Annotated in this window: 174 protein-coding genes, 4 tRNA genes, 2 pseudogenes and 1 riboswitch; of the genes and pseudogenes, 51 read left to right on the top strand and 129 right to left on the bottom strand. The window is 47.0% G+C overall.

Annotation, left to right across the window (positions count from 1 at the left end):
• Positions 1–36: 36 nt before the first annotated feature.
• Both H065_RS0109910 and H065_RS0109905 read right to left on the bottom strand, forming a co-directional pair.
• A tRNA-Lys gene (locus tag H065_RS0109910) sits at positions 37–112 on the bottom strand.
• A gap of 16 nt (positions 113–128) precedes the next feature.
• Positions 129–200, bottom strand: a tRNA-Glu gene (locus tag H065_RS0109905).
• A gap of 241 nt (positions 201–441) precedes the next feature.
• On the opposite strand from H065_RS0109905, the gene H065_RS0109900 reads away from it, so the two are divergent.
• Both H065_RS0109900 and H065_RS0109895 read left to right on the top strand, forming a co-directional pair.
• The gene (locus H065_RS0109900; protein ID WP_017812894.1) at positions 442–1,227 is read left to right on the top strand and encodes a DeoR/GlpR family DNA-binding transcription regulator; all 786 of its coding nucleotides are present in this window, start codon (positions 442–444) and stop codon (positions 1,225–1,227) included.
• The gene (locus H065_RS0109895; RefSeq protein WP_017812893.1) at positions 1,224–2,096 is read left to right on the top strand and encodes a Cof-type HAD-IIB family hydrolase; all 873 of its coding nucleotides are present in this window, start codon (positions 1,224–1,226) and stop codon (positions 2,094–2,096) included. Before H065_RS0109900 ends, H065_RS0109895 begins: the two co-directional genes overlap by 4 nt.
• Before the next feature lie 287 nt (positions 2,097–2,383).
• Here H065_RS0109895 and H065_RS0109890 read toward each other — a convergent pair.
• The 3 genes from H065_RS0109890 to H065_RS0109880 form a co-directional block, all read right to left on the bottom strand.
• Positions 2,384–2,475: transfer RNA gene (locus H065_RS0109890), tRNA-Ser, on the bottom strand.
• A 6-nt stretch (positions 2,476–2,481) separates the two neighbouring features.
• A tRNA-Asn gene (locus H065_RS0109885) sits at positions 2,482–2,557 on the bottom strand.
• A gap of 24 nt (positions 2,558–2,581) precedes the next feature.
• On the bottom strand, positions 2,582–3,067 hold the full coding sequence (locus H065_RS0109880; protein ID WP_017812892.1) for a SprT family protein: 486 nt from the start codon (positions 3,065–3,067) through the stop codon (positions 2,582–2,584).
• 216 nt (positions 3,068–3,283) lie between these two features.
• Between H065_RS0109880 and H065_RS0109875 the strand changes: the two genes are divergently transcribed.
• Entirely contained in the window at positions 3,284–3,649 is a 366-nt protein-coding gene (locus H065_RS0109875) for a hypothetical protein (protein ID WP_017812891.1), read from the top strand.
• A 235-nt stretch (positions 3,650–3,884) separates the two neighbouring features.
• On the opposite strand, the gene H065_RS0109870 is transcribed toward H065_RS0109875, so the two are convergent.
• The 6 genes from H065_RS0109870 to fur form a co-directional block, all read right to left on the bottom strand.
• Positions 3,885–6,110 carry a Tex family protein gene (locus H065_RS0109870; protein ID WP_017812890.1) on the bottom strand — a complete coding sequence of 742 codons (2,226 nt, stop codon included), beginning with the start codon at positions 6,108–6,110 and terminating at the stop codon, positions 3,885–3,887.
• 160 nt (positions 6,111–6,270) lie between these two features.
• Complete coding sequence (locus H065_RS0109865; RefSeq protein ID WP_017812889.1) at positions 6,271–6,621, bottom strand: type II toxin-antitoxin system PemK/MazF family toxin; 351 nt, start codon at positions 6,619–6,621, stop codon at positions 6,271–6,273.
• A gap of 3 nt (positions 6,622–6,624) precedes the next feature.
• Positions 6,625–6,906 carry a CopG family ribbon-helix-helix protein gene (locus tag H065_RS0109860; RefSeq protein ID WP_026136141.1) on the bottom strand — a complete coding sequence of 94 codons (282 nt, stop codon included), beginning with the start codon at positions 6,904–6,906 and terminating at the stop codon, positions 6,625–6,627.
• A 226-nt stretch (positions 6,907–7,132) separates the two neighbouring features.
• Positions 7,133–8,317 carry an alanine racemase gene (gene alr / locus H065_RS0109855; protein ID WP_017812887.1) on the bottom strand — a complete coding sequence of 395 codons (1,185 nt, stop codon included), beginning with the start codon at positions 8,315–8,317 and terminating at the stop codon, positions 7,133–7,135.
• Positions 8,318–8,393: 76 nt separating this feature from the next.
• A complete protein-coding gene (locus H065_RS28190; RefSeq protein ID WP_017812886.1) occupies positions 8,394–8,618 on the bottom strand; it encodes a hypothetical protein in 225 nt (74 codons plus the stop codon).
• 256 nt (positions 8,619–8,874) lie between these two features.
• Entirely contained in the window at positions 8,875–9,366 is a 492-nt protein-coding gene (fur, locus tag H065_RS0109845) for a ferric iron uptake transcriptional regulator (RefSeq protein ID WP_017812885.1), read from the bottom strand.
• A 1,016-nt stretch (positions 9,367–10,382) separates the two neighbouring features.
• Here fur and arfA point away from each other — a divergent pair.
• The 5 genes from arfA to H065_RS0109820 all read left to right on the top strand — a co-directional run bounded on the left by arfA (position 10,383) and on the right by H065_RS0109820 (position 16,644).
• Positions 10,383–11,870 carry an arabinosylfuranosidase ArfA gene (arfA, locus tag H065_RS0109840; RefSeq protein WP_036629740.1) on the top strand — a complete coding sequence of 496 codons (1,488 nt, stop codon included), beginning with the start codon at positions 10,383–10,385 and terminating at the stop codon, positions 11,868–11,870.
• A gap of 104 nt (positions 11,871–11,974) precedes the next feature.
• Entirely contained in the window at positions 11,975–13,330 is a 1,356-nt protein-coding gene (locus H065_RS0109835; protein WP_017812883.1) for an ABC transporter substrate-binding protein, read from the top strand.
• Positions 13,331–13,491: 161 nt separating this feature from the next.
• Positions 13,492–14,427, top strand: coding sequence for a carbohydrate ABC transporter permease (locus H065_RS0109830; protein ID WP_017812882.1), 936 nt, complete (start codon positions 13,492–13,494; stop codon positions 14,425–14,427).
• 28 nt (positions 14,428–14,455) lie between these two features.
• On the top strand, positions 14,456–15,298 hold the full coding sequence (locus tag H065_RS0109825; protein WP_017812881.1) for a carbohydrate ABC transporter permease: 843 nt from the start codon (positions 14,456–14,458) through the stop codon (positions 15,296–15,298).
• Positions 15,295–16,644: an arabinan endo-1,5-alpha-L-arabinosidase gene (locus H065_RS0109820; RefSeq protein ID WP_017812880.1), complete on the top strand. Its 1,350-nt coding sequence runs from the start codon at positions 15,295–15,297 to the stop codon at positions 16,642–16,644. The genes H065_RS0109825 and H065_RS0109820 overlap by 4 nt, the downstream gene beginning before the upstream one ends.
• Positions 16,645–16,723: 79 nt before the next feature.
• Here the strand turns inward: H065_RS0109820 and H065_RS0109815 are convergent, their stop codons facing one another.
• Positions 16,724–17,674, bottom strand: coding sequence for an ArsR/SmtB family transcription factor (locus tag H065_RS0109815; RefSeq protein WP_017812879.1), 951 nt, complete (start codon positions 17,672–17,674; stop codon positions 16,724–16,726).
• Positions 17,675–17,845: 171 nt separating this feature from the next.
• On the opposite strand from H065_RS0109815, the gene H065_RS0109810 reads away from it, so the two are divergent.
• From H065_RS0109810 to H065_RS0109800, 3 genes are all read left to right on the top strand, one after another.
• Positions 17,846–19,333, top strand: coding sequence for an alpha-N-arabinofuranosidase (locus H065_RS0109810; RefSeq protein ID WP_017812878.1), 1,488 nt, complete (start codon positions 17,846–17,848; stop codon positions 19,331–19,333).
• Positions 19,334–19,343: 10 nt separating this feature from the next.
• A complete protein-coding gene (locus H065_RS27690; protein ID WP_026136138.1) occupies positions 19,344–19,631 on the top strand; it encodes a hypothetical protein in 288 nt (95 codons plus the stop codon).
• A 260-nt stretch (positions 19,632–19,891) separates the two neighbouring features.
• On the top strand, positions 19,892–20,416 hold the full coding sequence (locus tag H065_RS0109800; RefSeq protein ID WP_017812876.1) for a hypothetical protein: 525 nt from the start codon (positions 19,892–19,894) through the stop codon (positions 20,414–20,416).
• A gap of 282 nt (positions 20,417–20,698) precedes the next feature.
• Here the strand turns inward: H065_RS0109800 and H065_RS0109795 are convergent, their stop codons facing one another.
• From H065_RS0109795 to H065_RS0109785, 3 genes are all read right to left on the bottom strand, one after another.
• Positions 20,699–23,965 carry a S8 family serine peptidase gene (locus tag H065_RS0109795; protein WP_017812875.1) on the bottom strand — a complete coding sequence of 1,089 codons (3,267 nt, stop codon included), beginning with the start codon at positions 23,963–23,965 and terminating at the stop codon, positions 20,699–20,701.
• A gap of 258 nt (positions 23,966–24,223) precedes the next feature.
• On the bottom strand, positions 24,224–27,448 hold the full coding sequence (locus H065_RS0109790; protein ID WP_017812874.1) for a S8 family serine peptidase: 3,225 nt from the start codon (positions 27,446–27,448) through the stop codon (positions 24,224–24,226).
• A gap of 352 nt (positions 27,449–27,800) precedes the next feature.
• Complete coding sequence (locus tag H065_RS0109785; RefSeq protein ID WP_017812873.1) at positions 27,801–28,352, bottom strand: GbsR/MarR family transcriptional regulator; 552 nt, start codon at positions 28,350–28,352, stop codon at positions 27,801–27,803.
• A 507-nt stretch (positions 28,353–28,859) separates the two neighbouring features.
• On the opposite strand from H065_RS0109785, the gene H065_RS0109780 reads away from it, so the two are divergent.
• Positions 28,860–30,062, top strand: coding sequence for a quaternary amine ABC transporter ATP-binding protein (locus tag H065_RS0109780; RefSeq protein ID WP_017812872.1), 1,203 nt, complete (start codon positions 28,860–28,862; stop codon positions 30,060–30,062).
• Positions 30,055–31,896: pseudogene (locus H065_RS28570) on the top strand (glycine betaine ABC transporter substrate-binding protein). The gene H065_RS0109780 and the pseudogene H065_RS28570 overlap by 8 nt, the downstream one beginning before the upstream one ends.
• Positions 31,897–32,073: 177 nt before the next feature.
• On the opposite strand, the gene H065_RS27860 reads toward H065_RS28570, so the two are convergent.
• Both H065_RS27860 and H065_RS0109760 read right to left on the bottom strand, forming a co-directional pair.
• Positions 32,074–32,238, bottom strand: a complete 165-nt coding sequence (locus H065_RS27860; protein ID WP_017812869.1) for a hypothetical protein — start codon at positions 32,236–32,238, stop codon at positions 32,074–32,076.
• A 51-nt stretch (positions 32,239–32,289) separates the two neighbouring features.
• On the bottom strand, positions 32,290–32,754 hold the full coding sequence (locus tag H065_RS0109760) for a NucA/NucB deoxyribonuclease domain-containing protein (RefSeq protein ID WP_017812868.1): 465 nt from the start codon (positions 32,752–32,754) through the stop codon (positions 32,290–32,292).
• A 251-nt stretch (positions 32,755–33,005) separates the two neighbouring features.
• Here H065_RS0109760 and H065_RS0109755 point away from each other — a divergent pair, with 251 nt between their 5' ends.
• Both H065_RS0109755 and H065_RS0109750 read left to right on the top strand, forming a co-directional pair.
• Complete coding sequence (locus H065_RS0109755; protein WP_017812867.1) at positions 33,006–33,782, top strand: sporulation protein; 777 nt, start codon at positions 33,006–33,008, stop codon at positions 33,780–33,782.
• A gap of 113 nt (positions 33,783–33,895) precedes the next feature.
• The gene (locus tag H065_RS0109750) at positions 33,896–34,264 is read left to right on the top strand and encodes a cyclic-phosphate processing receiver domain-containing protein (RefSeq protein WP_026136137.1); all 369 of its coding nucleotides are present in this window, start codon (positions 33,896–33,898) and stop codon (positions 34,262–34,264) included.
• A gap of 205 nt (positions 34,265–34,469) precedes the next feature.
• Here H065_RS0109750 and groL read toward each other — a convergent pair whose 3' ends face one another.
• From groL to H065_RS25685, 9 genes are all read right to left on the bottom strand, one after another.
• A complete protein-coding gene (gene groL / locus H065_RS0109745; RefSeq protein WP_017812865.1) occupies positions 34,470–36,098 on the bottom strand; it encodes a chaperonin GroEL in 1,629 nt (542 codons plus the stop codon).
• 160 nt (positions 36,099–36,258) lie between these two features.
• Complete coding sequence (gene groES, locus H065_RS0109740) at positions 36,259–36,540, bottom strand: co-chaperone GroES (protein ID WP_017812864.1); 282 nt, start codon at positions 36,538–36,540, stop codon at positions 36,259–36,261.
• 265 nt (positions 36,541–36,805) lie between these two features.
• On the bottom strand, positions 36,806–42,181 hold the full coding sequence (locus H065_RS0109735; RefSeq protein WP_017812863.1) for a diguanylate cyclase: 5,376 nt from the start codon (positions 42,179–42,181) through the stop codon (positions 36,806–36,808).
• On the bottom strand, positions 42,181–43,353 hold the full coding sequence (locus tag H065_RS0109730; RefSeq protein WP_017812862.1) for a hypothetical protein: 1,173 nt from the start codon (positions 43,351–43,353) through the stop codon (positions 42,181–42,183). Before H065_RS0109730 ends, H065_RS0109735 begins: the two co-directional genes overlap by 1 nt.
• 218 nt (positions 43,354–43,571) lie before the next feature.
• A complete protein-coding gene (gene tatC, locus H065_RS0109725) occupies positions 43,572–44,327 on the bottom strand; it encodes a twin-arginine translocase subunit TatC (RefSeq protein ID WP_017812861.1) in 756 nt (251 codons plus the stop codon).
• Positions 44,328–44,527: 200 nt separating this feature from the next.
• Positions 44,528–44,761 carry a twin-arginine translocase TatA/TatE family subunit gene (locus H065_RS0109720; protein ID WP_017812860.1) on the bottom strand — a complete coding sequence of 78 codons (234 nt, stop codon included), beginning with the start codon at positions 44,759–44,761 and terminating at the stop codon, positions 44,528–44,530.
• 202 nt (positions 44,762–44,963) lie between these two features.
• Positions 44,964–45,461, bottom strand: coding sequence for a MogA/MoaB family molybdenum cofactor biosynthesis protein (locus H065_RS0109715; protein ID WP_017812859.1), 498 nt, complete (start codon positions 45,459–45,461; stop codon positions 44,964–44,966).
• Between the two features lie 64 nt (positions 45,462–45,525).
• A complete protein-coding gene (gene moaC / locus H065_RS0109710) occupies positions 45,526–46,047 on the bottom strand; it encodes a cyclic pyranopterin monophosphate synthase MoaC (RefSeq protein ID WP_017812858.1) in 522 nt (173 codons plus the stop codon).
• A gap of 16 nt (positions 46,048–46,063) precedes the next feature.
• The gene (locus tag H065_RS25685) at positions 46,064–46,693 is read right to left on the bottom strand and encodes a 5-formyltetrahydrofolate cyclo-ligase (protein WP_017812857.1); all 630 of its coding nucleotides are present in this window, start codon (positions 46,691–46,693) and stop codon (positions 46,064–46,066) included.
• A gap of 404 nt (positions 46,694–47,097) precedes the next feature.
• Between H065_RS25685 and H065_RS0109700 the strand changes: the two genes are divergently transcribed.
• The gene (locus H065_RS0109700) at positions 47,098–49,041 is read left to right on the top strand and encodes an ABC-F family ATP-binding cassette domain-containing protein (RefSeq protein ID WP_017812856.1); all 1,944 of its coding nucleotides are present in this window, start codon (positions 47,098–47,100) and stop codon (positions 49,039–49,041) included.
• A gap of 592 nt (positions 49,042–49,633) precedes the next feature.
• On the opposite strand, the gene tsaD is transcribed toward H065_RS0109700, so the two are convergent.
• The 11 genes from tsaD to thpR all read right to left on the bottom strand — a co-directional run bounded on the left by tsaD (position 49,634) and on the right by thpR (position 64,390).
• Positions 49,634–50,695 (bottom strand): tRNA (adenosine(37)-N6)-threonylcarbamoyltransferase complex transferase subunit TsaD, encoded by a 1,062-nt coding sequence (gene tsaD / locus H065_RS0109695; protein WP_017812855.1) that lies wholly within the window; start codon positions 50,693–50,695, stop codon positions 49,634–49,636.
• Positions 50,692–51,162 (bottom strand): ribosomal protein S18-alanine N-acetyltransferase, encoded by a 471-nt coding sequence (gene rimI / locus H065_RS0109690; protein ID WP_051058711.1) that lies wholly within the window; start codon positions 51,160–51,162, stop codon positions 50,692–50,694. Before rimI ends, tsaD begins: the two co-directional genes overlap by 4 nt.
• A 65-nt stretch (positions 51,163–51,227) precedes the next feature.
• The gene (gene tsaB / locus H065_RS0109685) at positions 51,228–52,058 is read right to left on the bottom strand and encodes a tRNA (adenosine(37)-N6)-threonylcarbamoyltransferase complex dimerization subunit type 1 TsaB (protein ID WP_238557925.1); all 831 of its coding nucleotides are present in this window, start codon (positions 52,056–52,058) and stop codon (positions 51,228–51,230) included.
• 8 nt (positions 52,059–52,066) lie between these two features.
• Positions 52,067–52,561 carry a tRNA (adenosine(37)-N6)-threonylcarbamoyltransferase complex ATPase subunit type 1 TsaE gene (tsaE, locus tag H065_RS0109680; protein ID WP_017812852.1) on the bottom strand — a complete coding sequence of 165 codons (495 nt, stop codon included), beginning with the start codon at positions 52,559–52,561 and terminating at the stop codon, positions 52,067–52,069.
• 211 nt (positions 52,562–52,772) lie between these two features.
• On the bottom strand, positions 52,773–54,203 hold the full coding sequence (gene cls / locus H065_RS0109675; protein WP_017812851.1) for a cardiolipin synthase: 1,431 nt from the start codon (positions 54,201–54,203) through the stop codon (positions 52,773–52,775).
• Between the two features lie 294 nt (positions 54,204–54,497).
• Positions 54,498–55,274: an ABC transporter permease gene (locus H065_RS0109670; RefSeq protein WP_017812850.1), complete on the bottom strand. Its 777-nt coding sequence runs from the start codon at positions 55,272–55,274 to the stop codon at positions 54,498–54,500.
• Positions 55,267–56,202 carry an ABC transporter ATP-binding protein gene (locus H065_RS0109665; protein ID WP_036629730.1) on the bottom strand — a complete coding sequence of 312 codons (936 nt, stop codon included), beginning with the start codon at positions 56,200–56,202 and terminating at the stop codon, positions 55,267–55,269. The genes H065_RS0109670 and H065_RS0109665 overlap by 8 nt, the downstream gene beginning before the upstream one ends.
• Positions 56,203–56,695: 493 nt before the next feature.
• A complete protein-coding gene (gene gltB, locus H065_RS0109660) occupies positions 56,696–61,297 on the bottom strand; it encodes a glutamate synthase large subunit (protein ID WP_017812848.1) in 4,602 nt (1,533 codons plus the stop codon).
• Between the two features lie 607 nt (positions 61,298–61,904).
• Positions 61,905–62,591 carry a metal-dependent hydrolase gene (locus tag H065_RS0109655; RefSeq protein ID WP_017812847.1) on the bottom strand — a complete coding sequence of 229 codons (687 nt, stop codon included), beginning with the start codon at positions 62,589–62,591 and terminating at the stop codon, positions 61,905–61,907.
• A 111-nt stretch (positions 62,592–62,702) separates the two neighbouring features.
• Positions 62,703–63,518 carry a cell wall hydrolase gene (locus H065_RS0109650; RefSeq protein ID WP_017812846.1) on the bottom strand — a complete coding sequence of 272 codons (816 nt, stop codon included), beginning with the start codon at positions 63,516–63,518 and terminating at the stop codon, positions 62,703–62,705.
• Positions 63,519–63,817: 299 nt separating this feature from the next.
• On the bottom strand, positions 63,818–64,390 hold the full coding sequence (thpR, locus tag H065_RS0109645; RefSeq protein WP_017812845.1) for an RNA 2',3'-cyclic phosphodiesterase: 573 nt from the start codon (positions 64,388–64,390) through the stop codon (positions 63,818–63,820).
• A gap of 296 nt (positions 64,391–64,686) precedes the next feature.
• Here thpR and H065_RS0109640 point away from each other — a divergent pair, with 296 nt between their 5' ends.
• A complete protein-coding gene (locus H065_RS0109640; RefSeq protein ID WP_017812844.1) occupies positions 64,687–65,640 on the top strand; it encodes a D-2-hydroxyacid dehydrogenase in 954 nt (317 codons plus the stop codon).
• Between the two features lie 179 nt (positions 65,641–65,819).
• Here H065_RS0109640 and H065_RS0109635 read toward each other — a convergent pair whose 3' ends face one another.
• From H065_RS0109635 to H065_RS0109615, 5 genes are all read right to left on the bottom strand, one after another.
• Positions 65,820–66,758 carry an MsnO8 family LLM class oxidoreductase gene (locus H065_RS0109635; protein WP_017812843.1) on the bottom strand — a complete coding sequence of 313 codons (939 nt, stop codon included), beginning with the start codon at positions 66,756–66,758 and terminating at the stop codon, positions 65,820–65,822.
• A 209-nt stretch (positions 66,759–66,967) separates the two neighbouring features.
• Positions 66,968–68,386 carry a deoxyguanosinetriphosphate triphosphohydrolase family protein gene (locus tag H065_RS0109630; RefSeq protein ID WP_017812842.1) on the bottom strand — a complete coding sequence of 473 codons (1,419 nt, stop codon included), beginning with the start codon at positions 68,384–68,386 and terminating at the stop codon, positions 66,968–66,970.
• 348 nt (positions 68,387–68,734) lie between these two features.
• A complete protein-coding gene (gene nikC, locus H065_RS0109625; RefSeq protein WP_017812841.1) occupies positions 68,735–69,631 on the bottom strand; it encodes a nickel transporter permease in 897 nt (298 codons plus the stop codon).
• Between the two features lie 11 nt (positions 69,632–69,642).
• Complete coding sequence (locus H065_RS0109620; RefSeq protein ID WP_017812840.1) at positions 69,643–70,647, bottom strand: ABC transporter permease; 1,005 nt, start codon at positions 70,645–70,647, stop codon at positions 69,643–69,645.
• A 146-nt stretch (positions 70,648–70,793) separates the two neighbouring features.
• Positions 70,794–72,434: an ABC transporter substrate-binding protein gene (locus H065_RS0109615; protein WP_017812839.1), complete on the bottom strand. Its 1,641-nt coding sequence runs from the start codon at positions 72,432–72,434 to the stop codon at positions 70,794–70,796.
• Positions 72,435–72,893: 459 nt separating this feature from the next.
• Here H065_RS0109615 and H065_RS0109610 point away from each other — a divergent pair, with 459 nt between their 5' ends.
• Positions 72,894–74,789 (top strand): 5'-nucleotidase C-terminal domain-containing protein, encoded by a 1,896-nt coding sequence (locus H065_RS0109610; protein ID WP_017812838.1) that lies wholly within the window; start codon positions 72,894–72,896, stop codon positions 74,787–74,789.
• A 256-nt stretch (positions 74,790–75,045) separates the two neighbouring features.
• Here H065_RS0109610 and H065_RS0109605 read toward each other — a convergent pair whose 3' ends face one another.
• From H065_RS0109605 to H065_RS0109515, 19 genes and pseudogenes are all read right to left on the bottom strand, one after another.
• Positions 75,046–75,324 (bottom strand): holin, encoded by a 279-nt coding sequence (locus H065_RS0109605; RefSeq protein WP_017812837.1) that lies wholly within the window; start codon positions 75,322–75,324, stop codon positions 75,046–75,048.
• Between the two features lie 23 nt (positions 75,325–75,347).
• Positions 75,348–76,307: a glycoside hydrolase family 25 protein gene (locus H065_RS0109600; RefSeq protein ID WP_017812836.1), complete on the bottom strand. Its 960-nt coding sequence runs from the start codon at positions 76,305–76,307 to the stop codon at positions 75,348–75,350.
• Between the two features lie 127 nt (positions 76,308–76,434).
• Positions 76,435–76,833 (bottom strand): annotated as a pseudogene (locus H065_RS0109595) (phage holin family protein); the annotation flags it as partial.
• 589 nt (positions 76,834–77,422) lie between these two features.
• On the bottom strand, positions 77,423–79,615 hold the full coding sequence (locus H065_RS0109590; protein ID WP_017812834.1) for a hypothetical protein: 2,193 nt from the start codon (positions 79,613–79,615) through the stop codon (positions 77,423–77,425).
• Positions 79,616–79,617: 2 nt separating this feature from the next.
• Positions 79,618–79,899 carry a hypothetical protein gene (locus H065_RS0109585; RefSeq protein WP_017812833.1) on the bottom strand — a complete coding sequence of 94 codons (282 nt, stop codon included), beginning with the start codon at positions 79,897–79,899 and terminating at the stop codon, positions 79,618–79,620.
• Entirely contained in the window at positions 79,896–80,483 is a 588-nt protein-coding gene (locus H065_RS0109580; RefSeq protein WP_017812832.1) for a putative phage tail protein, read from the bottom strand. The genes H065_RS0109585 and H065_RS0109580 overlap by 4 nt, the downstream gene beginning before the upstream one ends.
• Positions 80,476–81,555 carry a baseplate J/gp47 family protein gene (locus H065_RS0109575; RefSeq protein ID WP_017812831.1) on the bottom strand — a complete coding sequence of 360 codons (1,080 nt, stop codon included), beginning with the start codon at positions 81,553–81,555 and terminating at the stop codon, positions 80,476–80,478. Before H065_RS0109575 ends, H065_RS0109580 begins: the two co-directional genes overlap by 8 nt.
• A 4-nt stretch (positions 81,556–81,559) precedes the next feature.
• The gene (locus H065_RS0109570) at positions 81,560–81,910 is read right to left on the bottom strand and encodes a DUF2634 domain-containing protein (RefSeq protein ID WP_152425858.1); all 351 of its coding nucleotides are present in this window, start codon (positions 81,908–81,910) and stop codon (positions 81,560–81,562) included.
• Positions 81,911–81,966: 56 nt separating this feature from the next.
• The gene (locus H065_RS0109565; RefSeq protein ID WP_017812829.1) at positions 81,967–82,254 is read right to left on the bottom strand and encodes a DUF2577 domain-containing protein; all 288 of its coding nucleotides are present in this window, start codon (positions 82,252–82,254) and stop codon (positions 81,967–81,969) included.
• Positions 82,255–82,256: 2 nt separating this feature from the next.
• Positions 82,257–83,222, bottom strand: coding sequence for an XkdQ/YqbQ family protein (locus H065_RS0109560; protein WP_017812828.1), 966 nt, complete (start codon positions 83,220–83,222; stop codon positions 82,257–82,259).
• Positions 83,219–83,974, bottom strand: coding sequence for a LysM peptidoglycan-binding domain-containing protein (locus H065_RS0109555; protein ID WP_017812827.1), 756 nt, complete (start codon positions 83,972–83,974; stop codon positions 83,219–83,221). The genes H065_RS0109560 and H065_RS0109555 overlap by 4 nt, the downstream gene beginning before the upstream one ends.
• A 1-nt stretch (position 83,975) precedes the next feature.
• Positions 83,976–85,907: a hypothetical protein gene (locus tag H065_RS0109550; RefSeq protein ID WP_017812826.1), complete on the bottom strand. Its 1,932-nt coding sequence runs from the start codon at positions 85,905–85,907 to the stop codon at positions 83,976–83,978.
• Positions 85,908–86,089: 182 nt separating this feature from the next.
• Positions 86,090–86,512 (bottom strand): phage tail assembly chaperone, encoded by a 423-nt coding sequence (locus tag H065_RS0109545; protein WP_017812825.1) that lies wholly within the window; start codon positions 86,510–86,512, stop codon positions 86,090–86,092.
• Between the two features lie 183 nt (positions 86,513–86,695).
• On the bottom strand, positions 86,696–87,157 hold the full coding sequence (locus tag H065_RS0109540; protein WP_017812824.1) for a phage tail tube protein: 462 nt from the start codon (positions 87,155–87,157) through the stop codon (positions 86,696–86,698).
• Position 87,158: 1 nt separating this feature from the next.
• On the bottom strand, positions 87,159–88,475 hold the full coding sequence (locus H065_RS0109535; protein ID WP_017812823.1) for a phage tail sheath family protein: 1,317 nt from the start codon (positions 88,473–88,475) through the stop codon (positions 87,159–87,161).
• The gene (locus H065_RS27855) at positions 88,476–88,637 is read right to left on the bottom strand and encodes a YqzN/YkzM domain-containing protein (RefSeq protein WP_017812822.1); all 162 of its coding nucleotides are present in this window, start codon (positions 88,635–88,637) and stop codon (positions 88,476–88,478) included. It abuts the gene before it with no gap.
• Between the two features lie 47 nt (positions 88,638–88,684).
• Positions 88,685–89,110 carry a phage tail terminator family protein gene (locus tag H065_RS0109525; protein WP_017812821.1) on the bottom strand — a complete coding sequence of 142 codons (426 nt, stop codon included), beginning with the start codon at positions 89,108–89,110 and terminating at the stop codon, positions 88,685–88,687.
• Between the two features lie 324 nt (positions 89,111–89,434).
• Positions 89,435–89,908, bottom strand: a complete 474-nt coding sequence (locus H065_RS0109520) for a hypothetical protein (RefSeq protein WP_017812820.1) — start codon at positions 89,906–89,908, stop codon at positions 89,435–89,437.
• A gap of 329 nt (positions 89,909–90,237) precedes the next feature.
• Positions 90,238–90,744, bottom strand: coding sequence for an ArpU family phage packaging/lysis transcriptional regulator (locus H065_RS0109515; protein ID WP_017812819.1), 507 nt, complete (start codon positions 90,742–90,744; stop codon positions 90,238–90,240).
• A gap of 461 nt (positions 90,745–91,205) precedes the next feature.
• On the opposite strand from H065_RS0109515, the gene H065_RS0109510 reads away from it, so the two are divergent.
• The gene (locus H065_RS0109510; RefSeq protein WP_017812818.1) at positions 91,206–91,646 is read left to right on the top strand and encodes a helix-turn-helix domain-containing protein; all 441 of its coding nucleotides are present in this window, start codon (positions 91,206–91,208) and stop codon (positions 91,644–91,646) included.
• A 107-nt stretch (positions 91,647–91,753) separates the two neighbouring features.
• The gene (locus H065_RS0109505) at positions 91,754–92,167 is read left to right on the top strand and encodes an ImmA/IrrE family metallo-endopeptidase (protein WP_017812817.1); all 414 of its coding nucleotides are present in this window, start codon (positions 91,754–91,756) and stop codon (positions 92,165–92,167) included.
• 255 nt (positions 92,168–92,422) lie between these two features.
• On the opposite strand, the gene H065_RS0109500 is transcribed toward H065_RS0109505, so the two are convergent.
• On the bottom strand, positions 92,423–93,136 hold the full coding sequence (locus tag H065_RS0109500) for a metal-dependent hydrolase (protein ID WP_017812816.1): 714 nt from the start codon (positions 93,134–93,136) through the stop codon (positions 92,423–92,425).
• A 254-nt stretch (positions 93,137–93,390) separates the two neighbouring features.
• Here H065_RS0109500 and H065_RS0109495 point away from each other — a divergent pair, with 254 nt between their 5' ends.
• Complete coding sequence (locus tag H065_RS0109495) at positions 93,391–93,891, top strand: hypothetical protein (protein WP_017812815.1); 501 nt, start codon at positions 93,391–93,393, stop codon at positions 93,889–93,891.
• 150 nt (positions 93,892–94,041) lie between these two features.
• Here the strand turns inward: H065_RS0109495 and H065_RS0109490 are convergent, their stop codons facing one another.
• Both H065_RS0109490 and H065_RS27850 read right to left on the bottom strand, forming a co-directional pair.
• Positions 94,042–94,881, bottom strand: a complete 840-nt coding sequence (locus H065_RS0109490; RefSeq protein WP_017812814.1) for an EcsC family protein — start codon at positions 94,879–94,881, stop codon at positions 94,042–94,044.
• Between the two features lie 281 nt (positions 94,882–95,162).
• Positions 95,163–95,327 (bottom strand): hypothetical protein, encoded by a 165-nt coding sequence (locus H065_RS27850; RefSeq protein WP_017812813.1) that lies wholly within the window; start codon positions 95,325–95,327, stop codon positions 95,163–95,165.
• A gap of 424 nt (positions 95,328–95,751) precedes the next feature.
• On the opposite strand from H065_RS27850, the gene H065_RS0109480 reads away from it, so the two are divergent.
• Together H065_RS0109480 and H065_RS0109475 are read left to right on the top strand one after the other, a co-directional pair.
• Complete coding sequence (locus tag H065_RS0109480) at positions 95,752–96,165, top strand: hypothetical protein (protein ID WP_017812812.1); 414 nt, start codon at positions 95,752–95,754, stop codon at positions 96,163–96,165.
• Between the two features lie 60 nt (positions 96,166–96,225).
• Positions 96,226–96,933, top strand: coding sequence for an AIM24 family protein (locus H065_RS0109475; protein WP_017812811.1), 708 nt, complete (start codon positions 96,226–96,228; stop codon positions 96,931–96,933).
• 238 nt (positions 96,934–97,171) lie between these two features.
• Here the strand turns inward: H065_RS0109475 and budA are convergent, their stop codons facing one another.
• The 8 genes from budA to H065_RS0109430 all read right to left on the bottom strand — a co-directional run bounded on the left by budA (position 97,172) and on the right by H065_RS0109430 (position 104,106).
• Complete coding sequence (gene budA / locus H065_RS0109470) at positions 97,172–97,897, bottom strand: acetolactate decarboxylase (RefSeq protein ID WP_017812810.1); 726 nt, start codon at positions 97,895–97,897, stop codon at positions 97,172–97,174.
• 75 nt (positions 97,898–97,972) lie between these two features.
• Positions 97,973–99,649, bottom strand: a complete 1,677-nt coding sequence (gene alsS / locus H065_RS0109465; RefSeq protein ID WP_026136132.1) for an acetolactate synthase AlsS — start codon at positions 99,647–99,649, stop codon at positions 97,973–97,975.
• A 679-nt stretch (positions 99,650–100,328) separates the two neighbouring features.
• Positions 100,329–100,919, bottom strand: a complete 591-nt coding sequence (locus tag H065_RS0109460; RefSeq protein ID WP_017812808.1) for a hypothetical protein — start codon at positions 100,917–100,919, stop codon at positions 100,329–100,331.
• Positions 100,920–101,597: 678 nt separating this feature from the next.
• Positions 101,598–101,927 (bottom strand): hypothetical protein, encoded by a 330-nt coding sequence (locus H065_RS25680; RefSeq protein ID WP_017812807.1) that lies wholly within the window; start codon positions 101,925–101,927, stop codon positions 101,598–101,600.
• 230 nt (positions 101,928–102,157) lie between these two features.
• Positions 102,158–102,415: a hypothetical protein gene (locus H065_RS0109450; RefSeq protein WP_017812806.1), complete on the bottom strand. Its 258-nt coding sequence runs from the start codon at positions 102,413–102,415 to the stop codon at positions 102,158–102,160.
• A gap of 62 nt (positions 102,416–102,477) precedes the next feature.
• Positions 102,478–103,299, bottom strand: coding sequence for an imm11 family protein (locus tag H065_RS0109445; RefSeq protein ID WP_017812805.1), 822 nt, complete (start codon positions 103,297–103,299; stop codon positions 102,478–102,480).
• A 44-nt stretch (positions 103,300–103,343) separates the two neighbouring features.
• A complete protein-coding gene (locus H065_RS0109440; protein WP_017812804.1) occupies positions 103,344–103,601 on the bottom strand; it encodes a hypothetical protein in 258 nt (85 codons plus the stop codon).
• Positions 103,602–103,833: 232 nt separating this feature from the next.
• Positions 103,834–104,106 (bottom strand): hypothetical protein, encoded by a 273-nt coding sequence (locus H065_RS0109430; RefSeq protein WP_017812802.1) that lies wholly within the window; start codon positions 104,104–104,106, stop codon positions 103,834–103,836.
• Between the two features lie 366 nt (positions 104,107–104,472).
• Between H065_RS0109430 and gpmA the strand changes: the two genes are divergently transcribed.
• Both gpmA and H065_RS28175 read left to right on the top strand, forming a co-directional pair.
• Positions 104,473–105,222 (top strand): 2,3-diphosphoglycerate-dependent phosphoglycerate mutase, encoded by a 750-nt coding sequence (gene gpmA / locus H065_RS0109425; protein ID WP_017812801.1) that lies wholly within the window; start codon positions 104,473–104,475, stop codon positions 105,220–105,222.
• 184 nt (positions 105,223–105,406) lie between these two features.
• On the top strand, positions 105,407–106,174 hold the full coding sequence (locus tag H065_RS28175; RefSeq protein WP_017812800.1) for a DUF4253 domain-containing protein: 768 nt from the start codon (positions 105,407–105,409) through the stop codon (positions 106,172–106,174).
• Positions 106,175–106,341: 167 nt separating this feature from the next.
• On the opposite strand, the gene H065_RS25670 is transcribed toward H065_RS28175, so the two are convergent.
• Positions 106,342–106,860 (bottom strand): barstar family protein, encoded by a 519-nt coding sequence (locus H065_RS25670; protein WP_017812799.1) that lies wholly within the window; start codon positions 106,858–106,860, stop codon positions 106,342–106,344.
• A gap of 288 nt (positions 106,861–107,148) precedes the next feature.
• Positions 107,149–107,192, top strand: a riboswitch (PreQ1 riboswitch).
• Positions 107,193–107,587: 395 nt separating this feature from the next.
• On the opposite strand from H065_RS25670, the gene queC reads away from it, so the two are divergent.
• The 4 genes from queC (at position 107,588) to queF (ending at position 110,578) form a co-directional block, all read left to right on the top strand.
• Positions 107,588–108,316: a 7-cyano-7-deazaguanine synthase QueC gene (gene queC, locus H065_RS0109410; RefSeq protein ID WP_017812798.1), complete on the top strand. Its 729-nt coding sequence runs from the start codon at positions 107,588–107,590 to the stop codon at positions 108,314–108,316.
• A complete protein-coding gene (gene queD, locus H065_RS0109405; protein ID WP_017812797.1) occupies positions 108,313–108,804 on the top strand; it encodes a 6-carboxytetrahydropterin synthase QueD in 492 nt (163 codons plus the stop codon). The genes queC and queD overlap by 4 nt, the downstream gene beginning before the upstream one ends.
• Positions 108,801–109,730, top strand: a complete 930-nt coding sequence (queE, locus tag H065_RS0109400) for a 7-carboxy-7-deazaguanine synthase QueE (protein ID WP_017812796.1) — start codon at positions 108,801–108,803, stop codon at positions 109,728–109,730. Before queD ends, queE begins: the two co-directional genes overlap by 4 nt.
• A 350-nt stretch (positions 109,731–110,080) precedes the next feature.
• A complete protein-coding gene (gene queF, locus H065_RS0109395; RefSeq protein WP_017812795.1) occupies positions 110,081–110,578 on the top strand; it encodes a preQ(1) synthase in 498 nt (165 codons plus the stop codon).
• 171 nt (positions 110,579–110,749) lie between these two features.
• On the opposite strand, the gene H065_RS0109390 is transcribed toward queF, so the two are convergent.
• Positions 110,750–111,658: a LysR family transcriptional regulator gene (locus tag H065_RS0109390; protein WP_017812794.1), complete on the bottom strand. Its 909-nt coding sequence runs from the start codon at positions 111,656–111,658 to the stop codon at positions 110,750–110,752.
• A 198-nt stretch (positions 111,659–111,856) separates the two neighbouring features.
• Between H065_RS0109390 and H065_RS0109385 the strand changes: the two genes are divergently transcribed.
• A complete protein-coding gene (locus H065_RS0109385) occupies positions 111,857–113,047 on the top strand; it encodes an MFS transporter (RefSeq protein WP_017812793.1) in 1,191 nt (396 codons plus the stop codon).
• Positions 113,048–113,225: 178 nt separating this feature from the next.
• On the opposite strand, the gene H065_RS0109380 is transcribed toward H065_RS0109385, so the two are convergent.
• From H065_RS0109380 to H065_RS0109360, 5 genes are all read right to left on the bottom strand, one after another.
• Positions 113,226–114,626, bottom strand: a complete 1,401-nt coding sequence (locus tag H065_RS0109380; RefSeq protein WP_017812792.1) for an allantoinase — start codon at positions 114,624–114,626, stop codon at positions 113,226–113,228.
• A gap of 168 nt (positions 114,627–114,794) precedes the next feature.
• Positions 114,795–115,868 (bottom strand): ABC transporter substrate-binding protein, encoded by a 1,074-nt coding sequence (locus tag H065_RS0109375; RefSeq protein WP_017812791.1) that lies wholly within the window; start codon positions 115,866–115,868, stop codon positions 114,795–114,797.
• A gap of 132 nt (positions 115,869–116,000) precedes the next feature.
• Complete coding sequence (locus H065_RS0109370; RefSeq protein ID WP_017812790.1) at positions 116,001–116,891, bottom strand: ABC transporter permease; 891 nt, start codon at positions 116,889–116,891, stop codon at positions 116,001–116,003.
• Positions 116,888–117,631: an ABC transporter ATP-binding protein gene (locus tag H065_RS0109365; protein ID WP_017812789.1), complete on the bottom strand. Its 744-nt coding sequence runs from the start codon at positions 117,629–117,631 to the stop codon at positions 116,888–116,890. The genes H065_RS0109370 and H065_RS0109365 overlap by 4 nt, the downstream gene beginning before the upstream one ends.
• 77 nt (positions 117,632–117,708) lie before the next feature.
• A complete protein-coding gene (locus H065_RS0109360) occupies positions 117,709–118,395 on the bottom strand; it encodes a GntR family transcriptional regulator (protein ID WP_017812788.1) in 687 nt (228 codons plus the stop codon).
• A 421-nt stretch (positions 118,396–118,816) separates the two neighbouring features.
• Between H065_RS0109360 and H065_RS0109355 the strand changes: the two genes are divergently transcribed.
• Both H065_RS0109355 and H065_RS0109350 read left to right on the top strand, forming a co-directional pair.
• Complete coding sequence (locus H065_RS0109355) at positions 118,817–119,782, top strand: S8 family peptidase (RefSeq protein ID WP_017812787.1); 966 nt, start codon at positions 118,817–118,819, stop codon at positions 119,780–119,782.
• Between the two features lie 360 nt (positions 119,783–120,142).
• On the top strand, positions 120,143–121,405 hold the full coding sequence (locus H065_RS0109350; RefSeq protein ID WP_017812786.1) for an MFS transporter: 1,263 nt from the start codon (positions 120,143–120,145) through the stop codon (positions 121,403–121,405).
• 92 nt (positions 121,406–121,497) lie between these two features.
• Here H065_RS0109350 and H065_RS0109345 read toward each other — a convergent pair whose 3' ends face one another.
• Both H065_RS0109345 and H065_RS27845 read right to left on the bottom strand, forming a co-directional pair.
• Complete coding sequence (locus tag H065_RS0109345) at positions 121,498–122,775, bottom strand: TolC family protein (RefSeq protein ID WP_017812785.1); 1,278 nt, start codon at positions 122,773–122,775, stop codon at positions 121,498–121,500.
• A gap of 340 nt (positions 122,776–123,115) precedes the next feature.
• On the bottom strand, positions 123,116–123,274 hold the full coding sequence (locus H065_RS27845; protein WP_017812784.1) for a hypothetical protein: 159 nt from the start codon (positions 123,272–123,274) through the stop codon (positions 123,116–123,118).
• Between the two features lie 333 nt (positions 123,275–123,607).
• Between H065_RS27845 and H065_RS0109335 the strand changes: the two genes are divergently transcribed.
• From H065_RS0109335 to H065_RS0109325, 3 genes are all read left to right on the top strand, one after another.
• Entirely contained in the window at positions 123,608–125,101 is a 1,494-nt protein-coding gene (locus H065_RS0109335) for an efflux RND transporter periplasmic adaptor subunit (RefSeq protein ID WP_017812783.1), read from the top strand.
• Positions 125,094–128,216 carry an efflux RND transporter permease subunit gene (locus tag H065_RS0109330; RefSeq protein WP_017812782.1) on the top strand — a complete coding sequence of 1,041 codons (3,123 nt, stop codon included), beginning with the start codon at positions 125,094–125,096 and terminating at the stop codon, positions 128,214–128,216. The genes H065_RS0109335 and H065_RS0109330 overlap by 8 nt, the downstream gene beginning before the upstream one ends.
• Before the next feature lie 145 nt (positions 128,217–128,361).
• A complete protein-coding gene (locus H065_RS0109325) occupies positions 128,362–129,249 on the top strand; it encodes a TetR/AcrR family transcriptional regulator (protein ID WP_017812781.1) in 888 nt (295 codons plus the stop codon).
• 143 nt (positions 129,250–129,392) lie between these two features.
• On the opposite strand, the gene H065_RS0109320 is transcribed toward H065_RS0109325, so the two are convergent.
• Entirely contained in the window at positions 129,393–129,821 is a 429-nt protein-coding gene (locus H065_RS0109320) for a DivIVA domain-containing protein (protein WP_017812780.1), read from the bottom strand.
• A gap of 256 nt (positions 129,822–130,077) precedes the next feature.
• Between H065_RS0109320 and H065_RS26935 the strand changes: the two genes are divergently transcribed.
• A complete protein-coding gene (locus H065_RS26935) occupies positions 130,078–132,039 on the top strand; it encodes an AraC family transcriptional regulator (protein ID WP_238557924.1) in 1,962 nt (653 codons plus the stop codon).
• A 94-nt stretch (positions 132,040–132,133) separates the two neighbouring features.
• Positions 132,134–133,144 carry an ABC transporter substrate-binding protein gene (locus H065_RS25660; protein ID WP_017812778.1) on the top strand — a complete coding sequence of 337 codons (1,011 nt, stop codon included), beginning with the start codon at positions 132,134–132,136 and terminating at the stop codon, positions 133,142–133,144.
• Between the two features lie 257 nt (positions 133,145–133,401).
• On the opposite strand, the gene H065_RS0109305 is transcribed toward H065_RS25660, so the two are convergent.
• The 6 genes from H065_RS0109305 to H065_RS0109280 all read right to left on the bottom strand — a co-directional run bounded on the left by H065_RS0109305 (position 133,402) and on the right by H065_RS0109280 (position 145,819).
• Positions 133,402–134,835, bottom strand: coding sequence for an alpha-L-fucosidase (locus H065_RS0109305; RefSeq protein ID WP_017812777.1), 1,434 nt, complete (start codon positions 134,833–134,835; stop codon positions 133,402–133,404).
• 176 nt (positions 134,836–135,011) lie between these two features.
• Complete coding sequence (locus H065_RS0109300) at positions 135,012–136,334, bottom strand: glycoside hydrolase family 125 protein (protein ID WP_017812776.1); 1,323 nt, start codon at positions 136,332–136,334, stop codon at positions 135,012–135,014.
• Positions 136,331–139,945 carry an alpha-mannosidase gene (locus H065_RS26930; RefSeq protein ID WP_017812775.1) on the bottom strand — a complete coding sequence of 1,205 codons (3,615 nt, stop codon included), beginning with the start codon at positions 139,943–139,945 and terminating at the stop codon, positions 136,331–136,333. Before H065_RS26930 ends, H065_RS0109300 begins: the two co-directional genes overlap by 4 nt.
• A gap of 227 nt (positions 139,946–140,172) precedes the next feature.
• Entirely contained in the window at positions 140,173–142,485 is a 2,313-nt protein-coding gene (locus tag H065_RS0109290; RefSeq protein ID WP_017812774.1) for a glycoside hydrolase family 3 N-terminal domain-containing protein, read from the bottom strand.
• Positions 142,486–142,868: 383 nt separating this feature from the next.
• Positions 142,869–144,104: an aminopeptidase gene (locus tag H065_RS0109285; RefSeq protein WP_017812773.1), complete on the bottom strand. Its 1,236-nt coding sequence runs from the start codon at positions 144,102–144,104 to the stop codon at positions 142,869–142,871.
• Positions 144,105–144,595: 491 nt separating this feature from the next.
• The gene (locus H065_RS0109280) at positions 144,596–145,819 is read right to left on the bottom strand and encodes a nitrate/nitrite transporter (RefSeq protein ID WP_017812772.1); all 1,224 of its coding nucleotides are present in this window, start codon (positions 145,817–145,819) and stop codon (positions 144,596–144,598) included.
• 576 nt (positions 145,820–146,395) lie between these two features.
• Here H065_RS0109280 and H065_RS0109275 point away from each other — a divergent pair.
• Positions 146,396–147,310 (top strand): proline dehydrogenase family protein, encoded by a 915-nt coding sequence (locus H065_RS0109275; RefSeq protein ID WP_017812771.1) that lies wholly within the window; start codon positions 146,396–146,398, stop codon positions 147,308–147,310.
• 61 nt (positions 147,311–147,371) lie between these two features.
• Here the strand turns inward: H065_RS0109275 and H065_RS0109270 are convergent, their stop codons facing one another.
• Positions 147,372–149,126, bottom strand: coding sequence for a sigma-54 interaction domain-containing protein (locus H065_RS0109270; RefSeq protein ID WP_017812770.1), 1,755 nt, complete (start codon positions 149,124–149,126; stop codon positions 147,372–147,374).
• A gap of 349 nt (positions 149,127–149,475) precedes the next feature.
• Here H065_RS0109270 and pruA point away from each other — a divergent pair, with 349 nt between their 5' ends.
• The gene (pruA, locus tag H065_RS0109265) at positions 149,476–151,044 is read left to right on the top strand and encodes an L-glutamate gamma-semialdehyde dehydrogenase (RefSeq protein WP_017812769.1); all 1,569 of its coding nucleotides are present in this window, start codon (positions 149,476–149,478) and stop codon (positions 151,042–151,044) included.
• A gap of 390 nt (positions 151,045–151,434) precedes the next feature.
• Here pruA and H065_RS26925 read toward each other — a convergent pair whose 3' ends face one another.
• On the bottom strand, positions 151,435–152,016 hold the full coding sequence (locus tag H065_RS26925) for an LbetaH domain-containing protein (RefSeq protein ID WP_017812768.1): 582 nt from the start codon (positions 152,014–152,016) through the stop codon (positions 151,435–151,437).
• 44 nt (positions 152,017–152,060) lie between these two features.
• On the bottom strand, positions 152,061–152,480 hold the full coding sequence (locus H065_RS28565) for a DUF6055 domain-containing protein (protein WP_017812767.1): 420 nt from the start codon (positions 152,478–152,480) through the stop codon (positions 152,061–152,063).
• Between the two features lie 448 nt (positions 152,481–152,928).
• On the opposite strand from H065_RS28565, the gene H065_RS25645 reads away from it, so the two are divergent.
• The 5 genes from H065_RS25645 to H065_RS0109230 all read left to right on the top strand — a co-directional run bounded on the left by H065_RS25645 (position 152,929) and on the right by H065_RS0109230 (position 162,536).
• Positions 152,929–155,223, top strand: coding sequence for an FAD-dependent oxidoreductase (locus H065_RS25645; RefSeq protein ID WP_017812766.1), 2,295 nt, complete (start codon positions 152,929–152,931; stop codon positions 155,221–155,223).
• Positions 155,177–157,336 carry a molybdopterin oxidoreductase family protein gene (locus H065_RS0109245; RefSeq protein WP_017812765.1) on the top strand — a complete coding sequence of 720 codons (2,160 nt, stop codon included), beginning with the start codon at positions 155,177–155,179 and terminating at the stop codon, positions 157,334–157,336. Before H065_RS25645 ends, H065_RS0109245 begins: the two co-directional genes overlap by 47 nt.
• 297 nt (positions 157,337–157,633) lie before the next feature.
• A complete protein-coding gene (locus H065_RS0109240; RefSeq protein ID WP_017812764.1) occupies positions 157,634–158,800 on the top strand; it encodes a GNAT family N-acetyltransferase in 1,167 nt (388 codons plus the stop codon).
• Positions 158,801–159,000: 200 nt separating this feature from the next.
• Entirely contained in the window at positions 159,001–160,740 is a 1,740-nt protein-coding gene (locus tag H065_RS0109235; RefSeq protein WP_017812763.1) for an ABC transporter ATP-binding protein, read from the top strand.
• Entirely contained in the window at positions 160,737–162,536 is a 1,800-nt protein-coding gene (locus tag H065_RS0109230) for an ABC transporter ATP-binding protein (RefSeq protein WP_017812762.1), read from the top strand. The genes H065_RS0109235 and H065_RS0109230 overlap by 4 nt, the downstream gene beginning before the upstream one ends.
• A gap of 129 nt (positions 162,537–162,665) precedes the next feature.
• Here H065_RS0109230 and H065_RS0109225 read toward each other — a convergent pair whose 3' ends face one another.
• Complete coding sequence (locus H065_RS0109225; protein WP_274517935.1) at positions 162,666–163,076, bottom strand: MerR family transcriptional regulator; 411 nt, start codon at positions 163,074–163,076, stop codon at positions 162,666–162,668.
• 190 nt (positions 163,077–163,266) lie between these two features.
• On the opposite strand from H065_RS0109225, the gene H065_RS0109220 reads away from it, so the two are divergent.
• Positions 163,267–164,379: an NADH-dependent flavin oxidoreductase gene (locus H065_RS0109220; protein ID WP_017812760.1), complete on the top strand. Its 1,113-nt coding sequence runs from the start codon at positions 163,267–163,269 to the stop codon at positions 164,377–164,379.
• Positions 164,380–164,584: 205 nt separating this feature from the next.
• Here H065_RS0109220 and H065_RS0109215 read toward each other — a convergent pair whose 3' ends face one another.
• From H065_RS0109215 to H065_RS0109190, 6 genes are all read right to left on the bottom strand, one after another.
• Positions 164,585–165,754 (bottom strand): RodZ family helix-turn-helix domain-containing protein, encoded by a 1,170-nt coding sequence (locus tag H065_RS0109215; RefSeq protein ID WP_017812759.1) that lies wholly within the window; start codon positions 165,752–165,754, stop codon positions 164,585–164,587.
• Positions 165,755–166,264: 510 nt separating this feature from the next.
• Positions 166,265–167,185: a hypothetical protein gene (locus tag H065_RS0109210; protein WP_017812758.1), complete on the bottom strand. Its 921-nt coding sequence runs from the start codon at positions 167,183–167,185 to the stop codon at positions 166,265–166,267.
• Between the two features lie 310 nt (positions 167,186–167,495).
• Positions 167,496–170,363: a CHASE3 domain-containing protein gene (locus H065_RS0109205; RefSeq protein ID WP_017812757.1), complete on the bottom strand. Its 2,868-nt coding sequence runs from the start codon at positions 170,361–170,363 to the stop codon at positions 167,496–167,498.
• Positions 170,364–170,539: 176 nt separating this feature from the next.
• Entirely contained in the window at positions 170,540–172,108 is a 1,569-nt protein-coding gene (locus tag H065_RS0109200; protein WP_017812756.1) for a response regulator, read from the bottom strand.
• A gap of 1 nt (position 172,109) precedes the next feature.
• Complete coding sequence (locus H065_RS0109195) at positions 172,110–173,996, bottom strand: cache domain-containing sensor histidine kinase (protein WP_017812755.1); 1,887 nt, start codon at positions 173,994–173,996, stop codon at positions 172,110–172,112.
• A 159-nt stretch (positions 173,997–174,155) separates the two neighbouring features.
• Complete coding sequence (locus H065_RS0109190; RefSeq protein WP_017812754.1) at positions 174,156–175,043, bottom strand: LysR family transcriptional regulator; 888 nt, start codon at positions 175,041–175,043, stop codon at positions 174,156–174,158.
• Between the two features lie 162 nt (positions 175,044–175,205).
• Between H065_RS0109190 and H065_RS0109185 the strand changes: the two genes are divergently transcribed.
• Both H065_RS0109185 and H065_RS0109180 read left to right on the top strand, forming a co-directional pair.
• A complete protein-coding gene (locus tag H065_RS0109185; RefSeq protein WP_017812753.1) occupies positions 175,206–175,952 on the top strand; it encodes an acetoacetate decarboxylase in 747 nt (248 codons plus the stop codon).
• A 13-nt stretch (positions 175,953–175,965) separates the two neighbouring features.
• A complete protein-coding gene (locus H065_RS0109180) occupies positions 175,966–177,006 on the top strand; it encodes a ketopantoate reductase family protein (RefSeq protein ID WP_017812752.1) in 1,041 nt (346 codons plus the stop codon).
• A gap of 213 nt (positions 177,007–177,219) precedes the next feature.
• On the opposite strand, the gene H065_RS0109175 is transcribed toward H065_RS0109180, so the two are convergent.
• The 10 genes from H065_RS0109175 to H065_RS0109120 all read right to left on the bottom strand — a co-directional run bounded on the left by H065_RS0109175 (position 177,220) and on the right by H065_RS0109120 (position 189,199).
• Positions 177,220–178,881, bottom strand: a complete 1,662-nt coding sequence (locus H065_RS0109175; RefSeq protein WP_017812751.1) for an extracellular solute-binding protein — start codon at positions 178,879–178,881, stop codon at positions 177,220–177,222.
• Positions 178,882–178,978: 97 nt separating this feature from the next.
• Positions 178,979–179,866 carry a carbohydrate ABC transporter permease gene (locus H065_RS0109170; RefSeq protein WP_017812750.1) on the bottom strand — a complete coding sequence of 296 codons (888 nt, stop codon included), beginning with the start codon at positions 179,864–179,866 and terminating at the stop codon, positions 178,979–178,981.
• Between the two features lie 367 nt (positions 179,867–180,233).
• Positions 180,234–180,728: a hypothetical protein gene (locus tag H065_RS27840; RefSeq protein ID WP_017812748.1), complete on the bottom strand. Its 495-nt coding sequence runs from the start codon at positions 180,726–180,728 to the stop codon at positions 180,234–180,236.
• 311 nt (positions 180,729–181,039) lie between these two features.
• Positions 181,040–181,948 (bottom strand): ABC transporter permease, encoded by a 909-nt coding sequence (locus tag H065_RS0109150; protein ID WP_238557926.1) that lies wholly within the window; start codon positions 181,946–181,948, stop codon positions 181,040–181,042.
• Positions 181,949–182,306: 358 nt separating this feature from the next.
• Positions 182,307–183,521, bottom strand: a complete 1,215-nt coding sequence (gene mmsB, locus H065_RS0109145) for a multiple monosaccharide ABC transporter permease (RefSeq protein ID WP_017812746.1) — start codon at positions 183,519–183,521, stop codon at positions 182,307–182,309.
• A 262-nt stretch (positions 183,522–183,783) separates the two neighbouring features.
• Entirely contained in the window at positions 183,784–185,319 is a 1,536-nt protein-coding gene (gene mmsA / locus H065_RS0109140) for a multiple monosaccharide ABC transporter ATP-binding protein (protein WP_017812745.1), read from the bottom strand.
• Between the two features lie 21 nt (positions 185,320–185,340).
• Entirely contained in the window at positions 185,341–186,441 is a 1,101-nt protein-coding gene (chvE, locus tag H065_RS0109135) for a multiple monosaccharide ABC transporter substrate-binding protein (protein WP_017812744.1), read from the bottom strand.
• Positions 186,442–186,742: 301 nt separating this feature from the next.
• On the bottom strand, positions 186,743–187,726 hold the full coding sequence (locus tag H065_RS0109130) for an aldo/keto reductase (RefSeq protein ID WP_017812743.1): 984 nt from the start codon (positions 187,724–187,726) through the stop codon (positions 186,743–186,745).
• Between the two features lie 152 nt (positions 187,727–187,878).
• Positions 187,879–188,799 (bottom strand): cysteine synthase A, encoded by a 921-nt coding sequence (cysK, locus tag H065_RS0109125; protein ID WP_017812742.1) that lies wholly within the window; start codon positions 188,797–188,799, stop codon positions 187,879–187,881.
• Positions 188,792–189,199, bottom strand: coding sequence for a MerR family transcriptional regulator (locus tag H065_RS0109120; protein ID WP_017812741.1), 408 nt, complete (start codon positions 189,197–189,199; stop codon positions 188,792–188,794). Before H065_RS0109120 ends, cysK begins: the two co-directional genes overlap by 8 nt.
• A gap of 204 nt (positions 189,200–189,403) precedes the next feature.
• Here H065_RS0109120 and H065_RS0109115 point away from each other — a divergent pair, with 204 nt between their 5' ends.
• Positions 189,404–189,811 carry a carboxymuconolactone decarboxylase family protein gene (locus H065_RS0109115; RefSeq protein WP_017812740.1) on the top strand — a complete coding sequence of 136 codons (408 nt, stop codon included), beginning with the start codon at positions 189,404–189,406 and terminating at the stop codon, positions 189,809–189,811.
• A 79-nt stretch (positions 189,812–189,890) separates the two neighbouring features.
• Here H065_RS0109115 and H065_RS0109110 read toward each other — a convergent pair whose 3' ends face one another.
• Positions 189,891–190,106 (bottom strand): hypothetical protein, encoded by a 216-nt coding sequence (locus tag H065_RS0109110; RefSeq protein ID WP_017812739.1) that lies wholly within the window; start codon positions 190,104–190,106, stop codon positions 189,891–189,893.
• Between the two features lie 197 nt (positions 190,107–190,303).
• On the opposite strand from H065_RS0109110, the gene H065_RS0109105 reads away from it, so the two are divergent.
• A complete protein-coding gene (locus H065_RS0109105) occupies positions 190,304–191,506 on the top strand; it encodes an MFS transporter (protein WP_017812738.1) in 1,203 nt (400 codons plus the stop codon).
• The gene (locus H065_RS0109100; RefSeq protein WP_017812737.1) at positions 191,499–192,155 is read left to right on the top strand and encodes a TetR/AcrR family transcriptional regulator; all 657 of its coding nucleotides are present in this window, start codon (positions 191,499–191,501) and stop codon (positions 192,153–192,155) included. The genes H065_RS0109105 and H065_RS0109100 overlap by 8 nt, the downstream gene beginning before the upstream one ends.
• Positions 192,156–192,493: 338 nt before the next feature.
• Here the strand turns inward: H065_RS0109100 and bioB are convergent, their stop codons facing one another.
• The 19 genes from bioB to H065_RS0109005 all read right to left on the bottom strand — a co-directional run bounded on the left by bioB (position 192,494) and on the right by H065_RS0109005 (position 214,816).
• Positions 192,494–193,495 (bottom strand): biotin synthase BioB, encoded by a 1,002-nt coding sequence (gene bioB, locus H065_RS0109095; protein ID WP_017812736.1) that lies wholly within the window; start codon positions 193,493–193,495, stop codon positions 192,494–192,496.
• 299 nt (positions 193,496–193,794) lie between these two features.
• Positions 193,795–194,208 carry a monovalent cation/H(+) antiporter subunit G gene (gene mnhG / locus H065_RS0109090; RefSeq protein ID WP_026136125.1) on the bottom strand — a complete coding sequence of 138 codons (414 nt, stop codon included), beginning with the start codon at positions 194,206–194,208 and terminating at the stop codon, positions 193,795–193,797.
• A complete protein-coding gene (locus H065_RS0109085) occupies positions 194,162–194,476 on the bottom strand; it encodes a Na(+)/H(+) antiporter subunit F1 (protein WP_017812734.1) in 315 nt (104 codons plus the stop codon). Before H065_RS0109085 ends, mnhG begins: the two co-directional genes overlap by 47 nt.
• Positions 194,476–194,952 carry a Na+/H+ antiporter subunit E gene (locus tag H065_RS0109080; RefSeq protein WP_017812733.1) on the bottom strand — a complete coding sequence of 159 codons (477 nt, stop codon included), beginning with the start codon at positions 194,950–194,952 and terminating at the stop codon, positions 194,476–194,478. Before H065_RS0109080 ends, H065_RS0109085 begins: the two co-directional genes overlap by 1 nt.
• Positions 194,953–196,542 carry a Na+/H+ antiporter subunit D gene (locus tag H065_RS0109075; RefSeq protein ID WP_017812732.1) on the bottom strand — a complete coding sequence of 530 codons (1,590 nt, stop codon included), beginning with the start codon at positions 196,540–196,542 and terminating at the stop codon, positions 194,953–194,955.
• Complete coding sequence (locus tag H065_RS0109070; protein WP_017812731.1) at positions 196,532–196,870, bottom strand: Na(+)/H(+) antiporter subunit C; 339 nt, start codon at positions 196,868–196,870, stop codon at positions 196,532–196,534. Before H065_RS0109070 ends, H065_RS0109075 begins: the two co-directional genes overlap by 11 nt.
• Before the next feature lies 1 nt (position 196,871).
• On the bottom strand, positions 196,872–199,802 hold the full coding sequence (locus tag H065_RS0109065) for a Na+/H+ antiporter subunit A (protein WP_026136124.1): 2,931 nt from the start codon (positions 199,800–199,802) through the stop codon (positions 196,872–196,874).
• A gap of 374 nt (positions 199,803–200,176) precedes the next feature.
• On the bottom strand, positions 200,177–201,412 hold the full coding sequence (locus H065_RS0109060) for a response regulator (protein ID WP_017812729.1): 1,236 nt from the start codon (positions 201,410–201,412) through the stop codon (positions 200,177–200,179).
• Positions 201,409–203,463 (bottom strand): cache domain-containing sensor histidine kinase, encoded by a 2,055-nt coding sequence (locus H065_RS0109055; protein ID WP_017812728.1) that lies wholly within the window; start codon positions 203,461–203,463, stop codon positions 201,409–201,411. Before H065_RS0109055 ends, H065_RS0109060 begins: the two co-directional genes overlap by 4 nt.
• Complete coding sequence (locus H065_RS0109050; RefSeq protein WP_017812727.1) at positions 203,453–204,475, bottom strand: substrate-binding domain-containing protein; 1,023 nt, start codon at positions 204,473–204,475, stop codon at positions 203,453–203,455. The genes H065_RS0109055 and H065_RS0109050 overlap by 11 nt, the downstream gene beginning before the upstream one ends.
• A gap of 184 nt (positions 204,476–204,659) precedes the next feature.
• Positions 204,660–205,460: a nickel import ATP-binding protein NikE gene (gene nikE / locus H065_RS0109045; RefSeq protein ID WP_017812726.1), complete on the bottom strand. Its 801-nt coding sequence runs from the start codon at positions 205,458–205,460 to the stop codon at positions 204,660–204,662.
• Positions 205,461–205,480: 20 nt separating this feature from the next.
• Positions 205,481–206,314, bottom strand: a complete 834-nt coding sequence (locus H065_RS0109040) for an ABC transporter ATP-binding protein (RefSeq protein ID WP_017812725.1) — start codon at positions 206,312–206,314, stop codon at positions 205,481–205,483.
• Between the two features lie 38 nt (positions 206,315–206,352).
• Complete coding sequence (gene nikC / locus H065_RS0109035; RefSeq protein WP_017812724.1) at positions 206,353–207,183, bottom strand: nickel ABC transporter permease subunit NikC; 831 nt, start codon at positions 207,181–207,183, stop codon at positions 206,353–206,355.
• On the bottom strand, positions 207,180–208,124 hold the full coding sequence (gene nikB, locus H065_RS0109030) for a nickel ABC transporter permease subunit NikB (protein WP_017812723.1): 945 nt from the start codon (positions 208,122–208,124) through the stop codon (positions 207,180–207,182). Before nikB ends, nikC (H065_RS0109035) begins: the two co-directional genes overlap by 4 nt.
• Before the next feature lie 43 nt (positions 208,125–208,167).
• Positions 208,168–209,802: a nickel ABC transporter substrate-binding protein gene (gene nikA, locus H065_RS0109025; protein WP_017812722.1), complete on the bottom strand. Its 1,635-nt coding sequence runs from the start codon at positions 209,800–209,802 to the stop codon at positions 208,168–208,170.
• Positions 209,803–210,106: 304 nt separating this feature from the next.
• Complete coding sequence (locus tag H065_RS0109020; protein WP_017812721.1) at positions 210,107–210,838, bottom strand: nucleoside phosphorylase; 732 nt, start codon at positions 210,836–210,838, stop codon at positions 210,107–210,109.
• Positions 210,839–210,927: 89 nt separating this feature from the next.
• Positions 210,928–212,157: an AAA family ATPase gene (locus H065_RS0109015; protein WP_051058713.1), complete on the bottom strand. Its 1,230-nt coding sequence runs from the start codon at positions 212,155–212,157 to the stop codon at positions 210,928–210,930.
• Between the two features lie 401 nt (positions 212,158–212,558).
• The gene (locus H065_RS0109010) at positions 212,559–213,989 is read right to left on the bottom strand and encodes an RtcB family protein (RefSeq protein ID WP_017812719.1); all 1,431 of its coding nucleotides are present in this window, start codon (positions 213,987–213,989) and stop codon (positions 212,559–212,561) included.
• A 38-nt stretch (positions 213,990–214,027) separates the two neighbouring features.
• Entirely contained in the window at positions 214,028–214,816 is a 789-nt protein-coding gene (locus H065_RS0109005; RefSeq protein WP_017812718.1) for a nucleotidyltransferase domain-containing protein, read from the bottom strand.
• Between the two features lie 882 nt (positions 214,817–215,698).
• Here H065_RS0109005 and H065_RS0108985 point away from each other — a divergent pair.
• Positions 215,699–216,898, top strand: a complete 1,200-nt coding sequence (locus H065_RS0108985; RefSeq protein WP_081604094.1) for an acyltransferase — start codon at positions 215,699–215,701, stop codon at positions 216,896–216,898.
• Positions 216,899–217,114: 216 nt separating this feature from the next.
• Here the strand turns inward: H065_RS0108985 and H065_RS0108980 are convergent, their stop codons facing one another.
• Positions 217,115–218,851 (bottom strand): sensor histidine kinase, encoded by a 1,737-nt coding sequence (locus tag H065_RS0108980; RefSeq protein WP_017812713.1) that lies wholly within the window; start codon positions 218,849–218,851, stop codon positions 217,115–217,117.
• Between the last annotated feature and the right edge of the window lie 274 nt (positions 218,852–219,125).

Genomic DNA, 219,125 nt, shown 5'->3' with positions numbered 1-219,125 from the left:
TGCCATTCCACCACGACCGCACAGACAAAATATAAATGGTGAGCCATGAAGGACTCGAACCTTCGACACCCTGATTAAAAGTCAGGTGCTCTACCAACTGAGCTAATGGCTCTTACTATAAAAGAGGATGACCCGTAGGGGATTCGAACCCCTGTTACCTCCGTGAAAGGGAGGTGTCTTAACCCCTTGACCAACGGGCCTTAATTTCTTAACAACAAAAATGAGTATACCAATTCTAAAGTTAGATTGCAAGCATTTTTTGAAAATAAATTTTGAATGAATCCTCTACTACTCAAATAAGTATTTTACTTGTAATAAAGATTATTAATACTTATAATTACTTATATAAACTTATCTACAGGCAGATTTTGTCTTATATAGGCTATTTTACTCAATAGCCTCCTCTTCATTTACCCACTTCCGAGTAAGGAGACTCTACACATGTATCAAGAAGAACGTATGCTTCATATCCTTAAATACCTTGACACTCATCAGCGCATCAATATCGAAGAAATCTGTAGTCTTTTTAATGTGTCACGTGATACAGCACGAAGAGATCTCGTTCGCCTGGAAGAGCAAAATTCCATTATTCGAACACGCGGCGGTGCGTTGCTATCTACTGCCAAATTGACCATCCCCAGCTATAATGACCGTCTAAATACAGTCTCTTCCGAAAAAAAACAGATTGGTCAGCTCGCAGCTACACTGATTCGGGATGGCGAGCGAATTATTCTGGATTCTTCTACTACTGTACAAGCCTGCGCCGAGTTTGTTGAAGCTACACGCTGCACAGTAATTACCAATTCTATCAATCAGGCAGACATCCTGTCGGATAAAGAAGACATGATTATTCATCTGCTTGGTGGACAGCTACAAACACAGCACCGTTATGTATATGGATCTGGAGCCATTGAGACCCTTTCCCACTATTTTGCAGAGCGAGCATTTATCGGAATTGGCAGTATTTCCGCCAAAGGATTGACTTCTCTGACGGTAGAAGAAGGCCGAATCAAGCATAAGATGATGCAGCAGGCTGAAATGGTGGTTATTCTGGCCGATCACTCCAAGTTCGGACGGGAATTATTTTATAAATTTGCTGATTTGTCGGAAATTGATCTGATTATTACAGACCAGGCACCTAATACCGAAATGACAGAACTGCTAAAACAGCATGAAGTTGAACTATGGATTGCCGGTCACCCCCAACCCAAGGAGCTGAGTATATGAGTATCAAATTGATTGCAATTGATCTGGATGGAACATTATTAAGCGGACATAGTTATATAAATGAAGTAAATGCTGCCGCAATCCGCGCTGCCCAACAGGAAGGAATCATTGTCAGTATCGCTACCGGACGCGCTCATCACAATGTACGTGAGATTCTTCAGCCTACCGGGCTGGTTACTCCAGTAATCTCTTCCAACGGCTCTGTCATACATGATGAGGAGGCTGTACACCTCTATTCCCTTCCTCTGGAACGTCAGCAGGCCATGGAAGTACTGGAATGGCTAGAGAACGGTGAGTATTACTATCAGGCGCACACCAGCAAAGGAATCTATACGATTAGCAATGGTCATCAGCGTCTCGCAGTAGAAGTGGATCGGCTGCTCAGTACCAATCCCGATCCGACCCTGATCAAAATGCTGGAAGCGATGCAATCTCATGGTGCCAAAGTACAAATGGTTCGTGTATCTACCTACCATGATATTCCGGATACAGCAGATTTCTATAATATACTGGCTCTCTCCCTTGATCCAGACAAGCTGGAAGCGGGTCGACTCCATTTTGCAGAGCGTGATGATATGACCATGGTCGTCTCCGGCAGTCATAATTTCGAGTTGGAGCACAAAGAAGCTTCCAAAGGAAATGCTCTCAAACATCTGGCTGCACATTATGGTATTCCTATGGAACAGACAATGGCGATTGGCGATAATTTTAATGATGTTTCCATGATCACCATGGCCGGCAAAGGTGTCGCAATGGGAAATGCCGAACCAGAAGTACAAGCGATTGCCGATGAAGTTACCCGTACCAATGAAGAAGATGGTGTTGCTCATGCCATTTACCGGGCACTGGGAATGAATGTGCCTTTGTAAACTGTTCATTCTTTTAACCTGGATATGTATTTTATATTGATTAAAAAAGACTCTTTCTGCAGCAGAAAGAGTCTTTTTTGTTTTCATTGAATCTTAAAAATCTAACCGTATATCCAAAAGTATAGGAAGCAAGATTCTATGACTGAGTATATTTTTTGGTTATACATTATTGTATTTTTCAACTTTTCACAGGGTCGATCTATATATTCAACCGGCTAATATAAAAAAAGAGCCAGCATATGCTGACTCTTTTAATAGCTAATATGTATACCACACTAAAAATCATATGGCGGAGAGAGAGGGATTCGAACCCTCGCACCGCTGACGCAGTCTAACCCCTTAGCAGAGGGTCCCCTTATAGCCACTTGGGTATCTCTCCAAGAAATGGCTCCCCGAACAGGACTCGAACCTGTGACAACTCGATTAACAGTCGAGTGCTCTACCAACTGAGCTATCAGGGAACAATATTGAATACAAAAATTAATTTACCATGATTCCCGAGGTAAGTCAAGCACTTCCAACTTCAATTTTCCTCCGCATTTGCCACATCGGTAGCGATCGGGATTCATCCGTCTTTTACGTAAATATTGAGTAGTACATTCCCGGCAGACCAGCCGATAACGATATAATTCTTTTCGTTTGATCCCCATCATTTCAGGAGGAATCTGACAGTAACGTCCTCCGCCTACTCGGCGCAACCAGTACTTAAACTCCGGATCACGATGCTGGTATCCGAGTCCCTGTATGTGCAGATGGTAATGACACAGCTCATGCTTGATGATTTTCTCTACTTCGTCCCTGCCAAAGGCCTGGAGCTGATGCGGATTGATCTCGATATGATGACTTTTCAAAAAGTAGCGCCCTCCGGTTGTACGCAATCTGGCATTAAATACTGCCTGATGCAAAAAAGGACGTTCAAAATGCTGCAGTGACAACTGTTCCACCCAGACCTGTAGTTCGTCGTTCGTCATGAATCCCGGTATACTCCTTTGTGTTGTGGTTGTTGCTGATTGCTCGTATGCTTCTGGATAGCAGCAGGTTGATATTGCTGCAGTCTTCTCTTGAATTTTAACTTTGTTATGCGATACACTTCAAGTACTTGTTCTGATTTTTACAATTTTACATACCGCATACCGGAATGGTCTACGTCCAGTCTGCGGATACTTTATTCCAAGGGAGAATATTGAATGACAACAACCGATATGCGCTACGTCATTTTGCAGCACCAGGATCAACTGCAGTATGTAGAAATGCCTGCCGAGTATGCTTACCAGCTCAGCGCACTTAATTTACGACTGCATAAGGAAATCAGCAAACTCACGGCCGATCATGTCCCGTCCCTGCCCCGTGCTGTAGCAGAATGTGATCATCTGGAATTGCTTCGTCCGGAAGCCTCCTTGCTGAATGGCTTGACGTATATTAATGAGTTGGAACAATCTTTTGCGGTCCTCCAGGAAGACCAGTACCCCTTAATCTCCCTGCTGACCGAGATTCGCGCCCTGCAGGCACAATTGGAGCAGTGGTATGAAGAATACGAGGAAGCGCAGCTGTAATCAGACCTTTACGTCTGATGAACTCGTCCTATAGGTTCTAAATGGAATATGATCTATGGTTCTATCAAAAAAGGCAGTATGCGTATTATCGCATACTGCCTTTTTATTATGAATATCTGTTAAATCCGTATTGGATCTGCAGAGCAGGTATGGATCATACAATTGCTGCAATTTCTGCACATCTGTAATTCATCTTTAACTCTACAAAATAGATCATCATTCGCTTGCTTGATACTTACTGAGCACTTGCCTGATTAGCAGATGATGGACGCATGGTCAGACCCACTCTGCCTTTTTTGACATCTACATTCATTACCCAGACGGTAACATTGTCACCAACCGATACGACATCCATCGGATGTTTGACAAACTGCTCACTCAGTTGGGAAATATGCACGAGCCCGTCATTTTTGATACCGATGTCTACAAAAGCACCAAAGTCGATAACGTTACGAACGGTACCCTGCAGCTCCATACCAGGTGTCAGGTCTTCGATCTTGAGTACATCGGTACGGAAAATTGGCAGTGGCAGTTCATCACGCGGATCGCGGCCTGGGCGCTGTAGACTATCCATAATATCGCGCAGGGTCGGCACACCGATTTCCAGAGACGCAGCTGCCTCCTCCATATTCACATTGGCCAGTGCAGCTACTGCTTCGGGACTGCCCAGCTGCTCAGGCTTGATATTCAGTGATTTGAGCAGTTTGTTCGTTGCATCGTAAGACTCCGGGTGAATACCAGTGTAATCAAGTGGGTTCTCTCCACCTTTGATTCGCAGGAAGCCTACGCACTGCTGCAATGTTTTGGCACCAAGACGAGGTACTTTTTGCAGTTGCTTGCGGCTCATGAAGCGACCGTTTTCTTCGCGGTATTTTACAATATTCTTGGCAATGGTTGCATTAACACCAGCAACATAGGACAGCAGCGATGGCGATGCCGTATTCACATCTACACCTACATGGTTAACCGCCGATTCGACGACGCCTTTGAGGCTGGTTTCCAGATGCTTCTGGGATACATCATGCTGGTACTGACCTACACCAATCGCTTTTGGATCAATTTTGACCAGTTCCGCCAATGGATCCTGTATACGGCGGGCGATAGAAGCAGCGCTACGCTGTGCTACATCCAGATCCGGGAACTCTTCCTGAGCGAGCTTGGAAGCAGAATATACACTTGCTCCGGCTTCGCTGACAATCAGATAAGCCAGTTTGCGGTCTTCGATCTCCTGAATTAATTCGGCAATAAACTGCTCGGTCTCCCGGGAAGCTGTACCATTACCGATTACAATCAGTTCAATATGATGCTCAGCGATCATACGGCGAATGGTCTCGGCTGCTTCACGTTTTTTGTTAACAGGCGGTGTCGGATAGGTAACCGCTACTTCCAGCAGCTTGCCTGTCTCATCTACCGCAGCCAGCTTGCATCCTGTACGATAAGCCGGATCGACACCGAGTACACGTGTTTCCTTGATTGGAGCCTGCAGCAGCAGATTGCGCAGATTACCGGCAAAAATAGAAATCGCCTGGTTATCACCTTTTTCCGTCAGTTCTGCCCGCACTTCACGCTCAATAGAAGGAGCAATCAGACGCTTATAGGCATCTTCAATTACAGTGCCGAGAATATCTTGTACTGCAGAAGGTCCCTTGATCAATTGCTTATCCATATAACGATATACCGGCTCCGGTGCCACTTCCAGCTGCACTTTGAGGATATTTTCCCGCTCGCCACGGTTAATCGCCAGAATACGATGCGGAGGCATCTTTTTGGCGAGTTCGCGGTAGCTATAGTACATTTCGTATACGGATTCTTCGTCCGCCTTTTTGGCTTCGGTCACGAGCATACCGTGATCCAGGGTGTAGCGTCTGATCCATGTACGAAGCGAAGCATCGTCCGAGATATTCTCGGCCAGGATATCCATAGCTCCCTGCAGCGCCTGAGAAGCGTCTTCCACGCCTTTCTCTGCATCAATAGAGCGAGCTGCCTCTACTAGCGCTTCGGGCTGCTTGGGCTGGCTCATAATCCACTCTGCCAGCGGCTCCAGACCTTTTTCCTTGGCTACACTCGCGCGTGTTTTGCGCTTTTGGCGATATGGACGGTACAAATCTTCTACTTCCTGCAACTTGGCTGCATTCTGAATGGATGCTGCCAGTTCGCTGGTCAGCTTATCCTGCTCGCTGATAATACGTAATACTTCATCCTTGCGATCCTGCAGATTGCGAAGATACTGGTGACGTTCTTCAATATCACGCAGCTGGTTCTCATCCAGCTCGCCAGTCATTTCCTTACGGTAACGGGCAATAAAAGGAATTGTATTTCCTTCTGCCAATAGATCAATGGTTGTGCGAATTTGTTTGAGTGAAATTTGCAGTTCTCCGGCAATTTGCTTAACGATCCGTTCGCGGATCTGCTGCTCACTGGCTTTCGCCTGTTCTTCGGTAATCAATTTTTGTTCAGCCAATCTTATCCCTCTTTCCGCTCTTCCCGCAGGAAGAATCCTGTCATCGTACATATATTATCTCAGACAATAAGCCTGATTTCCACCTGGTATCACGAAGTAAAAGGGCCTAAACATGCAAAAAACCCGGTGCATTCACCGGGTCCCCTTGCTCACCACAAGCCTAGAAATCTACCAGGCCCAGGCTAATCTGGAGCGAGTCATGCACACGACGCATGGTCTCTTCATCCAGATGTGTGATTTTGTCAGTTAAACGCTGCTTGTCAATGGTACGAATCTGCTCTAATAAAATGACGGAATCCCTGTCAAACCCGTGGGACTTAGCGTCAATTTCCACGTGCGTCGGCAATTTGGCCTTCTGGATCTGTGCCGTAATTGCCGCCACAATGACCGTCGGACTGAAGCGATTACCAATGTCGTTCTGGATTACCAAAACCGGCCTTACGCCACCCTGTTCGGAACCGACGACGGGCGATAAATCTGCAAAAAATACATCGCCGCGCTTTACGATCAATGTCTACACCCCGCTAACTAAGCGGTCCAGAGTGATATCCGCCTCTTCCTCCGCATAAAAAGCTTCACAAGCGATTCTGAGATTAATCTTGGCCATTTCCATGTATCCACGTTGCATTGCCTCGCGGACATGCCGCTTTTTGCGCTCGGTAAGATACCCTTTCATGGCTTTTCTGATTAACTCGTTACGGTCGGAATTCTCCAAAGCTGCGATCCCATCCATCTCCTGCAAAAGCTGATCCGGTAAATGGACCATAATCCCTTGCACATTTTGCATGTTGTCCAACTGTCCAGCACCCCCAAAACCTTTTCCAGCCATACCCCTTAGCTGATTTTACGGCATTATTACATACGCGAATCCAAGTTTCTGGTCTGCGCCACACGCACATTGCGTGAGGCAACTTTGCTGCCATCATTATAAACCACAATATGGGCGCGCGTACAGACTTTTCATCACAATATGTAAGATTCGCCTCAAAATTCCGGTTTCCTTCTGCTTGAATAGTAATTTTTTACGTATTAAGTAAAGGATTCCAGCGGCTCAGGATATTACCATTTTGGTAATAGACACGTGGTACTCTGGATGCAAGCATGCAAATGATTTCATAATTGATGGTTCCCAGCGCCGAAGCAAGATCGTCAGCAGTAATCATTTGTTCCTGCTGGCGACCGATTAGGACAACCTCTTCGCCGATTTGGATTTCTTCTGCGTTCTCCGCAAAAGATTTGAGTGATACCATGCACTGATCCATACAGATTGTTCCAATCACGGGGACACGATGACCGCGAATCAGCACCTGTGCTTTTCCGCTTAACATACGCGAATATCCATCTGCATAACCTACCGGAAGAGTAGCTACTCTTTCATGATCACCCGTAAAATAATGGGTACCATAGCTAACTCCCGATCCGGCAGGCAGTGTCTTCAAATAGGATACAGCGGTTTTGACGGTCATAACCGGTGTCAGGTCTATCACCTGCTTGTTCACTTCAGTCGAAGGATACAGCCCATACAGTGCAATACCAACCCGAATCATCTGTGGCGACAACTCGGGAGTATCAATAGCAGCGGCACTGTTCCCCGTATGTATAATAGGGATAGTATAACCCAGTCTCCGCAGTTCCCGGTCCACCTGTTGGAACCTTTCATATTGCATCAGTGTATAACTTTTGTCGTGCTCATCCGCCTTGGCAAAATGGGTGAACATACCTTCTATTTCCAGAATGGGCACCTGAAATGCTTTTACGATAAATTCAGGAGCATTTTCCGGAAAAAGTCCGAGTCTTCCCATTCCACTATCAATTTTGATATGAGCTTTGAGTTTGCGTCCGGAAGGATCTATTGGCAATTGGGCAATGGCCTCAAGCACTTCTTCCGTAAATACATTTAAAGTAACGTCGAATTCATAAGCCGCTTCTACCGCTTCCGGACCGGTATAACCCAGTACAAGAATGGGCAGATGCACACCATGCTGACGCAGCTCAATCGCTTCATCCAAAAACGCAACACTCAGGTAATCCGCGCCAAGTCTCTCCAGTTCCCGAGATACTTCGACTGCTCCATGTCCATAAGCGTTCGCTTTTACACATAATAGCAGCTTTGTAGCATCCGGCAAATTGTGACGGAAAGCCTCATAATTGGCATGCAGCGCATCTAGGTTAATTTCAGCTCTTGTTGGTCGATATTGCTGTTGCAATTACAGTCACCTTCTATCCGTTTTTGCCCATATAGGCAATACACCTATGTTAATGCGGAAGCCGGATAACTGTCAATTATACCTGAGTGAAAAAGTGCGGATGATTTCCTGCTTTGATGCGATTTATAAGGTAAAAGAAAGTCTCCTCACGAAATAGAAATTCCAGTGCCCGGAAATTCGTTTTTCGGAGGCCAATCATGAATCCCGTCCCGCAGTCGGTTTTCTGCAGAACCTGCTGGATAAGTCTATACAAAAATGAACCTGAGTGCGCTTTGACTGCTGCATTCATCGGTTCATCCATGTTTTATTACTTACCCGCTTCTTTAAAAATAGAAGCGTGATTTTTGCAGAATTGAAATTTTATGAACACACCTCACCCGTATACAGAAAAAAACTGCAAGATGGTGCTGTAATTACTAATAATTGCGAATTCTCTTTTCCTCATATATCGGCAGGTTTCTACAAGTTCTGATACTTCAACAGACAGCAAAAGGCAATCAAAAACCGGAAAGATCGGGGAAAGATCTTTCCGGTAATGTAGATGATAGGATTGCCGGTCAGGATACGGCCTGACAGTTCTTGCCGCCTTTGTTTTTCTCCCGTTCCTTCATCTGACAGGAAGAACATACTCCCTGAAAATCCAAGCGATGATCGGTTACGGTAAATCCAAACTCGCGTTCTACCCGTTTTTCCAATGAAACGAGCCAGTCTTCCATAATTTCTTCCACATTGCCGCATTGCGTACAGATCAAGTGATGATGCAAATGGGGACTGTTGGCTGCCCGCAAATCAAATCGCGCTGCTCCATCTCCAAAATTAACCTTTTGTACGATCTGCAATTCATTCAATAGGTCAAGCACCCGATAAACAGTAGCCATACCGATCTCCGGGAATCTTTCCTTTACCAGCAAAAAGACTTCTTCTGCACTCAGATGATCTTTTTCATGTTCCAGCAGTACCCGGATTGTTGTCTCACGCTGTGGAGTCAGCTTATAGCCTTTAGACTTCAGACGCTCTTTGATTCTGTCCACCTGTTCCGTCAGCATCATAATGTCATTCACACCTTCCGGTTTATTTTACAATTTTCATTTTCGTCTTCGATACAATTATTCAGTTATTGGTCGAGTGTTATCGTTATCCAGTCATATACGTTTGAGAAATATGTGTTCGCGGACAACCACTGTTTGGTGTTTTTCCGCTTCTGTATTTATTATCATTCACAAGCATAATACGAAGCATTAACTTCATCTATATCTTCACGCACACTGCTTACACTAATTTACGATAAATTCATTATATCATATTTATACTTAGAATAATTATAATTCTATAATAACTAAAAGAATAATACCTTGTAAATAGAAGCAGCAAAAAATCTGGATTAATAAAGCTGAGTTCTTATCTGAGTATTTATATGTAATTATATATATTATGTTTACAAGCAGTTGAAGATTTTTATAATCGGATTTAATCTTATATCTTCTTTTTATAGTAGGAAGCATCGTAAAAGTTATTCTTGTCTCAGGAATACAGCTTTTTTTTGTATGCAATAGTACAAATATGAGGCTGTATTTATTTCCATATTTCAATAACCTGCTTTTGATAACGAAAATTTTGTAGCCAAATTCATGCTATGATCCACTCTTTATAACTTGTACGTTCCATAGTGCTTTTAAGGAATGAAGATGATAAGCTTGTACATACAATGCTATTCAAAATTTTATAAAGGTAAATAATAATATAGTTAATTTAAGTTCTATATTCTTTTAAAAGGAGATATATAGGAAAAATAATGAATACGGTTACATATTATCATGAAAAACCCTTACGCGCTTTTGTTTTCTCAATGTACATATAATAATAAGGAATTACTTTTCTATTTCATTAATGTTAATAAAAACATTAATTATTAATATTAATGTTGACCGATTAAGAAATGTATGCTACATTCGGATTGTAAATTTATTCAATAAAAGCCCAAAAAAAGCGCTATTACATCGAAGACATAAACATGCATGTCAGGAAAGGATGAAGCACGTTGTCACACTCTAATCTGAAAGCCAAAATGATCGTTGATAAGGCATTCCGGATTGCTGAAGTGGATAAAAGAATTTACGGTTCTTTTATAGAGCATCTGGGCAGAGCAGTATATGGCGGTATTTATGATCCTTCTCATTCGTCTGCTGATGAAAACGGTTTCCGCAGCGACGTCAAAGAATTGATCCAAGAGCTGCAGGTTCCTATTATCCGTTATCCAGGGGGCAATTTTGTATCCGGTTACAATTGGGAAGATGGTGTTGGCCCTGTAGAAGATCGGCCAAAACGTCTGGAATTGGCCTGGCGTACCGTCGAACCAAACTATGTCGGTACAAATGAATTCATGAAGTGGGCCAAGCAAGCCGGCTCTGAAGTCACGATGGCTGTAAATCTTGGTACGCGCGGTATTGATGCGGCTCGTAACCTGGTTGAATACTGTAACCATTCGGGCGGTTCCTATTATAGCGATCTGCGCAAGCAGCATGGTTATGCAGATCCATACGCTATCAAAACCTGGTGCCTGGGCAATGAAATGGATGGTCCTTGGCAAATTGGTCACAAGACTGCAGAAGAGTACGGCAAATTGGCACTGGAAACAGCCAAAGCCATGCGTCAAGTCGATTCTTCTATCGAACTTGTAGCTTGCGGAAGCTCCAATACAGCAATGCCTACATTCCCTCAGTGGGAAGCCACCACTCTCGATCATACTTATGAAGCAGTAGATTATATCTCGCTTCACCAATATTATGGCAACCAGGAGAATAATCCTGCCAACTACCTGGCAAGATCAATGGATATGGATCATTTTATCCATACAATTATCTCTACCTGTGATTTTGTCAAAGCCAAAAAACGCAGCAAAAAAACAATGCACTTAAGCTTTGATGAGTGGAATGTATGGTATCACTCCAATGAAGCAGACAGTAAAATGGATCCTTGGAGTATCGCTCCTCCACAATTGGAAGACGTATACAACTTTGAAGATGCCCTGCTGGTCGGCAGTATGCTGCTAACCTTCCTGCGCCGCGCAGACCGTGTAAAAATGGCTTGCCTCGCACAGCTGGTCAACGTTATCGCTCCAATCATGACCGAAGATGGTGGACGGGTATGGAAGCAGACGATCTTCTATCCTTATATGCATGCTTCTGTCTACGGACGCGGTGTTTCCTTGAAACCTGTAGTCGATTCACCGGTATATGATGCCACTGATTATACAGATGTTCCTTATCTGGACAGTGCAGTTGTATATGATGAAGAGAACGAACACCTGACGATCTTCGCGCTGAATCGCCACCTGACTGATTCACTGGATCTGAACTGTGATGTACGCTCCTTTGAAGGCTATCGTATCGAGGAACATATTGTTCTGGAGAATGATAATCTCAAGGCAGTAAATACAGCAGATAATGAACAGGTTGCTCCACATAATGGTGGTCAATCCCAGCTGGATGACGGTATTCTGACTGCCCGTCTGGCGAAGACGTCCTGGAATGTGATCCGACTCCGCAAAGCCTAAGCTGCTCATCCTTTCCTTTTATGAATACGTTACCATCCACTATATTGTGAATGGTAACGAGCTTTACCCATGTACAGGTTCGAATTTTATGAGGAGGTCATTCCATGTTTGGTAAAAAAAGCTGGTTAATCGTATTAGCTTCTGTAATGATGTTATCTCTTGTACTCGCAGGTTGCGGTGGTAAAGGATCCTCGGACCCGAATCAACTGACATTTATGTTCCGCGGCGGCCCGGATGAACTCAAAGCTTATACAGCAGTTGTAAAGCAATTTGAACAGGATAATCCAGGTATCAAAGTCAAAGCGATCCAGACGAATCCCGACCAATATGCTGCCAAGTTGCAAGCTGCAATTACCGGTAACAGTGTACCGGATGTATTTTTCTACAACCCTGCTGATCTGAAAGCTTACACTAACAACAACATCTTGCTCGATATCACTAAATACATCGAGAATAAACCGGATGTAGATCTGAAAAATATGTGGCCACAAGGTGTGGATATGTATCGTTATGACGGTACCGAAGTAGGCAAAGGTGCCCTGTATGGTCTGCCAAAAGATCTGGGTCCATTCGCACTCGGATACAACAAAACCATGTTCGAAAAAGCAGGCATCCCACTGCCGGACAAAGACAAACCTTACACTTGGGATGAGTTTATCAAAGTTAACCAGCAGCTCACCAAAGATACAGATGGTGATGGCAAACTGGATCAATTCGGTACCGGTCTGAATGCAGAATGGACATTGCAACCATTCGTATGGAGTAATGGTGCTGACTGGCTGGATAAAACACATACCAAAGTAACCATTGATGATCCTAAATTTATTGAAGCATTGCAGTTCTTTGTAGATATGCAGAACAAATACAAAATCACTCCTGCTATCGAACAAGCACAAACACTGGATACGTACCAACGCTGGATGAGAGGCGAACTGGCTTTCTTCCCTGTCGCTCCATGGGATCTGAGTACTTTCAAACGCGAACTGAAATTTGATTATGATGTTATTCCGTTCCCTGCCGGATCTACTGGCAAGCCTTCTTCATGGGTAGGCAGTCTGGGTATCGGTGTATCCAACAAAACAGCCAATCCGGAACTTGCAGCCAAACTGGTAACGTATCTGTCTGCTTCACCAAGCGGACAAAAATCTCTGGTTGAAGCCGGCGTACAAATTCCTAACCTTCAAGATATGGCGAAGAAATGGGCAGCTGATTCTTCCAACCCTCCTGCCAACAAAGAAGAGTATCTGCAAATCGTGAACGACTACGGCAGACCACTGCCAGGTCAATACACGTACAATGCTGAATGGTATGCACTGTTCTTTACAGACCTGCAACCTGTACTTGACGGCAAAATTGCAGTTGCTGATTTTGTAAAACAGGAACAACCAAAAATGCAGGCTATGCTCGATCAAGCTGTAGCTGCCGAGAACAAAGCTAAAGAAAGCAAAAAAAGCAAATAATATCCTCCATCCTACTGCAGAATGGAATCAGTAAGAACGTTATGTAATAACAGCGAAAATGATGTTAGTGTTCTCAGGCTCTTTCCGAGAGGCTAACATCATTTTCATTACTGTACTGTAGCAATGCTGCAATACCTATTTAGAAACATAGGGGTGAACTTATGAAAGCAACTTCTGATATTTACCAGGAAGGAAATGCGAGCATGGTTAAAAAGAGATCCAATCTGTATCGTAAAGAGAAAATTTATGGCTTCCTGTTCATTTTACCGCCAGTCATTGGCTTTTTGCTGTTTACGCTTTATCCGGCTCTTTATTCGGTATACGGCTCTTTTACCGACTGGAATGGACTTGGTCAGATGAACTTTATCGGTCTGGACAACTATAAGACATTGTTTACAGACAACTTCTTCTACACATCCATGTACAATACATTTTTCCTGATGATCGGTATTCCTATCGGGCTTCTGCTATCCCTGTTGCTCGCATTGGGACTTAACCGTAAAATTCCGGGCACAACTGCTTTCCGTGTTATCTATTATGTTCCGGTTATCTCTTCACTCGCTGCGATCTCTATCCTGTGGCAATGGGCATATAACGGTGACTACGGTCTCGTCAACCAGTTCCTCGGCCTGTTCGGTATCAAAGGTCCTAACTGGCTGGCTAATACAGCTACCGTTAAACCAGCAATCATCCTGATGACAATCTGGAAAGGCCTTGGTTTCTCCATGCTGCTGTACCTGGCTGCCCTGCAAAGTGTATCCCGTACGTACTATGAAGCGGCTGAACTGGATGGTGCCAGTGGTTTCAGCATGTTCCGTCACATTACCTGGCCGATGGTCAAACCGGTAACTTTCTTCCTGGTTGTTACCAACATCATTGGTGGTTCCCAGATCTTTACGGAAATCAACATCATGACACCTACAGGCGGACCGGAGTACTCTTCCGCTACAGTCGTATTCTACATCTGGCAAAAAGCATTTGAGAATCTGCAAATGGGTTATGCCTCCGCGATGGCCGTTATTCTGGGATTGTTCATTTTCATTGTTACTCTGATTCAGTTCAAGATGAATGAGCGTTCCTCATTCGATATGGATTGATCACGATAGAGAAGGAGTGAGTTAAGAGATGGTATACAGCAAGCAGCAAAAAATGACCAATGCGATTATTTTCATTATTTTATGTATAGGTGCGGTATTTATGATTCTGCCGCTGCTCTGGATGATCTCCACATCGTTCAAAAACCGTGAAGCGGTATTCGCCCTTCCACCAGAATGGATTCCAAAAGACTTCCAATTTGCCAAATATGTTGAGATCTGGACTGCCGGACCGCTCATGAGTGGTATTATCAACAGTCTGATCGTAGCCATCACAGTAACTGTGATCGGTACGCTGACTTCCAGTCTGGCCGCTTTTGCTTTTGCCAAAATGCGTTTTCCTATGAAAAACCAGATCTTCCTGCTGCTGCTGTCATCGATGATGATTCCCTATCCAGCAGTTATGATTTCCCAGTTCATTATGTTCTCGGGATGGGAATGGGTAGATACCCTGCTGCCGCTGATCGTACCGGGTCTATTCGGTAACGTAGTTATGATCTTCTTCCTGCGTCAGTATCTGTACAGTATTCCAAATGCGATTATTGAAGCAGCCAAAATCGATGGTACTTCCTACTTTGGTATCTATGCACGTATCATCGTACCGCTGATCAAACCGGCGATTGCTGCGCAGCTGATCCTGTGGTTTATGGGAATCTGGAATGATTACCTGCCTCCAATCCTGTATCTGAACTCTCCGGAAATTCAGACTCTGCAGCTCGTTATCGCAAACTTCAATGCCAGCTACGCTATTCAAAGTGATTATCCGCTGATTATGGCTGCATCTGTTGTATCCTTGCTGCCTATCTTGATCATCTTCCTGATCTTCCAGCGTCAAATCATTGAATCCGTAGCAATCTCCGGGGTGAAAGGATGAGTATTCTATTCCCTACCTCTCCTCCGGAAGACAAGCTCTACGATACAACCATTCTGGATGACGAATCCAAATGGACCATAAACAACGCCCATGATCCGGGTATCCTCAAAACGGATCAGGGTTACTACATCTATTCCACCGACGTCCGTATGGGCGGCGAGCTGACTCCAGGCATCATGGTACGCCGTTCCCAGGATTTGATTCACTGGGAATGGGTCGGCTACGCCCTTCCGGGCATTCCGGAAATTGCTACCGAATGGTCGCAGGCGATTAATCTATGGGCACCCGATGTCGTGAAAGTCGGCGACAAATACCGGATGTATTACTCGGCTTCGACATTTGGCAGTACACGTTCGATGATTGGACTGATGGAGAGCGATTCTCCGGAAGGTCCATGGACAGACTGCGGCTGTGTGGTTCGTACACAGGAAGGCGACGGTCCCAATGCAATTGATCCCCATGTAGTAAATGATACGGAAGGTCAACAGTGGATGGTCTATGGCTCCTTTTTTGGTGGTATTCATATTTTGCCACTGGATCAACAGACTGGTAAGCCTACCATCGAAGGATTTGGCACACTTCTGGCGATCCGTGACAAAGCAACTGTTGATGGTGCCATAGAAGGTCCTTATATTGTGTACCATCCCGAATTTAAAAAGTATTATTTATTTGTCTCTTATGATTCGCTGTTCAAGGATTACAATGTACGGGTAGCTCGTGCTGATCATATTACCGGCCCTTATACCGATATCCATGGTCATGTACTGACCGATATCGATTATCGTCCGCAGCATGAGATCGGCAATAAAATTGTGGGTGGTTATCGCTTCGGAGAAGGTGAAGGCTGGATCGCTCCAGGGCATAATTCTGTTTTGAATGATGATGGTACTTTCTACATCGTTCATCATGCACGTGGTGAGCAGGACAAGCATTGGTCCTACCTCCATATCCGCAAGATTCTTTGGACGGCAGACGGATGGCCGGTCGTTTCACCGGAGCGTTATGCCGGTGAGCAGGAACAAGATCTGGAACCCAAGCAATTGACAGGACAATGGGAGACCATCCTGCTGGATCCAAGCGAGAACGATCAGATTGCTTCGGAACCTCTGGAACTTCATGAGGATGGCAGTCTGCATCATAAGGGTCAGACAGGTCACTGGCAGATGCAGGATGCACGTACATTGATTCTGGAGTGGTCAACTACTACCGGTGAGCTGCAGCGCAGTGAAGTGAAGCTGCTGCCTTCCTGGGATTGGGAGAGACACTGTTCCACGATCATCTTTACCGGCATGACCGCACAAGGCTGGTCTATCTGGGGAAAACAAATTGCATCGACAACCATATAATGATAGCATGAACATAAAAAAGGGAAGAAACATTTGTTTCTCCCCTTTTTTTATGGCCTGTTATCTAAAGCGTTTACAATCAGACCTGCTTCTCCAGTTCGCTGGATGCAGAGCCGGAATGGACCAATTTGTCATAATACAGACGGAATACGATATCCTGGTTGTAGTTACCGAACCCACGACCAAACAAAGTCAGTCCGCCCACATGTTCGGACGAAGGCTCTACAGCGATACGCAGTGTCCACTGTCGGTCACGTACATTTACATGATCTAGCGTAATATCCGATATTTGGATACCATCCATATACGTACCGTCTCGTGATACCTGCAGATGCTTCAGCAGTCCATACTGATTGACGATATCAGGCCACCACTGCGGGTTATACTTACCGCGCTTGTCACCAAAGTCTCCCGGACTGGTCCATGTACCCAGTTTGACATCATTCAGATAGAAGGTGATATCCGAAGGAAAACGGTTGTCTGTAAGCGGCGCCTCAGAAGCAATTTCTAGCGAGACGAGCAGCTCCAGCGGATTTTCGGTAGATAACAGAAAGTTCGGAATTTTGTACTCGATAAATCCCTCGCTGAACCAAAGTATTTTGGCCTGAAAGCGTTCGGCATCAAAGAAGTACCGAGTATCATCCACTTGGCCGATAAACTTCTCCGGCGAAGCCAGTCCACAGGTTGGTTCGACCTGAAGGTCGGTATAGTGTCCGATCGAGATTTCGCTTTCGTGATACTGGCGAAGATGCTCGATTTTGTTCGGGAAAATGATATTCGCTTCTTCAACCTGAAGAGAACACACTTTCTGTACACCGCCTTTGCCGGGCTGCATATTGGTAGAGATGATAGCTGCTTTTTCGAGTTTCTTGACGTGCATGGAGACGATGGCGCTGGTTAGACCAACAGCCTCCGCCAGCTCGCGAATATTCATCGGTCGTTCAGCGAGCAATTGAATGATCTTGTGCCGTACACTGCTGGCCAGGGCTTCGTATACCGGCAGCGATTTATCCGAAATATCCAGATTCATATTCAGGCTCCTCCATTAGCGAGTGTGTACCATTAATATATACCTTTCCACTATATCCTTATGTTAACAAAAATACAAACGTTATCACTAGTTATTCTCAAATTTTATATTACCTGTTAATATAAAGGTGCATTTCAAGGCAATTTAACCATATTAAGGAGGAATTTATTTATGATTAATATGAATATGAATGCAAAAGAAAGCAAAGGTACGATCAGCCGCTATCTGCATGGACAGTTTGCCGAGCATCTAGGCAGATGTATTTATGAAGGCATGTGGGTTGGTGAAGATTCCCCTATTCCCAATACGGAAGGTATTCGCAATGATGTTTTGAAAGCGCTTCGAAAATTACATATTCCGGTTCTTCGCTGGCCGGGAGGTTGCTTTGCTGATGAATACCACTGGAAAGACGGTATAGGCCCGCGTGAACAGCGTGCACGCATGGTCAATAACCACTGGGGCGGCGTTGAAGAAAATAATCACTTTGGCACTCATGAGTTCCTTCGTCTGTGTGAGCTGCTCGATACCGAGCCTTATATCAGCGGGAATGTAGGTAGCGGTACCGTTCACGAGATGCAGCAATGGGTCGAATATATGACGCTGGACGGAACGTCGCCTATGGCTGATCTGCGTCGCCAGAATGGACAGGAGCAGCCATGGAAAGTGACTTATTTTGGAGTAGGTAATGAAAACTGGGGTTGCGGCGGTAACATGCGCCCGGAATATTACGCCGATCTGTACCGGCATTATGCTACCTATGTGCGTAATTATGGTGATAATACGATTTACAAAATCGCCTGTGGTCCAAATGTCGATGATTATCACTGGACTGAAGTATTAATGCGTGAAGCTGCACATATGATGGATGGACTCAGCCTTCACTACTACACACTCCCTTCCGGTGAATTTTTCCCTGTCAAAGGATCGGCCACTGACTTTAGCGTAGAAGAGTGGTTCCAGACACTCCGATTGACACTGCATATGGAAGAACTGATCGTGAAGCACTCACGCATCATGGATAAATATGATCCGGATAAAAAGGTCGGCTTGATCATCGATGAATGGGGTATGTGGACCGACGTCGAGCCGGGTACCAACCCAGGGTTCCTGTTCCAGCAAAATACGATGCGTGATGCACTTGTGGCTGGTGTAAATCTGAACTTGTTCTACAAATTCTCGGATCGGATCAAAATGGCCAATATCGCCCAGATGGTCAATGTGCTGCAAGCGATGGTTCTGACAGAAGGAGATCGAATGATCCTCACTCCTACGTACCACGTCTTTGATATGTACCAGGTGCATCAGGACAGTGAACGCCTGGATCTGCAGTATGAAAGCCCTGAATACAAACTGGGAGCCCAGTCGATCGCCAAAATCAGTGCAGCTGCTTCCCGTGATCAAAGCGGCAAAATCCATCTGACCATCTGCAATCTGAGTCATGCTGACGGAGAGTCCTTCTCTTGCAAAATCGAAGGTGCAGATCAAGACACGTACCATGTAACCGGTCAACTCCTGGCAGCCGATGCATTGAATGCACATAATACATTTGAACAGCCGGAAAATGTGACTCCTACTGCCTTTGAGGTATCCCTTTCTGAGGACGGTACCCTGAGCTTCCAGCTTCCTCCTGCTTCGGTAGCCGCTATCACGCTAGCCTGAGGACTTAATTATGAAGTATACGCGTACAGGGTCAGAACAGGGCTGTAAAGGCTGTAATCGCAGTCCTCAGCTCTCGGAGGAGAAGATAGAACGACTCGTGAAGAAAGCACTACAAGGGAAAACAGTAGATGAACTTACAAATGTGGGGATTCAGCAGCAGCGATTTGCCCAGTGCATGTCCTGCTCTTCCCTGCAGTACGGAACCACCTGCAAACACTGCGGCTGTCTGGTGCATATACGTACTCGCCTGGCTGCCTCCAGCTGTCCTTCACCCTATGGATCGCAGTGGCAATCCTAGCAGCGAGATCCAGTCCAGAGCGGCAGCTAGGAGCTGTAGAGAACCTTTTCCTTTTGCTTCATTAATAATCTTTGCCTTTTCCGTTATGGTACGAATCCTGATTCACGCACAGGATCAATAAACCTATGCTATTTGTTAGCAGTTAGTGTATAATCCATACTGGTTATTTTATAAAAAAGCCAAGCTGTCTTCTCTTGTTGTAGTGTCGCAATATACAACCGGAAGACAGCTGATGGATTATAAATGTTATGGAGGTTCCTATGTCACCACACCATCTGGAAAAACTGTTTAGTGAAGGAATAATAAACGAAGATACTCTAGTAGACATACTGCATCAATGCTCTGTCGTCCCTCTGCTGTACGATGAAGGCAGCCAGATTACGGTGGACGATTTTTACAGCCGTCTGGAAAACCCACTCGAAGGGGAAGCTGCTGAAGCTGCCAAAGCGCTGTATACGGTCGCTGTGCTCGCGTTCCAGCGCTTTGCTGAACCGGAAAACTATGAACGGCTTCAGGATGCTATCAGCCTACAGGAAGACCTGTGCATGACTGGCGTCCTGTCTGTGTCCGACTGGATCGAGTGGCTCAGTCGTATGGCTGCAGGAGAGATCAATCTTCCGACTGCTGATTTCCATAGTCTGTTCGAAGATCTGCCGGAAGGTTATATGTTGCAGGATTTCCATGACGATCTAACGTATATTTTGGAACAGCCGGACCATTCCAAATATGATGAAGCGGTGAAACAGCAGCAATTGCTGTACCATCAGCTTGGCGTAACCGATTAATCAATCGGATATTCAATAGGCGCCAGGAATTGCAATTCGGATGAGTTGCATCATTTAACTGTCTCCAACCAAAAAGCACACCTGCTCCAGCGCAGTCTCCATTCTCTGATACAAGAAATGGAAACTGTCCTATAGAGCAAGTGTGCTTTTTATTGTGCATGTTTTTATATTGTCTTTATCAATGAATCTGTACTCTTGCGCAGCATGCGATCTCCATTATTACTGCACGTGTATGACCATGTCTATTCATTTTGGATAGACACTGGTTCGAGAATATTCGGGTTACTTTGTTTTCGTTTTGCTTCCTTCCACTTTTACCAGTGCATTGACCGTCTGGGATACGCTTGGGTCTACTGCCGAACTGATCTGGATCTGCAGACGTACAATACTGTAGCTGCCTGCCGGATACTTGATCAATACACCTGCATCATTAACATATTTATCGCCACTGCTGGAGATGATTTTATATACCAGACGTTCGTCCTGCGGCAGTATCAGCACCGGTTGACCGATGGTATGGTTACCGGTCTGGATTTTGTTAAATGGACGTACGGCCTCAGCGACACGATCCGTCTCTGTACCATCGATTCGGTAGGACAGATTGGCACGCTTGGTGGAGCTGCGTTTGACGTTACCTGTTTCATCAATATTATAAGCTGCGATTTCCAGCTGGTAGACCCCTTTGGGCAGCGCCTGAAAAGCGGTCTGTCCCGAAGCCGTCAGTACCATTGCAATATTATCGATATGATTAAATGTATAATATCCCGGCGGATGGATCGGATACGCTCCATTAACCGGTTCTCTTACCTGCTGGACCAGTGTACCTGCATACTTGCCATCCAGACCATACGCATTCAGTTCCAGCACATTGGCATCTGTAGAAGTCAGACGGAAGCCGATATCTGCTGACTTCTCTTGGCCGTTCATACGGATCACTGTATTGCTGATCGAGATATCCTGGATACCCTGTCCGATATCCGGAGCATTCTGACCAACATGAATAACAAATGGTAAATGCAGAGATGGATAGCCTGCAGCAGTCAGTACCACTTCTCCTTCATATACACCCTCCACTGCCGCTGCAGATGGCTGTAGCGCCAATGTGAATTCAGAAGCAGCATGAGCGCCCGCAGTAATCGTATTCCCTGCTCCCAGTCCCTGCAGACGGGCTTGAATCTGGCTGGTGTCCGGTGTGGCTATTGGTCGTGCAGGATCGGACGTTACGCTATTATGCATATTCACACTCGCCTGATACGTAACTGCTGCACCAGAGGTGTTTTTTAATTGAAGCTTTTTCAGCTGTTCGCTGCTGCCTGCCGGTACAGTACCGAATCCAGCAGACGGATTGTAATTGGTAATCGTCTGACGTTTCCAGTTCTTGTCCAGGATGGTAACTGGCTCTACTGTCTGCAGGACAGCCGGTGTATAGACAGCTGCACTTACATTGGCGCGTCCTGCTCCCTGGGAATAGACATCATAGACTTTGCCGGACTCATCGGTGAGACGATCCGAAGTATTGGCCAAGGCTGCCCGAATATCAAAAGGCGTCCAATCCGGATGCTCCTGCTTCAGCAAAGCCGCCATTCCTGCAACCATCGGTGCCGCCATGCTTGTACCGCTCTCACGCTTGTAAGCCTGGCTGTAGGAGGCGTCCTGAACATACTTGCCATATGCTGGCACGGTAGAACGAATATTCACACCAGGTGCAGCCATATCTGGTTTGATTCCCAATAGTCCGTCCTGGTTCGGACCACGCGAACTGAAGCTTGCCATCCGGTCGCCGTCTACTTCGGTTTTGGGATAATTGGCGTCAAAACGGAACTGAATCGGCTGCTCGGGATGTACCAGTGCGGTGCGTGCCAGTGCACGTCCTTCCACCCCACTCATATCAAAAGCAGGGATATATTCAAATCCTTCTCCAATATAAGCAGTCGATCCCAGATAACCGTCACGTCCGCTGATATTCGCTGATAAATCGGCTTCATCGGGGTGAGCCGCCTGTGCATTACCGTTGAAAATAATTACCGCACGTGCGCCATGCTTGGCAGCAATTTTGATCTTGTCATCAAATTGCAGATTGCCACGGGATACGAGAACGATTTTGCCTGTAACATCTTTATTCTGGTAATCCGCTTCCGCTCCTAATCCTGCGTAGATTCCCTCTACCTTGCCAGTACCGATCATCTCTGCAAAATTCTCGCGGTTCAGCTGCCATGCCATCACATTAAGCGGATAGCTCTGTCCTGTCGATGTGTTGGCGTACACATTATTCTGCACTGTCGTACCTTTATCTGTATTCGATGTACGTGAAGGCTGGTCTCCATAGACCGAAGCTGTTACAGTTGCCTGGTATAAATGGTACGGTATCGAAGAAGCACCCACCGAGATAGCCAGCTGCGAAGTAGCCGGAGAATTCACCGAATAGTAGTAAGGACCGGAGTCGGCATCATTACCATTAGCCACCACGACTGTTGCGCCACTGAGTACGGCGTTGTTGACCGCAGTAGAAATAGGTGAATTCACATCTTTGTTGGTACTGATTCCTAGAGAGAGATTAATAATGTCCATGCCATCTTTGACTGCATGTTCAATTCCATCGATCAGTGTAGCCGAATTAACGCTTTCCTTGTTGGTAGCCGGGTTGCGTGAAGCGACGCGGTATGCATACAAATCTACATCATAGGCTACTCCTTTTTGTACGACTTCACTGGTCTTGTTCTCGGCGCGACCTGCAATTATGCCGGCTGCATGGGTGCCGTGCAGACTCCCCGGGTATCCCAGCTTGTATGTATCCTGATCAATACTGATTGGCGGAGTTTCATAAGGATCACGATCCTTGTCTACAGAATCATAGCCACCTTTATAGACTTTTTTCAGATCGGGATGCAGATAGTCGAGTCCTGTATCGATAACACCGACTTTTACCCCTTTCCCCGTCAATCCCTTGGCCCATGCTGTCTGTGCACCGATCAGTGACAGAGCGGATGGATCATAGGTTGCCTGACCGACAGACTGCGGTCTTTCTTCGACCGGAATATGATATACCGCATTGTTATCATAAATGGACTTGATTCCCGGTAGCTGGGCCAGTACCGGAATCTGATTGGCAGGAATAGAAATCTCCAATCCATTCAACACCGTATTATAGCGATAGTTGACTTTTAATTGTATGCCTTTGGCAAGTGCCTGATTAATAATCGAAGTCTGCTGGGAGTTAACCTTAGTCTCTGTAGACTCTGCTGCTACCGATTCCAGCCCGATCGTTGACGCATATTCCCCAACCGCAGCCGGTTGTGTAGTCAGTTGGACGATTACATTGGTTCGCTGACTGGAATTGGTATTGATGTCAGGAGAGATCACGTTCGTCTCGCCCGTAGTCAGACTGAGTAGCTTATCCGGCAGGCTTTGCTGATCGAGCACGTATGGAGAAGACAACGTCCCCGATGCAGCATAAGCTGCTGCTGGAGAGACTGCTATTCCAGCGGTAATCAGTACAGCCAGTGAACCATAAGACAACTTGCGCAGAACATGTAACTTTTTCAAATACATTCCCTCGTTTCCTTATTATGCTTGCTCATTTCCCGCAGCCATATCGTATCATTACAGGTGACTCATGAATAGCTATTTTCTCCATAAATTGTATTCACTGGAGACCGGCTTGTCATCGACCTATAGATAGAAATATAAAAAAAAGACATTCTTCCGGCATCCATGTGTACACCCGTAAGTGTGTTCATGTCTGTTAGAAGAATGTCCGAACATCCTATTACTTTTTATCCACAACTACTAACTTGCGTTAGCCGTGATTTAAGGTTTAGTGATTTTCACCAGTGCATTTACAATCTGATATGCATTTGGATCTACTGCAGAACTAACTTTGACCTGCAGTCTGGCAATCCGATAATCAGTGTACGGATATTTGACGAGCACACCGTTGTTGTTAACATACTTCTCATCACTACTGGACAGCACTTCATACTTCACGCGGCTGTCTGAAGTGAGAGGCAGTACATATTCACCAAGGTTATTCTTGCCATCCAGGATATAATTAAACTGTTTGGCTGCTGTAGCTACGCGGTCCTTCTCCGTACCTGCAATGCGGTAAGAACTATAGGCATGTTTGATAGAATTCTGGTCAATGTTACCGGATGGAGAATGGTAATACGCATTAATCTCCAGTTTGTAGACTCCTTTGCCCAGAACTTTGCGTCCATAGCTGCCACCTGTACCATAAGCCATATAAATATTATCGACATTATTGAACTGATAGTATCCTGGAGCGAATACTTCGGTACTTCCCTGTTCGTAAGGCTTCTGTACCTGTACCAGAGTGCCTACATATTCATCTTCAATATCGTAGACATTCAGCTCAAGAACATTCGCATTGGTAGAGGTCAGACGGAAGCCTACATTAGTAGAATCTTCTTTGCCGTTCAAGCGGATAACCGTATTGCTGAGATTTACTTCCTGTACACCCAGACCTGCATCGGGAACACTGTTACCCACATGGAGAACGAATGGCAGATGCAGAGACGGATATCCATTTGCAGTCAATACAACGTCACCTTCATATACGCCTGTTGCAGCTGCAGCTGATGGTTTGACAGCCAGCTTAAAGGCGGAAGCCGAGTTGGCACCAACTGTAATCGAGTTACCTCCATTTAGCCCCTGCAGGCTGGCTTCGATGTTACTTACGTCCGGTGTCGCAATCGGCTCACTCGGATCAGAAGTTACATTCGGGTGCATTTTTACACTTGCCTGATACGTGATCGCCGATCCGGAAGTATTCTTCACCTGAAGTTCTTTGATCTGGGCTTCACTTCCGGCAGCTACCGTACCAAAAGCAGCAGAAGAATTGTAATTGGTAATGGTTTTGCGCATCCAGTTCTTATCCAGAATCGTGATATCCTCTACAGTCTGCAGAACAGCTGGTGTATACACAGCCGTTCCAACATTTGCACGGCCAGCACCTTGTGAATAGACATCATACTGTGTATTGGACAGATCATAGAGTGTGTCCGAAGTATTCGCCAGTGCTGCACGAATATCGAATGGAGTCCAGTTCGGATGCTCCTGCTTGAGCAGTACAGCCATACCGGCTACGTGCGGCGAAGCCATACTTGTACCATTTTGGCGCTCATAGGCTCTGCTGTACGATGCATCCTTGATGTACTTGCCATAGGCAGGTACGGAAGAACGGATATTCACACCTGGTGCAGATACATCAGGCTTGATACCGAGCAGACCATCCTGGTTCGGTCCACGGGAGCTAAAGGAAGCCATTGTATCACCGCGTACTTCATCTTTTGGATACTCGTTACCAAATGTAAATTCAAGCTCATCTTCGGAAGCAAGTGCTTCTCTTGCCAGTGCACGACCTTCTTTACCCGCCATATCAAAGGTTGGTACATAATCGAATCCTTCACCGATAAATCCGGTTGCCCCTACATGACTGTCACGACCCGAAATGCTTTCGGACAGATCCGCTTCATTCGGATTGCTTGCTTTGGAGTTACCGTTGAAGATAATAGCTGCTTTGGCGCCATGTTCTTTGGCGTTTTTCATTTTATCGACAAATGGCAGATTACCACGGGAAATCAGCACTACTTTGCCTTTCACATCTTTGCCTGCATAATCAGCTTCGGCACCCAGTCCCACATACACGCCTTCATGGGTATCCGTACCAAGAATCTCGGCAAAGTTGCTGCTGGATACATACCAGCTCATTACGTTAAGTCCATAAGACTTCGCAGATGGATCACCGTATACATCTTCGCTAACTGCTGCACCTTTGTTGCCATATACCGATGCGGATACCGTAGCTGTATACGTAGCAAAAGGAATAGAAGATGCTCCTACGGAAATCGCCAGCTGGGAACTTGCCGGTGAACCCATAGAGTAGTAATAATAACCGGAATCTGCCGCATTACCATTCGCTACTACAGCAGTTACGCCTGCCAGTACTGCATTGTTGATCGCTACAGAATCCGGAGAATTTACATCTTTCTCGGAATCGGAGCCCAGGGACAGGTTGATAACATCCATTCCGTCTTTGACTGCATGCTCGATACCGTCAATAACCTGTGCCGATGAACCGGAAGCACGGTTGGTCTCTGGGTTACGGGACAGTACACGATAAGCATACAGGTTGGCATCATAAGCGATACCTTTTTGTACGATATCACTTGTTTTGTTCTCGGCGCGACCTACAATCGTACCGGATACGTGCGTACCATGGGAAGTTCCTTCAAACCCTGTGCCGTATGGATCTTCATCCACGGATAATGGTCTGTCTTCATAAGGATCGAAATCTTTGTCTACGGAATCATATCCGCCTTTATAGGCGTTTTTGAGATCGGGATGTTCATAATCGACACCGGTGTCAATAACACCGACTTTGACACCTTTACCAGTCAGACCTTTGTTCCAGGCCTGCTGGGCACCAATCAGAGTAAGCGGTGCCGGGTCATATGTAGCTTGCGTTGCTTTTGCTGTCAGGGTTGGCGGTTCCTGAACAGGAATGGTGTAATAAGTACTGTTTTCAAAAATGGATTTGACGCCAGGCAGTTCGGCAAGTTTGGGAATCTGATTAGCCGGAATGGATACTTCCATGCCGTTCAGTACCGTGTTGTAGCGATAGTTGACATGCAGATTGATTCCTTTGTCCAGCGCCTGCTTCACAATAGAGTTCTGCTGTGAATTGATAGCGCTCTCGGTGGATTCGGCAGCCATGGAACGAATGCCCATCTGAGCTGCATATTCTCCTACAGCTACCGGCTGGTTGGTCAGCTGAACGATAACACGGATCGTCTGTTTGGAACCTGTATTGATTTTGGGTGAAATGACATTGGTTTCCCCGGAAGTCAGGCTGATTAATTTATCGGGCAGTTGTTTCTGATCCAGCAGATAAGGCGATGTCACTGTACCCTGTTCTGCGGCATAGGCTGCGCCCGGAGACCATACTGTCCCTGCTGCGAGCAGAGCAGCCATGGATACTACAGATAACTTGCGAACAACATGTAGTTTAGTCAAATTTCGTCCCTCATTTCATCAATTTGGTTATTCAGTTGTCAAAAATCCCGATTATAACCCTAATTCCACCATTAATAACTATGTAAGCTTTATTGACCCCCTTTTCTATTTTATAGGAATATTTTATTACATAGCATTATATTACCACCTGAATTAACCACTGGCTAGATATTTTATCCATGTATAGATAAATTTTGCGTTACTTATAATTGAGTAACCTTTTTTTATCAAACTGCGCATCAGATAAGGACATTTTTTATAAATAAGCACAAAAAAAGCATTTCTGCTCACTTTTAAGGAACTGAAATGCTTGTATAAATATACTATTTATTAGGTTTTATATTGTTGTTAGCTATTCTTCCCTCGGGACCAGATCAAAAATGGTTCCATCTTCCATCGTATCAATCAAACGATCGAGCCATAGATAATACCGGATAGCTTCCTGCATTTTTTCTTTGTCTTTCAGCAATATATTGCGGGCTGGTGTATCTTCCATATCTACAATCAGACGATCAATTTCTTTGACCGACTTGCGAAATACAAGAATATTACTCTCTACTGCTTTCCGCCATTTAATAGCAAAAAAGTCTGTAAATGTCTGATACCAGTCATATTCTACTTCATATAAATCTTTGCGTGATCCTTTTTCCCACACTTTGTTGACCATGCGCAGATCCAGCAAGTTGCGTACTCCCGTACTCATACTGGTCTTGCTCATTGCCATTTCGCGTCCCATCTCATCCAGTGTCATCGGCCGGTCTGCGAAAAAAAGCAAGCCATACAGATGGCCTGTAGACAGGGAAACGCCATAAAGATCCATATTACGTCCGATTACTTCAATAACACGCTTCCTGACTTTCTCCACTGTCTCCTGCTGTAACTCATCCAATTGGTCCAAGCCCATGCTTGCACACTCCCATTCTATCTATACAGTTTGTACTATACGATCTGTAATAATTGACTTTCACCATTTTAAAAAAATTATTATAAAAAGTAAAGCAGAGCATTTGCGAGTATTATCCAGTATATCGCAGTATTCCATCTATAAATATCGTACAGTTTTTTCTGTACAAACTTATTATACGGATTTTACGGTTGATTTGCAAAATAATATTTGCTACAATTAATCACGTTGCGTTGCAAATCATGAAAATATTCTTTGTTACTGAAAAAATATTATTACTTTCAAGTATTCATTGTTTAAAATTTGGGTAATAAACTTGGTGATATGATCTAGCTAACTCGCTTCGCAAGTATTCCTTCGTTTGATTTTAGCTTTATTCACCTACCTGAACGACAAAGAATATTCGGTTAGCAGCCCGTGTTGAGAATCGTAAATTTGCTGATGAGTGATCAGCACTATCGCAGGATTATTGTATGTGTTTCTACTATATATAAGGGGTGACAATGCATGTCTATTTTGGAAATCAAAAATGTAAGCAAACTGTTTGGCCCAAATGCAGAGCAGGGCGTGAAGCTGCTGGAGCAGGGATGGACCAAAGAGAAGATGGCAAAGGAAAAACAAATCACGGTCGGTGTTAACCGTGTGAATATGGAAATCAATCAGGGCGAGATTTTCGTTATCATGGGATTGTCCGGTAGTGGTAAATCCACACTCGTACGTATGTTTAACCGTCTGATTGAGCCGACTTCCGGAGAGATTCTGGTACATGGTAAAGATCTTCGCAAAATGAACAAAGAACAACTGCGGAATGCACGCCGCAAAACGATCAGTATGGTATTCCAGAAATTCGCACTCTTCCCGCACCGTACGGTTCTGGAAAATGTAGAATACGGTCTGGAGATTCAAAAAGTAGCCAAAGCTCAGCGTAGAGAAAAAGCGATCACTTCTCTCGAACTCGTTGGTCTCAAGGGCTGGGGAGATAAAATGCCGGATGAACTCAGTGGTGGTATGCAGCAACGTGTCGGTCTGGCCCGCGCACTCGCCAATGATCCTGAAGTACTGCTGATGGATGAAGCATTCAGCGCACTTGATCCACTGATCCGCCGTGATATGCAGGATGAACTGCTCGAACTGCAGGACAAAATGAAAAAAACGATTATTTTCATCACACACGATTTGGACGAAGCTCTTCGCATTGGTGACCGGATCGCCCTGATGAAAGACGGCGCCGTTGTACAGATTGGCACACCGGAAGAAATTATGATCCAGCCAGCCAACTCCTATGTGGAACGCTTCGTCGAAGACGTGGATCTTTCCAAAGTACTGACAGCTGCCCATGTAATGCGCAGACCGGAGACCATTACACTGGACCGTGGTCCTCGTGTAGCACTCGAATTGATGCGTGAACGCGGTATTTCCAATCTGTTTGTCATCGACCGCTCCAAAAAGCTGCTTGGCATTATTACAGCCGAGGATGCAGCTACAGCGGTACGTCAACAGCAAAAACTGGACGATATCCTGATCAAGGACGTTCCATACGTAGCACCAGAGCGAATGCTAAATGACTTGTTTGAGCTGGTAAGTACTGCCAAGCTGCCTGTTGCGGTTGTCGATGAACGCGAACGTCTGACAGGCGTTATTGTACGGGGTGCCCTGCTCGGTGCACTGGCTGGCGGAGTAGAGAACGAGGAGGTTGCTTTAAATGCCTAAGATTCCTATTGCCCATTGGGTAGATGTAATTGTAGAGTGGCTCAGTATCCACTGGGCGTCCTTTTTCAAAGGATTATCCAATCTTATTACGTATGTGGTAGACATCTTCACCTGGCTATTCATGCTGCCACATCCATTTTTGTTCGTTATCATTATTGCCCTGCTCGGTTATATGGCCGGACGGTGGACGATGGCCTTTTTCTCGGCAATCGGATTCCTGCTGATCTATAATCTGGGCTACTGGACAGAGACGATGAATACGCTTGGTCTCGTCGTAACTGCTGCCCTGATTTCCATTATCATCGGAGTACCGCTCGGTATCTGGTGCGCATCGAGTAAAATTGCTGCTCGCATCATTACACCGGTTCTCGACTTTATGCAGACGATGCCTGCATTTGTCTATCTGCTGCCAGCGGTTACTTTCTTCAGCCTGGGTGTTGTTCCCGGCGTAGTCGCTTCTGTTATTTTCGCAATTCCGCCAACGATTCGTATGACCCATCTGGGGATTACCCAGGTATCCGGCGAACTGATCGAAGCCGCTGATGCCTTTGGTTCTACCGGTGGACAACGTTTGTTCAAAGTACAACTGCCACTCGCACTGCCATCTGTTATGGCTGGTATCAACCAGACCATCATGCTGTCTCTGTCGATGGTCGTTATCGCATCCATGATCGGTGCGCAAGGTATCGGCGCTGTCGTATATCGTGCTGTTGGTCAGCTCAAAATTGGTGAAGGCTTCGAAGCCGGTCTGGCTGTCGTTGTTCTCGCGATTGTACTGGATCGACTGTCCCAAAGCCTGTTCAATGGCAAACGCAGTAAAAAAGCGGCTTAATTCAGCCGCTTCTCTTTTGTCCATTTTCCCTAATTATAATATTCCTACGTAAAGGAGCGATAATGCACTATGAAAAAGTATAGAAACTGGCTGCTATCCGGCTGTATCGTACTGATCCTAATTATCTCCGCCTGTAATCCGGAGCGCCAGCCATTCCCGAGTTTCCCGGGCAGCGGTGAAGCCGCTACCAGCTCTGATCCTGTCGGAGCTCAGGTCAATCATCAGATTATCGGTATTGATGCCGGTGCCGGTATTATGAAAGGTACCCGCAAAGCGATGGAGGATTATGGTCTGAGCGACTGGACACTGGTCGAAGGTTCCAGCGCTGCCATGACAGCTACACTCGCCAAAGCAATTCGTAACGAAGAACCCATTATTATTACTGGCTGGACCCCGCACTGGATGTTCAGCAAATATGATCTGAAATATCTGGATGATCCCAAAAAATCATTTGGAGATGCCGAAGAAATTCATACCATCGCTCGCAAAAACCTGAAGCAGGATGACCCAACCGCCTATCAGTTCCTGGATCGTTTCTCCTGGACATCGGATGAAATGGGCGAAATTATGGTAGCTATTCAGGACGGTCAGGACCCTGCACAGGCAGCCAAAGCATGGGCAGAAGCCCATCCGGACCGTGTGAACGAATGGACCAAAGGTCTTCAAAAATCCAGTGGCAAATCACTGACCCTGAGCTATGTAGCATGGGATTCCGAGATTGCCAGTACCAACCTGGTCAAATACATTCTGGAAACCAAACTGGGCTACAAAGTTACAGCTCTGCAGGTTGAAGCCGGCCCAATGTTTACCGGTGTAGCGAACGGTGACGCCGATGCGACTCTGGCCGCTTGGCTCCCACTGACCCATGCTGATTACTGGGAAAAGTATAAAGCCAAACTGGACGATCTGGGTCCCAACATGAAAGGTGTCAAAGTTGGTCTGGTCGTTCCCAAATATATGAATGCAAGCTCGATTGAAGATATGGTGGATCAGCCACAGTAATTGTATTACTGCATGTTCCTTCCTTATACCGTTTATAAACGAAGTGAATACCCATATAAATAAAGCAAAAGACGCATTTCCTAAATTACAGGAAATGCGTCTTTTTTGAATCGAAGATGTAATCTGCACAGGCAGATACTACAGTGATATATTCACATTCATACCTGCCCAGTCAGCTTACATTCCGCTATCTGAGTCGTCCTGATGCTTGGTGAGCTGTCTGATCCAAAGCCCGAACAAGATACATGCTACCAGGATCATAACACCGTACAGCAGAATATAAGGTGTATGTGCGTTGAATTCCATAAATAAAGGCAAAAGCGCCGTCATTCCAGTTTCCATGTCCATTCCTCCTCCGCAAATTTTCATTACTTAATTTTTACCCACTATTAGTCATTTTACCTCAATTAATACCCTTGTGCCATCTGGATAATTGTCTAATTGGTTACTAATCCATGAACCGGCACCCCGATTATCCGAAGGTGTGACATATCGTATATCGGCACCTGTACCGCCTTCCTTGCACATGGCCATCGGCCACTCATCCCGATCATAGCCTTTGCGGGTCTCTACTCCCTTAAGCGATTGCCTGCGGTTTTCCTTGGCGCCTTTGCGATCAATGGTACATACTGCCGATTCTCCAGCAGCTATGGCATCCTGGATATGATCGCCTGTTTTGGGATAACGATTTTTGGGAAAGACCAGTGTATAGTCTGCCTGCTGACTATGACCGACTGATCCGGATGACGAGTTCAGCGCACCCGTGAGTGCACCCAGATCGACTTTGCCGGTAAATAGATAGATCGCTACAACAACGACCAGTGCGCCGACGACAGCTCCTATTCGCTTGGGTGACATAGATGTGTATTCCTCCTGTTGATTGATTCTCTTCTATTATATCGTCATCTGTAGCAGAGAGGAACATATGTTTCTTTGTGATATAGCCTGAAATAATAAGTAAACATAAGAAACCCGATCCAGTAGGCCTGCGTATAATGTCATAAGCTACATAGAAGTGCAACGACTAACCATTCTTACAGCATTCTATTCACTTCGTCCGTATACTCGCAGGTATGTGGCTCTATTTTACTTTTAAAGGAGAAATGTCTATGTCATTCTTTAACAAAATGCTGGCTCGTGTAGGGGTAGGAGCTGCCAAAATCGATACCGTTCTCGACCAGAACGAGTATTATCCAAATAGTGAAGTTCGCGGAATTGTCTATGTACAGGGTGGTAACGTCGATCAGGACGTTGGCAATATCTATATCGAAGTCATGACACAGTATATCCGTGAACAGGATGACAAAAAGCATTATGTAGATTATACCATCGCCAAATATCGTGTATCCGAGAAAACCCAGGTCAAAAGCGGTCAGAAGCTGGAAATTCCATTTGGCTTTACACTGCCATCCCAGACTCCACTGACCCTGAGCAATCAGAAAGTATGGCTGCATACCGGACTGGATATCGAGATGAGTGTCGACCCGACTGATCAGGATTATATCGTGGTACGACCACATCCGTATATGGATACAGTACTCGAGGCGGCAGAACGTCTGGGCTTCCAGTTCAAGGCATCGACGGTAGAGTATGCTTCCCGTTCGCCGTTTGGCGTCCCTTATGTACAGGAGATCGAATTCTATCCGGGAGCAAGGTTCCACGGCCGGATTACCGAGCTGGAACTGATGATGTCCCTTACAAGCAATGGTCTGCAGATCCTGGTCGAAGTCGATCGCCGCGGTCGTGGACTGGGTGGATTCCTCGCCAATGCATTCGATATGGACGAGCGCCGCGCATGGCTGGATCTGACACCATCGGATCTGAACCGTGGAGCCGATTATGTGGCCCAGCAGTTGGAGCGGTTGATTGATCAACAGAGTCGGTAAATAAAGATTTTCACCAATTGTATTACTAAGAATAGTTAATAAATGGATGGGTACAGTTTAAAATGACTGTATCCATCCATTTTGTTCTCCGTACGAGAAAGGTAGCGATCGATATGATAAAAAAGTCAATTAATCTATATGTAGATGATCTTAGAGACTGCCCGAAAGGTTTTACAATTGCCCGCACTTACCAGGAGGCTCTACGTTTACTGCATTCTGAGGAATTTAATATCCATATTCTTACTCTGGATCATGACCTGGGAGAAGATGAGAACGGAAAAGAATTACCTAACGGATATGATCTGGTTAAATACTTCTGTGAGCATGGACTTCATGCCAACAAAATCTATCTTCATACCGATAATCCGGTAGGACGCAAAAATATGTATGAGACATTACTCGCTGCTCAGCGGCGTGGATTTATGGAGGAAGATATCGAGATTTATCATTATCCGATAACGGAAAATAAATATTCCGGCTAACGACGACACATCAGCTGCATTATAATGGATAACTGGTATTCTAACGTTCTTCATAATCAAACCAGTCTAACAAAAAAGCCGTCCCTCAATCGAATGATTAAGGAACGGCTTTCTATTATTTACAGCTATGGTAGCTTGGCCAATCTTGTATCTTACCGATAACGATCAGCTCGGCCAGTCGCATAATGCAAGGCTAAGCGCCTTATTACATCATGCCGCCCATTCCACCCATGCCGCCCATGTCTGGACCTGCTGGAGATGCTGGTTCTGGTTTGTCAGCGATAACTGCTTCAGTAGTCAGGAACATTGCTGCTACAGATGCTGCGTGCTGCAGTGCGGAACGAGTTACTTTGGCAGGGTCAACGATACCTGCTTCGAACATGTTCACCCATTCGCCAGTAGCGGCGTTGTAACCAATGCCTACTTCTTCTTTTTTCAGACGCTCAACGATAACCGATCCTTCTTGACCAGCATTAGCTGCGATTGTGCGGATTGGCTCTTCCAGAGCGCGCAGAACGATGTTAACGCCTGTTTTCTCGTCGCCTTCTGCATTAACTGCAGATACAGCGTTGTATACGTTCACGAGTGCAGTACCACCACCGGATACGATACCTTCTTCAACCGCAGCGCGAGTTGCGTTCAGGGCGTCTTCGATGCGCAGTTTGCGCTCTTTCAGTTCGGTTTCAGTTGCAGCACCAACTTTGATTACTGCTACACCGCCGGACAGTTTCGCCAGACGCTCTTGCAGTTTTTCTTTGTCGAACTCGGAAGTTGTTTCTTCCAGCTGCGAGCGGATTTGGCTGATACGTGCATCGATATCTTCTTTTGCACCAGCGCCATCTACTACGATTGTGTTTTCTTTGGTTACGCGTACTTGACGTGCAGTACCCAGTTGATCAACAGAAGCGGATTTCAGATCCAGACCCAGTTCTTCTGTGATTACTTGTCCACCAGTCAGTGCAGCGATATCTTGCAGCATTGCTTTACGACGGTCACCGAATCCAGGAGCTTTAACAGCTACTGCATTGAATGTACCGCGCAGTTTGTTGACAACCAGCATAGCCAGTGCTTCGCCTTCGATATCTTCAGCGATCAGTACCAGTGGTTTGCTTTGTTGTACAACTTTCTCCAGCAGTGGCAGGATTTCCTGAGTGCTGCTGATTTTCTTGTCAGTGATCAGAATGTATGGGTTGTCCAGGACAGCTTCCATTTTATCTGTATCTGTGATCATGTATGGAGAGATGTAACCGCGGTCGAACTGCATACCTTCTACAACTTCCAGTTCAGTCGCGAATCCACGGGATTCTTCAACAGTGATAACACCATCGTTGCCTACTTTTTCCATAGCTTCTGCGATCAGTTGACCGACTTCATCGTCAGCTGCGGAGATTGCTGCAACCTGTGCGATGGATTGTTTGTCTTCGACATGACGAGAGATGCTTTGCAGTTCTTCAACCGCTGCACGAACCGCTTTGTCGATACCTTTGCGGATAACCATAGGGTTAGCGCCTGCAGTTACGTTTTTCAGACCTTCACGGATCATGGCTTGAGCCAGAACAGTTGCAGTTGTTGTACCGTCACCGGCAACATCGTTGGTTTTGGTAGCTACTTCTTTAACCAGCTGTGCACCCATGTTCTCGAATGCATCTTCCAGTTCGATTTCTTTGGCGATCGTTACACCATCGTTGGTGATCAGCGGGCTGCCAAATTTTTTCTCCAGTACAACGTTACGTCCTTTTGGTCCAAGTGTTACTTTTACTGCGTCTGCCAGAGCGTCTACACCACGAAGCATTGCGCGGCGAGCGTCTTCACTGAATTTGATATCTTTAGCCATTTGAAAAGTACCTCCTCAGTATTATAGGAATTCATATAAGGTTAAGATTTTGCTTGGCAAAAATCATAAATGTATTGGAATGCAGTGCCCATCCAGCGCCTGGCGCCGATGATGCACCCTCTATGGATGAAGCTAAGTAAATTTCCCGGATATCCGAAGATTAACCCAGAATCGCGTGAATATCGCTTTCTTTCATAATCAAATATTCTTTGCCTTCATATTTGATTTCTGTACCGGCATATTTGGAGAACAGAACACGGTCGCCTTCTTTAACTTCCAAAGGAACACGAACTCCATCTTTCAGCAGTCCGCTGCCTACAGCGATAATAGTGCCTTCCTGCGGCTTTTCCTTGGCAGAGTCTGGAAGCACGATTCCGAATGAAGTCGTCTCCTCTTGTTGGCTCGCTTCTACCAATACACGTTCACCTAAAGGTTTGATCATGAAAAATAGCCTCCTTAAAGTTTAAATGGAATCATCTTGCAGGTAGCAGTCTACCCATGTGTTAGCACTCGACCACGTCTAGTGCTAACAGCCAACTTTATGATACTCAACTTGAGCGATGATTTCAAGTCCCTTTCTATAAAATCCTGTAGTTTCCATTCCAAAACAAAAAAACAACCTTCCCTCAACCGGCATTCCAGATGCTTTTTTCCGGTTGGGAGAGGCTGTTTCTCTGGCTGTAGTACATTATTGCGTAGAAGGATTATTAATGAACATCCGTTAGCGTATGGATGGTCACACAATTACGGTTACTGGCCTTGGAGCGATAAAGTGCCGCGTCTGCCAGTCTGTAGATCGCTTCCTCAGTCAAATGGTGATTGACCTGCTCGACAAATCCAACTCCTACCGAGACAGTCACATATGGAGCTGCATCATTCTGATCGTGTGGAATATGCAGATCTTCGATACTCTGCCGAATATTCTCTGCAATCTCTGCCGTACGTTCTTTGCCCATGCCGATAGACAGAATCGCGAACTCTTCTCCGCCAAGACGGAACGCAACTGCGCCTGCTTTTCTCGTCTCTTCCAGCAGAGTGGCACCGATTCGGCGCAGCACATTATCGCCTTCATAATGACCATACCGGTCATTGTATTTCTTGTAATGGTCAATATCCAGCAGCATAAAGGTCAGACTGGACTGCTGCAACACCGCATTCTCCAGTTTGTACAAAATACGCTCATTGAAATAGCGACGGTTATAGAGTCCTGTCAGTTCATCTGTAATAGAGATGCGCTCGATCTGCTTTTTGTCTGTAATATTGTGTCCAATGAACATATATCCCTGCAGATGATCTTCCTCCCATGCCGGTTCAACGGTCATATTAAGCCAGAGCATACTCTGATCTTTGCGGAAATAAATTAATTCCCCGTTCCACGTCTCCTCCTTGTCGATTACAAAGGGAGCGATCGAGCGGCCATGATGATCCATCGGCCGGAAAAAACGGTGCGGACGACTGGCGACTTCTTCCTGGGTGTAACCGGTGAGCAGACAGAATTCTTCACTGGCCATCATCACATTGCCGTACAGATCCGTATTTACGATAATCACATTCTTGTCCACAATATTAAAGTATTTACTTAGCTGTTCATTTTTGACGGCGAGCTCACGAGTACGCTGATTGACCAGATGCTCCAGATTGCTGTACAAACTGGCATTTTCAATCGCATAGACCATATCCCGTGACAGCAGATTAATCATGCCAAGACGCTCTCTGGTAAATGCACCGGTAATCAGATTATTCTCCAGATAGATGACAGCAATCAGCTTGTCCTGATTCAGCAGCGGCATACAGAGTACCGAACGCGGCTGCTGTTCTGTCATATAGCGAATATCCGACAGACGATTCACCGAGCTGGCATCGGTATACATCAGTGTCTCACGGCTGCGGGCTACTTCGTCCATTGTCATCCACGGGAATTGCAATGCTCTGCGCTGTTGGTCTTCATGTATACGGATATTGATCTGGTGGTCCATATCGCTATATTCCCCTTCTGCCCACAGGCTTGGACCGGACTTGATCATAATGCATCCTCGCTGTGCTCCTGCATTCACCAGCACAATATTCATCATGTTATGCAACAGCTGATCCAGTTCAATCTCACGCGAGATCGCCTGGGAAGCTTGAAGCAGCAGATGAATATCAATATTCTCGGTGGATATACTCATCGTCTGGTCACCGTTCAGCGGCACCCACTGGATATGACCCATCAGATCCTGATAATTCTCCTGTAACTGCTGTACTTTGCCCCGTGCACCCCAGACCGAATAGTAGTAAGATGCCTGTTTGAAATAGTAACCACCCAGCTCCGGACGTCCCCGTTCCAGATAAAATCGCGCGATCTGCTCGCTGGCAATTGCTTTGTAGCGGGTAAAGTTACCTTGTTCGCTATCCTGCAGCGCCAGGTAATAGTAATTCTCCGCTTCACTGTATTTGCCGTGAATCCGCAGCCACTCCGCCTGCATCAGATACTGCTGTGTGGTAAAGTTATGCGGATGATGAGCTGCCCATTTTTTCATTTTACGATACTGCTTGCTCATACGTATGCGGGCGTTGCGCTGCTCTTTGCGACTAAGCTCCGGATAACAGGAAGCCAGCGCCATAAACGTATAAAACGAGTACTCTTCCATAAAAGTCGACCCGGCCAGTGTACTAATCACCTGATCCGCCTGCTGGATATAAGTCAGTGCTTCCGCCGATTCATCCGTCATAAAAGCAAGCTGAATCTTGCATATATAGTAAATACCGATGCCGGAATAATACTTCAGGCTACCCAGTTCATCCAGATAGTCCTGTTCGCTGAACTCCTCGTCATCCATGACGGTTCCAAAAGGAATCTCTCCGGACAACAACCGGAATTTTTGACGATTCAGTCTGGCTGTAGCGAGTGCCGGACGGTATTTGGTATTCTCGATCATTTCGAGCATCGTCCCGCTCTCTTGCAGATACGTCTCGATCTCCAGTGAAGGATTCCACTGATTGCGATAATAGCAGGCATGTGCCAGATACAGCATATCTCCGGATAGCAAGCTATACTCTACGGTCCTGCGATACTGTTCTTCCAGCGTCTCCCAATCATGACTCCAACTGTAGCAAAAAAGACTGTACAGCACATGCACCAGACTGCGCCACTGCAGGTCAGCGAACTTTTCATTCAGGCTTACTGCGAGTCGTCCGTACGCCTCCGCCCCTTTGAGATCACCCATGCCGGACAACAGCATGGCATAGCCGATATAGGCGCCTGCCGACTCCGGGGCATTGCCGTGGCGGATCGATAGCTGCGTTTTTTTGAGTACAGCCCAGCCGAACAGGGTCTGTTCTCCTGAAATAAAGGCTGGCGGAATAAAGCTCACCAGCAGTCTCATAATCAGCTTGATCCGTTGATCTGTCATTTCCCGGTCTTCCAGCAGTTGCTCCGGCTTCTTGCCACGTAGCTGCAGCTTGACGGTCACCAGTTCTTTGGCAACCACAGCCATATTGAGACGACGCGGAACAGTAAAATCAAGACTGTCCAAACCGGCTTTGCCCGCTTCAATCGCACGACCCATCAGCCCGAGATACATGTAGTGATTGGACTGCATCTCATATATGGTAGCTTGCTCCATTCCGGTTCTGGCATGATGCAGCAGAACATCGCAAGCACGATCTGCCGAATCCGGTTGATGAATCAGATAGGAGCATTCGCTGTACAACAGATAAATATCCCATGTCCGTTCATATTGGTGCTGCCAGTGTTCTTCGGTAATCAGGCTAATCGCTACCTGCAGAAAACGGCGTGCCGTCTCATAACCGAATGCTTCTTTGGCACGACGGGCGGCCTGCAGATTCAAATGAATCAGTCGTTCCTTTTCCGAATGGCGAGTGACCAGCACAATACCTTTGTTAAGATGTCCGGTAATCTCCATAATATGCTCATGAATCCGGTCTTCCGGCCACTGACTGAGCAGCAGCCAACCGAGCTGGAGATGCAGCTGCTGGCGAAGCTTAGGATCGATCATCTGATACAGGGCCTGCTGCAGCTTGTCATGCTGAAAAGTAAATTGAACCTGTATACGATCCAGCTCTTCTGCTGGAATCGCCACTTCATGAATAAAGGAAGTACTGGTATGCAGTGGTAACAAGATCTCTTCCTGTATAGCACGCAGCAGAGCAGGCATCAGCATGTCCTTTTCCGAATGACCGATCATTCGCAGTACCTGCCAATCAAATGTGCGACCGATTAATGCTGCTATACTGAGAATCAACCGTACACCTGCAGGCAATGTTTTCATTTTTTCCATCAGATATTCAATCAAGTCTTCACTGGCCGTGAGTTCCAGAATGACCGGTTCTTCATACAGCCAGGCTCCTGCTGTCTGATCAAAATAAAGCGCACGTTGTTTGTACAAATCCTTGAGTATTTCACGGGTAAAGAAGGGATTGCCTCCTGTCTGCCGATGAATCACCGGAGTCAGCCAGTCCAGATGCTCTGCGCTCATTCCCATAGTATCTTCAATAAGCTGGCGGGTATGGACTGCAGACAGTGGCTGGATATGCAGCTGGTGAATAAAATGCTGTTCATTCAGCCGCTCCATTGCTTCGGACAATGGATGCCCGGCGCCAATCTCATCGTAGCGATAGGACCCGATAATAAAAATACGCTTGAGATTTTTATTTTCCAGCAGCCGCGACATCAGCTGAATACTGGATAAATCCGCCCACTGCAGATCATCCAGAAACAGAACAAGCGGACGCTGTTGACCAATCAGACTTTCCAGTAATCGGACAAAAGACAGGAAAAAACGGTTATTCTCTTCTACAGGCAGCAGCGGCTCAGGCTTTGGCTGCACACCGATTAACTGCTCCAGTTCTGGCAACCAGCGAGTCATCAGACCGGCATTCGCACCCAAATGACTCTTCAGTGCATACTGCATATCGGCCATTTCGTCTGCAGGTCCATTCAGCCATTCTGCCAGCAAAGTTCGAAAAGCATCCATGATTGCACTATACGGAATATTCTTGTTGTATTGTTCAAATTTACCCTGCACAAAATATCCTTTTTCATAAGACACAATCGTCTGCAGTTCATTGACCAGCGCAGTTTTGCCGCTACCGGCTTCCCCTGCTACCAGAGCCAGCTGAAGGCGATCTTCCATGCTCTGGACAAAAGCTGACTGCAGCACATTTAATTCTTTTTCACGGCCATATAATTTCTGCGGCATATGAAAAATCGTACTACGATCTTCCAGACCGATCTCAAAATCGGTACGTGACGCAGAGGAAAGGCACTTTTTCAAATCGGAACGAATACCATAGGCGCTGCGATAGCGGTCTTCGGGAGACTTTTCCAGCAGTTTCATTACGATATTGGACAGTACTTGTGGAACACGTCCCTCGCTCTGCTGCGCCGGAGAGACCGGCTTTTTGGCAATAATGGAATAGATCTGATCCATAACCGAATCGGAAGGATACGGATGAGTGCCTGTCAGCATCTCATACAGTACGACTCCAAGTGAGTAAAAGTCAGAACGATAGTCAATATGACGATTGATTCGGCCCGTCTGCTCAGGGGAAATATAAGGCAGGCTGCCTTCCATGATACCAGTGGCTACCTGATCCGACTTTTCGTTACTCCAGCGGGTGGATAGATCAAAATCAATCAGCTGCAGCTGGTCGGTCTCCCGATTCCAGATCAGATTGGCAGGTTTGATATCTTTGTGGATAATTTCGCGTTCATGAATGGCACCGATCATATCCACGAGCTTAATCGCCAGTCGCAGTACTGTCTGCACATCCAGACGCTGCTGCCGAAGAATACTTTTGAGCGACTCGCCATTAATGTCTTCCATGGATAGCACAAAGTAGCCACCACGCTCTTCCAGTTGAATCGGTCGGACGATGCCCGGAATAACAGGACTCAGCTCCGATAACAGCTGATACTCCTTTTTGATACGCATAATTGCTTCGTACGTTGATGATCTCGCGCCGAGTACTTTGGCAATAACAGGTTCGCCGGAAAGATTGTCGATGCACCGATAGATTGCCTTGCTGCCATGGTCTGCAATCTCTTCTATCACTGTGTATTTTTGATCTTTCCAATTCATTAGATTTCCCTCGCTTTATCCCGTCTCTGTACCAAATCAAAATCAGGATTAAATTTGAACACATATGCTGCCGTTAACCAGATCACCCAACAATTCACACCAAAGAACAAATAACCAAAATAACCGAGAAGCGGCATCTGGGAAAAGATATGGAATTTATCCAGATAAGGGACGGAATACTTCCAGTAATTCGGATTCAGCGGAATGCCCTCATTGAACCATTCACTACCAAAGTTCCACAGCTCCCAAAAAAATCCGTTACAGACTGTAGCCAATCCGATCAGCAGCATTGGGGACCAGTTGCCCTGGCGAATCGGAGTAAATGGCGTCCACATCCGAATCAGTCCCATAGCTGCAGACAGCATAGGAACCAGCGCGACCCACAATACCCAAAATAATTCAAACGGGAAATAACCCATGGCCAGTGCAAGACCAAGCCCCAGAATATACATCACAATCAGTGTCGGCTTGTTCAGGTGAAGCTTCGGTCCGTTACTGTAACGATCACGCAGCGCCGGAATAGTCAGCATCAGCAGATACCATTCAATAATTGCCGGCAGCACCGTTGTATAGGAGAGCGAGAACCAGAAAATATTACCAAAGTCCGAGAAAATCTCTTTATTGGGATAATACCAATTTTCCATAACAAAGAAATTCAGATATTCAAAAGCGAACCAGCTGAAGCAGGACACAACTGCCAGCAGCTGCATAATTTGCGGCTTTTTGGACAGCAGGGATACTCCATGGTTGCGCTTGTATACGATTCCATCAATAATGCATATAAAAGACCACCATAACGGTACAAAGGTGTAAGGCTCAAGCAGACTAAGCACCGACAGGCGCGCCCACATAATAAACCAGCAAATCACCAGAACCGGCAGCGCGGCCCAGAACCAGAAAGGAAACCGCACTTCGGAACGCTGAACCTCGGCTGCGACCAGAGTCTTGCGAAACCCGAATACACGCGGAAACAGGTAAAACACCATAATAAACAATGCCACTATACAAGCCAGTGCAAAATATAAGGCATTAAAACCCGGATCCTGAACGGCTTCCTGCACGGGGAAGGTACCATATCCAGGTGGCAGCCCACCCCATTTTGCCAGACTTCCCAGCAGCGGAAGGATAAAAATCAGTAAAAACGTGATAATCAGAAATACAATTTTCTTCAACCGTCTAACCCCTTTATTATCTGTAATGAACGGTATTTCTGTACTGTTTTCAACAATTTTTCTGTTTTTTCGACAGTTGCATTTGACCCGTATTTACTATTTATAATCTGCTGCCGCCAAAAAAGATAGTGTTTTTTCTGGAAATAAAAAAAGTATTCTGCAGAGTCGGTTCGCCTGATGGGAAGGCTTCCCCTTTTACAGAATACTTGTCATTATAATTAGATTTCTTCCAGCAGTCGCTCGGCATCTCTGCGCTGCTGTCTGCGATAGACGACTTTGGCCAAAATGACGCTTAGTTCATACAATATCAGTAATGGAATAGCGACCAATGTATCCGAGATAAAGTCTGGTGGCGTAATAACAACTGCTACAAATACCAATACAAAATAAGCCGGTTTGCGTATTTTGGAGAGTAATGCCGGTGTCAGAATACGGATCGTTGTCAGGAACATGACGATAATCGGCAGTTCGAACAATCCCGCTACAGGAAATACAATGTTCGACATAAAGGTAAAGTACTGTACTACACCATACGTTTCTTCCAGTCCCATACTGCTTGTTACCTGAGAGGTAAACGCAAGAGCCATCGGAAAAATTATATAATAGGCAAACAGCACTCCCAGCAGAAACATAACAAATACAAACGGAATATACTTGCGCGCTGCCCTTCGTTCATGCGGCAGCAGCCCCGGACTGACAAATGCCCACAATTGATAAACTGCACAAGGCAGTGTCAGTGCAATAGCAACGACCATAGCGATCTTCATATACAGTCCAATGCCATCCCAGAACGAGAATACATGGAATACCAGCTGACGGGCAGTCTCTGCGGCAACCAGGTACTGATAGACAGGCTGGGCCACCAGCAGGCCGGCAATCAGACCCAAAAACAGCACGGCAATTACAATAATCAACCGCCGCCTGAGTTCGGTAAGATGATCAACGAGGGACATATCTTTTTCGGAATTAAACAATGGGGTTCCTCCATTCAATGCCATATCTCCAGTCAACCTCGGACCGATCATCCAGGCGGATTGACTTGGAAAAGAAAATCCCTTCCACCGGGGAAGGGATTCGGAACATGGCCGATACAGCGATTCTCATTCTCCGTCCAGAGGTGAGCGGCTTACAGCTCCGTCTATATTCAGCCAGGATGTGGCTTTAACTGCGTAGATTAACGTTTCTCTTCCGTGCGTACTTCCGGTACCACTTCGGCACTCTGGATCGAATCGGCATGAACTTTGGCCGTCTTATCCTCATCCTTCATCATATCGCGTGTACCTTCCTTGAATTCACGGAACGTTCGGCCTACAGCACGACCCAGTTCGGGCAGCTTGTTGGGGCCAAATAAAATCAGCGCAAGAATGATTAACAAAATAAAACCGGTAGGACCAATTGAACTAAACATGTGGAACTCCTCCTTCATTCTCCAACGGGAACAGGCCTGTTGTTCTCCTATCATAGCATAGCTACGCATTTCAATTCATTATTGGATTACATTACCACGACAAAAAACACAATTTCTCATGACGAAAAATTGCGATAGTCCTGTAGGAGTTCCATAACTTCTATATTTTCACAATTAGCTTTGCTGTGAAATATACATCCGTTTATCGCTCATCATTCGGACTGTATTGTCCGGTAATCATCAGCAGCGCTTCCGGCAACTGGTCCATAATGGCTGCCAGGTGCTCATGTACGCCTTTGGGAGAACCCGGCAGATTAACGATCAGGCTACGCTCGCGAATCCCGCAGATCCCGCGAAACAACATGGCTGAACGGTTTTTCTGCATTACGGTAGCGCGCATGGCTTCTGCCATTCCGGGTACTTCACGCTGAATCACACGGCGCGTTGCTTCCGGCGTCACATCACGCTGGGCCAGCTCTGTTCCACCTGTTGTCAGAATTAGATCGGCGTTAAAATATTCTGTCATTTCAATTAATGCAGCAATAATCTCATCCGGTTCATCCGGTACCACACGATATTCTACAATCTTGCCGCCCAGTTCTTCTTCTACCAGTTCACGGATGACCTGTGCGCTTGTATCTTCACGCTCTCCACGTGCTCCTTTATCGCTGGCTGTGAGAATAGCCGTTCTCCAAACCATACGCTCACCCTCCCTATCTCTATGCCAATCCATATTCTGTATTTTATTGATCTGTACAGGATATCTATGAATCTATCGTATAGTCTCCACTTTTGCCTCCGCTTTTGGAGAGCAGCAGTGTTGGACCGATAATCATATCTTTTTGCAGCGCCTTGCACATATCGTAGACGGTCAGAGCGACTGCCGAAGCGGCTGTGAGTGCTTCCATTTCCACACCGGTTTTGCCTTCGGTCTTCACCTCTACTTCGATATGCAGCTCATCCCGGCCATTATCCTCAAAGGTAACATTAATACCGGTAAGCGGTAGCGGATGACACATTGGAATCCAGTCCGATGTACGCTTGGCAGCCTGAATACCTGCTACCTGCGCAACAGCCAGTACATCTCCCTTGCCAATCTGGCCCGCTTTGATAGCTGCCAGTGTATCCGGCTTCATGATAACACGAGTAGAAGCAACCGCTTTTCTTACCGAACTTTCCTTGCCGGAAATATCGACCATGCGCGCCCGACCCTGCTCATTGAAATGGGTCAGCTTGCCCGAAGATACCGGTAATCCTTCATATTCTTCATTTTCCCGATGGCTCATTGTATCCCAACTTTCCCTAAACCTGCTGCTTCGTATACCGATATCCCGAAGCGGTAAATAAAATATCAATCCGAAAATCATGCGACTCCATTGGAATAGAAGGCATGATCTGCGTTTCAAAAGCAAAAGCCCCCAATAATGGACGCTGTTTGGACGATACTGTTAACTTGTGCATAAAACGATCATAGTATCCGCCACCATAACCGATCCGGCTGCCCTGTAAGTCATATCCCAGCCCAGGAACAATAACCAGATCAATCTCCTGCCATTGTTCCTGCGGAAAAGCAGGTAATCCTTCACTCGGTTCCGGAATGCCATAAGCACCTGGCTGTACATCGGTAATCGAATCAATACGATGCAGATGGAAAATACCTTTATGATGAAGATCAATACGCGGTACCAGTACTGTATCTCCCTGCTGCCAACAATACTCCAGTAGCGGAAGCGTATCCGGTTCATCCCGATAAGCCAGATAACTGAATATGGTTAATGTGGATGAGTCGTTTGCAGTACGTAACTGTTCTATATATGACTGAGCGGCAGTACAGATGTCTGCCGATTCTTTGATTCTCTGTGCAGGGTCCATATTCAGACGCCGCTTTTTAAGCTGCTTGCGCAAAAGAGATTTTCCGGATTCTAAATTCACCAGCTACCTCCTCCTGCAGATCAGGCTGCTTGACCGGATGGTAGGCCTGAGTCACTCATATTGACAGTGTAACACTTTCCTGTCAAAAAACCAATTTCACTTTGCATCATTTACAGTATCGTAACCATCTGCTGTACAAGGAATAAGCCATGCAAAATAACGCGGTTTCATGTACACTGAATAGGATGGTCTAAGACCGATCCCGGCTGCTTCCTGCATGATGAGAAGCAAGCTCTTTTATAATAAGGATATAATCTTCTTTGCCATAACAAAAACGGCAGACAGTGGAAGAACCCGATACTCTTCCGAAAGTGATCAATCATTGAATGTTCCACATGCTGTTTCTGTCTCTGATTACATTAAGTTCGTGTCCGGCACTCCGGCACTTGGAAGGATGATAATAGATGCTATTACAAGCAAGCGGAATTACCAAACTATATGGAATTACCCCCATTCTGGATGGGATTAACCTGCAAATTGAGGAAAGAGAACGTATTGGTCTGGTCGGTGTAAACGGGGCCGGCAAATCAACTCTGCTCAAAATACTGGCTGGTGAAATGTCCTACGACAGCGGTCAGGTATTTCGCAGCAAAGAATTGACGCTGGGCTACCTGGCACAGAACAGCGGACTGCATCACGGCAGTACGATCGGTGAAGAAATGCGCTCGGTATACGCTGATCTGATCGATACCGAGCAGGAGCTGCGCACCATGGAGCAGCAGATTGCCGATCCGGATCGCATGGCAGATGAAAAAGCCTATGCCGATCTGCTGGAGCGTTATGCCCAGCGATCGGATTGGTTCCGCGAACGCGGCGGATATGAGATGGAGACACGTATTCGCAGTATTCTGCACGGAATGGGCTTTGCCGAATTCTCCCAGGACACTCCCGTATCCACACTCAGCGGCGGTCAGAAAACCCGGCTGGCTCTGGCCCGCATCCTGCTGCAGGCACCCGATCTGCTGATGCTCGATGAGCCTACCAACCATTTGGATCTGGATACGCTGGCCTGGCTGGAAGATTATCTACGTGCCTATTCCGGCGCTCTGCTGGTCGTCTCTCATGACCGCTATTTCCTCGACCGTCTGGTAACGGGCATCGTCGAGATTGAACGCCACCGCTCCAAACGGTACACGGGCAACTATAGCCGCTATATCGATATCAAAGCAGCGGAATACGAGACAGCCGTCAAACAATTCGATAAACAGCAGGATGAAATCGCCAAAATGGAAGAATTTATCCAGAAAAATATCGTACGTGCCTCAACTACCAAACGTGCACAGAGCCGCCGACGGGCACTGGAGAAAATGGATCGTATGGATCGTCCTGCGGGTGATCTCAAAAAAGCCAGCTTCTCCTTTACAGCTTCTGTCGTATCGGGTAAAGATGTGCTACGCGTGAATAATCTGACCTTGTCCTATGAAGACAAACAGCGTCTGTTCGAGCCGATTTCCTTTGAATTATGGCGTGGAGATATGGTTGCACTAATCGGTCCCAATGGTACCGGCAAGACCACTCTGCTCAAATCCCTGATCGGTAATCATCCTCCCGATGCAGGCAAGATCGAATGGGGCGCCAAAACCAAGATTGGTTACTATGACCAGGAACAGGGGCATCTGAATCCGAATAATACCGTACTTGAAGAAGTATGGGGCAATTTCCCTCATCTGGAAGAGGTTCGTATCCGTACAGTGCTTGGCAACTTCCTGTTCAGCGGTGAAGATGTACTCAAAAAAGTATCTGCACTTAGCGGGGGCGAGAAAGCCCGAGTCTCCCTGACCAAACTAATGCTGCTTGAAGCCAATGTACTTATTCTCGATGAGCCGACCAACCATCTGGATCTAATGAGCAAGGAAGTACTGGAATCGGCATTAATGGATTATGAAGGCACGCTGCTATTCATTTCCCATGACCGTTATTTCCTTAATAAAATGGCAGAACGCATTCTGGAACTGCGTCCGGATGGATTGACTACTTATCTCGGTAACTTTGATGATTATACGGCCAAAAAGCAGGAACTGAAGGAGCTCGCTGAAGAAGCTGCTGCTGCTGTGCAAGCCAAGTCGGCTGCGACGGCTGCTGCTTCCGGTATAGCTGTACCTGCCAATTCTTATGAAGAAGGCAAACAAGCCAAACGGGAAGAACGCAACCGCAAGCGTCGGCTGGAGCAGTTGGAAGTTGATATCGCCGGCTGGGAAGAACGAATTTCCGAACTGGAAGAGCAGCTTACGTTACCTGAGGTGTATCAGGACTATGAAGCCGTGCAATCCCGTCAAGAAGAGATTGCACGTCATCAGCAGGCACTGGAAGATGCCTATGAAGAATGGGAACTGCTCGCAGCCGAGTAGGTTGCTGTCAAGAGCTGTCCACGAATTTGTAAAATATATATACTTTTTGTAAGAAAGAGCGTTTGGATTTGTAAACAGGTTTATCCACAGTTAGGCAGGGTTATCAACGGAAAATATTGGATGTTACTATTCGATTTTTGCTTATAAATCGCCACTTTCTGATTTTATCCATATTTATCCACTGAGTTATGCACATTGTCCACAGATTTGATAATAATTCCAGTTATATTCTATCCCCTGTTTCAGATTTAAAGAAAAGGTTAATGCAACGCCTTATTTCAATCTTATACACAAATTGCAGGGGATATGTGGATAAACTTGTTAACATCTTGACAGGCACGACTGCTCATGCTGTGTAATGTAAAATCCATTATTTTCCATTTATTGATTGTTTGAAGTGACTTATTATCCAATTGGCATCCATTAAGTAAAACATTCTATTATAAAAAGGCTGTTCCCTGGAGTATCATTGCTTCCGGGAACAGCCTTTTATGTGTTCGTAATTTGACCAGATGTATAATCTTGCTATCTAACTGGCATATCTATACTTGTTCTGCGACTGCCTGTAATAGCTGTACAATCACTTTTTGAATCAACCGAGCTGTGGCGAACTTGCGACCGACCATTTTTCCAAAGACATGGACGGATCACCCTTGATATCCAGTTCGGAAAATTCTCCATGTTTCCATTTGAGATAAGCAGCAGCACCAATCATGGCTGCATTATCGGTACAGTACTCAAATGGTGGAATCAGCAGCTCAATCTGCTCGCGTTCACATCGCTCGGTAAGCGTTTTGCGCAGTCCTTTGTTGACCGCTACGCCGCCGCACAGCAGCAGCTGACGTACACCGTAGGCACGCACAGCACGAATAGCCTTTTCCACCAATACTTCTACGACGGCTTCCTGGAATCCACGGGCAATCTCGGCCGTCATCGGCTCTTCTCCGCGCATCTTCTTCTGGTTCACTACATTCAGTACCGCTGATTTGAGACCACTCAGGCTAAAATCATATGATCCCGGCTCCAGCCAGACACGCGGCAGATCAACAGCAGAAGCTGCTTCCATTGCCAGATTGTCTACATAAGGACCCCCAGGATAAGGGAACCCGAGTGCGCGCGCCACCTTGTCATACGCTTCGCCCACAGCATCATCACGGGTGCTGCCGATCAGCTTGAACTGACCTTCGCCCTCCAGCAATACCAGCTCGGTATGACCTCCTGATACGACCAGAGCCAGCGATGGATACTGTATGTCTGCTACCAGATTGTTCGCATAAATATGACCGGCGATATGATGCGTACCGATCAGCGGTTTGTCCAGCGCAAAAGCCAAACTTTTGGCCGCCATAATCCCTACCAGCAGCGCACCGACAAGTCCCGGTCCTTCGGTTACGGCTACAGCGGAGATATCCTGCAGAGACAATCCCGATTCGTTGATCGCTTCCTCAATCATCAGTGTAATACTCTCCACATGCTTGCGGGAAGCCACTTCCGGAACAACACCGCCAAATGCCTTGTGCGTCTCGATCTGGCTGGATACCAGATTGGACAATACCTTTTTACCGTTTTGTACAATAGCTACCGAGGTCTCGTCGCAGCTCGTCTCGACCGCCAGAATATTGCACACCTGCTGCTGGTGCTCCTGCTTTATCATGAATAATCCACGCTTCCTTCCATATTTCCATGCTCCCCTTGCTGCGGAAGCTCACACCACATAATCAGTGCATCCTCATTATTGTCCGAATAGTATCCCTTACGTACCCCTGCATCTACAAAACCAAGCTTGCGGTACAGATTCTGGGCTGGCTCATTCGTGACGCGAACTTCCAGCGTCATCCGTACCATTCCGAGTTCTACTGCCCATTCCATCAGCCGGAGCAGCAGCATCTGTCCCAATTTGCGACCACGGCATGATTCGCGGATCGCTATATTGGTCACATGGGCTTCATCCATAATCGTCCACATCCCTGCATAGCCAACAATGATACCCTCCAGTTCAATTACCAGATAACGGGCAAAATGGTTCATCGTCAGCTCATTGCGGAATGCTTCTTCGGTCCACGGAAGAGTAAATGCCTCATGTTCAATTTCCATAATTTTCGTAATATCTTCGATCGTCATCCTGCGAAGAGCCGGTTGCTCCTCACGAGGGCTGAATAGTGATTCCACAGCTGCACTTCCTCTCTCTAGGAATGACGCAGCAGATTGGCTTCCGCCTCCGACAGCTGCGTGTAATTGGGTAACAAGGTATGCACAGGGTCATTCTGTCCGGCGAGCAGACGCGCGGCGCCAATCTGTCCGGCACGCTGCGCTTCGAGACTGCTGGCACGGATCTGCAGACGCTCTCCTACAATCGTGCGCAGCTGTTCTGCACGTTCGGTATGGGCTGCTGTCTCTCCAACAATCAGGATACGCTGTGGACGCTCGATTTCCGGCAGGGATTGATAGTATTCACCCATGCGCTGCATCCATTCATCCATCAAGATAATCCGGTCATCCTGTAACTGCTGCGGCAATTGCTGTTCTGCACTAATCTGAAAAAGACCAGTATAGACCTGCGCACGCCGGGCATCGATCAATGGAATGATCCAGTCCAGTCCAGATGCCATCTCGGCAAAGGAAGACGGCTGTGCTTCATGATCTGCCGACTGCGTTGTATCTGTCTCTTCCCTTTCGGCACGAGCATGATAACCGCTCCATGCCAGCGCAGCCAGACTCGAGAAGCCTGCAACAGGAAGCTGAAGCGTCCATGCCAGTGTCTTGGCCGTCGTCACAGCAATCCGGATTCCCGTATATGAACCGGGACCGATCCCTACTGCAATTCCATCCAGCTGATGACGCTCCGTACCTGTCTGCGCCATGAGCGTAGTAATACTGTCCATCAAGCCTACCGAGTGATTGCGATCGGCATTACTGCTATGAGCAGCCAGTACCTGTTCATCTTCCATAATGGCTACAGCCTGCGCAGCCGTAGCCGTATCCAAAACCAAAAACCGCTTGCGCGGTTGTCTGTTCATTTCATTCATCAATTGTCACTGACTCCATTCTGTATGAGCTCCTGGCACCATGCGGCATAGGGTTCGCCATAACCGGTGCAGGCAATTGTACGACTGTCATCCTCATTTACGGTAATCTGGATAGCCAGCCGCTCTTCGGGTAGCAGATCCTCGATTCGGCTTGACCACTCGACCAGCGTCGCACCTTCTCCAAAAAAATATTCATCCAATCCCAGATCAGCTGCTTCCGGCTCACTGATCCGGTATACATCCATATGGTAAAAGGGCATACGTCCCTCATACTCTTTGATAATGGTAAAAGTAGGGCTGTTCACCATGCCCGAAACTTCCAGATGGCGAGCAAATGCTTTGGAAAAATGCGTCTTGCCGGCTCCCAGATCACCATCAAGTGTAATCATCGTCCCCGGTATGGCACGCTGTGCCAGAAAAGCAGCCAGTTGCTCTGTCTCCTTCAGATGATGGCTCCGGTATTCGTAGTAATGTTGCGGCTTCTGATTCGCCATGAGTGCCTCCGTTGCAAATAGTCGCAAATTCCTGCGGCTATTCTGCTTTCTATCAATAATCTTGTACCGGCACAGCCGATAATCCTACTTTATCGCAAAAAAATCTCTGCAACATGCAGGCTGTTACAGAGATTATATCATATTCCACTGCTGCTTAGGCCGGTCTGTTCCTTTTTGTATCAGGGTTATCTTGTTCATGAATCCGGCTGTCCTACAAAAGAGGCGACAGCATGCGTGACAAAGTCTCCATAGTCTTCTGTACCCGGGAACGACGGATAAATTCATGATAATTGATTCGGCTGCTTTCCTTCAGATCCCGATTGAAATCCTCCATCAGCCGCTCGATCGTCTCCTGTTCAAACAAAATGGCAGACAGCTCGAAATTGCTATAAAAGCTGCGCATATCCATATTGGCTGTACCGACCGACGCAAGCAGATCATCGATAATCATTACTTTGGCATGAACGAATCCTTTTTCATACTGGTGAATCCGTACGCCGACTCTCATCAGTTCCTCGATATAAGAGAGGGATGCGTATTGAACAATCTGGGAATCGGATATTTTGGGAATAATAATATCCACTTCTACCCCGCTGACCGCAGCTGTCTTGATCGCTGCATAAATACTCTGATCCGGGATAAAATACGGCGTTGTGATACAGATACGCCGCTTGGCTACAGCCAGCGCACTGAAACACATCTCCTGGATGGCATTCCAGTTACGATCCGGACCGCTGGCTACGATCAATGCCCGTTCTTGTCCGGCACACTGATGCTCGGGGAAATAGACCGGATCGGTGATCCGCTGACCGGAGGCAAACTCCCAGTCTTCCAGAAACACAATCTGTAAAAAGTAAACCGTATCCCCGCGAACTTCCAGGTGCGTATCCCGCCAGTATCCCAGACTGGAGTACAGTCCAAGGTAATCATCACCGATATTCAGTCCGCCGATAAAACCGACCTCTCCATCGATAACGAGAATTTTGCGGTGATTACGGTAATTGACTTCACGCTGAATAAACGAAGTAAACGGTGGCAAAAAGAAGTGGAATTCTACACCGGCAGCTTTGAGCTTTTTGACAAATTTGTGCTTGAGATGATAACTGCCCAGTCCATCGCACATCATCCGTACTTTGACACCGGACTGTGCTTTGCGGATCAGCACTTCGGTAAATTCCCGGCCAATCATATCATCGCGGAAAATGTAGAACTGGATGTGTATATGATGCTGAGCCTGTTCCAGTGCCTTGAGCATTGCCGTAAAAGTCGGCTTGCCATCGGTCAGCACTTCGATCTGGCTGCATGAAGTGATTGGATTCTCGGTCAGATGGGACAGCAGCGAGAACAATCGTCCTTGCGCCAGAAATTCTTCATTGCCCATATCCTCGGCCGAGCGGATAACAGCGGCTTGCTTCCAGAGCCGACTGCGTACTTCACGGAAAATAATCGTTCCTTTTTTACGGATCGTTCTGCGGCTCCGATAGTTGCGTGCCACAAAGTAATACACGATAAACCCGATAAAAGGAACGCAAAAGGAAATAAACATCCAGGCGACCGCTTTGGTCGGTGAACGGAACTCCAGTACCAGAATCGTACCTATCTGGGAAATAAATATAATGCACAAAATAAACAACCAGATCATGCTGCGCTTCCTTTCCGGCTAAATAGAAATGGTATACAAACCGTATCATATCAGATGCTGTACTTATTTAGCGACAATTGTACTGTTATCCATATAACCACAGCATCCCCCAACTGATTCACTCCAGACCCTTGTAAAATATTCCATATGACACCTTTGCTAATTTGGCTTAATGAAAAGAGCTGCATCCGGCAGTTGGTAGCATCAGCAAAACGCCCTTCCGGCAGGAAGGACGCGCAGTATTGCTATTCAGGATAGGGTCGATCTCATTATTCTCATGCTGAGACCATATTATCAAGCCTTTACATCCCGTTTGGTAAATGACCACCAGGAGATAAGCATAAAGATTACAAAGTATACAGCCAGTACCATCAGCGACCAACCAATGGAAGTTACGCCAAACAATCCGTTGGGGTCTTTCATGTACTGGGTCAGATCCAGATTCGTCGGCAGGAAAATCTTGACGATCCAGTAATCCTTAGGCTGCAGAAAAGCATGAAGCAGCGGCGTAATGATATTGCCTGCAAAATAAAGCAGAATCGCCAGCGTAATCGCTAAAGCTGTTGAGCGAAACAGAGCAGACAGCATAAAGGCAAAAGAAGTCAGTAAAAGCGCACGAATGTAATTATACAGCAAAAGCAAGAACAAACTGCCTTCACTATCACCAAACAATGCAGAAGACGATGAAGGAAACAGCATATACGATATTACGCTAATCACCAGCAGGAACAGCAGTGTCAATACGAGAGTGAACAGAGCAACCGACAGGAACTTGGAGCAGAGAATCTTCCAGCGCTTCCAAGGGCGAATCAGCAGCAGCTTGATCGTTCCCGTAGCAAACTCCCCTGCTACCGAATCCGAGGCAATAATAAGCGAGAACAGAATAACCAGAAAATACATTGTAAAAGACTGCTCAATCGCCTGATGAGCACCCAGCGAATATCCGCCCATATGCATAAGCAATAACATTGTTGGCGAAATAACGACCAGGAAGATCAGCAAAATCCAGGTAGAGACGCGCAGATAGATTTTCAGCGTTTCATTCCAGACCAACTGTACAAAATCACTCATGACGCTCCCCCTCTCTCGTCATCGCGAGGAACTGGTCTTCCAGCGTCTCCCGGATCGGAGTAATACTGTAGACAGCAATACCGTTGTTGACCAGCAGTGCATTTAGCCGGGCAATATCCTGACGATCCGCAGCAATCGTCCAGCTGCTACCGCTGACCAGTCCGCCTCCACTCAGCTGTGCAGCAAGCTCCGGCTGATCGGTCTCAAAGCGTATCATCATCTTGACTCCAGCTTCATCTGCTGAGGTAGTCGAAGCATCCAGATGCCTTACATCTACCAGACGACCACCGTTGATCACGGCAACTGTATCACACATCAGCTCCATTTCGGATAATAAATGACTGGAGACGAAGACAGTCGTGCCTTCTTGCCGACTGAGCGCGCGCAAGTAGTCACGTAGTTCCCGGATTCCCTGCGGGTCCAGACCGTTCGTTGGTTCATCCAGCACCAGTAGACGTGGACGATGCAGCAGCGCCTGTGCTACACCCAGACGCTGACGCATCCCGAGAGAGTAGGTGCTGACTTTGTCATAAATACGATTGCCCAGACCGACAAACTGTACCACTTCGCTGATTCGCTGCTTGTCGACACCCGGTGACATTCGTGCATATTGCATCAGATTCTGATATCCGCTCATGTATTTGTACATTTCCGGATTCTCAACAATGGCTCCGACTTTGGCAATGGCTTCCTCAAAGTGGGTACGGATATTCTGACCTTCGATCAGTATATCGCCAGATGTTATCGACATCAGTCCAACCAACATCCGAATAGTAGTCGTCTTACCCGAACCGTTGGGACCGAGAAATCCGAATACGCGCCCCCGAGGTACATCAAGCGTCAGATTATCGATAATCGTTTTGGAACCAATCTTTTTGGTAACACCGCGAAATTGTACGACTGGCAGCTCACTTCCTGCAGGCAGAATCGCATCCAGACGGGGACTACTGTCCATATGATCAGCTGACTTCACATTGGCTGAGGGTACAGAAGACGACGAAGATGTCTCTGTGCCGGAAGTATTCTTTGTTGATGAATGATCCATAAGGTAAAGCTCCTTTCTGACTGTATATTCAATGTGATGCTAATTGATTGCTTGGTACTCCATAGTGTAATTCACTGTTGTCTGCTGTCCTATTTCCTGTACTGTAATTCCCTTTTGTCTGGCATTCTATGTATGGTATTGGTGAACTGCCATTCCGGCATACCCAGCCAGTGCTTGGCGTTATCATTGTAACACTGCCCTGATGATAAAAAAAGAACCCGTAGGCTCCGCTCGAGGATCGGATGATCTGCAGCTTATGCTACCAGACCATTCCAATTCCACGATTGGATTCCACGGATTCTCTAATCTATCTTTGATGCTGTGTTATTCCAAAATATCAAATATCGCCAGCATCATCATGAGACCTGCAAGCAAACTACGCACCAGAACGGGCCAGTTCACGCATATTGGCCTCGAAGGCAGCGAGCAATGCCGCTTCGCCAGTCAGACCGCTTTCGTGAACTTTGCGGATTTGTTCGGTCATCCGTTTGTAGTCTTTTGGAATGACACGTACGAAATCCTGGGATTGATGTTCCCAATCTTCCAGTACCCGCTGCCCTGCCGGACTGCCGGTATAACGAACATGACGCTCGATCAGTGCACGCACTTCTTCCAGCTCTTCCGGTTCATCCAGAGATTCCAGCAGCACCATCTCCAGATTGCAGCGTCCGACAAAATCATGACTCGGATCAAGTACATACGCTACACCACCGGACATTCCCGCTGCAAAGTTACGACCGGTTGTACCCAGTACGACAACACGTCCGCCAGTCATATATTCGCAGCCATGATCACCGGTACCTTCTACTACGATATTCGCACCGGAGTTACGAACGGCAAACCGCTCGCCCGCAATACCGTTAATATACGCTTCACCGCTGGTAGCTCCGTAGAGTGCCGTATTACCGATAATGATATTGTCTTCAGCTGCAAAGGTCGCCTGGGCATCCGGTTTGACGATGATTTTACCACCGGACAATCCTTTGCCGACATAGTCATTACAATCGCCTTCGACCTGAAGTGTCATCCCTTTCGGTACGAATGCGCCAAAGCTCTGACCTGCCGAACCTTTGAAATTGAAAGTAATTGTATCTTCCGGCAGACCTGCTGCCCCGTATTTACGAGTAACCTCACTGCCAAGAATCGTTCCGGTTGCCCGGTTTACGTTGCAGATGGCAAGCTCCGCTTGTACACGGCTGCCGTTCTCCAGAGCAGACGCCGCCAGTGGAAGCAGCTGCTGCATATCCAGCGTCTCTTCCAGCTGATGATTCTGCTGCTGTACATTGAAGCGTTCGCTGCCTTCCGGAAGCTTAGGCTCATGCAGCAGTACAGACAGATCCAGTCCTTTTTTCTTCCAGTGATCTGCAGCATTGGCAGCATCCAGACAATCCAGACGGCCTACCATTTCCTGAACAGTACGGAAACCAAGCTCTGCCATAATTTCGCGCAGATCTTCTGCCACAAACTTCATGAAGTTTACTACATGTTCCGGATCACCGGTGAAGTTTTTGCGCAGTTCTGGGTTTTGCGTCGCTACGCCAACCGGACAGGTATCCATCTGACAGACACGCATCATAATACAACCCAGCGTTACGAGTGGTGCGGTAGAGAAACCATATTCCTCGGCACCGAGCAGTGCAGCTACCGCAAGATCGCGTCCGCTCAGCATTTTGCCGTCCGTTTCCAGTACAACACGATCACGCAGATTGTTCATGATCAGCGTCTGCTGGGTCTCTGCCAGTCCAAGTTCCCACGGCAGACCCGCATGGCGGATCGAACCCTGTGGAGAAGCTCCTGTACCACCATCATACCCGCTGACGAGGATAATATCGGCACGTCCTTTGGCAACACCGGCTGCAATCGTGCCGACACCCACTTCGGATACGAGCTTCACGTTGATCGCTGCACGAGGGTTGGCATTTTTGAGATCATAGATCAGTTCGGCCAGATCCTCGATCGAATAAATATCATGATGCGGCGGCGGTGAGATCAGGCCTACACCCGGTGTGGAACCACGCACTTCCGCTACCCATGGATAGACTTTACGGCCTGGCAGCTGTCCGCCTTCACCCGGCTTGGCACCCTGTGCCATTTTGATCTGGATTTCGTCGGCATTGACCAAATAGTTGGATGTTACGCCAAACCGCCCGGACGCAACCTGTTTGATCGCACTACGGCGGGAATCGCCATTGGCATCCGGTACGAAGCGCGCAGGGTCTTCTCCGCCTTCGCCCGTGTTACTCTTGCCGCCGATCCGGTTCATCGCGATTGCCAGACTCTCATGTGCTTCTTTGCTGATCGAACCAAACGACATCGCACCGGTCTTGAAGCGGCGCATGATCGATTCGATTGGCTCTACTTCTTCCAGTGGAATCGGTGCCCCATTTGGCTTGAACTGCAGCATCGAGCGCAGGGTCAAACGCTGTTCATTCTCACCCTCGACCAGAGCAGCGTATTTTTTGTAGAGCTTGTAATCACCGGTACGTACAGCATGCTGCAGCAGATGAATCGTCTGCGGGTTGAACAAATGCTGCTCCCCGTCATTACGCCACTGATAATCGCCACCGGAATCCAGTACACGATCATTACCGTCTTTATCCGTAAAAGCACGAGTATGTTGTGACAGGGCTTCCTGAGCCACTTCTTCCAGACCAATTCCGCCAATCCGGGAAGGTGTCCAGGTAAAGTATTGATCCACAAAGTCCTGCTTCAGACCAACAGCTTCGAAGATCTGTGCGCCGCGATAGGATTGAATTGTAGAAATTCCCATTTTAGACAGAATCTTGACGACACCTTTGGTGACGGCTTTGATATAGTTTTTGACCGCTTTGTCATGAGAGATGCCACGCAGCAGACCTTGCTTGATCATATCCTGCATCGTCTCGAATGCGAGATATGGATTGACTGCGCTGATACCATAACCAAGTAGCAATGCAAAATGATGCACGTCACGCGGCTCACCGGATTCGAGCAGCAGGCTGACACGGGTACGTGTTCCTTGGCGAATCAGATGGTGATGCAGACATGCTACTGCCAGTAGCGCCGGTATTGCCGCATTATCCTTGTCTGTACCACGGTCGGACAGAATCAGGAAATTATGGCCTTTGGCGATAACACGGTCTGCTGCTTCACATAGATTAACCAGTGCAGCACGCAGTCCTTCGGCACCTTTGGATGCCTCAAAGAAGATTGGAATCGTCATTGCCTTGAAGCCCGGACGACGTACATGACGTACTTTGGCAAAATCTTCATTGGACAAAATAGGTGTATTCAAAATAATCTGACGACAGCTCTCCGGCTGCGGATCGAGCAGATTGCGCTCCGGTCCGATCGCTGTAGCTGTCGAGGTCACAATCTCCTCACGAATCGCATCGATCGGTGGATTGGTTACCTGGGCAAACATTTGCTTGAAATAGTTATACAGGCGCTGCGGCTGATCCGATAAAACAGCCAGCGGTGCATCATAGCCCATCGAGCCAATCGCTTCTGCTCCGGTAGTTGCCATCGGTTCGATCACCTTGCGCAATTCTTCAAAGGTATAACCAAATGCCAGCTGCAGCTGCTGTACATTATCATGATCCGGCTGAATCGCTTCCGGTGCTTCCGGAACTTCTTCCAGATTCATGAGATGTTCTTCCAACCACTCGGCATAAGGCTGCTCGGAAGCGATCTTTTCCTTGATTTCTTCATCGGAAATGATACGGCCTTCCTGTGTATCGATCAGTAGCATCCGTCCAGGACGCAGCCGGTCTTTGTATAAAATATCCTCTGCCGGTATATCGAGTACACCGACTTCGGAAGAGAGAATAATCCGATCGTCTTTGGTTACATAATAACGCGCCGGGCGCAGACCATTACGGTCAAGCATCGCACCAATCTGAATACCATCGGTAAATGCCATAGCGGCAGGTCCATCCCATGGTTCCATCAGACAGCTATGATACTGGTAAAACGCCTTTTTCTTCTCATCCATGGTGTCGTGATTGCTCCACGGCTCCGGTACCATCATCATCGCTACATGCGGCAGGGAACGTCCATTCAGATAAAGGAACTCCAGCGTATTATCAAACATCGCCGTATCCGAACCATCCGGGTTGATAACCGGACGGATCTTGTCGATATCCGCGCCGAATACTTCACTCTCGAACAGGGATTGACGGGCATGCATCCAGTTCACATTACCACGCATCGTGTTGATCTCACCGTTATGAATCATAAAACGATACGGATGGGCACGATCCCAGCTTGGGAACGTATTGGTACTGAAACGGGAATGCACGAGTGCCATCGCCGATTCAAACTCTTCATCTCGCAGATCGATATAGAATTCTCCGACCTGGGCAGTTGTCAGCATCCCTTTGTAGACGACTTTGCGACAGGACAGACTTGGAATGTAGAACGTCTCTCCACCCGCTTCTTCCGCAAAACGAATATGACGTTCTGCCAGACGGCGAATGACATACAGCTTGCGTTCAAAAGACAGCTCATCCTGACCTTGCAGCGCCTCACTGCGTCCAATGAAAAACTGGCGTACAACCGGCTTCGCATCTTTGGCGGACTTGCCGAGCGTATTGTCATCCGTCGGTACGGTACGTGCTCCGAGATATACCTGACCTTCCTGCTCAATAATACTTTTCAGCACAGCTTCATGACGGCTGCGCAGCTCTTCATCACGGGACAAGAAAACAATGGCTACACCGTATTGTCCCTTTTCGGGCAGTTCAAATCCGTTTGCACGGGCTTCCTTAACAAAAAAGCGATGTGGAATCTGGACCATAATACCGGCTCCGTCACCGGAATTCGGTTCACTGCCCTGACCGCCGCGGTGCTCCATGTTCTCGAGCATCGTGAGTGCCTGACTAACAATCTGGTGACTAGGTGTTCCTTTGATATGCGCGGTAAATCCCATACCGCAGGCATCTTTTTCAAACTGCGGGTCATAAAGACCCTGCTTCGGAGGTAAACCTGTAATGTTCATAATACGCAACCTTTCTATTATGAAGTGAAATGTCAGAAGATGAGCCAGAGGACGGCCATACGAAGAAGAATGCTGCTAAAGGATAGGGTATACAAAACAGACTGCTCTCTCCATTCATCGGGATATACATCTCTGCAGATTCGAATGCAATGGAAGCAGCCTATTTGAATATAAAGTTTGGGAGTAACAGCGGAAGAATAATTATCCACTTATGGATTCAAGCGACTTACTCAGCGTATGTGATATAGTTGTAACCTAATGGGTTTTATACATTTTAACACTGAGCTCACATCATAGCAATTCAAACTTTTTATATATCCGATAAATTATTATTTTGCGTCAAAGCATTAGTGTGATAACGCAGCACAATATATTATAGTGTATGATTATACATTATAATTAATATTATATTCAATTATTTTATTGGACTATTTGGATATTAAACAGCGTCAGACCAAAAAGCGCCCGGCTCCATCTTACAGAGCCGGGCGCTTCCTTGGCAGAATCAAAGCTATTTATTTATCCAGAGAAGTACATAACTGCTTGTCCGGACTATTTGGAGTTACTCATTAACCAATTCTTACACTCAATCATGCATACGCATAGATTAAATATCTACACTTTCGCCAACCTGGAGCACAGAGCCCTTCAGGCCTTTCTTTTGCAATTCCGCCACAAAAGCATCTCCATCCTGCTCGATCGGCGGGAAGGTATTGTAGTGCACAGGGATGACATGACCAGCTTTGATCCATTCGGCAGCCAGCAGTGCATCTTCGGGCCCCATGGTATAGAAGTCACCAATCGGCAGTGCAGCTACGTCGATAGTACTCAATTCGCCGATCAGCTTCATATCGCCGAACAGTGCGGTATCGCCTGCATGGTACAGCGTTTTGCCACCCATAGTCAGCAGGATACCTGCAGGTTCGCCCAGATAAATGGTCTGATCTCCATCCTGAATGGAAGACGTATGGAACGCGAGTGTGAATTTGACTTTGAATCCGTCAAATTGCTTGGCTCCGCCCAGATTCATCCCTACTACTTCGGGAGCTCCCTGTCTGGCTGCATACTGTGCCAATTCAACGATTGCAATCACCGGACAATTATTATTCTTGGCAATCTCCACTGTGTCACCGTAGTGATCACCGTGACCATGTGTCAGAATAACCGCATCCACCTGGATGTCTTTGGGATCAACATTGACTTGTGGATTGCCGGACAGAAATGGGTCGATAATGACCTTTTTGCCGCCTTCTTCGACCAGCAGACAGGATTGACCGTAATATGTGATTTTCATGGATGAAGCACCTCCGGGATTGAATTGATTTTCCACCGTTTATTGTATCATCATCCGCAGCAGAAGTGTAACTTCGCACGGCAGACAGAACAAGCTCCAGCAATCGGCAGCTTATTTATAAAACGTATGGTGACCAATTTTCTCTACCTTGGTACGGGTATTGGGAATATCAAAATCTGTCGCCAGGGAAAGCGACACAAAATAATACGTATTGTCCGGAACTTCCTTTTGGCCTTCCAATGCTGCACGTACAGCTTTTACCGAATCGGCGTTAGGTGTCACACGCTCGAATCTGCCATTGGTTACCGGAGAAAATTGATATCTTTGATAGATTACATCTTTAATCGTGTCGGGGAAATTAGCGGACCGCAGCCGGTTTAAGACAACATTGGCAACTGCCACTTTGCCTTCGTACGGTTCGCCTTCAGCCTCTGCCATAACAATACGTTCGAGCAGGAGCTGTTCTTTATCAGACAATGCGTAGGTCCAGGTAGCCTGAGATTTATTACTCTGGCTAAGCAGCTTTGTCCGAGTAAAGTATAAGTGGGTTGGAGTGGAATCACTAATGGACGAACTTGCCGTCACTGCCGCCGGCATTGCTTTTGCCTTGGCTGTAGCGGTGTTCGCCTTGATTTGTGCAGCTTTTTTCTTGTGCTGTTCCGCTTTGAGTGCTGCAGCTTGTTCTGACTTGACCTGATGAATCAATTTTTGGGTATGATTCTCGTTCCATGTCATAAATGTAGTGCCGATCCTGACATTCTGGGCATGATGAACCGAACCCGCCGGCTGTGCACCCCATGCAGGCAGCTCAGTAAAGGATTGTTCGCTCGTCATTTTGGAATCCATCCAGAAAGGGAGGGACATAACGAATATAAAAAGCACGCCGAGTAAAGGCGTAATCCACTGATTGCGTCTAATAAAATCCATTTTCTTCCTCCAGTACTGTTAGCATACTCCTAACCCTATGTAACCTTTTTGACCTTCCATTTGAATACACCAACATTCAAATTTTGAATCACATGTGGTTCACAGTGTTATTTCGCCTCCGGTGATGCAGAGCAATGCCAACTTGAATTTGAATCTCCGAATTTGCCGAAATTCAATAATTATTTGAGCATGATTATCATGCTATTCCCCTACAAAATGCTGCGGGATTGCAGCAGCAAGTATATTATTATAAGTTGTTTACTTTTGTCAAATTGACAAATTCACGATTTTAGGTATAGTCACTGTCCAAGAAGCGGAAATTGACCTGCTACCTCATACATTGGCTGATGCCCCAAACGGGTCCGATACAGTACAAATTCCTCCACCAGCCAGCAATCCGGTGAGGGATAAAGATCAGTAGAAAGGTCTGCAAACGGCTCGTTACCATTATATTTACGAGCTACTGTCAGATGCGGATAATAAGGACGCTGCTCCGGTACGAATCCAAGCGGTATACATGCTTGCTGTACTCCTGATTGCAGATGATGCAGACTATCCGTATCTCCCTCCGGTCCGATCCATAACACTCGCGGAGCCAAAGGATTGCCGAATATTCCAACGGGCCCCAGCTGCAACTGAAAGGGCTGGCTCTCTGCGGCTGTCTTTTGTAGAGCCGTGCAAAGCTGCGGCAATTGCTCTACATCCACGTCGCCAAAAAACTGGAGTGTAATATGCATATCCTCAGCATAGGTCCAGCGGCGGAACAAGTAATGTTCTTGTACCATCCTGCTCCACGCAGCTAATGTCTGTGATGCCTCACCCTTGATTGGCACAGCTGCAAATACACGTTCCTGTCCGGGCTGGGTTCCCATCCTTACACTCCCTTTCTATCCTTTTTACATTTGAATAAGTAATTGAAGTTGTCGTACACTATATCACCGTTTAATTACGAACACCTGTTCCGAACGATCTCAACCAGTATACACTAATCTTCAAAACTGTGCAAAACGATTAATTGATATTTTAGTTCGGATTCGATCTGGAGCCATTCAGGTAATAGCATAAAATACAGTCTTCTTTCATAAAAGCAATTTGGTATACAGGAGTTAATTTGTTATCATTTGGAAGATAACGCACATTATTATGTATTCACCGGGGAGGTATATTTATGTCCAAAATCGTTGTTCTTCAGGAACTCACCGAATCACAGAAGCAGAAAGTACAAGAAGCTGCACCATCGTATGAGATTGTTACCGTTCCGGTTCGCGACACTACGGATGCCATACTCGCCGAAGCAGAAATTATCCTCGGCTGGTCACGCAAGCTTCAGGATTTCATTTTATCGGATAACTGTCCTGTAAAATGGATACAAACCTGGTCGGCAGGCGTGGATAAAATGCCTATGGAGCAGCTGGAGCACAAACAGGTGATGTTAACCAGTGCCAACGGCGTACACACTATCCCGATCTCGGAGCAGATTTTTGCCTACATGCTTGCGTTTTCACGCAATCTGCACCGGGCCATTCGTAACCAGACAAAGCATGCCTGGGATGAGAGTGGAACATTTACCGAGCTCCACGGCAAGACTATTGTAATTGTAGGAGTCGGTAATATTGGAGCAGGTACAGCACAGCTCGCCAAAGCATTTGGTATGCGAACGATTGGTGTGCGACGTTCCGGTAAGGATCAGGATGGAATCGATCAGATGTATACGATGGAACAGCTTGATGAAGCACTCGGGCAAGGGGATTATGTAGTCAATATTTTGCCGCTTACCCAGGAGACCAAGCAGCTGTTTAACCGGGAGCGGTTTGCCGTGATGAAAGACAGCAGTATATTTATTAATGTGGGCCGCGGTCCTTCGGTCGATACGGATGCACTGGTGGAAGCTCTCCAATCCGGAAGTATCGCGGGAGCAGGACTTGATGTATTTGATCCCGAGCCGCTGCCGGAAGATCATGCGCTTTGGGATATGGATCAGGTCATCATTACTCCTCATATTGCAGGCAGCAATGAGCATTATACCGACCGTGTCATTGACATTTTTACCGAAAATCTCAAAGCCTATCAGCAGGATCAGACCCTGCCTGTCAATCTGGTGGATTATAGCAGACAATACTAATTTTAGTGTGAATAAATAAGCAATATTGTACTATAAAAAGAGGCGATTTCCGCTATGGGAAACGCCTCTTTTTAGGTTTGTAAATCAGGATAATCCCTGATTTTCGTAGTTATATCGAACTGTATATTCAATCACTACATGTAATAAATATATCATTTCCAAGGTTGTAGCAGTATTTATTAGTTTGGTTGAGGTGTCCATGAGGCAATCGATTCATAGACGTTAATACGCTCTTGATAACGATTAAGCGGACAAATTAGCAGTAGTTCATCCGCCCTATATCGAAGACTTAATTCCTGAAATTGCTGCCAGATTGATTGCTGACCACCCACAATAGGGGCAGGAATCTCTTCGCCGATTGATGCAATACCTGCAGGCGAAGTTTTCCAACGTTCATACAATCGTTCCGCTTCCTGGTCGGTCTGTCCAGCGATCACCTTTACAGCGAGTATGACCCGCGGCTCCGTATGCAAGGCAGAAGGCTGGAAATTCTCCCGATAATGTTCGACTGCAGCTTCTCCATCACTACCGCTCATAAAATAACCAAATACATATCCGGTACCATTCTGGGCAGCCAGAACTGCACTTTTGCGATTCGTACCGAGCATCCAGCATTCCAGCGGATAAGCCGGTTGCGGTCGAGCCTGCACAAGGGTATCTTCTACCTTGTATTCGTCCTGTAGAAGACTACGCAGATCTCGGACCAGCTCCGGCATCTGGGCAACATGGGACAAATAGTTGCCGCTCAGTGCAATAGCCGCATGTGCCGATCCGCCTGGAGCACGTCCGATACCCAGATCGATACGCCCCGGGTATAAGGCTCCTAGCATTCGAAACGTCTCGGCTACTTTCATCGGACGATAATGCGGCAGTAATACCGCTCCGGCACCGAGGCGTATTGATGAAGTTCGTGCTCCAATATGGGAAAGCAGGATTTCAGGCGCAGTACATGCCAGCTGTGCCATATCATGATGTTCGGATAGCCAAAATCGATGATAACCTGCATTTTCTGCCATGATCGCCAGCTGCACGGAACGCTCCAGTGCAGCCTCTACCGAAGCACCTTCCAGTACAGGCGACATATCCAATATGCCAAGAGGTATTTTCTCGTAAGTCATGGATGCCTCCTCCTCTGTTCATTTTGCAGTCTACGCTTGTCTGATTTACGCAAATAAAATGTTCATTTGCGTGCATACATTATAATAGTAGAAAGTCGTTTGGAAATGGTTTTGTCAGACCTGTTTGGCAGCCAATAGAACAGCTTGAATGACTGTCGACTAAACGTTTAGTAAACATAAAATACGATCTTTATATATCATCAACCCGTTTAGTCCACATCATAGATCGAACCGACTTTGAGACCATATAGTTCATTATAGATCTTCTCGGCAAATGCATCGGTCATGCCGGCGATATAATCAATAATCATACGCTCCCAAGTCCATACCGGCTCCGGACTCGCCTGATCATGTTCAAAACGCTGTAGCCAATCGGGAGGAATAATGGCCATGGAGGTCTCCTGATCGACAAAGGCTTTCCACAGACGGCGAATAATCCATTCGCTGCGCTTTTGCAGACGCTGCACCCGCAGATCACGGATCATGGTTACCCAGGCGAAGCTTTTGAGTACACTTACGGTACGCAGCATATCTTCATCTTCACGGTTGTTCGAGACAAAGGTGATTTTTTTCCAATTCTGGTCTTCAATAACGCCAAGCTGACTGACAAAATGGTTTACCCAATACGCTTTGACTTCACGGCGAGTACGGGAGTAATCCAGTCCACAAGTAGGCAGCTTCTCTCCCCATACACGCAGATAGGCATTCAGCACTTCATCGACTTTGGCTTCAATCTGCTCATTGTCCCACCCTTTCCAGAATCGGTCTTCCAGGGTAGTAATTTTCTCCATGATCAGGCGGCGGATATGAGGATCATGCATGAAATGCTCATGCACCTCAATTTTGCCTGCCTTGATGCCATCCTCCAAATCATGTGCCGAATAGGCAATATCATCACAAAGATCCATCAACTGTGCTTCCAGCGTCGTCTTGCCATCGGGAATGCCCCATTTTTCACGAATCTGACGAATATATTGCCATTCATGCTGATACAATCCCTTTTTGTTGACCAGACCCGAGTAAGGATATTTGTTAATGCCCAGCAGGACAGCATCACACAGGTTTAGTCCATTCAGATTCTCCCGCTTCTCCAGAAACATAATGAGCCGGAAATTATGCGCATTACCTTCGAAATGCTCATATTTCTCGCGGATCTGCAGATGTATTTGTGCACGCTCTTGCTCGGACACATCTCTGCCCTTCAGCGTTTCGGCCGTCTTCTGCTCGATCCAGTCTTCCAGAATATGAGCGAGTACTTCCTCTCCTTTGTGTCCAAAAGGGGGATGTCCAAAATCATGCGCAATCGAAGCACATTCGACCACTTCGGGATGTATGATTAGTCCCGGATTCTCTCCGCGCTGCTCATCAATTTCCGGATAACGGCTGAGCAGACTTTTGGCTGCCTGTCTGGCAATCTGGGCGACTTCCAGGGAATGCGTCAGACGGGTACGATAATAGTCACCGGTTCCTGCACCGAATACCTGGGATTTTCCCTGCAACCGGCGAAAGGTCGGCGAATGAATAAGCCGGGAATAATCCCGTTCATAGGCTTCACGCGAAGCTTCATGCTTGTCTTCCTCATATTGACGATGCTCACGCATCGATTTTAATTCTGCAAATTTATCCATATCATGTTCTCCTATATTTTCTGCATCCTCTAACGTGCCAGATTGGAGTGATTATACACATTTTTTAGCCTGTAGGGAAGGATATCCTGTGAACCGATGAATGAGTTATATGCTCTTACGCTTTTATTTAACCGTTTCAGGATATATTTCCCCAGACAGTATACTAGGAATTAGATCATGTTTTTATTTGTCTCTTTATCATTAGACTTACTTCGGTTTGATATCTATACGCTGTCTGTCTTCTCAAAGCTATCCTCTATGCTGCTGGACGCGTCCCCTATATTATAGAAGAAAAAATCCGGATCATCAGATCCGGATTCATTTTATGCGTTTGGATGGAAACAACTATTAGCGGTTTTTGAGCTTCGGATCAAAGGTATCCCGCAGACCGTCTCCCATTAGATTAAATCCAAGCGATGTGAGCAGGATACATAGTCCCGGGAAAATTACTGTCCATGGCGCGGTTTGGATAAATTGACGGGAATCCGACAACATTTTTCCCCACTCCGGATCAGGTGGCTGAGCACCCAATCCAAGGAATCCAAGACCGGCAGCCTCGATAATGGCTGTTGCCACGCCGAGTGTACCCTGCACGATAATCGGTGTGAGACTATTCGGCAGAATATGGCGCAGCAGAATCCGTGAATCCCGGACGCCAATCGCCCGAGCTGCTGTAATAAATTCCTCCTGCCGCAAAGACAGTACGCGGGCACGGACCAATCGGCCGTAGGTAGGAATATTAACAATCGCGATCGCATACAGTGCATTTTGCAAAGAAGGTCCCAGAATGGCAACGATCGCAATCGCCAGCAGAATTCCCGGAAAAGCGAGCAGAATATCGAAGAAACGGGAAATGATCATATCTACCCATTTGCCATAAAATCCGGCTACCAGACCGAGCAGTGTACCGATAATAATCGAACCGACCACAGAAAGTAGCCCTACCCAGAGAGAAATCCGGGCTCCATAGATGGTTCTTGTGAAAATATCCCGTCCCAGATCATCCGTGCCAAACCAGTGCTCTGCCGATGGAGACTGCAATCGCTCCGACAATACCTGAGCCGTATAATCATAAGGCGTAATTAGCGGAGCTAGCAGCGCCAGCAGGACGAAGAACAGAACGATGACCAATCCGACTACTGCTGTTTTGTTGCGCATGAACAGGCGAATCCCATCCCGCCATGGTCCTGACTTGATTTCCTTGAGCTGTGCTCCCGACCCCGTATCCAGTGATGCTTGTGTCATATTCTCACCTCTTACTTGTACTGGATGCGCGGATCAAATAAAGCATAGAGCAGATCCACCAGCAGATTAATAATTACGAACATGACCGCAATAATCAGGATGCCCGATTGGATCACCGGATAATCACGGTTGCTGATTGCTTCATAAATGTATCTTCCCACACCCGGCCAAGCGAAGATCGTCTCGGTCAGTACGGCACCGCCAAGCAGCGCACCCGTCTGAATACCGATAACCGTCAGCACAGGAATAAAGGCATTTTTCAGACCATGCTTGTAAATAACCAGGAATTTGGAAATACCTTTGGCTTTGGCTGTACGGATATAATCGGACTGCATGACTTCCAGCATGCTGGAGCGAGTCATCCGTGCAATAACTGCCATAGGGATCGTCCCCAATGCAATCGATGGCAGAATCAGATGCTTCATCACGGTCCATAGCTGTGACCACTGACCAGAGATTATCGCATCCAATACATAGAATCCGGTAATGCCTTCCATAGGATTACGTGAGTTCATCCGTCCGATCGATGGCAGCCAATGCAGTTCATTGGCAAATATCCACTGCTCCATTAACCCGAGCCAGAAGATCGGCATGGATACGCCGACCAGTGCAATCAGCATACAAATGTAGTCGAACCAGGAATTATGTTTCCATGCGCTCACGATTCCTGCATTTACACCAATAATAATCGCAAATAGCATACTCGCTACAGTCAGTTCTACTGTAGCAGCCAGATAAGGGCCAATTTCTTCTGTAATTGGCTCGCGGGTACGGATAGAATTTCCCAGATCACCGGTCAGCAGATCACCCAGATAGGCAAAATACTGTTCCAGCCAGGGACGATCCAGACCGAGCTGTTCACGCAGTGCCTGCTTGGATTGCTCGGTTGCCTTATCTCCCAGAATCGTATCTGCCGGATCACCAGGAATAGCATGTATAATGGAAAAAACAATCAGTGTCATGCCCAGCAGTACCGGTATCAGTACGAGCAGACGTTTTGCAATATAGGAACCCACGCATTCATCACCCGCCATACGTTCATTTGGATAGTGAAATGACACGACTGCCACTAGGACAACATGTCACTCCAGCTCTCTTGATGCGATAAAACAAAAGAGCGGAAGCACGGAATTCAATCTGCTCTTCCGCTCTTTTTAGTTGTTTACTGCTCGATGTAGATATCTGCGTAAGGCTCCGAACCTGTTGGCGAAGGTGTATAGCCTTTCAGCTTGGACGTTGCAGCCAGTAGTGGTGTAGAGTGTACAAGCGGTACCCATGGTGCGTCTTTTTTGACAATAACCTGAGCCTGCTCATACAGCTTGGCACGTGCATCCTGATCGGTTTCCTGCTGTGCCTGCACCAGTACTTTGTGCAGCGGTTCGCTCACATACTGGCTGTAGTTATTACCTCCGATAGAGTCTTTGTCGAGCAGCGGGTAGAAGAAGTTATCCGGGTCGCCATTATCGCCGGTCCAGCCGATGATGAACAGATCGTCTTTTTCCCCTTTGCTCAGATCATCCAGATAGGTCGCCCACTCTGGTGACTGGATCGATACTTTTACACCGATTTGGGCAAAACTTGCCTGAATGACTTCAGCTACTTTGCGTCCATCCGGCATATACGGACGGGATACCGGCATAGCATAGAATGTCAGTTCCTGATCAATACCGTTTGGATAACCGGCATCTGCCAGCAGCTGCTTGGCTTTGGCCAGATCAAACGGATAATCTTCGACACTCTTGTTATAGCCCCACAGCGTTGGTGGGATCGGGTTCACTGCAGCCTCTGCCTGTCCGGCAAAGAAAGCGTCAATAATACCTTTTTTATCTACTGCATAGTTGAGTGCTACACGCACTTTGGGATTATCAAATGGTTTTTTGGCTGTATTGAAGCCCAGATAGGCTACATTGAAAGGCGGGCGGTTGAATTTCTGTAGATCCGGATTGCTTTCCAGTGTTGCCAGATCATCCGGGCTCAGATCTTCCATCAGGTCAATCTCGCCGTTTTGCAGCGCATTGAAACGGGCAGTATTATCCGGGATAGCACGAACAATTACCTGATCTACTTTGGGCAGACCCTGCTGCCAGTAATTTGGATTTTTATCGAGTGTAATCGAGTCACTGCGTTTCCATTCCTTGAATACGAATGGGCCGGTACCTACAGGATTCGATTTGAAGTTTTCTTTTTCTTTTTCAATAGCGGAAGGACTGGCAATAGAAAATGGAGGCATAGCCAGATTTTGCAGGAAAGGAGCTTGAGGGTTGTTCAATTGGAACTCAACAGTAGACTCATCTACTGCTTTTACACTTTTGATTACACGTGCTTCTTCTGGACCGAACATGGAATCATAATAGTCAAAGGAGTCTCCTTCGAACTTGAATTCGCTTTTCGGATCATTCCAGCGGTTAAAGTTAAACACGACAGCATCTGCATTAAAATCCGTGCCATCATGGAACTTTACACCCTTACGCAGCTTGAAAGTATACGTCAGACCATCATCAGAAATGGTCCAGCTCTCTGCGAGGGCAGGTTCCACTTCGGTAGTGCCTGATTTGTATGCAAGCAGGGGATCAAATACCTGCTGGGCAATCTTGAGTGACTCTCCATCAGTTACAATCGATGGATCAAGTGCAGCCGAATCGCCACCACGTCCTACAATCAGTTTTCCACCGCCAGCGGATTCTCCACCGGACTCGGAAGCAGCCGGTGCAGCTGAATCGTTGTTGCCGCTGCAGCCTGACAGGATCAGTACAAACGATAAAACCAGTGTAACCATAATTGTCCAACTTTTTCTCACAAGCATTGGCTCCCTTCTGAATGGCAAAATCATGATCAACCCAATCGGCATCCACTATCTCTGTCTCTATATGTATACTATTACAGATAGAAGAAATTGGAATTGACCACAGGATGAATTTAATTTACATTATGATGTCGTGTTTGGCAATGAATTTTTACATATTTTATGATTTTCATTTTAATAACTAACATCAAACGACAGTTTTCGATACATTTTCGCCTTTTTACGGCATTACTGGCTTTATATTTATTTTAGTATCCGCTTACATTTAGTTAAGTGAAGTATTACTTTTATTCCCCTGTTATATTTGGACAATATAGTAATATATTTATGTATTTAATTTCATAATTATGCTAATTTACTAGTTATTTAACAAACAAACTCACTAAAGGTAGTAACACTTTTAATAAAAAACTGCTAGAATGAAGTGATATCAAGCAAAAGGGGAGGCTTATAATACTTATGGTAACAAAAAAAATGATTTTCAGCTTGGCTGTGTCAGCAATGTTCACTTTGAACATGTCCAGCCTGGTACATGCTGCTGCTCCAACTGCTCTAACAGTAGAAGGCATCAAGCAGCAGATTGAACAGGATGCGGGAACAGGTACGCATATCACTCTCTTACATACGAACGATGTTCATGCTCATGCCCTGGAAGAGTCTCCATATATGGGACTTGCCAAAATTGCCGGACTTGCCGATCTGTATCGGGAAGCCAATCCGAATACACTGCTCGTAGATGACGGAGACGCTGTACACGGTACTTCATTTGCTACTCTTGTTCGCGGCGAGAGTATTATCAAAGTCATGAACGAAATGAACTTTGCAGCATTGACGCCAGGTAACCATGAGTTCGACTATGGTTATGAACGACTGGTGGAATTGTCCAAAATGGCTAATTTCCCGTTTATCTCTGCCAATCTCACTCAAAAGGATACCGGCGCTGCTCCTTTTGAGCCTTATATCATCCGTGAAGTAAATGGTGTAAAAATCGGATTCTTCGGTCTGACTACACCAGAGACGGCTTACAAAACCAATCCTAATAACGTAACCAATGTCAGCTTTACAGATCCTACCGAAGCTGCTCGCAAAATGGTAGCCGAGCTGCAGGGCAAAGTTGATGTTATCGTAGCACTGGGTCATATCGGTATGGATCAATCTACTGAACAGACCAGTATTGATATTGTCAACGCTGTGCCAGGTATCGATGTATTTATCGATGGTCACAGTCATACCCTGCTGGAAAAAGGGCAGCTGGAAAATGGTACCCTGATCGCCAGTACGGGTGAATACGGCGAGCATCTGGGTGTCGTCGACCTGTGGGTCGACAAAGGGGATGTAACCAAAAAAGAAGCCTACACCGTAGATGAGAAAGCTGCTGCTGGCGTAACTCCGGATCCGGAAGTTGCCAGTCTGATCACTTCGATCAAGTCTTCCCAGGAGCCAATCCTGAATGAAGAAGTAGCCAAATCCTCTGTACTGCTGGATGGTTCCCGTGAAAAAGTACGCGCAGGCGAAACTAATCTCGGTGACCTGATCACTGACGCGATGCGTTCCGTATCGGGTGCAGATGCAGCTATTACTAATGGCGGTGGTATCCGTGCTTCGATCGACGCCGGATCAGTGACCAAAGGCGATGTCGTTACTGTTCTTCCATTTGGTAACCTGGTCATTTCCATCGATGTGACAGGTGCAGATATTCTGGCAGCTCTGGAAAATGGCGCTACCGACTATCCAACTGCTAAAGGTGCTTTTGCCCATGTATCTGGAATCACGTACAAAATTGATCCTGCCAAACCGGCAGGCAGCCGTGTTCACTCTGTAACGGTAGCGGGTGCACCACTGGATCTGAACAAAACCTACAACGTCGCTACCAATGATTTCCTTGTAGCCGGCGGCGACGAATACAAAATGTTCCTCGGCAAACAGCAGACCGGAACCTACGGAACACTGGACGAAGCACTGATCCAGCATATGCAGTCCCTGGGCAGTGTGGATATGCCAGCATCCGAGAAGCGGATTACAGCAGCACCAACACCGGGCAGTGCTACCAAGCCAGCACCTGCTCCTGCTGACAAACCCGCTGCGACCAAACCGGCAGCTCCAGTCAAGCCTGTGACTCCTGCAAAACCAGCTCCTGCCAAGCCATCAACAGCAACCAAACCAGCTCCTGCCAAACCGACAGCTCCTGCTGCATCATCGGACGCTGATGTATATGTAGTAAAAAGCGGTGATACTCTGTACTCTATCGCCAAAAAACACGGAACAACATGGCAGGAACTGCGGGATACCAATGACTTGACCAATGCCCACTGGATCTATCCAGGTCAAAAACTTGAACTGCCGGATGCTTCGTAATCGATAGTTCAGTGTGCAAGATATGATCCTGGAATGTGGGATATTTAATATGTATGATATGCATACGAATGTAAAGTATTCCAATCAGCTGTAAATACAAAAAGGACCCGGCTATATGCCAGGTCCTTTTTTGGTTTATTAGTATTCATTTCATAGAAGCTTACACTTCTTGCTTCTTAAGTGTACGGTTGAAGACTGTGTAGTCAGTAGTGATCAGAGTGCAGCATATTTCATATTAATACGTTCGGCATAGCCGTTAACGACTTTCTTTGGTCGTTCCGTTTTTCGGATTGAATGCCAGCTCGAACAATCCGGTCGCCGACAGACCACCCAGTCCACCAGCCCACAGCCGAGCAACCAGATCCAATTCGGTAAATGGATAAGCTACTGCACCAATCAGTAGCCCGATCATCATCCCCAACACCGGCACCAGATTTTTAGGAATAGTAATCGCCATTTTGACCATCTGAACAAGTGCCAGAATAATCACAGCCAGTGTAGACGCAAATGCCAGTACATCATTAAACAGTTCCATATCTTTCTCTCCTCTCCCCTATTTCAGATAATTCCTTTGCGATACAGCACAGTAATCAGACGGTAAAAGTCGTAGCTGCCACCTTCCGGATCATCGACAATACCTGCGGCTACTGCTTTGCTGACAGCCTCCTGTGCCCATTCCGGAATCTTCATACTGCGATTGTGCTCTATTTGTTGAACCCGGTTATCCATTTTGCTGATACTGGACTTTAGCATATCCCGGCTGTCGGTTAGAGACGCGATCCGGTCACTTTGTGCCTTGACGGTGGCTTCCAATGCGGTAAAAGCTTTCTTTTCCTCTGCGGTCATGGGCTTTTCATCTCCCTGATGATTGTTATGAGTCTTTGCATATCGGGTCTGCAGCTCACTGATTGTGCCCTGGTATTCATTCAGATCCACGCCGCCTTGAATACCCGGAACCTGACCAGCGTCGGTGTATTGCCAGAAATCCCATTGCTGCCAAGCGGTGCAATCATCCGGTACACGAGTACCGCTGTAGCGGGCGATCCATAGATCATACTCACCGAGACTGCGGTCAAATTGCGCTGCAAAAGCATTCCCCGTGTACACAATGGGACGACAGCTACTCAGACGCTCCACCTCCTGCAGAAAAGTCAGTGCAACAGCGTTGATCTGGCTTCGGCCAAGCTTGCCAGGATTATCCTCATAATCCATCACCGGCGGCAGATCCAGACTGTCCGCTCCGCCTATCTTCTTCAGGCAGTCGATAAAATGAGCAGCTTCTTTTCTGGCAGCGGCTGCATTTTGCGCGTTCAGAAAATGATAGGCGCCCACCAGCATTCCTGCTGCCCGGGCGCCCTGAATATTGGATATAAACCGATCATCGCGGTAGCTTGTTCCTTCACTGGCTTTGACAAAAACAAATTGTTTGCCTGCTGCACGGACCTGATTCCAGTTAATATTGCCCTGCCAGTGGGATACGTCGATACCCTGGGCATTACGCGTGCTTCTCGCCTGCATCCCCGCTCTCCTCCTTTGAATGATGATCCATTTGACGTTCCTGTTGTTCCTGATTTTCTTTGATTTCCTTGATTTCTTTGACGGCTTCCGGCTGGGCTTCATCGATCAGCATTGGATTTTCCGGCGGCGTACTTTTCGATTCAAAAATATGCACGGCGTTGCGAAGAATGTTAGGCATCGGCAGCCCCATTTTACCGGCATTTTCGATGACCGAGAGCAATTCATTCGCCAGATAAAAAAAGATCACGGCATCCTGGAAGTAATGCAAACTTCCCAGCGCCTGATCTATGAAGTGAGCTATAGCAACAACAACGAAAATCGCGACTTTGCGAATGATTCCTTTAAACCCTACCCTACTCTTCAACTCGCCTCTCATCCAGGCAGCCGCCCACCCGGAGAACCAGTCTACAATGACAAGTACCAATAATAAATTAATCAACACATCCCAACCCCCAAACAGGTAGCCCACAGCAGCGCCATACGCTGTCGAAACTACCTTGATGATTTGCGGCCACGGCTCCCCCATCCCCTTCTGCTCCTTTCTCTACTTCATGAACATAAATATGAAAATGAGTCTTTACAGTGCTGATTCAAACGATGACATCATTACACTCAGTTGATCATACTGTTTTGGTAATTAGTTCGGCTGCCTGTCTCAAAAATGGTAATACAGTAAACATTAAGAGCTGCTACAGGTAAGCCAATTAAGATTCACCTCCTGATAAAATAAAGTCCCCTATATTAGCCTGTTGTTTTGTGATCTCTTGCTTAAATTTGTCAGGCTCAGAAAGTTCCGGTAGTAGATTAAGAGTGTCAATTTCTTCTACTGTTGCTCCTCATACCCAAAGCCATGAATCATATTGTGGTTAAAAAGATTCTGAGCAAGTATCCTGGTCTTTGGCTAACCTCTTTTCAAGATCACTTAGATTTAATCGAGGGTTATACAACCCTGCTGGTATGCTAATGCCAACTATATAACCAGTTTTCAACTTTCCTTCATTTAAATAAGGCTGAATTGTAGAATACTAATTATCGATAATCAATTTGTATTACAAATAAAATCCTTTAGCATCAAAAAAAGTTACAGCCTTCATTTTTAATCACCTTTCTTTAATCTATAATTCCGTAGGAAATGTAAATATTAGAGCTAAAATATTATTTGATGCTATGCCACTGCCTTCTAACTTAACTGCTCCATCTGGATATATATCCAAATTAGTTGGTCTTAAGCCTGTATTATCTCTATAATAAGTCAGTGGTTGAATTGTTCTTTTAGGTTTATATCCTGGAGGAAGGCGAAACACTGTTGTTTGTCCTAAGCTAGAACCTCCAGACACAAGTCCTTGTACAATAACTAAACCATCAGAAGTTTTTCTATATCGTACTACGGTATCAGAATTAAGCGCAGCCCACCCATTTAAAAGAGTAGGATAAAGCCATGGAGTTTGATCTTTATCAGCTTTTTCATTCTCTACTATTGATACACGATGAGAAATTTGCTCTACACTCTGTATCAGCTCAGAGAGTATAGATTTTTCGTTATAAAAATAACTGCCTATGAAGGAACTAACCGGATATTTATCTAAAGGAACATAGGTTACTGAATAAGACGCATTAATATCATAATTTTCAAAAGACTGCTGAGCTAACGCCCCCGCATAAGTTACAGTATTTGGATATAAGGTCCATTTATCGTTTTTATTATCTTTATAAATAGCAATAAATTTATCTATTCTTTGCTTAGTTAAGGAATTGTTATAGCCAATGCCTATACTCGATGGAGAACCGTTATTTATATTCCAAGCTACTTGATCACGATAGGGATTAGCTCGTTCCCTTAAAACTATACCGGATCCGATTTCAATAGTGTTGTCTCCTTCTATAAAACTTAATTGGCCTTCGAAAGTTAAACATTCAATAGCTGGCGTTGATAAATGATAAATAATCATATAATCAGTTGTTGGACGAGATATACGGTATCCCCCAGAAATTAAAAGCTCAGGTCTACCTAAAGGTACAGTAGACACATTGCCGCTATAATCTCTACCATTAAAACTAGCAAGTGGGGTCCAACGCTTGTTCAATCCGTCCGTACGAGAATATACACCGAGACCATCATTAGCATTCGTAGATCCATCATACATTTTCCAACCATACATGTATGCTTTTAATTCATCTGTAGTCGGTGAGTATCCATCTGCCCAACCACTATCAGTTGATGAGATTGTTAAATACAAATTACCTGTACTATCGAAGGAAGCTACATCTGCTTTATTAGAAACAGTATTCGGCATAATGCTTCCATCAAATTTCATTGGAATAACAGCACCAGGTGAATAAGATTCATATCCGACAATTTTAATTTCCTTAAAACCTGATAAACTAGCACTAATTATCCAATTTAAATCACCAGATAAGGTGTGCTTCCGCCAAACAGTGTTTTTATAATACTGTCTGTCCGATCCTACAAATAGTGTGTCACAATCTGTTTCATTAGCAATCACTGGCGAGGCTATTAATTCCGTATCAAACGCTAAAAATGCGGCTACTTCTTTTTGAGCTACACTTGTCCAACGTATTGCATAAGGGTTACGTATTCCTGCAAAACCTTCCGTATAAGGATATTTCATAGCAACCTGTTCTGTCGTCATTTTATCAAGAGCAGTATATTCTGTATCCGAAATTTCATACATTCTAAGTCCATCAGCATAAGCTACATTACCTGATGCAGTCGCATTAAGTCTGGCAACAATTTGTGTACTGCTTACATCCACGGTGGGTGCATATTTCATGAAAACAGTAACCCATTTACCTTTATCAGTAAATATAGGGGTACTTACAGCAGTTCCCTGCAGGGCTAGTAGTACACTTTTCGCCGATTCATTATAGATATGCCCTACAGCAACGTATTTTCTGCCTGCTTTTAACTGATATGGTTTGGTTGAAACTGCATCTGCAATGGTATTGGCAGTAGTTGCTGTGATTTTTACTGAACCTCCACCAACTACACTTTTATTGTTATCCAGTGTAATTGTTGATTGAAAACCAGCTAATCCACTGAGGCTTTTATTCTGTCCCCATGTACGTGCCTCCAGATTTAAAAGTAAGCGCCCTGTCAGTCCAGAAAGTCGAAATGGTGTATCCCGTTTAGTTGTTATTGTCTGTATTCCAGGCTGTAATACAATTTCTTGTCGCATTTCTGTATCCAATCGTTCGTGCAGATCCCCGAGTCCTGCCTCAATACGGTTCATATCCTGTTCAGTTACGGTATCGTTATAGTTCCAATCCGTTTTTGCCCGATAATCCATACTTACGCTCCCTTCACTTCTACATATTGTTTAACAACTGTATCTGCAACAACAGGAATAAACACTTCGCTACTGCTGATAACTTCATTACTGGCAGAACGTAATTCTAACTGGGTCACCGATGAGAGATCCGCTGCTGGAATCAAATATTCCAGCTCTACTATTTCATCTGTCACTTGTTTGATTCTAAATTGATTGATATCGTAATCGCCATTCAGGGTTACTTTGGCTATACGTTGGTTGGTATAATCAGCTATTTCCTGTAGATAACTATTCTGAATCATAGGATTCTGATCTCCTCTCCCAGCGTAGTAAATGGTGTGCTTCCGAGCTTCCAGCGGGTAGACAATCTAGTATTACGTTCAGTGCTATAACGATATGCCGTTTCGCGAAGCATAATAGACTCACGTAATGAGGTTTGCTGTACATAAGTCATATTAGCCGGTTTAATCGTCTGCACTGTGTAGTTCACTTCTTTGAATATTGAAGCATCTGTCAGATTGGCCATAACCGTTAGTGCAAAATTTTGGATATCTACGGTTGCATTTGCTTTGCCTGCCCCCAATAGCTGATCTAACTTCTGTTGTAAATAACGAATAGTAAAGGGCGGCTTGGTTGTATAGCGGTTCACAATCCGACGGCGGCGAAAATTCAGCGTTTCGATTGTTGGGTCTGCCTGGATTTGCAGTTGTTGCTCCCTACGACGCAATGATATTTCGCTAGACGTCATAACAAACTGGTCCGCCAGTAACTTCAAGCGATTAGCTTCAAGCTGATCCAACTCGATCTCTTCTGTATTTAACAAAGCAAGAAATTCTCTTATGGAATGGTAATATTCTGGCTCATACTGCATTAGTCGGTTATTCAAGGGTACCTACTCCTCCCCATACGGCAATCTGTTCAGTTCCCAACATTAGATTTACCGGCTTACCATTCACCATTGTATCTGTGACATCTGCAACCCCTTTAATACCTACAATACGAGCATCCAGCTGGCTAATACGAATAATAATCCGCTCTTGATCTTTCCATTTAGCTGTCAGTTCTTTCACATATGCTGCCAGTGTATCATTGACATCCAGTTTCACCTGCCCTACAGTAACACCCGGTTCCAATGTAAGTTTTGTACTTACTGTAATGGCTACTTCTTCCACTCCTGCAATAGTGACCCGATGTCCAATTGGAGCAAGACCTATACCTTCTCCACTATTTACCACTGGATCAATAGCTGTTTGTACACGATTAATCAGCTCTGTTGAAGGGCGACGTCCATTACTGGCAATAATGGTACATTTGACCGTTCCTCCTCCTTTCCAGACCGGAAACACTTTGACTCCGCCAACTCCCTCTATCTCATTGATGGTTTGCTTGTAATCTGAGATATTACCGCCAAATGGTTGTTCATTAATAGCCTGTAAATATCTGGATCTTAATGTCTCATCATCTTCGGCATCTTCTCCAGGTACAAGTACAATATTCAATTCAGCTACAGCCAGCCCGGCGATATAATCCAGCGGTAGCAAAGCTCCGGCTGTCGTATTACCAATCTCCCCTGCGGTTTCGCAGGTCAATGCATACTCACCGGCACTTAGACGTGAAGTCACACTATAAATCAACTCTCCGCTGGCGAGTCGGCTGCCAATAGGTACTTCCGTACGCGTGCCGTCTCCTTTATAAAAAATTCCTTTACGAACAGCATAAGTAGCCGGCTCCCTTTGAATGCCATACTCAGCCGTACGACGTTCCAGGTATTCGCCTGTCGCTGTATCTGCAAAAGAAAGATTTAGCTGAATATCCAGTTCAGCGTACATTTGAGCCAGCTCCAATGCCGCTGGTGCTAAGGCATCATAGATGATACTACCCTCTCGTTTATCCATTTGGTCCGCTACACGGTCCAGCATACGCTCCAGTAAAACTTCATACGTTTGTGCCTCATACATGAATTCAGCTCACCTCCTCGTTAATCTGAAACGAACCATATATGGTTTGCACCGTAAAACTCACCCGGATGTCATCCCCTGAATTCCATATTGTAAGAAAATCGTTAATTTGCTCAATCCGATCATCCTGCAGAAGAGCTTCCGTGATCATTCTCCGAATTTCCGCGCGTACATATAGTTGATCTTTGCCAAGAATCTCTTTATATTCCGTACCATAATCATTGCTATAAATCAGGTGCCGATAACGCTCTGTCGTAAGGATTTTCAATACAGCCTGCCGTAAAGAATCCAGGCCATCTATTGTACCGGCAATAGTTCCACGTTCCCAATCCACCTTGTACGTTAATCCAGACATAATCAGATTTGTTGTATCAATGTCCTGATCCGGTTGTAGTTGCAGCCCCGTCGGAATCATAGGCTATTCACCAGCCGATCCAGCACAACATAGCTTTGACCGCCTTGGACACGAAGCAGCAATACTCTATCGCCAATCTGTAATCCGGTCGTCAGCGTTCCATTTTGCTCCTTAGTCAGCTTGCTGATCGTTTCTGGTATAACCAATACTGCAGCCGGAAGGGTAAACCGCTGATCAATATTAATTTCCAGCGGCTGATTATTTAATACAGTTCCATACATCACTGCCATAGGATTTGCGTTAGATACTGCTCCCAGACTCGCCTTACGAATAACATCAAGCATATTTACACCACCTTCACATCTAGGGACATGGTATGATCTGTCCCTGAAAATTTGTGACTGCATTCTTCTACCAGATAAACCTGTACTTCAAATTCATCAAGTAAAATATAAGCAAATTGTCCTGCACGCACGTTGACATCACCAATTGCATCTACAGATAGGGTAACCTGTTCGCGATTATACAGCTTCAGATTGAGTGAGAGTGCTTCTTCAATTTGAGCTATATTCCAGTTATCCTCTGCTTTTTCGTATTTTTGTAATAATCCCCATGCTCCTATATTATTGGAGTCTTTTTTTATAAAAATATCTCGATGTCCGGTATCTTTATTGTCACGGTAGAATTTGATCTGATTATACGTCTCTGAGTCAATACTTTTCTTGATAGAATAATCATACAAATAATGGCCTTGTCCCAAGATAACAGAGGGTTTCATACTTCGAATATCCTGTAATCTGAGCTTCCCGAAATCATCATAAAAGACCATGAGTTGTGATTTATACGCCAGTGTATGGTCTAGAGCACCCATGATAATATCTAGCAGCTTTTTATTATCTTCAATCAGTGACGGAATGGTGTATTTACCTTTATCCAGTTTTCCCAGCTTTAATTTATTTTTAATTGCGATTTGCTGGATTACCTCATCTGCAGTTACATTGGTAAAAACAAAGGTGTCATTACCCAGCAAGTAGCGTACCTGATCATAAGCAGTTATCTTTATCTGTTTATCTGTACCAGTACTCACAGTAAAAATATAGCCATAAAAAAGGTTCGCTCCATTGTAGATGAAGCGAACCACATACCCATTTTGTACATCAAAGTCTTTTTTCTGGTATAGACCATCACTAACCAACGTAAATTCCAATGAAGCTGGCTTGCCTATCCGGCTGGTCTTCCAGGTAATATCAGAGGCAATGCCAGAGATATCCCAGAGACTGCCTTGCTTATTATCAATATGGAGCTGAATCATTTGGCGGCCTCTTTCTGTGGCAGCTTGATCACCATTCCAATTGGCAGGTTACGCAGCTCACTATCTTTAATATTGTTAAGCTTTTGAATTTCTTTATAATGACTTCCATCACCCAGTTGTTTTTTGGCAATCTTCCATAGCGAATCTCCAGCAACCAATTTATAGGTTTTAGGAGTTTCTTTAGTATCAGTACGCTTTTTGGCTACAGTAGACTTTTCCTTGTCTTTTTTAATTTTGACTTTAAGTGCACGGTAAAAGACATACTCTTTCAAGGACAGCTTAAATTGGATGTCGCCCGATTCTCCTGCCGCCAGTGTCCAATCGAATTTCTCGATACTGACTGCCATGTTGATTGCCATAAATGCCCTGTTTGAAGTAAATCGTTCGGCTTTAGCTGATACAGCTTGTTTAGAAGTATTTCCGTATAAAGCGTAATCTGGAAGTTGTAAGGAAGAAAAAACAAATCGGATGGGACGCTTAGTCTCCATCCATTTTTGAATCATCTCTACATAATAATATGGCGTTTGCAATTCCCTACCAACAACGAACGGGTATCGTTGACCCGGAAAAAAGCTCTCCAGTGTAATTTCACGCAGCTTATTCGGCTGAATTGAATTAATTTCCCCAAGCCCAATAATGGTGTAGTTCTTTCCGTCTCCGCTACTGTTAATTTCAATTTTTTCAGGATTGACTGGTAAACGAACGACTTCATCCTGATTATTATAAGTTAAAAAGAATCCGTACTCTTCCATATCACATATACACCCCCTGCGCAGTTGAGACAAATTCTTCTTCTAGTTTCTGTCCGATACGACTAACAATAGTATCAAGATCCGCACCATTATTAATATCGCCTGTTGTCACTTGTACCGTTGGGGTCAAACTCACAAAATGTTGAATTGCTTGCAGTTCAGCTAAATCACGTAGCAATTTTATATCTTCACTGGAAATATCGACTGGATCTTGAATGCCGCGAATTTTATCAACATTTTTCACATTATTAATATCACTAGGCATATTGGGAAGATAATGATTTAAATAGTCATTTGTTGCCGCATTACCTTTATCACCTTTTTTAGGTGGATACTCTCTACCATCGCCCAAAAAACTATTTCCCATAAAGTTAAATGCGCCACTGAGCCAACCAGCTATTTCAGGTCCCATTGCCATCAGCTTTGTTGTATCATAGTAATCTTTTCGCGGTAATGAAACTACATTTTTATCAGAGGTTGGCTCTGGGATAGAGTCCATTTGCTTTTTAATTTCATTACTAAATGTGTGCCCATTTGCTTTGATTTCTTCGTCTGTAGAGATATGAATTTCTTGTAATCCTGAATTATGAAATTGATTGATCAAAGGCAACATCGAATTATAATAATCAGCGACTGGCTTTATAGCCTGATTGATAGCACTTGCAAAACCGATAGCAAAATCTTCGGCAGCCCTTGTGAGCCTGTACATCAATCCCAAAAAACCAACTTTTGTAGAGTATACAAATTGATCAAAAGCGTATTTAGGATCAATAAATAAATTAGCTAAGAATTCATATAAAGTAGCGAAATGATTATATAACATAATAAAAAAGTTTAATATAGTACCAAAAAACACAAGAAAACTACCTATTAGATAACCGAGCACATCTTCACCGGTGATACCAATCATGCTTAGATACATTATGACAACAGCTATAAGTCCAATTACCAATATTAAGGGGAGATTTAGCAAAAACAATAAAGTTCCTATTATAATTAATTGCGAAATAATGGTAACCAAAAACACCGTCGCAATCGCTATCAAAATAGGTTTAATAATTGACCAATTCTCCTGTACGAAGTTAATCAATTTTAGAAAACCTTCTACTAATATTCTGACTACCCCAGCCAGAACACTCAAAACACTACCCACCTGCTTAATAAATGGATCAAATTCTCCACTAGCAAAAGCATCATTTAATTTTTTTAACAGTGGCAACAATGTGCCCATAGCACCTTCTCCCATTTGACTTAAACTATTTTTAAAATTGTTTACTAATGTATTCCACTCGTTAAAAGGGGTATCTACCATATGGTCAAGTGCAGCTTTTGTTTTCCCAGATTGATTCATGATTTGTTCGAGTGAAGTAATGAAGCCACTCAAGTCTCCTTGGGAAGCTTTTTCTTTAATGCCTGACTGGTCAATAACCCCTTGAGAAATACCAAAGTTTGAAGCAAGTCCAGATGAATCCCCAGAGTAAGCTTTAATAAGGGAATCTACACTGTCGCTCATACTTTTGTGATCTGGAGATAGTATACTCAAGCGATTAGCATAGTCTATCAATTTCTCAAGTTTATCCTGTTCATCTGTGATTGAAAAAAGACTAATACCACCCTTCAAATATTCTTGTACATCCTGTCCCGTTCTTAACGCTTCTGCTTTAAAAGAATCGAATATTTTATTACCTTTATTATTTCCACCAGAATTCACAATAATTAAATCTTTCAAGGATTGCTGTTGCATCGCAGGCATTAATGTCATTTCTGCAATCGATTTTAGGCTTTCATATATCATTTGTATGGATTTTTTAACTTTCTCAATGAATTGACTGAATTTCTCTGACATCTTATCGATTAGTTCTTGGATACTGTTGAATAGACCAAGAACGGCACCTGCGCTTTCCAATGCTGCTAGAAAACCGGCAGCTGGCATAAGTATTCACCCCTTTCTGGTCCTCTTCCGTTGTGACTGCTTTTCTGCCTCTACTCGAACAGCAATCATAGCATAAATGGCGGCACGTTCATGATCAGACATTTGCATAAGATCCTGCGGAAGAATATGCAATTCATGGAGGGCGTAGTAAGCAAAATTAGCTTCACTATCGCCCCCACTAATTAGTTTTTTACTTCATTTACCAATTCATTCATATCTCGATTAAAGCCATTCAATTCCTGTACTCGTTCACCTAAAGCTGCAAACTCACCAGGCAACAGCATCTTGCGTAATAGTGACTCCGCTCCCATCACACCATAAGATTTTTGAAGTTCTGCATTTTTTAGATCTGGGTATACTATGCTGGCACTAATCAATTTAGCCATATATTCGTTAGGTTCAATCTCTGGTGTATACATGCCATTCTTGCCCTTTACTTTACGAGTGGCTGCTTTACGGCATTCCTGATTTTCGTCCTCATTCATGCTGCGGAGTTTCCAGCTTACAGGGTTACCATCTGCATCTTTGAAGCGTGCAGACACTACAAATTCCTCTACCACATCAGAAGATACGTTTTGTGCAAAAAATAGACTTAATTCACTCATTGATAATTCCTCCTAATAGTTATAAATATAGTTATTCACTTAATATATACTTGGATATCCTATTACATATTTGTTCAGACATATGACAGATGTACCGGAATAGCTCCAATTGTAGGATCTTTGCCTCCGGTACATAGGTCAATTTTTCATATCATTAATTAGTTGTTATAAGAATAATTCGAATTAATGAGCTGGTGCTCCAAAGGCCTGATTAATATCTACTCCATCAAAAGTAAAGCTTACTTCTTCTTCTAGTGCATCCGATTCGGTGTCCAGTGATGCCATAATGACACTGTCCAGATTCACATCACGCAGAATAATAGTCTGGTAACCAATGCTGGATGTTGGATCTTCATTTGTCACTTCAATATCAAAGTACGTGTCTACACCGGTTTTCATATAATCCAGCATCATTTGACGAAAGCGAGAAGTCATGTAGAAAATAGTCATGGTACCTGATCCGGACCAGCCTGTTGCTTTGTGCTGCACTCCACGGCGTCCCAATGTTTTCACTTCAGCTTTTTGTTTCTCTACTGTAGCTTCCAGCGTTTTGATATAAAACATTTCCTCTACTTGATTATTAATTGTTGCAAATGCGCGGCCTTCTTGGCCGGAAATGGTGTCTTTTGCTTTTAGAAATGTCATCTTAAACCACCTTCACTTTCATGTATACTTTTTCAACGGAATCTACTGGTTGCACATTGACTTCCACTACAATACTATCTACTTCATTACCTGCAGTCACACTGATATCAGCTTGAGCATCAAAATTCTGTACTGCTCCGATATTCTGTAGATCAGTCAGGTAAGCTACACACTGTGATCGGAACAAGCTACGTCCATCGGTATTATTGTTCACTTTACCAATAAAATAGGATTCAAAAATACGTTTAAGATCATTAGCAATACTGTCGAGTACACGTACTACACGGTTCTTGGCGAAATGGCGTGCTTTATCCGGTGTATAGGACACAAACGTATTGATATCTTGTTCCACTACTGCACGATCGCTGCTGGCTGTAAATACGAACTCTCCTTTTCGCAAAGCTGATTCAGTCTCAGTATGGGTCAGCTTGCCATTCACATCTACAGCATCGTCATAAGCACTATAGGTCAAAGAAGCATTAACCGCAGCACCGGCAGTCGCTCCTGTTACCCAGGCTACACTTTGCTTTGCGTCCAGTACAGTGCCATCACTTAGCACAACACCATTTTTGACACTGATTACACCTTCATGATCAGCGTTAGGATAATTGGCCAGTACAGCCTGTACCTTTTTGCCTTCATTGCCGCGCAAGCGTTTGATATAAGCAGCATATACAGATTTTAGAGAGGCATCATCCGAAACCAAGCCAACTGTCTGAAACTCTAAAGCCTCAAGTTGCTCCAGATATGCAGTATGATCTGCATTGGTGGCCAGCGCGCTTGTACCTCCAGCTAGTGGAGCACCTGCTGTCGGTACAGGAGTTCCCTTACCACTAAAGACAACGTAGGTGTTACTCACCAACTGTTCTACAGCACTTACGGTCTGCTTATCGACTACTGTACCCTCTAGCAGCGTGGTTACGTCGAATTGTTTTTCATTATTAATATTTGCTTCCACTACAATGGTCAACTGATTGCCACGCGTACCACTATATTTAGCTGTAGCTGTCAGAGGCTCCACTTTTACAGAAGCAGGTGTACCGTCATTTAAACGATATACCAGAAGCTTTTGTGCACGTTTGAGCGCTTCGCGAATCAGAAGCATCTGTGGAGAAGTATAATCGTACCCAAGTGTTTGTAGGGTATTATCACCAGCGGTAATAGTAAGCATTTTCTTAGGTGCTCCCCAATCCAGATTTAGCGCAAGACTTGCGGTACCACGCTCACCCAATGTTCCAGGAAGTTTGCCCTCCGATACAAAGTTGATATATACACCAGGGCGAATTTTGTTTTGTGTTGTATAAGTTCCTCCAGCCATTTAATTGGCCTCCTTATTCATAAATTGATGTAGCATGGATGTTGCTTGTTCAATAGTGTACTGTTCATTTTCTGACAGAAGTGCAGATAGTACATCTTTTTCAAGTGAAGTAAATTTTGTTGATTGCATAAATTGCTCTTTACGGTAAGATACCTCAGCCATTGTTTTCTCTCCTTTGAATACCATTTACCTGGTTTGTAAATTTGTGTTCATTTACTGATATGAGAGGCAGGATATACGTGCTGATCCATTGTATTCATCAGTATACCTGGAACTGCCGAGCGAACAGTACGTACCGGATAGTTTACCCGAATTCGTGGAACTCCATCTTCTGTATCCCATCGCAATTCGCTAGCTCGACATAAATCTTCCCCAGTCCCAATAGTCTCTAATGCCTCAAACAAATCTTCGATCTGCTCATCTGCATAGTGCCCGGCAGCCGGTACGTATCTGACTTCCAACGTATACACACGTACAAACCGATCACTACGTTCTCTTGTGAAGTCAACTGCGACTAGGCGATATTCCAATCGTGGCTGCTTTAACTCTTTTTTTTCTGCACGATCAAATGGAATATCAGGGAATTTCTCGTGCAGTGATAATTGCACATAGGTAATCACCTGTTGTGCATCCATATTTCTCCTCCTTTACCGAGAAAAATAATCATCTCCTTCGGTTATACTTTACGGAATCGAGATGAGGAATTTTTGCACCGCTTGGTTAAAGACTTATTATTTGGAATATCCATATTCCTGCGGTGTTCCGTGTCTCTCGATTTCCGATAATACAATCTTACACTGGATTTCTCCTAACGGAGACGGTGCTATGGACGAAAAAAGGACGGTTATCGGCTGAGTTCGGGGGAAGAAGAGCGGTAAAAAGACGCTAGATTATTCCGCACAAAAAAAGCCTGCCCGCAGGCAGACTTGGTGTGTTCCCGAACCTAGATATATAGTGTGTTATTCCATCGGTGATGAGGTGAGAAACACGCTGGAGAACAGATACGAAATCATGGCAAATACCGGAATACTCCACAACAATACCGGTGAACTGAGCCACCCTGGCAGTGGAATCCACATCATGATCGCCCAGCTAACGATGATACCGATTCCATTAAATAGAAGAAACTGCAGTGGCATACGCCGAATATTCAGACGCAGCCAGCGGTTCAGCGGTGCCAGTACCACCAGCGAATAACCGAACAGCGGCACAAGAAACAGCATCCAAACAATCAACTGTGAACGCAGTCCCATCTCCGAGACGAGCACAGAGTTTTGCAGTGCAAAATTAAGATAAATCGAACTCAGGCTGCTGACTAGCAGCGAGACGACTGTACTGTCGAACAACCATGCTTTGTATACATGCTGTAATCGAAACCGGTCGGCAGCTGCCGGAATGGCAGATGTCCTCGCAGTGCGTAATTCCCTTTTCACAAAATCAGAGCTCCTGTCCATTAACATATATGGGATGATCGCCTGCAGTGGCTGGATAGCTGTCTGATCGTCTATGTATAGCGATTATCCGCAGTATTATAAACACCTACTATTTTACCATAAAATAACATAAAAACAGCAGCATATACTATATATTATCATCTTCTGTTGTTTTCTGCTTGTTAGGCGATCTTAACCTGTCATTATGAATTACCTGTGAAACCCTCAAGCGAATCAGCAAGCAAAAAAAAGCTGCCCGGCTCGGCGGACAGCTTGCTCGTTAATACTGTTTTCTCATTATTAATAAAGTACGTATTCCGTCTTACCGATCATGAAGTAGTGCACGCAGCATCCGTCCGGCGAACCCGTTTCTTTTGCGGCATCAGTTCATCCAGCCGGATCATCCCGGTATCCGCCAGCGCCAGTGCCATTTTGTAAAAAGCACGGGCACGGATTTTAACGTAGGTGTCTTTGCTGATCGGCGGATCGAACAGATAACTGTATACTTTATAATCGAAAATATCATCGTGCTTGAGATAACGTTCCCGTACAAGCAGCTGCTCACGTTCACCCAGTCGTTCCACAATGGCTTCTATCCGTTCACAATAGGCACGACGCGCTGCCGGAGTATCTACATTATAAATAGCTGCTCCTGCTGTCGGATCTCCGGTCACATTGGTCGGCCCATGCATTCTTGCTTCATATGAAGCGGTGAGCGAGGTCTCTCTCATCTCAAATGTAATCGTTTTGTAGATACGGTATTTCTCGAAAACTGCTTCTACTACAGCACGGGTCTGACGACGGTCCAGCTCAGGCAGGGAAATCATTGGATTCATTGTACAACACTCCTCGATGTAATATATTAGGTAAAGGAAATCAGCAGCAGGTACAGCACAAAGAATTCTTATCCTTAAGAGACAGTATTTCATCATTTCCATCTGGCATTTTCTTTTTTGCCTTTTGGCAATGATGGTAGATATTTAACCTTCTTTTATTTCATTTAACCATCAAAAATTCCATTTATTATCATTTGTTCGTATGTTGTTCGCATTTCATATTCCTAAGATAACATGCTTATCTGTTATTCGTAAACTCTCATTTTTAGCCGTTTGAATCAATTAATCGATTATTATCTTCATTATGCTCTATAGTTTGTGCCTTTTGGCAAAGTAAATTTTTCCATTGTTTACCTAATGGCAATATTGGGGTATAGTACATATATTAAGCTTTGGCATCTACTTCTGTATATTTAGATTGGATTCGTGTTTACAGTGCCTATAGAAAGGGTGTTTTGTCGGTGGATAATTCTTCATTTGGCAGTTATTTGAAGCAAATACGTGAGCAGAAAAACTGGAGTATTAACCAACTGGCAGACCTTGCCGGCATCAGCACCTCACAAATCTCACGAATAGAAAATGGCAAACGCGGTGTACCCAAGCCCCAGACGATTGAGAAAATCGCCAGAGCGCTGAATGTACCTTATGCGGAAATGATGGATCGTGCCGGATACCTGCGTCCGGAAGAAAATCAGCAGACACCCGAATGGGCCAATTCGCGGGATAAGCGTGATTTCAAAAAAATGCTTGAGGAAGATGGTGAATTGATGTTTGACGGTGTGCCGCTGGATGATGAAGACAAGCAGCGGATCAAGGATGTATTAACCGGACTATTCTGGGAAGCCAAACAAATGAACAAGCGCAAACCGGTCGCTCCCGATGACCGCCGTAACCGTTCCTGAAGGATCGTCATCAATGCAGACGACTGTAACATGCAGCCGTCGCATTACCGGCAGTTGGAGATTACAGCTGCACCATAACGCCAAACGCTTACGAGGTGATTGTACCGATGGATGATACTGCAGCTCATCTGGTCCACAAGTATAAGACAAACTGCCCTTTTGAAATTGCTGAAGCGCTCGGCATACATATTCGCTACATGGATCTAGGCAAGTCCACCAAAGGACTGTACTACAAAAAACTCAGACGGCGCTTCATTGTAATTAATCAGGGCTTATCCGACCAATGGCAGCGATTTGTATGTGCGCATGAACTGGGTCATGATCGCCTGCACAAAGGATTGAGTCGCTTTTTCCTGGAAGAGCACTCCTATTTCTGGCCGGGCAAGCTGGAGAGGCAGGCGAATTCGTTTGCGATTACTCTGCTGACGGCCGGGCAGGAGCAGCGTCCCGGCGAGACACTGGAAGCTTTTGCGATGCGCACCGGTATCCCCCGCGAGATGCTATATTTTTTTGACCTTTGACCGAACATATGTTTGCCGAATGCAAGGTGTGAACTGGATGTATTTCACTGCATACCAAAAAGGAACGGTCTGATCAAGCCGTTCCTTTTTGTGTTGCCTGCTATTCCTGGTAATCAATCTTGCGCATACGACTCTTCCTTAAGCAGGCAGATTCCAGCTTTTCTCTGTCTGTTCACGCTACTCCCTCTGTGTACCCATTCGCAATTCAATCATGCAAAGCAGCACTTCTGCTCTCCTGGTCTTGTATTGACTCTTTTAACCGGTTAACTTTGGCAGGAATACGATACCGGCAATAATGAGCGTCAGGATAATACAGACATTCTCGACAGCCGACCCTTTTTTGGTCCCTGTACTCATCAGATTGAAGCGCAGTTTCCACTTGAGCGGCGGCAGCAGCCTTACACCGCGATTGGTTAGCGAGTCAGCCAGCAGATGCAAGAAATAGGAAGTACCGCCAGCGATCCAGATACTGGAGCCCAGATGGGCAGTCGTACCGTACAGCAGCGCTGTCCAGGCCGCAGTACCGTAGATCGTATGGGTCAGTCCGCGATGCGGCAGGAATGTACAGATAATGAGCAGACTGCCGCCCATATAGTTCCACGGCGCGATTTCCCGTCCATAGATGATAATACCGACACCGATCAGGAACATGACTACTTTGCGCAGCGACCGGGTCGGCAAAAAGGCGACAAATACAATCGCAACAGCTATGCCAATATCCCACGGCATTCCAAATAATCCTTTCCAGAGAATCCAGACAACAGAAGCCAGCATAATTGTCTGCAAAATACGCAGGATCGGCTCCGACAGCGTCTTGGAGACGAGGATTGAATTAGGCTCATCAATATCGGGTAATAAAGAACTGACGGCAGCAGCTACTACAGCAGCCGAAGTTACAGGAACACCAGCCATCGTCATGAGCGATACCGTGAGACCTGTACTGATAATAAAGTGGGATTTCCCCATCATAAGCGTGTTCTTCCTTTCCATTTTGCTTGTGCATTGGTCATGTTGTGGGAATAATAATGTCTCCTATGGCACAGACGATATCCCGTCTGATCAGACTTTTGTAAAGCAGCTGTTTTTATTATCAGACCGATGTTAATTTTGGGATATCCGGCCCTGTAGGTCGCTGAATTATAGTATGGTAATGATAGAACCCGCTTGTTACCGAACCATTATTTCCAAGAGCCCTGTTTGGCTCCTCCCTAAGGAGAATGATTATGAGAATATCCATCAAATGGCTCCCCGTGCTGCTTGCTGGCAGTCTGCTCACCGGCTGCAGCGAATCGACTATACTGTCCGTCGATCCATTAGAACATGCCAAAGGTTATGGCGCATCCGTAGAGTCCGTTCAGGTTGTCCAGCCACACCGCACTTCGGTCAAAGTCACACCGGCCTCTGAAACCAGTGATTCGATCAAGCCGGATCAGCTGGCTGATGCACTGCTCCAGGGCAATTATGAACTGGTCTATTCCCAGACGTCTCCGGTGTTCAAACGAGAAGTATCCTGGCAGGCTTTTATGGACACCGTGCAATCCCTCAACAGCAGAGTAGATCATTATGTACCGGTAGCAGAGCAGCATATGGAAGGCACTCTGCGCAAAGTATGGATCGATGACCATAATGACCGGCAAATTACAGCGCTGTTCGCTGAAAACCATGCAGAATATCCGGACCATACCATCCTGAATATGCACATACAGCAGCTGCATCTTCATTAGGATCTTATACAGCAGTAGACGGAACTGAATTATTATAGCACATATGTTCGTGTAAATAAAAACAAAGAAGGCGGATATGACATCCAAGTGTCAATATCCGCCTTCTTTGTTTTTATCTTTATTATTTCTTATCTAATACACTATACTTACTCAAGCTTCCGCTGCACCGGACTCTGCCTGTTCCATCTGCTGCAGACGCTCCATAATGCGGCGTTTGCGATATAGCGTGCGACCGACTTCAGTTAATGCTTCCAGAGAATTTTTATTTACAAAGGAGCCAAAAATAATCCCTGCTACAGGTACTGCCTGGAACAGCTTGCGCCAGCCAAAATTATCACGGTAAGTGGTTATCACTTCGCGCCAGCCTTGAATCTGGGAGAATACTTCTTTGCCGGTATCTCCTTTTTCAAAATCAGCCAATTCCTCGAGTACCGCCTTTTTGCCGACGACATCCGATGAAGCGAATTGAAGACATTTGAGAATAAACAAACGCTCTTGGGGATCGGAAGGATAATAACCGTAACATAGAGCAATTTCCTGCAGCGCTTTGAGCGAGATACCGATCATGGCCGGAATATCTGCGGCAATGGTGAAAATACCGCCTACACCGGATGCCGCTCCTTCGAGTGCCGCCAGATTGGACCGGCTTCTGGAAATATCCATAGCTGCATTATCCATCACTTTAAGGGGCAGCTTCGCTACTTCACGCGGAGTCAGCTCGGTACCTTCCTGATCGCTAGCCTTGGCCAGACGCTGCATAATGCCTTTTGGAGAAATTAGATATTTGCCACCGTTCTGAATAAAGCGTCCCAGTTCATTGATCGCCGCTCCTATTTTGTCCCGTATGAATTTGGGCGTCATGCGATCCAGCAACATAAAAGGGATTCGGCCAATTTTATCCAGAATCGAACTCCCTCTCTGATCCTTCTCCCATTTGGCAATCTGCTGCAATTCCTGTTCCAGTTCTGTACGGCTCTCCTGTGTATGCATCCCATCGACTCCTCACTATTGATATGTATCTGTATCCTTCTGTATAGGTCTGTGTATTATGTATTATACCCGATTCTCTGCGTTTCAAGACAATTCCCGCTCTGCGTTCATTCTCTCCTGTAAGCTTAGAACAGAGAAAATTCTGCAGGGTGACTATATTGACATAATCGCTATTAAAATGAAAAAGCCGCGGAGCATCTGCCCGCGTCTATTGGTATACTATATTGGAAAACGATCATCGCACCGGGATGAACAGCCGCGTGCAAAGCACGTATCGGCTGTTAAATCATCTGTGCAGTGTCATTGGATGTATCTTGCAGGTTGTCCCGATTGTCACGTACCGGCACATAAGTTACACGGTCGATCAGCAATCCGTCACCTACAGGCTCTCCATTGACCGTAATCATGATTTTCTTGAAATTGGGATCAAATTTGGTATCGTACATGTTGTTCACTCCTTGGATGTTATAATAGAAAATAGTGATATATAAAAGATTCCATTCACGATGGATGAGAAGGCGGTAATCCGTTATACAGCATAGTTGAATCGGTTATGTCCACTTAGGTTGGCAGGTGAAAGCGCGCCGCTGGTCCACCAGGACATGTATTTATTACCCCGGATATAGATCAGTTAAACATAGGCTGTGTTCAAATGCGGATTCCGCAGTATCTATTTCTTTTGAAACTGTCTGTCAGACGGAGGCTTCTACCTGCTCATTCCTCGCAAAAAGATGCATCTTCTTTTCATTTCCTACGTAAACCGTGTAAGGCAGTACTGAATCAGCACCCGAGCAATATTCAGCGTTCTGGTTAATATATAGGTAGAATACATTTACGTCAGTACCTGCTCCATAGTAAGGAGGAATTCATGTGAAACTCAAATCCCGCTACCTGCAAACTGGTCTGATCGCGGCAATCGTTCTGTCCGGACTGACAGCTGCACAGCCTTCTGCCCACGCTGGCTGGTGGGAAGACTATAAGAATGGAATCAAAAGCTTTACCAGCCTGCCAGAAGAAGTCAATGAACTTAAACAGGGCTACAGCAATGCAATGAACCAGCTGGATCAAGCCAAGACCAGTATGGAAGCCTATCGGGAAGAAAATGCCCGATTAGCAGAACAAAATCAGCTTTTGGCTCAAACCGTCCAGCAGCTGCAAAAATCGGAAGCTGAACGTGCTGCAAGTGCACGTTTCTGGAAAACGATCGTGTTCTCCGCGATCGGACTGGTTGCTCTGTGGTTTATATTTACCCGACTCGTCCGCTTCGGACTGCGCCGCCGTTAAGCTACGGCGGCTCTTTGTTTAGGAATGCATTTTTATTTATTGGATAAAGGAGGAGCTCCCGTGCAACTGCAATGGCAGCAATCTACTCATCCGCCTGTTTCCGGACAGGCTGTCACGCTCGCATTAGCCGATCAGGAGAAGCTCCATATGCTGCATCCCGGACAGATCATCGCCTATGACGGTCCTTCCAATGGACGACATGACCGGCTGATGGATGTCAAAGGCATGTATCGCAAGCGTAATCTGATCCGGGCTGACTTTACCGGGCCATGCCGGTTTGTTACCTCTCTCCCGCCGGGCTTCAATCTGATCCCAATCACGATCGAACCTGGCAGCGATCTGTTGTATGATTTTCGCCATTTGTTCTATTATACAGAAGGTATTACTATGCAGACCCGCCTGCTCAAACTCAAAAATATCCTGATTACCCGGGATGTAGTCAAAGTGAAGTTCGGCGGTCAGGGAGAAATCGGACTGCTCACCCAGGGCACTGTTATGGAAATGAAACTGCATCTATCCGAACCGATCTATGTGGATGCACGCAGCCTGCTCGCCTATCCGGAGAATGCGGCGCTGAAGCTAAGCGTCTATGGCAATCATCTCGCCAGCCAGCATATGCGCTACCAATGGGCGATAACAGGCAGCGGTTCTATTCTGATCCAGAGTGGTCATGACAATGGTGAATTGGAACAGCATCTGAATGATGATAGTCTGTTTCGTCGTATCCTGCGTGAAGTGATTCCGTTCGGCGGCATTTTTATCAAGTAATAACAACCTATGAAAACAATTAAGAAAATGTGTAATTACAGAACCTACAGATGCAGACTGCATATTATCGATTTTTATCCTCTTTTTGTCTACAATATTCTCTTTGTCCAGCCTTGCAGATACCATAGAAAAACCTTCCTGTTTTATTGCTGACAGGAAGGTTTTTTTGTTTATCGATAGATGTTTTCTGTTCCAGACTCATCTTGCAGTTACCGCTGGATTTTTCTGTTTTTTGTACTTAGCGGGATGAACCGGAACCTTCTGCAGTCAGAATATCCTGTTCCAGATTTGGCGTAGCCAGATCGGCCTGCAGATATGTCTCACTACTTGGAAGCAGCAGATTGAACTGCTCGCTGCTGCACAGGGTGATTTTGCAGTTCTCCACGACAAAATCAAGCACATGTCCGCCGCCATTACGAGCATCATTAATAAAGTGCAGATGATAACCGGCAACGCCGATTCCCTGTGCAAAAGCCGGTGTCCAGAATCCGGCAATAATACCTTTGACATTAGTAAAGTGGAACGACGGCTGGGACTTGGTTACTTCCACGAATGGTTTGTATGGTTTCTCCTGATGAGGCACTGTACGAGTATGCACTTCACGGAAAGTACCTTCAATCCGGATCGCATGGAACAGATTCGGACTGGAAATGAGTTCATCCAGTACTTTTTCCAGCTGTTCCCGGTTCAGGGTCCGGTTCAGCTCATGGGTCTGCTGGGCTTCAAAAAAAGTCACGGTCGAAAATGGCGTACTTTCTTCCAGCAGAACGCGTTTGGCTGTACCGTTCGGATATAGATGGTAGAATGAACCGTCAAAGGCGATCATCTCTCCATCCAGCTGGTGGAAAGTACCAATTCCAAAATCACCATATTGCTTGAGTTCTCCGAACGTAATTGCACCGTCATACAGTCCGCTCAATAGTGCAACCATTGTCGAAGCCTGATATACTACAGGGTTTTTCATGATCATTCTCTCCTTTTATGGGTCCGTTCAATAGATGTATCAGTCAATGAGCATAACAAATAGAATATCGTCCGATCAGTTCATTGCATCCGGCAACAGCTTGGCACCAAGCTTGATATTATCACGGTAATCGATAGGAATATCGACCACGACAGGTCCCTGCTGAGCTAGCGCCTGGCGCAGTACATCTTCCAGTTCGCCTGGTTGGTGTACACGCAGTCCAATCGCACCAAAGCTCTCTGCGTATTTCACAATATCCACATCGCCAAAATGAACACCGGAGGTACGTCCATATTTCATTTCCTGCTGGAAGGCTACCATATCGTACGTACCATCATTCCATACAATGTGCACAAGCGGGGATTGCAGACGTACCGCTGTTTCCAGTTCCATCGAAGAGAACAGGAAACCTCCATCGCCGGAGATGGATACGACTTTCTCCTGTGGATTCACCAGTCCGGCAGCAATCGCCCATGGCAAAGCAACTCCCAATGTCTGCATCCCATTACTGAACAGCAGACGACGCGGCTCATAAGAGCGGAAGTAGCGTGCCATCCAGATATAGTGGGAACCCACATCACAGGTAACCGTTACCTGATCGCTAATCAGCTTGCGCAGCGTACGGATAAAATAAAGCGGATGAACACGTCCTGAATCGGATGGAGTAATCGCAATATCATCCTGGGTCAGCTTGTTTTGCTGGCGGCGCATCGCATTGCGTGCTTCACTGGAAAAACGCAATCCTTTTAATAGTGGTGTCAATGCATTCACGTTCATTGCAATATCGCCAATCAGCTCGCCGGCTGGCTGGTAATCCTGATCAATATCGGCTTTGCGGTTGTCCAGATGGAAGACCAGACGATTCTTCCCTTTATTCCACTGATAAGGATCATACTCGATTGGATCATAACCGATTGTTAATACAAGATCTGACTGCTGCAGCAAAATATCGCCCGGCTGGTTGCTGAACAGACCGACACGTCCATAGAAATGATCTTCCAGATCGCGCGAGATAGCACCTGCAGCCTGGAAAGTCTCTACCACAGGCAGATCTGTATCACGAATAAGTTCACGTACTGCAGCAGTGACTGCCGGTGAGCTTGCTTTCATACCGAGCAGCAGAACCGGCATTTTGGCTTGGCGAATCTGCCGGGCAACCGATTCGATTAGTTCTGCAGGTGCAGTGCCCAATTGAGGCATACGTGATTGATAGAAATTGAAATCTTTGGCTTCATGCAGCAGTACATCGGTAGGCAGACTGACAAAGGATGCACCGGGCTGCGAAGCAGAAGCTTCACGGAAAGCATTCGTAATCGCTTCGGCGACGTTGTCGGGATGTCCGACTTCGACGCTATATTTGGTAACCGGCTGGAACAGCCCGGCATTATCCATCGATTGGTGGGTGCGCTTCAGACTGGCTGTACGGGGAACCGCACCAGCAAGAGCAACGACAGGATCACTTTCGGCATTGGCGGTTACCAGACCAGTGACCAGATTGGATGCGCCAGGACCGGATGTTACCAGACATACACCGGGCTTACCAGTCAGTCTGCCAATCGCTGCCGCCATAAACGCAGCATTCTGTTCGTGACGGCATACGATTAGCTGAGGACCACGATCCTGCAGTATATCGAATACCGGATCGATCTTCGCTCCGGGAATACCGAATACATACTGTACATCCTGGGCAATCAGGGTATCCACGACCATATCGGCCCCTGTTTTTGCCTTTGTTTTGGCGGCGGCCGCCATTTCATTGTGGGAGGAATCTGTCGTTTGCGCTTCTGAAGACTGTTCAGTTGGGATCATCATATTCTCTCTCTCTGTTCGGGTAGTCGTACTCACTCTGTCCATCTCCTTTTTGTGGTGTGCGTATGTTATTTTCTGTAATTACATGTAAATATGGAAAAGAGTACATATCTATTTTATTACCATAAAAAGTAAAATCAACCCTTAAAATTTGAAGTATATACTGAAAGCGATAACAAAATGACCATAATGCAGAAATAGCTATCAATTTCTTAAATTTGATTAGATATAGCGTTTTCATTCGTGTTTCTGCCTTTTTGTGCCGGAATCAGGCTGATATTTCGATCTTTAAAATTTAAAAATATGTATAAACCCGCACTTTACCATAATGTTCCAATACTCTTGTACATTATGGTTTTGCTTGTCCAGAACAAAGCTCACGATGTATTCTGCTACCTTGACAGATGTTTTGACAAAATCACCTGCCAAGGTAGCTACACCATGACTTGATAACACAAGACAAAATAATGATAATGCTGGTACAACCACCACAGATCAAGAAGTTTGTTCTGTTATGGTACATAAAAAAACCCTACTTCTGGTATCCACCAAAAGTAAGGCATCTGATTGTTATATATTCGTATACGTCCATGATAAAGCCTGAAAACCACTTGAGAGGTAATTAGGATTTCCAGAGTTCAAAGCGTGGCTCGACCAGCTTGTTCAGCATTTTATACTGCTTCTGATCCATATAACCAATCAGCAGATGCTGACCCAGTGCCATATAGACAAACTGCTGCTCGCCACCGCGACGCATATCCAGCTGAATCATGCGGTCAAAGAATGTTTTGTCCACCCATTCGTTGTAATACCGGATATCCCACTCGACCTTGTCGCCATGATACAGAAATGAAAATAGTACTTCTTCCCGTTCATGATCCAGACAGCTGCGGATAAACTTCATATCCAGCTGATCTCCGGTCATGGATACCATACGCTCCGCCAGCTGGGTGTACAGATCGGTATTCTCGATCTCCTGCAGATCGACATACCAGAGCTGGTTCGTAGGATAGATGCATTCGCCATCTGCACAAATCTGTTCTCCCAAGGAAATCAGCAGATTGGTATAGGGCCGTTCTTCATACCAGGACAGCGAATTGCCAGCGATAATCTGGTTCATGTCTACGTCTGCATTTAGCACAATGCCTGCTTCCTGCAGCTTATTCCATTGATCTGCTAACGGAATCGTTTTATTGCGAAAAAAACTGATCATTATTAATCTCCTCTCTGTTATATATTCTTCAGATTGGCATTGTTTAACGGCCTTTTTCGTCGCGCTTCAACTATTCTTTCGCATCTATTCTGCAAAATAACTTTGATTGTAAAATGAGTGACTGTATAAGTTTGTTAAAAATCACATCAGGGGAACTGCCATTCCTGCTCGTATACTTGATGTCATGTTTCCAATCTGGTTTATACGGATACTTTGCGTATCACAGAGCATATTTTAGTGTAACAGGATCGCCCCTTCAAAATCCTGAGTCTAAAGACTCCGTTATTCAAAATTTGAAGATATTTGTCACAATCGACATACGTTTTCATGCAATTATTAGTTATTAGTACCCATTAAATTTAAGCTTGAAAATCTTTTCTACCTATTTTTCTATCTATTTTAATGCATAAACAGCTTAAATATCAACTTTTTAAGTGATTTCGACTTTTTCTGAACATAACAGGTCATTGGTATGTAGAAGAGCATGACTTTGTGCCTTGACCGCAGTGAAAAGTCCTGTTCTATAACACAGTAGATAGAGCAAAAAAATGGATTGCAGCGCAAATAGCCATACACTGTATGAGATACAGGATGGCTATAAGGCAGATAGCTTCATACGGCTATGCACGCTTTGGTATTTAGTTCATACACATTCATAGGAGTTGGAGCAGCTGTTAATTAGTCGTTGGAAGTACTTGCTTCTTCACGTTCACGCTGTACATGCGGAGGAATGTCTGCCACGTCGCAGGCATCCCATGCAGCATCAATAATGCGGTCGAACTCATCATCATTTTCCTCGATAACAGTCTCCAGGACTTCGATCTCTTCTTCTTTACCGGATTCATTCAGGAAGTGCAGGCTGTAATCCCAGTCAGTGCCCCGTTTGGAGAACAGAGTGAGTTCGTAAGGTTCGGCATGTCCTTCGACTTCCAGTTCGACTTTACCGACAAAGCCTTTTTCCGGTTCTTCCAGCTTTTCCAGCTTGGCGCTTCGGATCATAATATTCATAGATGAATCTCCTTTATGGTTAATTTGATATAAGCGAGTAGTGGGGCGGTCTTTTTGGGTACTGTCTGTTAATACGCAGATCGAGGATCGCTTTCTGCTTTAAAATAACATGAATACGAGTGCTTGCCAATTGATATAGAGAGTTTGTTCATCATTCACTTCAGAAAGCAGTAGGGAAATGTCGTCCGATGAAGTTTGGAATTTTTTTATAGATCAAGTGTCTCGACAGATTATATTTCGAAGTTTATATTTTTTAATTGTTCTTTTAAGTCCCAATTTGCTGGTTTCTCTTTGGGCATAAACCACGGCGCATCATGCTTTAACCAACTAGCTCTATATTCCGGTATAGTCTGTGGATAACTTGCAGCATCATCATCAAATCCGGCTTGAAATCCACAACAAGGACAAATTTCATAGCTTGGTACTTCTTCTACATATTGAGGCTCTTCCAGTTGATCATACCCACACACCAGGCAAATATTATTCATAATTCTTCATTCTCTCCAATTATGGATTAGACAGTATACTACAAAAATAGATGTTAGTAATGTTAAATGTCTGATTTAGTAGTCTTATACCAATCTAATTCATATAATTCTTTTAATATGACAGTAGGAACAAAAAATTGATAATCGAGTCCCCGCGTTAACTGTCCTATCATAAAGTCTCCGTCTGAAGTCTGCTGAATTTTCCAGTGCTGACTTGCAAAAGCTGCTCCGGCTTCTACAAGCTTCATGGCTTGAGCCCAGTTATAGGATTCGCCAACTTCAATTTTCTCGGCAATATAATTCTGGTAGGCAAGAATTTGTTTGTCATCATTAGCATTTCTTGACTCAGAATCATAAACCAGTTCAAAAACCAAACCATTCAAGTCATTTTTCAGGTAGGTTTGTACAAATTCATCAGAAACAAAAACATTACGTCTTAGCTCGGGTATTCGGAAAATATGTCTTCTGACAGAACGCATTAAAAGTGCATCTTTAAAAACGTAATGATCATATGTTCGAATTAATTTTAAAATTTCAATTCTTTTTGGTATAGCTAAACTATGATCAATATAATCATCTATGTTGAGGATATTACATATAAAAAAGTTATGATCAGGATGTGTCACAGATAGAAATTCAACCTCATCTCCGATTAGCGGCTGAAATACTTTTAGTGCTTTTTGACTAAATAAAGGTAGCCCATGGAAGAAATTTGCAAAATCAGAGTATAGGCCTTCTGAATATGTTTTTAATTTTATGCCTGACCAATCATTAACTTTCTCGCCTATACATAATTCATTTATTAGTTCTTCTATTCTATTAGCATCTTCTAATTCGTCAATCCTTAATGCTTCACTTGAAAGCATAACGCTCCAAATTTTCATATGTCCTCTTTTCTCTGTATCTCTTGATAACGTATTGATATTAATTACACTTCGAAGTTTATATTTTTTAATTGTTCTTTTAAATCCCAATTTTCCGGCTTATCAGTGGGTGCAAACCATGACGTACTATGCTTTAACCATTTGGCTCTATATTCCGGTATAGTCAGCGGATAACTTGCAGCAGCAGCATCAAATCCGGCTTGAAATCCACAACAAGGACAAATTTCATAGCTTGGTACTTCTTTTACATATTGAGGCTCTTCCAGCTGATCATACCCACATACCAGACAAATATTATTCATAATCTTTCAACTTCTCTTCTAAAAACAGTACCTATAATTATTTGATGGAAATATGAAAGTAATCTATTGTAACTTCATTTATAGTGACTGCCCCATTTCCAAAAGAATCTTTCTTATCTTCCAGTTCCTCTAATTCACCTTGAGCAAACATTACGCGCCGCCTTTATCATTTCATTCCTATGAATTGCTACTGAATGAAAACGGTGTTTATATCAAATAGTGTCTATTACAGTTAATTTAATATGCTCAACATATCCTCTATCAATAACTTGGTTTTTTCGGAATTATATCTTCTAAACGAATGTCCAACTATAATGGCTTGGATTTCTTCCCATTTGTTTTTGCTCTTCATTTCTACTAATTCACATATAAGATCATATGTAATCTTCTCTCTTTCAGACTTTTGGAATTCTTGTACTGTTTCTAGTACATCTATATAACTCTCTGTTGTTACAATATAACAATCCAGAAAATATTTAAATGTCTCGTATTTATCCGTACTCATCTACAAAACCTCCTTAAATATTTGATTAAAATCACTGACTCCTACCTTTTCATTTCACATGCTCTATCTTTTCGTCCCCTATAAATCTAATGTTCAAATTACATTTTTACTAACAACGTATTTACAAGAACAATTTAGATGCTATGCGTTAATACCATATTTCCAGAAGTTTGTGTATTCGTAAATTGATTTTATATAAGCTGTATTGGTTAAAATCAAATAAAGAGCAAGCACATAAAAACCACTACAAGCCTGAATTACATAGTGTCTCTCCAGCCACTATTTGCTCACTTTGGCATTTCCAATATGACTACAATTATTCCCATTCCACTATTTATTCTCATCTGCTGAAAGGGGCAATACTTCATGTATCACGTTATTCTTGTTCGCCATGGAGAAAGTGAATACAATCGCAAAAATCTGTTTACCGGCTGGACTGATGTGTCTTTGACCGAGAGAGGTATTCATGAAGCACGCGAAGCCGGACATCTGATCCGCGAAGCAGGATATACATTTGATATGGCATTCTCCTCTGTCTTGAAACGCTCTATTCAGACCATGCATTATATTCTGGATGAACTGGATCTACTCTGGATTCCCGAGCAAAAAGCATGGAAACTGAATGAACGGCACTATGGTGCTCTCCAGGGCCTCAGTAAAACCGAGACTGCCGAGAAATACGGCGAAGAACAGCTGCATCTGTGGCGGCGCAGTCTGACAGTAAAACCACCCTTGCTCCAAACCGACGATCCGCGCAATCCACAGCTCGAAGAACGCTACAAAAATATTAATCCACAGGATCTTCCACTTGGTGAAAGTCTTCAGGATACCGTATATCGGGTTGGCGATTTCTGGCATCACCGGATCGTACCGCTGATCCGCAAAAAAGAGCGTATTCTTATTTCTGCTCACGGCAATACGCTGCGCGCATTAATCAAGTATATGGAAGATATTGACGAGAAGTCGTTAACCGAGCTGAATATTCCTACTGGTATCCCGCTTGTATATGAACTGGACGAGAATGTGCAGCCTATCCGGCGTTTCTACTTGGGCGAACCCGAACATATCGAACGTAAATCCGCCGAGGTTGCCAATCAGGGCAATGTCACCGAGTAATTATAGATTGAGAATATCGTATAATGTATGCAGAATGATATAGTAATGAAGAGCAGTCTCTATCCAGAGATACTTGCAGTATTTCTGGATTATCCACCCTCCGCTGCTGCTTCATCCGCAGTTACATAATCAATCCTGACCCTGATTGAACCCCCTATCACAAATATAGAAAGGAATCTCAGTCATGAGTGAACAAATGCTTGAATGGCTGGAAAATTATGAGACAGAAACCATTCAGCCAGAAAATGTGATTTATCCGGATGCCAGCCACACCGGACAGCATCGGCTGCTTGTCCTGCCCAATGACAATATCGAAGAATTGATAGAAGACGTGATTGGTGAAAAAGCCTCTCTCGCTGATTATGTGGAGCAAAGTGCCGCAGCAGACACTCTCCCATTGACCGAAGCGCTGCGCCGGGCGATGACATGGCTCTGGGAATCGAGCGAGCTGCCCGAGAATTATCAACCGCTAGAGAAGTTATCGATGGATGAACTATTCGCCGCATACCGCCATTTGGCAGAAGCGGACGGAGCTCTCGATTATTTCAAAGAGCAGATCATCGCTGGAGACAAAACACTTCCTGTACCAGATGCAGCCTGGGCATCGGATCGTGCTGAAGACGGCGCTATCTGGTTGACGCTTCCGCAGGGACAGGAGTATCATGCACCGCTGATCATTCCAATGGGAGGATTCAATGAATGCCCACTGCCCACGCTGCAGTCCGCTGTTTTCCGGGAATGGCAACAACAATACGGAGCGATCCCCATTGCAGTCAATGACAGCACCTGGATATTGCGCGCACAGCGTCGTCCACAGACGGACGAGCAGGCACTGGAGCTAGCCAAGCAGCATATGCTGTTCTGCAATTATGTACTAGAAGACTTTGAGACGATTGGCAGCTATGCAGGTTACCTGAAGCAGCAGGATATCTGGTATTTCTGGTGGGATTGATTTCTATTAAATCGAGCAGCGACTGCGCACGATAATTATCGTGTGAATAGTCGCTTTTTTTCGTGTTGCCCTTATTTTTGCAAGAGTTAGTATACACTTATAATGCTTCATTACTCGTTGTTCTGCAGGGTGTGTATATTTATTTTCTTTGTATAATCGGCTTTGTATTATGATCTCGATTGTAAAGGCACGTCCGCATGTATATCTGCTTTTTGCAGCTTCTTTATGAATTCTTCCTGATGTTCTTTGGAACAATAAAAAATTACATTAAAAGGCATGGGTGGTTTTTCAGGAGAAAAGTATGATCTTCCTTTATTCCATTCCAGAACATTCATTTTTAGAATATCCAAAATAATAAGTAAGTCGCTATCATATAAGCCAAGCAGTTTTTCGGCATTGCGAATACAAGCGATATGTCCATGCGCATCCAGCCAATCCAGATCACTGAGACATTCGTCCAAAGCATTCCAATTCCAGCCGAAATAAGATGGGAAGTCGAACTTTTCGTTGAATTCTTTGAATAGTCCTTCAACCGTTGTACAATGATCTCCATCCAGAAAAGTTATTTTCACATTTGGGCTATTATTACTATTCTGTATCCATGATTCGCCAAACTCCATTTTATCCGGATACTTTACATAGAAATAAGGTTTTTCTAAACTTATACACCAATCATCGGTTAACATGTAGCCACTCCCTGTTTGTTACTGTTTTTGAATTTGATTCTTTTATCCGTATCCTTTAGATACATACTATGTACATTTTCTACCGATATACACGTTATACAGCTGCTTAATTCAGCCTTCTTATTGCTTTTCCATTGGCATAATTTACCCTACCAATCCGGAGTGAATGTGCTATACTGATGAAGCGGTTTTTACAGCCGCATCCTGAACAGAAGAAAGTCCGTAGTTGGCCTGATTGGAACTACTATTTATATCATCGGTATACATGGAAGTTCTGTGCAGTACGACGCGGGAGAGGTTCGCGAACTCCCTCTATAAAAAACTAAAACCGCCTCATTGCAGGTGTTTTTGAATTGATGTAATAGCTATGAATAATGATAAAGTGGTCTAAAGACGTTCCGTCTCAGGTCGCTATTCGTCTGTTCATCTTTTATATCCATGATTTCAAAAAGCCGCAATTGCAGGTTTGTTTTTGCTTGAGCATTTTGTATACATCCGACTCCTTGATGAGTATTTTTATTTACACAACATGATGCTGCAGAATGCTACTATAGATCAAGTTCATGGAACTCTCTTCTTCCCAAAGGACAACAGAAACCACGCTCGGATAGGTTGTATATCCTGCCTGCGGATGTTTGGCTAGTGCCGAATTTTCTTATGCAGCGATATCCTTCATAACCCGGCTGTATTTTCTGATATCCCCTGATGGAAATGGAGAGATTTTTTTATGCTTAAAAATGAAAAAGCGGTTGTCGTATTTAGCGGCGGCCAGGATAGCACGACCTGCCTGTTCTGGGCAAAACAGACATTTGCCGAGGTAGAGGTAGTTACGTTTAACTACGGACAACGTCATAACGCCGAGATCGAAGTCGCCAAACAAATCGCCGAGGAACAGGGCGTACAGCAGACCATTCTGGATATGAGCCTGCTGAATCAGCTCGCTCCCAATGCACTAACCCGTTCGGATATCGAGATCACCCACGAAGAAGGAGAGCTCCCGAGCACATTCGTCGACGGACGCAATCTGCTGTTCCTGAGCTTCGCTGCGATCCTAGCCAAGCAAAAAGGCGCACGTCATCTGATTACCGGCGTATGCGAGACCGATTTTAGCGGCTACCCGGACTGCCGTGATATTTTCGTCAAATCCCTGAATGTGACGCTCAATCTGTCCATGGACTATGACTTTGTTATTCATACGCCGCTGATGTGGCTGGACAAATCCGAGACATGGAAAATGGCGGACGAACTGGGCGCTTTTCAATATATTCGTGAGAATACGCTCACTTGCTACAACGGCATCATCGGTGATGGCTGCGGAGAATGCCCGGCGTGCAAACTGCGCAAGGCAGGACTGGACAAATATGTACAGGAGCGTAATGCTGCACCGGCAGCCCGCCGTATTATGATTGAACTGGATGAATCCGACACTTCTGCTGCACGAGGTGGACAACAATGACGAATCAACCCGGACCTTTTCGTATTGTCGAGAAACTGCAGCAATATGGCACCGACATTCAGCATGACCAGCTTCGCTACCATCGCAAACGGGTGCTGGTGAACAAGGAATTTACGTTCGATGCAGCCCATCATCTGCATGCCTACGAAGGCAAGTGCATGAATCTGCATGGACATACGTATCGAGTAATTTTTGGCATTAGCGGCATTCCATCCATGAATGGTATCGTTGTGGATTTTGGCGATATCAAGAACATCTGGAAAGAACGCATCGAGCCTTATCTGGATCATCGTTATCTGAACGAGACGCTACCGCCAATGAATACAACTGCCGAGAACATGGTCGTCTGGCTGTACGAGCAGATGGAGCAAGCGCTGCAAAGCGATCCGTACTGCGATCAGGTACAAGGCGGACGCACCGAATTCGTGCAGTTGTATGAGACACCGACCAGCTATGCTGAAGCCAGACGGGAGTGGATGGAATCATGAGCCGCATCCTTACCGACAAACCAAGCGATATGATCGTCGACCAAGTAAACAGTAACGAAGCGCCAACAAATAAAAATGATCATACAGGCCGCGAAAATGAGCAAGCCAGTCGTGGAAATGAATCTGTTGCTAAGGCAAGCCGTCCTACAGCCACTATCCCGGTACTGGAGATTTTCGGACCAACGGTTCAGGGCGAAGGCATGGTCATTGGTCAAAAAACAATGTTCGTACGTACTGCAGGCTGCGATTACCGCTGCAGCTGGTGCGACTCTGCCTTCACCTGGGACGGCAGCGCCAAAGACCAGATCCGCAAGCTGAGTGCTCAGGACGTATACGATGAACTCAAAGCCATCGGTGGTGACCGCTTCAACCATGTCACTATTTCGGGCGGCAATCCGGCACTGCTGGTATCCATCGGTGAACTGGTTCAGCTGCTGCGCCAAGATGGAATTCGTACAGCTGTCGAGACACAGGGTTCCCGCTGGCAGGATTGGCTGCTGGATATCAACGATGTAACCATCTCGCCCAAACCGCCAAGCTCGGGGATGGAGACCAACTTCGAGATCCTGGACAGTATGATCCGCAAACTGCGCCAAAATCAGATCAATCAGATGATGCAGGATATCATCTATGCCGACTCGGACGAACAGGCACCTGTCGATCAATCGATCAGCCTCAAAGTCGTTATTTTCGACGAAGCCGATCTGAAATATGCGGAACAGGTACACAAGCGCTACCCGAATGTACCGTTCTACATGCAGACCGGTAATCCCGACGTTACCAGTGCCGACGACAATATTGCTTCTTCTCTGCTGCATCGCTACGAATGGCTGATCGACCAGGCTATGGACATGCCAGCCTTTAACGATGCCCGTATTCTACCCCAGCTGCATACTCTCGTATGGGGTAACAAACGCGGCGTGTAGACGAGACTGTACTTTGATTTCAGCAATACACGAGGATGCCAGCCTGGACAGCAATATTTCATATGAGGACGAGTGAGTTTACTGCCACTCTATTCCCCACATGCCAGCCGCAGGCTTGAATATCTTTTTATGATTTCGGTTCTTATAGTAATGCACCTGATGAATTCCATGCGCTAGCGGAGGGAATGAATAGCTCGAAAGGTCGCCTTTAAGCCCGGATATATACCATTGTAATCCTTATTTCAAAATATCCGGGCTTACCAGCGACCGCAAGAGCTAATCATTACCGGAGCGCCTTGCCCATTCAACCAGCTCTATTTTCAAATTCGTAATTAAAAGGAGATTCCCATATGTCAGGAAGACAACAAGATGAAATGCAAGACCTCACCCTGCTCGGTAACCAGGGGACCAAATACACATTTGAGTACGATCCAAGTATCTTGGAGAGCTTTGATAACAAACACCCGTATCGTGATTACTTTGTCAAATTCAACTGCCCGGAATTCACCAGTCTGTGCCCGATTACCGGCCAGCCGGATTTTGCGACCATCTATATCAGCTATATCCCAGATGTGAAAATGGTAGAGAGCAAATCACTCAAGCTGTACCTGTTCAGCTTCCGTAATCACGGTGATTTCCATGAGGACTGCATGAATATTATCCTCAACGATCTCGTGAAACTGATGGACCCTCGTTATATCGAAGTCTGGGGCAAATTCACCCCGCGCGGCGGCATCTCGATCGATCCATACACTAACTACGGCAAACCGGGCACCAAGTATGAGCAAATGGCCGAGCATCGCATGATGAACCATGATATGTATCCGGAGACTATTGATAACCGCTAATTTTTGCAGCGTATAAATTCCTTATGTATAATCGCTATATTATGTATCTTATTAACTCCATCTTTATCCAAAAGCGCATGTCCTTTTCTGCCTCACAGAGAAGAACATGCGCTTTTGTTTTGAGTATCTTGTTCCTGTATGGGTTCGTTATACGGTATGCTTATGTACCTGTCAGTACAGTGATCCATTGTCAGCATCTTCAGGCTGTGAGAAATACTGCCGGGTCATTTCCATAAAGGCTCTTGCCGCTACTCCCATATAACGATCGGTACGGTACACCAGCTCGATCTTTCGTACAGGAGCCGGATTTACGATAGGGACGGCAGTGAGCACATTATCCAGCAGGGTTGCCAGCATATCATGAGGATGGATGCTGAATCCGATCCCTGCCTGTACCATACGCAGCTGGGAAGTCGCCGATCCATTGTCCATCACGGTTATCAGCTCCCACCCTTTTTCCTGAAAGCATCGTTCGATCAGTATCCTTCCCAGAAATCCCTGGGGATATAAAACAAGCGGCAGCTCTCTCACCTGCTCCAATTCAATGACTTTCTGCTGACCGAGAGGGTGAACGGCAGGCATGAACAGACTGTAGCTTTCCTCGCCCAGCAGGGTCTGGACGAGGCGATGATCCGGACGTTCGGCCAGTCCGATACCAATATCCACTTTATCTTCAAAAATAAACTTGTGCACTTCAATAGTGGGTATAATCTCCAGCCGAACTCCAGGAAAACGACTGTGAAACTCAATCCATAATTCATTTAGCCGATAATCCAGATCCGATGGCAATACACCGATCCGCAGGGTTCCCCGCTGTTGTACCTGCAGCTCAGCAATAGAAGAACGTGCATTTTGCATAGTACGCAGAATTGTGGTGCTGTAATGATACAACAATCGGCCTGCTTCGGTCAGCGCTGTCTTTTTGCCAATGCGATCGAATAACGGTGTGCCAAGTTCGTCTTCGAGTACCCTGATCTGCTGACTCAGTGTAGGCTGTGAGATATTCAGTCGATCAGCAGCCCGGGTAAAATGAAGTTCTTCGCATACTGCTACAAAATAATGAAGCTGTCGCAGTTCCATTCTGCTCCTCCTCCACTTGTTATTTCACTTTTTGAGATTAATTTCTCAGGAATCACACTGTAATCATCGTTTCATACTATTATTATTATAGAAATAATAGTATGGTACAATCATTTTCTCTGTTTTATGCTGGATAGGTGATGGCTCATGAAAGAGACTATCAATTCTTGCTCAAACTTGGGAAAAGGAGCTTTTATCATGCGGTACAGTTTTTATATCATCCTATTAATTCTGGCAGCGCTCAATCTGCGTCCTGCCATCACTTCTATTTCTCCCCTAATGCAGAGTATTCGAGCCGATCTGGGACTGAACGGAACAATCGCCAGTCTGCTGGTGACTCTGCCGGTACTTGGAATGGGGACATTCGCTCCGCTGGCTCTACGTTGGAGTCAGCGCTGGGGAATGGAAAAAGTCATCTGGTGCTCCCTTATCCTGATTGGTCTGTCTACTTTTCTGCGCAGCTGGGCACATGTACCAGGACTGCTGCTGGGCAGTGCTCTGATCGCTGGTGCAGGCATCGGAATGATCAGTCCACTGCTCTCCGGCTTTATCAAAAAATATTTTCCTCATCCTGCAGCCATGGTTAGTCTATATTCGGTATCGATGGTGATTGGTGCTGCGATTGCTTCCGGTCTGGCGGTTCCCATGCAGAACTGGACAGGGGGTTCCTGGTCTATCGCTCTGTCCTGCTGGTCCCTACTGGCTCTGATCGCAGCCGTCTTCTGGTTTAAATTGGTGATCCATGTCAACGTACCTGCTGCGGAGCAAGGCATCCAACGAACACGTATGCCTTTTCGCCAAAAACGTGCCTGGCTGCTGACTGTATTCTTTGGTCTAATGTCGTCTATTTTTTATTCTTTTACCGCCTGGTTATCTCCGATTATGCAGCATATCGGATATTCCCAGCTGCAGGCCGGTTATATGGTGACACTGTTCACTCTGACACAGATTCCGGTGAGTTTTCTGATTCCGGCAGGTGCTCACCGATTCGGTCGCCGCAAATGGTGGTTGATTGGCTGCAGTATTATGGAGCTTATCGCACTGACGCTGCTAGTAATGGGAAATCTGCCTGTACTCGCTGTAATTTTGTTAAGTATAGGTACAGGTGGATTATTCCCGCTGGCACTGATGCTACCTATTCAGGAGGCACCGGATACGGCACAGGCCAATGCATTATCTGCCATGAATCAGAGTGTAGGTTATTTGATTGGCGCTATGGGTCCGCTAATGATTGGCTGGTTATATGACAGCTACCATAGCTTCCTGCCTGCTTATCTGGTGCTGGCTGTTGTTATCAGCGTTATGATTCTGCTTCAATGGCGAATTGGTCATTACACAGGTGACACGGACCAGACCGCTTCTGTTCGTCCGGTAATGTCATCCGAATAAATTTTTATACTTTTACACAATAAAAAAAGCGCTGTTCCAATATGGAATGGCGCCTTTTTGCAGTTTATATAATTTGCTGTTTACTATTCTACTTTACTGTTTTTTTATTCTACTTTATTGAACCCGTGATTGTTAACCGCACCTCACTTTCACTTGCTTGTAAAATCCGGAACACTACTCAAAAGAGACTAAGCGGTTTTTCATTTCGGATGTGCAGTGACTGTCCTACAGCATGATCATGCACACCTTTTTCGCGGGTATAAACGATATGTCCGCGTACAACCGTCATGCTGACCTGACAGCCTATCTCCCTGTCTACGTATGGGCTATGCTTATGCCGGTAGAGCAGCTGTTCGGATTGTAAGGTATACGCTGTATTTAGATCTACCAGTACAAGGTCTGCATCTGCGCCGATTCGTATTTCTCCTTTTTGCGGATATAATCCGAATCGGCGTGCAGGTGCTTGGGACAGCATCCGGCTGATTAGCGGCAGCGGCAAACCTCGCTTCCTGTATCCTTCACTAATCATCAATTCCAGGGAATGCTGGGCTCCCGAGATGCCTCCCCAGGCGTCGAACATATTGGCAGCTGCGGTCTTGAGTACAGTCGGACATGGCGAATGATCCGAAGTAATCATATCTATATCCCCTGCTGCGACACACTGCCACAGCAGTTCCTGTTCATCCAGGCTGCGCAGCGGTGGTGCACATTTGGCAGCCGGACCAATCTGCTCCAGATCAACATCTGTCAGCGTCAAATAATGAGGACAGGTCTCCAGCGTTACATCCATGCCTTCCTGTCTGGCGTCCTGAATCATCCGTACTGCTGCTGCACTGCTGATATGCACAAAATGCAGTGAACAGCCGGTCTGTCTGCCATACTCCAGTGCTGTACGTACTGCTTCCAGCTCCGCCTGTATCGGGCGGGATGCGGAATAATCGGCAGCTGTGGTGCGTCCTTCGGCCAACAAGGCTGCTGTCCACGCAGAGACGATAGGTTCACTTTCAGCATGAAGCGCGAGTACGCGGCCCATACGGGCAATATGCCTCATTCCTTCCAGCAGAGTAAGATCATCGACATTGCGAAAAGCTTCTTCACTCGGGTCACCGGGCGCCGACATGAATGCCTTGAATCCGCATACTCCCTGCTCACTGAGCGCATCCAGCTCTTGCAGATTGCCCGGTACCAACCCACCCCAGCAGGCATAATCAATATGGGAATGACCCACTGCCAATTCCCTTTTCTGCTGCAGCGCGGCCGGTGTTACTGTCGGGGGAACGCCATTGAGCGGCATATCCATATATGTGGTGCATCCTCCTGCAGCCAGTGCTGCCGATCCAGTAACGAATCCTTCCCAATCGCCAAATCCCGGTTCATTCAGATGCACATGCGCATCAATCATACCGGCCATAATATACAAACCTTCTGCGTTCACGATCTGTCTGGCGCTCTCGATATCCTCGCAAGAAAGCTTGCCAATATGCACAATGACGCCTTTATCGACGGCGATATCGGTCTGTTGCACCTTATCCGGGAAAACCACGGTTCCGCCTGTAAATACCAGATCATAGGAATACATGGGCTGCACGCTCCTGTCTGCGAGATGATTATGTACAGCGGGAGAGCATCCTGTACTCATGATGTCTCCCGCCAGATACTGCAAGTCTGTTTGCTCTCATTATAAGAATTCAGCAGGTTTACTTACTATTGACCGATTATCCTGTTGGTTATTATTGTTCACTATCGGTTACTTGATATCTGCCTCTACCAGGGAAGAATCCACATCCTTGAGCAGGCTCAGATCATGATAGGATGCCGGCGCCGGGATGGAAGTGATATTGCCAACTGATTGCAGGTAATTACCAACCGCCGGACCATTACTTCCATTTACATACGTATCGTCCACTTTCATGGAATAGACATTACGATTCATGATTTCCTTGAGCTCAGCTTCGCTTAAGTGCAGTTCGGGAACGAGTATTTTGATTGCTTCTTCGCGATGATCATTAATATAATCGGTAGCTTTGTCGAGTGCGCGCAGCACGGCTTTCACTGTATTCGGATTTTCCTCAAGATACTTGTCAGTGACTTGAACAGTGGTATGGACACTCATCCAGTTCACATCACCTTTGTTGTCGGGAAGCTCGCTCTTCGTACCACTGAACAGGAACTTGCCACCGCCCTGCACTGCCTTGGTAATAAAAGGCTCCCAGGCTGCCATCGCATCAATATCGCCATTTTGCAGCGCAACTACCGCATCGCTCGGTGCCAGATTGACGAATTTGATTTTGCTAACGTCCACGCCCAGTTCCTTGCCCATATTATCAATCGCAATTTTGACATCGGCTCCGTTAGGAATACCGATCGTTTTGCCTTCCAGATCCTTGGCGGAACTAAGCTGCAATTTGGAGGAACCGACTACGGCCTGCGTACCGGCAATTTGAGCCAGAGGGGCGACAATTTTGACACCGATATTATTGGATTTGAGGATAATATCCATAAAGTTGGTCTGGATACTGATTGGCGCACTGCCGCCGGAGATCATCGGACCAATATCGGGGCCACTTTCGATCAGCTTGCTCTCGACATTCAGCCCCTCTTCCTTAAAGTAACCTAGCTTGTCCGCAATAATCTGCTGCGAGGAGATCTGCGCATCCCGTACACCGACCAGCGTAATATCCGTCTGTTCCAGACCGGTGGCTGCTCCTGTACCACTCGCCGCGGCTGTTTCTTTGTCTGCTGTTCCTCCGCTGGAGCATGCTGTTGCCAATACCGATACCATTGCCAGACCCGTTATCATTTGCAGCCAATTCTTCTTCATTTCTGTGTCCCCCTTGAATATAGAATGGATTGTATCTTATATATGGATACCTCCTGCTACGTTGTTCTGGCTGTTAAGGTATTTATCCCGAAACTGCTTGTTTCCTGTAATTTCGTTGTTGTTTTCCTATTGTTATCTGACTTTTTCAACGGCTTCTCCGATACCGCCGCGACGCCAGGCCAGTACTTTGCGTTCCAGCAGCTTGAGCAGCAGGGCGAACAGACTGTATTCGATACCGATCAAAATAATCGCCACGAACATATTCGTTACTTTAAAATAGTTGCGCGCATCCACGATCAGATAGCCTAGACCCGAATCGGCGCCCATCATCTCCGATACGATCAATGCGGAAAAAGAAAGTCCCAGACTGATCTGCGCACCGATCAGCAGATTCGGAATAGCCGAAGGAATCATAATGCGGGTAAACACCTGACGCTGCGAAGCACCCAGACTGAGCGCCGAGCGAATCAGCGTCGAAGGTACGGATTTGAATCCTTCTACCGTATTGACCAGTACCGGGACAAATGTCGTCCATGCAATGAGCAGCACTTTGGGGAATTCACCAATACCAAACCAGATAATAAACAACGGCAGCAGAGCGAGCGAAGGAATCGGGCTTACCAGCGTTAGAAAAGGCGACATCCAGCGCTCCAGCATGGAGAACTTGCTCATTAATACCGCCAGTAGCACAGCCACTGTCGCCCCACAGGCAAAGCCGAAAAAAATACGCATGGAGCTGGCGAGCAGACTGTCGGTAATAATGCCTGTTTGGGCAAGTGCCCAGCCGTCATGAACCAGCAGGGATGGCGCTGGCAGAAACAATGGATTGAACATCTGGATACGACCGTTCAGCTGGGAGAACAGCTCCCATACTACAAAAAATAGCACATATGGAATTACATTTTTGATCATATCCATAGTAGATTGCAAGCCCGTACCTTTGCGCTTGCGGACCTTATTCAGCTGGAGCGCCGGTGCAGCAGCCTCCCCGGTTTTGGATAAGGTGGTCTGAATTTCATTCATACGATAACCTCCTCTTCATCTTCCATGAGCAGCCGTTCGATCCGCGCCATCATATCCGCGAATCCTGGAGAATCAAAGGAACGAGGATGCTGAATGCCAATCTCGAATACCTCGGCAACAACTCCATGTTTCATCACGACGACCCGGTCTGCCAGATAGACGGCTTCACTAATACTGTGGGTGACAAATAAAATTGTCGTATGCAGCTTCTCGTACAGTCTTCGCAGTTCACGCTGCATCATATCACGTGTCAGAATATCCAGTGCGCCAAACGGCTCATCCATCAGCAGGATATCCGGATGGCTTGCCAGTGCCCGGGCGATACCAACCCGCTGCTTCATGCCGCCGGACAGCTCTGCCGGATAATGGGCTCCGTATGCTTCCAGTCCTACCAGACCGAGGAACTCCCTGGCGGTCTCGCGTGCCTGCTTTTTGGGCATCCCCTGTACTTCCGGACCAAAAGCTACATTCTCCAGTACCGTACACCAAGGGAAAAGTGCATGATCCTGGAAGACCATACCACGCTGACGGGACGGTCCCTGAATCTTCTCGCCGTTAATCTTGATCTCGCCTTCATCGGGAAATATGTACCCCGCCACCATATTCAGTAGTGTTGATTTGCCACAGCCGCTGTGTCCGAGAATACAGATAAATTCATTTTCATGAATAGTCAGATCCACATCCTGCAGAATCGTCCGCTCACCAAAATTTTTGCGTACCTTTTCAATGGTTAATTTCATCAGGCTTCTCTCCTTTGGGTACAATCTGTATCGGATTTGGCATCCAACATTGTATACAATCCATAACAGACAGAAGTTTATACGGTTTGTCCGCCTACCTGCCGCTGTTCCTGCAAAATATCTGCCAGTGATAATGCACGTGTATGCTGTTCATCAAAGTTCAACTCCTGCTCGATCTCTTCCAGATGATCCAGCATGAGCTCTTCGGCCAGCGAAGCTTCTCCCTGCCGAATCGCTTCCAGGATTCGCTGATGATCTTGACAGCACTTGGTCTTCTGCTCTCCATACAGGGCAATTACTACATAAGAGAGAGAAATCAGCTCTTCCAGATAACGATAGTAATAGGAATTTCCCGAAGCTTCTGCCAGCTTGAGATGAAAATCGCCTGTTATCCGTATCGCTTCCAGAATACGTCCATCACGCTGGGCTGCGTGTTCTTCCTGGATCAAACGACTGAGCCGGATATACTGATCATTCCTGAATTCCTGACATAGCTTCTGTACAACAGCGACTTCTATAACCCGTCTCATCTCAAAAATCTGTCTGGCTTCATAGATCGTCGGACAGGAGACAAATGCTCCTTTGTAAGGAATGATAGTTACCAGTTTCTCTGCTGCCAGACGACGCACTACATTACGCACCGGTGTCCGACTAACTCCAAATGACTCTGCCAGCACTTCTTCTACCAACTGCATATTGGGACGCATCTTCTGCTCAATAATAGCCTGCTTGATTGCATCGTAGATTTCCTGTTCCTGACCCAATATTCATGCGCTCCTTTCGGATTGTATCGCAACTTTATTTACACGGAGTATAGAATGCACTCTACAACTACGTCAATAAATTTAACATATAAAGCTTTATTTTCTATTAACATGCACTAAAAGTGACGTTTACATTTGTTATCATAGCTAATTCTGCAATTTATGTAATATATGCTTACTTTAAATCCAAATTATAAATAATTAAAAAGATTTACCTCTGAATGTAAGTTAGTTAATGTGACATTAACATTTCAACTACTCACAACTAAAAGCTTTTCAACTTCTTCAGCTGATTAGTCCCATAAAGAACTGGTTATGGATTACTGCTACTTTTACTGTTAAAATATACCAAACCACATCTTGCTGTTATGCATACGCTGGGCTGCTCCATCATCCGTATTTCCGATAGGAGGAAACGAAAATGGCAGGTCAAATGAGAGTTATTCCTTTCCAGGTTGTTACTCAGGCAGAACAGGTGCATGAGACTCCACAGGGAGTCGCGTTGATTCAGGCTCCACAGGTATGGGAACAGAGCCGCGGAGAAGGGGTTACAATTGCGATTCTGGATACGGGCTGCGATACCGATCATCCGGATCTGCAGGGCAGAATTCAGGGGGGGCGTAATTTTACAGGAGATGATGAAGGGAATCCGGATATCTATGAAGACTATAATGGTCATGGTACCCATGTGGCAGGAACGATTGCCGGTATTGCCAACGATTCCGGCGTAGTCGGCGTAGCTCCCGAAGCCAATTTACTTATTCTCAAAGTACTGGATCATCAGGGGTCCGGGCAGTATGAATGGATTATTAACGGAATCAATTATGCCGTAGAGCAAAAGGTAGATATCATCTCCATGTCGCTTGGTGGCCCGGAAGATGTACCTGCCATGCATGAAGCGATCCAAAAAGCCGTAGCCCAGAATATTCTGGTAATCTGCGCTGCAGGCAATGAAGGAGACAGTCAGGAATCTACCGATGAATACGGATATCCGGGTTATTATAATGAAGTGATCAGCGTAGGTTCGGTCAATCTGTCCAGACAGTCATCCGAATTCTCCAATACCAATACCGAGGTGGATCTGGTCGCACCGGGTGAAGATATTCTATCTACTTATCTCGATGGCAAATATGCCACACTAAGTGGTACTTCCATGGCGACGCCGCACGTATCCGGAGCGATGGCACTAATCAAAGTCATCGCCAATCGCAGCTTCGAACGTGAACTGACCGAGCCGGAGCTGTACGCACAGCTCGTTCGGCGTACGATTCCCCTGGGCTACTCTCCCCGTGCGGAAGGTAATGGATTTCTGTATCTGACTGCACTGGAAAAGCTGGCGGAAGTACTCAAACCCGAAGCCGTAGTCAAAATGCTGGGTCGTTCCTGAGCAAATTAACTTTGTAGCATGGGACAGAATATTTCAAAGTAATCATTAAGCGCATCCAGTGCCCTGCTGCACTCGGATGCGTTTTGATAGGATACGCCTGATAATCTAATACAGCAGCACAGAAACAATTCCAAACAGATATATAGTTTCACCCTACATAGATACATAGTTTCATATTAGAGCGCTTGAATATAATTTTGGTTATCAGCTTTTCTTTTTTACTTGTCACACAAAGTATTTTGCGTTCAAGACTCAGTAATGAATCAAATTCTGATATACTGAAATACAGATTACGCGTACGATGAACAATAGTCATGTTTTTGTTCCATCTATTATTTTATCTAAAAGGAGTCCTGTCCCGTGTCTTTCCCAACGGCATCCTCTTCTGCTGCCAAATCCAAAAAGCGGAATATCCCGCCTGCTGCCAATCAGACGATATTCGGAGTTCTGCTTGCTATTTCGCTGGTTCATCTGTTTAACGATTCTATGCAGTCTGTAATCCCGGCGATCTTTCCGATTCTAAAAGAGACCATGAATCTCAACTATACGCAAATTGGCTGGATTGCATTTACGATTAATTTCACCGCTTCCATCATGCAGCCGTTTATCGGCCTTTTCTCGGATAAACGGCCTACCCCGGCACTTCTGCCGATCGGTATGGCATTTACATTTACCGGTATGCTCTTGCTGGCGCTTGCCGGTTCTTATACTGCTGTATTGATCGCCGTTGTATTCGTTGGATTGGGCTCGGCTACTTTTCATCCGGAAGGCTCCAAAGTTTCCCATTTGGCTTCCGGTGATCGTCGTGGTCTTGCCCAGTCCATTTTCCAGGTCGGCGGTAATGCTGGACAATCACTTGCTCCGCTGCTAACGACGCTGATTTTTGTTCCGTATGGACAGTTTGGAGCGATTGGATTCACTGGCGTAGCAGCTCTCGGTATTCTGGTACAGATATTGATTGCCCGCTGGTACGGTGGCGCCCTGAGAAACGAGAACTTGCACAAAAAGCGTCAGACTGCCGAGAAGATTCGTCCGGAGCTGCGCAGCCGGATCGCTTTTGCCATGGTGATTCTGATCCTGCTCGTATTTGTACGTTCCTGGTATGTCTCTTCGATCGGCAGCTATTATAGCTTCAACCTGATCGAGCAGTTTGGACTGGGTGTAGGTGACGCCCAGCTGTATGTATTTCTGTTTTTGGCTGCTGGTGCTGTGGGTACCTTTTTTGGTGGACCGCTGGCCGATCGCTTTGGCAAACGGAATCTGATTTTCCTCTCCATGGCTGGAGCTGTGCCGCTTGCATTGCTGCTGCCTTATGCCAATCTGCTCTGGACCGGTATTCTACTCGCGGTTATCGGATTTATTATTACATCAAGCTTCTCTGTAACTGTCGTTTATGCCCAAATGCTGGTCCCTGGACGGATCGGTACCGTATCGGGACTCATCACCGGACTGGCTTTTGGATTAGGCGGGGTTGGCGCACTAGTACTCGGTAGCTGGATCGATTCTATCGGAATCTCGCCCGTTATGCAGATTTGCAGCTTCCTGCCGCTGCTTGGCGCACTTACCTTCCTGCTGCCACCCGATCGCAAGTTGAATGAATGGACTAATGGCGCTTCTGCTTAATTGCATAACCTATAACGTATAACACACAAAAAACACCTGTCCATCGGACAGGTGTTTTTTATTTAGATTCATCAGGTCAAAAGGAACGATACTTAGCCTTGGGAAGAAGCGGAAGCTCCTGAAGCGCTGCTGTTCGCGATATAACCATTGCTCATTGCTTTTACTTTGGATTGCTGTACAAAGTACTGCATCAATGTCAGTTCCGCTTTGGCCTGTGCTGCATCTACCTGATATTGGTGTTTCTCCATATCGTACTTGGTAGTTACGCCGGCATTATAGCGGATCTGCATATTCACGCCATCAACGTTGGCATCCTGTGCCAGACGCTGGGAAGTCTGAACATCCTTGAATGCAGTATCCATATCCTGCAGATTCGTTTGAATCGCTTTGGCATACGTTACTTTACCCTGCTCCAGCTGCTGCTCGGCGATCTGTCTTGTAGCTTTCAGTGCCTGCTCGTCAAAGCTGTTACCGGTAATTTTTTTGTCTTCATCTGTACGTGCTTTGGCTACACTGTTACCCAGAGACTGGATCTGGTAGGATTTGCCCAGCAGTGTATCTGCATCTACTGTAGGAACCGGCTCCAGTGTTACTTTGATTGGCTCCAGTGGCAGATTAGGATCATATACGATACCCAGATCATAACACAGGGTTGCCAGTGTTTTCTGGTACGTATCTTTTAGTGTAGTCAGGTTATCCTGCTCTGTTTTGAGCGCGCGGTCTGCTGTATCGATATCTTCCTGTGTACCGGAACCCAGAGATTGCAGAGTTTGTGCACGCTGCAGATCACGAGTCAGCACCTGGATGTGCTCTTGGGACAGGGCAATTTGTTTCTGGTAAGACAGAAGCTGTACATATTGACCGGTCATCGCCAGTCTTGTACCTTCTTTGGCTTCATCTACCTGCAGCTGTGTGTTCAGCTTCTGGGTATCCAGATCACGCAGGTTGTCTTCCAGTGTCTGGCCGGTCTGGGAACCCTGAGACAGTTCTACTTCATTACTGCCTTTTTTCGGTGTATACGTCAGACCCGGAGAAGCATTGGTATAATCGACATAGTCGATACCCAGGCTGGCATTTTGTTGATCCAGCACTTTATATTTCAACTGCAGCAGTTCCAGATTATAAGAGTCATTGATCGCCAGATCAATCACTTTCTCCAGATTCAGGCTGTCTACTTTTTTCGGTTCTCTTACACCGGAGATCTGGGACTTCGCCTGTTCTGTTACTGTACCGTCTGCTGTTGGGGTTGTTCCGTTAGCTGTAGTGGTTGTTGTTGCTGTTGTGCTGTCTGCTGCGTGTACGAGTACCGCCGGCTGCGCTGCTGCAAGCAGCATTGCAAACACAGAAGCACCTACCATTCCTTTTTTCATATACCAATAACCTTCTTTCCTATATTTCATCAAATAATATAACGGGTTGTGTGAAAAAACAAAAACATTTAGTATTCCTAATAAAATTAATTTAGCATTCCTAAAGAAATAAATCAACCATAATCGTTATAAATGAGGTAAACTTTTAAAAGGCCCACCTCTTAGTATAACCCACTTTAGCGGATCAGACTACACGAATCCATTTTGTATACGATACTATCCGTCCTGCCTTCTCTTTCAGCAAATGCTCTGCTAATTCTCTTCATTCCAAAAAGCAGGACTCTGATGTAATACCCAGAATCCCGCATGGTGATATCCGTACTATAACTCTCTGTTCAGACTACCACTGCCACTCGATCAGTATAATCGCAACAGCTACAAGCAGCACTGCTGCGATCAGTAATTGCATCCGTTCACGTAATATGGGCGGCTTTACAGCCAGGTATTGAGGTTGCTCCTCGCCATCATGCTGTCTGTTCCGATCTTCATCCGGTCTCATGTGCAACACCATTCCTTCCATATTTTGTATCTCGATTATACAACAAACTGATCCACGTTCACATAATATTCACAATATTCGTTTCTTTTTCTTTCATTAAATGGAAAAGTACCTGCGAAAGGAGATGGTTATCTTTCTTCTATTATGAAGTGCTTTTATTTTAACATCGGTTTGAGGACGTATTTTTGATAGTTTGAATCTACATCCCGGGATTGAGTACATAGAAAACGGCGGTTGTTACAATTGACAAGTAGTGTGGATTGATTCTATAATTCACCCATGAACTAGAGAGTACAAAAAAAACTGGGGAGTTTAGAGGAGGATACTGAAATTATGAAGAAGAGCTGGCCAATGGCCTTTACAGCACTTCTGCTGGCAGTCAGCCTGACTGCTTGTTCAACTGAAAATGCTGCAGTGGAACCGGCAAGCACTACGGTTCAGGTTGCCACTGTCAAACAAGAATCACTGGATGCTGTTTATGATCTGTCCGGTACCCTCGCTGCTTATGATGAGACACCTGTTTCCTTTCAGATTAATGGAACGGTCTCTTCCGTAAATGGTGATGTAGGTGACCGTGTCAATAAGGGATCTGCGATGGCACAGCTGGATACGGCAGATATTCAACTTGAAGTCGAAAATGCCAATCAATCCGTTGCTGCCGCACAGGCTGCGCTCTCAAGCGCACGTGCTTCCATGACTAATGCCAAAGCGGGCCAACAGGCTGCTGCTGCTGGAGTTGCTTCTGCACAGGCTCAGGTTGAAAGTGCCCGTGCCAGTGAGCAGGGCGTATTATCCGGCAAACGTCCACAGGAAAAAGCACAGGCTCAAAATGCTGTAACCAAAGCTCAAACTGCTTATGATCAAGCCAAAACGGCCGCTACCCGCGCACAGACCCTTTTTGATAATGGTCTGTTAAGCCAGCAGGAAAACGAGCAGGCGCAGACGACTCTTACCAACGCAAGTGAAAGCCTCAAAGATGCTCAGGAGCAACTTTCCCTTATTCTCGAAGGAGCCAGCCAGTCAGACCGTGCTTCGGCTGCGGCAGCTGTCAAACAGGCTCAGGTAGGTATTGAAAATGCACAGGCCAGCGTTGCTCAAGCGAATGCAGCTGTAGAACAAGCTCAAGCCGGGGTAGAACAATCCCAGGCCAGCTATGATCAGGCAGTTATTGCGCTTAACACAGCCAAGCTCAAGCTGTCCCGCGCTAATCTCAAAGCACCGGCTTCCGGTGTTATTCTGACCAAGCAGATTTCGGACGGACAGACTGTCAGTGCCGGTACCGAAGTATTCAGCATCGGTGAAATCAACCGTCTCAAAGTGCTGCTGCCGATCCCGGATAGCGAGATTGCCCAGTGGAAAGTCGGTCAGCAGGTCAGCATCAGTCTCTACGATGAAGTCCGCACCGGCAAAGTCGCCAAACTGTATCCGCAAACCAACGAAAATACAGGTTCTATTAATGTTGAAGTAGCCATCAGCAATCCCAATGCAGACTGGAAACCCGGTCAAGTCGTGAGCGCTTCCCGCCAGGCTTCTTCCAAACAGGGAATTCTGCTGCCGGTTGAAGCCGTGATCAGCTCCGGTAGTGATCCGTATGTATTCAAAGAAGTAAATGGCAAAGCAGTTAAAACGACCGTCAAACTCGGCAATCTGTACAATAACCGCTACGAAATCATCGGCGGGCTGAAAGTAGGCGATAAAGTCGTTACCCGCGGTGCAGACCGTCTCTTTGACGGAGATGATCTGACAGTCGGCCAGGCACAGGACAACAAAGCTGCTGCACCGGCAGCTACCAACAATGCGAATAGCGGGGCCAAAGCTAATGATTAATTACTTTGTCCGCAAACGTAAAATCACTTTACTGTTCTTCGTTATGCTCATCCTCTTCGGCGTCACACAGTTGTCCCAGATGCCGAAGCAGCTCATGCCGGACATCGTTGTCAAAACGGCTCTTGTTACCACTACATACGCCGGTGCAACACCGGAATTGATGGAACAGACCGTCACGGAAGTACTGGAGCAGAAGATCAAAGAGGTCACCAATCTCAAAACGATCTCTTCTACCTCGGGTAACGGCATCTCGACGATTACCGTTCAGGCCGAGGATGATGCGAATGCCAAAGATACCTGGAATGAACTACGACGCAAGGTTGAAGATGCTCAGGCGGAACTGCCTTCCGATGCCGATGCACCGGTCGTCAATGATAACCTGACATCCACCTTTGTCCAGTCCTTTGCCATCTACGGCAAAACCAAAGAAGATATCTATGCACTCAGCGATCTGATGAATACCTGGCGTGACCAGCTTCGTTCCGTACCAGGGATTACCAGCGTAGAAATCCAGGGTATTCCGGATCAGCAGGTACGTATTGATCTGGATATGGCCAAGTTGCAACAGTACAACATCTCGTGGGAAACGGTTCGTCAGGCGATCCAGTCAGAGAATAACCGCGTTCCTACAGGTAATCTCACCTATGAGAATCGTTCGTATCAGCTGACTGTTGATAAGACAACCGATTACAATGCACTCAAGGATATTGTGGTCTTCCAGACCGAAGCCGGTATCCCTGTGTATCTCAAAGATGTAGCTGATGTACAGCTGCTCAAAGAAACCGAGTCCTATCTCAGCTACTACAATGGTGTACCTTCCATCTCACTGGATATCAGCAGCCAGACTGGCTCTGACGTACCAACGATGAATGAACGCCTGACCGAGAAAATGAATTCTCTCAAAAAGACACTGCCAGCCAATGTGAAAATCGTCTCCCTCTTTGCACAGAATGACGAAGTGGAACGAATCTTCGGCGGATTGATCAAGGAAATGCTGATCGCTATTGCAGCGGTTATCCTGATTTGTACGCTCGGGATGAATCTGCTGACTGCGGGTTTTGTCGCACTGGCCATTCCAATCTCGATTGCGCTCGGCTTGATCTTCCTGCCGGGTCTTGGTATTACACTGAATCAGATTACAATTGTTGGTCTGATTATCGTACTCGGGATTCTGGTCGATGACGCGGTCGTCGTCAACGACAATATTGAACGAAGGCTGTCCACACTCGGTGAGAATCCGACGGATGCCTCGATCAAAGGAACCAAGGAAGTGGCCATCTCCATTATTACCGCTACGCTGGCAACGATCTCGGCTTTCCTGCCGCTGATGGTATTGCAGGGTGATATGGGTGCCTTTATCCGGCCGATTCCGACGATTATCTCTCTATGTATGCTGGCGTCAATGATCATGTCCCTGACGATTATTCCGATCTTCCGTCAGTGGTACGAAGAACGTCAGATCGAACGCGGCAAACGTCATATTGACAAGCCTGCCGGACTACTCGGACGGCAAATTCAGGCCGTCAGCAATGGTTATGCACATCGCCTGATGCCAAAAGTACTGAAACGTCCTCTGCTGATCGCATTGATCGGTCTGGTCGTCAGTACATTCGCCTATGGTCTGGCAGCATTCACTCCGGTGGAACTGTTCCCGACCTCCGAAGATCCACAGATTACGATCAACGTCAATCTTCCGTCCGGCACATCGCTGCAGGAAACGGATCGGGTCGTACAAGGCATGGCAGCTTGGCTCAAAAAGCAGCCTGAAGTCGAAAATATGGCGTACGCTTCCGGCGGCGCCGCTCCACAGCTGTTCACCAACTTGAGTGGCCTCGGCGGCAGTAGTACCAATGCCGGGCAAATTCTGGTCACCGGTAAGCATGGCATGAATATCAGCCAGACGACCGATCAATGGGCAGATACACTCAAAAAAGATTATCCGGGTATCCAGACTTCCGTTAGCGGAACCGATCTCGGGGTATCCGTCGGTAAACCGGTATCGATCCGTATTCTCGGTGACGATCTGGAGGAAATCCGCAGTCTGACCGATCAGATCAAGCAGATTATCGGTAATACACCAGGTACGTATGGCATTACAGATACGATGGGTATCGATAACTACGCTCTTGATTTTGTTGTTAACAAACAAGCGATGGACCGCTACAAGGTTACCTACAGCAATCTGACCCAGACCCTGCTGATGATGGGCAGTGGTATGAACGTCGGTGACTTTGATAATGGTAAAGATCTGGTCGATATGAAAGTCTATATGAAGGGTTACAGTTCTGCCAGCCCGTCTTCTCTTTTGCAGCAGGTCAATGTGACCAACTCTGCTGGAGCGCAGATCCCGCTGTCTCAGATCGTTAGTATGAAACCAACATTCTCGATCCAGCAGATTGACCGTTATGATCTGCAGCGCGTAAATACGATCGAAGCAGATGTTAATGGACGTACAGCTACAGAAGTTATGCAGGAGATCCAGCCAAAACTGCAGCAGATGAATTTCCCGGAAGGTTATACGTGGGAAATTGGCGGTGAAACGTCTAACCAGGCAGACACCTTCGGTGACCTGGGTAAACTGTTCATCGTAGCGGTATTCCTGATCTTTATCCTGATCGTTATCCAGTTCTACTCTCTGTCGATTCCGATCATCATTATGACCACCGTCTATCTGGCGGCAGCCGGAGGTATTCTCGGTCTGTTCCTGACACGTACACCAATCGGCTTTATGTCGGTTATGGGTATTATCGCCCTCGCAGGTATTGTCGTCCGGAATGGTATCGTATTGATTGAATTTATCGAAGACGCCAGACATGAAGGTATGGAATTGAAGGAAGCGATTATCCAGGCGGCCTCCGCTCGTTTCCGTCCGATCCTGCTGACTTCCCTGACTGCGATTGTGGGTATGATTCCTATCGCTACGGTCGGCGAGCTGCTGTTCCGTCCGCTCGGGGTTGTTATTATCTTCGGTCTGATCTTCTCTACCATTCTGACTCTGTTCGTTGTTCCGTCTCTGTATATGGTTGTCGCCCGTTCCAAAGACAAGCGCCAAGCCCGTAAAATGGAACGTAAACAACGGAGAGCAGAAAAGTTAAAAGCTGCTCCAAAAATGTAATCAGGATAGACAGATACTACCTCAAATATAGACGGCAGAGACTGGTATTCCGATGCCTACTCTGCCGGATCGAAAACGGACTGCTACAGCAAGGGTCCGTTTTCGATATTTTACAGGCCTATTATATATGGAAGGAGAAGCGCCCTTGAAAAGCAAAGAAGAAGATATTATCGAGGCTGCGGTTCGACTTTTTTCCGAAAAAGGATATACGGCAACATCTGTCGATGAAATTGCCAAAGAAAGCGGAATGGCCAAAGCTTCATTTTACAAGTTTTTTCAGAGTAAGGAAGACGTACTGATTGCGACAGTCAAAATGCATTCGCAGACAGTGGAAGAGCATATTTTCAGCTTCTATGCTACAGCGGATGACGAACCGCAGCAAAAGATATCCAGCTTTATTCAGGTCCATATGAAAAGCACACTCGAGAGCAAAATCCATTCCGTGATGATGTCTGTTCATGACAAAAGCATCCTGCAAAATGAAAAGTTGCTGGAAGAGTGTCTGCTACTGGAATATCGGCTGAATCAATGGAGTACGGACTGTCTCGTAGATATCTATGGCGATCAGGTGAAGCCTTATGTATATGATATTATCTTCCTGATCCGTGGGCTGCTTATGCAATACATGTTCCTGCCGGTCATCGGGATCAAGTCCAATCTGGATCAGTCCGAGATATCCGACTATCTTGCCAAAATGGTAGATGGAATGGCCAAAAATATGTTTGATCATGGCTACAAACCGATCTGGGATTACAACGAATTGCAGCTTGGCAATCAATATGTCCAAGACAGTCCGGTATTCAAGGGGATCATGATTCATGAGTTGATGTTCAGTCTAAAGCGCAGTCTGCACCATCTGAATCTACCGGATCAGGAAAAAGAAGAAATCTGGCAGGTACTTTCTACACTGGAACAGGAAATCGCCGATCCGCAGCGCCGTTCTGGCATGATCAAAGCCATGCTGCAATTTCTGGAACAGCAGTCGGTATTCACCGATGATTGTACGCGGCTCCAAAAAATACTGGCGGTTTAAACCCGCTTTGAACAAAACAGTATGCAAAAGGCTGTATTCCCTTTCGAGGAATACAGCCTTTTTGGTGTATCGGTTACAAATTGCAGCACTACCGGCATATGTACTGTAAATCGTAAATAGCAGGATACCGGATAATGACTCTATCAGTATTGGTCTGAACGGTCTTCCTGCAGACGCGCACGCATCTGGGCAATCGTACGCTCCAGACTGACAATGGCTTCGGTTACTACGCTCTTGTCCACGCCATTCTCCAGCGCCTGGGCTCTGGCAAAAGCACGTTCCTTCTCTTCATGAACGCGTTCCTTTTCGGCCATGGCACGCTCTTTTTCATACGTCTGGCGGCGCTGTAGCTCATTATATTTATCGAGCAGATCCGTAATGATTTTGTAGAAACGCTCATAATCGAGGATGACATCATCCAGGAAAAAATCCACTTCTTCCTGAGAGTACCCTCTCATTTTGCTGGTAAAATCTTTTTCGTGAATTGTAAGTGCATCAAACTTGATTCCCAGCTGCTTGAATAACCGCTTCTGATCCTCCAGCTTCCGCTGATAGTTCTCATCAACAGCCATATCCACCATTCCCCTCATTTCTTGTTTGGACAGGTTGCAAGTCCAGACTTTTCTGCTTATAAATGTACCATAAACGATGCATTTGGGGAAATGTTCATACAGTTCTCACCCACCTCAGGGTATGAACTCCTTTCAATCTTTTATTGTTTTATGTATTCCTCTTTCCTTTCTCCCGTATCTGCGGCAAAATACAAGTACGATGTAGACCCAACTTCTCATTGTAGACCTCAACTGGAGTGTGACGGTAATCATGTTTTTGAAAAAGCAAGTGATCAAGCGCGGACAGCATGTCTATACCTATTATCGACTGGTCGAATCGTATCGCGATCCTGATGGCAAAGTGCGACATCAAACGATTCGTTACCTGGGACGACTAGATGATGAAGAGGCAGCGAATGTTCGCAGGCAATTGAGAGAAGGCTCGCTTGAACCTTACCAAACCGATTCTATCCCTACGATAAAGCCCCATTCAGAGCCCCACCGTCCAGCGGCTGTACCAGGCAGCATCCCTCTTCTGTGGAGACCTGTTTCGTTTACATCGATGTGTTTTGATACATCTTTTACATCCCAATGGATGGTAGCTGATCATGATACCCTGTTCATGATTGGCAAAGGCAGCGCACGAGTGACGATTCGAGGACATGCAGCGAATATGGATGCGCAGCAGATTCTTTTTTGCCCGGAAGGTGCAGGTGTTCATCTTGGTAATGCCGGACATGAACCGTTGGAATTATTTCGTCTGGTATTACAGGAGATTCCTATCGATGCAGACTACCTGCTTGCCACGACAACATCGGCTAAGCTTGCAACACGGCCCTCTTTTTTGTCTGCTGTAGGAAAAGGAGATTGGAGCGAATCCGCAGCTATTTTACATATCCAATCTCCTGCAGAAATCCGTCGACTGTGTGGAGAATTGAATACATATAGTGAACATCATGTGCATCAGCCATTACAAATGCTGGGCTTTTATCGAAGTTTTTATGAGCTGCTGCAATTGTTATGTATGGAAACCATAGTTACTATCAAAAATGATCATCTGACTTTTGAACAAATAATTCAGTATGTTCTGACGCATTATCGCGAGAATCTGCGTCGCGATGAACTTGCACGTCAAATGGGAGTAACTCCAGAACATTTTTCACGCCTGTTTCGCAGTTACAAAGGATGCTCTTTCAGCACCTATTTATCCACAGTGAGGCTGAATCAGGCACGACTGGATTTTCAGTTGTCACAGACGAGTACAGATACGATCGCCCGGCGATGCGGATACAGCGATGTGCATTATTTTAGCCGCAAATTCAAGCAGCAGTTCGGCCTGCCTCCCAGTCAATACAGAACGTCACCCAAGCAGTATGCTGCCTGTGATATCCCGCTAACAGCCATGTTATTGTATCTGGGAATCGAGCCAGCCGCAGGTTATCTCGATATCAATATGCTTCGCCGCTGGCAGGAGCATTTCTGGCCGCTGTCCAGCGCCAAACCAGGCGGCTCATCAAGTGAAGCAGAAGAGACAAAGCCTTATTTACAGCTATCCCATCTGGAGAATCTGCCTGCTCCCTCTTCAGAATGGATTCAAACGATCCAGCCTGACCTCCTGTTCGCTTATGAAGACTATCCGAATATAGGGCAGCTGAATGAATACGCACCGATTCAGAGACTTTCGCTTGAGCACTATAACTGGCGTGAACAGTGGCTCTGGCTTGCCGAACGTGTCCAACGCCAGCCTCAAGCTCAGGCATGGCTGCAGAGCTGGGACATCCGACTGGAAGCAGCCAGACAGAACATACAACCCTGGCTGGCCAAACGCGAAACAGTAGGCATTTATAAGATTGTAGCTGAAAAAGTATATGTATACGGTAATTTGCGCAGCATGGGCGGTCCGTTAATCTACGATGGATTGGGCTGTGAAGCTCCAGAATCTGTTCGACAGCAGATTATTCATAAGGGACTGTTAAATATGGAAGTGCCTCTTCACCAGCTAGATCATTATGCTGCCGATCATATGATTGTTATTTATTATCCGATCGAGCACCAGGATCGCGAGCCCAGGCAGACTCCCCTGTCTGTAATGAATTCACCTTGGTGGAATCAGCTCCCTGCTGTACAGGCTGGAAACGTGTACATGATGGACCCGCATATTTTTTATGGATTTGATCCTTTTTCCCAGGAACTGCAGTTAGATCAGTGGCTGCAATGTCTGGCATCATATTTGCCATAAGAATTGATCACTATTGTCCATAGACGAACCTACAGCCGGTTGATATGATTCTATTTGATAATCATTATCAATTAGCAAATTGGAGGAATGGACAATGAATAATCGGCTGCTTACTAAGCCAGCCTGTATGATAGCGATGATGATAGTGACTTGTCTGCTGCTCGCTGCCTGCGGACAATCTACTGCTCCAACAGCTTCATCCAGTACAGCAACAACAAATACCGACACAAGCACCAATGCTGGTACAGACACAGCAACAGAACGTACGATTGATACAGCAAAAGGTAAAATTACGATCCCTGCTCATCCGGAGCGTATTGTATCAACTTATTATCATGGTACATTGATTGCCCTGGGTCTAAAACCGGTCGCCGCCACCAAAGAATGGTGGATGGGCAGCCCTTTTCTAAAAGAACAGGAGCAAGGCATAGAGGATGTTGGTACCCCAACTTCCATAGAGAAAGTCATGTCGCTGAATCCCGATTTGATCGTCATTAATGATTTTGATGTCAAATCATATGATCAATTCAGCCAGATCGCACCGACTCTCTATGTTCCTTACACCGCGTACAATAATCCCAAAGAAGAGATTCAGATGTTTGGCAAATTATTGGGACGCGAACAACAAGCTCAAGCATGGCTAGCCCAATATGATGAAGCTGCTCGTGCTGCCCGGGAGAAAATCAAGGACGTCGTTAAACCTGGCGAAACTGCCGTTTTGATCAATGTACGAGAAAAGAATATTTCTATTCTTGGCGACAATTATGGACGCGGTGGATATGCATTATATGATGCCTTGCAGTTCAAACCGCTAGACAATGTCAAAAAAGAGGTGATCGACAGCCGCAAGCAAATTCTGCCGATCCAGATGGAAAATTTACCCGATTACCTCAATGCTGATCGGATTTTCATTTGTTTTAATGATGGAACGACGGAAGCTCAGAAAAAAGCCGTATTAAATAGTGCTGTCTGGAACAGTCTGCCCGCCGTCAAAAATGGTCAGGTCTACGATCTGCCTTATGATACGTTCTCTTATTATGATCCAACATCAATTGTCGGACAAATCGGAGTGCTGGCGGATATGATCGTAGATAAGAACAAGTAATTGAAGTCGATATTCTATATTTTCTATTAATGTATGACGTATGATTTAAATATGACAACAGCTAATCAGTCAAACCATCAGTTAAACAGCACATGATGACTCTTTTCAAAAAAGGGTAATGCTGAAACTGGTGGTTTTTTTGAATATAAAAAGACTACCTGTATGTAACAGATAGTCCCTCTAACCACAACTTGCTATGTGAAATGAACCTGGAATAAGTTCAGCCTAATCCAATCACTCTTCACCTATTCGGGTGTTTATTGTACATGCAATCGAAAAACATGAGCAATGGGGGCTTGTGCTTCATTCTGTACTGCCAGTGGCAAATGAACCTCGATACCTTCTGCTGTCTGCTGGAAAATCAATGATGCGGTGATCTCTTCTCCCAGCAGATCAATAGACTGTACGCTTCCTTTATACGGAATAAGATGAGTTGCCGGAATACTCGTATGCTCGTCGGTATATAAATGACTGGCGTATACTTTGTGCTCCGGCATCTTCGCTGTAAAAGCCCAGTTTCCCGTATAAGCAGGTTCACAGCTGCGAGTCCCATACACTGCTTCTCCATATACGTTCAGCCATGCACCCAGTCCTTTTATACGATGAATTGCTCCCTCGGGTAAGCGACCGTCTGGCTGTGGACCCACATTAAGTGCCAGATTTCCTCCTTTGGCAACGATCTCCATCAGCAGATGTACCAGTTCACGAACCGATTTGTACTGGTCCTCATAGCGGAAAGAAAAAGACGTGCCCATGGTCACGCAGCTTTCCCATGGAATCGACATGGGATGCTCGGGCACAGTTTGTTCCGGCGTTACAATATTCTCGTAGGCACCGCCGACGGTACGATCTGCTGCCAGCAGCCATGGCTGATGCTGTCTGGCCCGGTCCACTACTTCACCCAGACGAATGTCCTGTCCTCTCTTCCCGGGACGTACCCATCCCGCATCCAGCCAAAGTACATCGATACGTCCGTATGCAGTAAGCAGCTCTGTAATCTGATCATGTGTAAACTGCACAAATTGTTCCCATAGCCATGGATACTTATGCGGGTCATACGTTGGACCACGCCAGCTGTGCTGCCCACGCTCCATCCCATCTGCCCAGTAATAGGGAGTATGCCAATCCGCCTTGGAAAAGTAAGCCGAAATCGCTAGTCCCTTTGCACGAAAAGCATCAAATAGGTGGCCAACAATATCAGCATACTTATGTCGATGAAACGGCGTGTCTTTGCCTGTAATCCGGTAATTGGTTGTATGCGTATCCCACATACAAAAGCCGTCATGATGCTTGGTCGTAAAGTTCAAATAACGAAAGCCGCCTTCACTCGCCAGATCTGCCCATACTTCCGGCTGAAATCGGATCGGGTTAAACGTCTTGTTCAAATCAAAGTATTCACGCTTGAGCTCCTGAGGATCGTCCTGCCAGTCAATTCCATCGCGTGACCAGTCTCCATCCTCATCACTGAGTGCCCATGATTCAACAACGCCCAGTTGGGAATAGGGTCCCCAGTGCATCATCAAACCCAGCTTCTGATCCTTAAACCACTCCAGGCGTTCCAGCAGAACCGGATCTTCCGGCTTCACCCATGATTCTTCGCTACTGTAGTTGTGAACCCCATCCTGTACGACGGCAGGCTGCTGGTCATGGGGTACGTTTAATTCTGTATCCTTGATTGGTTGATCGTTCATGGTATATCGCCTCCGTGGAATGATCATTGTGAGCAGGCTGTACGTATGCGGTGCATTACTGTGTGATGTGTTATTGTGCTGTGTTGAATGTTTTCCTTTGCGGTGGTAGTTGTTGGTTGGGCTGGTGAAAGTTCAGCCGCTGCGAAAAGGGATTGGGACACGTCCATCCTTATCACTTACTTGTCCAGCAGACCTTTTTGCATGGCGGTATAAACAAGATGGGAAAACAGGCTATTTGACCAGGCAAACCAGGGACGGGTAAATGTAGCAGGATCGTCGGCATGGAAGCCTTCGTGCATATAGCCGGTGTCGGCATCGGTGGCTTCCAGCATATCGATCATGGCGAGCATTTCTTCGTCGGTGCTGGCTGTCAGTCCTTGCATGGATAGTCCCATATGCCAGATATAATCTGGTGGGGTATGGGGGCTTCCCATGCCGCTTGCTGCTTTACCTTCAAAATAAAATGGATTCTCCGTACTGAGAATAAAACGCCGGGTCTGCAGATACATCGGATCATCTACTGCACAGTAGCCCAGATACGGCATAGAGAGCAGACTTGGTGTACCGGCATCGTCCATCAGGCAATAGTTGCCGAATCCATCTGTCTCGTAAGCATAGATAGGACCATACTGCGGGTGACGGTAAATACCGTACAGCTCGATGCCATGCTGCACTTCTTCTTCCATCTGCTCCAGCTCTGCAGCAAACTCCAGATCGCGGTATACAAAACGCACCATCTCCTGCATCTGGCGCAGACAGACAACGGCAAACATATTGGACGGAATATTATAATGCAGTTCACAGGCATCATCACTTGGACGGAAACCGGACCAGATCATGCCTGTATAGTTGACCGGCATCCCTTTGCCCTGATTGCGAATCGTATCAATCGACGGACAATTACGCCGGGTAAAACGGTACGGTGATTCTTCCATATGATGCTGTTCCGTACGCCATAATTCATAGATGCTGCGCAGTCCCTGCTTGAATCCACTATCGAAAATATCGGACTTGCCGCTTGCTTTCCAATAATGGTAGGCCAGCCGGACGGTAAAGCAAAGCGAATCCAGTTCAAACTTGCGCTCCCATACCCACGGTCCCATATCTGTCTCATCTGCGGGGTCCCAGTGCCAGTCATTTGCCGTCTCATTAAACGCGTTGGCATAAGGATCTACAGACAAGTAGAACATATGACGGCGAATCAAACCACGAATAATACGCTGCAGCTCTTCATCTTCTCCGCAGATCGGTACATAGTGCATCAATTGTTCCACTGAATCGCGGAGCCATAGTGCAGGAATATCGCCGGTAATGACAAAGGTCGTATCATCCTCCAGCAGCTTGGTGGTTGTCTCCAGCGTATTGGGAAAACAATTTTTAAACTGCTCTGCCAGGCGCGGACGATGCGCCAGACGTTCCTCGGCTTCTTGAAGAACCTTTTTCACAGCAGGCGGCAGGGAAAGTTCGGGCATATGAATAGTTGCCATGGATTGAGTCATGATACAATACCTCTCTTCCACTTCAGGGTTTTGATCTCATACGGACGGAACGACAGAGTGATATGACCGTCAATTACAGATACAGGTTCCAGTTCATCCTCCAGCAGATTGGTGAGCATTACCTGATCGCCGCTTGCTGATCCGGTAGCCGGATCACCTGGCATGATCCAGCCCATTTTCACCTGACCGCGGCTGCCTGAAGACTCGTATAATCGCATAATCGTACCGTCGCCATCTTCGGCAGGTTTGATCGTTTCCAGAATAATATGATCGGCTTCATAATGCAGCAGCGGCTGTCCTGCCGGTATCGGAGCTACATCTTCCGTTGATACTGTTGTCTGGGAAGGAGCAGCTTCGAATCTCTTGGCAAGCCGGTATGGTGCAGGCTGGTTAAGCTCCATTGCTGCACGAACTACATGGGCTTCCCGCCAATTGCCACCATGCGGCAGCAGCGAATACGTAAATTCGTGAGTCCCCTGGTCTGCCTGTACATCCGGCCATTTGGGAGCACGCAGCAGGGACAGGCGCATATTTTCATTTTTGATATCATAGCCGTATTTGCAGTCATTCATCAGGCTGACTCCATAATTGCCTTCGGATATATCGGCCCAGCGGTGCCCACAGACCTCGAATTGAGCCTGTTCCCATGAAGTGTTGCTGCTCATTGTCCGTTCCAATGCGCCGAATGGAATCTCGTAAGTAGCCGAGGCTGCCACCAGATCTACAGGGAAATTGACCTTGAGCAGTTTATGACTTTCCCGCCACTGTACCTGTGTCTTGAAATCAATTCTCGGATGATCTGCATACAGATACATATCCTGCGTAATCTCTGACTGTCCGATCTGCCAGCTGAACCGTAAAATATCACCAGTACTGCCCCGCATGATCACCCGGGAAAATAGCAGCTGGGCTTTGCCAGCAGACTGCCCTGCAAACAGCGGATCAATATCCCAGGCGTCCCAGAGCGTTGGACGATCATGATAGTATCCAAAAGCATTACCCGTATGCCCACTCTGAATCAGTTCACGATCATAACGCAGATCATAGAGGGAACTGATCTCACCGCGTTCATTAAAAGCGATCCGGTAAAATGGCGTCTCCCAGACCGGTGGAACGCCAGCTCCCAGTACAATATCGTCGGGACCTGTCACATCGTCCTCATGCTCGTATTCGCCTCCCACCTCAATATGAACTGCGTTGGCTGCTTCTATGACCTCTTCCTGCTGCGGACGAAGCCATACTGCTCGACAGCCAAATGCCGGGATCGATGGGACGTATACGCGAAGCAGATAGCTCGCTTCTGCCGTCTCAGCAGGCTGCAATACTTCTTCTATGGCATCCGCATCCGGACCAGAAGACAGCTGCTGATCCGATGTGGAAACTGAATCCAGTGGGACAATACCAGGCAGACGCTTCCGGGCAGCAGTGAATTGCAGAACAGGCTCTCCTGTCGTCTCTGAGGAAGATTCGGTTATTTCCCGAGGAACGATGTCGCTGGGCAGACGTTGCCCTTGCTGATCATAGACAGCCATTCCCTGCAGCTCCTTGCCTCCCTCTATCTCCAGCCATTCACCACGTTCCCAGCCGAGACTGTTAAATACAACACAGGCTGTTCCTTCACCCGACAGATTTAGCGCATCGATCCACAGATCCAGCGCCTGATCCAGTGCTCCCTGGCCGATTCGCATAATCTCTTCGTACTCCACATCCGACGTATTATAGACTTCGGTAATGGCTGAACCGGGCACGATATCATGGAACTGATTGAGCATAATACCTGTCCATCCTTCACGGAACCGTTCAGCAGTGATCACCGGGCCCGCCGCTTCCCGGCTTCCATTCCAGATGAGCGGACTGACCGAGTAATCGGCTGCATTCACCGCATTCTGTAAAGTATCAGAGATATTTGATAGCCCATCTGTATTATTCTCAGCTGCTACCGAGGACACAAGTGATCCTGTCGCCGGATGGCTCTTTGCCTCATGTGGTTGTACAGACAGGCTGGAACGATTCAACCGTACAGCTACCAGCCGTTCCCACACTTCCGCTTCCCGGTACAATACCTCTGCTTTGCGGTTGTATCGCTTGTTCCGTGCCTGGGTCGTGTAGGTTCCCCGATGCAGCTCCAAATACAGATCTCCATGCCAGGTCGGCAGCTCGTCAGCCTTTTCGGCAGTATGGTCAAAAAATTCCTTTGCTGTTCCAAAAGACGCCTGCGGCTGACCGATCATCATCTCTGCGTGCTGCACATACTCCACCATATCGAGGGTGACGCCACCTCCGCCATCGCCGTGACCGTATAACAGCATCTGCTCGGGGTGGACATTTTTCTGACGGTAGGATTGCCAGTGTTCATCGATATCCTTAACACTGGTCGACTCATTCACCCCGTGATTCAGGTAAGACAATACCGGCGTACCATCAATGCCTACCCACTGGAACAGGTCATACGGGAAAATATTCGTATCATTCCAGTTGAGCTTGGTTGTCATAAAATAGTCAATCCCCGCCTGACGCAGCAGCTGGGGCAATGATGCCGCATAACCGAACGTATCCGGCAGCCACTCGATCGTCGAGGTTACACCGAATTCCTCCCGGTAAAATCGCTGTCCGTACAGCAGCTGACGGGCAAGTGATTCGCCGCTTGGAATATTCAGATCCGGCTCCACCCACATGCCGCCGACCAGTTCCCAGCGCCCTTTTGCAATATAGGCTTTTACTTTGGCATACAGATCGGGATAATGATCCTTCACATAGGCAAATAACTGAGGTTGGCTCTGGGTATAGATAAATTCCGGGTATTGCTCCAGCAACGTACACATCGTTGAAAACGTACGGCTGGTCTTGCGTACCGTCTCCCGAATCGGCCATAGCCAGGCAATATCGATATGCGATTGTCCGACCATAATCATGCGTCCATTATTTTCCTGTGACGAAGTATATGGTCCGGTCTGCTCACGCAGCAGTTGTTCCAGCTGACTCCACGGTTCTTCCAGTTGCCAGGAATCTTCCGGCAGATCATAGGCGGCATTCATGCATTGTTCGAGTGCCTCCGTCATATGTAATCGGCGCAGTTCTCCTTCCGGCAGACGGCGAACCGAGTCCATCAATAGCCGCAGACTGTAGATCAGACTGCGTAATCCGGCATTTACACTAACCTGGCTGGCAGTGAACCCGGTAAGCGGTATTACCTTTTCCGGCTGTCCGTTCAAAGGGTCATGCGGTTCGGGAATCGGATCATACAATTCAATCTCCAGCTGCAGCGTCTGACCGGCGTGTTCCGGACGTAAAGGAACAAAAGTGTGATTGCGGTCCAGACCATGATAGAACTCTCCATTCACCCGCAGCAGTCCTTCACCGCCGCCTGCGCTGAACAACAGTCCAGCCGGATGCTCTGCCCAGGATGCAGGCAGCGACACTTTGGCTTCCAATAAATAAGTAATCCCGTGCTTCCCCTGCAGCGTCATATTACTCTGACGGCGGGGTGACAATGTCTCATAGCGTCCTGCTGTAATATAACGTGCCTCTTCGATCGTCCAGTCAGTCAGTTCTATCTGTTCCAGCCATTGTCGTTCGGCAAGATGCTTCACAAATCGTTCCATACGATGCATAGTGGGCCTCCTTGGGCAAAAACCGCGTATAGTGTGCTGATGGTAGTATAGTGACGTGTAGGGAAAAGACGGCATGGTTAGCGTATTTTATTCCTAGTGTGAAGTGTTCTATTTCAAATACTTCATTACTATTGATCTGTTTGGATATTGGCTCTTCCTGCTTCTTAATAAAGAACAGCTTAAGATAGCAGATCCTGCTGTAAAATATGCCGGTTGAACCGTATCCGTTACTTTGCAGCGATAACAGTCAGAACGGCAGACTTGCCTGTTACAGAGCTGCCACCAACCTGAATTCGGAACTCTCCAGGCTCAACGACCCTGTTCAGCTGCGAGGTGACCAGTTCCAGGTGCTCGGGTGTCAGGGTAAAGGTGACCTCGCTGCTTTCGCCCGGTTCCAGCCATATTTTATAGAATCCTTTTAACTCTTTATCCGGACGGGTTACGGAGGATACCAGATCGGTCAGATACAGCTGGGCGACTTCCCACCCTGCCCGGCTGCCGGTATTGGTAATCTGCACGGTAATCGCCGCCGATTGATCGGGCTGAATCAATGCCGGTGAGACCACAGGATCACTATAGGCAAAAGTCGTATAGCTCAGTCCATGCCCAAATGGATACGCAGGCTGCAGATCCATTTCCAGATATCGCTTGCCTCGTGTGCGCTTGCCATTGTAATAGATCGGCAGCTGTCCTACATGACGGGGAACCGAGATGGTCAATCGTCCCGAAGGATTCACCTCTCCATACAGAATCTCGGCCAGCGCATGTCCGCCTTCCTGCCCGGGATACCAGGCTTCGATAATGGCATCTGCGTGTTCATCGATCCACGGCTCTGCGACTGGACGACCATTGATATAGATGACGATCAGCTTTTTGCCCAGGGCATGAACCGCCTGACACAGTCTTAGCTGTACACCGGTCAGATTGAGGTCTACCCGGTCAATGCCTTCGCCGCTCTCCATATCGCTCGCTCCGGAATTATGTACCAGAGATTGGCCGGTACGCAGATCGACGGTGCCTTCGCCAAAGTCCCTTGCGCTCGAACCTCCAAGCACCATCACTACGGTCTCTGCCTGCCCTGCCACTTCCAATGCGTATGCAAACCCTTCCTCCGATTCATCACGGATGCGGCAGCCTGGCGCATACAGAAGCTGATCATCCAGCCCCTTTGCTGCCAGATATTGACGAATGCCTTCCAGCACAGTAATAACTTTGCCTTCCGGTTGTGGCGAAGTATAATCACCCAGCTGGTTATACGGCGTGTTGCCGTTGGGACCGATAACTGCAATTTTACCAGCTGTCTCCAATTGGATTGGAAGCGCATTCTCTTTGTTCTGGAGCAAAATAATGCCCTGGCGGGCGACTTCCCGTGCCAGCTCAATGTGCTCTTGCGAATGAATGAGCTGCTCCGCCCGGTCAGGATCTACATAAGGATGGTCAAACAATCCCAGTCGGAACTTGATCTCCAGCAGACGCTGCACCGCCTGATCCAGATGTGCTTCATCGGCGATTCCCTGCTCCAGCGCAGAATTCAGATACCGGCTGAACATGGAACCGGACATCTCCAGGTCAATGCCTGCCTTCAGTGCGAGTGCTGTTGCCTGCTCGCCATTTTCTACAATATTATATCCGTGTACCAGCATATTCATGGCGCTGGCATCGGTGATGACGAATCCGTCAAATCCCCATTGTCTGCGCAGTACCTCTTCCAGCAGATACTCGCTGGATGTGCACGGCACACCGTCGATCTCGTTATAGGCGGTCATGACCGATACAGCTCCCGCCTCTACGGCCTTGCGAAAAGGAACCAGATCCACCTCGTGCAGTTCCTTCATCCCCATATGTACAGGCGCTGCATTGCGTCCACCCTCCGAAGCGCCATAGCCTGCAAAATGCTTGAGTGTAGCCATTACACTGTCCGGTGCATCCAGCCCCCGACCCTGTAGTCCTCTTACAGCAGCTGCAGCCAGCTCGCCAGCCAGATAAGGATCTTCGCCATACGTCTCTTCTGTACGCCCCCAGCGCGGATCGCGTACAATATCGAGTACTGGTGAATAAGTGGCCACTCCGCCCTGACTGCGCGTCTCTATCGCCACCGCATGACACATCTCTTCATACAGCTCGGTGTTCCATGTGCTGGCAGCCAGCAGCGGCACCGGATAGACGGTAGCGCCGATCGCCATATGTCCATGCGAGCACTCTTCGCCAAACATCAGCGGAATGCCCAGCCGGGATTGCTCTATTGCATACTTCTGAATGGTATTCAGCGCAGCTGCTCCCTCACGCGGAGACAACCCGGTCTCCAGTGTAACTTCTGTCCATGGATCGGCACGCAGTGCTGCGTAGAGCGCACCTATCCGGCCTTCCCGGATCTGCTGTCTGAATTCTTCGGTTAATGTAATCGTACCGTCAGAATTGCGTTCAAATGTCTGCCAGCCGAATATTTGTACCAGCTGCCCGACTTTTTCCTCCCTGGTCATTCGTGAACATAAATCCTGTACTCTTTCCTGCAGCGAATACGTTGCATCTTGATAGATCATGATGGCAATCACCCTTTACCCTTTTGTTGAGAGAATGGTTGACGTACATTTTTCGTGTCAGCTTTTAGCAAAGAATGTCTAATTTATTGGAGTATTGGCAATGGTGTTGTGTTAGTACTTCTGCTTTGAAGAGGGGATACCTGTCTAAAAATGATTAAAAATTTTACTTTATGCCATAAAAAATTATTTATTGTCTTCTCTTTTTGCATTTTATCGACTTATAGTCGTACCTATCTTCTGTTAGATGCCGATCATCCAAATCGACTGATTTCAAAAAAAAATGGGCAGTTTCTTTTACTGCATCAGCAGGAAAATACAGCAAAAAGACGGGATCTAATGACCCCGTCTGGTTGATGATGCACCTATGAAAAAGATTCGGAAAATCAGAATGCCCAGTTGCCCTGACGGAAGACCGGTTCAATCGTGCCATCCGGCAGTTCACCGTCAATATCCAGTTCTGCCGAGCCAACCATAAAGTCCACATGGGTCAGGCTGACATTGGCGCCGCGCTGTACCAGCTCTTCCTTACTAAGCTGCGTACCGCCTTCGATATTGGTTGGATAGGCGCTACCCAGCGCAAAGTGGCAAGATGCATTCTCATCAATACCCGTATTGTAGAAAATACGATTCAATCTGGAAATCGGAGAGTCGTATGGAACAAGCGCAATTTCTCCAAGATAGGAAGCGCCCTCATCCGTATCCAGCAGATCGGTCAGGTACTCGCGTCCGGCTGCCGCATCATATTCCACGACTTTGCCATCTTTGAATGTCAGTGTGATGCCTTCGACCAAGCGGCCGTTCAGGTTCAGCGGCATCGTGCTCTTCACCGTTCCATTTACACCGGTGCGATGAGGCATGGAGAATACTTCCTCTGTCGGCATGTTGGCGACAAAGTAAGTACCCGCGTCATTCTCGCCACCGCCACTACGCCAGATATGGCCTTCCGGCAGCTGTACATGCAAGTCTGTTCCAGGCGCGCGGTAATGCAGGCTTTTGTACTTTTTGCCATTCAGCAGATTTTTGCCTTTACGCAGATGCTCGATATGTTCGCGCCAGGCGGCTACCGGATCATTGTCTGCGGTAACCCGGTTCATCATGAAGATCGCTTCCCACATCGCAGGGATGCGCTCTGCTTCGGGCAGATCGGCATATACCTTGTTCGCCCAGGCTGCAGTCGGTGCTTTGATGAGCGACCAGCTGATGCGGCTGTTGCGTGTGTAGACGCTGTATTTCTCATTGGCTATCGCTGTAGCCTTGACCGAAGCGGATACTTTCCAGGAATCAATACCATCAAACAGCTCCGGATTCGGTACTTTGATACGCAGAATGGCTCCGCCTTCTTCGGCGAATTTCTCCATCATGTCGGCATGCCACTGCGGATAATAGCCAAACGTATCATCGGCTGCATGCTCGTAGCGGATACGAGTGACCTGCTCGTCATCCCAATCGACCATGACGTATTTGGCACCGGCGTCATAGGCTTTGGCTACAATCAGCCTTGTCAGTTCGGCCGTCTCCAGAGGTGCATTAACAATCAGCACCTGACCTGGCTGGATATTTACGCCAACCTGAATGACCAGTTCAGCATATTTTTGCAGCATGGTTGTAAAAGAATTCATTGTGCTCAGCCCCTTTGCTATCACAGAAGTAGTCCAGTGGATCTAACTATTTGTTTCATTTAAATCCATTTACAGCAATTAATGTCCCGCTTTGTACAATAGAAATAAATTAACTTGCCACAAATTCCAGCAAATGTGCAGAAAGAAGAAGTGAAGCAGATTGGTTTATATTCTTTTTGAAAATGCGGATATTCAAAGTGTAAAATTGACCACTGGATGATACAGACTTACTTATTATACTCCTTAACATGCCAGCCTACACTATCCGAATAATCCAATTGGTTGCGATCCTTATATGCAGACAGGCTTTTAAAGAGTAGAGAACTGTTATATTTCCGCCATAAAAATATCAAAAAAGGCTGATATTCTCCTCCACTCCGGAAAAGAAGATCAGCCTTTTTATGCATCATAGAGCTATGCCAGTATGTTCAATCTACTAAAAACAAACTTTCTTTTTTTCTTATAGTCACGGATTCACACATCTATCTCCCTTATCCAGCCTGACGTGCCGATTCACTGATTGCTGCACTGCGCAGCCAGCTGCCGCGCCACCGGGTCTGCATCACGACCAACAGCACCAGCGAGCAGAAGGCCACCGTACCCAGTACGATAAATCCAGGCGTGTAAGAGCCTGCTGTTTTGTACAGATTGCCAAGAACCAGCGGCAGCGCATAACCGCCGAGTCCTCCTGCAGCACCGACAATCCCGGTGACCAGACCGATCTCGTTGCCGAAACGCTGCGGGACCAGCTGGAATACAGAGCCATTGCCTGCTCCCAGACACATCATACCGATAAATAGCAGCACCACCACGACCGGCAGCGGCGGCAGGAAAGAAACGCACAGCAGCATCGCCCCGGCCCCGGTATACAGATACATCAGCATCCGTGTACCGCCGATTTTGTCTGCCAGATACCCGCCGACCGGACGGAAAAAGCTGCCGGCAATTACACAGATGGTTGTAATATCCGCTGCATGAACAGCAGACAATCCGTACTGTGTATTGAAGAAAATTGTCAAATAATTAGCCAGACCGACAAAACCGCCAAAGGTCACACAATAAAAGGCACAGAACACCCACGCATCCCGCTGACTCAAAATGGAAGCATACTGGGACAGCTTTTTCGGTGCGGGACGATCCGGGCTGTTCTTGGCGAAAATACTAAAGTAGATAAAAACGATAACGATCGGAATCATCGCGATACCAAATACGACTTCCCAGCTGCCAAAATACTGGGCCAACCGATTGGCAAACAGGGTGGCGAGCACCGTACCACTATTACCGGCGCCAGCTATGCCCATAGCCAGACCCTGATGCTCCTTGGGATACCACTGACTTGCCAGTGGCAGTGCCGCAGCAAAAGACGCACCAGCTATTCCCAGCAGCAACGCAACCACATACAGTTGATCCAGCGACTGTACCCATTGCCAGCCCAGATACAGCGGCACCAGCGTAACAATCATTCCCAGCTGTGCTGTTAGTTTGGGGCCAATATAGTCGGACAGAAATCCGAGCAGTAGCCGTAAAATGGAACCGCCGAGTACCGGAAGAGCGACCAGCTGTGCTTTTTGCACAGGATCCATCGGATAATCCTGCGCAATAACGACACTTAAGGGCCCAATCAATCCCCAGATCATAAAGCTGATATCAAAGTACAAAAAAGAACCAAATAATGTAGGCTTATGCCCGCTCTGCCAGAAACTTTTTCTCTCCATCTCTCTCGCTCCTCTGTATTTCATAATGTACTGATTTCGATGATCCGGCATGTTTGTTGATTGCATAAGTCCATACAAAAAGCCGCAATTTCCCCTTTGGAATCAAAGGATAAAATTGCGGCTTCATTGCCTGCGTTTGCACATCATTGTGCTTGAATATGTAAACTTATGAATCACCGGATAGTGAATTTGTTTCAAATTATAAGAATATTTTATTCATGTGTCAATTAAATTAACAAAATTATAAGAAAATAATTTTATGAGTCATATAATATAACATGTAACCATACATAACTTATTATTCATCATATTGGCCTCCTCTTCGATTCATGCGATCCCTTTACTTCTTTCTTTTTTCAAATCGTTTCTCTTTTGTACTCAGCTTGTTATGATCCGATTTTCCAGTTAAAGATATGTATCCATATACTAATATGTTCATTATTGAACACTTTAAATAAAAATAATCTAATTTTTAAAAATATTTTGTGCAAAAATATACGTTTTGTATATACAATCCATATTGTATTGATTAGAATAATGACATATTCAACCAGTTCTCATGAAAAGAGGGGTAGCATGGAGACCGTGCTTCGGAATTTGTTTCAGTCACTGGCCAAAAATCCTTCCGCCAATAAAATGGCTAAAAAGTATGGTTTGCGCTTCGGTGCCAGACGTTTTGTTGCCGGCGTAACGATTGAAGAAGCTGTGCAGGCCGTTCGTACACTCAATCAGGATGGCCGACTGGCTACACTGGATCACCTGGGAGAGTTTATCTCGACTCGCGAAGAAGCGATGGAATCTACCCAGATGTGTCTGGAGACGCTGGATGCCATCTCGCGCAGTGGAGTACAGTCCAATCTGTCACTCAAAATGACCTCGCTCGGTCTGGATATCGACCGTCAGCTCTGTATCGACAATATGACCTCTATCCTGACACGAGCACAAAGCTATGGCAACTTCGTACGGATCGATATGGAGGATTACGCCCACTGCCAGATGTCTATTGATATCTACCGTGAGCTGCGCCAGCAGTTCGATAATGTAGGTATTGTACTGCAGGCCTATCTATACCGCACCGAACAGGATATTCAAGATCTGAATGAGTACCGTGCCAATCTGAGACTGGTCAAAGGTGCTTATAAAGAGCCTCCGTCTGTCGCCTTTCCTGCCAAAGAAGATGTCGACAGCAATTACTGCAAAATTATTAGCCAGCATCTGACAAACGGCAACTATACAGCGATCGCTACTCATGATGAGAAAATTGTCCGCTATGTGCGCGAGGAAGTTACACGTCATCATATTCCTTTGCATCAATTTGAATTTCAGATGCTGTATGGCATCTGCGAAGACCTTCAGAAACGACTTGTGCAGGACGGCTACAAGGTACGTGTATATGTACCGTATGGACGTGACTGGTTCGGTTACAACATGCGCCGGCTGGCAGAGCGTCCGGCCAATATATGGTTTGTACTCAAAAACCTATTCAAGTAAAGCCAAATAGGCTTGCCTGTGAGCGAATGCGCTCTTCAGACAAGCCTGGTGCAGCAACAGTTTACAACTGATGCTTGGTCATTTTGTTATACAGGGTACCGCGGGAGATGCCGAGAATCCGGGCAGCGATACTTTTATTACCAGCAGCTTTTTGTATCGCTTCTTCGATGCGCAGCTTTTCTTCCTCTTCGGTAACACGGGCTTTGAGGCTGTGCGCTATCAAAGGTTCAGAAGGTTCGGAGACAATGATATCTTCCTTTTCCCTTGTAAATGCCGGAGGCTGATCTCCCTGCAGCGATTCGGGCAGATGCTCCAGCAGCAGGGAATCCCCTTCACTCAGAATCACACAGCGTTCAATGACGGCACGCAGTTCGGCAATATTGCCCGGCCAGTCATAACGGGCAAATGCCAGCATGACTTCCGGTGCTACTCGCGGTACGGGCTTCTGGTAATGTACGGCAAATTCGCGCAGATACATATGCACCAGTATCGATAGATCTTCCCTGCGTTCACGCAGCGGAGGTACCGTAATTGTAACGACACCCAGCGCGTAATACAGCTCGGAGCTGAATTGCTGATCGGTGACACGCTGATCTAGTGCGGTCCGCGTACCCGCGATAATCCGTGCATGAAGCGGAATATCTTCCTGACCTCTATAACGGCGGAAAGAGCGCGTCTTGATCGCACGGTACAGCTTATTCTGGATATCCGGCGGCAACTTGTCGATCTCATTCAGAAACAGGGTACCCTCCCCTGCCTGCTCCAGCTTGCCCGCTTCCTGAATATCCTGGCCGGAATACGTACCACCGATAAAGCCGAACAGTTCACTGTCCAGCATCCCCGGCGGCACGGCACCGCAGTTCAGGGACAGAAATGGAGATTCTGCATGGGCGCCGGCCAGATGGATCGCCCGGGCGAGCTGCTCCTTGCCGGAACCGGCTTCTCCATACAGCAGCGCTGGTGTATTCAGCTCAGCGATTTTTTTGCCGATCCGAACAACCTTGCTGATGCTGTGACTCTGTCCATCCATCAGGGTAAACGGATCACTCCTACGCGGCATTGTATCGAGAATGCTCGCCTGAGCATGGGACAGCTCCCGGTTTAATTTGACCAGATGAGTGATATCCTGCTCGGAAGACAGTCCGCCTACGACATGACCCGATGCATCCAGTACCGGGGAAGCATTGATCAATACGTGAGTACCTTCGGAAGATTTGTGATACATGTTGCGGACTTTGCGTCCTTCATCCAGTACGCGCAGCAGCATAATCGATTCCGGATCAAAATGCTCACCAATGGTCTGGCCCATAATACGTTCATACGGAATACCGTAAATCTGCGCAGCCGCATCATTCCAGCAGATAACCCTGCCCTCCTGATCCACTGCGGTTACGGCATCGGTCACGGTATCCAGCAGTCCATTTAGGTACATCTCGGCTTTGCGTTTCTGACGATGCAGCTGACGCAGAAGATCACCACCATGAAGATAGCCTCCTGCCTGCCCATCCGGCATTGTGAATACAATCGGACGACTCAGCGAATCGGGCAGCTGATCGATCCATTTATCGTCTGCTTGCTCTATTATTTCTCTATTTACCATAGGCGAAGGTTCACAGGTAGCCAGAGAACTCTCGACAGAACCTGCCGCCTCCTGCCAGAACTGAAGATCCTCGGATGTAAACAGGTACGTCTTACGGTTATAACGTATACAGACTGCCTGGTCCTGCAGCAGTAATTCGACTACCTTTTGCGCTTCTGCCTGCTGCGGCAGTTCGGTTATATTTTCATTTATTTGTAATTGTTCATTATTGAACATAATAATCTCTCACTCCATGTAATTTAGTAACAATTTAACATGGCTGCCCTTCTACTGACAACTATATGACAGATTTGGCTATTTCGATCTATTCTATTGTAGATCTGAAATGAATGTTGATTGTCCCGCAAAGAAATGGATCATTACTAAAAAATAGGCCTCCCTTGATAAAAGTAATAAATTCGGATACTTGATATACTTTCCAACTTTCTGTTCATTATTGAACAATTATCTAAATATTTTTGTTTAAATTGTACATTTTAAACGATAAAAGTGTATAATCCAATTAAATGTATGTGCTTACAAATTATGATTGTATTCTGCTTCCATATTGAGAGGAGATAAATCAATGAGTAAAACAACAAATATCCAAACATTTGCCAATGAACCTTTTGTAGATTTCAGCCAACCGGACAATCGTGAAGCAATGGAACAGGCTATTGCCCGCGTCCGCGCAGAACTTGGCCAGACTCTTCCTTTGCATATTGGAGACCAGAAGATTGTAACCGAAGACAAAATCGTTTCTATCAATCCTGCAAACAAGGATGAAGTGATCGGTTATATGAGCAAAGCCAATCAGCAGCTCGCTGAACAAGCGATGCAGACAGCGCTGGAGACATTTGAGACATGGAAAAAGGTTCCTGCCCGTATCCGTGCCGATTATCTGTTCAAAGCAGCTGCCCTGATGCGCGAACGCAAGCACGAATTCTCGGCGATGATGATTCTGGAAGCCGGCAAAAACTATGCCGAAGCCGATGCAGATACTGCGGAAGCGATTGACTTTATGGAGTTCTACGCCCGCGAGATGCTGCGTCTGGATCAGATTAACGAGACCCAGCCGCTGACCCCTATCCAGGGTGAAGATAACCGACTGACCTATATTCCTCTCGGTGTAGGTATTGTTATTCCGCCATGGAACTTCCCGCTGGCGATCTGTGTAGGGATGACGACAGCTGCTGTAGTATCCGGGAATACGGTACTGCTCAAGCCTGCTTCTACTACACCGGTTATCGCTCATATGTTCGTTGCTCTCATGGAAGAAATCGGATTGCCACCGGGCGTGATCAACTTTATCCCGGGCAGTGGTGCCGAAGTCGGCGATTATCTGACTACTCATCCGAAGACACGCTTTATCAGTTTCACCGGTTCCAAGGAAGTCGGTCTGCGCATCAGCCGTCTCGCCGCCGATACCGTAGAAGGTCAGATCTGGATGAAACGACTGGTCGCGGAAATGGGCGGCAAGGATGGAATCGTGGTCGACGAGACAGCCGATCTGGATGCAGCAGCCCAGGCGATCGTTGCTTCTGCCTTTGGCTTCCAGGGTCAGAAATGCTCGGCAGGCTCACGCGCTGTAATCGTGGAATCCGTCTATCCACAGATTGTAGAAAAAGTAACCGAGCTAACCGGACGGCTATCTATCGGTCTGCCGGAAGAGAACTATCCATCCGGACCGGTTATTGATGAAGCCTCTTATAATAAAATTCTCGATTACATCGAGATCGGCAAAAACGAAGGTCGTCTGGTCGCAGGCGGTAACAAAGCAGAGGGTAACGGCTACTATATCCAGCCTACAGTGTTCGCGGATGTAGATCGCAAAGCCCGCCTCATGCAGGAAGAAATCTTTGGCCCGGTACTGGCTCTGTGCTCCGCCAAAGATTATCAGGAAGCGATCGAGATCTATAATGATACGGAGTTTGGACTGACCGGTGCATTCTTCTCTACCAATGAGGAGCGGATCAGTGAAGCGCTGGAGACGATGCACTGCGGCAATCTGTATGTAAACCGCAAATGTACGGGTGCGCTGGTAGGTGCGCAGCCATTTGGCGGATTCAATATGTCGGGTACGGATTCCAAAGCCGGCGGTCATGATTATCTGCTGCTATTCACCCAGGCGAAATTGACTTCGCGCAAGCTGTGAGGGTTGGGTGATAGTCGGAAGTAGTTAGGCGTATGACTGGATATGGATACGATTGAAGTGGCATGGTGAGTTTATCATTTTATAGTAAAAGCCCCTGTAGGTGTGGTTACAGGGGCTTTTGATTGTGGTTGTGGTTGTGGTTGTGGTTTCGTTGAACAGAGCTTGATCTGTTCTTCATCATTCACTTCAGAAAGGAATAAGAGCACGTCCTCCGGTTAAGCCTGGAGATCCTTTGTGGGTTGGAGTAAATGAGGATCTCCAGGCTTAAATGTCGTCCTTTGCTCTTATTTCCTTTCTTTCGTTACGTACGTGAGCTTCTTTTCAAAAACAATAAAGTTAAGTTGCAGATAGAACATTCTTCCACATCTAAATGGTTTGGGTTAATCAATTTCACTTGATTGGAGAGCGTGCATACCCGCTTCCACTTTTGATGGCATAGCCATCTTTGAATGTGTTCACAGAAGCGTCGATACTCAGGTAACCCGAGAATGATCCGTCAACAAGGTTGTAGCCCATATCATCGTAAAAGTCTCCGTACGTTATTGCGTTTCCACTTGCTCCGCCATGCTTCTCCTTACTTTCGCCGCCTTGCACAATAGACATCCCTTTGATGACAGCATGATCGCTTACGGTATAATACCCACCTACAAGTGCGCTTTCCATTACACTACTACTGCCAGATATAGCAGCATCGTCGCGAACGATCGCTTGATCGCTCACATCCGCCTGATCGGTAACGGCTGCATATCCATCCACAATGGCATAGTCACTCCGCCAGGCAGAGCCATCGATTACTGCATTGCCTTGCGCCATTGTATGACCGGTTAAGCGCGCATTGTCGCCGATCTGTGCATCGCCTCGTACAATGGCATTATCCTCAATTCGGGCATTTTGCTTCACTACTGCATTGTCCAGCACTCGGGCATTGGGTGCGACATATACACTTGCATCGACAAAAGCACTGTCCGCCACAAAACCTCCTCCATTTCCATGACGATGTCAGGAGACTCCAGAGTCTATACCGATTGGCGACAGATTGGGTTCGGCATGTTCCAATTGAAGTGTATATGGATAACGAGGTTTGGATTCAAATGGTCTGTTCTTTTCTGAAAAAGCCTGATTCCAGCTGTCTGGGGCGCACATTCTGCCGGAACGGAGCAGTTGGCAATGGTCTCATACCACGGACCAAGATAAAGATTATCTCTCCAACTGTTATTCGACTGGGCAAATTGCACAGCATGTCCCAATGCATGAGGAACAACTGTATCGTTTTTTAGTGCATCTGGTGCCATCATCAGATAAGGGTATCCATCGATATCCATTCCTGCGAAAGCCCAGCCTTTCTCATATAACGGAAGTCCAGTCTCCATAATTACCACGTTGGTTTTATAGGGATGAGTATTGGCGCTCGATGAAACTGGAGTGAAAGGTGCCACTATACAAAATCCTCAAAATACATCATTAATGTTATATTATATAACTCATAAATAATTTTAGAGCATAATAAATGATTATACGTTAATTATATTGACATAAATTTCAGAATCCTTTACTGTTACTTTATAACTTTCACACAAAGACGTGTGATCTTAATTGGTGGCAATGATGCCCTTTTCCTGTTGTTAATTCAGCAGAAAAGGGCTTTTTCTGTTTATTTCCACCTCGTTTATACAGCGATATGATAATATGCTGTCTTTTCTGGAAGATGAACTTGATTATGAAAAGGATACGCAGCCTTTTAAAATACGTAAGGTAATTTAACATTGTGTAAAAGAAATGATGAAATTGGATGGATAATTGCAAAATTATTGTAGATAAACGCTTGAATAGTAGATGTATACCCAAATAGAGACAGATATCAGGATGGATAAAGGAGGAAATCATATGCCTTCAAAGTTAGTCGTGATTGGTAATGGAATGGCAGGAATGCGTTGTGTGGAAGAAATAGTGAAGCGGCAGCCCGGACATTTCAAAATTACGGTGTTTGGTGCGGAGTCCCGACCAAACTATAACCGGATTCTGTTGTCCAAAGTACTTCAGGGTGAAAGCCGGTTTGAGGATATTATTCTGCATTCGCTGGACTGGTATCAGGAGCATGAAGTTCAACTGCACTCCGGCGAACAGGTTGTGCGGATTGATCCGGAGCAGCGGATGATTCATACGGCTTCCGGCATTCAGACAGGATATGATGTGCTGATTATCGCGACAGGTTCGGTTCCCTTTATCCCTCCGATACCCGGTTCGGATAAAAAGGGCGTAATTTCTTTTCGCAGTATGGAAGACTGCCAGATCATGACCGAGTATGCAAGCCAGTACCGCCGCGCCGCGGTTATCGGCGGTGGTCTGCTTGGATTGGAAGCGGCGCGTGGTCTACTGCATCTTGGTATGGAGGCGCATGTTGTACATAACGCTTCCTATCTGATGAATCGTCAGCTGGATGCACTGTCAGCCGGCATGCTGCAACAAGAGCTGGAGCAGCAGGGTATGATCTTCCATCTCAATCGCAATACACTGAAAATTACCGGCGCGACCCGAGCGCAGGGATTACGCTTTGATCAAGGTGATCGACTGGCTGCCGATCTGATCGTGATGGCAGTTGGTATTCGTCCCCATATCCGCCTGGCTGAACAGGCAGGCATTCAGACTGGACGCGCTATTTTGGTAGATGATCTAATGCAGACCAGCGAGCTCGGCATTTATGCAATCGGCGAGTGTGCAGAACATCGCGGTATCTCTTATGGTCTGGTTGCTCCTCTATATGAGCAGGCACAGGTACTGGCTGCTCATCTGTGTGAACAGCCAACGGCCGGTTATCAGGGCTCTATCCCGTACTCCCAGCTCAAAATCTCCGGTGTACATGTCTTCTCGATTGGCGATATCCAAGCTCCAGAAGCCGAGGATATCGTGCAGCAGTATGATGGTGTACGCCGCACCTATCGCCGAGTGCTGGCTACCCGCGGCAGCATCAGCGGTGCCATATTATACGGTGAGACTGCTGAAGGAGCCGCTCTGGTCGAAGCAGTACGCCGTGGTCAATCTGCCGAGGAATGGCTCGCAGCAAACAGCACGGATGCGCATGCGTCCATGAATCCGGCAGACGCAGCAGCGATAGCCCTGTCTCCGCACTCAGTTGTCTGTGCCTGTAATGCAGTGACCAAATGCAAGATTCTGGATACCATGACCAATCTGCAGCTGGAGACAGCAGATGAAGTCCGGGAGCACACCCGTGCTTCCGGCTCATGTGGCGGCTGTCGTCCTACGGTAGAAGCGCTCGTACGTTGTCATGCTGCCGGGATCACGGAATCTGCTCCAGTCGCGACTGAACATGCTCCTGTAGCTGAAGAGATTCCTGCTATTTGCAGCTGCACTTCCCTCTCTCATGAGGGGCTTCGCTTACAGATCCATCAACAGGGCTGGCAGACCCCTGCCGAGGTTAGGCAGCAGCTAAACTGGAAAACGGCAGATGGCTGTTTAAAGTGCCTGCCTGCTATTCATTATTATCTGAATACCCGCCGCTTGATACAGTCCGCTAATCTGGAGTATTTCCCTACAGATATTGCTGAAATGGAAATCGATCATCGGCTGCTGGAAAATCGTTATCACGTATCGGGTAATCTTGCACAGCATACATGGACAAATACAATGCCAGACGCTGCAGTATCTTCGTTCATGAGCAATTCCCTTTCAGCTTCCCTGCTGCTTTATGCCGATCCTGCATTACTGCAACAACTGCCGGACAGTGGTGACCTGTTGCAACAATTATATAGCAGATGGCAGATAATCGTACCGGCTGTTCCTTTGCAACTGGCTGCAGCCGTTCACTCTGATGGGCCGGTAGGCGTATTGCTGTATGATCTGGCAGTATGCAGCTCTCCTGCGGGGTGGGAGATCTATGCTGGTGGTAGTTCGATAGGTTCCTTTCGCAGAGCAGAATTGATTGCCCAGATGGATTCTTTTCACGAAGCGATCCGTCTGTTATCTCTCTGTATTCACTATTATTATGAACAATCCGACTATGGTGAACCAGTATGGCAGTGGCTGGAGCGTACCAGTCTGCCAAATGTCCGCGAACAGATATTGAACCGATATTACGAACAGCACTCTAAATCTGGAATGGAAGGAGCGATCAGCCATGAACATGATGAAAACGCAGTGCCCTTTTTGCAGCGTACAATGTAAAATCACCCTGAATTACAAAGAATTCGCAGCAGCTTCCACTCTCCCATCTGGTACGCCGCAGACCGATCGCCGCCATACCAGCTGGCAGGCGGAAGGTACACCCAATGCAGCTTCCCAGGGACGTATCTGTGTAAAAGGCATGAATGCCCATCAGCATGCGATGAATCGGGAACGGCTGATGTTCCCGCTGGTCCGCCGTAATGGCTATCTCGTCAGAGCGACATGGGCAGAAGCACTTGATCGAATCAGCAGCCATTTCCAATCTGCCGCGAGGCAGTATGGTACGGACTCTATCGGTGTATACGGCGGTGGTTCGCTGACCAATGAAACCGCCTATCTGCTCGGTAAATTTGCCCGGATCGGTCTGAAAACAAAGTATATCGATTATAACGGACGCTTTTGCATGTCGGCAGCAGCTTCTGCCGGCAGCAAGGTGTTCGGACTGGATCGCGGCATGACCTGCCGACTGGAAGATATTCCACTGGCTCATTGCATTATTCTCGCCGGAACGAATATCGCGGAGTGTCAGCCGACCCTGCTGCCTTATTTTAATGAAGCCCGTGCCAATGGAGCACGCATGATCGTTATCGATCCCCGCAAGACCGCAACCGCCGCAATTGCAGACCTTCATCTGCAGATCCGGCCGGGTACCGATGCCATGCTGGCGCTGGCGCTGCTGAATATTATTATCGAAAATGGCTGGATCGATGCATCCTTTATCCATAATCGCACCAATGGTTATGATGAACTCACCTCTCTGCTTGATGGTATCGATACAGAAGAGGTTGCGGAGCTATGCGGTATTCCCTCCGAACAGATTCGTCAGGCTGCCAGCTGGTACGGACAGGCCGCTACCGGGATTATTCTCACCGCCCGCGGAGTGGAGCAGCAGACCGATGGGCATCTCGCTGTACGTTATCTGATCAATCTGGTACTGGCTACCGGCAAAATCGGACGTCCAGGCTGCGGCTATGGAGCAGTCACCGGTCAGGGCAACGGTCAAGGCGGACGTGAACACGGTCAAAAAGCCGATCAGCTGCCCGGCTACCGTTCGATCGAGAATCCGGCAGATCGTGAATACATCGCCTCCGTCTGGCAGATCGATCCGGACGAGATTCCAGGCAAAGGCGTATCTGCCTACGAAATGATGGAACTGGCTGACCGTCAGGAGATTCGTACCTTATTCGTGATGGGCTCCAATCCGGTCGTCTCCAATCCCAATATCCCGCTCGTTCGCTCTGCGCTGGAAAATCTGGATATGCTGGTCGTTGCCGATATGTTCCTGTCAGAAACAGCCCGCATGGCAGATGTTGTGCTACCGGTTACATCCTATCTGGAGAATACCGGTACACTTACCAACCTGGAAGGACGGGTACTGCTGCGCGAAGCAGCATCTCCTGCACCCGGCGAAGCGCAGGATGATTGGCGTATACTGTGCGAACTGGCTGCTCGGCTGGGCCGAGGGCATTATTTTGATTATCGGGAAGTCGAAGAGATCTTTGATGAACTGCGGATAGCGAGTCGGGGTGGCACAGCTGATTATTACGGGATCACCTATGAGCGGCTGCGCCAAGAAGAGGGCGTGTACTGGCCTTGCCCGACACCTGAGCATCAGGGTGTGCCGCTGATGTTCGCAGAACGATTTGCCCATGAGGACGGCAAAGCTCTATTCACCGGCATAACCCATCATGCCATACGACCACAGCGTTCACCGGAATATCCGCTTATTCTCACGAACGGCAGGGTATTGTCTCATTATCTGACTGGCGTACAGACCCGGCGCAGTGCCTCACTCGCCGCCCGTGAGCTGGAGAATTTCGTCGAGATTCATCCGCTAACTGCTCGCCAGCATCATCTGCAGGATGGAGAATGGACAGAGATTCAGTCGGCACACGGTCGCTTTTTTGTTCGCTGCCGAATCAGCGACCAGATCCGTCCGGATACATTATTCGTCCCCATGCACTGGGGCGGTACCCAGAACGTGAATGAAGCCACTCCACCGGAGCTTGATCCTTACTGCAAGATGCCAGGCTTCAAGGTGACTGCAGTTGCGATTCGTTCTGTACGTGCGGGTATCGTGCAGATGCACTATCAGCCCCCTGTTTCTATCTAGTCTCTATATAAAGGTACAGAGTTCTTATTTCTGTATATGCGACTGCTTATGCCAGGTTCATCTTTGCTTTAAATAAGACCTGACGCAAACCGCTGCTTCTCCAAAGTATGCTTGGTGTCAGCTAGTATAAACCTGTTCTCTTGCTTATGGAGAACAGGTTTTTTTGGGAAACTTTGCCGGATAGGATCGTATTCGGGGATCAACTACGGTATGCTAGAGTTATAGCGCTTTAACATTGACTATCCGGTCTGTCTATTGGATAGTCTTCTCTACTACCGACAACCAGGAGGTCCTACCATGATACAGATTCGAAAAGTAGATATACACGAACTGATGCAGGCTGCCGAGCTGGCAAATGATATTTTCTGCGAGCCGGATCATCGTCATATGGAGACATCGTTCCCTACTCTGTTCCATCCCGGTATGAGTCATTCTTACGGTGCATTTACTGAACAGAACCGGTTGGTATCCTTTATGGGGTTGGTTCCGGTACAGATTCAGGCGGGTGCGCATGTATTATCTGCTTTTTCGATTGGAGCGGTATGTACCCATCCGGATTATCGCGGTCAGCGATTGGCTGGACAACTGTTGGAGCGATGCCGTCAACATGCCCGTGAATCGGGAGCATCCCTCCTGTTTATTTCCGGCGACCGGTCATTGTATACCCGTGCAGGCAGCCAATTTTTCGGACAGATTAGTCAGGCGATTCTCTCATCGGACAGTCTGACGGATCTGCCAACCTCTTCTTTATGGGAGGTGCGAGATATGCAGGCAGAAGATATTTTTGCTGTTCATACGCTTCTCCAGTCGCATAGCTCTTACGTGCATATGAGTCTGGCCGAGCTGCAGCAGCTGATTGAAGCTGCACCTGTCGCCCATATTCGCGACCAGCAGCAGCATATCCGGGTAGCTACAGCTCCGGGCCAAAATAATATTGCCGCTGTCAGCATCTTCTCCATACCTCCTGATAATACAGAGGCTTCCCATCCCACCGATTCTGCCTCATCTACAGCAGAACGTCGTGGAGAAGTACTGGAATGGGGCGGTCAGCAGGAAGCTATACTTGCGCTCTGGCAGGACGCTGCTTCCTCGTATACCCTGTCTTCTCTGACTGCTTCGATCCCCTGGCAGGAAACGGCGATGATCCAGATGGTAGAGGATGTCGGCGCAGCCATATCCATTATTCCGAATGGAGGGACAGTGATGGTGGCCAGCGGAAATGCACTGCTCACTCAAACCGGTCTGATCGCCGATCCGGCAGCTGATCATGCTTCAATATATTTCTCTATTGAAAACGAAGACCGTCACTATATGCTTCATACTCCGCAGGGTTCTTATCCTGTCCCGGGCAATCAGGCTTTGTGCTCTCTGTTATTTGATCCATCTTCCACTGCCATACAGGAAGCAGGAATATCGGTCCCTGCTATCCCGCTACCTTATATGTACGGATTATATTTTATATAAGTTGTGACAGCTAGTTACACGCATTTCTCCATGCCCCCTTGCCTATTATGAAGCCTTCTTGCCGGCATTCTGATTCTTTTCCAGGAAGCCTGTTCGCAGGCTTCTTTTTCCAATGCGATAAAACTGCAATCCTCCGTCCCATTTTGGTTTAAATAAATAGAGAAAGGTAACTGGATCAGTTCGCAGAAAGAAGGAAGCCTATGAAGGATCGAAGTATACTTACAGATTATGTACGTGAACACTGGCCACACTATCTTATGGCGGTTGTGCTGATCATTCTGTCCAATATTGCCCAGGCTGCGCTGCCGAGAGTGCTTGGGCAATTTACGGATGCCCTACTCGCCGGAAGTATCCGTTATGAGATGATCATTGACTACAGCCTGATTCTCGCAGGGATCGGGATCGCCTACAATCTGCTGTTCGGAGCAGGGCAGTTCTCGGTTATGCGTCTTGGACGCAAATTCGAGTTTGCGATGCGGCAGAGTTTGTTCCGCAAATTCGCTACACTGAGCGAGCACTACTTTTCCCGCCAGGGTACAGGCAAGCTGCTCAGCTCCATGACCAATGATGTCACCTCGGTTCGTGAATCCATCTCGAATGGAATTACCATGACGACCAATGCGATTTTTCTTTTTCTATCCTGTCTTGTGATGATGCTGCTCAGCCATATTCCGCTCTATCTGATTCTGGTCAGCATCGTGCCGATGGTGGCGATTCCGTTTTTGGTCGTGTATTTTGGACCACGTATTCGCAAACGGTCGATGAGCGTACAGGAATCGCTGGCGGATATGACCGAATCGGCTGAGGAGCAGCTGCGAGGGATTCGGGTCACCAAGACTTTTGCCATTGAGCCCACTGCCCGGCAGCGGTTTGGCAGTACCGTCGATCAGATCCGGGATAATCAGCTGCATCTGGTACGCATGTCTTCGCTTTTTCAAGCGACTGTGCCTTTTCTGGGAGCTTTATCACTGGTCATCTCGCTCATGTACGGCGGTTATCTGGCGATTCAGGGTGACATTACAATCGGTAACTTTATCGCATTGACGCTCTATCTGCGCATCATGTCCGGTCCACTCCAGCAGATTGGTAACGTGATCAATATGATGCAGCGTTCCAGTGCCTCGCTCGATCGAGTTAACCGCCTGCTCGGCGAACAGCCGGATATTCAGGATGATGAGAACGCGCTGCCGCTGGCGGCTTCGCCCGATCTGGAGCTGCGCGATCTGACCTTTATGTATCCGGGCAGTGAGCGCCCTGCTCTCTCCAGTCTGAATGTGCATATTGCCAGCGGACAGACCGTCGGCATTGTCGGCAAAACCGGCAGCGGCAAAACGACTCTAGTCAAGCTGCTGCTGCGTATCTACGATCCGCCTGCCGGTACGATTCTGCTTGGCGGGACCGATGTGCGCCGTATCTCCATCAACAGCCTGCGTTCCCGGATCGCCTATGTACCGCAGGATGGATTCCTGTTCAGCACAACGATTCGTGACAATATCGCATTTAGCGACCGGGATATCTCACTGGAAAAAGTAGAAAATCATGCCCGCCAGGCGATGATCTACGAACCAATTACCCGCTTTCCCGAGCAATTCGAGACCCGGCTGGGTGAACGCGGCATTACTTTGTCCGGTGGACAGCGCCAGCGGACCAGCCTGGCACGCGGCCTCGCCAAAACCGGACCGATCCTGATCCTGGATGACAGTATGAGTGCTGTTGATGCCGTCACCGAGACCGGCATCCTGCAGAATCTGGTGCAGGAACGCCAGAGCCGGACGACGATCATCATTGCGCACCGGATCAGTGCAGTCAAACAGGCGGATTGGATTATCGTGATGGATGAAGGACGGATTGTACAGCAGGGCACACACCAGCAGCTGCTGAATGAACAGGGTATCTATGCATCCATGTATCAGCTACAGGAAGAAGGTCTGCATTCATGAGCAAATCAAACTCCGGTCCGCCGGATGCTTCGCGGTACGAAGCATTACGGGCCATTCTGCGGTATGCCCGGCCGCACCGGCTGACCTTTATTGGAATATTCTTTGCTACCATACTCGCTATCGCTGCCGATCTGGTGCAGCCTTATCTGGTCAGTATCGTAATCGATGATCATATCGCAGTCGGACAGAGCGGACTGCCCTTTCTGACCGGTATGGCGCTGATCTATCTGGGACTCGCCATCGTCAGTCTGATCTTCACCTATATTCAGAGCAACCTGCTTCAATATGCCGGACAGCATATTGTTGCCAGTATCCGCAAAGATTTGTTTGGGCATATTTCACGGCTATCGATGAGCTTTTTTGACCGTTCCAGCAGCGGCGGACTGGTTACCAATGTATCCAGTGATACAGAGACGATCAGTCAGTTTTTCACACAGGTGCTGCTCAGTCTGATCCGGGATGGTATGATGCTTGTTTTTATTATTTATTTCATGTTCCGGCTGGATACGACGCTCGCCTGGTACTCTATGCTGACACTGCCCATTATTGCTACACTGGCCATTCTGTTCCGTAAACGGCTGCGTGAAGTATATCAGTATGCACGCAGCCGACTATCCCGGCTGGTCGCTTTTACCGCGGAGAATCTGTCCGGGATGGGACTCATCCAGATTTTTCATCAGGAAAAGGAACAGACCCGCCGGTTCACCGAATTCAACAGCGATTACTGGCAGGCCAATGTGCAGCAGCTCAAATCCAATGTACTGTTCAATCGTACCTTTGATGTACTCGGCAATATTGCGCTGGTATTGATGGTCTGGCTGGGCGGCGTCGCGGTATTCGACAAACAGATGGAAGTCGGCGTGCTGTACGCTTTTATCAGCTATATCCGTCAGTTCTTCCAGCCGATCAACCAGATTACGATGCAGTGGAATACATTTCAGTCCACTATGGTATCGATGGACCGAATCTGGCGCATCCTGCGCATTCAACCGGAGATTCGCGATCCCGAACCGCAGCAGGCAGCTAGTGTACAGCTGGAACAGGTTCAGGGTAAAGTAGACTTTAATCATATTACATTTGGCTACACCGAAGGTCAGACGATTCTGCCCGATCTGGATCTGCATATTCGCCCGGGTGAAATGGTAGGTGTCGTCGGTACGACCGGCGCAGGTAAAAGTACACTGATTGCACTGCTCAATCGGTTCTATGATGTGCAGCAGGGCTCTGTAACAATCGATGATCAGGATATTCGCCGGATTCCGCAGGAGCAGCTGCACCGGATCGTGGGATTGATTCAGCAGGAGCCATTTCTATTCTCCGGCTCTATCATCGACAATGTACGGCTGTTCCAGGAACAGGTCACCCGTGAACAGGTCATTGAAGCCTGTCGCTTTGTGGGTGCACACGAGATGATTATGAAGTTGCCCCAGCAGTATGATACCCGTTTATCCGAACGGGGCAGCGGATTATCTGCAGGCGAACGTCAATTGATCTCCTTTGCCCGGATTGTTGTTTTCCGGCCACGGGTATTGATCCTGGATGAAGCTACCGCCAATCTGGATTCCCATACCGAACAGCTCGTTCAGGAAGCCTTACAGACCGTCTCCGAGGGCCGGACGACGATCGTCATCGCTCACCGACTGTCCACAATCATGCATGCCGACCGGATTCTGGTCATGGAACATGGCGAGATTGTCGAACAGGGGACTCATGCGAAGCTGCTGGCACAAGGCGGGATTTATGCCGAATTGTATCGGCATGCCAGACAGGCCGGACACGATGCCGCCGAAGCTTGATCGGGTTCGGCGATTGCCGCCTACCATTATTCCAATACAAATAACCTTGCATGCTTATTCTCGTATAGCTGGCATGCAGGGTTATTTGTTGTGTAGTCAGACTTCGAAGACAGCTTGATCGGAGTATCCTCAATTCAAAGCGCTTGATTCCATGCCATGGCATTTAAAGACATGATTTGGATTTTTCTCGATCTCGTCTTTTTGAAGATCATACATGGCCAGTTTGTAATTGATTTCTTCCAGATGCTTCAATTCTTCTTCGATATGTTTTTGTATTTCCAATTTATGAAGCTTTAGCATCTCCTGTCTTTCCACAAAGGTGGCATTCCCCGCTTCAAAAAGCCTCTGGTATTCTTTAATTTTGGCGATCGACATTCCTGTTTCGCGGAGACAACGGATAAAAGCAATCCAGTCCATATTTTGCCGGGTGTAGATTCTTCTGCCCTTTTCATCCCGGGATATGTTACGCAGTATGCCCTGTTCTTCATAAAATCTTAGCGTTTTGGCAGAAATATTGATATTCTCCACTACATAGTTCATTGAATACACCAATATGATCCCTCCTTCTAGTTACAGTAACTGTAACTGTAACTAAAGCATAGCATGACAATCAAATATAAAGTTATGTATAGTGCTCCAAAGCCACAAAAAAATAAGCTTTACTTCCCCTAGCGTCAACCTTCTACAATCGTTATTGTCAGGAAAATATAAAATAAAGAGGGATAACCGTATGAATACAAAATACAGCAAATTATTTGAGCCATTTACTTTTAAAAGTGGAATAACCATCAACAACAGAGTCGTTATGGCGCCTATGACAACATGGGCAAGCAACGATGATCTTACCGTATCGGATGAAGAAATCCGCTATTATCAAGAGAGGGTACAGGGCGTGGGACTTGTCATTACCGGATGTACGCATGTTACTCCGAATGGACAGGGTTTTACGAATGAATTTGCTGGATATGATGATACATTTATACCGAGTCTGCGAAGATTGGCGGAAGCCACCAAAAGTGGAGGCGCACCTTCTTTATTACAGATTTTCCATGCAGGCAATAAAGCCCTGCCCGAATTGGATGTGGTGAGTGCCAGTACGCTACCGGCTGAATCGACTGCGCTAGGCGCGACAGCAGCAGCAAGAGAACTATCCCATGAAGAGATTCTCTCGATCATCCAGGCATTTGGAGATACCACGAGAAGAGCGATTGAAGCGGGATTTGATGGCGTAGAGATTCACGGAGCACATGGATTCTTGATCCAGAATTTTTGGTCTCCTTCCACCAATCAACGGACAGATTTATGGGGCGGAATGCTTGAAAACCAGCTTCGTTTTCCACTGGCGATTATTGAAGAAGTCAAGGCGATAATCAAAAAGCATGCTACCCGTCCGTTTATGATAGGGTATCGCCTATCACCTGAAGAATCATCCAAACCCGATGGCCTGCGTATGGCAGATACCTACGAATTAATAGATTTCCTGGCCAAACAGGATTTGGATTACATCCATGCTTCGCTGGATCATTTATCCTCCAAGCCTGTAGACAGCCAGGATGATAAAACAAGACTTGAATTGATTCTGGAAAAGGCCGACGGCAGAGTGCCTGTACTCGCAGCAGGTTCGGTAGTCACCGCCGATCAGGCTATCGAACATATCGAAGCGGGATTGACTCTTATTGCTCTCGGACATACCTTAATCATGAATCCCGATTGGGTGGAAAAGATAGAAACCGGACGCGAATCCGAGATCACGTCCCAGCTGAATATTTCCCGTATTGCACTTCCAGAAAAACTTTTACAGATTATACAGGCCATGCCGGGGTGGTTTAATATAAGCAAGTAACGCGAAGAGTTTGCTTCCTCTCACAGGAGCATATCCGGTAATACAGCTGCCGGTTCATCACGGGGTATTTTTTCTGTGGAGTATCCTTTCTTTTTCGAAGACTATTTTTTAATTATAAAAGCCTGTATCTCTACCGGTTCTCCTTCATGATCGAAGGTGATTTACCGTTAGCGATACAGGCTTTTTCAAGAAAGATATATTCATTTTATTTACGCAGTCCAACTACCAGATTCTTGGTTGCGGAAGTAGTCGTATTCACTGTAGTCGCTGTCGCTGTCACCGTGGTATTGACGACACCTGTCAATGTACCCGTACTAGTTGTTGGTGCTGCTGTTGTAGCAGGACTGGCTGATGCAGTGCTGGTAGATGTAACGGTGCTCGGTGCCGGGCTCGTTGTTGTATTGGTGGACGTTGTTGTACTGATTGGAGTAGTTGTAGAGCTTACCGGTACTGTTGTGCTGCTCGTTGGTATAGTCGTGGATGCTACTGGTACAGCTGCAGTCGGGCTGCTACTGGTAGTGGATACTGGTGCCGGGCTGGTAACTACCGGTGTTGGCTCAGGCGTGATACTGGTTACAGCAGCAGATACCGGGCCGGATTGGCTGCTCGTTGCAGGTGAAGACGTCTCTGCAGCTGGTGCTGTATTGGCTGTATTACTACTGCTTATGGTTGTTGATGTGCCTTCTGTTGTGCTGGAGTTTGATGTAGGTGCAGTTGAATTAGAAGCTACTCCCTGCAGCGTTCCATTTAATACAGAACTCACTGCAGCACTGGCTGTTTTGACCGCTGCACTGCCAATCTGATTTGTATAAATCCCTGCACTGTTAACAGCAGAAGATTTCTTGTCAGCAGAGCTGGTTCCCGTAACCTGTTCTGCGAATTTCTGACCATAAGCCATTTCCACGTATTTAGTGTAGGATTCCTTGCTCATTTCCAACTTCAATTGATGCAGCTTGGAAGTAACCGTCATCTGTCTATCATCGGCCTGCACTTTAAATCCTTTACTGAATAGATCTTTAACCGTCTCTTCATAGTTTTCTTTATTCAGAGCCAGATCATGATCATTACCAATATCGTAAAAATGATGACTGGTGAATGCTTCCTTCATATGGGTAGCAATTTCCTGATTTCTTTTTTGCTGCTTGTCAAAAAACTCATCCCGGTCGGTGTCGCGTCTTTCTTTTTGCTTCATTTCTTCACGGTATTGCTTTTTATCTTCCATTTTCTGTTCAACAGGAGACAGCTTCTCTTCTGTTGCGACTGCCGTATCGGTTGGGTTTGCCTTGATTGGATCTGCCATATCCTGCTGCTGGGACATATAGGATGGCCGAATAGAATTGCTGACATTGTAACTTGCTGCAGATGTGATATTCATGGGGTTATTCTCCTTTGGGTTGTTAATATATGAATCCAATTCTGGATAGGCGGCTAAGGATAAAGATAATGCGTATTTCTATTTAATATACATAACAGGTATATTGTTCCACTTATATTGGTAATAATTTACTATTTATCCAGTTGGTTATCAAGGGACTTTAGTCTATAAATTGTAATTATTAACCATTTTTGATAATACGATGTAAAATCCTTTACTGGAAAGGATTTGGAAAATTATTTTTGCTTTTTCATTCTTGTTTTCAATACACTGTACACACTTATGCAATTCAAAAGTCGAAAAATGACGGTATTTTTTTCAAAAAAAACTTTTCTTTTCACTATAAATCGTCAAGCATATGTAGTTCTTAAGACTTATAATAATAATCTATATTAAAAAGCCTCACATTATCCTAACAGGATCAACATGAGGCTTACCATATACATATTCTTCAATGCATGATTATAGCTCTACAATAAAATGAAAAATGCTATTCTACAAAATTATAAATTACAACAGACCCGGTATTAATGTGGTTTTGCCATTATTTGTTCCTTTTGTTCCGCTTGTGGCAGTTTCATTGCCAGAAGTAGACGCAGTCGGGCTGCTTTTTGTATCTGTTGATGCAGGTGCAGAGGTTGTAGATTCAGCCTGTGGGGTGGCAGAAGTTGCAGCAGGCTCTGACGATTCATCGGCTGTACGCGTTACCGGCTGCCGGGAAGGCTGCATAGCTCCTTCTCTGTCATTTTCTGCTTCATGGGATGGTGAAGCTGTTGCTGGCGGAGTATACGTACCTGTTGATAAATAACCACCTGTAACACTAGTGGATGAGCCAGTTGAAGATTCGGTACGCATGTCGGCACTCTCTTCTGCTGGTGCGGAACTGTGAGAAGTATTCACATACTGATCATAGGATTGCTTGCTTATCTCCAGCTTGAGCTGATGCAGCTTGGAAGAGATACTAAGCTTATCCTCTTCCAGCTTGACCTGGAATCCGCGTGCAGCCAGATGTTTGACGGCTTCTTCGTAATTGTCTTTGGTGATCGGGAGATTAGCCTGAGCTCCCATCTGCATGTAAGTGTTTTGTACCAGCATGTCCGAAGCAATTTCGTTGCTCTCTTCATTCTGCTTCTGCTGATTCTGCAGGAATTGATCGCTATCTTTCTGTTTGGTTTCTTTGATACGATCTTCCTTTTTGTAACGTGTCTGTTTTTCGAGCTTGTGCTCTTCAGCCTGCTTATCCTGATTCTTCTGATCTTCCATCTTATGATCTTTGGCTTTTTGTTCTTTGGCCTTTTCAGCCTGTACCTGCGGATCTTCGGTCCCTGCAGTATAGACAGTATCTGACTGCGATTCAGTACTTACTGTGTTTTTGGGATAGTAAGAGGATGTACCGGAAGATGGATAATTAACGGCAGAGCTTATATTCATACTGATTCTTCCTTTCGGTAATATTAGCCGGAGAAGGTTCCTCTTATTATTCAGCTATTATCCAACCCCTGTTTAGATAATGGAAAATAATAATACTTCCGTTCACCCACTCCAATCTGTAGTCATTTAAGCCCATATATTCGTGAATGAATTAGGGTATTTAGACCTACAACTGTATTATCGGATGATATTCAAACTTTTTAATAAGTAACTAAGTCATTTTGTATATTTAACGATAATTTTTGCTGATTGTCCATAAAAAAAGAAGTTTGCGGACCCAAAAGGTCGCGCAAACTTCGCTTGTGGTGTATTAACGTGTAGAATATCGAACATTGGTCTGGTGCAGCCAGTAACGAATTCGCTGTAATACTTCCTGCATTTGCAGCGGTTTGCTCATATAATCGGTTGCTCCAGCCTGGATACTCTTCTCTCGATCTTCCTTCATTGCTTTGGCAGTGAGTACAATGATCGGTACATCTGCATAACCATAAAGGTTACGAACCGTCTTCATCGTCTCATAGCCATCCATCTCCGGCATCATGATATCCATCAGAATCAGATCGATATGTTGATCCATATGCAGAATTTCAAGTGCATCCCGGCCATTCTGGGAGATGACAATATTCATATTATAGCGCTCCAGCATACTGGTCAGCGCATAGACATTACGGATATCGTCGTCGACGATCAGTATCTTTTTGCCTGCCAGAATCTCTTGTGTTTCTGCTGGCGGCTGTGGAGTCAGCAGATCCTGCACAGATTCAAAGGTGGTCGGACGCTCGGCAAGTGTAATCTCTTCTTCTACAATCTCCGCTTCGCGTACTTCCGATTCATACGTAAATGTATAATTTTCGTATGAATCCGCCGATACCATATGACCTTCATCCATAAATACTGTGCGATTCAGATGAAGCGGTTCATTAAGGTCGAACATCTCATTCTCCGTATGCGGATCGGTGACCGCACATGGGATATAGAATGTAAATGTACTGCCTTCGTTCAGCTTGCTCTCTACATTGATCTCGCCGCCGAGCAGATGGGCAAGCTGGGAAGAGATCGACAGTCCCAGACCAGTACCGCCGTATTTGCGGGCTGTGGCACCATCAGCCTGACGGAATGCTTCAAAGATCACCTGACGGTTCTCGGAAGAGATACCGATACCTGTATCGCTCACACTAAAGGCGATCATCGGCTGACTGCTCTGATACTCAGAAGTCTGTACCCGGCCGACTTTCTCGACGGTCATGGTTACGCCGCCGGTCTGAGTAAATTTGAATGCGTTGGACAATAGATTACGCAGTACTTGCTGAATACGCAGCTCATCCGAATAGATGATATCCGGTACATTATCTTCTACATGTACTTTGAAATACAGATCCCGCAGAGAGGCCGTTTCCTTGAAGCTTCGCTCCATTTGTTCTGCCATCGAGCTCATACTGATCGGATTGATCTCGATCTGCATTTTACCGGCTTCTACTTTGGACAGATCAAGAATATCATTGATCAGATTCAGCAGATCCTTACCGGAAGAGTGAATGATCGAAGCATATTCCTGTTCTTTGGAAGTGAGTGTATTGCTGCTGTTCTCGGATAGAATCTGGGACAGGATCAGCATACTGTTAAGCGGCGTGCGCAGCTCATGCGACATATTTGCCAGGAATTCCGATTTGTAGCGCGAGCTGACCTGCAGCTGCTGGGCATATTTATCCAGTTCAATCGCTGTACTCTCGGCCGCCAGCTTGCCCTGCTCGAGACGTTCATTGAGTATTTGTTGTTCTTCTGCTTGCATTTGCAGTTCTTCGGTCTGTGCCTGCAGCTCTTCGGACTGCACTTGCAGTTCTTCCGATTGCACCTGCAGTTCGTGGTTCAGCGACTGGGAATCTCTGTACAGCTGCTCCACTTCCATACGCATTTTGACCGAATTCAGGGTGACTGCAAAAATATCGATTAGCTGCTGCAGAAGTGCATGCTCTTCGGAAGTGAGCGGATTAACGAGAGCGAATTCAGCCACAGCGATAACCTTGCCTTCAAAAATAATCGGAGCAGCGATCATTGCCTGCAGTTCCGTGCTACCCAGTCCCGAGCTGACGATTCGGGTATACCCTGCCGGTAAAGGATACATCTCCAGTACACGACGTTCGGTAATACACTGACCGGCTAGCCCCTCGCCCTGTCGAATATGCTGAAGAGCGATATCCGCATCATGACTTTCTACTGCAAAGGAAGCCGTTTTGTTCCAATCTTCCTTGCCCTGATCGACATAAACGACGCCATAAGGTGCTTTGAACCATTTGTTTACTTTGGTCAGCAGTACCGAAGACAATACATGAATATCTGTTGATTCCTGGAACTTGGTAGCTGCTATGGCGATCTGGTCCTTGACCCAGTTCTCATGCTGTACATGATCCAGCAATCCATTAGCCGCTTCTCCCAGATCTCCTACTTCATCCGCAGTCTTGATCTCTACCCGTTTGTTCAGATTACCACCGGAAGCGATATCATTGACCGTCTCGGTAACATCCTTGATCGTCCGTACGATCCGGTTCGAGATCAGCAGCGCAGTAGCAATCGATACTGCAGCCAGTACCGCCCACAATATCATCATGATATTCAGCAGTCGTTCATTGCTGGCTGCCGTATCCTCAATTCGTGCTGCTGTTAACATTTTCTCATTGGTGCGGAATGCATCCAGCTCTGTCCGCAGCTGGTCAATCTGCTGCTTGCCGGGATCGCTGGCGAAAAATGCCGTCACTGCAGCATTATCTCCTTCACGCTTGAGATCAATCACTTTGTTCCCTGCTTCATTGACCCATTTCTGAATACCTGCCTTGATCGTATCCAGATTGCTTTGCTGCAGAGAGTTATTTGCTACCAGGGAATACAGCTCGTTATAGTCCGACTCCCACTGCACGGCAGCATCATTATATGGCGTCAGATAGTTCTCGTCGCCCGTCAGCGCATAGCCGCGTTGTCCGGTCTCCATATCCAGCACATGCTTTTCCAGTGCGTTGGTCAGATTATGCACTTCCAGATCATGATCATTGATATAACGATTCTCTGCTTCCAGCTGGCTCATCCGGCTGGACATCATCGTCAATACAAGGCCAAGACACAGGATAATGACAATATAACCGGCTACAATCTTGGTGCGTATACTCCACTTTGCGCTTCTAAGCACAAGAACGCCTCCAGTATGTTCTCAATATTCGTCACTCTGTCACAGACAAAGATGATTTTGTTGGTTACCCAACTATTTTACTTCAAATAATTGATATTGCAAACGGATAATCAATAAGTAAATATTTTTCCAAATATTTCATAATTAGGTATGATTAATATGTCGGTCAAAATTTCTTATAATGTAGAGCGCAGCAGCATTTTAGCCCTATAGTCCTGTGGTGAGATGCCTTCCAGTTCACGGAATACACGGGAAAAATGTCGGGTATTCTCAAAGCCGACCATTTCACCGATATCCGCCAGTTTCCATGGACTGTCTGCCAGCAGCTCCTTGGCTTTGCCAATACGTATTTTTTTGAGATACAGCACAAAGTTCTCACCGGTATAGGCTTTGAATGCCTCACTAAAATAAGAGTAATTCAAAGATACGTGGTTGCTTACCATTGCCATATTCAGCGGCCGGTCATAATGGGAGTGTATAAAATCTACCGCTTCCCGAAGCTGACGATGTTCACTGTGTACAAGCCGAAGCTTACTGATATAGTCATCCAGACAAATAAGCAAGCTCTCCAGATCCCGGTAATATTCCCGAAAATACCGGTAACGCTGCAAGCTGCACGTTCGCTGATACAATCGTATAATTTCAATAGAAGGCTCTCCATAATGACGGAATACCTCATCCATGATCGACTCGTTGATCTGACGGGATACTTCCTCTACATAACGAACAGTCAGTCCGGGCAGATCATCGACATGAAAAATCGCCTGCAATCTACTGCTGATCTCTTGATTACGCCCCGTACCAAGAATATTGCCAAGCAGCCGGATCTGCTCCTCCGGCAGTTCCAGCGAAATCGGATCTGTCTTGGCAGGTTCATAACCCAGCAGGTAGACTCCCGGATAGAAAAAGCCCTGCTCCAGCGCCATACAGGCTTCCCGGTAATAATGCGCCAACCGATCCGTCCCTTTTCCTCTTGTACTTATACCAAACTGTAATCCGTATACTTCTCTACGAACAGCCGCTTCCGCCAATGACTGCAGCAGAGTCTGCTCCTGCCCGGGTACGATCCAGACTAACCGTTCCTCCCGGTCATGCAATTCTATTACAGCAGACAGAGACTGTTCAGCCAGTCGTTCCAGCAGCAGCTTTAATTCCTGGCGGCTGACCGGCTGACCCTGGACATCCCTGTACTGAAATACACAGACATGATAGTCCGCTGGAAGCATATGCGCTGATCCTGTAGATTCCGCAGATCGCCTATTATCGACAGGGTGCTCATACAGCAAAGCACACAGCTGCTCTTCCTGCAGCTGCTGTCGATACCGGGCGGCCTCTTCCAGCTGACGACCGACCAGATCCTGCTGCTGCAGTTCTTCACTAATACGCTGCAGTGCTTCAAACAGATCTTCACGGCGGATCGGCTTAAGCATATACTCACGTACCTGATAACGGATTGCGGCTTTGGCATATTCAAAATCATCATAGCCGCTCAATACAATGACACAGGGTTGTACAATCGATTGTCTCATCGCGCGCAGCTGTTCCAGCATGCCGATTCCGTCCAGCACCGGCATTCGGATATCCGTGATAAGGATATCTGCCGGCTGCACTTGAAGTCGCTCCAATGCCTCCTGACCATTACGAACACCGTGGGTCTCATACCGGCCGGGAAATTCACGCTCAATCATTACCTGCAGTCCTTGCCGGATATTCTTCTCATCATCCACGATCAATAATTGTCTCATATCAGTTACCTCCTCCTGCCTGAATCCGTTTGGGCAGGATCAGTTCCACCTGCGTACCCAATCCGGCCATACTATGAACCTGCAGACCATATTGTTCGCCATAGAATAATCGTATTCGCCGCTCTACATTTTGCAGACCAATACCCGTAGTTCCCCGTGCTTGTAGGACCGGTTCATCATGAAGCTCTTCCTGACGGATTCCGGCTTCACGTATACGTGCACGCAACTGTTCCAGTTCCGGCCCTGGAATGCCTTTTCCATTGTCCTGGACGATGATCGTTATGACTCCATCCTCCCGCTGAACAGAGCGGATCAGCAGATAACGAACGTTCACCGACTCCTCCCATGCATGTTTGAAAGCATTCTCCACCAGTGGCTGCAAAGACATCTTGAGCAGCATCAATTCCCGATCAGCCGGGGCAATATCCAGTTCCAACTCGACCGGCTCGTCATAGCGTACATTCATTACATCTATATAATTGCAAATATGGCGCAGCTCTTCTTCCAGCTTTACGTATTCTCCGGTCCACTTGAAGTTGTAACGCATCATGCCGCCCAGCGAAGTAAGGGCATCCGAGATTTGCCGCTGGTTCTCGATCTCGGCCAACATTTTGATATTTTCGAGCGTATTGTACAAAAAATGTGCATCAATCTGACTGTACAGCGTCCGCAGTTCGGCTTCCTTCATTAATGCCTGCTTGCGTACAGCCTGGGCAATCAGTTCATTAATCGTTCCATTCATCCGGTTAAAATGATAGACCAGCTCTCCGATCTCCCCGCCGCCATCTACCTGAACGACGGGCGGAAATTCACCTCTGCGCATCTGCTTCATCGCATGGGTCAGTTTGCGCAGATTTTTGAGAATAAGCGAGTTGGCTGCATACGTAATCAGCGACACCAGTACGATAAATCCTACCGTCGCCAGTATGATCAGATTGCGAGCCCGTCCGGTATCCTGCAGCATTTTCTCCAGGGATACCACATAGACGAGACGGGCACCGAGACGCTCCACCGGTATACTCGTCAGTAGATAGGATTGCCCATCTGCCCTGTACTGGGCAGCTAGTTCGCCGGTTGATAGACGCTGCGAATCGGCAGCAGTGAACAGGCGATCTGCCAGCCGATTATACAGATTCTGTTCGGTATAGGGCGAGACATGACCTCCTCCTGCATCAAGCAGCAGCATTCGCGAGTTATCTTCCTTACTCTGACCAAAAGTCAGCGGAGCCAGATCAGACAGGCGCATATCGACCTGAATCATGCCTGCATGATGACCACGCGGCAGTTCCAGCTCCCGCAGCAGCGACAGTTTGGGCGGATCGGGTTCCAGCGCGCGGCTGCTGTCTGCCCGCTCAAGTGACAGATCACTCCGCTGCATGTACCAGGCTTCACGGTCACCAAGTCCTCTGGCCAGGCGATACCAGGGCGCATTAACAATACGATTTTCATGCAGAATAATCGGCCAGATCTCATACGTATTCGTACTGTTGCTGTACAGCCGCAGATGCAGCAACGATGGATTATTCATCTGGATCTGGGCGAGCCGGGCATACGAGTTGGCATTGAATTCGATCAATTCGGCTGTAGGAGTATCTTCATCCTCGGTCAGATACTGGATAACTTCCTGATCCGATACTGCCAGCTGTGCCGCCCGCTCCATCGTCTCGATCTGCGTCATAATGGTCTGCTTCTCGTTTTGCAGGGTATCCATACTTTTGAGCCGGGTATCCTGTATATAAGTCGTATTGATCTGCTGATAGGAATAATAGGAAATGCCTGCCGTAGGCAGCAAAATGACAACGATATAGGCGATAATCAGCCGAACCTGCAGCGACAGACTGTTGAGCCGTCTGAACAGGTCTCGTAGCCTGTTACGCAATGAATTCAAAACGGTAGCTTCCTTTCCATCAAATATAAGCGCTTACATTATACTCCTATTGTAACTCAATATATTGTAAAAAGAGTAAAAAATTATGCTGGCGCTCCCTGAGAATAGATATACGCTGCGGATTATAGAAAATGGAGTTCTTGCACAGACAGGATCTATTTAATGCAGCTTGAACATATCCTGATTGTCCCGATAGTACCGGATAATAAAATCACGAAAGCTGCCGGCTGAAGTAGACAGCAATTTATTTTTGACCCAGAACAGGCTGACCGAATACGTGGGCGATAAATCAGCAATCTGAATATAATCCAGCTGCAACTGTCGACAGACCGAAATCGGCAGCAGCGTAACACCTTGATTCATCTTGATGATTTCGGAGAGCAGGTAGGAATCCACCTCGAAAATGCTGTTGGGAACAAAGCCTGCTTGTTCACACAGATTTTTGATAAATGCACTGTATTCTTCATTGTCAGCGAGCGAGATAAAAGGCTCCTGGGCTACTTCGGTTAACGAAAGTTCCGTTTTGCCGGACAGACGGTGATTTACCGGCAACACCAGTACAATATCTTCATCCACCAGCAAGCAGCTCTCGATCTCCTCATCTTCGGTGGGGTGACCCGCGATGCCCAGATCAATCTCTCCTTTTTTGAGGCAGGAGATAATATCACTTTTCATTTTGATTCCCTGATGAACATTGGCTGCCGGAAATTGATTGATATATTCGGTAATCAATTTGGAAAGGAATCGGGGATTGGAGATAGAAATGCGAATCGTACTCGAAATCAGCTGCTCCTCGGATTGTATTTCTTTCTGTGCATTTTCCAGCTCCATAAAAATCCGGTCCACATGCCGGAGCAGAATTTGTCCAGAAGCACTTAATTGAATATTCCTTCCCTTTCGAATAAACAGGCTGGTTCCCAATTCATTTTCCAGTCTTTTGATCGTCAGACTCAAGGAAGGCTGAGCAATATTTAACTGCCTCGCCGCTTTGGAAATATGTTCGGTATACGCAGCGGTCTGGAAGTATTTAAGCTGAAGCAATTCCAATCGATACACTCTCCTTATTTATCCTGATAAATGTAGTTATACTTTATTATGTATTAGATTATATGTAAATAAAGACGTAAAATAAAGAAAGACAATATAGAAGCAGCATTATAGATGACTGCCCTGGACAGCAAATAAACAGGCGAAAGGAAGCGTATCCTGATGAAAATTGATGTGAATAATACATTCAAAAATTTTAATACTCCATTAACCGCACCGGCCTATCCTGTTCCAACCTACAAATTCGTTAACCGTGAGTATTTGAACATTATTTATCGCACAGATGAAAAAGCGCTGCGTGAAGTGGTTCCGGAACCACTGGAGATTGTAGATCCGCTGGTAAAATTCGAAGTCATGTGGATGCCTGATGTCTCCGGACTCGGCGCCTATACCGAAGCAGGACAGGTGATTCCGGTTCGCTACAATGGCGAAGATGGTGATTACGTACATTCTATGTATGTAGATAATTTCCCGGCGATTGCCAGCGGTCGCGAGCTTACCGCCTATCCCAAAAAGCTGGGCGCGCCCAAGCTCTATATCGATTCGGATACACTGGTAGGCACACTGGATTACGGCAGTCTGCGCGTTGCTACCGCCACCATGGGCTTCAAGCATTTTGAGATGGACAAGGAAGCTGCCAAGCGTGAAATCTGCCGACCTACCTTTATGGTAAAAATCGCTACCGATTATGCAGGTGAACTGCGGATCTGCGATCTGGTACGCACACAGATTACCGATATCACTGTCAAAGGTGCCTGGAGCGGCCCAGCCCGGCTGCAATTGTTCGAGCATGCTCTTGCCCCGCTGGCTGATCTGCCGGTACGGGAGATTGTCTCGGCTTCTCATATCCTGACCGATCTGACACTGAATGCGGCACAGCCTGTATATAACTATCTGGAGAATAAATAAGGAGGAACTGAAGATGAGAGTAGCTATATTGGGAGCAGGTTCCCTTGGAACCATCGTCGGAGCGTATCTGAGCGCCGGCGGTGTGGATGTTGAATTAATCGATACGTATGAGGCACATGTGAATGCCCTGAATCAGACAGGAGCCAAAGTAGTCGGTACAACCGAATTCGCAGCCCCTGTCAAAGCAGTAACTCCCGATCACAAATCCGGACAATATGATCTGGTTCTGCTATTGACCAAGCAGCTGTATAATGACTCGGTTCTGCAGGAACTTCTGTCTTTCCTGCATGAGGAGAGCGTAGTCTGTTCGCTGCAAAACGGGATTCCCGAGCAAAATGTTGCTGCAATCGTGGGTGAACACCGTGTAATTGCAGGCTCGGTAGAATTTGGGGCTACCTTTATGGAACCGGGCATTTCCAAATTGACCACTGAATATACCCAATTCAAAAATTACGCTTTCCAGATCGGTGAGCTGAATGGCGAAATGACCGAACGGATTCAGCGTATCCAATCTGTACTGGAGCTGGTCGGCGGAACGCATATTTCCGATAATCTGGTAGGTACCAAATGGTCCAAACTGCTGATCAATAACGCTTTTAGCGGATTGTCGGCAGCACTGAACGGGGAATACGGTGACATTCTGGATCACGAGACAGCGATCACCAGTGCCGTTCATATTGCGGATGAGACGATCAAGGCAGGACATGCAGCCGGTGTGACCTTTGCCAAAATGGGCGGATTCGATATCGCTTCTCTGGAAGTGCACAGCGAGAAAGATATTCCCGAGCGAATTCAAACGTTCCGCATGGTGATGGAACCATCCCGTCTGCTAAAAGCAAGCATGCTGCAGGATCTGGAAAAGAAACGCAAAACCGAAATCGAGTATATCAATGGAGTCGTGCCGCGTATTGCTGCCGTCCATGGGATTCCAACTCCATTTAATGATAAAGTCGTCCAGCTGGTTCAGGCCGCGGAACAGTCTCAGACGGTACCTGATTTTAATACCAATATTCAGGCATTCGCAAAGCTGCTCCACATGCAAAAAGTAATGTAACTGTAACAGCCGATCAGCATACCAAGTTGGCACATCATGTATAAATAAATCCCAAAAATCGATTAATACCAAAATACCGCTGAAGCAGTCGTCCAGACTACTTCAGCGGTATTTTTTGGTTGTTCTGATCGTACTGCATTGTCCGTATGGATCAGGCTGGTCATACCACCTCGTCCGCTACAATAAAGGAACATGGGCAAGCATCGAACCGGATTATTTTTTATTCAGCTTGGCCAGATTCTTCTCGTATTCAGCCTGCTGATATGCCTGAACTTTGGACAGTCCGTATTCTTCCCGCTTGCTCAGATAATCCTGGAAAATCTGGTCAAACTCGGCGTCCGAGGAAGCCAGCAGCAGTTTGGGCAGTGTCTTGCCCCATAGCTGTCCGATCTTCGTATTGATAATACCTTCCGGAGAATTACCGGTCGGATTGAGCTGGTCAAACTCGGAGCGGCTGACTGTTTTGCCTTTGGTCCACTCTTCCATCTGTTTGAACGGCTCGACACTTTCCGGCTTCCACTGGTCGGTGATATTGGTGTTCATCTCCATCCAGTATTTGTGGGAAGCGCCATACTTGGTATCAAAAGCCGAACGGTCGCTGTTCAGCGTCTTGAGTACTTCCGGCTTGAATTGCGGTTTGCCATTCACCATATCGTACGTTACGCCTTCTTCACCCATGTACATATCTTTTTGTCCCTCTTCACTGATCATATACTCCAGGAATCGGATCGCTCTAGCCTTGTCTTTAACGTCCTTGGAGATCAGGGTCAGCGTCCAACCGGAGATTACCGGACCATTCAATACCGGCTCATCCATATTCGCGTTAGCAGGTCCATCCACCGCAATATATACCGAATTGGGATCATTTGCATACAGCGCGTTCTGCTGGGTATTAAAGTCACTGCGTTGATACAACATCGCAAAGTAACGTCCTTGCGCAATTTTCTCTTCCATTTGTGACCGCTTGTCGATAAAGATATCCTTGGCGAGCAGACCTTCCTGATTCGCCTGGCGCAGTGTCTTCAGCCAGCGGATATATTCGGGATCGGTCGTCCGGTCATACAACTTGCCGTCTTTTTCCATTGGCAGTGCGAGGAAGTTCTGCAGGTAGCCTTCCAGCGAGTAATTGCCGTTCTCAGTAAATTCATGCAGACCAAGCGGTATCAGCGGCTGACCATTCACCTGCGGAAACTTCTCTTTAGCCATTTCCAATGCCTTCAGGAAGCCTTCCGGTGTACGCATATCCGGTTTGCCCAGCGCTTCGTACATGTCTTTACGCACGACGAACACCTGATTGGACAGATAGTTTTTGCCGTACTTGGCAAAGTCCGCCGGTGATGAGGAAGCATTTGGATAACCATATACATTGCCATCCGGCTGGGTGTACCAGGACAATTTAGCCGGATCGGTCACTTTGTAAAAGTATGGATCATACTGGTCGGCCAGTTCATTGAGCGGCAGTACCAGTTTGCCTTCGATCATCTTCTTCACCGCATCTTCACTCCAGGCAAGTGTAATAAAATCAGGCAGCTTGCCGGAAGCGATCATCGTATTCAGTTTCTCGTTCTCATTTCCCGCCGGGACGATAAAGTTGAGGCTGACACCGGTCTTTTTGGTAATATACTGGCTTGTTGGATCTTTGCCCCAGTCACTCCCGGTGTACCAGGAGAAGTTCATATACCAGTCAAATGTAATCGGTGACGTATCTGCTTTCCAGCCCGGTTCATTGGCGGATGCCTGCTTGACAGGCGTAGCATTCTCGCTGGCGCTCTGGCTGCCGCCACCAAAATAGGAACAGGCCGTTGTCAGCGTTAGCAGGCTCGCGGTTACGACAGCCAGTGCTGGTTTGTACCATCGGGAAGCTTTAATTTTCATACAATTACCCCTCTCTGTGTGTAACGGATGAATGTATATATACAAAATGCTGGTTATGCGGCTCAATCGGCTGTGTATCTACGACTCCATTCGAAGCTTAGCCCTTGATGGAACCGATCATCATACCTTTGACAAAGTACTTTTGCAGGAACGGATAGACGAATACGATAGGCAAGGTCGTAACGACCATCGTCGCCAGCTTGATCGACTGGGAAGTTACCGACCTGTTGATGCCGCCTGGGACAGCTGCCAGCATCTGATTGGAGCTGGATTCAGCAACCACGCGATACAGATATGTCTGAATCGGCTGCAGTGTCGTATCATTCATATAGATCATCCCGGTAAAATAATCATTCCATTGGTAGACACCATGGAATAGCGCAATGGTAGCGATAACCGGCATCGAGACCGGCAGGACCACCTTGAGGAAAATCGCCCAGTCATTCGCTCCATCGATTCGTGCTGCCTCTTCCAGCCCTTCAGGAATCTCCCGGAAAAAGGTCATAAAGATAATAAGATCAAAAAAGCTGAACATCGCCGGGATAATATACACCAGAAAATTATCGAGCAGATTGAGATCCTTCATCAGCAGGAATGTCGGAATCAGGCCACCGCTGAAAAACAGTGTTACCGTACCGATCCAGATGTATACCTTGCCTCCGATCAGTCCGCGCCGGGACAGTGCATAGGCGACCATAGCGGTGAAAAATACATGGATCACTGTACCGATCAACGTCTTGGCGACGGTAATCCACATCGCCTGCATAATACCTTCACTCTGGAATACCGCACGGAAGCTCTCCAGACTGAATATACGCGGCCACCAGTAAATTCCTCCCCGCATGGCATCCGTACCTTCATTCAGTGCATTAATCAGCACGTACCAGATGGGATACAGGGTCAAAAAGCAGATCGCCAGCATCAAAATCATATTGCAGGTATCGAATATCGCTTCGCCGCGTGTACGACGGGCTGCATTTAACATCACACTGGCTCCTTTCCTTGGAGAATATGCTGCTTTCGGCGCTTTTGTGAGTGGGTGGTTAGGAGTGGCAGTTGGCTGGGCTGAGGGGGAGCGCTGCGGGAAGGGATTGGGGAGCGGGCTCCTGTTAAGCCTGGATATCCTGAAATGGGGTAAAGCAGTGGATATCCAGGCTTAAATGTCGCCCTTTTCCCCAATTCCCTTCCCTCCGCTCCGTGCCTCACCCCATCCACGCCTCTCCTGCCCCCACTCGCAAAGGCTTCTGCAAGCTGTTGTTGTGGGTTGTACATTTGAAACATGTAGATGTACAGGGATTATTGGGTGATGCTATTGATGATGGAGATGGATTGGTGTTATTGATTAGTTGGTGCTACGGATTGCTGGGTTGGCTGGTTGCTGGTTGCTGGTTGCTGGTTGCTGGTTGCTGGTTGCTGGTTGCTGGTTGCTGGTTGCTGGTTGCTGGTTGCTGGTTGCTGGTTGCTGGTTGCTGGTTGCTGGTTGCTGGTTGCTGGTTGCTGGTTGCTGGTTGCTGGTTGCTGGTTGCTGGTTGCTGGTTGCTGGTTGCTGGTTGCTGGTTGCTGGTTGCTGGTTGCTGGTTGCTGGTTGCTGGTTGCTGGTTGCTGGTTGCTGGTTGCTGGTTGCTGGTTGCTGGTTGCTGGTTGCTGGTTGCTGGTTGCTGGTTGCTGGTTGCTGGTTGCTGGTTGCTGGTTGCTGGTTGCTGGTTGCTGGTTGCTGGTTGCTGGTTAATTGTGAATGGATATTGAGCTGTGTCCAGTGCTTTTTTGTTTATGGGAAGGATAGCCAGCTGTTCGGCTATGCAGCTGTAATGGCTGATGACCGCATTACTTGTATCTTTATTGCACAAATACTTTTAGTGAACTCCTGATCTCAGACTGGATTTTGATTATCGGCTCACTTTCTACGAAGCACATCCTGTCCTCCCTGCACGGAGCGAAGGAATTGGAATTTGTATTCAGCAGCGGAGCGGCCTCATTTAAGATCGGATATCCTCCGCTGCAAGCGGAATTCAGGGATATCGGATCTTAACGGAGGGCAGAAGACAAATCCAATTTCGGAGCGTCTGATCTCAGGCACAGCTTCTTTTTTCAGATTCCGGGCTTTAATTTTAATCATCGCAAGCCTAACATCTACAATTCGTTCCCACGCTGCCTACCGTTAGAACAGCGAAGTGTTGTTTAGCCGCTTGGTCACCTGATTCGCAATCAGTAGCAGAATCAGTGCAATAATGGACTTGATCAGTCCGATTGCAGTGGAATACGAGAACCGTCCGGACAGTAGACCGGTCTGGTAAACGTAAATGTCGATGACGTTGCTGGCACTCTCGTTCAGCGAGTTGCGCAGCACCAGAATCTGGTCAAAGTTGGAATTAAGTACGCCGCTGACCGCCAGAATGAACAGGATCGCGATCGTGCTCTGGATACCCGGCAGCGTGATGTACCACATTTTCTGAAAACGTCCGGCGCCGTCAATTGTGGCGGCCTCGTACATTTCCGGGGAGACGCTTGCCATGGCGGCCAGATAGATGATCGCAGACCAGCCAAGCTCTTTCCAGATATCCGAGATGATAACGATTGCCCAGAAATACTGCGGCTCTGCCAGATACGAGATCGGCTGATCGATGAGATGCAGCGCCAGCAGTACATTGTTGATCACACCTACATCTGCCAGCCATGTAGTCAAGATCCCGCCCAGGATGACCCAGGACAGGAAATGCGGCAGATACGAGATGGTCTGTACAGATTTCTTGAATCGGACCGAACGCAGTTCGTTAAGAAACAAGGCGAACAGGATCGGCAGCGGGAAGCCGATAAACAGCTTGATCAGGCTGATACCGAGGGTATTGCGGATTACATCCGGCAGGTTCTCGTCTTCCATAAAGGCACGGAAATGTTCCAGTCCGACCCACGGGGCGGCAGCAATGCTTTCGACAATATTGAACTCTTTGAAAGCAATAATAATGCCGTACATCGGAATATAGTTGAATACGAGCATCCAGACTACACCGAGCAGCGCCATAACCTGCAGATGGCGCTGGGTATACAGACGGCGGAACCATCTGCGCATTCTGCCGGATGTGGAAGTGCCTGTCTTGCGCTTTGTATCCGAGCCGGTCTTCACCTCGGTCTCCATACCACGACCTCCTTTTTTACAATTATGTAAGCGATTACATTTATAGGTTCAATTATACCCAGATGTCAGAAGAGTTATAAGGTTCCATATTTCGTTTTGGGTGTCTCATTTTTCGGGTAGCCCTAGCCAGCCGAGAAATGCAGGCTATATGATTCTAAATTTGGCGTATGCAAAAAAACACTCCGGGACAAAAGGTTCTCTGTTCATACGAACGCAACCTTTTGTCCTGGAGTGTATCTGTGCATGGTTTAATTAGGTTTTGCTATTATCGATCCATTGAGTGGACCAGGTATTAGTTGGAGCTTGTACCTTTGTTTTTGTTGTAGATATCGAAGGCTACTGCCAGCAGCAGTACCAGACCTTTGATACCTTGCTGCCAGTCGATACCGAGACCGACCAGAGACATACCATTATTCAGTACGCCCATAACCAGACCACCGATGATTGCTCCGAATACGGTTCCGATTCCGCCGGAAGCGGATGCGCCGCCGATAAAGCAGGCTGCGATAGCATCGAGCTCAAAGTTGGTACCGGCTCTTGGTGTTGCTGCATTCAGACGTGCTGCGAAGATCAGACCGGAGATCGCTGCGAGTACGCCCATATTTACGAATACCCAGAACGTTACTTTTTTCGTTTTGACACCGGACAGTCCGGCTGCCTTCTCGTTACCACCGATCGCATAGACATGACGACCCATGACGGTTTTATTCATTACAAAGGAGTAGATGATGATTAGCAGGAACAGCAGGACGAGGATCGTTGGAATCCCTGCATAACTTGCCAGTACAAAGGTAAACAGGTTGATAATCGCAACCACTGCAATCAGCTTGGCGATGAACAGTCCCTGTGAACCGGTCGCAAAGTTGTATTTGCGCTGGGAAGCACGGTTGCGCAGCTCAGTCACAATGTACAGTACGGACAGCGCAATACCGGCAATAATCGCCACAATATTCGTTGCTGCATTGGTAAAGTCAGGTACAAAGCCGGAGCTGATCTTCTGGAAGCCGTTCGGGAATGGCGAGATGGACTGTCCTTCCAGCACGACCATCGTTAGACCGCGGAACAGCAGCATCCCGGCTAGCGTAACGATAAAGGCGGGAATTCGCACGTACGCGACCCAGAATCCCTGCCATGCGCCGATCAGTCCGCCAATGACGATGGACAGGATAACCGCAAGCACCGGGTTCATTTGCCAGTTGACCATGAAGATCGCGGAGATCGCTCCGACAAAGGCAGCGATCGAACCGACCGACAGATCGATATGCCCGGTGATGATAACCAGTACCATCCCGATCGCCAGCACCAGTATGTAACTATTTTGCAGGATCAGGTTGGTGATATTGATCGGCTTGAGCAGCAGACCTCCTGTTAGAATTTCAAAAAGCAGCATAATGAATACGAGTGCAATAATCATACCGTATTGACGGATATTTCCTTTGAACAACCTGCTAAATGCATTTCCTTTGTCGTTATCGTTGCCTTTGACCGGCTTGGTTATGCTGGACATGCTGATTAGCCCCTTTCGAATGGAATAGTGGGTTTGCTCTGACCCTTCGTACTAAGTAGGCACCGCTTCGGTAAGGGATCATGCCGGCGACCTCCGGTAAAGAATGGATATTTGGAATGACCGCTTGCAGCGGTAAATATCCATTCTTTAATTCGGTCTTTGGCATCATTCCCTTACCTCCGCTACGTGCAGAAAGTTCGGGATAGAGCACATCGAACCCTTTGGTGATATGGATAGTTAATAAATAGTTGATAATTAGTCGTTATATCTTGGCTTTGTGTTTGGTCATGTAGGTCATCAGTTTTTCCTGGGTCGCTTCGGCGCGGTTTACTTCGCCGGTAATCTGACCCGCATTCATTACATAGATGCGGTCGCAGATTCCGAGAATCTCGGGCAGCTCGGAAGAGATGACCAGGATACTTTTACCTTCATCCGCCAATCGATTAATGATGGTATAGATCTCGTATTTGGCACCAACGTCGATACCGCGCGTCGGTTCATCGAGAATCAGGATGTCCGGGCCGGAGAAGATCCATTTGCCCAGTACGACTTTCTGCTGGTTACCGCCGCTCAGATTGCTGGTCTTCTGCAGGATATTCGGCGTCTTGATCTTCATCTGTCCGCGCATGTCTTCGGCTACCAGTACCTCTTCGTGTTCATTCACGACCGTGGATTTGGTTAGTTTCTCCAGACCGGTCAGCGAGATATTGCGCTTGATATCATCAAGCAGGATCAGACCGTAATTTTTGCGATCCTCGGTGACATAAGCGAATCCGTTCTTGATCGCCTGGGTCACATCATTATTGCGGATTTCCTTGCCGTCTTTGATCAGGGTGCCGCTGATATTTTTTCCGTAGGATTTGCCGAAAATACTCATCGCCAACTCTGTACGACCGGAGCCCATCAGACCAGCGATACCGACGATCTCGCCGCGCCGCAGGTTCAGATTGACATTATCGATCATTTTGCGATCGGCATGATGCTCGTGGTAGACATTCCAGTCTTTCACTTCCAGTGTCACTTCGCCGATCTTCGGCTGACGTTCCGGATAACGGTGGGTCAGATCGCGACCGACCATACCGCTGATAATGCGATCTTCGGTCACTTGATCCTTGTGCATATCGAGTGTCTCGATCGTCTGTCCATCCCGCAGAATCGTAACGGAATCAGCCACCTTGGCAATTTCATTCAGCTTGTGGGAAATGATGATGCAGGAGATTCCCTGGCTCTTGAAGCCGAGCATCAGCTCCAGCAGATTCTCGCTGTCATCTTCGTTCAATGCCGCTGTCGGTTCATCGAGGATCAGCAGCTTCACTCGTTTGGAAAAGGCTTTGGCGATCTCGACCAGCTGCTGCTTGCCGACTCCGATATTGGTGACCAGTGTGTTCGGTGATTCACTCAGACCCACTTTGTCCAGCAGTCCCTGGGTACGCTGCAGGGTCTCATTCCAGTCGATGACACCGCCTTTTTGCCGTTCATTACCGAGGAAAATATTCTCGGCGATCGACAGATACGGGATCAGCGCCAGCTCCTGATGGATAATAACAATACCCAGCTCTTCGCTATCTTTGATGCCTTTGAATTCACAGGTCTTGCCTTCAAAAACAATGTCGCCTTCATAGGTACCGTGACCATATACGCCGCTCAGTACCTTCATCAGGGTCGATTTGCCTGCGCCGTTCTCACCGCAGAGTGCATGAATCTCGCCTTTGCGTACTTTGAGATTCACGTTCTCCAGCGCTTTGACACCGGGGAAGGTTTTGGTAATGCCTTTCATCTCCAGAATGATATCGGACATGGTTGCTCTGCCCCTTTCTGTTTATTTTGCAGGTGCTTCGTCGCCGTATACTTCCTGTTCGGTGTAGTAGCCACCCTCGATAATTTCTTTTTTCACATTCGATTTATCAACAGATACCGGGTCCAGCAGATAAGCCGGTACGACCATCACATTATTGTTGTACGATTTGGTATCATTCACTTCGGCTTTTTCGCCTTTGAGAATACTGTCGACCATGCCGACGGTTTTCTCGGCCAGCTTACGTGTATCCTTGAATACGGTTTGTGTCTGTTCGCCGGATACGATCGACTTGATTGAAGCCAGCTCGGCATCCTGTCCGGTAATAACCGGCAGTGGTTTGTCGGCAGAGCCATAACCCACGCCTTTGAGTGAAGAGATAATCCCGATACTGATACCGTCATACGGTGACAGCACCGCATCCAGTTTCTCACTACCATAGTAGGCACTCAGCAGGTTATCCATCCGTGCCTGGGCAAGCGATCCATCCCAGCGGAGTGTAGCGATCTGGGCCATGGTAGTCTGCTTGCTCTGAATGACCAGCTTGCCGGAGTCTATGTAAGGCTGAAGCACTGACATGGCCCCGTTGAAGAAGAAGTAGGCGTTGTTATCATCCGGCGATCCGCCGAACAGTTCGATATTGAATGGGCCTTTGCCTTTATTCAGGCCGAGTTTCTCCTCAATATAGGAAGCCTGCAATACACCGACCTTGAAGTTATCGAATGTCGCATAGTAGCTTAAATTCGGCGTATTCATAATCAGTCGGTCATAAGAGATGACTGCTATGCCCTCGGCATGTGCTTTGCCGATGACATCGGTGAGCGTGTTGCCGTCAATCGCTGCGACGACAATAACATCGACACCCTTGGTGATCATGTTCTCAATCTGCGAAATCTGGTTCTCAACCACATCCTCCGCATATTGCAAATCTGTCTTGTATCCTTTGGCCTGGAACTGCTTGACCATATTCTCCCCGTCCGCGACCCAGCGTGCAGACGACTTGGTTGGCATCGCAATACCGATATAACCCTTGTCACTGCTGCCGCTGCCGCTTTCTGCCAGATTGCAGGCACTCAGGGTAAATACCATCAGGGTAACCAGTATCAGCATTATTCCCCGTTTCATTAGAGACGCTCCTTTCTGTCCATTACGATGAATATCATTTGGTTAAAATTGTATTGATAACGCTTTCTTTAAGCATAATAGCACTGCAGGTTGCTAGCCGTCTTTTCACTTATACGACCTTTTTTATAAAAATCCGACTTATATTGGAAAATGAGTCTATCGAGAAACATATTTGTGCCGACGCATTCGCAAAATTAGGTACGCGAGAATCAGCAGACAACAAAAAAAGCGAACTCCAAAGAGTCCGCCTGCTTTTTGTAATCATTTACGATAAATCATTGTATAGTCGTCACATCTAATCTTAATATGCTCCGCGAATATGTTCATGAATCTGTTCGTTATAGAACCTGCGCAGACGTTCATGTTCTTCCGCGCTGAACGGCTTGGCTGACAGTACGCCCAGATTGTCTTCGACCTGACGTACATTTTTGAAGCCCGGAATAACGGCGGTAATCTGCTCATGATCCAGCAGCCAGCGTAGTGCAGCGCGGGTCATATTGCCGCGTCCTTCTGCGATCCAATCGAGCTGGGAAGCCAGATCCACCCCTTTGCGGAAAGGCAGACCGGCGAATGTCTCGCCAACATTGAATGCTTCGCCATTCTGGTTGAAGTTGCGGTGGTCTTCCGCTTCAAACTGCGTATCTGCGGAGAATTTGCCGGTCAATAGTCCACTGGCGAGCGGCAGACGAACCAGCAGCCCCACTTCGCGCTCAGCGGCACGCGGCAGCAATTCGGCAATCGGTTTTTGCCGGAAAATATTGAAGATAATCTGTAGCGCCTGCACACCGGACTGCTCCAGACAGAATAATCCTTCTTCCACAGTCTCTACACTTACACCATAAGCGCGGATCTTGCCTTCCTGCTGCAGCTTATCCAGCACTTCAAATACAGCACCCTGCTGCAGAATCTCGAATGGTGCACAGTGGATCTGGTACAGGTCGATCGTCTCGCGCTCCAGTCGCTGCAGGCTGTCTTCGCACCATTTGCGTACCTGCTGCTCAGAATACGTGTGAGGATCGGAGATATCTCCCTGGCGGCAGAACTTGGTAGCGATATGAATCCGGTCTTCTTTGCCTTTGGTTGCGCGGGCAAGTAATCGCTCACTCTTCCCGTCGCCATAGACATCGGCAGTATCAAAAAAGTTCACGCCCTCATCCATTGCCTTATCCAGTGCACGCAGCGATTCGGCTTCATCGGTCTGTCCCCATGATCCTCCGATAGCCCATGTGCCAAAGCTGACTTCACTGACCTGTAGTCCTGTCTTGCCAAGCGGACGGTTATTCATATATGGTGCCTCCCTCATGATGCCTTATTATTTTCCAGCGGCAATATTGTAGCAGACAAAAGCATGTATGCGCTATCTTTATTCAACTGCTGCTCGTCTACCTGTTGATTCAGGATTCGGTCAGCTATGGATGTAGTGTCTCGTCCAGCCGGTTACAGCAGATTCATACTCAGATAGCGCTCGCCATTATCGGGTGCGATACAGAGTACTTTGTGACCGGGGCCAAGCCGTTTCGCTTCCTCCATAGCTGTCCATACGGTAGCTGCGGAAGAAGGACCGACCAGTATGCCTTCTACTGCTGCAAGCTGGCGCATGGTGGCAATGGCATCCTCATCGGCGACCTGTACAATCTCGTCGTAAATCGAAGTGTTAAGGATCGAAGGAATAAATCCCGGACTCGTACCCACGAGTTTGTGCGAGCCCGGCTGACCGCCGGACAATACCGGAGAGCCTTTGGGTTCGACGACCAGAATACGCAGGTCGGGCAGATGCTGCTTCAGTGTCTCGCCGGTTCCGGTAATCGTGCCTCCGGTTCCGGATGAAGCGACAAAGGTATCCAGTTCCCCCTCCATCTGCTCCAGAATCTCCAGCGCTGTCGTCCGGCGATGAGCATCGGCATTGGCGGGGTTATCAAACTGGCGCGGCATATAGCTGCCGGGAATCTCGGTCAGCAGCTGCTCCGCTTTGCGGATCGCACCGGGCATTTTCTCGGCAGCCGGGGTGAGTACCACCTGTGCACCGTAAGCTTTCAGAATACTGATTCGCTCTTGGGACATATTATCCGGCATCACCATGATTGCACCGTATCCTCTGGCTGCAGCATTCATTGCCAGACCGATCCCGGTATTGCCACTGGTCGGCTCGATAATCGTACTGCCGGGCTGCAGATGACCATCTCGTTCTGCCTGGACGATCAGATTCAGTGCTGCCCGATCTTTGACGCTGCCGCTCGGGTTAAAATATTCCAGTTTTACATATACGGCAGCGCTATCTGGTTCGGTCAGGCGATTCAGCCGTACAACCGGCGTATCTCCGACCAGTTCGCTGATATGATTGACGACTTTTCTATTCATAGGTGGCCCCTCCTGGATACTGCTTTGTTATTTGCTCTGCTTCGAGGTCTCGGTAGTAGTCGATTTTCTTTTCCATATGCGACAGATCCTGCTGTAGTCTGATCATCTGCTCGTGAATATGCAGACGGTGCTGCTCCAGCAGCTCCCGGCGCTGTCCGGCGGTATGATCGCCCTGGCTGCGCAGCTCGGAGAACTGCTTCATTTCGCTGATCGGCATCCCAGTCTGGCGCAGACGTATCAGGAACTCGATCCATGCGATATCGCCATCCGTGTAGTAGCGATATCCAATCGAATCCCGGCTGATGGGATGCAGTAGATCAATACGCTCATAGTATCTCAATGTATGCGTGCTAAGTCCGGTCATGGCGGCAATTTGCTGAATCGTATACGTATTTTCCATAGGGATTATTATATCATTCTATCTCTCTGCGAATACACCGGATTCCGTTATTCTCTCTACCCACCGAAAATAATCCTTGCCTTTGAGCGCGCTCTAAGCGATAAGCTGATCCTGTCGGCTGATCATCGAGACAACGATACAGACAGAATTCACGGTATGTACTCCCGGACAATGTACATGCCAAACCTAGAGGAGGAAATAACAATGGATACAATACGTTATGAAAAAGGGTGGGCACGCCTCGGTGAAATTGATGGACATGGCGGAGAACAGGTTATTCAGTCGCTACAGTCGATTGCACCGGATCTGGGCAAGTATATTATTGAATTTGCCTTTGGCGATATCTACACTCGTCCGGGGCTGGATGCCCGGCAGCGGCAGCTGATTACACTCGCTTCACTGACAACGCAGGGCGGCTGTGAACCTCAGCTGGACGTACATATTAACGCTTCGCTCAATGTGGGACTGACGCCGCTGGAGATTGTGGAAGCGATCATGCACTGTGTGCCATACACCGGATTCCCCCGTGTGCTGAACGCTGTATTTGTAGCCAAACGTATTTTTGAAGAACGAGGATTGCAGGTAGAGGGTCCGGAAAAGGAAAATCAATAAACTGCTATTCAGCAGGAAGTCTTGAGCAGACGAAGATCTGTACGAACCAATATGTATACCAAAAAGGACCAGTCGCAGACTAGTCCTTTTTGGTCATGTTCAATATAAAGTAGCCCAACTGAGTTACCAAATACAAACCAAATATAATCATTAACGTACGGGAGATGACATATCCATCCAATGCCTGGCTATATCCGGGCGGGATCAGCAGCTCACTATTAAAAATCAGATAAGCAACACAAAGGATAGGTACAACGACAAGAATGACAGCTGCTATTTTCCGATCTTCTTTCATTACTCCACCTCCTTTTTGAAAAATTGTAGTAACTTGTATCCTATCACAAGTTACTCTCTATTTTATTGATTACAATCGTATATTTTCGCTATACCTGTCAGGTAAATATCGTTTACAAATAGATCCCTGGAATCCTATAATGGTTTACATATAGTAAATAGTTACTTTGTGTAAACCTAATGATTCAGGAGGAATCTATGTCAGCATCACTCAAAACCATGCTCCCCCTCAGCATTTTGATGCTGAATCTGTTTATTGCCCTGCTGGGTCAGGGAATGGTTATTCCGATTTTGCCGGATTATCTGCGGCAGTTTGATGCAGCGGGTACGGCTGCCGGTTATATGGTAGCTGCTTTTGGCGTAGCCCAGTTTTTATTTTCTCCGATTGGCGGACGCTGGTCCGACCGGTACGGACGTAAGAAAATGATTTTGGCCGGTTTATTTTTCACCGTGATCTCGGATTATCTGTTTGCCGTGTCGCATCAGCTGCCGATTCTGTATCTGGCACGTTTTATCGGTGGCATCGGGCTTGGCATTATGGTACCTTCTGTGCTTGCGTATGTAGCGGATGTGACCACTCGCGATACCCGTGCCAAAGGGATGGGCTATATCAGTGCAGCGATGAATCTGGGTATGGTGCTCGGACCGGGAATCGGCGGAATCATCGCCCAGTATGGCATACGCATGCCCTATTACTGGGCAGCAGGATTAGGACTGGCTGCTACGCTGCTGACCCTGCTGCTGCCGGAGACGCTCAGTCTCGCCAAAAGACAGCTGGCCCGGACTGCGGAACATTCGCAGCCATCCATGATTCGCGAGCTGCTGCAGTCGTTTCATACGCCGTATTTCCGTTATTTGCTGCTGATTCTCGTGATGACTTTTGGACTGGTCAATTATGAGACGGTCTACTCACTGTATGTAGAACAGAAATATGGATTTACTTCTCAGCAGATCGCTGTATTGATTACACTCGGTGCATTGATCGGCATCATTATTCAGGTTGGACTGCTCGACAAATGTATCCGCCGGATCGGCGAGTATCGATTAATCCGCCTGTCGCTATTCATGACGGCGCTGGCACTTCTGCTTATGCTGATTCCGGTTAACTTTGCCTATCTGCTGATTGTGTCTTCACTGTTTTTTGCTTTTAATGCCCTGCTGCGTCCGACGGTAAATACGCTGCTGTCGCATGAGGCAGGCGATCAGCAGGGATTTGTCGCGGGGCTGAATACCACGTATGGCAGCATTGGCAATATTGCCGGCCCGATTCTGGCTGGTACGCTGTTTGACAGGCAGATTCATTTGCCGTATATTGTGGGTGCTTTTATTCTGCTCGCTGCGGTCGGACTGACCCGTCAGCGACGCAAATCACTCAGGAAACGAGTCGTTGAACATGAATGAATCCTGGCATCAGCAGGTCAAAAATCAGCATCGCGAAGAAATCATTACCGCCGGCAGGGAACTATTTTTGCTACGGAATTTCCCCGACGTGAATATCCGCGAAGTGTGTCAGCTCGCCGGAATCAGCCGGGTTACCTTTTACAAACATTTCAGTTCACTGGATGAGCTCGTATTCGAAGTACAGATGAGCATCATGCAGCAGATGACCGAGTATATACTGCCCGATTCCTCAGTATCCGGTTCAGGCAGACAGCAGCTGGAGGCTATTCTGTACCGATGGGTGGATTATGCCAAAAACTATCCCCGTCAGCTGCGCTTTATTACGCTGTTCGATCTGTATTACGATTCCGGCACAGCCAGCCCGGAACTAAAACAACAATACGAGCAGTTCATTAATACCGAAGGTCGTCAGGGGTTTCTGCAGTCTATTCTGGAACAAGGCATCGCCGATGGTTCCCTGTCCAGCCACCTGAACCCGGTACACAGCGGTTTCTTTATTTTCCAGACCCTGATGGGTGTACTCCAGCGAATGAGTATGACCCGCCTGCCCGACTACGGCACTACCGTCGCTTATGATGATATCGTAATGCCTGTAGTGCGAATGCTGGTCCATACTATTACAGTCAACTCTTCACATGAGGATTCCTAATCATAGCCTTCTATCTCTCATAAAGCAGCCATTTCAAAAAGCAGCTGTATGGGCGGATAAAAGGCTATTAACATTTTTCAAGCGCGAACGATAAATTAAATCGCAATCCACAAGCCCAATAGGCAAGCACATATTGCCAACATCATAATCATATCTACACACGGAACGCAAGAAAGGAAATAAGGAAACGTGGCGACCTTTAAGCCGGGAGATCTTTCCTTCCACCTACCTATTCAAGATCTCCAGGCTTAACCGGAGCCATGTTCCTTATTCCTTTCTGGAGTGGATGAAGCAAATACAGCAGGACTTGTGTTATATGGACGCATCGTATAAACACGCTATGTCAAAGCATTATGTTCGATCTCAAAACCGAGATCTTCAATCATTTGATAATCCAGCGCAGCCTCCTGTCCGGGTGTTGTCAGGTAATCCCCGACAAAGATCGAATTGGCCGCATATAATGCCAAAGGCTGGAGTGTACGCAGGTTCAGCTCACGACCGCCAGCGACACGAATCTCCTTATCCGGACAAATGAACCGCAGCAGCGATAGTACTTTCAGTGCTTTGCGGGCATTGGTACGCTGCTGATTAGCAAGCGGTGTGCCGGGAATCGGATTGAGAAAGTTAACTGGAATCGAGTCTGCATCCAGTTGATGCAGGGCATAGGCCATTTCGACAATCTGCTCGTCACTTTCCCCCATTCCGATAATCACCCCGGAGCATGGAGACATACCACTTCCCTTAACCTGCTCGATCGTGTTGACCCGCTGTTCGTACGTATGAGTGGTTGTAATAGAGGTATAATGCTCACTGCTTGTGTTCAGATTATGATTGTAACGATGCACACCCGCTTCCGCCAATCGACGGGCTTGATCTTCCTGCAGCAATCCAAGGCAGGCACAGATTTTGAGCGGCATTGTTTCCCGTATTTCCCGCACAGCTTCGACCACCTGATCCAGCTCACGGCGGGATGGACCTCTGCCGGAAGCAACAATACAATAAGTGCCTGCCTGGCGGTTCATGGCTTCCCGCGCACCTGCCAGCAGGGTCTCCTTATCCAGCAGGCTGTACTTGCTGACAGGTGCTGTAGAGACAATCGATTGCGAACAGTAGCCGCAGTCTTCCGGGCATAAGCCGCTTTTGGCATTGATAATCATATTGAGCTTGACCTTGTTGCCATAGAAATGATGGCGTACTGCATACGCTGCATGCAGCAGCGGCAACAGCTCACCATCCTCGGCAAGCAGTACATGCATCGCCTGTTCGCGGGAAATCTGTTGTTTATGTATAGCCTGTACTGCCAGTTCATTCCATGATTGAGTAGACATTTGATTGATCATACGTCACCTTCACTTTCTTATTGTTAACCTAATTTTATTTTATTGGTTAACAATCGGATTATAGCAGAACCTTTCCGTCTATTCCAACATCGTTTATTTTCGGTGATCAATTCTAGCTACTTTCAATCATGAAATTATCGAATCAAAGACTACACGCACCAGCAAAAAAAGCATGGCAGTCAGAGAAATTAATCCTTCTCTTCACTGCCATGCTTTCTTGATAATGCTTATATACTGTTGTGTTTATTAGAATTCGTTTGCCGCTTTTCATTTCTTCAGAGGTGCAAGGAAACCTATTTCTAATTCAGCGGTTCCTTCTCTGCCTTTTCGCGGTCGATCCCTTTTTTCTTGAGCGCCGGCTTCAGTTCATCCTTGGCCAGCTTCCAGAGGGGTACGCCCGTGCGGTAAGCAGCCCGGGCATTCAGATGTCCAGCCACCGGCGCAGTGATGAACACGAACACGATCCCCAGCAGAATCCGCATACTCGGATATCCATCAAAAACCCAGAAGAACAGGAACCCGCCCAGCAGTACACATAGAACGCCTAGCGTCGCACTTTTGGTCGCTGCATGTGACCGCAGATATACATCGGGGAAACGAATAATACCAAAGGCACTAAGCACGCTCAAAACAGCGCCAATCAGCACCAGTATCGCAATAACGGGTTCAGCGATCATCTGAATCGTCGATATCATCTCGGTCTTCTCGTTCATGCTCGATCACCACCCCTCTCTCAATATATTTGGCAAAAGCAACCGTACCCAGAAACGCGAGCACACCAACCAGCAGCATGACTTCAAGATAAGCCTGTGTATCCAGCATCATGGAGAGGACAGCAATAATAGCAATAATATTTACACCCACCGTATCCAGTGCAGTAATTCGGTCTGCCATGGATGGACCACGCAGGACACGGTACATACAGCCTGCGACACCCAGCGACAGGAGGATCAGCGCGATAAATAGGGATATTTGCAGCATTACCGCGTCACCTCCTTGATCGCTTTTTCAAAGGTATTGCGAATATCTTCCGACATCTTGTCTTCATCCTGAATATCAATCGCATGAATATACACCAGTTGCTGTTCTCGGGATACCTCAATCAGGATGGTACCCGGTGTGAGGGTGACCAGTGTCGATAGCAGTGTCAGTTCCCAATCAGATGTCAGATCTGTACGATGTGTAAGAATACCCGGATTGATATTCAGCCGCGGAGAGACAATGTGACGCAGAACGACGACACTCGATTTAATCAACTCCCAGAAGAACAGCAGCAGCAGCTTCCAGACAGCCCATACTTTGTGACCATAGAAATCATCCGGGAAAAATCGCTTCATGGCGAAAATAAGCAGCAGTCCGATCATATAACCAATAATAAAATTCAGCGCATCCCAGGTGGTGTGCAGAGACATCCAGACGACGGCGATAAGCAGGTTGAGTACAATTTGAAAAGCCATCTATTTACCGCCTCCCAGCACAGCCTGAATATACACAGCCGGATTCTCCAGTACCGATGCCGCCTCTGCAACATACGTATACACCCAGCCCGAACCCAGTCCAATCAGGATGACCAGTACGAACAATACCGAAGATGAAGCTACCAGCCACTTCGGACGAAACGACGACCAGCGGTAATCCAGCAGCTCATCACGATCATCCGGCAGTAGGTCGGGATGCCCCTCTTCTGCAGCCCATTCCTGATAAATGTCGTCGGATAGCTCTTTGCGTTCATCGGCCAGCGGACGGTCCTTGCCCCAGAATCCCAGCATGAAGATTCGCATAATCGAGTACAGCATCAGCAGACTGGCAGCCAGGCTGATCAGGGCCATCGCATACCATCCGCGCTCCATACCTCCCTGCACAATCAGCAGTTTGCCGGCGAATCCACTCAGCGGCGGTACACCTGCCAGAGCGAGCCCGGCTACGAACAGCATCCAGCCTGTAGCAGGAATTCGCTTGATCAGTCCGCTCATTTGTGTCAATTTGGATGTGCCCGCTGCTCCGATCATAATACCGGCCAGCAGGAACAACAGCGCTTTGAGGATCATATCATGCAGCATATAGAAAATTGCGCCTTCCATCCCTGCCGTATTGGCCGTTGCCAGACCAAATCCGATCAGTCCTACACCAGCCACGACATTATAGACCAGAATCTTGTTCACATCCCGGTAAGCTACCGCACCGATCACACCAAGGATCATCGTCGCAATACCCATCCAGCCGATCAACGTATAGAGGAATCCGGTATCATGATAGAAAATCAGGGTAAAGGTTCGCAAAATCGCATACAACCCCACCTTGGTCAGCAATCCGGCGAAAATAGCCGTAATGACCGATGGTGGTGCCGCATAGGAACCCGGCAGCCAGAAGAACAGGAACATCCCTGCTTTGAGACTGAATACAATCAGGAACAAAAAGGCAATTACGCTCAGGATGCCGGTCTGTCCCACTTCAGCTACCCGCTGGGACAGATGCGCCATATTCAGCGTACCGGTTGCTCCATACAGATAAGCCAGTGAAGCGACGAAGAAAGAAGAAGAAATAATATTGATCAAAATATATTTCAGCGTCTCCCGTAACTGCAGACGTGTACCTCCCAGTACAATCAGCGCATACGAAGAAATCAGCATGACTTCAAAACAAACAAACAGGTTGAACAAATCGCCCGTCAGGAACGATCCGTATACACCGACCAGCAAAAACTGAAAGAACGGATAGAAATGATACTTTTCCCGCTCCTCTCCGATGCTGGCAAACGCATAAAACAAACATACCGCACCGAGAATCGAAGTCGTCAGTACAAGTAGTGCAGCGAACATATCTGCAACAAATACGATTCCATAGGGAGCTGCCCAGCCGCCCATCGGCAGAATCTGAATACCGTGCATCTGCACCGTGGCTACGAGCCAAACAGCAATACCGATATTCGCCAGCACGGCAATCGCACCAATGATGCGCTGTACAGCTACATGATTTCGAGCAAAAATCTGAATTACCGCCGCTACCAGCGGAATCAGCAGCGGGAAAATCAACAGGTTATTGGCCACCTTTGCGCTTCACCTCCTCCATATCGTCTGTCTTCAGACGTATGTAGGAACGATACGCCAGTACAAAGAAAAAAGCAGTGACTCCAAAGTTGATAACAATAGAAGTCAGAATTAAAGCCTGGGGCAGCGGATCGACATACGTACCGGATTCTTCTCCCAGCAGCGGTGGGGCTCCGGTCTTTAGCCGTGACATGGTCAGCAGCAGCAGATGCACCCCATGCGTCAGAATCGATGTGCCTAGAATAATCCGCAGCAGACTGCGGGATAGAATCAGATACACGGCTACAGCGAATAGTATACCGATAGCGATAGACATCCATACTTCCATATCAGCGATCCTCTCCTATCTGTAAAATAATTGTCATCGTGACACCCAATACCGTCAGGAACACACCCAGGTCAAAAATCAGTGCCGTGGCAAGTTCGGTCTTTCCGAGGAATGGAATATCAAAATAACCAAAAGCATGACTCAGGAAAGGCGCTCCGAATACGAATGAACCTATCGCTGTCAGATAAGCCACAGACAGCCCGGCTGCCATAATATCACGATAATCCAGCGGAAGTACCCGTCTTACCGTCTCCGCATTAAATGCAAGTGCGAGCAGCACAAGTGCCGATGCTGCCATCAGACCGCCAACAAAACCGCCACCCGGATTGTTGTGTCCGGCAAAGAACAGATACAGGGCAAATGTCAGGATAATAAATACAATAACCTTGGTACTCGTCTCCAAAATGACATCATTGCTCTTGAACTGTTTCATGTTTTTGGCGACTGTGGCCGTTTCTTTACGTGTACGTCCGATCGGTACTTTGGGAGCCAGTGTTACTTTGCGGTGCAAATATAGAATACGTGCTCCTGCGTCCCTGCCCTGTAATTGAAGCTGAATCATCGAGTAGATTCCCAGCGAAGCAATACCAAGCACCGTAATTTCCAGCATCGTATCAAATCCACGGAAGTCCACGAGAATAACATTGACTACATTATCGCCGCCGCCCAGATCATGACTGTTTTTGACAAAGTAATCGGCAATACTCTCAAAGCTACTGCTGCCGCTTGCACTGAGCGAGATCAACGTTACAACCACACCTACACTGACAGCTATTATAATATTCAGCGAACGGTATTTGCGGCTGCTCACTTCACGGCGCAGTTCCGGCATATGGTAAAAGCAGAGCAAGAACAGCACAACCGATACCGTCTCGATAATCATCTGTGTCAGAGCCAGATCCGGAGCACGGAACAGGACAAAGAACAAAGTAACCAGATAGCCGACTGCACCGGTCATAATGACTGCAATCAGTCGTTGTCGGGCAAAAGGAACCGCAACCGCCGAAATAACCAGCAGAGCTATCAATACAATCTCGTAAATATTAATAGGCGCCGTATCGGGCGTCATAAGCGATAATACATCCGCTCGCCATAACGCCGCACCGAGCACAATGACCATAAATCCAAAAATATAGACCAGATAATTGCGGGCGGAGCGGTTCATATAAGCATCCGTCAGCGCGCGAGAAGCTTTCTCTCCATAACGCAGCAGACTGTCGTACATATAATTCCAGCTCAGCTTGTCCGGATATATCGCATAGATGCCTTTCCAGCGATTCAGCAACAGATACAGTACAGTTCCCAGTACGATAACACCCACCGTCATAAACAATGCCGGGGTAAATCCATGCCAGAACGAGATATGCACATCAAAATGTTCTCCTGGTGCTACCAGCGAAGGCAGTACCGACCGCATGGCCGGCTCAATAATGCTGTAGGAGAGCACATTTGGGAACAATCCGAGTACAACCACGCAGACCGCCAGGATTACCGGAGAAATCAGCATACCTGCTGGTGCTTCATGTGGCGTTATACCGAGCTTGTCTTTTTGCAGCGGTCCACGGAATGTTTTGAAGATCAGAATCATGCTGTACACAAATGTGAATACACTTCCGAGGAAAGCAAGAATCGGGAACAATATGCCCCATGTACCCAGTTCGAAGATATGCAGATGGGTCAGTTCCACCATTGCTTCCAGGAACATTTCCTTGCTTAGATACCCATTAAAAGGAGGCACTCCAGCCATCGAGAATCCGCTGATACAGGCAACGGTAAAGCTGATCGGCATCAGTGAAATCAGACCACCCAGACGGCGAATATCCCTCGTACCTGTCTCATGATCGACAATTCCGGCAACCATAAATAGTGCGCCCTTGAATGTTGCATGGTTGACCAGGTGGAATATGGCTGCCATTGTCGCTGCCGCATAGATCATCGACTCTTCGCCATATCCGTAATACACAGCTGCCGATCCTGCACCAAACAGCGACATGATCAGACCAAGCTGCGAGATCGTCGAGTAGGCCAGCAGCGCTTTGAGATCCGTCTGTTTTACTGCCAGTATCGATCCGTAACACATCGTAATGATACCGACCAGTGAAACGATCCAGAACCATTCTGCCTGACCGGCAAATACCGGACTGAAACGGGCAACCAGATAGATTCCTGCCTTCACCATCGTCGCCGAGTGCAGATAGGCACTGACCGGTGTCGGGGCTTCCATCGCATCCGGCAGCCAGATATGAAAAGGAAACTGGGCCGACTTGGTAAAGGCTCCCAGCAGGATCAGAATCATCGCCAGCAAGAACAGTGGATTCCCCTGTACATTTCCGACCATAGCAATCGTCTCGCGAATACTCCATGTACCGGTCATATGATGCAGAACAACAAATCCCGCCAGCATCGCAAAACCACCGAACACCGTAATCAGCATCGACTTGAGCGCCCCGTAACGCGAACGATCACGTTCATACCAAAAAGCAATCAACAGGAAGGACGAAATACTCGTCAATTCCCAGAAGGTATAAAGCACAATCATATTATCCGATAGCACAATTCCCAGCATTGCTCCCATAAACAGAAGCAGATACAGATAAAACCGGTGAATCGCTTCCTGCTCCGGGTTCAGATAATAGATGGAATACAGTACAACCAATGCACCAATCCCTGTAATCAGCAGGGCAAATAACAATCCCAGCCCATCCAGATAGACCGTAAAGTTAATACCAAGTGAAGGTATCCACGGTAGCGAGAATGTCTCGCTTACATCGTTGCGAACAACCGGAAGATACCGCAGGAAATTCAGAAACAGCAGCACCGGCAATATAAGTACAATCCAGCCGGTATGTATCTTTTTGGTACCTTTCCGAATGGCTGGTACCAGTGCAGCCAGCACAAATGGAGCCAAAATAGCAGCATGCAGTAAATACACTCTTGTAAGCACCCCCAAATCCATAATATATATATCAGTCTGTCGCGGCTTGTAGCTGCCGGAAACAAACATTCCTCCTGTCTGTCGACAAAACAGCAGAAGCTGCAATAGACCACCAGCTTCTACAGAACCCCGTCCTCCTATAGTACCCATAAACAGGTACCTGCGAATTACCCGGTAATTTCCATCCCTTTGTCCGAAAAAAGACAAAGAGGAGCCTGTAATGACAGGCTCCTCCGGTATTTCCAATGTATTTGATTATTAAAAGGAATGGCACTGATCCTGTCGACAAGTAGGATTCAGCTTGCGATAGGCTATAATACCTCGTCCATTATACTATACCCGCAGATAGACAGCAAGTAACAGCGCTCCATTTAGCCAGATGAAACGTCACGACGATAGCGATTAGGTGAAACGCCTATAACCTTTTTAAAGGCCGTACTGAAGTAATGCTGCGATTCATATCCCACTTCCTCCGCCACCTCCAGAATCGATCGGTCGCTTTCTTCCAGCAGCTGTACAGCCCGCTGTATCCGGGCATGCACCAGCACATGGATAAAGGACTGTCCCAGCTCCTTTTTCATAACCCGGCTAAGATAAGTAGATGATACCTGCAAAGTATCTGCCAGCTGTTCCAGCGTCAGCTCTGGATCGGCATAATGCTCCATAATATAGCTGCGTGCCCGTCGCACGAGTGGAGACAGACCGGAATGTTCCTTCCATTCACGCTTAAGCTGGCGATACGTCTCATGCAGCAGCTCTGATAGCTGTATATCTTCCAGCTCTTCTTCATTGGTAACCGGCTGTGTCCAGACCTGCACATGCAGACCGATATGATCACGAACAGCCGCGATAATACGTTCTTCCATATGGGCAGCAGGTATTTCCCAGAGGAACAGGACGATCGTGCCGGAATCTTCACGGCAGATCACGAGTGGAATATGGGACAATAGCTCGGCAGCAATATTACCGATCGCAAACAGCAGCAGCTGTTTATCCTGTTCTTTGAGCGGCGGACGTCCTTCTGCCTGTCCCGACCAGCGTATCAACGTAAGTGCCGCTGGCTGAGCTGCCGGTAACCCGAGAAATTCCTGCTGGCGCCGTATCTCCTCCTGCCGCAGACGTCCATTCAGCCATTCCAGACAGAATTGCTCGCGCAAGAGCGGAATATTGCGCTGGATCTGGTCGGTAGCCAGCTTGAGGTATTCCTCCTGCTGCTGATCGCCATTGAGCTCGGTACGGATATGATCCAGTACTTCCTGCAGATGCACCGGATCAACCGGCTTGAGGATATAATCCTTAACTCCTAGCCGAATTGCTTCCTGGGCATAACTGAACTCGTCGTGACCGGTAATAATGACAAATCGGCAGCCAGGACGTTCCTCCCGCAACCGCTTCATCAGCGAGATGCCATTCATGAATGGCATATTCATATCCACGAGCAGAATATCAATATCCTGCCGCAGTGCAATCTCCAGTGCTTCTTCGCCATCCTCCGCCTCTGCCGCCACGATCATGCCCAGACTGCTCCAGTCTACCGCATCACGTATTCCTTCACGAATAATCGTTTCGTCATCGGCAATCATTACATTCAGCAATGTACTCATCATTCTTCATCTCCCTGGCGAATTAAGGATGTTGGGAACTGCCACAGCAGCGGCTGGGTAACTTGTACGATCGTCCCGCCGCCTTTCCGATGATCCATCGTCAGTCCATAGCGAGTGCCATAGGCCAGATGGATCCGTGCCTGAATATTCAGCAGGCCATAGCTGCCTGCTGGTTCCGGTCCCTGACTCCCGATCACTTCCAGCGGATGCTCCAGCTGTCTGCGCAGCCAGATCAGACGCTCTTCGCTAATCCCGGCACCATCATCCTCAACAGTATAAATCAGTTTGTCTTCCTGCTGCTCTGCCCAGATGCGGATGGTTCCGGGACCACGCCGCGCTTTGATCCCATGGTAGATGGCATTTTCCACAAGTGGCTGAAGCAGCAGCTTGATCACATAGACATTGCGGATCGACTCGTCTACCTCCAGCCGATAATTAAGCCGGTCCCGGTAACGTGTCTCCTGAATCTGCAAATAACTCCGTACATGCTGTTCTTCTTCCGATAATGTGATAATATCACTCCCCCGGCTGAGTCCGATCCGAAACAGCTTGGATAGGGAATCGATCATGCCGGAAATATCTTCTGCGCCTTTGCGGCGGGCCATCCACTGAATCGTATCTAGTGTATTATATAGAAAATGGGGGCGGATATGCGCCTGCAGACTGCGCAGCTCCGCTTCTCTCTTCTGCTGTTCCTGCTGCTTGTTGAGCTGGATCAGATTGCGTATTTCATTAATCATCCGGTTAAAGCTGCGTCCAAGCATGCCCACTTCATCCCGGCGGCTGCTCATATAACGTGCGGTCATATCGCCTGCTTCAGCTTTTTGCATCAATGAAGACAGACGGTAGATCGGCCGGGAAATGGAGCGGGATAATCCATAGGATGCAGTTAGTCCGAACAAACAGACAAAGAACAGGAAGATCACTACATAAAAGCGTATCGTTCTTGCTTCGGCTACTGATTCGCTAAACCGGAATACGCCTACCGTCTTCCATCCCGTATAACTGGAAGTGGTATACACGAACTGCAGCTGCTGACCCTGGATCTCCTCGGTAAATACATTCTGCCGCCCCCCTGCGAGTGCAGCAGCCAGCTTCGCCGGCACCGTCTGCTCAAAGGGGCCTTCCGGTGCATAGATCTGCCGCCCACGCGAATCGGTAACCATCAGATAGCCGGTTTTGCCCAGCGTTACATCTTTGGCAGCCTGGGCGATAACCCGTAGCTTGAGATCGATCAGTACCACACCGCGGACTTCTCCGGTTTTCGGATCATTAAGCGAACGGGCGACCGAGATCACTTCACTATCCCGGTAATTGGTATGATTGGTTGCGTTGCGACCGGCAGGGTGCCCCACAATAGTGAATATACCCTGATGCTCTACCGCCTGTCGGTACCACTGTTCATGTGTGAGACTTTCCGGTGAACGGGCATACATTTCGTTACTGATATATTCTCCCCGGCTATTCACGATCAGAATCCCGGCAATCTCCGGATAGACAGTCGTGAACCCTTGCAGGAATTGGCGAATCTGATAAATAGATGTACCGGACAGCGTACCGTTGCCAGCCGTTCCGGCCAGCTCGCTGCTGCTCAGATCATTACCGGCTGCAGCGCCGGATGAGGACTGTCCGGATACCCTTTGTTGTCCTTTTGACGTCAATCGACTGTTATCATTAGACGAAGAAGAACCCGACCCGGCAGGCTGTTTGTTATCTTTTGCCAGCGTCTGGGCTTCGGTCTTGCCATTCATAAAAGAATCCACATCCGTATCAAAGCTGATCAGATAGGTAATACTCTGCATATGTTGCATGTACGTATCGATCGTCTGGTTGACCTTGCTGATCAGCTGCAGCGTATTATCGGTTACCTGATGTTCAATAATCCGGTCAGACGTCCAGTTGACCATAATGCCCAGCAGAATAGCAGGCAAAATACCCACCAGCAGGAACAGCGCAATCAGCTGATCCCGCAGTGGCAGATTCTCTGGATGCCAGCGGCGCCAATCTTGCTGCAGCCAGCTTCGCAGACGTCCGTCGGTGTTCTTATTTGGCATAATAATCCTCTACATTCTCCCGAGTCACTACGGATACTCCCGTATCCACCCGCACCGGTACCGGCGAGACGATCCCGCTCAGTGAGGGGGCAGGTACCGTCAATCCATGATGAAGATGAAACAGATACTGCAGCGACCAGTAGCCCATATTCCAGGTTCCCTGGGCAATCGTCGCTTCTATCGTTCCGGAGCGAATCATATCCAGTGTCTCCTTGTTGGTATCAAAGCTGATAATGACCGGCTTATTGGAACTGCTGGCGGTACCGGACTGCATATGCTGCTCCACTGCCGAACCGACGCCATATGCACCGGTCGCCTCAGTGATGAAGATTCCTTTTAGCTTGGGATATTGGGTAAGCAGCTTGGTCGTCAGCTGTTCGGCCAGCACAGCATCACCGTTATCATTCTCGACGGCTACAACCTTCATCTGTGGATACCGCTCCCGAATCGCTTCTTCAAATCCTCCGCTTCGGTCTTTGTGATTCTGCTGATTGCCGAGCGTAATAATCGCGACCTGTCCAGTGCCGCCAGTGCGTTCTGCCATTTGTCCGGCAGCAATATCGCCTGCATTGCGGTTATCTGTCGCCAAAAAGGAATACGACTTGCTGCCGGGGGATTCCGCGTCAAACATGACCACAGGAATACCGGCATCGACCGCCTTGTTCACTGCCTGTACGAGCAGCGGCGAATCAATAGCGGAGATAGCGATGCCGGCAGGCTTTTTGGCAATGGCCTGCTCGACAATCATCGCCTGTTCACGTGCGTCATAGCGGGTAGAACCCTGATAATCGACCGATACATCCAGCGCTTCGGCTGCATCCTCGAATCCTTTGAGTCCGCTTTTCCAGTATTCAATACCGGATTGGAAAGTGATCATGACATACTTTTCATTAATATTCCCTTTCATTCCCTGCTCATTCCAGGCAGAGGAAGTCTCCTGTGCCTGATATTGTACGATATAAATGATGAGGGCTACGACCAGCACAGCATACACCCATAACATTTTGCGCATAACGGCCTTCCCTTCGAAGCGTATTTGATTATTAGATGAGATGATAGGAACATCATCTAATATAACGCAAATCCCGATTTAAGAAAACGCTTTAATAAACGGGTAGTAATAAAAAGACAGCTTCTCCCCTTGATAGGGAAAAGCTGTCTTGTATGGTTGAACAGCCAAGCATCGCTACCTGGATTCAGTCCCAGACCAAACGGTTGGACGGATGCTCAGGCAAAATGGAATCGACCAGCTGTCGTACAGCAGGATGTGCAGAATGAATCAATGCTTCACCATCTGCTTCCTGCTGTACCAGTCTGCCCTGATCCATCACTGCTATCCGGTCACACAGCGTCATTGCAGCGCGGATATCATGAGTGATAAACAGATAGGATAGCTGATGGGAAGCCTTGAGCTCTGCCAGCAGGGATAGAATATGCGTCTGATTCACCATATCCAGACTGCTGACCGATTCATCCAGCACAATCAGTTTGGGTTTCAGTGCAATCGCTCGGGCGATATTGATCCGCTGCAGCTGCCCGCCGCTGAACTGATCGGGACGTTTACCAGCATCTGTAGCAGAGAGACCTACCTGTTCCAGTAGTTCACCGATCCGGCGGCGCCGCTCAGCCGTACCGAGACGCTCATAATTATCCAGCGGCTCACCGATAATCTCTGCGGCTGTCATCATTGGATTCACCGCAGAATAACAATCCTGAAAAACCACCTGCAGATCGCGCCGCATCGCCTTGCTCATATGGCGGCTCGTCCGGTAAATATCCTGCCCTTCGAACAGGATCTGTCCATGACTGGGCCGCTGCATGCCGAGGATAATTTTGCCCAGTGTACTTTTACCTGCTCCACTTGTACCCAGCAATCCCAGACAGCAACCTTTTTCGATAGTGAATGAGATATCTGTCAGCACAGAAGGAGTATGATCTGCGCGACGGAACCAGCGGCGCTGTTGGTAGCTGTGACTTACCTCGCGTACTTCAAGCATAGTTGCTCCTCCTGTTACTGTTATTTCTGCTTCGATGCATGTCTACTGCCGCTTAGGGCTGTAAGTGGACGGGCATTGAGCAGGGTCTGGGTATAGGCATGGGCAGGGTGGTTAAACAGCTGATGAACCTCTGCCTGCTCGACGATTCTGCCTTGCTGCATGACTGCCACTTCATCTGCCAGCTGGGAAATTACGCCAAGATCATGGGAAATGAGCAAAATGGCCGTACCACATTCTGTACGCAATCGGTGCAGCTCACGCAGTACCCGAAGTTGATTGACCACATCGAGCGCTGTCGTCGGCTCATCTGCAATAACCAGCGCGGGACGCAGACACATCGAGATCGCGATCATGACCCGCTGCAGCATACCACCGCTTAGCTGAAATGGATAGCACTTCATTAACCGCGAAGGTTCGGGCAGGTTCATATCTGCCAGTGCAGAGATGGCCTGTTCTATCGCCTGTGCTTTGGACAGGTTGGGATAATGCGTACGCAGTGTCTCCATAAACTGCGAGCCAATCGTATAGACCGGCGTGAACGCGTTCATCGGATTTTGCATAATACATCCGATCTCCCGTCCCCGTATGCGCCGCATCTCTTTGTCCGGCAGGGAAGTCAGCTCGCGTCCATGCAGACGAATACTGCCGGAGACTGCCATCTGCCGGGGATTCAGTAGCTGCAGGATCGCGTTGCAGGTCAATGATTTGCCGCTGCCACTTTCTCCGACCAGACCCAGTATAGAGCCTTTTTCCAGGGTCAGATGGATATTTTCCAGCAGAAGTTGGGGCTGTTCCCTGTTATTCAGACCTACCTGCAGATTGTCTACTTCCAGTACCTTCCCGCTATTCTCCACTTTCTCTGCCTCCCTGTGCTGTCCAGCCTGCTGCTTGTTTAACGACGGGTAACGCCATACCGCTCGGATAATGCTTCACCCAGAATATTGAAAGTAATTACCACGATCAGAATCAAAATCCCCGGATAAATCATCAGTTCCGGATGGCTGCGGATATAACTGGTACCTTCATGAATCATTGCACCCCACTCCGCATTGGGTGGCTGGACACCAAGTCCCAAAAATGACAGCGCCGATATATCCATAATCGCCCAACCCATTTCCAGTGTGCCGATTACGATGATCGGACGCTGCACATTAGGGATAATATGACGACGGATAATTTTCCAGGAAGACGATCCGCTGATCCGGGCTGCCGCGATAAAATGACGCTCTTTGAGACTGACGACCATATTCCGGCAGATCCGTGCATAATACACCCATTGCACCAGCATCAATGCCAGCAATACCTGCATCAATCCCGGTCCGAAAATACCAACGATACCCAGTACCAGTACCAGATTCGGAAAAGCCATAATTCCTTCGCACAGACGCATCAGTATACTATCCACCCAGCCTCCGATATAACCGGATACCGAACCGACCAGAATACCAATCAACAGCGATGACAGGAAAATCATCGTCGCAAACCCGAGTGAAATCCTGGCTCCATACAGCAATCTGGTCAGATTGTCACGACCCAGATGATCGGTTCCCAGCCAATGATCCATCGATGGACCTTTGAGCTTTTGCAGCAGATCCACCTTGATCGGACTATGGGGAGCGATCCATGGTGCCAGCAGGGCAACAATGAAAAATAACGCTATAATGATCGAGCAGATCAGGATGGCGTACTGCCCCCTGAATGCCGACCGCCATGTATGGATCAATGCTCCGCCCGTCCTTTCGATGAGATTCGCGGGTCCATATACAGCTGCACTAGATCAACGAGCAGATTGCAGAGAATAAACAGACAGGCCGCAAAAAATACATAACACTGAATCACGGGAATATCCCGATTAAATATCGCATCCACAAAATATCGCCCAAATCCCGGCCAGGAAAAAACCTGCTCCACGATAATGGTACCGGTCAGCAGCTTGCCCAGATTAATCCCCATGCCGCTGATCAGCGGCATCATGGACATTCGCAGCACATGCTTGAGCATAATCATCCGTTCACGGAGTCCCCGTACCCGCGCATACTGCACATAGGTCTGCTGCATCTGCTCCAGCACACTCGTACGCAGTAGACGCGTGTAGACAGCGATCAGTACGAGCGATAGAGTGATGACCGGCAGTACCAGATTCTGCCATGTTCCGCGCCCTTCCACAGGCAGCCAATCCAGCTTGACCGAGAAAAAGAAGATCAGCAGATACCCAAGCCAGAACTGCGGCATCGATGCGCCCAGATAAGAGATACAGCGGCTCAGCATATCGATCCAGCTATTCCGGTATACTGCAGCTGCGATACCCAGCGGAATGCTGACTACAGCCGCGAACAACATGCTCCACAATGCCAGCTCCACGGTCGCCGGCAGTCTTGCCGCTACTTCTGTCCATACCGGCTGATTGGTGAGATAGGATGTGCCAAAGTCGAGCGTAGCCATCCTGCCGACCATATGCAGATACTGGGTAAGCAGCGGCTGATCCAGTCCGAACTCATGACGCTTCTGCTCCAGCACTTCCTCTGTCGGGTAGATATGGGCAGCCGTCAGATAAGCTTCTGCCGGATCGACCGGTGAAATATGAATCAATGCGAACATAACGAGTGTCGCTACGAAAATGATTGGAATAACCGAAAGCATCCGTTTACCAATATAACCGATCACTGACCTTCCCCCCTTCAGTCAACGATACGGACCTGACTGTTATTTAAGGCTTCGTTACCTGAATACCCTCGAACGGATTATCATCACGGCTCGCCGGGAATTCAAAATGCGCAATTTTCTTTTGATAGACTGCCGTTTTCTTGATATAGGAGATCGGGATAATTGCCGATTGCTCCTGCAGTGTAGTCAGAATCGAGCGATACAGTTCCTGGCGCTTGGTCTCGTCTGTAGAGGACAATGCCTGACGAACCTGCTCGTCCAGCTGTTTCTTCGTCGGAATGGCACTCAGTGTCTCCGAGATTCCGAAGCCCGGACTGGCAACTACATTAATAAAGGAATGTGGATCATACGGTGCGCCATAGTTGTACCAGAAATACAAATCAAAATCATTGGCTTTGAGACGTTTGATCTGTACAGTCAGTTCCAGACCTGTCAGATTCACCTTCACGCCCAGCTCGCCCCATTCAGCCTGAATGGTCTCTGCCATCGCTTTTTGAATCGGATCGGTTTTGTCAAAAATCATATCGAATTCCAGCGGCTGACCATCTTTCTCACGTACGGTACCACCTGCTGGCAGTTTCCAGCCTGCTTCATCCAGCAATGCTTTGGACTGCTCTACATTGTATGGAATCGGCTTCAGATCGACGTTGGTATACGGATAGTTTTTGGACAAGACGGAATCGGCTGGTTCTTCAAGTCCGGAAGTGATCCCTTGTACCATCGCCTGCTTGTTAAATCCTTCGTGAAGAGCCATGCGTACCCGAACATCTGCCAGCTTGGGATTGGAAGAGTTCAGCAGCAGACTGCGTGTACCGACCGGATCGGACAATTGAGTGACATACTTATCATTTTCACGAAGCTGCTGGAACGCATCCAGACTGATCACGCCTTCACCGTAGATCAGGTCCAGTTCACCTTTTTCAAAAGCGGCTACACGGGTCTCGGCATCAGGGATGATTTTGACAGTAACCTGATCGATCGCCGGAGCAGTGCCCCAGTAATTCGGGTTGCGCTTGAACACAGCATATTCATCCTGTTTGTAATCAGCGAGCATCCATGGGCCGGTTCCCACTGCTGCTTTGACGCCTTCGGCAGTATCACCGTTATCCGGGAATCCGGCTTCACCCAGGAAGCGGAACGGACGGACCACCGACAGATCCTGCAGTACCGGATAATACGGTTCGGTCAATGTCAGACGGAACGTGTGATCATCTACGACTTCGGTTTTGTCGATCACACTTACGATACCGAGCCAGCTGTGTGTATCCTTGTGCTTCATTACAGCATCAAAGTTTTTTTTCACAACTTCGGCATTAAAGTCACTGCCATCGGAGAACTTCACGTTTTGGCGAAGCTTGAATGTATATACTTTGCCATCTTTTGATATTTTCCATGATTCGGCCAGTGCAGGTTCCAGCTTGCCGCCTTTTTCATAACTAACAAGAGGCTCATAGATCATTGATTGCGCGAACAATTGCGACGGATTGTATGTATGAGGATTCATGGTACCGATATCCCGAGGCCATGACATGGTAATCGATTTGGCAGAAGCTGCCGGATCGGAAGCGCTGGATGATGCGGTGTTGCTGCCTGTATTACTGCAGCCTGCGAGCAGAAGCAGTACAGCCAGTAATGTTGCCAATACCGGAATAGCAGACCTTTGACGTTGATATGACATAAATGATATAACCCCTTTTCCCTTTGGATGATAATGATTATCATATTCATTCCTTAGAATAGGTAGGAGTCGATCTTTTGTCAACAAAAATCGCTATTTTTCGCCTTTCTGCTGTAAATAAGTAGGCAAATGGTGTTTTATAGCTTATTTATATAAATAGAAGTCTGTCCCTCTTGCACGGAACAGACTTCTATGATGCTTCCTGACTGCACAGCAACTACAGTAAACTGCTGTACAGTCAGGTTATTCATGTACAACACTTGGTAAATGGCTGCATTACAGCTAAACCAGGCTCTGATATAGCTTAGACTTCGCGCTTGGCTAGCGTCACGACAGCCGTAATCGCCGCCTGGATCTCGCGCTGTACCGCATCGGCTACCACGTTGGTATTTGGATCATATTCGGCAGCCAGATCGGCATCCGCATAACCATCCAGTGCCACAATCGCACCTGCACGCACGCCGCGCAGGGATGCAATAATGTACAGTGCCGAGATCTCCATCTCTACTGCAAGCGCACCTGCCTGCTTGAACTTTTGGTGAGGGAATTCTTCGACGCCGTTAAAGAACACATCCAGCGTCACCGTGATGCCTTTTTGCACAATGCCTTCGCTCTGACGGGCTGCCTGATACAGCGCTTCGACAATCTCACTGTCCGCTACAGCAGGAAATGCCTCCGGTACGAGCTGACGGGTCAGTCCATCTGTACGCACAGCAGCAGTGCTGACGATCAGACTTCCTGCCGGATGATCAGCCGAATACGAACCGGCTGTACCGACGCGAATCAGCGTCTTCACGCCTGCACGAATCAGTTCCTCAAAGCATACCGCTGCTCCCGGCGAACCGACGCCATGACTGACAACAGCCATTTCTACACCATCTCTGGTACCGACAAAGCTGCGGTATTCCCGGCTGAATGCCAGTTCCCGCGGATTGTCCAGCTGGGCAGCAATTCCTGCTGCTCGTTTCGGATCACCGCAGACAATAGCATATTCCGGAATATCTTCACTGTTCACTTGCAAAATAGGCATCAACATGGGCTTGATCGAACTCCTTTTTTATCCATTTCCGTTCATTATACCAGCGGCAGCGGATTTCTCCCAGCCCTAGTTCAATCTTCACGGAATCAGAAATGAAATCCGACGCGTCCATCGCTGTTATGCAGCCATACACCTTTGCGGCTCTTGTCCAGCTCGCCGCGCAGTCCCTGAATAACTTCGCGCATATCGAGGCGGCCTTCTTCATGCCAGCGCAGTGCTGCCGAGACGTACAGTTCACCCAGCTGGGCAAAAGTAAATCCTTCAGTCAGGCGTGCTGCTTCGACTACCACTTCGTCACCGGCAAATTCATGCAGCCGTTTGCGGCGGAAGTACTCCAGACGCAGATCTTCATTCGGCAGATTGATCTCGTACGCACGATCGAATCGTCCGGCGCGGTTCATCAGACCCGGATCGATTTTCTCCGGATAGTTGGTTGTGCCGATCAGGAAAATACCTTCCTTGGATGTCGCACCATCCAGTGTATTCAGGAAAAAGGAACGGGACTCGGCAGGCATCGAGTCGATATCCTCGATAACGAGTACCATCGGAGCCATGCGTCCAGCGGCTTCGAATACTTCTTCAATCGACTCGCTGTTCGTATACTCGGTGATCTGCCAGTAGGCGACTGGTCCGGGTACACTGCCTGCTATTGATTTGACGAGTGTTGTTTTACCGTTGCCAGGATGACCATAGAGCAGGATTCCACGCTTGTAAGGTACATCATACTTTTTGTAAAAGCCCCGATCTTCGGCAAAGAAACGATCCAGCGAGCGGTAAATGTCCTGCTTGATCTCGGACGGCATAATGACATCGTCACGGGAGACTGCCCGGCTGACCGGCTCCAGCTGGCGGTTGATACCATGTCTTCCATCTGTAAATACGGTTACCCGTCGCAAACTCTGTTCCCGCTGGCGAATACGTACTTCACCGAGAAATGCGAGCAATGCTTCATCGCTGACCGCAAATACCAGATCATCATTACTAATACCATGATCACGGAAAACCGGCATCCGCGCCATGGCCACACCTGCTTCCGGATAGGCAAACACATTATTTTTCATGGAACGGTGTACGCCATAATCTGGCTCTGGCTTGTCTCCGTCGTACACAAAAGTCCATTCTTCCAGGCGATCATAAATGCGAATCACATGCTCCACGCCTGCTTTGCCGGAACGCAGATCATCTTCCAACAGGTCCCAGTATTCAATATTCGGATCATCACTGGAATATAGACGATATTCTACGCCATAACGCTCCTGCAGCTTGGTAGCGATTCCCTGAATTACACGCGCATAATCCGCGTATTGATGGGGCATCCCCTTTTCTTCTTTGTTGTATACAATGACTGCAGACTCCTGATTAGATGCAGCTGCCTGCAGCGACTCTTCTGTAGTACGGTAGATAGAATCCAATCTATTATCCTCCTTTGGATATCATATATAAGTGGTTGTAATTTCTGTATTTATTACTATCGATAAGTGGTATTGGATATACCACATGTGAGCATAATCTGATGAATTGATCTGAATGCTTTGCATCCATCTGTCTATATGTCCCTATTTATACATCTATTCTTCTCAATATAGTAGGTGCATCCGGAAATACGGATGCAGATCGGCCTATTACTGTCGACTGACCTGGCAGTGGATAAAGGCACCTATTCTATTTCAATTATACGCCTTTATCCACCAAACAGGTAATTGCAGTCAGGATAGATTTAATTAGTGCCTTTGATGGCTGCGAGCGGCTGACATTTGGCGACTACAGCAGCCAGTCCTGCTCCGGTAACACTCTCGATGATCTGATCCACATCTTTATAGGCTTGCGGCGACTCATCCAGAATACTTTCCAGCGAGCGTTGGTTTACTACGATCTCGTCATCTGTTCCTACTTTCATCGAGCTGGCGAATTCATCGACTTTGACCAGACGTTTGGTAGCGGAGCGGGAACGCGCCCGTCCTGCGCCGTGGCAGATCGAGTAATAATTGTCTTCTCCACCCGGCAGACCAACCATGATATAAGACGAAGTCCCCATCGAGCCGGGAATCAGTGCCGGATGTCCGGTCTCCATATACGGCTTGGGATTGCCGGGATGTCCGGCTGGCAGCGCACGGGTCGCTCCTTTGCGATGGACGAATACTGTATCATCTCCGCGATATTCCGACCAGGCATAGTTATGCATCAGATCGTACAGCGTACGCAGTTCACACTGGCTGCCGAATACATCACGGAAAGCCTCCCGAACTGCATAGGCGATCAGATGACGATTCACAGTCGCATAATTAAGCGCCGAATACATCAGATTCACATAATGTCGTGCTTCCGGATGCGAGAGTGGCAGGAAAGCCAGCTTCGGATCAGCCGTTCCGAGTCCCAATCGGTGCATCGCTGCGATCATCGCCGGATTGCTCTCCTGGCTGATGCCGCCGCCCCATGACCGGGAACCGGAGTGGATCATGACGACGATCTGGCCATCATACATGCCCCATGCCTCGGCGATCGCACGATTCTCCTCTGCAATCTCCAGCGCCTGAATCTCTGCAAAATGATTGCCGCCGCCCAAGGTACCCAGCTGTCGGTGACCGCGATGCCAGGCACGATCGCTGACATTGTTCAGTACATTCTCATCAAATTTGAAGCGGCTTTCTTCTACATGGGTCAGGGAAGTTGATTTCTTGGGAGTATAACTATCCGGAATATATTTCCCCTGCAATCCATGCAGCCCTTTGCTGACCACATTCTCAAGACGCAGATCGGAGAAATGCCCCCGCTGCTGGGATTCCATCGGCAGGTATTTCTCAATAGTTTTGACCAGCTTGCGGCGTAATTTAACCTCTTTGAGATCATCGCGATGCAGATTGGTCAGATGCACACGCATCCCGCAGCCGATATCACTGCCGACGATAGAAGGCGATACATAGCCTTCTTCTCCGTCCCATACAGCAGTCGTTCCGATGCAGGTGCCGACACCCACATGCACATCGGGAGTGTAGCCCATATAACGGATGCCGGGAATTTGTAGATTGTTATTGGCCATAGCGAATACTTTGTAGTCCAGACCGGCAAACAGTTCCGGATTGGCATAGACATTCACATCACCTGCCGGAAGTTTGACCTGGTGAATATAAGGATTATTGTTCGGTATCATAAAAGGTTTAAACCTCTTTCGTATAAGATAATGACTTCTTATGACCAGACCTGTCGCAACGTATCGCGGAACAGTTGGTCGAGTGTATGATCCAGATTCTGCTGCGAAGCAGGATGCCTGGATGCTTTGATTTCCAGATCGGCAATAGCCGTCTCCAAATAGTTGTGGATGGATGAAATTGGCGATTCCAGATTCAGTTCGTCTCCTGCCATTTTGCGCTCCAGCAGAAGGTTGATATCCTGACGAAGTTGTCCTTCAGGCAGCAGTTCTGCAACCAGCTGCTGAAATCCCATCGGTGGCATAGTGCCTTTTTGTTCGATCCAGTAGCAGGCGAGAATCGGACGCAGTACATAAAAGTACTTTTTGATCCGGATATTCTCTCCCTGCAAATATCCACGGAAATTGCCTTTGGCCATATTCAGGTAGTGATACATGCAGGATCGCGGCGAAAATCCCAGTGGTGACATGGTACGAATCTGTTCGGCCAGTGGGTACGATTCGCTGTATATCATCGGTGAATGCAACCACTCCAGCAGTGGTGGATTGGATTTGCGAAATAAATTAAGTGCTTTGACCAGATCCCAACCGTTGATATCCAGCTGGTCACTGATCGGATATTCGATGACGTCTCTACGTTCAAAGATGGACAGGTACCATTCTGGTGGATGCACATATATGAACCGCACATCATAGTCGCTATCCTGGGAAGGGAATCCCCATGCCCGACTGCCTGATTCACAAGCATACAAAATTTTGACCTGCTGCTCCTCTTCGATTCTTTTCAGTTCATTTTGAATGGTCTGTGTGATCTCCTGGCTGACTTGCATAGGTATCACTCCTTTGTCGTAGTGTATTTTGGGTATGCCACACTAACAGATGTCGCTGTGTCATACTATTATTGATTCTATGAATTCAACGTATTCTCGTCCGATTTTGTATACATCCGGCGTATTCTCATCCGGTCTATGATGTAGCGAGATTACGAATACCAATACAGAAAAGCCGCAGACCCTGAATTACGGTCTGCGGCTGGTTGGTCGGTAATAACAGGGTACACGCACGATCAATCATCTGTGCTTCTCCCCAATTGGTTGGATTGAGGATTGGAGCATCAACTGATTCATCTGGCGATTATATCTGTTATTCCTACAGCAGCGGTATATGGCAATGATCTTGATAAAAAGAATCGCGAACCGTATACCGGCTGAATATGAGATTGTCATATTGCAAAGGCTCTGTCGATTGCTTGATCTGCAATAATCCTGCAGATTGGCGAATGTGGCAGCAGCCGGTTATACGATCCACAAAAGGGACCAGGTACCTGGGTACCTGATCCCTTTTCCAGTCAGCAGTACAGGCATAATATGCCAGTGATTGCTGTACGATTCTTTTGACTAAAGATTATGTCGTCCGTAAGAGGTTGGAAAATATGGAGCAAGTATATGGAATTGTCAAAAAGCTGTGCTGGCGAATAGTCTGTCCAATATAGTGCGTCGTCTGCTGATTCGTAATTTCATTCTTGCCCAGGGTCATAATTTCCAACCTCCCTTCTTGTTAATATGTCTTAATGATAACTACACAAATTTCCAATTGTCAAATAAGTTCGGGAAAAATGGGTATTTGGTCTTGGTTTCATATTCTCTTCACATTACTCTGATATAATGTTTCACTGGCTATCATTCTTCGTTATTGAAGGCAGAGGTGAATACATGACAAGAGAACGAATAGATGAGTGGGCACTGCTGCGGGGGTTATGCTTCCTTGCGGTAGTTATGCAGCACTGCATTGGAGAATACATTTACCGGAGTGATATTATTCCGGCAGACTCGATCATGCTTGGAATGGTGTATCATTTTACCCGCTTTGGCACATTGACCTTTGTTTTCCTCGCAGGGGCGATTCTGTTTTACCAGTATGGCGACGGACGTTCTTATCGCTCTGCACTGGTACGTCGTATTGGCGATATTTATGTGCCGTTTGTGATATGGACACTCATTTACTGGATCGTAGTCCAGCTCGCCGATCATCATCCTCTTTGGGGATCCGGTACCTGGCAAAGTATACTGACCCAGTTGTTTGCGCCAACCAATGGTTATCATCTGTGGTTTGTGATTATGATCTTCCAGTTCTATCTGCTGTTCCCGCTGTTCCGCTGGTTGTTCCGACAATTCAGCAATCGTTATCTGGATGGAAGAACAGACAGTCGACAGCAGCAGATTGTTATCAGCATGCTGCTCGTGCTCGCTGTCGTGTACGGCTGGCTAATGTGGATGTGTTATGATGTACTGCCTGGCTGGAGCTTCCAGGGAATCTGGCAGATTCTACTGGAGCATCGAACCAGCGAATTCCCTTTTTATTTCTTTTACTTTATTTTGGGCGGAGTATGCGGTTCAGCCATTCAACGCTGGCGCGACATAGTCATCCGTCTGCTACCATGGAGCACGCTGGTATTCCTGATTATGTATATCTGGCTCGGCTATGATCTGCTGCGGCATTCGACTGAAGCAGTAAATCTTAATGTATCGACCTATTTGAAACCGACGACATTTGTAATTGTGATCTCGCATATGCTGCTTATCTATGGACTGGCACTGCTGCTGTCCCGGCAAAATCATGTACTTGTCCGCTTTCTCAAATGGTGTGGGCGCTACTCATTTGGTGGATACCTCTCCCATGCATTGATTCTGGCAGGAGTGGCTTACGTAACGCGGCCGCTCGTACTGACTGGTATGCATCTGCCGGTTACTTTTCTCAGCTTTTCAGTCGTTGCTCCGGCAGCGATTCTGCTAACCAGTCTGCTCTCCCGTTTGCCAGGCGGACAGTGGCTGACCGGATCGGCAGGCAAAAAATCCCGCAAACGCAAATCCACTCCGGGAAGTGGTGTCCTGCAGGATACGCCTCTTCGCTAGCTTCCCAGCATGCTGCAGATCAAAGCTGAGTACGATGATGGGTATAACGAACCGAACTATAATACAAAAAGACCGCCCTCCTGCAGTACAGGAAAAGGCGGTCTTTTATTATAGTCATATCAAGAAGGTTATTATTTTGGAAAAAATCAAATTGGGTCATTCTGCAAAAGACATATTCAGTTCTAGCTCCCCAATATAATACCTGTATTCTATCCGTTAGAGCGGTAGACGAACAGAGAATTCGGTCCAGTCTTCGTCGCTCTCCACCAGAATAATACCACGGTGTTTTTTGAGAATCTTCGTTACGATGGCAAGGCCAAGTCCTGAATTTTTGCGATTCAGCGCTTTTGTACTGAATCCCGCTTCAAAAATCTGCTGCTTTAACTTGTCGGGAATCGGGTTGCCATTGTTGCCGACAGTGAATGTCAGCTGTTCGCCGCGGATCTGACCGGTCACCCGGACAATTTTCTCTAGATGCTCCGTCTCCATCACTGCGTCAAATGCATTATCGATTAGATTGCTGACAATTTTGACAAGCTCGGTCGATTTTACAGTACCGAACTGAACCGATTTGAGATTCGCAATCTCGTATTCGAATTTGATTTTGCGATCATAGGCTTGTGTCGTCTTGGCCTGAATAAGCGCTGACAAAGCTGGCAGATTAATGTTGATAATCTGATTCATCGCAATCGATTCGCCTACCAGTTCGGCAGTATATTCCGATAGATCATCATATTTCTTCATTTTGACGAGCAGCTGGATCGTGTTTACGTGGTTGTTAAAATCATGCCGCTGCTCTTTGATCGAGTTGAACAATGCATCGATATTTTCGAGATATACATTCTGCACACTCTGCGCTACAGCTTCGGTACGACGATTCCATAGAGCAATCATACCGAGCACCAGGCCGATAATGACCAGCGAACAGGCGAAAATAGTCAATGTCAGACGAACCAGCTGATCATTCAGCGTCTGCTGTACTCCGGTCAAATCCGATACAATCAGAATCACCGCCGGATAATTCAGCTTAACCGGAATAAACGTTTTGAGCACCGGCATTTCTTTGTATTCTTCGGTCAGCGAGATCATGCGACTTGTTTGGCTCGCCTGGCGGATATTATCGCGATCGGTATCGCTTTTGTAGGAATAATCATTGTTCAGTGTCTGGTTCTCGTCGTACCAGATTACGCCACGCGAATTGTACTGATTGGCCTGATCGAGGAAAATCGGCGGGTTAAAAATAGCTATGCCCCGGGTCTGACGATTCGTCTCTCCATTCAGGATCTCGCGGATCACTGCTTCTACGCCCGTATCCTCACGATAGGCACGGACCGCTTCATCGTTCGTATACACACCAATAATATAATCGGTGGTTCCGTCATAATAGAAGCCCCACTTCTCACTACCCGGTGTATTAATATTGTCGGCTCCGATCATCGGCGCTCCCCAGAAATTGGGCAATGCCTGACCTACCGCCACATCCGGTCGTTGTCCGCGCAGAAGCTGCCGGATTGCTTTGAGCCATTCGGGACGCCAGCTCTCCTTACTGGACAACTCTGTCGGATCGGAAGATTTGACTGGCACAATATCGTCTCTGTCTGCCTTAAGCAAAGTAATATGATCAACACCTACGCGAGTCTTCATATCGGACAATTGTTTATTTGTAATCTCGCTAAGATTCGGACCCAGCGATGATTTGACCGCCTGTGCAGCCATTCTCAGATTTTCTCCGGTCAGATTCTCTACAAATGTCTCACCACTTTGAGACAATTTGATCGAGGAGCGGACCTGATCTGCAATAACGCGCATATTCTGTTCCTGGACAGAAATAAGGGCTCTGCGTGTGGATACGTAATACGTTGTATTTACGATAATCAGCACGATAGCCATTACAGCCAGTATATATACAGTTACCGGGAACGGTTTGGGCAACAGGCTCTTGCGTTGTTTCATATTAGCAAATTTACCCCCATCTATATCAGCGCTTTTACAAAGAATAAGCCGCAATAATTACCTCATTTTTCCGTGGCATTCTGTCTTTGGGCCTGATTGAACTTAGCAATAATACCTCTTCTGGCTTCACTTGTCATCTATTCATTGTTGCTGCATTTAATTTATCGACAAAGTTCGATTCTATTCTCTGTATCATACCATGAACTTCATGGTTCCACACCGCATTTTCACAAAAAAAAAGACGCATTCAGTCTAAACTGTACCCTTTGTAAAG

This window comes from Paenibacillus shenyangensis (assembly GCF_000346635.1).
Classification (GTDB): domain Bacteria; phylum Bacillota; class Bacilli; order Paenibacillales; family Paenibacillaceae; genus Saccharibacillus; species Saccharibacillus dauci.
The sequence above is the reverse complement of the archived record's forward strand: the minus strand, read 5'-3'. Positions and strand labels throughout refer to the sequence as shown.

Bases quoted from the DNA above. Each gene is read 5' to 3' on its own strand.
- H065_RS0109900 (WP_017812894.1), top strand. From the start codon at position 442: ATGTATCAAGAAGAACGTATGCTTCATATCCTTAAATACCTTGACACT.
- H065_RS0109895 (WP_017812893.1), top strand. From the start codon at position 1,224: ATGAGTATCAAATTGATTGCAATTGATCTGGATGGAACATTATTAAGC.
- H065_RS0109880 (WP_017812892.1), bottom strand. From the start codon at position 3,067: ATGACGAACGACGAACTACAGGTCTGGGTGGAACAGTTGTCACTGCAG.
- H065_RS0109875 (WP_017812891.1), top strand. From the start codon at position 3,284: ATGACAACAACCGATATGCGCTACGTCATTTTGCAGCACCAGGATCAA.
- H065_RS28190 (WP_017812886.1), bottom strand. From the start codon at position 8,618: ATGGATGAACCGATGAATGCAGCAGTCAAAGCGCACTCAGGTTCATTT.
- fur (WP_017812885.1), bottom strand. From the start codon at position 9,366: ATGATGCTGACGGAACAGGTGGACAGAATCAAAGAGCGTCTGAAGTCT.
- arfA (WP_036629740.1), top strand. From the start codon at position 10,383: ATGATCGTTGATAAGGCATTCCGGATTGCTGAAGTGGATAAAAGAATT.
- H065_RS0109835 (WP_017812883.1), top strand. From the start codon at position 11,975: ATGTTTGGTAAAAAAAGCTGGTTAATCGTATTAGCTTCTGTAATGATG.
- H065_RS0109830 (WP_017812882.1), top strand. From the start codon at position 13,492: ATGAAAGCAACTTCTGATATTTACCAGGAAGGAAATGCGAGCATGGTT.
- H065_RS0109825 (WP_017812881.1), top strand. From the start codon at position 14,456: ATGGTATACAGCAAGCAGCAAAAAATGACCAATGCGATTATTTTCATT.
- H065_RS0109820 (WP_017812880.1), top strand. From the start codon at position 15,295: ATGAGTATTCTATTCCCTACCTCTCCTCCGGAAGACAAGCTCTACGAT.
- H065_RS0109815 (WP_017812879.1), bottom strand. From the start codon at position 17,674: ATGAATCTGGATATTTCGGATAAATCGCTGCCGGTATACGAAGCCCTG.
- H065_RS0109810 (WP_017812878.1), top strand. From the start codon at position 17,846: ATGATTAATATGAATATGAATGCAAAAGAAAGCAAAGGTACGATCAGC.
- H065_RS27690 (WP_026136138.1), top strand. From the start codon at position 19,344: ATGAAGTATACGCGTACAGGGTCAGAACAGGGCTGTAAAGGCTGTAAT.
- H065_RS0109800 (WP_017812876.1), top strand. From the start codon at position 19,892: ATGTCACCACACCATCTGGAAAAACTGTTTAGTGAAGGAATAATAAAC.
- H065_RS0109795 (WP_017812875.1), bottom strand. From the start codon at position 23,965: ATGTATTTGAAAAAGTTACATGTTCTGCGCAAGTTGTCTTATGGTTCA.
- H065_RS0109785 (WP_017812873.1), bottom strand. From the start codon at position 28,352: ATGGGCTTGGACCAATTGGATGAGTTACAGCAGGAGACAGTGGAGAAA.
- H065_RS0109780 (WP_017812872.1), top strand. From the start codon at position 28,860: ATGTCTATTTTGGAAATCAAAAATGTAAGCAAACTGTTTGGCCCAAAT.
- H065_RS27860 (WP_017812869.1), bottom strand. From the start codon at position 32,238: ATGGAAACTGGAATGACGGCGCTTTTGCCTTTATTTATGGAATTCAAC.
- H065_RS0109760 (WP_017812868.1), bottom strand. From the start codon at position 32,754: ATGTCACCCAAGCGAATAGGAGCTGTCGTCGGCGCACTGGTCGTTGTT.
- H065_RS0109755 (WP_017812867.1), top strand. From the start codon at position 33,006: ATGTCATTCTTTAACAAAATGCTGGCTCGTGTAGGGGTAGGAGCTGCC.
- H065_RS0109750 (WP_026136137.1), top strand. From the start codon at position 33,896: ATGATAAAAAAGTCAATTAATCTATATGTAGATGATCTTAGAGACTGC.
- groL (WP_017812865.1), bottom strand. From the start codon at position 36,098: ATGGCTAAAGATATCAAATTCAGTGAAGACGCTCGCCGCGCAATGCTT.
- groES (WP_017812864.1), bottom strand. From the start codon at position 36,540: ATGATCAAACCTTTAGGTGAACGTGTATTGGTAGAAGCGAGCCAACAA.
- H065_RS0109735 (WP_017812863.1), bottom strand. From the start codon at position 42,181: ATGAATTGGAAAGATCAAAAATACACAGTGATAGAAGAGATTGCAGAC.
- H065_RS0109720 (WP_017812860.1), bottom strand. From the start codon at position 44,761: ATGTTTAGTTCAATTGGTCCTACCGGTTTTATTTTGTTAATCATTCTT.
- H065_RS0109715 (WP_017812859.1), bottom strand. From the start codon at position 45,461: ATGGTTTGGAGAACGGCTATTCTCACAGCCAGCGATAAAGGAGCACGT.
- moaC (WP_017812858.1), bottom strand. From the start codon at position 46,047: ATGAGCCATCGGGAAAATGAAGAATATGAAGGATTACCGGTATCTTCG.
- H065_RS0109700 (WP_017812856.1), top strand. From the start codon at position 47,098: ATGCTATTACAAGCAAGCGGAATTACCAAACTATATGGAATTACCCCC.
- tsaD (WP_017812855.1), bottom strand. From the start codon at position 50,695: ATGATAAAGCAGGAGCACCAGCAGCAGGTGTGCAATATTCTGGCGGTC.
- rimI (WP_051058711.1), bottom strand. From the start codon at position 51,162: ATGACGATCGAAGATATTACGAAAATTATGGAAATTGAACATGAGGCA.
- tsaB (WP_238557925.1), bottom strand. From the start codon at position 52,058: ATGAACAGACAACCGCGCAAGCGGTTTTTGGTTTTGGATACGGCTACG.
- tsaE (WP_017812852.1), bottom strand. From the start codon at position 52,561: ATGGCGAATCAGAAGCCGCAACATTACTACGAATACCGGAGCCATCAT.
- cls (WP_017812851.1), bottom strand. From the start codon at position 54,203: ATGATCTGGTTGTTTATTTTGTGCATTATATTTATTTCCCAGATAGGT.
- H065_RS0109670 (WP_017812850.1), bottom strand. From the start codon at position 55,274: ATGAGTGATTTTGTACAGTTGGTCTGGAATGAAACGCTGAAAATCTAT.
- gltB (WP_017812848.1), bottom strand. From the start codon at position 61,297: ATGAACATTACAGGTTTACCTCCGAAGCAGGGTCTTTATGACCCGCAG.
- H065_RS0109655 (WP_017812847.1), bottom strand. From the start codon at position 62,591: ATGAAAATCACATATTACGGTCAATCCTGTCTGCTGGTCGAAGAAGGC.
- H065_RS0109650 (WP_017812846.1), bottom strand. From the start codon at position 63,518: ATGGATTTTATTAGACGCAATCAGTGGATTACGCCTTTACTCGGCGTG.
- thpR (WP_017812845.1), bottom strand. From the start codon at position 64,390: ATGGGAACCCAGCCCGGACAGGAACGTGTATTTGCAGCTGTGCCAATC.
- H065_RS0109640 (WP_017812844.1), top strand. From the start codon at position 64,687: ATGTCCAAAATCGTTGTTCTTCAGGAACTCACCGAATCACAGAAGCAG.
- H065_RS0109635 (WP_017812843.1), bottom strand. From the start codon at position 66,758: ATGACTTACGAGAAAATACCTCTTGGCATATTGGATATGTCGCCTGTA.
- H065_RS0109630 (WP_017812842.1), bottom strand. From the start codon at position 68,386: ATGGATAAATTTGCAGAATTAAAATCGATGCGTGAGCATCGTCAATAT.
- nikC (WP_017812841.1), bottom strand. From the start codon at position 69,631: ATGACACAAGCATCACTGGATACGGGGTCGGGAGCACAGCTCAAGGAA.
- H065_RS0109615 (WP_017812839.1), bottom strand. From the start codon at position 72,434: ATGCTTGTGAGAAAAAGTTGGACAATTATGGTTACACTGGTTTTATCG.
- H065_RS0109610 (WP_017812838.1), top strand. From the start codon at position 72,894: ATGGTAACAAAAAAAATGATTTTCAGCTTGGCTGTGTCAGCAATGTTC.
- H065_RS0109605 (WP_017812837.1), bottom strand. From the start codon at position 75,324: ATGGAACTGTTTAATGATGTACTGGCATTTGCGTCTACACTGGCTGTG.
- H065_RS0109600 (WP_017812836.1), bottom strand. From the start codon at position 76,307: ATGCAGGCGAGAAGCACGCGTAATGCCCAGGGTATCGACGTATCCCAC.
- H065_RS0109590 (WP_017812834.1), bottom strand. From the start codon at position 79,615: ATGGATTATCGGGCAAAAACGGATTGGAACTATAACGATACCGTAACT.
- H065_RS0109585 (WP_017812833.1), bottom strand. From the start codon at position 79,899: ATGATTCAGAATAGTTATCTACAGGAAATAGCTGATTATACCAACCAA.
- H065_RS0109575 (WP_017812831.1), bottom strand. From the start codon at position 81,555: ATGTATGAGGCACAAACGTATGAAGTTTTACTGGAGCGTATGCTGGAC.
- H065_RS0109570 (WP_152425858.1), bottom strand. From the start codon at position 81,910: ATGTCTGGATTAACGTACAAGGTGGATTGGGAACGTGGAACTATTGCC.
- H065_RS0109565 (WP_017812829.1), bottom strand. From the start codon at position 82,254: ATGCTTGATGTTATTCGTAAGGCGAGTCTGGGAGCAGTATCTAACGCA.
- H065_RS0109560 (WP_017812828.1), bottom strand. From the start codon at position 83,222: ATGATTCAGCTCCATATTGATAATAAGCAAGGCAGTCTCTGGGATATC.
- H065_RS0109555 (WP_017812827.1), bottom strand. From the start codon at position 83,974: ATGGAAGAGTACGGATTCTTTTTAACTTATAATAATCAGGATGAAGTC.
- H065_RS0109550 (WP_017812826.1), bottom strand. From the start codon at position 85,907: ATGCCAGCTGCCGGTTTTCTAGCAGCATTGGAAAGCGCAGGTGCCGTT.
- H065_RS0109545 (WP_017812825.1), bottom strand. From the start codon at position 86,512: ATGAGTGAATTAAGTCTATTTTTTGCACAAAACGTATCTTCTGATGTG.
- H065_RS0109540 (WP_017812824.1), bottom strand. From the start codon at position 87,157: ATGACATTTCTAAAAGCAAAAGACACCATTTCCGGCCAAGAAGGCCGC.
- H065_RS0109535 (WP_017812823.1), bottom strand. From the start codon at position 88,475: ATGGCTGGAGGAACTTATACAACACAAAACAAAATTCGCCCTGGTGTA.
- H065_RS27855 (WP_017812822.1), bottom strand. From the start codon at position 88,637: ATGGCTGAGGTATCTTACCGTAAAGAGCAATTTATGCAATCAACAAAA.
- H065_RS0109525 (WP_017812821.1), bottom strand. From the start codon at position 89,110: ATGGATGCACAACAGGTGATTACCTATGTGCAATTATCACTGCACGAG.
- H065_RS0109515 (WP_017812819.1), bottom strand. From the start codon at position 90,744: ATGAATCCAATGATTTCCCTGCCTGAGCTGGACCGTCGTCAGACCCGT.
- H065_RS0109505 (WP_017812817.1), top strand. From the start codon at position 91,754: ATGGATGATACTGCAGCTCATCTGGTCCACAAGTATAAGACAAACTGC.
- H065_RS0109500 (WP_017812816.1), bottom strand. From the start codon at position 93,136: ATGATGGGGAAATCCCACTTTATTATCAGTACAGGTCTCACGGTATCG.
- H065_RS0109495 (WP_017812815.1), top strand. From the start codon at position 93,391: ATGAGAATATCCATCAAATGGCTCCCCGTGCTGCTTGCTGGCAGTCTG.
- H065_RS0109490 (WP_017812814.1), bottom strand. From the start codon at position 94,881: ATGCATACACAGGAGAGCCGTACAGAACTGGAACAGGAATTGCAGCAG.
- H065_RS27850 (WP_017812813.1), bottom strand. From the start codon at position 95,327: ATGTACGATACCAAATTTGATCCCAATTTCAAGAAAATCATGATTACG.
- budA (WP_017812810.1), bottom strand. From the start codon at position 97,897: ATGAAAAACCCTGTAGTATATCAGGCTTCGACAATGGTTGCACTATTG.
- alsS (WP_026136132.1), bottom strand. From the start codon at position 99,649: ATGGCGGCCGCCGCCAAAACAAAGGCAAAAACAGGGGCCGATATGGTC.
- H065_RS0109460 (WP_017812808.1), bottom strand. From the start codon at position 100,919: ATGATCAGTTTTTTTCGCAATAAAACGATTCCGTTAGCAGATCAATGG.
- H065_RS25680 (WP_017812807.1), bottom strand. From the start codon at position 101,927: ATGAATATTATGATCCGAAGCGCCAAGCTGGAAAAGCTGGAAGAACCG.
- H065_RS0109450 (WP_017812806.1), bottom strand. From the start codon at position 102,415: ATGAATAATATTTGCCTGGTGTGTGGGTATGATCAACTGGAAGAGCCT.
- H065_RS0109445 (WP_017812805.1), bottom strand. From the start codon at position 103,299: ATGAAAATTTGGAGCGTTATGCTTTCAAGTGAAGCATTAAGGATTGAC.
- H065_RS0109440 (WP_017812804.1), bottom strand. From the start codon at position 103,601: ATGAATAATATTTGTCTGGTATGTGGGTATGATCAGCTGGAAGAGCCT.
- H065_RS0109430 (WP_017812802.1), bottom strand. From the start codon at position 104,106: ATGAGTACGGATAAATACGAGACATTTAAATATTTTCTGGATTGTTAT.
- gpmA (WP_017812801.1), top strand. From the start codon at position 104,473: ATGTATCACGTTATTCTTGTTCGCCATGGAGAAAGTGAATACAATCGC.
- H065_RS28175 (WP_017812800.1), top strand. From the start codon at position 105,407: ATGAGTGAACAAATGCTTGAATGGCTGGAAAATTATGAGACAGAAACC.
- H065_RS25670 (WP_017812799.1), bottom strand. From the start codon at position 106,860: ATGTTAACCGATGATTGGTGTATAAGTTTAGAAAAACCTTATTTCTAT.
- queC (WP_017812798.1), top strand. From the start codon at position 107,588: ATGCTTAAAAATGAAAAAGCGGTTGTCGTATTTAGCGGCGGCCAGGAT.
- queD (WP_017812797.1), top strand. From the start codon at position 108,313: ATGACGAATCAACCCGGACCTTTTCGTATTGTCGAGAAACTGCAGCAA.
- queE (WP_017812796.1), top strand. From the start codon at position 108,801: ATGAGCCGCATCCTTACCGACAAACCAAGCGATATGATCGTCGACCAA.
- queF (WP_017812795.1), top strand. From the start codon at position 110,081: ATGTCAGGAAGACAACAAGATGAAATGCAAGACCTCACCCTGCTCGGT.
- H065_RS0109390 (WP_017812794.1), bottom strand. From the start codon at position 111,658: ATGGAACTGCGACAGCTTCATTATTTTGTAGCAGTATGCGAAGAACTT.
- H065_RS0109385 (WP_017812793.1), top strand. From the start codon at position 111,857: ATGCGGTACAGTTTTTATATCATCCTATTAATTCTGGCAGCGCTCAAT.
- H065_RS0109380 (WP_017812792.1), bottom strand. From the start codon at position 114,626: ATGTATTCCTATGATCTGGTATTTACAGGCGGAACCGTGGTTTTCCCG.
- H065_RS0109375 (WP_017812791.1), bottom strand. From the start codon at position 115,868: ATGAAGAAGAATTGGCTGCAAATGATAACGGGTCTGGCAATGGTATCG.
- H065_RS0109370 (WP_017812790.1), bottom strand. From the start codon at position 116,891: ATGAATGAAATTCAGACCACCTTATCCAAAACCGGGGAGGCTGCTGCA.
- H065_RS0109365 (WP_017812789.1), bottom strand. From the start codon at position 117,631: ATGAAATTAACCATTGAAAAGGTACGCAAAAATTTTGGTGAGCGGACG.
- H065_RS0109355 (WP_017812787.1), top strand. From the start codon at position 118,817: ATGGCAGGTCAAATGAGAGTTATTCCTTTCCAGGTTGTTACTCAGGCA.
- H065_RS0109345 (WP_017812785.1), bottom strand. From the start codon at position 122,775: ATGAAAAAAGGAATGGTAGGTGCTTCTGTGTTTGCAATGCTGCTTGCA.
- H065_RS27845 (WP_017812784.1), bottom strand. From the start codon at position 123,274: ATGAGACCGGATGAAGATCGGAACAGACAGCATGATGGCGAGGAGCAA.
- H065_RS0109335 (WP_017812783.1), top strand. From the start codon at position 123,608: ATGAAGAAGAGCTGGCCAATGGCCTTTACAGCACTTCTGCTGGCAGTC.
- H065_RS0109330 (WP_017812782.1), top strand. From the start codon at position 125,094: ATGATTAATTACTTTGTCCGCAAACGTAAAATCACTTTACTGTTCTTC.
- H065_RS0109320 (WP_017812780.1), bottom strand. From the start codon at position 129,821: ATGGCTGTTGATGAGAACTATCAGCGGAAGCTGGAGGATCAGAAGCGG.
- H065_RS25660 (WP_017812778.1), top strand. From the start codon at position 132,134: ATGAATAATCGGCTGCTTACTAAGCCAGCCTGTATGATAGCGATGATG.
- H065_RS0109305 (WP_017812777.1), bottom strand. From the start codon at position 134,835: ATGAACGATCAACCAATCAAGGATACAGAATTAAACGTACCCCATGAC.
- H065_RS0109300 (WP_017812776.1), bottom strand. From the start codon at position 136,334: ATGACTCAATCCATGGCAACTATTCATATGCCCGAACTTTCCCTGCCG.
- H065_RS26930 (WP_017812775.1), bottom strand. From the start codon at position 139,945: ATGCATCGTATGGAACGATTTGTGAAGCATCTTGCCGAACGACAATGG.
- H065_RS0109290 (WP_017812774.1), bottom strand. From the start codon at position 142,485: ATGATCTATCAAGATGCAACGTATTCGCTGCAGGAAAGAGTACAGGAT.
- H065_RS0109285 (WP_017812773.1), bottom strand. From the start codon at position 144,104: ATGAATTCTTTTACAACCATGCTGCAAAAATATGCTGAACTGGTCATT.
- H065_RS0109280 (WP_017812772.1), bottom strand. From the start codon at position 145,819: ATGGAGAGAAAAAGTTTCTGGCAGAGCGGGCATAAGCCTACATTATTT.
- H065_RS0109275 (WP_017812771.1), top strand. From the start codon at position 146,396: ATGGAGACCGTGCTTCGGAATTTGTTTCAGTCACTGGCCAAAAATCCT.
- H065_RS0109270 (WP_017812770.1), bottom strand. From the start codon at position 149,126: ATGTTCAATAATGAACAATTACAAATAAATGAAAATATAACCGAACTG.
- pruA (WP_017812769.1), top strand. From the start codon at position 149,476: ATGAGTAAAACAACAAATATCCAAACATTTGCCAATGAACCTTTTGTA.
- H065_RS25645 (WP_017812766.1), top strand. From the start codon at position 152,929: ATGCCTTCAAAGTTAGTCGTGATTGGTAATGGAATGGCAGGAATGCGT.
- H065_RS0109245 (WP_017812765.1), top strand. From the start codon at position 155,177: ATGAACATGATGAAAACGCAGTGCCCTTTTTGCAGCGTACAATGTAAA.
- H065_RS0109240 (WP_017812764.1), top strand. From the start codon at position 157,634: ATGATACAGATTCGAAAAGTAGATATACACGAACTGATGCAGGCTGCC.
- H065_RS0109235 (WP_017812763.1), top strand. From the start codon at position 159,001: ATGAAGGATCGAAGTATACTTACAGATTATGTACGTGAACACTGGCCA.
- H065_RS0109230 (WP_017812762.1), top strand. From the start codon at position 160,737: ATGAGCAAATCAAACTCCGGTCCGCCGGATGCTTCGCGGTACGAAGCA.
- H065_RS0109225 (WP_274517935.1), bottom strand. From the start codon at position 163,076: ATGAACTATGTAGTGGAGAATATCAATATTTCTGCCAAAACGCTAAGA.
- H065_RS0109220 (WP_017812760.1), top strand. From the start codon at position 163,267: ATGAATACAAAATACAGCAAATTATTTGAGCCATTTACTTTTAAAAGT.
- H065_RS0109215 (WP_017812759.1), bottom strand. From the start codon at position 165,754: ATGAATATCACATCTGCAGCAAGTTACAATGTCAGCAATTCTATTCGG.
- H065_RS0109210 (WP_017812758.1), bottom strand. From the start codon at position 167,185: ATGAATATAAGCTCTGCCGTTAATTATCCATCTTCCGGTACATCCTCT.
- H065_RS0109200 (WP_017812756.1), bottom strand. From the start codon at position 172,108: ATGAGACAATTATTGATCGTGGATGATGAGAAGAATATCCGGCAAGGA.
- H065_RS0109185 (WP_017812753.1), top strand. From the start codon at position 175,206: ATGAAAATTGATGTGAATAATACATTCAAAAATTTTAATACTCCATTA.
- H065_RS0109180 (WP_017812752.1), top strand. From the start codon at position 175,966: ATGAGAGTAGCTATATTGGGAGCAGGTTCCCTTGGAACCATCGTCGGA.
- H065_RS0109175 (WP_017812751.1), bottom strand. From the start codon at position 178,881: ATGAAAATTAAAGCTTCCCGATGGTACAAACCAGCACTGGCTGTCGTA.
- H065_RS0109170 (WP_017812750.1), bottom strand. From the start codon at position 179,866: ATGTTAAATGCAGCCCGTCGTACACGCGGCGAAGCGATATTCGATACC.
- H065_RS0109150 (WP_238557926.1), bottom strand. From the start codon at position 181,948: ATGCGCAGATGGTTCCGCCGTCTGTATACCCAGCGCCATCTGCAGGTT.
- mmsB (WP_017812746.1), bottom strand. From the start codon at position 183,521: ATGTCCAGCATAACCAAGCCGGTCAAAGGCAACGATAACGACAAAGGA.
- mmsA (WP_017812745.1), bottom strand. From the start codon at position 185,319: ATGTCCGATATCATTCTGGAGATGAAAGGCATTACCAAAACCTTCCCC.
- chvE (WP_017812744.1), bottom strand. From the start codon at position 186,441: ATGAAACGGGGAATAATGCTGATACTGGTTACCCTGATGGTATTTACC.
- H065_RS0109130 (WP_017812743.1), bottom strand. From the start codon at position 187,726: ATGAATAACCGTCCGCTTGGCAAGACAGGACTACAGGTCAGTGAAGTC.
- cysK (WP_017812742.1), bottom strand. From the start codon at position 188,799: ATGAATAGAAAAGTCGTCAATCATATCAGCGAACTGGTCGGAGATACG.
- H065_RS0109120 (WP_017812741.1), bottom strand. From the start codon at position 189,199: ATGGAAAATACGTATACGATTCAGCAAATTGCCGCCATGACCGGACTT.
- H065_RS0109115 (WP_017812740.1), top strand. From the start codon at position 189,404: ATGGATACAATACGTTATGAAAAAGGGTGGGCACGCCTCGGTGAAATT.
- H065_RS0109110 (WP_017812739.1), bottom strand. From the start codon at position 190,106: ATGAAAGAAGATCGGAAAATAGCAGCTGTCATTCTTGTCGTTGTACCT.
- H065_RS0109105 (WP_017812738.1), top strand. From the start codon at position 190,304: ATGTCAGCATCACTCAAAACCATGCTCCCCCTCAGCATTTTGATGCTG.
- H065_RS0109100 (WP_017812737.1), top strand. From the start codon at position 191,499: ATGAATGAATCCTGGCATCAGCAGGTCAAAAATCAGCATCGCGAAGAA.
- bioB (WP_017812736.1), bottom strand. From the start codon at position 193,495: ATGATCAATCAAATGTCTACTCAATCATGGAATGAACTGGCAGTACAG.
- mnhG (WP_026136125.1), bottom strand. From the start codon at position 194,208: ATGAACGAGAAGACCGAGATGATATCGACGATTCAGATGATCGCTGAA.
- H065_RS0109085 (WP_017812734.1), bottom strand. From the start codon at position 194,476: ATGCTGCAAATATCCCTATTTATCGCGCTGATCCTCCTGTCGCTGGGT.
- H065_RS0109080 (WP_017812733.1), bottom strand. From the start codon at position 194,952: ATGGCTTTTCAAATTGTACTCAACCTGCTTATCGCCGTCGTCTGGATG.
- H065_RS0109070 (WP_017812731.1), bottom strand. From the start codon at position 196,870: ATGGAAGTATGGATGTCTATCGCTATCGGTATACTATTCGCTGTAGCC.
- H065_RS0109060 (WP_017812729.1), bottom strand. From the start codon at position 201,412: ATGATGAGTACATTGCTGAATGTAATGATTGCCGATGACGAAACGATT.
- H065_RS0109055 (WP_017812728.1), bottom strand. From the start codon at position 203,463: ATGCCAAATAAGAACACCGACGGACGTCTGCGAAGCTGGCTGCAGCAA.
- H065_RS0109050 (WP_017812727.1), bottom strand. From the start codon at position 204,475: ATGCGCAAAATGTTATGGGTGTATGCTGTGCTGGTCGTAGCCCTCATC.
- nikE (WP_017812726.1), bottom strand. From the start codon at position 205,460: ATGCTTGAAGTACGCGAGGTAAGTCACAGCTACCAACAGCGCCGCTGG.
- nikA (WP_017812722.1), bottom strand. From the start codon at position 209,802: ATGTCATATCAACGTCAAAGGTCTGCTATTCCGGTATTGGCAACATTA.
- H065_RS0109020 (WP_017812721.1), bottom strand. From the start codon at position 210,838: ATGTTGATGCCTATTTTGCAAGTGAACAGTGAAGATATTCCGGAATAT.
- H065_RS0109015 (WP_051058713.1), bottom strand. From the start codon at position 212,157: ATGCCCCATCAATACGCGGATTATGCGCGTGTAATTCAGGGAATCGCT.
- H065_RS0109010 (WP_017812719.1), bottom strand. From the start codon at position 213,989: ATGATACCGAACAATAATCCTTATATTCACCAGGTCAAACTTCCGGCA.
- H065_RS0109005 (WP_017812718.1), bottom strand. From the start codon at position 214,816: ATGCAAGTCAGCCAGGAGATCACACAGACCATTCAAAATGAACTGAAA.
- H065_RS0108985 (WP_081604094.1), top strand. From the start codon at position 215,699: ATGACAAGAGAACGAATAGATGAGTGGGCACTGCTGCGGGGGTTATGC.
- H065_RS0108980 (WP_017812713.1), bottom strand. From the start codon at position 218,851: ATGAAACAACGCAAGAGCCTGTTGCCCAAACCGTTCCCGGTAACTGTA.